This is a genomic window from Nonomuraea sp. NPDC050536 (assembly GCF_044457685.1).
Taxonomy (GTDB): Bacteria; Actinomycetota; Actinomycetes; order Streptosporangiales; family Streptosporangiaceae; genus Nonomuraea.
Genome location: NZ_JBITHD010000013.1, coordinates 1 through 222,261, shown reverse-complemented (window position 1 = coordinate 222,261; position 222,261 = coordinate 1). Strand labels below are relative to the sequence as shown.

At 70.3% G+C, this 222,261-nt stretch carries 222 protein-coding genes and 6 pseudogenes (1 of these 228 only partly in view); 128 read left to right on the top strand and 100 right to left on the bottom strand.

All coding sequences use genetic code 11. The features are described from left to right. The 3 genes from ACIBHX_RS32750 to ACIBHX_RS32740 all read left to right on the top strand — a co-directional run. Positions 1 to 730 carry the 3' portion of an FKBP-type peptidyl-prolyl cis-trans isomerase gene (locus ACIBHX_RS32750; RefSeq protein ID WP_397071226.1) on the top strand. 161 nt of this gene lie to the left of the window's left edge, so 730 of the gene's 891 nt are visible here — the last part of the coding sequence; its start codon lies off the left edge, out of view; it ends in the stop codon at positions 728 to 730. Between the two features lie 288 nt (positions 731 to 1,018). Further along, positions 1,019 to 1,663, top strand: a complete 645-nt coding sequence (locus tag ACIBHX_RS32745; protein ID WP_397071225.1) for a helix-turn-helix transcriptional regulator — start codon at positions 1,019 to 1,021, stop codon at positions 1,661 to 1,663. 12 nt (positions 1,664 to 1,675) lie between these two features. After that, on the top strand, positions 1,676 to 2,176 hold the full coding sequence (locus ACIBHX_RS32740) for a DUF3291 domain-containing protein (protein WP_397071224.1): 501 nt from the start codon (positions 1,676 to 1,678) through the stop codon (positions 2,174 to 2,176). On the opposite strand, the gene ACIBHX_RS32735 is transcribed toward ACIBHX_RS32740, so the two are convergent. Beyond that, positions 2,122 to 3,189 carry a DUF3866 family protein gene (locus ACIBHX_RS32735; protein WP_397071223.1) on the bottom strand — a complete coding sequence of 356 codons (1,068 nt, stop codon included), beginning with the start codon at positions 3,187 to 3,189 and terminating at the stop codon, positions 2,122 to 2,124. The genes ACIBHX_RS32740 and ACIBHX_RS32735 overlap by 55 nt on opposite strands. Positions 3,190 to 3,228: 39 nt before the next feature. Here ACIBHX_RS32735 and ACIBHX_RS32730 point away from each other — a divergent pair, with 39 nt between their 5' ends. The 7 genes from ACIBHX_RS32730 to ACIBHX_RS32700 all read left to right on the top strand — a co-directional run bounded on the left by ACIBHX_RS32730 (position 3,229) and on the right by ACIBHX_RS32700 (position 10,718). After that, a complete protein-coding gene (locus ACIBHX_RS32730; protein ID WP_397071222.1) occupies positions 3,229 to 4,173 on the top strand; it encodes a helix-turn-helix transcriptional regulator in 945 nt (314 codons plus the stop codon). Next, positions 4,170 to 5,135 (top strand): helix-turn-helix transcriptional regulator, encoded by a 966-nt coding sequence (locus tag ACIBHX_RS32725; protein WP_397071221.1) that lies wholly within the window; start codon positions 4,170 to 4,172, stop codon positions 5,133 to 5,135. The genes ACIBHX_RS32730 and ACIBHX_RS32725 overlap by 4 nt, the downstream gene beginning before the upstream one ends. 228 nt (positions 5,136 to 5,363) lie before the next feature. After that, complete coding sequence (tatA, locus tag ACIBHX_RS32720; RefSeq protein WP_397071220.1) at positions 5,364 to 5,681, top strand: Sec-independent protein translocase subunit TatA; 318 nt, start codon at positions 5,364 to 5,366, stop codon at positions 5,679 to 5,681. 10 nt (positions 5,682 to 5,691) lie between these two features. Continuing rightward, a complete protein-coding gene (gene tatC, locus ACIBHX_RS32715) occupies positions 5,692 to 6,585 on the top strand; it encodes a twin-arginine translocase subunit TatC (protein WP_397071219.1) in 894 nt (297 codons plus the stop codon). 16 nt (positions 6,586 to 6,601) lie between these two features. Continuing rightward, positions 6,602 to 7,489 carry a diacylglycerol/lipid kinase family protein gene (locus ACIBHX_RS32710; RefSeq protein WP_397071218.1) on the top strand — a complete coding sequence of 296 codons (888 nt, stop codon included), beginning with the start codon at positions 6,602 to 6,604 and terminating at the stop codon, positions 7,487 to 7,489. Between the two features lie 68 nt (positions 7,490 to 7,557). After that, positions 7,558 to 10,281 (top strand): DEAD/DEAH box helicase, encoded by a 2,724-nt coding sequence (locus ACIBHX_RS32705; RefSeq protein WP_397071217.1) that lies wholly within the window; start codon positions 7,558 to 7,560, stop codon positions 10,279 to 10,281. 263 nt (positions 10,282 to 10,544) lie between these two features. After that, positions 10,545 to 10,718 carry a hypothetical protein gene (locus ACIBHX_RS32700; protein WP_397071216.1) on the top strand — a complete coding sequence of 58 codons (174 nt, stop codon included), beginning with the start codon at positions 10,545 to 10,547 and terminating at the stop codon, positions 10,716 to 10,718. 48 nt (positions 10,719 to 10,766) lie between these two features. Here the strand turns inward: ACIBHX_RS32700 and ACIBHX_RS32695 are convergent, their stop codons facing one another. From ACIBHX_RS32695 to ACIBHX_RS32685, 3 genes are all read right to left on the bottom strand, one after another. Beyond that, positions 10,767 to 12,191, bottom strand: a complete 1,425-nt coding sequence (locus ACIBHX_RS32695) for an RNB domain-containing ribonuclease (protein ID WP_397071215.1) — start codon at positions 12,189 to 12,191, stop codon at positions 10,767 to 10,769. A gap of 405 nt (positions 12,192 to 12,596) precedes the next feature. After that, positions 12,597 to 13,490 (bottom strand): 5'-3' exonuclease H3TH domain-containing protein, encoded by an 894-nt coding sequence (locus ACIBHX_RS32690; protein WP_397071314.1) that lies wholly within the window; start codon positions 13,488 to 13,490, stop codon positions 12,597 to 12,599. Between the two features lie 410 nt (positions 13,491 to 13,900). Continuing rightward, positions 13,901 to 15,148 (bottom strand): PP2C family protein-serine/threonine phosphatase, encoded by a 1,248-nt coding sequence (locus ACIBHX_RS32685; RefSeq protein ID WP_397071214.1) that lies wholly within the window; start codon positions 15,146 to 15,148, stop codon positions 13,901 to 13,903. A gap of 135 nt (positions 15,149 to 15,283) precedes the next feature. Here ACIBHX_RS32685 and ACIBHX_RS32680 point away from each other — a divergent pair, with 135 nt between their 5' ends. The 5 genes from ACIBHX_RS32680 (at position 15,284) to ACIBHX_RS32660 (ending at position 19,940) form a co-directional block, all read left to right on the top strand. Beyond that, the gene (locus ACIBHX_RS32680) at positions 15,284 to 16,390 is read left to right on the top strand and encodes a M24 family metallopeptidase (RefSeq protein WP_397071213.1); all 1,107 of its coding nucleotides are present in this window, start codon (positions 15,284 to 15,286) and stop codon (positions 16,388 to 16,390) included. A 43-nt stretch (positions 16,391 to 16,433) separates the two neighbouring features. Next, complete coding sequence (locus ACIBHX_RS32675; RefSeq protein ID WP_397071212.1) at positions 16,434 to 17,579, top strand: acyl-CoA dehydrogenase family protein; 1,146 nt, start codon at positions 16,434 to 16,436, stop codon at positions 17,577 to 17,579. A 126-nt stretch (positions 17,580 to 17,705) separates the two neighbouring features. After that, the gene (locus ACIBHX_RS32670; protein WP_397071211.1) at positions 17,706 to 18,572 is read left to right on the top strand and encodes a terpene synthase family protein; all 867 of its coding nucleotides are present in this window, start codon (positions 17,706 to 17,708) and stop codon (positions 18,570 to 18,572) included. Between the two features lie 277 nt (positions 18,573 to 18,849). Beyond that, positions 18,850 to 19,443 carry a GTP-binding protein gene (locus ACIBHX_RS32665; protein ID WP_397071210.1) on the top strand — a complete coding sequence of 198 codons (594 nt, stop codon included), beginning with the start codon at positions 18,850 to 18,852 and terminating at the stop codon, positions 19,441 to 19,443. Between the two features lie 23 nt (positions 19,444 to 19,466). Next, entirely contained in the window at positions 19,467 to 19,940 is a 474-nt protein-coding gene (locus ACIBHX_RS32660) for an Lrp/AsnC family transcriptional regulator (protein ID WP_397071209.1), read from the top strand. Here the strand turns inward: ACIBHX_RS32660 and ACIBHX_RS32655 are convergent. Continuing rightward, positions 19,903 to 21,489 (bottom strand): SMI1/KNR4 family protein, encoded by a 1,587-nt coding sequence (locus ACIBHX_RS32655; protein WP_397071207.1) that lies wholly within the window; start codon positions 21,487 to 21,489, stop codon positions 19,903 to 19,905. The genes ACIBHX_RS32660 and ACIBHX_RS32655 overlap by 38 nt on opposite strands. Before the next feature lie 64 nt (positions 21,490 to 21,553). Between ACIBHX_RS32655 and ACIBHX_RS32650 the strand changes: the two genes are divergently transcribed. The 3 genes from ACIBHX_RS32650 to ACIBHX_RS32640 are packed head-to-tail and all read left to right on the top strand — an operon-like array spanning position 21,554 to position 25,360. Beyond that, on the top strand, positions 21,554 to 22,306 hold the full coding sequence (locus ACIBHX_RS32650) for an IclR family transcriptional regulator (RefSeq protein WP_397071206.1): 753 nt from the start codon (positions 21,554 to 21,556) through the stop codon (positions 22,304 to 22,306). A 52-nt stretch (positions 22,307 to 22,358) separates the two neighbouring features. Then, positions 22,359 to 23,813 carry a glycerol kinase GlpK gene (glpK, locus tag ACIBHX_RS32645; protein WP_397071205.1) on the top strand — a complete coding sequence of 485 codons (1,455 nt, stop codon included), beginning with the start codon at positions 22,359 to 22,361 and terminating at the stop codon, positions 23,811 to 23,813. Then, the gene (locus tag ACIBHX_RS32640; RefSeq protein WP_397071204.1) at positions 23,810 to 25,360 is read left to right on the top strand and encodes an FAD-dependent oxidoreductase; all 1,551 of its coding nucleotides are present in this window, start codon (positions 23,810 to 23,812) and stop codon (positions 25,358 to 25,360) included. The genes glpK and ACIBHX_RS32640 overlap by 4 nt, the downstream gene beginning before the upstream one ends. Positions 25,361 to 25,431: 71 nt before the next feature. On the opposite strand, the gene ACIBHX_RS32635 is transcribed toward ACIBHX_RS32640, so the two are convergent. Genes ACIBHX_RS32635 through ACIBHX_RS32610 form a run of 6 tightly spaced genes read right to left on the bottom strand, consistent with a single transcriptional unit; the run spans position 25,432 to position 32,066 of the window. After that, positions 25,432 to 26,472 (bottom strand): N-acetylglucosamine kinase, encoded by a 1,041-nt coding sequence (locus ACIBHX_RS32635; RefSeq protein ID WP_397071202.1) that lies wholly within the window; start codon positions 26,470 to 26,472, stop codon positions 25,432 to 25,434. Next, complete coding sequence (locus tag ACIBHX_RS32630) at positions 26,457 to 27,719, bottom strand: 6-phospho-beta-glucosidase (protein ID WP_397071201.1); 1,263 nt, start codon at positions 27,717 to 27,719, stop codon at positions 26,457 to 26,459. Before ACIBHX_RS32630 ends, ACIBHX_RS32635 begins: the two co-directional genes overlap by 16 nt. Next, on the bottom strand, positions 27,716 to 28,606 hold the full coding sequence (locus ACIBHX_RS32625) for a carbohydrate ABC transporter permease (RefSeq protein ID WP_397071200.1): 891 nt from the start codon (positions 28,604 to 28,606) through the stop codon (positions 27,716 to 27,718). Before ACIBHX_RS32625 ends, ACIBHX_RS32630 begins: the two co-directional genes overlap by 4 nt. Continuing rightward, complete coding sequence (locus ACIBHX_RS32620; protein WP_397071199.1) at positions 28,603 to 29,508, bottom strand: carbohydrate ABC transporter permease; 906 nt, start codon at positions 29,506 to 29,508, stop codon at positions 28,603 to 28,605. The genes ACIBHX_RS32625 and ACIBHX_RS32620 overlap by 4 nt, the downstream gene beginning before the upstream one ends. Positions 29,509 to 29,512: 4 nt before the next feature. Then, a complete protein-coding gene (locus ACIBHX_RS32615) occupies positions 29,513 to 30,850 on the bottom strand; it encodes an ABC transporter substrate-binding protein (RefSeq protein WP_397071198.1) in 1,338 nt (445 codons plus the stop codon). A 16-nt stretch (positions 30,851 to 30,866) separates the two neighbouring features. Beyond that, positions 30,867 to 32,066 carry an ROK family protein gene (locus ACIBHX_RS32610; protein WP_397071197.1) on the bottom strand — a complete coding sequence of 400 codons (1,200 nt, stop codon included), beginning with the start codon at positions 32,064 to 32,066 and terminating at the stop codon, positions 30,867 to 30,869. Positions 32,067 to 32,409: 343 nt separating this feature from the next. Between ACIBHX_RS32610 and ACIBHX_RS32605 the strand changes: the two genes are divergently transcribed. From ACIBHX_RS32605 to ACIBHX_RS32590, 4 genes are all read left to right on the top strand, one after another. Further along, positions 32,410 to 34,572, top strand: a complete 2,163-nt coding sequence (locus ACIBHX_RS32605; RefSeq protein WP_397071196.1) for a HelD family protein — start codon at positions 32,410 to 32,412, stop codon at positions 34,570 to 34,572. A gap of 511 nt (positions 34,573 to 35,083) precedes the next feature. Then, positions 35,084 to 36,757, top strand: a complete 1,674-nt coding sequence (gene lnt / locus ACIBHX_RS32600) for an apolipoprotein N-acyltransferase (RefSeq protein WP_397071195.1) — start codon at positions 35,084 to 35,086, stop codon at positions 36,755 to 36,757. 2 nt (positions 36,758 to 36,759) lie between these two features. After that, the gene (locus ACIBHX_RS32595; RefSeq protein WP_397071194.1) at positions 36,760 to 37,497 is read left to right on the top strand and encodes a polyprenol monophosphomannose synthase; all 738 of its coding nucleotides are present in this window, start codon (positions 36,760 to 36,762) and stop codon (positions 37,495 to 37,497) included. 63 nt (positions 37,498 to 37,560) lie between these two features. Then, positions 37,561 to 38,073, top strand: a complete 513-nt coding sequence (locus tag ACIBHX_RS32590) for an FxsA family protein (RefSeq protein ID WP_397071192.1) — start codon at positions 37,561 to 37,563, stop codon at positions 38,071 to 38,073. A gap of 458 nt (positions 38,074 to 38,531) precedes the next feature. Here the strand turns inward: ACIBHX_RS32590 and ACIBHX_RS32585 are convergent, their stop codons facing one another. Next, entirely contained in the window at positions 38,532 to 41,051 is a 2,520-nt protein-coding gene (locus tag ACIBHX_RS32585) for a family 20 glycosylhydrolase (protein ID WP_397071191.1), read from the bottom strand. 15 nt (positions 41,052 to 41,066) lie between these two features. Next, on the bottom strand, positions 41,067 to 42,932 hold the full coding sequence (locus ACIBHX_RS32580; protein WP_397071190.1) for a DUF5107 domain-containing protein: 1,866 nt from the start codon (positions 42,930 to 42,932) through the stop codon (positions 41,067 to 41,069). Positions 42,933 to 43,011: 79 nt separating this feature from the next. Here ACIBHX_RS32580 and ACIBHX_RS32575 point away from each other — a divergent pair, with 79 nt between their 5' ends. After that, positions 43,012 to 44,190 (top strand): ROK family protein, encoded by a 1,179-nt coding sequence (locus tag ACIBHX_RS32575; protein WP_397071189.1) that lies wholly within the window; start codon positions 43,012 to 43,014, stop codon positions 44,188 to 44,190. 75 nt (positions 44,191 to 44,265) lie between these two features. Then, positions 44,266 to 44,553, top strand: a complete 288-nt coding sequence (locus ACIBHX_RS32570) for a hypothetical protein (RefSeq protein ID WP_397071188.1) — start codon at positions 44,266 to 44,268, stop codon at positions 44,551 to 44,553. A 72-nt stretch (positions 44,554 to 44,625) separates the two neighbouring features. Here the strand turns inward: ACIBHX_RS32570 and ACIBHX_RS32565 are convergent, their stop codons facing one another. The 3 genes from ACIBHX_RS32565 to ACIBHX_RS32555 form a co-directional block, all read right to left on the bottom strand. Beyond that, entirely contained in the window at positions 44,626 to 44,970 is a 345-nt protein-coding gene (locus ACIBHX_RS32565) for an RNA polymerase-binding protein RbpA (protein WP_397071187.1), read from the bottom strand. Between the two features lie 121 nt (positions 44,971 to 45,091). Continuing rightward, a complete protein-coding gene (locus tag ACIBHX_RS32560; RefSeq protein ID WP_397071186.1) occupies positions 45,092 to 45,682 on the bottom strand; it encodes a hypothetical protein in 591 nt (196 codons plus the stop codon). Between the two features lie 200 nt (positions 45,683 to 45,882). After that, the gene (locus ACIBHX_RS32555; RefSeq protein WP_397071185.1) at positions 45,883 to 46,389 is read right to left on the bottom strand and encodes a nuclear transport factor 2 family protein; all 507 of its coding nucleotides are present in this window, start codon (positions 46,387 to 46,389) and stop codon (positions 45,883 to 45,885) included. Between the two features lie 33 nt (positions 46,390 to 46,422). Here ACIBHX_RS32555 and ACIBHX_RS32550 point away from each other — a divergent pair, with 33 nt between their 5' ends. After that, positions 46,423 to 46,920, top strand: a complete 498-nt coding sequence (locus ACIBHX_RS32550) for a winged helix-turn-helix transcriptional regulator (protein ID WP_397071184.1) — start codon at positions 46,423 to 46,425, stop codon at positions 46,918 to 46,920. Positions 46,921 to 47,032: 112 nt separating this feature from the next. Here ACIBHX_RS32550 and ACIBHX_RS32545 read toward each other — a convergent pair whose 3' ends face one another. The 7 genes from ACIBHX_RS32545 to ACIBHX_RS32515 form a co-directional block, all read right to left on the bottom strand. Then, positions 47,033 to 48,445 carry an MFS transporter gene (locus ACIBHX_RS32545; RefSeq protein WP_397071183.1) on the bottom strand — a complete coding sequence of 471 codons (1,413 nt, stop codon included), beginning with the start codon at positions 48,443 to 48,445 and terminating at the stop codon, positions 47,033 to 47,035. 9 nt (positions 48,446 to 48,454) lie between these two features. Next, entirely contained in the window at positions 48,455 to 49,240 is a 786-nt protein-coding gene (locus ACIBHX_RS32540) for a glycerophosphodiester phosphodiesterase (protein ID WP_397071182.1), read from the bottom strand. A 21-nt stretch (positions 49,241 to 49,261) separates the two neighbouring features. Next, entirely contained in the window at positions 49,262 to 49,807 is a 546-nt protein-coding gene (locus tag ACIBHX_RS32535) for a TrmH family RNA methyltransferase (protein ID WP_397071181.1), read from the bottom strand. Then, complete coding sequence (locus ACIBHX_RS32530) at positions 49,804 to 50,394, bottom strand: class I SAM-dependent methyltransferase (protein ID WP_397071180.1); 591 nt, start codon at positions 50,392 to 50,394, stop codon at positions 49,804 to 49,806. Before ACIBHX_RS32530 ends, ACIBHX_RS32535 begins: the two co-directional genes overlap by 4 nt. An 11-nt stretch (positions 50,395 to 50,405) precedes the next feature. Then, a complete protein-coding gene (locus ACIBHX_RS32525; protein ID WP_397071179.1) occupies positions 50,406 to 51,353 on the bottom strand; it encodes a VWA domain-containing protein in 948 nt (315 codons plus the stop codon). A gap of 64 nt (positions 51,354 to 51,417) precedes the next feature. After that, positions 51,418 to 52,353, bottom strand: a complete 936-nt coding sequence (locus tag ACIBHX_RS32520) for a DUF58 domain-containing protein (protein ID WP_397071178.1) — start codon at positions 52,351 to 52,353, stop codon at positions 51,418 to 51,420. A 46-nt stretch (positions 52,354 to 52,399) separates the two neighbouring features. Next, positions 52,400 to 53,398 carry an AAA family ATPase gene (locus ACIBHX_RS32515; protein WP_397071177.1) on the bottom strand — a complete coding sequence of 333 codons (999 nt, stop codon included), beginning with the start codon at positions 53,396 to 53,398 and terminating at the stop codon, positions 52,400 to 52,402. 68 nt (positions 53,399 to 53,466) lie between these two features. Here ACIBHX_RS32515 and ACIBHX_RS32510 point away from each other — a divergent pair, with 68 nt between their 5' ends. The 3 genes from ACIBHX_RS32510 to ACIBHX_RS32500 all read left to right on the top strand — a co-directional run bounded on the left by ACIBHX_RS32510 (position 53,467) and on the right by ACIBHX_RS32500 (position 56,031). Continuing rightward, a complete protein-coding gene (locus tag ACIBHX_RS32510) occupies positions 53,467 to 54,234 on the top strand; it encodes a hypothetical protein (RefSeq protein ID WP_397071176.1) in 768 nt (255 codons plus the stop codon). 40 nt (positions 54,235 to 54,274) lie between these two features. Then, a complete protein-coding gene (locus ACIBHX_RS32505) occupies positions 54,275 to 55,132 on the top strand; it encodes a DUF2268 domain-containing protein (protein WP_397071174.1) in 858 nt (285 codons plus the stop codon). A gap of 152 nt (positions 55,133 to 55,284) precedes the next feature. Then, positions 55,285 to 56,031: a phosphotransferase family protein gene (locus ACIBHX_RS32500; protein ID WP_397071173.1), complete on the top strand. Its 747-nt coding sequence runs from the start codon at positions 55,285 to 55,287 to the stop codon at positions 56,029 to 56,031. A 70-nt stretch (positions 56,032 to 56,101) separates the two neighbouring features. On the opposite strand, the pseudogene ACIBHX_RS32495 reads toward ACIBHX_RS32500, so the two are convergent. The 3 genes and pseudogenes from ACIBHX_RS32495 to ACIBHX_RS32485 all read right to left on the bottom strand — a co-directional run. Next, a pseudogene (locus ACIBHX_RS32495) lies at positions 56,102 to 56,229 on the bottom strand (IS5/IS1182 family transposase); the annotation flags it as partial. A 1,143-nt stretch (positions 56,230 to 57,372) separates the two neighbouring features. Next, a complete protein-coding gene (locus ACIBHX_RS32490) occupies positions 57,373 to 58,011 on the bottom strand; it encodes a response regulator (RefSeq protein WP_397071172.1) in 639 nt (212 codons plus the stop codon). After that, on the bottom strand, positions 58,008 to 59,198 hold the full coding sequence (locus tag ACIBHX_RS32485; RefSeq protein ID WP_397071171.1) for a sensor histidine kinase: 1,191 nt from the start codon (positions 59,196 to 59,198) through the stop codon (positions 58,008 to 58,010). Before ACIBHX_RS32485 ends, ACIBHX_RS32490 begins: the two co-directional genes overlap by 4 nt. 145 nt (positions 59,199 to 59,343) lie before the next feature. Between ACIBHX_RS32485 and ACIBHX_RS32480 the strand changes: the two genes are divergently transcribed. Next, a complete protein-coding gene (locus ACIBHX_RS32480) occupies positions 59,344 to 59,907 on the top strand; it encodes a ClpP family protease (protein WP_397071170.1) in 564 nt (187 codons plus the stop codon). Between the two features lies 1 nt (position 59,908). Then, positions 59,909 to 60,526 carry an ATP-dependent Clp protease proteolytic subunit gene (locus ACIBHX_RS32475; protein WP_397071169.1) on the top strand — a complete coding sequence of 206 codons (618 nt, stop codon included), beginning with the start codon at positions 59,909 to 59,911 and terminating at the stop codon, positions 60,524 to 60,526. A gap of 692 nt (positions 60,527 to 61,218) precedes the next feature. On the opposite strand, the gene ACIBHX_RS32470 is transcribed toward ACIBHX_RS32475, so the two are convergent. Together ACIBHX_RS32470 and ACIBHX_RS32465 are read right to left on the bottom strand one after the other, a co-directional pair. Continuing rightward, positions 61,219 to 62,367 carry an MFS transporter gene (locus tag ACIBHX_RS32470; RefSeq protein WP_397071168.1) on the bottom strand — a complete coding sequence of 383 codons (1,149 nt, stop codon included), beginning with the start codon at positions 62,365 to 62,367 and terminating at the stop codon, positions 61,219 to 61,221. Then, positions 62,364 to 63,113, bottom strand: a complete 750-nt coding sequence (locus ACIBHX_RS32465; RefSeq protein WP_397071167.1) for a DeoR/GlpR family DNA-binding transcription regulator — start codon at positions 63,111 to 63,113, stop codon at positions 62,364 to 62,366. Before ACIBHX_RS32465 ends, ACIBHX_RS32470 begins: the two co-directional genes overlap by 4 nt. A 44-nt stretch (positions 63,114 to 63,157) precedes the next feature. Here ACIBHX_RS32465 and ACIBHX_RS32460 point away from each other — a divergent pair, with 44 nt between their 5' ends. The 4 genes from ACIBHX_RS32460 to ACIBHX_RS32445 are packed head-to-tail and all read left to right on the top strand — an operon-like array spanning position 63,158 to position 65,724. Continuing rightward, on the top strand, positions 63,158 to 64,126 hold the full coding sequence (locus ACIBHX_RS32460) for a helix-turn-helix transcriptional regulator (RefSeq protein WP_397071166.1): 969 nt from the start codon (positions 63,158 to 63,160) through the stop codon (positions 64,124 to 64,126). Between the two features lie 30 nt (positions 64,127 to 64,156). Then, positions 64,157 to 64,771, top strand: coding sequence for a LysE family translocator (locus tag ACIBHX_RS32455; protein WP_397071165.1), 615 nt, complete (start codon positions 64,157 to 64,159; stop codon positions 64,769 to 64,771). Next, positions 64,768 to 65,508 (top strand): alpha/beta fold hydrolase, encoded by a 741-nt coding sequence (locus ACIBHX_RS32450; protein ID WP_397071164.1) that lies wholly within the window; start codon positions 64,768 to 64,770, stop codon positions 65,506 to 65,508. The genes ACIBHX_RS32455 and ACIBHX_RS32450 overlap by 4 nt, the downstream gene beginning before the upstream one ends. A gap of 3 nt (positions 65,509 to 65,511) precedes the next feature. Continuing rightward, positions 65,512 to 65,724 carry a hypothetical protein gene (locus ACIBHX_RS32445; RefSeq protein ID WP_214323932.1) on the top strand — a complete coding sequence of 71 codons (213 nt, stop codon included), beginning with the start codon at positions 65,512 to 65,514 and terminating at the stop codon, positions 65,722 to 65,724. Here the strand turns inward: ACIBHX_RS32445 and ACIBHX_RS32440 are convergent. After that, a complete protein-coding gene (locus ACIBHX_RS32440; protein WP_397071163.1) occupies positions 65,721 to 66,587 on the bottom strand; it encodes a hypothetical protein in 867 nt (288 codons plus the stop codon). The genes ACIBHX_RS32445 and ACIBHX_RS32440 overlap by 4 nt on opposite strands. 84 nt (positions 66,588 to 66,671) lie before the next feature. Here ACIBHX_RS32440 and ACIBHX_RS32435 point away from each other — a divergent pair, with 84 nt between their 5' ends. The 3 genes from ACIBHX_RS32435 to ACIBHX_RS32425 all read left to right on the top strand — a co-directional run bounded on the left by ACIBHX_RS32435 (position 66,672) and on the right by ACIBHX_RS32425 (position 68,840). Next, positions 66,672 to 67,142 (top strand): pyridoxamine 5'-phosphate oxidase family protein, encoded by a 471-nt coding sequence (locus ACIBHX_RS32435; RefSeq protein ID WP_397071162.1) that lies wholly within the window; start codon positions 66,672 to 66,674, stop codon positions 67,140 to 67,142. A 475-nt stretch (positions 67,143 to 67,617) separates the two neighbouring features. After that, entirely contained in the window at positions 67,618 to 67,824 is a 207-nt protein-coding gene (locus tag ACIBHX_RS32430) for a hypothetical protein (protein ID WP_397071161.1), read from the top strand. 110 nt (positions 67,825 to 67,934) lie between these two features. Continuing rightward, positions 67,935 to 68,840: a hypothetical protein gene (locus ACIBHX_RS32425; RefSeq protein ID WP_397071160.1), complete on the top strand. Its 906-nt coding sequence runs from the start codon at positions 67,935 to 67,937 to the stop codon at positions 68,838 to 68,840. A 324-nt stretch (positions 68,841 to 69,164) separates the two neighbouring features. Here the strand turns inward: ACIBHX_RS32425 and ACIBHX_RS32420 are convergent, their stop codons facing one another. Beyond that, entirely contained in the window at positions 69,165 to 69,773 is a 609-nt protein-coding gene (locus tag ACIBHX_RS32420; RefSeq protein WP_397071159.1) for a helix-turn-helix domain-containing protein, read from the bottom strand. 85 nt (positions 69,774 to 69,858) lie between these two features. Between ACIBHX_RS32420 and ACIBHX_RS32415 the strand changes: the two genes are divergently transcribed. Next, positions 69,859 to 70,704: an MBL fold metallo-hydrolase gene (locus ACIBHX_RS32415; RefSeq protein ID WP_397071158.1), complete on the top strand. Its 846-nt coding sequence runs from the start codon at positions 69,859 to 69,861 to the stop codon at positions 70,702 to 70,704. A 164-nt stretch (positions 70,705 to 70,868) separates the two neighbouring features. After that, positions 70,869 to 71,465 (top strand): alpha/beta hydrolase, encoded by a 597-nt coding sequence (locus ACIBHX_RS32410; RefSeq protein ID WP_397071157.1) that lies wholly within the window; start codon positions 70,869 to 70,871, stop codon positions 71,463 to 71,465. On the opposite strand, the gene ACIBHX_RS32405 is transcribed toward ACIBHX_RS32410, so the two are convergent. Beyond that, positions 71,419 to 72,174, bottom strand: coding sequence for an SDR family NAD(P)-dependent oxidoreductase (locus ACIBHX_RS32405; RefSeq protein ID WP_397071156.1), 756 nt, complete (start codon positions 72,172 to 72,174; stop codon positions 71,419 to 71,421). The two genes, ACIBHX_RS32410 and ACIBHX_RS32405, sit on opposite strands and share 47 nt — an antisense overlap. Positions 72,175 to 72,192: 18 nt before the next feature. Further along, the gene (locus ACIBHX_RS32400; RefSeq protein WP_397071155.1) at positions 72,193 to 72,594 is read right to left on the bottom strand and encodes a hypothetical protein; all 402 of its coding nucleotides are present in this window, start codon (positions 72,592 to 72,594) and stop codon (positions 72,193 to 72,195) included. Between the two features lie 90 nt (positions 72,595 to 72,684). On the opposite strand from ACIBHX_RS32400, the gene ACIBHX_RS32395 reads away from it, so the two are divergent. Then, a complete protein-coding gene (locus ACIBHX_RS32395; RefSeq protein ID WP_397071154.1) occupies positions 72,685 to 73,296 on the top strand; it encodes an IMPACT family protein in 612 nt (203 codons plus the stop codon). A 205-nt stretch (positions 73,297 to 73,501) separates the two neighbouring features. On the opposite strand, the gene ACIBHX_RS32390 is transcribed toward ACIBHX_RS32395, so the two are convergent. Beyond that, positions 73,502 to 74,731 carry an isochorismate synthase MenF gene (locus ACIBHX_RS32390; RefSeq protein WP_397071153.1) on the bottom strand — a complete coding sequence of 410 codons (1,230 nt, stop codon included), beginning with the start codon at positions 74,729 to 74,731 and terminating at the stop codon, positions 73,502 to 73,504. A 157-nt stretch (positions 74,732 to 74,888) separates the two neighbouring features. Here ACIBHX_RS32390 and ACIBHX_RS32385 point away from each other — a divergent pair, with 157 nt between their 5' ends. Beyond that, positions 74,889 to 75,728 carry a GDSL-type esterase/lipase family protein gene (locus ACIBHX_RS32385; protein ID WP_397071152.1) on the top strand — a complete coding sequence of 280 codons (840 nt, stop codon included), beginning with the start codon at positions 74,889 to 74,891 and terminating at the stop codon, positions 75,726 to 75,728. On the opposite strand, the gene ACIBHX_RS32380 is transcribed toward ACIBHX_RS32385, so the two are convergent. Continuing rightward, positions 75,725 to 76,438, bottom strand: coding sequence for an HNH endonuclease family protein (locus tag ACIBHX_RS32380; protein WP_397071151.1), 714 nt, complete (start codon positions 76,436 to 76,438; stop codon positions 75,725 to 75,727). The two genes, ACIBHX_RS32385 and ACIBHX_RS32380, sit on opposite strands and share 4 nt — an antisense overlap. A gap of 232 nt (positions 76,439 to 76,670) precedes the next feature. On the opposite strand from ACIBHX_RS32380, the gene ACIBHX_RS32375 reads away from it, so the two are divergent. The 3 genes from ACIBHX_RS32375 (at position 76,671) to ACIBHX_RS32365 (ending at position 78,525) form a co-directional block, all read left to right on the top strand. Further along, positions 76,671 to 77,108: a fluoride efflux transporter FluC gene (locus tag ACIBHX_RS32375; RefSeq protein WP_397071150.1), complete on the top strand. Its 438-nt coding sequence runs from the start codon at positions 76,671 to 76,673 to the stop codon at positions 77,106 to 77,108. After that, positions 77,105 to 77,461 carry a fluoride efflux transporter CrcB gene (gene crcB, locus ACIBHX_RS32370; RefSeq protein WP_397071149.1) on the top strand — a complete coding sequence of 119 codons (357 nt, stop codon included), beginning with the start codon at positions 77,105 to 77,107 and terminating at the stop codon, positions 77,459 to 77,461. The genes ACIBHX_RS32375 and crcB overlap by 4 nt, the downstream gene beginning before the upstream one ends. A 143-nt stretch (positions 77,462 to 77,604) precedes the next feature. After that, positions 77,605 to 78,525, top strand: coding sequence for a S1C family serine protease (locus ACIBHX_RS32365; protein WP_397071148.1), 921 nt, complete (start codon positions 77,605 to 77,607; stop codon positions 78,523 to 78,525). 38 nt (positions 78,526 to 78,563) lie between these two features. On the opposite strand, the gene ACIBHX_RS32360 is transcribed toward ACIBHX_RS32365, so the two are convergent. From ACIBHX_RS32360 to ACIBHX_RS32350, 3 genes are all read right to left on the bottom strand, one after another. Further along, the gene (locus ACIBHX_RS32360) at positions 78,564 to 79,880 is read right to left on the bottom strand and encodes a glycosyltransferase family 4 protein (protein ID WP_397071147.1); all 1,317 of its coding nucleotides are present in this window, start codon (positions 79,878 to 79,880) and stop codon (positions 78,564 to 78,566) included. A gap of 171 nt (positions 79,881 to 80,051) precedes the next feature. Further along, positions 80,052 to 83,156, bottom strand: a complete 3,105-nt coding sequence (locus ACIBHX_RS32355; protein ID WP_397071146.1) for a PDZ domain-containing protein — start codon at positions 83,154 to 83,156, stop codon at positions 80,052 to 80,054. A gap of 95 nt (positions 83,157 to 83,251) precedes the next feature. After that, positions 83,252 to 83,407 carry a hypothetical protein gene (locus tag ACIBHX_RS32350; protein ID WP_397071145.1) on the bottom strand — a complete coding sequence of 52 codons (156 nt, stop codon included), beginning with the start codon at positions 83,405 to 83,407 and terminating at the stop codon, positions 83,252 to 83,254. Between the two features lie 130 nt (positions 83,408 to 83,537). Here ACIBHX_RS32350 and ACIBHX_RS32345 point away from each other — a divergent pair, with 130 nt between their 5' ends. Then, positions 83,538 to 83,975 carry a nuclear transport factor 2 family protein gene (locus ACIBHX_RS32345; protein ID WP_397071144.1) on the top strand — a complete coding sequence of 146 codons (438 nt, stop codon included), beginning with the start codon at positions 83,538 to 83,540 and terminating at the stop codon, positions 83,973 to 83,975. On the opposite strand, the gene ACIBHX_RS32340 is transcribed toward ACIBHX_RS32345, so the two are convergent. The 3 genes from ACIBHX_RS32340 to ACIBHX_RS32330 form a co-directional block, all read right to left on the bottom strand. Further along, the gene (locus ACIBHX_RS32340; RefSeq protein ID WP_397071143.1) at positions 83,972 to 85,777 is read right to left on the bottom strand and encodes a GTP-binding protein; all 1,806 of its coding nucleotides are present in this window, start codon (positions 85,775 to 85,777) and stop codon (positions 83,972 to 83,974) included. The genes ACIBHX_RS32345 and ACIBHX_RS32340 overlap by 4 nt on opposite strands. Before the next feature lie 167 nt (positions 85,778 to 85,944). After that, entirely contained in the window at positions 85,945 to 86,760 is an 816-nt protein-coding gene (locus ACIBHX_RS32335) for a patatin-like phospholipase family protein (protein WP_397071142.1), read from the bottom strand. 68 nt (positions 86,761 to 86,828) lie between these two features. After that, positions 86,829 to 87,875: an Rv2578c family radical SAM protein gene (locus tag ACIBHX_RS32330; RefSeq protein WP_397071141.1), complete on the bottom strand. Its 1,047-nt coding sequence runs from the start codon at positions 87,873 to 87,875 to the stop codon at positions 86,829 to 86,831. Between the two features lie 133 nt (positions 87,876 to 88,008). Here ACIBHX_RS32330 and ACIBHX_RS32325 point away from each other — a divergent pair, with 133 nt between their 5' ends. Beyond that, positions 88,009 to 88,287 (top strand): DUF3040 domain-containing protein, encoded by a 279-nt coding sequence (locus ACIBHX_RS32325; protein WP_397071140.1) that lies wholly within the window; start codon positions 88,009 to 88,011, stop codon positions 88,285 to 88,287. Between the two features lie 81 nt (positions 88,288 to 88,368). On the opposite strand, the gene ACIBHX_RS32320 is transcribed toward ACIBHX_RS32325, so the two are convergent. The 3 genes from ACIBHX_RS32320 to ACIBHX_RS32310 form a co-directional block, all read right to left on the bottom strand. Then, on the bottom strand, positions 88,369 to 89,943 hold the full coding sequence (locus ACIBHX_RS32320) for a penicillin-binding transpeptidase domain-containing protein (RefSeq protein ID WP_397071139.1): 1,575 nt from the start codon (positions 89,941 to 89,943) through the stop codon (positions 88,369 to 88,371). A gap of 73 nt (positions 89,944 to 90,016) precedes the next feature. Then, positions 90,017 to 90,676 carry a lysophospholipid acyltransferase family protein gene (locus ACIBHX_RS32315; RefSeq protein WP_397071138.1) on the bottom strand — a complete coding sequence of 220 codons (660 nt, stop codon included), beginning with the start codon at positions 90,674 to 90,676 and terminating at the stop codon, positions 90,017 to 90,019. A 252-nt stretch (positions 90,677 to 90,928) separates the two neighbouring features. Continuing rightward, positions 90,929 to 91,525 carry an NUDIX hydrolase gene (locus tag ACIBHX_RS32310; protein WP_397071137.1) on the bottom strand — a complete coding sequence of 199 codons (597 nt, stop codon included), beginning with the start codon at positions 91,523 to 91,525 and terminating at the stop codon, positions 90,929 to 90,931. A 269-nt stretch (positions 91,526 to 91,794) separates the two neighbouring features. Here ACIBHX_RS32310 and ACIBHX_RS32305 point away from each other — a divergent pair, with 269 nt between their 5' ends. From ACIBHX_RS32305 to ACIBHX_RS32295, 3 genes are read left to right on the top strand one after another with little or no spacing between them, the layout of a single operon-like run. Further along, positions 91,795 to 93,093, top strand: coding sequence for an ABC transporter substrate-binding protein (locus ACIBHX_RS32305; RefSeq protein ID WP_397071136.1), 1,299 nt, complete (start codon positions 91,795 to 91,797; stop codon positions 93,091 to 93,093). Continuing rightward, positions 93,093 to 93,968, top strand: a complete 876-nt coding sequence (locus ACIBHX_RS32300; protein WP_397071135.1) for a carbohydrate ABC transporter permease — start codon at positions 93,093 to 93,095, stop codon at positions 93,966 to 93,968. The genes ACIBHX_RS32305 and ACIBHX_RS32300 overlap by 1 nt, the downstream gene beginning before the upstream one ends. Further along, on the top strand, positions 93,958 to 94,770 hold the full coding sequence (locus ACIBHX_RS32295; RefSeq protein WP_397071134.1) for a carbohydrate ABC transporter permease: 813 nt from the start codon (positions 93,958 to 93,960) through the stop codon (positions 94,768 to 94,770). The genes ACIBHX_RS32300 and ACIBHX_RS32295 overlap by 11 nt, the downstream gene beginning before the upstream one ends. Positions 94,771 to 94,991: 221 nt before the next feature. On the opposite strand, the gene ACIBHX_RS32290 is transcribed toward ACIBHX_RS32295, so the two are convergent. The 6 genes from ACIBHX_RS32290 to ACIBHX_RS32265 form a co-directional block, all read right to left on the bottom strand. Further along, entirely contained in the window at positions 94,992 to 95,945 is a 954-nt protein-coding gene (locus ACIBHX_RS32290) for a tyrosine-type recombinase/integrase (RefSeq protein ID WP_397071133.1), read from the bottom strand. Between the two features lie 48 nt (positions 95,946 to 95,993). After that, on the bottom strand, positions 95,994 to 96,392 hold the full coding sequence (locus ACIBHX_RS32285) for a RidA family protein (protein ID WP_397071132.1): 399 nt from the start codon (positions 96,390 to 96,392) through the stop codon (positions 95,994 to 95,996). A 225-nt stretch (positions 96,393 to 96,617) separates the two neighbouring features. Further along, entirely contained in the window at positions 96,618 to 98,228 is a 1,611-nt protein-coding gene (locus ACIBHX_RS32280; RefSeq protein WP_397071131.1) for a Coagulation factor 5/8 type domain-containing protein, read from the bottom strand. Positions 98,229 to 98,493: 265 nt separating this feature from the next. After that, complete coding sequence (locus ACIBHX_RS32275; RefSeq protein WP_397071130.1) at positions 98,494 to 99,624, bottom strand: hypothetical protein; 1,131 nt, start codon at positions 99,622 to 99,624, stop codon at positions 98,494 to 98,496. Further along, positions 99,621 to 100,115, bottom strand: coding sequence for a SigE family RNA polymerase sigma factor (locus ACIBHX_RS32270; RefSeq protein ID WP_397071129.1), 495 nt, complete (start codon positions 100,113 to 100,115; stop codon positions 99,621 to 99,623). The genes ACIBHX_RS32275 and ACIBHX_RS32270 overlap by 4 nt, the downstream gene beginning before the upstream one ends. Before the next feature lie 189 nt (positions 100,116 to 100,304). Further along, entirely contained in the window at positions 100,305 to 100,994 is a 690-nt protein-coding gene (locus ACIBHX_RS32265) for an FAD-dependent monooxygenase (RefSeq protein WP_397071128.1), read from the bottom strand. Positions 100,995 to 101,052: 58 nt separating this feature from the next. On the opposite strand from ACIBHX_RS32265, the gene ACIBHX_RS32260 reads away from it, so the two are divergent. After that, on the top strand, positions 101,053 to 101,631 hold the full coding sequence (locus ACIBHX_RS32260; RefSeq protein ID WP_397071127.1) for a TetR/AcrR family transcriptional regulator: 579 nt from the start codon (positions 101,053 to 101,055) through the stop codon (positions 101,629 to 101,631). Between the two features lie 104 nt (positions 101,632 to 101,735). Here the strand turns inward: ACIBHX_RS32260 and ACIBHX_RS32255 are convergent, their stop codons facing one another. Beyond that, positions 101,736 to 102,443, bottom strand: a complete 708-nt coding sequence (locus ACIBHX_RS32255) for an alpha/beta fold hydrolase (protein ID WP_397071126.1) — start codon at positions 102,441 to 102,443, stop codon at positions 101,736 to 101,738. A gap of 81 nt (positions 102,444 to 102,524) precedes the next feature. Between ACIBHX_RS32255 and ACIBHX_RS32250 the strand changes: the two genes are divergently transcribed. From ACIBHX_RS32250 to ACIBHX_RS32190, 13 genes are all read left to right on the top strand, one after another. Beyond that, positions 102,525 to 103,472, top strand: coding sequence for a helix-turn-helix transcriptional regulator (locus ACIBHX_RS32250; RefSeq protein WP_397071125.1), 948 nt, complete (start codon positions 102,525 to 102,527; stop codon positions 103,470 to 103,472). Between the two features lie 228 nt (positions 103,473 to 103,700). After that, a complete protein-coding gene (locus ACIBHX_RS32245; RefSeq protein WP_397071124.1) occupies positions 103,701 to 104,063 on the top strand; it encodes a gamma-glutamylcyclotransferase family protein in 363 nt (120 codons plus the stop codon). Positions 104,064 to 104,151: 88 nt separating this feature from the next. After that, on the top strand, positions 104,152 to 104,859 hold the full coding sequence (locus ACIBHX_RS32240; RefSeq protein WP_397071122.1) for a M24 family metallopeptidase: 708 nt from the start codon (positions 104,152 to 104,154) through the stop codon (positions 104,857 to 104,859). Positions 104,860 to 104,975: 116 nt separating this feature from the next. After that, positions 104,976 to 105,884 carry a MerR family transcriptional regulator gene (locus ACIBHX_RS32235; protein ID WP_397071121.1) on the top strand — a complete coding sequence of 303 codons (909 nt, stop codon included), beginning with the start codon at positions 104,976 to 104,978 and terminating at the stop codon, positions 105,882 to 105,884. Between the two features lie 19 nt (positions 105,885 to 105,903). Continuing rightward, entirely contained in the window at positions 105,904 to 106,206 is a 303-nt protein-coding gene (locus ACIBHX_RS32230) for a LysE family transporter (protein ID WP_397071120.1), read from the top strand. Further along, entirely contained in the window at positions 106,203 to 106,988 is a 786-nt protein-coding gene (locus ACIBHX_RS32225) for an MOSC domain-containing protein (protein ID WP_397071119.1), read from the top strand. Before ACIBHX_RS32230 ends, ACIBHX_RS32225 begins: the two co-directional genes overlap by 4 nt. 203 nt (positions 106,989 to 107,191) lie before the next feature. Then, the gene (locus ACIBHX_RS32220; protein ID WP_397071118.1) at positions 107,192 to 107,584 is read left to right on the top strand and encodes a VOC family protein; all 393 of its coding nucleotides are present in this window, start codon (positions 107,192 to 107,194) and stop codon (positions 107,582 to 107,584) included. After that, the gene (locus ACIBHX_RS32215) at positions 107,581 to 108,456 is read left to right on the top strand and encodes a sigma-70 family RNA polymerase sigma factor (protein WP_397071117.1); all 876 of its coding nucleotides are present in this window, start codon (positions 107,581 to 107,583) and stop codon (positions 108,454 to 108,456) included. The genes ACIBHX_RS32220 and ACIBHX_RS32215 overlap by 4 nt, the downstream gene beginning before the upstream one ends. A gap of 123 nt (positions 108,457 to 108,579) precedes the next feature. Then, positions 108,580 to 108,972: a GntR family transcriptional regulator gene (locus tag ACIBHX_RS32210; RefSeq protein WP_397071116.1), complete on the top strand. Its 393-nt coding sequence runs from the start codon at positions 108,580 to 108,582 to the stop codon at positions 108,970 to 108,972. A 64-nt stretch (positions 108,973 to 109,036) separates the two neighbouring features. After that, positions 109,037 to 109,927 carry an ABC transporter ATP-binding protein gene (locus ACIBHX_RS32205; protein ID WP_397071115.1) on the top strand — a complete coding sequence of 297 codons (891 nt, stop codon included), beginning with the start codon at positions 109,037 to 109,039 and terminating at the stop codon, positions 109,925 to 109,927. Then, entirely contained in the window at positions 109,924 to 110,967 is a 1,044-nt protein-coding gene (locus ACIBHX_RS32200) for an ABC transporter permease (protein WP_397071114.1), read from the top strand. Before ACIBHX_RS32205 ends, ACIBHX_RS32200 begins: the two co-directional genes overlap by 4 nt. After that, complete coding sequence (locus tag ACIBHX_RS32195) at positions 110,964 to 112,382, top strand: S41 family peptidase (RefSeq protein WP_397071113.1); 1,419 nt, start codon at positions 110,964 to 110,966, stop codon at positions 112,380 to 112,382. Before ACIBHX_RS32200 ends, ACIBHX_RS32195 begins: the two co-directional genes overlap by 4 nt. A gap of 13 nt (positions 112,383 to 112,395) precedes the next feature. Beyond that, positions 112,396 to 113,550 carry an alpha/beta hydrolase family protein gene (locus ACIBHX_RS32190; protein ID WP_397071112.1) on the top strand — a complete coding sequence of 385 codons (1,155 nt, stop codon included), beginning with the start codon at positions 112,396 to 112,398 and terminating at the stop codon, positions 113,548 to 113,550. Positions 113,551 to 113,583: 33 nt separating this feature from the next. Here the strand turns inward: ACIBHX_RS32190 and ACIBHX_RS32185 are convergent, their stop codons facing one another. After that, the gene (locus tag ACIBHX_RS32185) at positions 113,584 to 115,239 is read right to left on the bottom strand and encodes an acetolactate synthase large subunit (RefSeq protein ID WP_397071111.1); all 1,656 of its coding nucleotides are present in this window, start codon (positions 115,237 to 115,239) and stop codon (positions 113,584 to 113,586) included. A gap of 119 nt (positions 115,240 to 115,358) precedes the next feature. On the opposite strand from ACIBHX_RS32185, the gene ACIBHX_RS32180 reads away from it, so the two are divergent. Continuing rightward, positions 115,359 to 116,051: an alpha/beta fold hydrolase gene (locus tag ACIBHX_RS32180; protein ID WP_397071110.1), complete on the top strand. Its 693-nt coding sequence runs from the start codon at positions 115,359 to 115,361 to the stop codon at positions 116,049 to 116,051. On the opposite strand, the gene ACIBHX_RS32175 is transcribed toward ACIBHX_RS32180, so the two are convergent. Further along, a complete protein-coding gene (locus tag ACIBHX_RS32175) occupies positions 116,023 to 117,213 on the bottom strand; it encodes a cysteine desulfurase-like protein (protein ID WP_397071109.1) in 1,191 nt (396 codons plus the stop codon). The genes ACIBHX_RS32180 and ACIBHX_RS32175 overlap by 29 nt on opposite strands. Before the next feature lie 32 nt (positions 117,214 to 117,245). Between ACIBHX_RS32175 and ACIBHX_RS32170 the strand changes: the two genes are divergently transcribed. Genes ACIBHX_RS32170 through ACIBHX_RS32155 form a run of 4 tightly spaced genes read left to right on the top strand, consistent with a single transcriptional unit; the run spans position 117,246 to position 121,138 of the window. Continuing rightward, the gene (locus ACIBHX_RS32170) at positions 117,246 to 118,295 is read left to right on the top strand and encodes a winged helix DNA-binding domain-containing protein (RefSeq protein WP_397071108.1); all 1,050 of its coding nucleotides are present in this window, start codon (positions 117,246 to 117,248) and stop codon (positions 118,293 to 118,295) included. A gap of 13 nt (positions 118,296 to 118,308) precedes the next feature. Further along, positions 118,309 to 119,736 (top strand): wax ester/triacylglycerol synthase family O-acyltransferase, encoded by a 1,428-nt coding sequence (locus ACIBHX_RS32165; protein WP_397071107.1) that lies wholly within the window; start codon positions 118,309 to 118,311, stop codon positions 119,734 to 119,736. 32 nt (positions 119,737 to 119,768) lie between these two features. Beyond that, positions 119,769 to 120,854, top strand: coding sequence for a winged helix DNA-binding domain-containing protein (locus ACIBHX_RS32160; protein WP_397071106.1), 1,086 nt, complete (start codon positions 119,769 to 119,771; stop codon positions 120,852 to 120,854). Then, on the top strand, positions 120,821 to 121,138 hold the full coding sequence (locus tag ACIBHX_RS32155; protein ID WP_397071105.1) for an MmcQ/YjbR family DNA-binding protein: 318 nt from the start codon (positions 120,821 to 120,823) through the stop codon (positions 121,136 to 121,138). The genes ACIBHX_RS32160 and ACIBHX_RS32155 overlap by 34 nt, the downstream gene beginning before the upstream one ends. Before the next feature lie 304 nt (positions 121,139 to 121,442). Here the strand turns inward: ACIBHX_RS32155 and ACIBHX_RS32150 are convergent, their stop codons facing one another. Continuing rightward, positions 121,443 to 122,327: an aldo/keto reductase gene (locus ACIBHX_RS32150; protein ID WP_397071104.1), complete on the bottom strand. Its 885-nt coding sequence runs from the start codon at positions 122,325 to 122,327 to the stop codon at positions 121,443 to 121,445. Positions 122,328 to 122,341: 14 nt separating this feature from the next. After that, positions 122,342 to 123,283 (bottom strand): NAD-dependent epimerase/dehydratase family protein, encoded by a 942-nt coding sequence (locus tag ACIBHX_RS32145; protein ID WP_397071103.1) that lies wholly within the window; start codon positions 123,281 to 123,283, stop codon positions 122,342 to 122,344. Between the two features lie 70 nt (positions 123,284 to 123,353). Between ACIBHX_RS32145 and ACIBHX_RS32140 the strand changes: the two genes are divergently transcribed. Beyond that, positions 123,354 to 124,253: a LysR family transcriptional regulator gene (locus ACIBHX_RS32140; RefSeq protein ID WP_397071102.1), complete on the top strand. Its 900-nt coding sequence runs from the start codon at positions 123,354 to 123,356 to the stop codon at positions 124,251 to 124,253. Positions 124,254 to 124,262: 9 nt separating this feature from the next. On the opposite strand, the gene ACIBHX_RS32135 is transcribed toward ACIBHX_RS32140, so the two are convergent. Further along, on the bottom strand, positions 124,263 to 125,012 hold the full coding sequence (locus ACIBHX_RS32135; protein ID WP_397071101.1) for a TetR/AcrR family transcriptional regulator: 750 nt from the start codon (positions 125,010 to 125,012) through the stop codon (positions 124,263 to 124,265). A gap of 149 nt (positions 125,013 to 125,161) precedes the next feature. On the opposite strand from ACIBHX_RS32135, the pseudogene ACIBHX_RS32130 reads away from it, so the two are divergent. The 5 genes and pseudogenes from ACIBHX_RS32130 to ACIBHX_RS32110 form a co-directional block, all read left to right on the top strand. Further along, positions 125,162 to 126,088: pseudogene (locus ACIBHX_RS32130) on the top strand (RNA polymerase sigma factor); the annotation flags it as partial. 173 nt (positions 126,089 to 126,261) lie between these two features. Next, the gene (locus tag ACIBHX_RS32125; RefSeq protein WP_397071100.1) at positions 126,262 to 126,633 is read left to right on the top strand and encodes an SAM-dependent methyltransferase; all 372 of its coding nucleotides are present in this window, start codon (positions 126,262 to 126,264) and stop codon (positions 126,631 to 126,633) included. 45 nt (positions 126,634 to 126,678) lie between these two features. Then, positions 126,679 to 127,818 (top strand): winged helix DNA-binding domain-containing protein, encoded by a 1,140-nt coding sequence (locus tag ACIBHX_RS32120; RefSeq protein ID WP_397071099.1) that lies wholly within the window; start codon positions 126,679 to 126,681, stop codon positions 127,816 to 127,818. A gap of 21 nt (positions 127,819 to 127,839) precedes the next feature. Beyond that, the gene (locus ACIBHX_RS32115; protein WP_397071098.1) at positions 127,840 to 129,777 is read left to right on the top strand and encodes a heparinase II/III family protein; all 1,938 of its coding nucleotides are present in this window, start codon (positions 127,840 to 127,842) and stop codon (positions 129,775 to 129,777) included. A gap of 60 nt (positions 129,778 to 129,837) precedes the next feature. Then, positions 129,838 to 130,062, top strand: coding sequence for a hypothetical protein (locus ACIBHX_RS32110; RefSeq protein WP_397071097.1), 225 nt, complete (start codon positions 129,838 to 129,840; stop codon positions 130,060 to 130,062). Positions 130,063 to 130,459: 397 nt separating this feature from the next. Here the strand turns inward: ACIBHX_RS32110 and ACIBHX_RS32105 are convergent, their stop codons facing one another. Beyond that, positions 130,460 to 130,939, bottom strand: a complete 480-nt coding sequence (locus ACIBHX_RS32105) for a MarR family winged helix-turn-helix transcriptional regulator (RefSeq protein WP_397071096.1) — start codon at positions 130,937 to 130,939, stop codon at positions 130,460 to 130,462. A 4-nt stretch (positions 130,940 to 130,943) separates the two neighbouring features. Then, on the bottom strand, positions 130,944 to 131,690 hold the full coding sequence (locus ACIBHX_RS32100) for an NAD(P)/FAD-dependent oxidoreductase (RefSeq protein ID WP_397071095.1): 747 nt from the start codon (positions 131,688 to 131,690) through the stop codon (positions 130,944 to 130,946). A 67-nt stretch (positions 131,691 to 131,757) separates the two neighbouring features. Between ACIBHX_RS32100 and ACIBHX_RS32095 the strand changes: the two genes are divergently transcribed. Both ACIBHX_RS32095 and ACIBHX_RS32090 read left to right on the top strand, forming a co-directional pair. Further along, positions 131,758 to 132,333 carry a helix-turn-helix domain-containing protein gene (locus ACIBHX_RS32095; RefSeq protein WP_397071094.1) on the top strand — a complete coding sequence of 192 codons (576 nt, stop codon included), beginning with the start codon at positions 131,758 to 131,760 and terminating at the stop codon, positions 132,331 to 132,333. Next, positions 132,314 to 133,273, top strand: coding sequence for an adenosine deaminase (locus ACIBHX_RS32090; protein WP_397071093.1), 960 nt, complete (start codon positions 132,314 to 132,316; stop codon positions 133,271 to 133,273). The genes ACIBHX_RS32095 and ACIBHX_RS32090 overlap by 20 nt, the downstream gene beginning before the upstream one ends. Positions 133,274 to 133,664: 391 nt before the next feature. Here ACIBHX_RS32090 and ACIBHX_RS32085 read toward each other — a convergent pair whose 3' ends face one another. Continuing rightward, the gene (locus ACIBHX_RS32085) at positions 133,665 to 134,642 is read right to left on the bottom strand and encodes a LacI family DNA-binding transcriptional regulator (protein ID WP_397071092.1); all 978 of its coding nucleotides are present in this window, start codon (positions 134,640 to 134,642) and stop codon (positions 133,665 to 133,667) included. A gap of 321 nt (positions 134,643 to 134,963) precedes the next feature. On the opposite strand from ACIBHX_RS32085, the gene ACIBHX_RS32080 reads away from it, so the two are divergent. Next, positions 134,964 to 135,701, top strand: coding sequence for a sugar phosphate isomerase/epimerase family protein (locus ACIBHX_RS32080; protein ID WP_397071091.1), 738 nt, complete (start codon positions 134,964 to 134,966; stop codon positions 135,699 to 135,701). After that, positions 135,698 to 136,795 (top strand): Gfo/Idh/MocA family protein, encoded by a 1,098-nt coding sequence (locus tag ACIBHX_RS32075; protein WP_397071090.1) that lies wholly within the window; start codon positions 135,698 to 135,700, stop codon positions 136,793 to 136,795. The genes ACIBHX_RS32080 and ACIBHX_RS32075 overlap by 4 nt, the downstream gene beginning before the upstream one ends. Before the next feature lie 231 nt (positions 136,796 to 137,026). On the opposite strand, the gene ACIBHX_RS32070 is transcribed toward ACIBHX_RS32075, so the two are convergent. Further along, entirely contained in the window at positions 137,027 to 137,617 is a 591-nt protein-coding gene (locus ACIBHX_RS32070; RefSeq protein ID WP_397071089.1) for a TetR/AcrR family transcriptional regulator, read from the bottom strand. A gap of 46 nt (positions 137,618 to 137,663) precedes the next feature. Here ACIBHX_RS32070 and ACIBHX_RS32065 point away from each other — a divergent pair, with 46 nt between their 5' ends. Continuing rightward, complete coding sequence (locus ACIBHX_RS32065; protein WP_397071088.1) at positions 137,664 to 138,437, top strand: alpha/beta hydrolase family protein; 774 nt, start codon at positions 137,664 to 137,666, stop codon at positions 138,435 to 138,437. A gap of 4 nt (positions 138,438 to 138,441) precedes the next feature. On the opposite strand, the gene ACIBHX_RS32060 is transcribed toward ACIBHX_RS32065, so the two are convergent. Next, complete coding sequence (locus ACIBHX_RS32060) at positions 138,442 to 139,620, bottom strand: amidohydrolase family protein (RefSeq protein ID WP_397071087.1); 1,179 nt, start codon at positions 139,618 to 139,620, stop codon at positions 138,442 to 138,444. 273 nt (positions 139,621 to 139,893) lie between these two features. Here ACIBHX_RS32060 and ACIBHX_RS32055 point away from each other — a divergent pair, with 273 nt between their 5' ends. The 5 genes from ACIBHX_RS32055 to ACIBHX_RS32035 all read left to right on the top strand — a co-directional run bounded on the left by ACIBHX_RS32055 (position 139,894) and on the right by ACIBHX_RS32035 (position 144,571). Beyond that, positions 139,894 to 141,144: an MFS transporter gene (locus tag ACIBHX_RS32055; RefSeq protein ID WP_397071086.1), complete on the top strand. Its 1,251-nt coding sequence runs from the start codon at positions 139,894 to 139,896 to the stop codon at positions 141,142 to 141,144. A gap of 234 nt (positions 141,145 to 141,378) precedes the next feature. Further along, entirely contained in the window at positions 141,379 to 141,732 is a 354-nt protein-coding gene (locus ACIBHX_RS32050; RefSeq protein WP_397071085.1) for a YciI family protein, read from the top strand. Continuing rightward, positions 141,729 to 142,952 (top strand): RNA polymerase sigma factor, encoded by a 1,224-nt coding sequence (locus ACIBHX_RS32045; protein ID WP_397071084.1) that lies wholly within the window; start codon positions 141,729 to 141,731, stop codon positions 142,950 to 142,952. The genes ACIBHX_RS32050 and ACIBHX_RS32045 overlap by 4 nt, the downstream gene beginning before the upstream one ends. 326 nt (positions 142,953 to 143,278) lie before the next feature. Further along, the gene (locus ACIBHX_RS32040) at positions 143,279 to 143,866 is read left to right on the top strand and encodes an ArsR/SmtB family transcription factor (protein ID WP_397071083.1); all 588 of its coding nucleotides are present in this window, start codon (positions 143,279 to 143,281) and stop codon (positions 143,864 to 143,866) included. Then, complete coding sequence (locus ACIBHX_RS32035) at positions 143,867 to 144,571, top strand: SRPBCC domain-containing protein (RefSeq protein ID WP_397071082.1); 705 nt, start codon at positions 143,867 to 143,869, stop codon at positions 144,569 to 144,571. A 17-nt stretch (positions 144,572 to 144,588) separates the two neighbouring features. Here ACIBHX_RS32035 and ACIBHX_RS32030 read toward each other — a convergent pair whose 3' ends face one another. After that, positions 144,589 to 145,296: a class I SAM-dependent methyltransferase gene (locus ACIBHX_RS32030; protein WP_397071081.1), complete on the bottom strand. Its 708-nt coding sequence runs from the start codon at positions 145,294 to 145,296 to the stop codon at positions 144,589 to 144,591. Continuing rightward, positions 145,293 to 145,991, bottom strand: a complete 699-nt coding sequence (locus ACIBHX_RS32025; protein WP_397071080.1) for an MBL fold metallo-hydrolase — start codon at positions 145,989 to 145,991, stop codon at positions 145,293 to 145,295. Before ACIBHX_RS32025 ends, ACIBHX_RS32030 begins: the two co-directional genes overlap by 4 nt. Positions 145,992 to 146,099: 108 nt before the next feature. On the opposite strand from ACIBHX_RS32025, the gene ACIBHX_RS32020 reads away from it, so the two are divergent. Beyond that, the gene (locus ACIBHX_RS32020; RefSeq protein WP_397071079.1) at positions 146,100 to 146,495 is read left to right on the top strand and encodes a helix-turn-helix domain-containing protein; all 396 of its coding nucleotides are present in this window, start codon (positions 146,100 to 146,102) and stop codon (positions 146,493 to 146,495) included. A gap of 66 nt (positions 146,496 to 146,561) precedes the next feature. Here the strand turns inward: ACIBHX_RS32020 and ACIBHX_RS32015 are convergent, their stop codons facing one another. Then, complete coding sequence (locus ACIBHX_RS32015) at positions 146,562 to 147,515, bottom strand: sigma-70 family RNA polymerase sigma factor (protein ID WP_397071078.1); 954 nt, start codon at positions 147,513 to 147,515, stop codon at positions 146,562 to 146,564. Positions 147,516 to 147,613: 98 nt separating this feature from the next. On the opposite strand from ACIBHX_RS32015, the gene ACIBHX_RS32010 reads away from it, so the two are divergent. From ACIBHX_RS32010 to ACIBHX_RS32000, 3 genes are read left to right on the top strand one after another with little or no spacing between them, the layout of a single operon-like run. After that, positions 147,614 to 148,378 carry a TetR/AcrR family transcriptional regulator C-terminal domain-containing protein gene (locus ACIBHX_RS32010; protein WP_397071077.1) on the top strand — a complete coding sequence of 255 codons (765 nt, stop codon included), beginning with the start codon at positions 147,614 to 147,616 and terminating at the stop codon, positions 148,376 to 148,378. A 27-nt stretch (positions 148,379 to 148,405) separates the two neighbouring features. Continuing rightward, the gene (locus tag ACIBHX_RS32005) at positions 148,406 to 148,975 is read left to right on the top strand and encodes a TetR/AcrR family transcriptional regulator (RefSeq protein WP_397071075.1); all 570 of its coding nucleotides are present in this window, start codon (positions 148,406 to 148,408) and stop codon (positions 148,973 to 148,975) included. Then, positions 148,968 to 149,372, top strand: coding sequence for a thioesterase family protein (locus ACIBHX_RS32000; RefSeq protein ID WP_397071074.1), 405 nt, complete (start codon positions 148,968 to 148,970; stop codon positions 149,370 to 149,372). The genes ACIBHX_RS32005 and ACIBHX_RS32000 overlap by 8 nt, the downstream gene beginning before the upstream one ends. A 12-nt stretch (positions 149,373 to 149,384) precedes the next feature. On the opposite strand, the gene ACIBHX_RS31995 is transcribed toward ACIBHX_RS32000, so the two are convergent. Then, positions 149,385 to 150,179 (bottom strand): pentapeptide repeat-containing protein, encoded by a 795-nt coding sequence (locus ACIBHX_RS31995; RefSeq protein WP_397071073.1) that lies wholly within the window; start codon positions 150,177 to 150,179, stop codon positions 149,385 to 149,387. Further along, positions 150,167 to 151,021: a TetR/AcrR family transcriptional regulator gene (locus ACIBHX_RS31990; RefSeq protein ID WP_397071072.1), complete on the bottom strand. Its 855-nt coding sequence runs from the start codon at positions 151,019 to 151,021 to the stop codon at positions 150,167 to 150,169. Before ACIBHX_RS31990 ends, ACIBHX_RS31995 begins: the two co-directional genes overlap by 13 nt. 205 nt (positions 151,022 to 151,226) lie before the next feature. Here ACIBHX_RS31990 and ACIBHX_RS31985 point away from each other — a divergent pair, with 205 nt between their 5' ends. The 3 genes from ACIBHX_RS31985 to ACIBHX_RS31975 all read left to right on the top strand — a co-directional run bounded on the left by ACIBHX_RS31985 (position 151,227) and on the right by ACIBHX_RS31975 (position 154,424). Then, entirely contained in the window at positions 151,227 to 151,646 is a 420-nt protein-coding gene (locus ACIBHX_RS31985; RefSeq protein WP_397071071.1) for a YciI family protein, read from the top strand. A 5-nt stretch (positions 151,647 to 151,651) separates the two neighbouring features. After that, positions 151,652 to 152,890, top strand: coding sequence for an RNA polymerase sigma factor (locus tag ACIBHX_RS31980; protein WP_397071070.1), 1,239 nt, complete (start codon positions 151,652 to 151,654; stop codon positions 152,888 to 152,890). 70 nt (positions 152,891 to 152,960) lie between these two features. Continuing rightward, complete coding sequence (locus ACIBHX_RS31975; protein WP_397071069.1) at positions 152,961 to 154,424, top strand: serine hydrolase domain-containing protein; 1,464 nt, start codon at positions 152,961 to 152,963, stop codon at positions 154,422 to 154,424. A 21-nt stretch (positions 154,425 to 154,445) separates the two neighbouring features. Here the strand turns inward: ACIBHX_RS31975 and ACIBHX_RS31970 are convergent, their stop codons facing one another. Together ACIBHX_RS31970 and ACIBHX_RS31965 are read right to left on the bottom strand one after the other, a co-directional pair. Next, a complete protein-coding gene (locus ACIBHX_RS31970) occupies positions 154,446 to 155,069 on the bottom strand; it encodes a TetR/AcrR family transcriptional regulator (protein ID WP_397071068.1) in 624 nt (207 codons plus the stop codon). After that, positions 155,066 to 155,950: an alpha/beta fold hydrolase gene (locus tag ACIBHX_RS31965; RefSeq protein WP_397071067.1), complete on the bottom strand. Its 885-nt coding sequence runs from the start codon at positions 155,948 to 155,950 to the stop codon at positions 155,066 to 155,068. Before ACIBHX_RS31965 ends, ACIBHX_RS31970 begins: the two co-directional genes overlap by 4 nt. A gap of 59 nt (positions 155,951 to 156,009) precedes the next feature. On the opposite strand from ACIBHX_RS31965, the gene ACIBHX_RS31960 reads away from it, so the two are divergent. Beyond that, the gene (locus ACIBHX_RS31960) at positions 156,010 to 157,668 is read left to right on the top strand and encodes an FAD-binding dehydrogenase (RefSeq protein WP_397071066.1); all 1,659 of its coding nucleotides are present in this window, start codon (positions 156,010 to 156,012) and stop codon (positions 157,666 to 157,668) included. 76 nt (positions 157,669 to 157,744) lie between these two features. Continuing rightward, positions 157,745 to 158,710 (top strand): NAD(P)/FAD-dependent oxidoreductase, encoded by a 966-nt coding sequence (locus ACIBHX_RS31955; RefSeq protein ID WP_397071065.1) that lies wholly within the window; start codon positions 157,745 to 157,747, stop codon positions 158,708 to 158,710. Between the two features lie 17 nt (positions 158,711 to 158,727). Here ACIBHX_RS31955 and ACIBHX_RS31950 read toward each other — a convergent pair whose 3' ends face one another. Genes ACIBHX_RS31950 through ACIBHX_RS31940 form a run of 3 tightly spaced genes read right to left on the bottom strand, consistent with a single transcriptional unit; the run spans position 158,728 to position 161,966 of the window. After that, positions 158,728 to 160,800, bottom strand: coding sequence for an alpha/beta hydrolase family protein (locus ACIBHX_RS31950; RefSeq protein WP_397071064.1), 2,073 nt, complete (start codon positions 160,798 to 160,800; stop codon positions 158,728 to 158,730). A 42-nt stretch (positions 160,801 to 160,842) separates the two neighbouring features. Further along, complete coding sequence (locus ACIBHX_RS31945) at positions 160,843 to 161,646, bottom strand: hypothetical protein (protein WP_397071063.1); 804 nt, start codon at positions 161,644 to 161,646, stop codon at positions 160,843 to 160,845. Continuing rightward, positions 161,643 to 161,966, bottom strand: coding sequence for a PadR family transcriptional regulator (locus ACIBHX_RS31940; protein WP_397071062.1), 324 nt, complete (start codon positions 161,964 to 161,966; stop codon positions 161,643 to 161,645). Before ACIBHX_RS31940 ends, ACIBHX_RS31945 begins: the two co-directional genes overlap by 4 nt. 114 nt (positions 161,967 to 162,080) lie before the next feature. Here ACIBHX_RS31940 and ACIBHX_RS31935 point away from each other — a divergent pair, with 114 nt between their 5' ends. After that, entirely contained in the window at positions 162,081 to 162,647 is a 567-nt protein-coding gene (locus ACIBHX_RS31935) for a DUF664 domain-containing protein (protein WP_397071061.1), read from the top strand. Positions 162,648 to 162,710: 63 nt separating this feature from the next. Here the strand turns inward: ACIBHX_RS31935 and ACIBHX_RS31930 are convergent, their stop codons facing one another. Then, positions 162,711 to 163,457 carry an NADPH-dependent F420 reductase gene (locus ACIBHX_RS31930; RefSeq protein ID WP_397071060.1) on the bottom strand — a complete coding sequence of 249 codons (747 nt, stop codon included), beginning with the start codon at positions 163,455 to 163,457 and terminating at the stop codon, positions 162,711 to 162,713. Positions 163,458 to 163,583: 126 nt separating this feature from the next. On the opposite strand from ACIBHX_RS31930, the gene ACIBHX_RS31925 reads away from it, so the two are divergent. Further along, a complete protein-coding gene (locus ACIBHX_RS31925) occupies positions 163,584 to 164,447 on the top strand; it encodes a helix-turn-helix domain-containing protein (protein WP_397071059.1) in 864 nt (287 codons plus the stop codon). Here the strand turns inward: ACIBHX_RS31925 and ACIBHX_RS31920 are convergent. Further along, on the bottom strand, positions 164,415 to 165,641 hold the full coding sequence (locus ACIBHX_RS31920) for an alpha/beta hydrolase family protein (protein WP_397071058.1): 1,227 nt from the start codon (positions 165,639 to 165,641) through the stop codon (positions 164,415 to 164,417). The two genes, ACIBHX_RS31925 and ACIBHX_RS31920, sit on opposite strands and share 33 nt — an antisense overlap. A gap of 165 nt (positions 165,642 to 165,806) precedes the next feature. Here ACIBHX_RS31920 and ACIBHX_RS31915 point away from each other — a divergent pair, with 165 nt between their 5' ends. From ACIBHX_RS31915 to ACIBHX_RS31905, 3 genes are read left to right on the top strand one after another with little or no spacing between them, the layout of a single operon-like run. Continuing rightward, positions 165,807 to 166,946: a sensor histidine kinase gene (locus tag ACIBHX_RS31915; protein ID WP_397071056.1), complete on the top strand. Its 1,140-nt coding sequence runs from the start codon at positions 165,807 to 165,809 to the stop codon at positions 166,944 to 166,946. Beyond that, positions 166,946 to 167,605 carry a response regulator gene (locus ACIBHX_RS31910; protein WP_397071055.1) on the top strand — a complete coding sequence of 220 codons (660 nt, stop codon included), beginning with the start codon at positions 166,946 to 166,948 and terminating at the stop codon, positions 167,603 to 167,605. Before ACIBHX_RS31915 ends, ACIBHX_RS31910 begins: the two co-directional genes overlap by 1 nt. Positions 167,606 to 167,644: 39 nt before the next feature. Further along, complete coding sequence (locus ACIBHX_RS31905; protein ID WP_397071054.1) at positions 167,645 to 168,655, top strand: helix-turn-helix transcriptional regulator; 1,011 nt, start codon at positions 167,645 to 167,647, stop codon at positions 168,653 to 168,655. On the opposite strand, the gene ACIBHX_RS31900 is transcribed toward ACIBHX_RS31905, so the two are convergent. From ACIBHX_RS31900 to ACIBHX_RS31890, 3 genes are all read right to left on the bottom strand, one after another. Continuing rightward, positions 168,636 to 169,736 carry a winged helix DNA-binding domain-containing protein gene (locus ACIBHX_RS31900; RefSeq protein ID WP_397071052.1) on the bottom strand — a complete coding sequence of 367 codons (1,101 nt, stop codon included), beginning with the start codon at positions 169,734 to 169,736 and terminating at the stop codon, positions 168,636 to 168,638. The two genes, ACIBHX_RS31905 and ACIBHX_RS31900, sit on opposite strands and share 20 nt — an antisense overlap. A gap of 4 nt (positions 169,737 to 169,740) precedes the next feature. After that, complete coding sequence (locus ACIBHX_RS31895) at positions 169,741 to 170,154, bottom strand: VOC family protein (protein ID WP_397071051.1); 414 nt, start codon at positions 170,152 to 170,154, stop codon at positions 169,741 to 169,743. A gap of 180 nt (positions 170,155 to 170,334) precedes the next feature. Beyond that, a complete protein-coding gene (locus tag ACIBHX_RS31890; protein ID WP_397071050.1) occupies positions 170,335 to 170,964 on the bottom strand; it encodes a TetR/AcrR family transcriptional regulator in 630 nt (209 codons plus the stop codon). Positions 170,965 to 171,073: 109 nt separating this feature from the next. Here ACIBHX_RS31890 and ACIBHX_RS31885 point away from each other — a divergent pair, with 109 nt between their 5' ends. The 3 genes from ACIBHX_RS31885 to ACIBHX_RS31875 all read left to right on the top strand — a co-directional run bounded on the left by ACIBHX_RS31885 (position 171,074) and on the right by ACIBHX_RS31875 (position 172,614). Beyond that, positions 171,074 to 171,619, top strand: coding sequence for a YceI family protein (locus ACIBHX_RS31885; RefSeq protein WP_397071048.1), 546 nt, complete (start codon positions 171,074 to 171,076; stop codon positions 171,617 to 171,619). A gap of 148 nt (positions 171,620 to 171,767) precedes the next feature. Then, positions 171,768 to 172,193, top strand: coding sequence for a helix-turn-helix transcriptional regulator (locus tag ACIBHX_RS31880; RefSeq protein ID WP_397071047.1), 426 nt, complete (start codon positions 171,768 to 171,770; stop codon positions 172,191 to 172,193). A gap of 10 nt (positions 172,194 to 172,203) precedes the next feature. Beyond that, entirely contained in the window at positions 172,204 to 172,614 is a 411-nt protein-coding gene (locus tag ACIBHX_RS31875) for a VOC family protein (protein WP_397071046.1), read from the top strand. An 88-nt stretch (positions 172,615 to 172,702) separates the two neighbouring features. Here the strand turns inward: ACIBHX_RS31875 and ACIBHX_RS31870 are convergent, their stop codons facing one another. The 6 genes and pseudogenes from ACIBHX_RS31870 to ACIBHX_RS31845 all read right to left on the bottom strand — a co-directional run bounded on the left by ACIBHX_RS31870 (position 172,703) and on the right by ACIBHX_RS31845 (position 176,634). Continuing rightward, a complete protein-coding gene (locus ACIBHX_RS31870) occupies positions 172,703 to 172,924 on the bottom strand; it encodes a hypothetical protein (RefSeq protein ID WP_397071045.1) in 222 nt (73 codons plus the stop codon). A gap of 420 nt (positions 172,925 to 173,344) precedes the next feature. Continuing rightward, positions 173,345 to 174,145 carry a hypothetical protein gene (locus ACIBHX_RS31865; RefSeq protein ID WP_397071044.1) on the bottom strand — a complete coding sequence of 267 codons (801 nt, stop codon included), beginning with the start codon at positions 174,143 to 174,145 and terminating at the stop codon, positions 173,345 to 173,347. A gap of 89 nt (positions 174,146 to 174,234) precedes the next feature. Beyond that, a complete protein-coding gene (locus ACIBHX_RS31860) occupies positions 174,235 to 174,837 on the bottom strand; it encodes a TetR/AcrR family transcriptional regulator (RefSeq protein WP_397071043.1) in 603 nt (200 codons plus the stop codon). A 301-nt stretch (positions 174,838 to 175,138) separates the two neighbouring features. Next, positions 175,139 to 175,327: pseudogene (locus tag ACIBHX_RS31855) on the bottom strand (SDR family oxidoreductase); the annotation flags it as partial. A gap of 19 nt (positions 175,328 to 175,346) precedes the next feature. Further along, positions 175,347 to 175,868 (bottom strand): annotated as a pseudogene (locus tag ACIBHX_RS31850) (SDR family NAD(P)-dependent oxidoreductase); the annotation flags it as partial. Between the two features lie 46 nt (positions 175,869 to 175,914). After that, the gene (locus ACIBHX_RS31845) at positions 175,915 to 176,634 is read right to left on the bottom strand and encodes an SDR family NAD(P)-dependent oxidoreductase (protein WP_397071042.1); all 720 of its coding nucleotides are present in this window, start codon (positions 176,632 to 176,634) and stop codon (positions 175,915 to 175,917) included. A gap of 199 nt (positions 176,635 to 176,833) precedes the next feature. Between ACIBHX_RS31845 and ACIBHX_RS31840 the strand changes: the two genes are divergently transcribed. From ACIBHX_RS31840 to ACIBHX_RS31830, 3 genes and pseudogenes are all read left to right on the top strand, one after another. Continuing rightward, a complete protein-coding gene (locus ACIBHX_RS31840) occupies positions 176,834 to 177,001 on the top strand; it encodes a VOC family protein (RefSeq protein WP_397071041.1) in 168 nt (55 codons plus the stop codon). Between the two features lie 110 nt (positions 177,002 to 177,111). Then, positions 177,112 to 177,258 (top strand): annotated as a pseudogene (locus ACIBHX_RS31835) (sigma factor); the annotation flags it as partial. Between the two features lie 263 nt (positions 177,259 to 177,521). After that, positions 177,522 to 178,052: a hypothetical protein gene (locus ACIBHX_RS31830; RefSeq protein ID WP_397071317.1), complete on the top strand. Its 531-nt coding sequence runs from the start codon at positions 177,522 to 177,524 to the stop codon at positions 178,050 to 178,052. Here ACIBHX_RS31830 and ACIBHX_RS31825 read toward each other — a convergent pair. Both ACIBHX_RS31825 and ACIBHX_RS31820 read right to left on the bottom strand, forming a co-directional pair. Next, positions 178,049 to 178,438 (bottom strand): cupin, encoded by a 390-nt coding sequence (locus tag ACIBHX_RS31825; protein WP_397071040.1) that lies wholly within the window; start codon positions 178,436 to 178,438, stop codon positions 178,049 to 178,051. The genes ACIBHX_RS31830 and ACIBHX_RS31825 overlap by 4 nt on opposite strands. A gap of 161 nt (positions 178,439 to 178,599) precedes the next feature. Then, positions 178,600 to 179,790, bottom strand: a complete 1,191-nt coding sequence (locus ACIBHX_RS31820; protein WP_397071039.1) for a serine hydrolase domain-containing protein — start codon at positions 179,788 to 179,790, stop codon at positions 178,600 to 178,602. Between the two features lie 383 nt (positions 179,791 to 180,173). Here ACIBHX_RS31820 and ACIBHX_RS31815 point away from each other — a divergent pair, with 383 nt between their 5' ends. After that, positions 180,174 to 180,560 (top strand): hypothetical protein, encoded by a 387-nt coding sequence (locus ACIBHX_RS31815; protein WP_397071038.1) that lies wholly within the window; start codon positions 180,174 to 180,176, stop codon positions 180,558 to 180,560. A 137-nt stretch (positions 180,561 to 180,697) separates the two neighbouring features. On the opposite strand, the gene ACIBHX_RS31810 is transcribed toward ACIBHX_RS31815, so the two are convergent. Further along, the gene (locus ACIBHX_RS31810) at positions 180,698 to 181,396 is read right to left on the bottom strand and encodes an alpha/beta fold hydrolase (protein ID WP_397071037.1); all 699 of its coding nucleotides are present in this window, start codon (positions 181,394 to 181,396) and stop codon (positions 180,698 to 180,700) included. Between the two features lie 168 nt (positions 181,397 to 181,564). On the opposite strand from ACIBHX_RS31810, the gene ACIBHX_RS31805 reads away from it, so the two are divergent. Then, entirely contained in the window at positions 181,565 to 182,182 is a 618-nt protein-coding gene (locus ACIBHX_RS31805) for a TetR family transcriptional regulator (protein WP_397071036.1), read from the top strand. A gap of 19 nt (positions 182,183 to 182,201) precedes the next feature. On the opposite strand, the gene ACIBHX_RS31800 is transcribed toward ACIBHX_RS31805, so the two are convergent. Next, positions 182,202 to 183,107: a LysR family transcriptional regulator gene (locus ACIBHX_RS31800; protein ID WP_397071035.1), complete on the bottom strand. Its 906-nt coding sequence runs from the start codon at positions 183,105 to 183,107 to the stop codon at positions 182,202 to 182,204. A 95-nt stretch (positions 183,108 to 183,202) separates the two neighbouring features. On the opposite strand from ACIBHX_RS31800, the gene ACIBHX_RS31795 reads away from it, so the two are divergent. Together ACIBHX_RS31795 and ACIBHX_RS31790 are read left to right on the top strand one after the other, a co-directional pair. After that, positions 183,203 to 184,057, top strand: a complete 855-nt coding sequence (locus tag ACIBHX_RS31795; protein WP_397071034.1) for an alpha/beta fold hydrolase — start codon at positions 183,203 to 183,205, stop codon at positions 184,055 to 184,057. After that, positions 184,054 to 184,866, top strand: a complete 813-nt coding sequence (locus ACIBHX_RS31790; RefSeq protein WP_397071033.1) for an LLM class flavin-dependent oxidoreductase — start codon at positions 184,054 to 184,056, stop codon at positions 184,864 to 184,866. Before ACIBHX_RS31795 ends, ACIBHX_RS31790 begins: the two co-directional genes overlap by 4 nt. Positions 184,867 to 185,058: 192 nt before the next feature. On the opposite strand, the gene ACIBHX_RS31785 is transcribed toward ACIBHX_RS31790, so the two are convergent. Then, positions 185,059 to 185,703, bottom strand: a complete 645-nt coding sequence (locus tag ACIBHX_RS31785) for a hypothetical protein (protein WP_397071032.1) — start codon at positions 185,701 to 185,703, stop codon at positions 185,059 to 185,061. Positions 185,704 to 186,152: 449 nt separating this feature from the next. On the opposite strand from ACIBHX_RS31785, the gene ACIBHX_RS31780 reads away from it, so the two are divergent. Continuing rightward, on the top strand, positions 186,153 to 186,794 hold the full coding sequence (locus ACIBHX_RS31780) for a histidine phosphatase family protein (RefSeq protein WP_397071031.1): 642 nt from the start codon (positions 186,153 to 186,155) through the stop codon (positions 186,792 to 186,794). A gap of 304 nt (positions 186,795 to 187,098) precedes the next feature. On the opposite strand, the gene ACIBHX_RS31775 is transcribed toward ACIBHX_RS31780, so the two are convergent. The 8 genes from ACIBHX_RS31775 to ACIBHX_RS31740 form a co-directional block, all read right to left on the bottom strand. Continuing rightward, the gene (locus ACIBHX_RS31775; protein WP_397071030.1) at positions 187,099 to 188,889 is read right to left on the bottom strand and encodes an FtsX-like permease family protein; all 1,791 of its coding nucleotides are present in this window, start codon (positions 188,887 to 188,889) and stop codon (positions 187,099 to 187,101) included. A gap of 5 nt (positions 188,890 to 188,894) precedes the next feature. After that, the gene (locus ACIBHX_RS31770; RefSeq protein ID WP_397071029.1) at positions 188,895 to 189,635 is read right to left on the bottom strand and encodes an ABC transporter ATP-binding protein; all 741 of its coding nucleotides are present in this window, start codon (positions 189,633 to 189,635) and stop codon (positions 188,895 to 188,897) included. Further along, a complete protein-coding gene (locus ACIBHX_RS31765; RefSeq protein ID WP_397071028.1) occupies positions 189,632 to 190,165 on the bottom strand; it encodes a PadR family transcriptional regulator in 534 nt (177 codons plus the stop codon). Before ACIBHX_RS31765 ends, ACIBHX_RS31770 begins: the two co-directional genes overlap by 4 nt. A gap of 438 nt (positions 190,166 to 190,603) precedes the next feature. Beyond that, the gene (locus tag ACIBHX_RS31760) at positions 190,604 to 191,596 is read right to left on the bottom strand and encodes a sigma-70 family RNA polymerase sigma factor (RefSeq protein WP_397071027.1); all 993 of its coding nucleotides are present in this window, start codon (positions 191,594 to 191,596) and stop codon (positions 190,604 to 190,606) included. 205 nt (positions 191,597 to 191,801) lie between these two features. After that, positions 191,802 to 192,209, bottom strand: a complete 408-nt coding sequence (locus tag ACIBHX_RS31755; protein ID WP_397071026.1) for an SgcJ/EcaC family oxidoreductase — start codon at positions 192,207 to 192,209, stop codon at positions 191,802 to 191,804. Between the two features lie 356 nt (positions 192,210 to 192,565). Next, positions 192,566 to 193,081 carry an SMI1/KNR4 family protein gene (locus tag ACIBHX_RS31750; protein WP_397071025.1) on the bottom strand — a complete coding sequence of 172 codons (516 nt, stop codon included), beginning with the start codon at positions 193,079 to 193,081 and terminating at the stop codon, positions 192,566 to 192,568. Positions 193,082 to 193,257: 176 nt separating this feature from the next. Further along, positions 193,258 to 193,506, bottom strand: coding sequence for a hypothetical protein (locus ACIBHX_RS31745; RefSeq protein ID WP_397071024.1), 249 nt, complete (start codon positions 193,504 to 193,506; stop codon positions 193,258 to 193,260). A 543-nt stretch (positions 193,507 to 194,049) separates the two neighbouring features. After that, positions 194,050 to 194,925, bottom strand: coding sequence for a winged helix-turn-helix transcriptional regulator (locus tag ACIBHX_RS31740; RefSeq protein ID WP_397071023.1), 876 nt, complete (start codon positions 194,923 to 194,925; stop codon positions 194,050 to 194,052). Positions 194,926 to 194,978: 53 nt separating this feature from the next. Here ACIBHX_RS31740 and ACIBHX_RS31735 point away from each other — a divergent pair, with 53 nt between their 5' ends. From ACIBHX_RS31735 to ACIBHX_RS31715, 5 genes and pseudogenes are all read left to right on the top strand, one after another. Beyond that, entirely contained in the window at positions 194,979 to 196,286 is a 1,308-nt protein-coding gene (locus tag ACIBHX_RS31735) for an MFS transporter (RefSeq protein ID WP_397071022.1), read from the top strand. Positions 196,287 to 196,610: 324 nt separating this feature from the next. Further along, the gene (locus tag ACIBHX_RS31730) at positions 196,611 to 197,564 is read left to right on the top strand and encodes a GlxA family transcriptional regulator (RefSeq protein WP_397071021.1); all 954 of its coding nucleotides are present in this window, start codon (positions 196,611 to 196,613) and stop codon (positions 197,562 to 197,564) included. A gap of 508 nt (positions 197,565 to 198,072) precedes the next feature. Then, positions 198,073 to 198,753 (top strand): DJ-1/PfpI family protein, encoded by a 681-nt coding sequence (locus ACIBHX_RS31725; protein ID WP_397071020.1) that lies wholly within the window; start codon positions 198,073 to 198,075, stop codon positions 198,751 to 198,753. A 47-nt stretch (positions 198,754 to 198,800) separates the two neighbouring features. Beyond that, the gene (locus tag ACIBHX_RS31720; protein ID WP_397071019.1) at positions 198,801 to 199,139 is read left to right on the top strand and encodes a hypothetical protein; all 339 of its coding nucleotides are present in this window, start codon (positions 198,801 to 198,803) and stop codon (positions 199,137 to 199,139) included. Between the two features lie 665 nt (positions 199,140 to 199,804). After that, a pseudogene (locus ACIBHX_RS31715) lies at positions 199,805 to 200,026 on the top strand (response regulator transcription factor); the annotation flags it as partial. Between the two features lie 7 nt (positions 200,027 to 200,033). Here the strand turns inward: ACIBHX_RS31715 and ACIBHX_RS31710 are convergent. The 3 genes from ACIBHX_RS31710 to ACIBHX_RS31700 form a co-directional block, all read right to left on the bottom strand. After that, a complete protein-coding gene (locus ACIBHX_RS31710) occupies positions 200,034 to 201,305 on the bottom strand; it encodes an alpha/beta hydrolase (RefSeq protein WP_397071018.1) in 1,272 nt (423 codons plus the stop codon). A gap of 33 nt (positions 201,306 to 201,338) precedes the next feature. Next, positions 201,339 to 201,617: a DUF4158 domain-containing protein gene (locus ACIBHX_RS31705; RefSeq protein WP_397071017.1), complete on the bottom strand. Its 279-nt coding sequence runs from the start codon at positions 201,615 to 201,617 to the stop codon at positions 201,339 to 201,341. Positions 201,618 to 201,747: 130 nt separating this feature from the next. Next, complete coding sequence (locus ACIBHX_RS31700) at positions 201,748 to 202,695, bottom strand: NAD(P)-dependent alcohol dehydrogenase (RefSeq protein ID WP_397071016.1); 948 nt, start codon at positions 202,693 to 202,695, stop codon at positions 201,748 to 201,750. Between the two features lie 190 nt (positions 202,696 to 202,885). On the opposite strand from ACIBHX_RS31700, the gene ACIBHX_RS31695 reads away from it, so the two are divergent. Beyond that, a complete protein-coding gene (locus ACIBHX_RS31695; RefSeq protein WP_397071015.1) occupies positions 202,886 to 203,509 on the top strand; it encodes a TetR/AcrR family transcriptional regulator in 624 nt (207 codons plus the stop codon). 249 nt (positions 203,510 to 203,758) lie between these two features. On the opposite strand, the gene ACIBHX_RS31690 is transcribed toward ACIBHX_RS31695, so the two are convergent. Further along, positions 203,759 to 204,934, bottom strand: a complete 1,176-nt coding sequence (locus ACIBHX_RS31690; protein WP_397071014.1) for an ROK family protein — start codon at positions 204,932 to 204,934, stop codon at positions 203,759 to 203,761. 117 nt (positions 204,935 to 205,051) lie between these two features. On the opposite strand from ACIBHX_RS31690, the gene ACIBHX_RS31685 reads away from it, so the two are divergent. The 6 genes from ACIBHX_RS31685 to ACIBHX_RS31660 are packed head-to-tail and all read left to right on the top strand — an operon-like array spanning position 205,052 to position 213,883. Then, positions 205,052 to 206,692 (top strand): beta-N-acetylhexosaminidase, encoded by a 1,641-nt coding sequence (locus tag ACIBHX_RS31685; RefSeq protein WP_397071013.1) that lies wholly within the window; start codon positions 205,052 to 205,054, stop codon positions 206,690 to 206,692. Continuing rightward, a complete protein-coding gene (locus tag ACIBHX_RS31680; RefSeq protein ID WP_397071012.1) occupies positions 206,689 to 209,061 on the top strand; it encodes a phosphatidylserine/phosphatidylglycerophosphate/cardiolipin synthase family protein in 2,373 nt (790 codons plus the stop codon). Before ACIBHX_RS31685 ends, ACIBHX_RS31680 begins: the two co-directional genes overlap by 4 nt. Positions 209,062 to 209,109: 48 nt before the next feature. After that, the gene (locus ACIBHX_RS31675; protein WP_397071011.1) at positions 209,110 to 210,354 is read left to right on the top strand and encodes an ABC transporter substrate-binding protein; all 1,245 of its coding nucleotides are present in this window, start codon (positions 209,110 to 209,112) and stop codon (positions 210,352 to 210,354) included. A 3-nt stretch (positions 210,355 to 210,357) separates the two neighbouring features. After that, on the top strand, positions 210,358 to 211,287 hold the full coding sequence (locus ACIBHX_RS31670) for a carbohydrate ABC transporter permease (RefSeq protein WP_397071010.1): 930 nt from the start codon (positions 210,358 to 210,360) through the stop codon (positions 211,285 to 211,287). Further along, positions 211,280 to 212,089, top strand: a complete 810-nt coding sequence (locus ACIBHX_RS31665) for a carbohydrate ABC transporter permease (protein WP_397071009.1) — start codon at positions 211,280 to 211,282, stop codon at positions 212,087 to 212,089. Before ACIBHX_RS31670 ends, ACIBHX_RS31665 begins: the two co-directional genes overlap by 8 nt. A gap of 45 nt (positions 212,090 to 212,134) precedes the next feature. Next, entirely contained in the window at positions 212,135 to 213,883 is a 1,749-nt protein-coding gene (locus ACIBHX_RS31660; protein WP_397071008.1) for a bifunctional metallophosphatase/5'-nucleotidase, read from the top strand. Between the two features lie 56 nt (positions 213,884 to 213,939). On the opposite strand, the gene ACIBHX_RS31655 is transcribed toward ACIBHX_RS31660, so the two are convergent. Then, positions 213,940 to 214,395, bottom strand: coding sequence for a hypothetical protein (locus ACIBHX_RS31655; RefSeq protein ID WP_397071007.1), 456 nt, complete (start codon positions 214,393 to 214,395; stop codon positions 213,940 to 213,942). Positions 214,396 to 214,542: 147 nt separating this feature from the next. On the opposite strand from ACIBHX_RS31655, the gene ACIBHX_RS31650 reads away from it, so the two are divergent. The 6 genes from ACIBHX_RS31650 (at position 214,543) to ACIBHX_RS31625 (ending at position 220,305) form a co-directional block, all read left to right on the top strand. Beyond that, positions 214,543 to 215,409, top strand: a complete 867-nt coding sequence (locus ACIBHX_RS31650) for a hypothetical protein (RefSeq protein WP_397071006.1) — start codon at positions 214,543 to 214,545, stop codon at positions 215,407 to 215,409. 1 nt (position 215,410) lies between these two features. Beyond that, the gene (locus ACIBHX_RS31645; protein ID WP_397071005.1) at positions 215,411 to 217,168 is read left to right on the top strand and encodes a peptidoglycan-binding protein; all 1,758 of its coding nucleotides are present in this window, start codon (positions 215,411 to 215,413) and stop codon (positions 217,166 to 217,168) included. Beyond that, a complete protein-coding gene (locus ACIBHX_RS31640; protein WP_397071004.1) occupies positions 217,161 to 217,838 on the top strand; it encodes an ABC transporter ATP-binding protein in 678 nt (225 codons plus the stop codon). The genes ACIBHX_RS31645 and ACIBHX_RS31640 overlap by 8 nt, the downstream gene beginning before the upstream one ends. Next, positions 217,825 to 219,003 (top strand): ABC transporter permease, encoded by a 1,179-nt coding sequence (locus ACIBHX_RS31635; protein ID WP_397071003.1) that lies wholly within the window; start codon positions 217,825 to 217,827, stop codon positions 219,001 to 219,003. The genes ACIBHX_RS31640 and ACIBHX_RS31635 overlap by 14 nt, the downstream gene beginning before the upstream one ends. A gap of 516 nt (positions 219,004 to 219,519) precedes the next feature. Beyond that, complete coding sequence (locus tag ACIBHX_RS31630; protein WP_397071002.1) at positions 219,520 to 219,717, top strand: DUF1684 domain-containing protein; 198 nt, start codon at positions 219,520 to 219,522, stop codon at positions 219,715 to 219,717. A gap of 84 nt (positions 219,718 to 219,801) precedes the next feature. Further along, on the top strand, positions 219,802 to 220,305 hold the full coding sequence (locus ACIBHX_RS31625) for a hypothetical protein (protein ID WP_397071001.1): 504 nt from the start codon (positions 219,802 to 219,804) through the stop codon (positions 220,303 to 220,305). Positions 220,306 to 220,917: 612 nt separating this feature from the next. On the opposite strand, the gene ACIBHX_RS31620 is transcribed toward ACIBHX_RS31625, so the two are convergent. After that, a complete protein-coding gene (locus ACIBHX_RS31620) occupies positions 220,918 to 221,700 on the bottom strand; it encodes a hypothetical protein (RefSeq protein WP_397071000.1) in 783 nt (260 codons plus the stop codon). A gap of 4 nt (positions 221,701 to 221,704) precedes the next feature. Between ACIBHX_RS31620 and ACIBHX_RS31615 the strand changes: the two genes are divergently transcribed. Beyond that, entirely contained in the window at positions 221,705 to 221,935 is a 231-nt protein-coding gene (locus tag ACIBHX_RS31615; protein ID WP_397070999.1) for a hypothetical protein, read from the top strand. The last annotated feature ends 326 nt before the right edge of the window (positions 221,936 to 222,261 follow it).

The following is a 222,261-nucleotide window of genomic DNA, read 5'->3' as shown; positions in this document are numbered from 1 at the left end:
GGCCGCGGGCAAGGGCGCGCAGCTCGGCAAGGACGACGTGGCCATCGTCCAGTACACCGCGCACGTCTGGGACGGCAAGGAGAACCGCCTGGTCGACTCCAGCTTCAACCGCGGCACGCCCGCCGCGTTCCCCGTCGGGCAGCTGCTGCCGGGGCTGGACAGGGCGCTGCAGGGGCGCCGGGTCGGCAGCCGGGTCATCGCCTCGATCCCGCCCGCGGAGGGCTTCGGCGCCAACCCGCCGCAGGGCATCGGCCCCGACGACGACCTGTTCTACGTGATCGACATCCTCGGCGCCTACCCCAAGGGCGTCTCGGCCGGCAGGCGCGGCGGCACGCTCGGCGGCATCCGGGTCAGCGGAGGCAAGCGTCCCCGCCTGGCGCTGCCCGCCGGGCCCGCCCCCGTCGCCTTCCACGCCAAGGTCATCGCCAGGGGCTCCGGGCCGCGCACCCACGTCGGGCAGCTGCTGGTCGTGCAGTACCAGGGCGCCACCTGGGCCAGCCGCCGCGTCTTCGACTCCACCTGGTCGACGGGCCAGCCCAAGGCCTTCAAGATCGGCGACGGCAGCGTCATCAAGGCCTGGGACCGCGCCCTCACCGGCGTCCCCGTCGGCAGCCGCGTCCTCATCACCGCGCCGCCCGCCTACGCCTACGGCCCCACCGGCGCCCCCACCTACGGCATCCGCCCCTCCGACACGCTGGTCTTCATCGTCGACATCATCGCCGCGTACTAGCGCCTCCTCTCCGTGCCTGCCACGGCAGCCTTCCCTTTGTGCCTGTACGGCACTTGCTCCTCATGCCTGTACGGCGCTTACTTCTTGTGCCTACGGCACTTGCTTCTTGTGCCTGTACGGCGCTTACTTCTTGTGCCTACGGCACTTGCTTCTTGTGCCTGTACGGCGGGTGGCCGGTGGCGGCGGCCCGCCGTACAAGGCACAAGGAGCAAGCGCCGTACAGGCACAAGAAGCGAGCGCCGTACAGGCAGAAGCGAGCGCCGTAACGAGAGGAAATAGACTCCCCCCGTGGACGACCTCGAGAGAGTGGGGCAGCTGCAGGATCCTGTGCGGCGGCGGCTGTATGAGTTCGTGGCGGCGCAGCGGGGCGAGGTCGGCAGGGGAGAGGCGGCCGAGGCGGCGGGCGTGTCCAGGACGCTGGCGGCGCACCACCTCGACAGGCTGGTCGAGGCGGGGCTGCTGGAGAGCGCGTTCCGCCTGCCGGACAAGAAGGGGCCGGGCAGCGGCCGGCCGGCGAAGGTGTACAGGAGGGCGGCGCAGGAGCGGTCCGTGAGCCTGCCGCCGCGCGACTACGCGACGCTGGCCGGGGTCCTGGCCGAGACCGTGGATCTGCTGGGCGGCGAGGAGCAGGCCGAGAAGGCCGCCAGGGCGGTGGGCGCGCGCATCGGACGAAGAGGCGGCGGTCCGCTGGAGCAGGTGCTGCTCGAGCGCGGCTACCAGCCCTACCAGGAGGGCGGCCGGCTGCGCATGCGCAACTGCCCCTTCCACGTGCTGGCCGAGGACCAGCCGTTGCTGGTGTGCGGCGTCAACCTGGCGCTGTGCCAGGGCCTGCTCGAGGGCATCGGCGACGACCCCGGCAGGGCCGCGCTGGACCCGAGACCGGGAGAGTGCTGCGTCTCGTTCACCCAGGACTCTAAAACAAATGAGGATTGACATAGAAGCGGGGTGGATGGTTCGCTGAGCGTCATGCATCTGGCCCAGCTCAACATCGCGCATCTGCGCGCCCCCATCGACGGTCCTGAGCTCGCCGAGTTCGTCGCCCTGCTCGAGCCCATCAACACCATCGCCGACGAGGCGCCCGGCTTCGTCTGGCGGCTGAAGGAGAGCCAGCAGGACCCGACGGCGACCGTCATCCACGACTACGGCGATCACCTGCTGGTCAACTTCTCGGTGTGGGAGTCGCTTGAGACGCTGTGGAACTACGCCTACCGCAGCGCCCACCTGGGCGTGCTGCGCCGCCGCAGGGAGTGGTTCCTGCGCATGGCCGAGCCGTACATGGTGATGTGGTGGGTCCCCGAGGGTCACATCCCGACCCTCGCGCAGGGCATGGAGCGGCTGGAACGCCTCAAGGCCCACGGGCCGAGCCCGGAGGCGTTCACGTTCAAGGACTCCTACGACAGCAGCGAGGCCGCGAACCTGCCCGCCGCCGCCGAGGCCAGGAAGTAGGCCAGGTCCTCCTCCAGCCCCCGCCCCATCGTCGACAGCCGCACCGGCGCGGCGCGCAGCGCCTCGTGCAGCCCGTCGACCGGCACCGACACCAGCTCGTGCCGTACGGCGAGCGGCCCGGCCTGGTCGCGGACCCGCTCGCCGAACTCGCCCGGCAGCTCGGGCATCACCACCTGGGCGCGTGAGAGCGCCACCCTGCCGTAGGCGGTCAGCGAATGGTGTGAGACGCCGACGTGCCGCTCCCGCTTGTCGCCCTCGCTGATCCGCAGCGCCGCCACCGGCCTGCCCAGCAGCACCGCGGCGGCGTTGACCGCCTCGCCGGCCGACACCCCGGAAAAGCCCCACCGGGTGCCCGTGCCCAGATTGCCGGGACCCTGCGTGACGACGGCCAGATCGGCCTGGAGCACGTGCCGGGCCGCCAGCAGCCCCGTGTGGGTGGTGACCGCCTCGACGTCGCCGCCGAACGCCTGGCCCACCGTGACGACACCGGCCAGCCAGCCGATCTCGCGCAGCTGCGCGCACGCCATGGAGAACCACGCGGGCAGCGCCCCGCCGTCCAGCATCACGTAGGCGACCCTGGTCTGCGGCCTGGCCTCGTACAGCCCGCACAGGATCGGCGGCAGCGCCGAGTGCAGGTCGGCCACGACCACCGGCATCCCGTCGACCGAGTCGGCCTCGCGCAGCAGCTCGTGGTACGGCGAGCCCTGCTCGTCCGCGCCGAGCACCGTCGCCTGCAGCGGCGTGTACCTCGCCTTGACCAGGTGGCCGGGACCGGTGGGATCTTCCGGCAAACGGTTCGGCACGGCCACCACCATGGCGTAACCTCCCGTACCGAGACCCATCGCGAGTGCCGTCGTGTTGAGCAGCACCTCGTCGCCGGGCTGCGGGTGGCCGACCAGGGGAGGGTAGGCCAGCGCCCTGCACTGCCCCTCGGGGACGGCGACGTCCAGCTCCACCGCCCCCGGCCACTCGCGGCGGATCTTCAGCACCTCGCCCTTGCGCCATCTGATCACCTGGGCAGGGTAGCGTCGAATTCGGAGGAGGAGAGGCAGATGTCGCGCCGTAAGACGGAACGGTTGCTGAATCTCGTGATCTGCCTGCTTGCGACGCGCCGCCCGCTGTCGGCCGAGCAGATCAGGCAGGCCGTGCCCGGCTACGACCGCGACGGCGACGAGGCCTTCCAGCGGATGTTCGAGCGCGACAAGAACGAGCTGCGCGAGATCGGCATCCCCATCGACGTGGTGCGCGACCCGTGGGAGGACGAGCCCGGCTACCGCATCGAGCGCCAGTCCTACGAGCTGCCCGAGATCACCCTGGAGGCCGACGAGGCGGCCGTGCTGGGGCTGGCGGCGCAGGTGTGGCAGCGGGCCAGCCTGGCCGAGGCGGCCTCGGGCGCGCTGCTGAAGCTGCGCGCCGGCGGCATCGAGACCCACCAGGACGTGGGCGCGCTCGAGCTGCGCGTCGACACCCGCGACCCCGCCTTCCCTTCGCTGTGGGAGGCGGTGCGCGACCGGCGGGTGGTGCGCTTCGACTACCGCAGCGCCGGCAGCGAGAACGTGCGCACCCGCACCGTCGAGCCGTGGGGCGTGGTGAGCCGCCGCGGCAGGTGGTACCTGGCCGGGTTCGATCGCGACAGGCAGGCGCCGCGCGCCTTCCGGGTCAGCCGCATCACCGGGGAGGTGGCCACGCTCGGCAGGCCGGGCCTGGTCGAGGTGCCCGCGGGGGTGGACCTGCGCGGCATGACCGCCTTCCCTGACGAGCCGATGGAGGAGCGGGCGGCCACCATCCGCGTGCGGCAGGGCACGTGCGAGGGGCTGCGGCAGCTGGCCCGCTCGGTGACACAGGGACAGGACGGCTGGGACGAGGCGGAGCTGGTCTTCTCCGACCCCGAACGGCTCGCGGGCTGGATGGCGAGCCTGGGGGCCGACGTCCAGGTGGTGAGCCCGCCGGACGCCCGCGAGGCGGTCATCCGGCGACTGAAGGGGGCTTTGACGTGAGCGGGTCCGCTGATCGGTTGCCGCGGTTGCTGGCGCTCGTGCCGTACCTGATGTCCCACCCCGGGGCGCAGGTCGGCGAGGTGGCCGAGGTGTTCGGGCTGAGCGAGAAGCAGCTCATCGACGACCTGCAGCTGGTGTGGATGTGCGGGCTGCCGGGCCACACGCCGGGCGACCTGATCGACGTGTCCTGGGACGGCGGCGAGATCATCATCGACAACGCCGACACCATCGCCAGGCCGCTGCGCCTGGGCATCGACGAGGCCAGCGCCCTGCTGGTGGCGCTGCGCATGCTGGCCGCCATGCCCGAGCTGGCCGAGGCCCAGGGCGACGCGCTGCCCCGGGTGGTGGCCAAACTGGAGCGCGCCGCGGGGGAGGGCGCCGCCGCGGTCAGCAGCCAGGTCGCCGTCGACGTGGACGCCTCGCCCGACGCGCTGCCGCGGGTGCGGCAGGCGCTGACCGCCAAGCGGCGCCTGTCGATGCGCTACTACGTGCCCGGCCGCGACGAGGTGACGCCGCGCGAGGTCGACCCGATGCGGCTGGTCATGGTCGACGGGCGCACCTACCTGGAGGGCTGGTGCTACCGGGCCGAGGCCATGCGGCTGTTCCGGCTGGACAGGATGCTCGGCGTCGAGGTGCTCGACGTGGCCGCCGACCCGCCCGCCGAGGCCGAGCCGATGGACCTCACCCAGGGCGTCTTCCGCCCCTCGCCCACCGACGAGCTGGTCGAGCTGGAGGTCACCGCGGCTGGGCGCTGGGTGGCGGAGTACTACCCGTGCGAGGAGGTCACCGAGCTGGGGGAGGGGAGGCTGCGGGTCACTCTGCGCGCCCGCGACGAGGACTTCGTGCTCAAGCTGGCGTTGCGGCTCGGCGACACCGGCCGGGTCATCTCGCCGCCGGCCCTGGCCGGGCACGTGCGCGAGGAGGCCGGACGCGCCCTGGCCCTGTACTCTCGGCAGACATGACGTGGATCCTCGTGTCGGCCGGCCTGGGCATCGCCGGAGTGGCCGCGCTCGTGGTCGCGGGCTTTCGGGTCATCGCCGCTGCGCGTACCCTGAACAGGGAAATCACTGAAGCTCGGGCGCAGATCGAACCCCGCGGAGCAAGATTGCGCGGCGGGGGTGGTGAGAGCACACCCCCGGCAGCGTACGATCGGGCTTGAGATAGCACCTCGCTCTGTCTAAGGAAGCCTCATGAACCTGCAAGCTCCGGAGATCATCCTGATCCTGGTCGTGCTCGTATTGCTGTTCGGCGCGAAAAAGCTTCCGGACCTTGCCCGGGGTGTCGGCCGGTCCATGCGAGTGTTCAAGGCGGAGACTTCGAAGCTGCGCGACGAAGACGAGGACGAGCCGGTCGTGACGCAGCAGCCGACGACCGCTCAGGCGGCGCCGGTGCAGCCCGCGCAGCTGCCGCCGACCGCTCCCGCCTTGAGCGCGGAGGAGCAGGCCAGGCAGCTGGAGGAGCAGGCCGCCAAGCTGCGCGCCCAGGCCGCCGCCGAGAAGAAGTCCTGACCGCGGAACGATGGCGCTGCTGAAGCGGCCGGGCAAGAAGGGCCAGTCCCCGGTCGACGACGAGGGCCGCATGCCGCTCATGGAGCACCTCCGTGAGCTGCGTAAGCGTGTTGTCATCTCAATACTCGCCCTGGTCGTCGGGACCGTGGTCGGCTGGCTGGTGTTCGACTGGGTGTGGGCGGCGCTCAAGGCGCCCTACTGTGCCCTCCCCCAATCGCACCAGCTCAACGGCAAGTGCGCCCTCACCTACGGCGGCATCTTCCAGTCCTTCTTCATCACGCTGAAGGTCTCGTTCATGGTCGGCCTGGTGGTCGCCTCGCCGGTCTGGCTCTACCAGATCTGGGCGTTCGTGGCCCCCGCCCTCTACCGCAGCGAGCGTCGCTACACCTTCGGCTTCCTCGGCCTGGCGATCCCGCTGTTCGCCTGCGGTGCCGTGCTGGCCTACCTGTTCATGGGCACCAGCCTGGCGGTGCTGCTCGGCTTCGCGCCCGCCGACGCGGTGGCGACCATCCAGATCGACGACTACCTCGACTACGTCATGGTCATGTTGTTGATCTTCGGGGTGTCGTTCGAGCTGCCGCTGCTGATGGTCTTCCTCAACCTGATCGGCGTCCTGCCGCGCTCGCTGGTGGCCAAGCACCGCCGGATGGCGATCTTCCTGATGTTCGTCTTCGCGGCCGTCATCACGCCCAGCGGCGACCCGTTCACCATGTCCGCGCTGGCCGTGCCCATGGTGGTGCTGTTCCTGGCCGCCGAGCTGTTCATGTACCTGCGGGAGAAGCGGCAGCCCGAGAGCGAGTTCGCCGGCCTGTCCGACGACGAGGCCTCCCCGCTGAACTTCGACGAGGATCCTGACGACAACCAGGCCTCCTCGCTGCCGGAGGATACCGAGCGCGACCGTTAGGCGATACATTCCGGGCGTGGCCCCCCAAATCGCACTGCTGGTCAACCCCGCCGCCCGCGGCGGCCGGTCGCTGCGCCTGCTCGAGCCCGTCGTGCGCCGCCTGCGCACGGGCGGCGCCGAGGTGAGCGTGCTCGCCGGCCTGTCCGCCGCCGACGCCCTCGAGCAGGCCTGTACGGCTGTCGCCGAACGCCCCGACGCGCTGGTCGCCTTCGGCGGCGACGGCCTGGTCCACCTGGCCGTCCAGGCGGTGGCCGGCACCGACGTGCCGCTCGGCGTGATCCCGGCAGGCACCGGCAACGACATCGCCGCCGCGCTCGGCATCCCGCACAAGGATCCGATGGCCGCCGCCAGGACCGTGCTGCGGATGAAGAGCCGGGTCATCGACGTCGCCCGTATCCGCGCTGGAGAGGCCGACGAGCTGTTCGCCGGCGTGGTGTGCTGCGGGTTCGACTCCCGGGTCAACGAGCGGGCCAACCGGCTCACTTGGCCGCCCGGCATGGGCAAGTACCTGGTGGCCACGGTGCAGGAGCTGACCTCGTTCCGGCCGATCCCCTTCCGCATCACCCTCGACGACGACGAGGTGATCGAGAAGGAGGCCATGCTGGTGGCCGTCGGCAACACCCGCTCCTACGGCGCCGGCATGCGCGTGTGCCCCGACGCCCGGCCCGACGACGGGCTGCTCGACGTGATGATCCTGTCGGCGGTCGGCAAGGGGGAGTTCCTGCGCGTGTTCCCGAGCGTCTACCGCGGCGCCCACGTCGTGCACCCGGCGGTGTCGCAGCGCAGGGTGCGCAGCGTCCGCCTGGAGGCGCCCGACGTGGTCGTCTACGCCGACGGCGAGCGCATCGGGCCCGTCCCCGTCACCTGTGAGGTGCGTCCTGGCGCGCTGCGGGTCCTCGCCTGAGATCTACTTTGTAAAGGCGTCCGCCCTCCTGGACGGACCGGAATGGCGATTTCGGTAGGCTGACGACTATGACAACGCCAGCGGAACGCTACGCGGCCTTCCGTGAGAAGTACGCGGACGACGGGGCTGCCTTCAGATCGTTCCGGGGGCTGTACGACTTCGCGCTCGACGACTTCCAGATCGACGCCTGCAGGGCGCTGGAGGCGGGAGACGGGGTCCTGGTGGCCGCCCCCACCGGCTCGGGCAAGACGGTCGTCGGCGAGTTCGCCGTGCACCTCGCCCTCGAGCAGGGCATGAAGTGCTTCTACACCACCCCGATCAAGGCGCTGTCCAACCAGAAGTACAACGACCTGGTCAAACGGTACGGCACGGCCAAGGTGGGCCTGCTGACCGGCGACAACAGCGTCAACGGCGAGGCCCCGATCGTGGTCATGACCACCGAGGTGCTGCGCAACATGCTCTACGCCGGGTCGGGCACCCTGGCCGGGCTCGGGTTCGTGGTCATGGACGAGGTCCACTACCTGGCCGACCGCTTCCGCGGCGCGGTCTGGGAAGAGGTCATCATCCACCTGCCCGAGTCGGTCCGCCTGGCCGCGCTGTCGGCCACGGTCAGCAACGCCGAGGAGTTCGGCGAGTGGCTGGGCGAGGTCCGCGGCGACACCACGGTCATCGTCGACGAGCACCGCCCGGTGCCGCTGTGGCAGCACATGCTGATCGGCAACCGCATCTACGACCTGTTCGTCAACGACGACCTCACCCCGCGCATCAACCCCACCCTGATGCGCGTCACCCGCGACGCCGAACGCCTGACCGCGGGCAAGGGCAGGAGAGGGTACGGCAGGCCGTCGCGCTCCCGCCCGCCCGACCGCGCCGCCGTGATCGAGAAGCTGGACGGCGAGGGGCTGCTGCCGGCCATCACGTTCATCTTCTCCAGGGCCGGCTGCGACGCGGCCGTCATGGCGTGCCTGTACGCCGGGATCCGGCTGACCACCGAGCGGGAACAGCACGAGATCCGCCAGATCGTCGACGAGCGCACCGCCCACCTGCCGGACGAGGACCTGGCCGTGCTGGGCTACCTGGAGTGGCGCGACTGCCTGGAGCGCGGCCTGGCCGCCCACCACGCGGGGATGCTGCCCGCCTTCAAGGAGGTCGTGGAGGAGCTGTTCACCCTCGGCCTGGTCAAGGCCGTGTTCGCCACCGAGACCCTGGCCCTGGGCATCAACATGCCCGCCCGCAGCGTGGTGATCGAGAAGCTGGACAAGTGGAACGGCGAGATGCACGCCGACCTGACGCCGGGGGAGTACACCCAGCTCACCGGCCGGGCCGGGCGGCGCGGCATCGACGTGGAAGGCCACGCGGTCGTCCTGTGGCAGCCCGGCATGGACCCGCTGTCGGTCGCCGGCCTGGCAGGCACCCGCACCTACCCGCTGCGCTCGTCCTTCCAGCCCTCCTACAACATGGCCGTCAACCTGGTCGGCCAGTTCGGCAGGGAGCGCGCCAAGACGCTGCTCGAGGCCTCCTTCGCCCAGTTCCAGGCCGACCGGGCCGTGGTCGGGCTGGCCAAGCAGCTGCGCAAGCAGGAGGAGGCGCTGGCCGGCTACCAGGAGTCGATGACCTGCCACCTGGGCGACTTCCCCGAGTACGCCGCGCTGCGCCGCCGCCTGTCCGACAGGGAGGCCGAGCTGTCCAGGCAGCGCGGCGCCGCCCGCCGCGCGGCAGCCGTACGCTCACTGGAGGAGCTGAAGCCCGGCGACGTGATCCGCGTGCCGGGAGGCAGGCGCGCCGGTCTGGCCATCGTGCTGGATCCCGGGCGCAACCCGCGCGGCCAGGGGCCCAGCCCGCTGGTGCTGACGATCGGCAAGCAGGTCAAGAAGCTGGACCCGGCCGACTTCCCCGTGCCGGTCGAGCCGATCGAGACCGTGCGCATCCCGAAGAACTTCAACGGCCGCTCGCCCAAGGAGCGCGCCAACCTCGTCTCCACGCTGCTGGCCAAGATCGGCGACCGTGACCTGGGCAAGCCCGCCAGGGCCCGCGACCACACGGTCGAGGACGAGGAGATCAACGAGCTGCGCAGGCAGATCCGCCAGCACCCCTGCCACGGCTGCGACGAGCGCGAGGACCATGCCCGCTGGGCCGAGCGCTATTACAAGCTGCTGCGCGAGACCGAGGGGCTGCGCCGCCGCGTCGAGGGCCGCTCGCACGTCATCTCGCGCACCTTCGACCGGATCTGCTCGGTGCTCGAGCAGCTGGCCTACCTGCACGACGAGACCGTCACCGACGAGGGCCGCCGCCTGGGCCGCCTGTACACCGAGCTGGACCTGCTGACCGCCGAGTGCCTGCGCAGCGGCATGTGGGAGGAGCTCGACCCGGGCGAGCTGGCCGCGTGCGTGTCGGCGCTGGTCTTCGAGTCCCGCGCGGCCGACGACGCCCGCAGGCCGAAGATCCCGGCCGGGCGGGCGCAGGACGCGCTCACGCGGATGGTGCGGCTGTGGGGCGAGCTGGAGGCCATCGAGTCCGACCACGGGCTGTCCACGATCCGCGAGATCGACCTGGGCTTCGCCTGGGCCGCCTACCGCTGGACCAAGGGCCACAACCTGGACGCGGTCCTGATGGACGGCATCAACGGCAACGAGCTGGCGGCGGGCGACTTCGTGCGCTGGATCAAGCAGCTGATGGACCTGCTCGGGCAGCTGGCCATCGCCGCGCCCAAGGGCAGCAAGGTCAGGCAGAACGCCATCAAGGCCATCGACGGCATGCGCCGGGGCGTTGTGGCATATTCATCCCTTTCCTGATCCTGCTGTACGGCAGGCTGCCGCAGCCGCCGACCGCCGCTCTTCGGCTGATGGCCTGAGAGCGGCGCCGGCGGCGAGTCGGTGACTGCTGCTCGCCGTCACGGCGCTTCGGAAAGCGGGCACCGCGGTCCGCGCGCCGCGCAAACTGACCGACCGGTCAAGGTCGTGTCGTCACGGGTTCACGCAACGTAACCTCCGGGCCAGTTTTCCGAGGTGGGGCAGCGGAAATCCCCATGGCGGAAGCCCCACCCGCGGAGGTTGAGATGTTCGCCCTGCTAGCCGCCCTGCTGTTCGTCCTCGCGCTCATCTTCGAGATCGCCGGCCTCGCCGTCGGCGGCGTGGTCACGGTCGCCACCCTCGGCACCGCGGGCCTGCTCTGCCTCGCCCTGCACCTGATGGGCGTGGGCACCGGCTGGAGCCCGCTCAAGAAGTCCTGACACCCCACCCCCCCAGGAGCCGCGCCCGATGCGCGGCTCCGCCGTTTTTCACGCCAGGCTGAAGCGGACTTCGCGGGTGGCGGGGTCGGCCTGGGTCAGGCGGACCGTGATGCGTTCGCCGAGCGGGAGACGGCCGTCGCACCGGGCGATCACGGCGGGATCGGTGACCTGAACCTGGCCGCCGTCGCCCTTCTGGTCGGCGTCGATGACCATCGCGTCGAAGGCCTGCCCGATCCGCTCGCGCAGCAGGAACGCCTCCACCAGGTCCACGCAGGCACGCTCGACCGCCCCGGCGCGCCGGCCCGAGGACGACATGATGTCCGGCAGCCCCGGCAGCGTCGCCTCCACGGCCTCGGGCACCGGCTCGCCGTCCGCGATCGCCAGGCACACCTCCGTGGCGTACCGGTCCACCAGCCGCCGCAGCGGCGCCGTCACGTGCGCGTACGGCGCGGCCACCGCGGCGTGGTCGGCCAGCGGCGGAGGCGCGCCGTTGAAGGCCACGTAGCCGGCGCCCCGCAGCAGCACCTTCGACTCGTGCAGGAACGCCGCGTGCCGGGGATTCTTCGGATCCAGGTCGTGCACCACCGTGCCGTAGGAGGCGCCGTCGGGCCAGGGCACCTCGAGCGCGGCCGCCACCCGGCGCACCTTGGCCAGCTCGCCCGGCTGCGGCGGCGGCAGCACCCGCAGCACCCCGATCTCGGCGTCCAGCATCATCGACGCGGCCGCCATCCCGGTCAGCAGCGAGATCTGCGCGTTCCACGCCTCGGCCGGCACCGGCACCCGGTACTCCAGCCGGTAGCTGCTCATGCCCGAGTCCGGCACGATCTCCTGCTCCGGCGTGGGCAGCGTGACGCCGCCGCGGGCGCGCTCCAGCTCCAGCCGTAGCCGCCCGATCTCGGCCAGCAGTCCCAGCGTGCCGTCGGCGGTGCCGGTGTCGACGGCCGCCTGCACGTAGTCGTAGTCGAGCCGCTCCCGGCTGCGCACCAGCGCCCGGTGCACGTCGGCGCCCACGGTGCGGCCTTCGGCGTCCAGGTCGATCCGCCACACCGCGGCCGGGCGCACGGCGCCGGGCAGCAGGCTGGCCGCGCCCTCCGACAGCACCTTGGGGTGCAGCGGCACCCTGCCGTCGGGCATGTAGACGGTCTCGCCCCGGTGCAGCGCCTCGGCGTCTATCGCGCCGCCCGGCCGTACGAAGGCCGCGACGTCGGCGATGGCATACCAGACGCGGTAACCGCCGCGCAGGCGCTCCAGGTGGACGGCCTGGTCGAGGTCCATCGAGCCGGGCGGGTCGATGGTGACGAACGGCAGGTCGGACAGGTCTCTGGGCTCCCGCGGGGCCTCGGCGACCTTCGCCGCCTCCTCCAGCACGGCCGGCGGGAACTCCTCCGGCAGCCTCTGCTCGCGCCTGATCCGCTCGAACCCGTCGTCCAGCCGCGCAGGGACGCCGCCGGGCACTCGAATCTTGGTCGTCACCCGATCAAACCTATCGCCACCCCGCCCCGCCCCCTCCTCGACGCCACGAAAGCAACCCCGCCGCACCCCCCCAAAGCCCACCCCGCTCGCCAGAAACACGACCCCACAAACACGACCGCCGCCCAGGCCGCGATCCGCCGCAGACCGCAGCCAAACGCACCACCAGGTCCAGCACCACCACAGCGCCCGGCCCCGCCCGCGATCCGACCCGCACCGATTCCGAAGGCCCCACGCCCAGCATCGCGATACCCAGCCCTGACCGCGGCCTGCCCCGCGTTGGTCCGAAGGCCTACACATCCACCGCCACGGCGCCCGGCACCTACCGCGATCGCTCCTACGCCGGATCCGAAGGTGCCCACGGCTCAGCATCGCGACGCCTGGCCCCGGTGGGGGCTGGTTCGGGGGTTACTTGGGGAGGGTGTCGAGGAGGCGGTTGAGGGGGCTGTCCAGGTCGTAGTGGTCGGCCAGCCGTACCAGGGCCTCGGGGTCGCGAGGCTTGGCGGGCAGCGCGAGGTCGGCGGCCGGCAGCGGCGCGTCAGGGGCGACCTCCACCACCTTCGGCGCGACGCGCAGGTAGTCGCGGGCGGCGGCCAGCTTGGTGCGGGCACCGGCGGGGAAGCCGTCGGTGACGCCCGCGTCCAGCGCGGCCAGCAGGGCCTCCAGCGACCCGAACCGGGTGATCAGCGACGCGGCCGTCTTCTCGCCCACTCCGGACACGCCGGGCAAACCATCGCTCGGGTCGCCGCGCAGCGTCGCGAAGTCGGCGTAGGCACGGCCCGGAATGCCGTACTTGGTGGTCACGAACGCCTCGTCCACCACCTGCAGGTTGCGGATGCCGCGCGCCGTGTAGAGCACGCGGACCGGCCGGGAGTCGTCCACCAGCTGGAACAGGTCGCGGTCGCCGGTCACGATGTCCACCGCGCCACCGGCTTGGTGGGTGAGCGTGCCGATCACGTCGTCGGCCTCGTAGCCCGCCGACTCCATCCTGGCGATGCCCACGGCGTCGAGCATCTGCTCGATCACCGGGAGCTGCGGCACCAGCGCCTCGGGCACGACCTCGGTGTTGCCGTAGGCGACCCGGTGCGCCTTGTAGGTCGGGATCGCCTCGACCCGGAACTTCGGCCGCCAGTCAGCGTCCATCGTCGCGACCAGCTCGTCGGGCCGGTACTTACGGACGAGCGTGGCGATCATGTCGATGAGCCCGCGCACCGCGTTGATCGGCATCCCATCGGGCGCGGTCATCGACTCCGGCACACCATAGAACGCCCTGAAGTACAGCGACGGCGTATCGAGAATCATCAACACCCGGCCATACTCCCACGTCCCCCCGACATCTTCCCTTCTCCCGCAACGCCACTGCCCTCCGGTTTCTGGGGCCGTGGTGCCGGTATCACGGAGCGGTGTAGCGGCGGGACGCGTCAACGCCGAGGCGGTGGGATGGTGCGGGGGAAGTGGCGTGGATGGCGGGGACTGGGGGCGTGTCGGTACGGCGGGCTGCGGGGCCGTGGTGGCGGGGTTACGGGAGTGCGTAGCGGTGGGACGTGTCATCGCCGGAGGAGCGTCTCCCTGGACGGGGCCCGGCCGGAGTGCGGCGGGTGGCGGTGGCGGCGGCTTGCCGTACGAGGGAAGGCGCTGGCAAAAGAGGAAGGCTCCGGCAAAGAGGGGGCGGCGGACAGCCGTTCAAGGGAAATCGGAAGGGAAAGAGTCGGCTAGGGGCGGACGGCGATGGCGAGGAGGCAGGCGTCGTCTTCGGGGTTGGGGCCGCCGATGTCGGTGAGGAGGCGGTCGAGGCCGGCGTCCAGGTCGCGGCCCGTCAGCTCGCGGGCGGCGGCGAGCGCCAGGTCGAGGCCCTCGTCGATGTCGCGGGTGCGGCGTTCCACCAGCCCGTCGGTGAACAGCAGCAGCAGGTCGCCCTCCCGCAGCTCGATGCTGGCCAGGTGGTAGGGCTGTTCGCAGGTGGCGCCGAGGATGACGCCGCGCGGCTGCGTCAGCTGGCTGGACTTGCCGTCGCGGACCAGGATGGGCCCGAGGTTGCCCGCCTGCCCCCAGGTGAACACGAGCGTGGCAGGGTCGAGGTAGCCGACCACGCAGGTGGCGGTGGTCTCGTGCAGCCGGTGCAGGACCAGCTCGTTGAGCCACACCAGCAGCCGGTTGGCCGGCTCGCCGGTCATGGTGAGCCCGACGAGGGCGTGCCGCAGCTGGGCCATGTGGGCGATGGCGGCCAGGCCGTGGCCGGAGACGTCGCCGATGGCCAGCAGCACGTTGCCGTGGGGCAGCGCGGCCGCCTCGAACCAGTCGCCGCCCAGGTTGGCGGTCTTCTCGGCGGGCACGTAGCGCACGGCGATGCGGGTCTGGTACAGGTCGAGGTAGCCGTCGGGCGCGGGCAGGATGGCCTCGCGCAGGGCCAGCATGACGGTGCGCTCCTCGGCGGCCTTCTCGCGGGCCTCCAGGAGCTGGCGGCGCGACTCGGACATGATGCGCTCGGCGCGGCGGCGGCCGGTGATGTCCTGGATGACGCCGTGCACGCCGGTGGGGCCGCCGGGCGCCATCAGCGGCTCGAGCACGATGCGCAGGTTGCGGGCCTCGCCGCCGCGGCGGATGCGGAACTCGGCCTGCACCGGTTCGACGCCCTGCACGACGGTCCACAGCAGCTGGTCGAGGGCGCCGATGTCGGCGGGCTCGACGTAGGCGGCCAGGTCGGGCAGGCTGATGGGCCCGTCGGCGCGGGCACGGCCGAAGATGACGTAGACGTGGTCGGACCAGACGGCCTCGCCGGTGTGCAGGTTCCACTCGGCCCAGCCCATGTTGCCCAGGCGCTCGGCGTGGGCGAGGCGCACCGCCAGCATCTCGCCGTCGCGTTCGGCGGTCTGCTGCTCCGCCAGATGCTGGACGAGCTCGGCGGCGCTCATCGGCGGTGTTGGGAGGGGAGGCTGATGGCCGCCCGCGACGTCGACCATATTCACTCCTGCAGATGGATCGGGATAATCACCAAACACTAAGTGATCGGCCTTGAGCGGAGTGTAGCGATATCTTGGGTGTTGGGAGTCCTTTTCGCGGATTTTAGGTAACCGGCTAAGAGTAGATTTGTGCCCGTGACGTCCTCTGACCTTTACCCCGTGTCCCGGCTGGCCGCCGCGCAGGAGGCCACCGCCAAGGCGGGGCTCGACGCGCTGCTGCTGACGCCCGGGCCCGATCTTCGTTATGTGAGCGGCTACGAGGCCCTGCCGCTCGAAAGACTGACGTGCCTGGTGGTGCCCGCCTCCGGTGAGGCCTACATGATGGTGCCCAGGCTGGAGCTGCCGGCCGCGCAGGCCTCGCCCGCCTCGCGCCTGGGGCTGGAGTTCGTGGCCTGGGACGAGACTGACGACCCCTACATGATCGTGGCCAAGCGGCTTGGCCAGGTGGGCAAGGTGGGGCTGGCCGACCGGATGTGGGCGATGGCCTCGCTGCGCTTCCGCGACGCGATGCCGGGCGCCGAGCAGGTGCTGGCCGGCACTGTGCTGCGCGAGCTGCGCATGCGCAAGTCGCCGGCCGAGGTGGCGGCGCTGCGGGAGGCCGGGGAGGCGATCGACGCGGTGCACCGGCTGGTGCCGGAGTTCCTGCGTCCCGGCCGCACGGAGCGCGAGGTCGGCCGTGACATCCACGACGCGATCCTGCAGGCCGGGCACGCCACGGTCGACTTCGTCATCGTGGCCTCCGGCCCGAACGGGGCCAGCCCGCACGCCGAGGTCTCCGACCGGGTGATCCAGGCGGGCGAGCCTGTCGTGGTGGACATCGGCGGCCAGATGCACAGCGGCTACTGCTCCGACTCCACCCGCAACTACTGCGTCGGCGAGCCTCCCGCCGACTACGCGGCCTACTTCGAGGTGCTGCGGCGCGCCCAGGAGGCGGCGTGCGATGCGGTGCGGCCCGGCGTGACGTGCGAGTCGATCGACGCGGTGGCGCGTGACGTCATCACCGAGGCCGGCTACGGCGAGTACTTCATCCACCGCACCGGACACGGCATCGGCATCGAGACGCACGAGGAGCCCTACATCGTCAAGGGCAACTCCGAGCTGATGGAGGCGGGCTTCGCCTTCTCTGTGGAGCCGGGCATCTATCCTGGACAGCACGGCGCCCGGATCGAGGACATCGTCGTGTGCACCGAAAACGGTGGCGAGCGCCTGAACAACACCCCTCGAACATTGGTGATCGTTTAGGCAGAATCGGGGGCACGTACACTCTCATGAGGAGTTTGTCTCGATGACTGTTGAGCGTGCCCTGCCTACCCCAGAGGCGCACGACCTGATCGACCTGACCCGCGAGCTGGTCGCCAAGGAGGTCGCGCCCCGGGCCGCGGCCGACGAGGCGGCCGGGCGGTTCCCGCGCGAGATCTTCACGACGCTGGGTGCCGCCGGGCTGCTCGGCCTGCCGTACGCCGAGGAGTACGGCGGGGCGGCCCAGCCGCAGGAGGTCTACCTGCAGGTGGTGGAGGAGCTGGCGGCCGGGTGGCTGGCCGTCGGCCTCGGGGTGTCGGTGCACACGCTGTCGTGCTTTCCCGTGGCCGGCTTCGGCTCGCCGGAGCAGCGCGAGGAGCTGCTGCCCGGCATGCTGGCCGGTGACCTGCTCGGCGCCTACTGCCTGTCGGAGCCGCAGTCCGGCTCGGACGCGGCCGCGCTGACCACCAAGGCCGTGGCGGGCCCCGACGGGTACGCCGTCGACGGCGTCAAGGCGTGGATCACCCACGGCGGCGTGGCCGACTACTACATGCTGATGGCCCGCACCGGCGAGGCCGGCGCGCGCGGCATCTCCTGCTTCCACGTGCCCGCGGGCATGGAGGGGCTGTCGTTCGGCCCGCCCGAGCACAAGATGGGCATGCGCTCCTCGCCGACGGCACAGGTCCGCTTCGACGGCGTACGGCTGGCGCCGCAGGCGCTCGTCGGGTCCGAGGGGGAGGGCTTCAGGATCGCCATGGCCGCGCTGGACGGCGGGCGGCTCGGCATCGCCGCGTGCGCGGTCGGCGTGGCGCAGGCGGCCCTCGACGCGGCCGGCGCCTACGCCCGCGAGCGGCGCCAGTTCGGCAGCCGGATCGTCGACTTCCAGGGCATCGGGTTCATGCTGGCCGACATGGCCACCCAGATCGCCGCCGCCCGGGCGCTCTACCTGGACGCGGCGCGGCTGCGGGACGCAGGCAGGCCGTACAGCACGCGGGCGGCGATGGCCAAGCTGTTCGCCACCGACGTGTGCATGAAGGTGACCACCGACGCGGTGCAGGTGCTGGGCGGCTACGGCTACGTCGAGGACTTCCCCGTGGAGCGGTACATGCGCGAGGCCAAGGTGCTGCAGATCGTGGAGGGCACCAACCAGATCCAGCGCTTGGTGATCAGCCGGGCGCTGGCCAAGGAGTGACGGTCTCCGGGCTGACTGGGATCTTGATCGGACCCACGTGATCATGTGAGAATTCGGCAATAGCTGGATATTCGGGTTACTTGGGGGCGTCGCCCATGGTCCGCGAGCCGATCGAGCGGCCCTAGGATGCCGGACGACGAGCTGACCGAGGCGTTCGCACTCGGCAGCACGTGCGCGCTGGCGGCCGAGTGCGGCAGGGATCTGCGGCAATGTGCCCAGATGTACGGCGAGCTGTTCCCCCCGGGCGCCTTCGACACCGAGCTCTACACCACGCTGTCGCTCACGGGCGCCTTCAGTGCCCCGTGGGCGACGGCCCAGCGGCTGCGGGTGGCCAACCGGGCGGCGCTGTGGGTGCTGGCCGTCGGGCGGCTGGTCGATCGCACCGCCACCGGGCGGCGCACCGTGGCGGCGCTGGCGGAGGAGTGCCTGGCCGTGGCCGACGGGGCCACCCCGCACGCGGCCGTGACCCGTTTCCTGGCCGACCTGCGCGACGAGCTGGCCACGGTCAGGGAGTTCGAGGCGCTGCGCCCGCTGTGGCGCGACCAGCTGGCCCGGATGCTGGAGGCCATGACGCGCGCCTGGTCCTGGCGCGACACCCGGGCGGTGCCGTCGTTCACCCGTTACCTGGACAACGCCGACAGCCGCGGGACGTGCTTCGTGGACCTGTCGCACTGGATCTACGCCGGCGACTCCTGGGCCCGGCGGCACCTGACCGAGCTGCGGGAGGTCAGCGCGCACGTGCAGCGCTACCTGCACCTGCTGGCCGACCTCGCCACCTACCGGCGGGCGGTGAGCTGGGGCGACCTCAACGTGCTCATGCTGGGCGTCAGCCGGGCCGAGGTGGGCCAGACGATGGCCCGCCTGTCGCGCGAGGCGGGCGAGCTGCTCGCGCCGGTGGGGGAAGGCAGCCCGCGGACGGCCGCCTACCTGCGCCGTCAGATCGGCTTCAACGCCGGCTATCACGAGATTTCGGGCTACTGGCAGGACATGTAACGGACAGTGCCGGAAGGTTGACAGCAGGCTTGACAATCCGGTGGGAGCTGCGCGAACAAGGGTGCTCGGGATGACAAACTATGACATATTGCTTCCTGGGATGAATTGCGGCTTGAGTGGAATTTGTGGCGTTGCTAGGGTGTCTCGTTGCCAGGTAGGTGGATTGACCTTTTCTCTGCGCCTTGACATGTTCCACTGACCGTGGCTACTCAAGGCGGAATGCGCACGCGCGGCACGGCTTACGGGCACGACCGCGAAGGGAACAGGGCGGTGCTCGATGGACTTCGGTCGCTCTGATCGCTGGCGGTTGCCGACCGCGATCAAGATTCTGGTCGCTGGGGGGTTCGGCGCGGGCAAGACCACCATGGTGGGAGCCGTGTCGGAGACTCGCCCCCTGCGCACCGAGGAGGCGCTCACGCATGCGGGCGTCCACGTCGACGACCTGTACGGCGTCGAGGGCAAGCCGACCACCACGGTGGTCATGGACTTCGGCCGCATCACGATCCGCGACGACTACATGCTGTATCTGTTCGGCACGCCCGGCCAGGAACGCTTCTGGTTCGTCTGGGACGAGCTGGCCATGGGCGCGCTGGGCGCCATCGTGCTGGCCGACACCCGTCGCCTGGCCGACTGCTTCCCCGCCATCGACTACTTCGAACGCCGCGAGACGCCGTTCGTGGTCGCGCTCAACTGCTTCGACGGCGCCCGCCCGTTCACCGTCGGTGAGGTGCGCAAGGCGCTGGAGCTGGACCCCGAGATCCCGATCGTGCTCTGCGACGCCCGCAGGCGAGATTCGGGCCGGGAGGTCCTGATCACGCTCGTGGAGCATGCCATGCGGACAGGCGCCCAACCCGTCGGGACCATGTCGTGACCACGACCGGTTACCTTTGACCGATGGAGGAGATCGACCGCCGGATCGTCACGCTGCTGGCCAGGGACGGCCGGATGAGCTTCACCGATCTGGCCAAGGAGACAGGCCTGTCGGTCTCGGCCGTGCACCAGCGGGTGCGCCGCCTGGAGAAGCGCGGCGTGCTGCGCGGCTACGCCGCCATCATCGACCACGACGCGGTCGGGCTGCCGATGACCGCGTTCGTGTCGATCAAGCCGATCGACCCCGCCGCGCCCGACGACGCCCCCGACCGGCTGGCGCACCTGCACTCCATCGAGGCCTGCCACAGCGTGGCCGGTGACGAGAGCTACATCCTCAAGGTGCGGGTCGGCTCGCCGGCCGCGCTGGAGGAGCTGCTGCAGCAGATCCGGGAGTCGGCCAACGTCTCCACCCGCACCACGGTCGTGCTGAGCACGCCGTACGAGCATCGTCCGCCCGAGCTCAGCGAGGAGCCTCTTCCCACTCCAGGCGACCTGTAGAAACCGTGGCGCGCCAGCCGCGCAGCGGCTTGCCGCTCTCCAACGCGGCGGCCGTGTCGCGCAGCAGCGCCAGGTAGGACGGCCAGACCACGTCGCCGCTGGTCGTGAGCCCTTCCTCGTTGTAGTACTCGCCGGTCCTGCCTGTGCGCGGGTCGAGGAACAGGTTGCCGCCGTCGCCCGAGTCGGCGAACGGGACCAGGTGCCCGTCCCACCAGCTCCCGCTGTCGTCGCCGCCGTCGATGATGATGCCGCAGAGCATCTTCCAGTCGTCGTGGACGGCCTTGGCGGACATGTAGGAGTAGAAGGGCTCGGGGCCGAACCCGCCGCCGCCGTCGTGGCGCAGCAGCGAGGCGCGCAGGTCGTCGGGGAAGCGGGCGCCCATGGCCGCCTCCATCCGGGCGATGTCCATGGCTCGGGCCGGTCCGGGCAGCGACCGGTAGGTCTTGGGCGCCTTGCGCGCCAGCCACCGCTCGATGCGCCGCCACACGGCCGCCACCTGAGAGGTCGCGGTACGGCCCGGCGTCCGCACCACCGGGGCCTGATGGCCGGGACGGCAGCCGAGGGCGCGAGCCTGCCTGGCGGTCAGCTTCGTCTCGGTCGGCGTGGGCGTCGGGGTCGGCGTGGGAGTCGGGCGCGGCCCTCCGGCGCAGCCGCCCGGCAGGGCGGCGGGCGCCTTGGCCCAGCGCAGCTCGCATCCCTGCACGACCGGATACCACTCGCGCAGCTTCGCGCCGCGCTCCAGCGAGCCGGCCACGGCCTCCAGCATGTCCGCGTACGAGGGCCAGCCCATCGGGCCGTCGAAGCTGAGCGCCTTGCCGTAGCTTTGCTCGCCCACCTGGCCGGTGCGCTGGTCGATGAACAGGTCCGCGCCGTTGCCGGTGGAGCCGACGGGGATCAGGCTGCCGTGGTCGGGATCGGCCGCCTCCGTCCAGCCTAGGACGAGGCTCATGCACCGGGACTCGGTCAACGACCAGATGTCCTGCGCGCCGGCCAGGCCTACGCCGGACGGCAGCTGGAACGCGGCGCCGAAGTTGCCGTCCGCGCCGTCGTGGCGCAGCAGCGAGGCATACAGGTCGTCGGGCAGCCTGGCGCTTCGATACTTCTCCAGCCCGTCCAGGTCCGTGCCGGCGGCGGGGAAGCGCAGTTTGCGCAGGGTGGCCGAGGCGTGGGCGCCCAGCCAGCGGTCGATCCGGTCCCAGGCGGCGTTCACCCGCCCGGCCACCGCCGTGTCCAGGGCGCGCGGGGAGACCGAGGGGGTCGGGGTCGGGTCGAACGAGGGCTGGAGGTCGGGCGTCTGCGGGCCGTTCTCGGGCTCGACCGTCAGGGGTCTGCATCCGGCCGCCCTGGCCTGGTCGGGAGTGAGCATCCTGGCCTGCATCGCGGCATCGACCTTCGGGTCCCCGCAGTCGATCGAGATCGTGTCGCCGCCTCCGCCGAAGCTGCACATGACCACCTTGCTGCCCCCCGCGTGCCCCGCCGCGCTCGCCGTGGCCGCTCCGGCCAGCAGGATCAGGGGCAGCGCGAGCCGTACCAGCCGTAAGCCGATCATTCCCGGCACATTACCGGCGAGCCAAGGGTGTTCGGGATTGTCGAACACCGCTAAGGTTGGTGGCGTGGGAGAGACGATCCAGTCGGTGGAGCGGGCGGCGGGCATCCTGCGCCTGCTCGCCTCGGGGCCGCGCGAGCTGGGGGTGGCCGAGCTGGCCAGGGCCATGGGACTGCCCAAGGGCACCCTGCACGGCATCCTGCGCACGCTGGTCCACGTCGGCTTCGTCGAGCAGGACGAGATCACCGGCAAGTACCGGCTCGGCGGCACGCTGCTGCACCTGGGCAGCAGCTACCTCGACGTCAACGAGCTGCGCACCCGCTCGCTCAACTGGGCCGACGCGCTGGCCGGCCGCAGCAGGGAGAGCGTGTGGATCGGCACCCTGCACGAGGGTGAGGTGCTGGTCGTCCACCACGTCTTCCGCCCCGACGACAGCATGCAGGTCCTGCAGGTCGGCACGCTGCAGCCGGTCCACGCCAGCGCCCTGGGCAAGGTGCTGCTGGCCTACGACCCGTACGGCGAGGCCGAGCCCCGCCCGCTGGCCGCCCACACCCCCCGCACCCTGGTCACCGCCGACGACCTGGCCAAGGAGCTGGAGCTGGTGCGCGGCCGGGGATGGGCCGCCGACGTGGAGGAACTGGTTGAGGGAGAGGTCTCCATCGCCGCCCCGATCCGCGACCGCCGAGCCGTCACCGTGGGCGCCATCGGGGTGCGCGGCGCCGTCGAACGCCTGACCACGGCAGGGGAGCCGCGCATGGACGTGGTCTCCTTCGTCCGCGACGCGGCCAGGGCCATCACCCGCGACCTATCCCGCTCTTGACAGACCAGCTAGGTTCGGTAATCCCGAACCGCGTGAAGTGAGGACACCTCCCGTGCCGCAGTACGTCGCCGCCATCGACCAGGGCACCACGTCCAGCCGGTGCATGGTCTTCGATCAGGCAGGCCGTATCGTCTCCGTCGCGCAGCGCGAGCACCGGCAGATCTTCCCCCGTCCCGGCTGGGTCGAGCACGACGCCGCCGAGATCTGGCAGGCCGTCCAGGACGTCATGCGGCGGGCCGTGGACGACTTCGGGCAGATCGCCGCGCTGGGCATCACCAACCAGCGCGAGACCACCGTGCTGTGGGACCGGCACACCGGCGAGCCGGTGGCCAACGCGATCGTGTGGCAGGACACCCGCACCGACGCCCTCGTGCGCGGCCTGGCAGGACACGAGCAGCTGTTCCGGCAGAAGGCCGGGCTGCCGCTGGCCACCTACTTCTCCGGGCCGAAGATCCGCTGGCTGCTGGAGGAGACGCCGGGGCTGCGCGAGCGGGCCGAACGGGGCGAGGTGCTGTTCGGCACCATGGACAGCTGGCTGATCTGGAAGCTGACCGGGCGGCACGTCACCGACGTCACCAACGCCAGCCGCACGCTGCTGATGAACATCCACACCCTGGCCTGGGACGACGACCTGCTCGACGTGCTGGGCGTGCCGCGCGCGATGCTTCCCGAGATCCGGCCTTCGGCTGAAATCTATGGACATTTCGCGAAAGTGCCGGTGGCGGCGGCGCTAGGCGACCAGCAGGCGGCGCTGTTCGGCCAGACCTGCTTCGCGCCCGGCGAAACCAAGAGCACCTACGGTTCGGGCAGTTTCCTGCTGATGAACACCGGCGCGGAGCCGGTCACGTCCAAGCACGGCCTGCTGACCACGGTCGGCTACCAGATCGGTGACGCCCCGGCCACCTACGCGCTGGAGGGCGCGATCGCGGTGACCGGCTCGCTGGTGCAGTGGCTGCGCGACAACCTGGGCCTGATCTCCAGTGCGGCCGAGATCGAGACGCTGGCCAGGACCGTGGAGGACAACGGCGGCTGCTACTTCGTGCCGGCCTTCTCCGGTCTGTTCGCGCCGCACTGGCGCAGCGACGCCCGAGGGGTGATCGCCGGGCTGACCGGGTTCGTCACCAAGGGGCACATCGCGCGGGCCGTGCTGGAGGCCACCGCCTGGCAGACCCGGGAGGTCGTCGACGCGATGAACGCCGACGCCGGCATCGCGCTGACCTCGCTGCGCGCCGACGGCGGCATGACCGCCAACAACCTGCTCATGCAGACGCTGGCCGACGTGCTCGACGTCCCCGTGGTGCGGCCGATGGTGGCCGAGACCACCTGCCTGGGCGCCGCCTACGCCGCGGGCCTGGCCACCGGGTACTGGCCCGACACCGGGGCGCTGCGGGCCAACTGGCACAAGGCCGCGGAATGGCGTCCGCAGATCACCGCGGAAGCCAGGGACAGGGAGTACGCCAACTGGCGCAAGGCCGTCGAACGCACCCTCGACTGGAGCACCACATGACGATCGCCACCCTCGACAACCGGGCCGCCACCCGCCAGGAACTGACGCGGACCACCTACGATCTGCTCGTCATCGGCGGCGGCATCCTCGGCACGTCGGTCGCCTGGATGGCGGCCCAGGCGGGGCTGCGCGTGGCCATGGTGGAGGCCGGCGACTTCGCCGGCGCCACCTCGAGCGCCTCCTCCAAGCTCGTCCACGGCGGCCTGCGCTACCTGCAGACCGGCAACGTCAAACTGGTCGCCGAGAACCACCGCGAGCGCCGCGCCCTGGCCGCCGACATCGCCCCGCACCTGGTCAAGCCGCTCAGTTTCGTCGTGCCGATCTACCGCGGCGGCCCGCACGGCGCCGCCAAGCTGGGCGCGGGAGTGTTCCTGTACTCGGCGCTGTCGGTGTTCGGCGACGGCGTGGGCCGCGTCATCACCCCGCACCAGGCGCTGGCCAAGGTGCCCGCGCTGCGCGCCGAGGGCCTGCGCGCGGCCGCCGTCTACGGCGACCACCAGATGAACGACAGCCGGGTGGCCGTCATGACCGTGCGCGCCGCCGTCGACGCGGGAGCGGTCGTGCTCAACCACGCCGAGGTGGTCGGCCTGCGCCTGACCTCCGGTACGGTGACCGGCGCCGACCTGCGTGACCGCTGCGACGGCACGGAGTTCGGGATCGACGCGCGCCTCGTGCTCAACGCCACCGGCCCGTGGCTGGACCACCTGCGCCGGATGGAGGACCCGGACGCCGCGCCCAGCATCCGCCTGTCCAAGGGCGCCCACCTGGTGATGCGCCGCGGCGAGCCGTGGAAGGCGGCCCTGACGATTCCCATCGACAAGTACCGGGTGTCGTTCGCCATCCCGTGGGAGGACCACCTGCTGCTCGGCACCACCGACGAGGCCTACGAGGGCGATCCCGCCCAGGTACGCGCCACGGACGCCGACATCGCCCAGATCCTGGACGAGGCAGGGCACGCCGTACAGGGGCTGAACAAGGACGACCTCACCTACGCCTTCGCCGGGCTGCGGGTGCTACCGGGCGGGCCGAGGTCGGTCGCGGCGGCCAAGCGCGAGACGCTGCTGAGCCGCGGCAAGGGCGGCATGCTGTCGGTCGCCGGCGGCAAGTGGACCACCTACCGGCACATCGGCAAGCTCGTCCTGGACACCCTCGCCCACCTGCCGGGACGCCCGCTGGGCGACGACCTGGCCGCGATACTGCCCGCGATGCCGCTGCCCGGCCTGGCCAGCCCCGACGCGGTGGCGCTGCGGCTGTGGAGCGACCGCGAGCCGGGCCACCGCATGGACCCGCTGGTCGCGCGCCACCTGGCCGCCCACTACGGCTCGATCGCGCTCGACCTGGCCCGCCTCATCCGCGACGACCCCGCGCTGGGCGAGCGCATCCACCCCGACGGTCCCGACATCTGGGCCCAGGTCGTCTACGCGCGCGACCACGAATGGGCCGTCACGGTCGACGACGTGGCACGACGGCGCACCACGCTCACCGTGCGCGGCCTGGACACCCCCGACGTCCGCGACCGCGTCACCGGGATCCTCGGCGCGTCCTGACCCCGCCGCGTGCCCGGCCGCCGAGCCGGAGGCCGGGCGACGGGGATCACGCGACCGCGGCCACCGCGTCGTCAGGGTTGATGTGGCTGATGTTCATAGTGGGAGCGTAGGCGGGCTTTGGCCTCCTCGGACGCGCCCAGATGCTCCAGGCCGTTGAGCGCGGCACCCACCACCGGGGGCAGGTCCGCGACCACCAGCTTGGCGCGCGGGGCCCGCAGCGCGAACGAGGTGTCCAGCAGCGAGGTCAGCAGCGGATCCCTGGCCGCCAGGATGCCGCCGCCCAGGATCACCTCCGTGGGGGTCTCAAGCAGGTCCAGACGGCGCAGGCACACCTCGGCCATCACGGTGATCTCCTCGGCCTGCCGTTCGACCAGCGAGCGCGCCAGGGCGTCGCCCGCGGCCGCCGTGGCCAGAACGCCGGGGGCCAGGTCCATCAGGTCGGCCTCGGCCAGGTGGCCGAAGTGCAGCCCCAGCACCACGTCCTCGACGGTGGAGGCGCCGAAGTGCGTCGTGATCAGCCCGGCGAGCGCGGTGACCGGGCCGCGGCCGTCCTCGGCGCGCACGGCGTGCCACAGAGCCTCCTCACCCAGGCCCAGGCCGCCGCCCCAGTCGCCGCTGATACGGCCGAGCGCGGGGAAGCGGGCGAGCTGTCCGGTGGGGGAGACGCCGACCGCGTTGATGCCCGCGCCGCAGACCACCGCCACGCCCCACGGGCCGGACGCGCCCGCCCGCAGCAACGCGAAGGTGTCGTTGCGCACCACGATGTCGTCGCCGAAGCCTCGGGCGGTGAACCCCCCGGCCAGTGCCTCCTCCTCCACCGGCAGGTCGGCGCCCGCCAGGTAGGCCGCCACGTGCGCCAAGGCGGGCAGGTCCCCGCCTCCTGCCGGGTTGGCCGCGGCCTGCCGTACGGCTTCGGGCAGGTTCGCCACCGCCTGCCGTACGGCGCGCACCACCACCTCCACCGCGGCGGGGACGCCCTCGCTCTGCGGGGCGAACGGGCCGGAACGGCCCGTCGCGAGGACCTCGCCCCGCGTGGTCACCAGCGCGACGTCGGTCTTGCTGTTGCCGCCGTCGACCGCCAGCAGGATCTGCTCCACTACCTCACCGTCCACGGCAGGTGCGCGCGGTTGGCCTCGAGCAGCAGCCCGGTCAGCTCCTCGGCGATCGCGTCCTGGCCGACGAGCGGATGGGCGAGCAGCGCGTCGCGGACCCTGTCGGCCCCGCCGTGCAGCGCGGCCTCCAGCGCGAGGCTCTCGTAGGCCGACACGTGCGCGATCAGCCCCGAGTACAGCGGCGCCAGCGGCTTCTGAGGCAGCGGTACGGCTCCCGCCGCGCCCACCCGCGCCGGCACCTCGATCACGGCGTCGTCGTCGAGGAAGGGCAGCGTGCCGTTGTTGCGCACGTTGACCACCTGGATGTCGCCCCGGTCGCCGAGCAGCGAGGCGATCAGCGCGACCGCCGCCTCGGAGTAGAAGGCGCCGCCCCGCTCGGACAGCAGCTCCGGCTTGGTGACGACCGCCGGGTCGGCGTACATCTCCAGCAGCCGCGCCTCCATCTCCGCCACCTCGGCCGCCCGTGACGGCTTGGTCCGCTGCTCCTCCACGACCACGTCGTGGGCGTAGAAGTAGCGCAGGTAGTAGGACGGGATGACGCCGAGCCTGCGCAGCAGCTCGACCCGCAGGCCCAGGTTGCCGGCGATCTCCTGGCCCCGGTCGGAGGCCAGCACCTCGGGCAGGATGTCCTGACCGTCCAGGTAGACGGCCCGCTCCCAGGTCAGGTGGTTCAGGCCGACGTGGCCCAGGGAGATGTGCGAGGGGTCGACGCCCAGCGCGGCCGCGAAGTGGCGCTGGAAGCCGATCGCCACGTTGCACAGCCCGATCGCCCGGTGCCCGGCGTCCAGCAGCGCCCGGGTCACGATGCCGACCGGGTTGGTGAAGTCGACGATCCACGCCTGCGGCGCGAGCCGCCGCACCACCTCGGCGATCTCCAGCACGACGGGCACGGTCCGCAGGGCCTTGGCCAGCCCGCCGGCGCCCGTCGTCTCCTGGCCCACGCAGCCGCACCGCAGCGGCAGCGTCTCGTCCACGTTGCGGGCGGCCTGCCCGCCCACGCGCAGCTGGAACAGCACGGCGGTGGCGCCGGCCACCCCCTCCTCGACAGAGGACGTGGCCAGCACCGACGCCGGATGCCCGGCGTGGGCCAGCATCCGCCGCGCCATTCCGGCCACCAGCTCAAGACGCGAAATATCCGGATCTATCAGCGCGATCTCGGAGACCGGCAGCTCATCTCGCAGCCGCGCGAACCCGTCGATCAGCTCCGGCGTATACGTCGAGCCGCCCCCGACCACGGCCAGTTTCAACCCTTCACTCCCGTCAGCGTGACGCCCTCGATGAAGATCTTCTGGGCGAAGAAGAACACGATGATCACCGGCGCCATGACGAGCAGCGTGGCCGCCATGGTCAGGTTCCACTGCACGTGGTGCAGCGCCTTGAACGAGGCCAGCCCCACCGACAGCGTCCAGTTGTCCAGATTGGTGGAGGCGTACAACAGTGGCCCGTAGTAGTCGTTCCAGCAGTAGAAGAACTGGAACAGCGCGATCGCGGCGATGCCCGGCTTGGCCATCGGCAGGATCACCCGGATGAGCGTCTTGAAGTCCGTGCAGCCGTCGACGCGGGCGGCGTCGGTGTAGTCGCGCGGAATCGTGACCAGGAACTGCCGGAGCAGGAAGATGGAGAACGCGTCCCCGGTCAGCATCGGCAGGATCAGCGGCCACAGCGTCCCGGTCAGGTCGAAGCGCGCCCAGATCAGGTAGACGGGCACGGCGATGACCTGTGGCGGCAGCATCATCATCGTGATGACCAGCAGGAACGCCAGCTTGCGCCCGCGGAAGCGGAATCGGGCCATCGCGTAGGCCACCGGGATCGACGACACCACCGTGAACAGGGTGCCGAGCCCGGCGTACACCAGCGTGTTGCGCAGCCACAGCAGGATCGGCGACTTGGCGAACACCTCGGCGAAGTTGCCCCAGTTCCACGTGTGCGGGAGCAGCTCGTCGGTCAGCGTCTGGTTGTCGCTCATCACCGCGGTGAACAGCACGAACACCACGGGCCCGACGAAGGCGATCGCCAGCGCCACGGCCAGCGCGTGCGTGGCGATCCAGTACAGCACCTTCCTGGCACGGCTCCGCCGTACCTGCGCGGAATGGAGCGCGGCCCGCTTGGGCGCGGCCACCAGAGTCGCGCTCATCCGGACACCTCCTCGAAGCCGCGGAACTGCCGCAGCAGGATCAGCGTGAACACCATCGACACGGCGAACAGCACGAGCGCCAGCACGCACGCATACCCCATCGCATAGTCGCGGAAGCCCGCCTGGAACAGCCACTGCGGCAGCGTCAGCGTGGACATCTCCGGATACCCGGGGACGAACGTGCTGCCGGGAGCGTCGGTGACGCCCGAGGCCACCCGCGCCGCGATCATCGCCTGGGTGAAGTACTGCAGGGTGTAGATCACCCCGGTCACCGCGGTGAACATCAGCACCGGCCGGATCGTGGGCAGCGTGATGCTGCGGAACTGCCGCCACGCCCCGGCCCCGTCGATGGCGGCCGCCTCGTACAGGTGCTTGGGCACGTCCAGCAGCGCGGCCAGGAAGATCACCATCAGGTTGGTGCAGCTCCACATGGCCAGCAGCGTCAGGCCGGGCTTGGACCAGTCCTTGTCGCCGAACCAGTCGGGCCCGCTGATGCCGATCTTGGCCAGCAGGTTGTTGACCGGCCCTGTCGCCGGGTTGAGCAGGTAGACGAAGGCCACCGTGCCGGCCGTGACCGGCACCAGTGACGGCAGGTAGAACAGCGTCCTGAAGAACCCGACGCCGGCCTTCAGCTTGGTCAGCAGCTGGGCGATGCCGAGCGCGAACAGCACGGTCGCCGGCACCATGACCACCACCAGCCAGGCGGTGTTCTTCATGGCGATCCAGGCCCGTTCGTCCTGGAAGAAGTACCGCCAGTTGTCCAGGCCGTTGAACTTCAGCGTGAACAGGTCGTAGTTGAAGAAGGAGAAGTAGACGGTGGCCACCAGCGGGTAGGCGAAGAACACCATGAAACCCACCAGCCAGGGAGCCATCCACAGCAGCGGCCGCAGGCGCGCGAGCATGGGATCAGCCGCCCGACAGCTTGAGCTTGTCGTTGATCAGCTTGTCCACGCCCTTGAGCCCGGAGTCCAGGTCCTTGACCGAGCCCTTCTCCCACGAGGTGATGAAGCCCTGCAGCGCCTCCTGGTTGAAGGGGCTGTTGACGTGGGCGGGGATCGTCGAGGTCTGCGGGTTGGCGAAGACGTCGAGGAAGGTCTGGAAGTGCTCGTCCTTCTTCAGGTCCGGCGACTGCAGCGAGCCCGTCGTGGTCGGAACGTTCCTGATGGCGTTGGACAGCGTGACGAGCGCCTTGGTGTCGGTGGTGAGGTACTTCACCAGCGCCCAGGCGGCCTCCGGGTTCTTGGCGCCCTTCGGCACGCCGATCACGGTCCCGGCGGTGAAGCCGCTGCCGTACAGGTCGGGCTTGTCGTCGGCGACGGGCATCGGCGCGGTGCCGTAGTCGATCTTCGGCGCCTCGTTGGCCAGCATCGCCACGCGCCACTCGCCGTCGATGGCCATGGCGACCTTGTTCTCGTAGAACGGGTTCTTGGCCGAGAACTCCTCACCCAGCGACTTGCGGAACTTCTCCAGGTTGGCGTAGCCGTACCAGTCGATGAGGTCCTTCTGCCAGGTCAGCAGCGTCTTCCAGGCGGGGTCGGACCCGATGGCGGAGGTGCCGTCGGAGTTGGTCCACTTGGCGCCGACCATGGCGCTCCAGTGTCCCGCGGTGTTCTCGTAGTACTGGCCGCTGGGGATGAAGCCGGCCACCTTGATCGTGCCGTCGGGGTTCCTGACCGTCAGCTCCTTGGCCAGTTTGGTCAGCTCCGACAGCGTCTTGGGCGGCTGGTTGCCCTTCATCAGGGCCTTGTTGTAGTAGAGGCCGTAGGCGTCGGTCAGCAGCGGCATCACGCACCGCTTGCCCTCGAACTGGGTGTAGTCGGTGACGACCTTGGGGAAGATCGACAGGTCGATCCCGTCCTGCTTGATCACCGGGGTGAGGTCCTGGAACACGCCGGACTTGCACCATGTCGCGACCGAGTCGGTGGTGAAGGAGGAGGCCACGTCCGGCGGGTGCCCGCCGCGCACCGCCTGGGTGATCTGCTCGTCCTGCACGCCCTTGACCAGCTTGACCTTGATCTGCGGGTACTTCTGGTTGAAGCCCGCGATGGCGTCGGTGAACGCCTTGACCTCCGAGTCGGCGGAGAAGCCGTGCCACAGCTCGATCGTGGCTGCGGGCAGCGCCGCAGGCGCCGTGTTGGAGGCCTTGGGCTGGGAACCGAGGGAGGGACCAGCCTCCTTGCCCGCGGTACAGGCGGCCAGTGCCAGGACAGCTAACCCAGCGGCTGCCAATGGAACGAAACGCACGGGGGGTGCCTCCTCTTTAAGGCGTGGGGACCGTGGAGCTGAAGACCTCGTCACGGACGGTGTCCAGGGCGAGGTCGAGCGCGCCCGCGAGAACGGGGTTGCCTTCGACAGTGGAAAGACGCAGCTGTGGCCGCGGGATGGTCAGCGCGTGCAGCTCGTGTTCGATCAGCTCGCGCAGGGTCTCACCGCCGGACAGCACCACGCCGCCGGTCAGCACGATCAGGCCCGGGTCGATGACCGAGGTCATGGCGGCCAGGCCGACCGCCACCCTGGCCGCGATGTCGCGCAGTCCCGCGCGCGCGTCCTCGGCCTTGTGACCCGTGCCCTCCGCCGCGTGCACCGCGTTCGCGATCGCCTGGCGGAAGTCCTGGCCGCGCACCCCGTAGGAGCGCAGCAGCTTGAGTACGGCGGGGCCGCCGGTGAGGGCCTGGTAGCCGTGGTTGGCGTACCGGCCCGCCTCCCTGGCGGTCGGGGCGCCAGGCGTGGGCATGTAACCCACCTCGCCCGCGCCGCCGGTCGCGCCCCTGTGCATGCGCCCGCCGAGCACGATGGCCGAGCCGATGCCCTCGTCGGCCCACAGCAGCACGAAGTCGGTGTGCCCCTTGGCGGCGCCGTGTGCCTGCTCGGCCAGCGCCACCAGGTTGACGTTGTTCTCCACGTCCACCGGCACGTCCAGCCCGCCGCTCAGCGTCGGCACCACGTCGGCGACGTGCCAGCCGGGCATGTCCTTGGCCGTGGCGTAGCCGAGCCGGCCCGTGGACGGGTCGATGGCGGCCTGAACGCCGATGACGACGCGGCGCAGCTTGTCCGGCGGCTCGGCGCCCTCGATGGCGGCCCGCAGCCGCTCGACCAGTTCGCCGCCCGGCCTGCGCGAGGTGGGCAGCGTGTACTCACCGACGATCGCGCCGGTGATGTCGGCGATGCGGGCCTCGATCCGGTCGGGCGTCACGTCCAGCGCGGCCACGTAGGCAGCGGCCGGGTTGATCCGGTACACCTCGGCGGTGCGGCCGGGCAGCCCCTCGCGGATGCCGTCGAGCACCACGAGGCCGGCCTCTTGCAACCGCGACAGCAACTGGGATGCTGTGGGCTTGGACAGACCTGTCAGCGTCCCGATCTCGGGCCGGGTGAGCGGGCCGCGATCCAGGAGTGCCTGCAGTGCCGCGCGATCGTTGATCGCACGTAGCAGACTGGGGGTTCCCGGGACCGGACTGCTCACTGCGACTCCTTCGACCGAAGTTAGGAAAGTTTCCTAACTTGATGCGAACGTACGGAGTAGGGCAGTGCCCGGTCAAGAGGTGAAACCAAGCCGTGACCGTAGCCAGGGAAAGGAATGATGGGAGTGCCTCAACAGGCGTGCTAACGTCGTCGTTTGTCGTAACAAGAGACAGAATGGCCCGGAGTGTCCCATTAATCACAGTAGTGGTCCGACAGCAACTCGTCAAACGGAGCTCACCAAAGAGCAGGACTACGTCACGCGCCTCTACGACAGGCTCGACGTCCTGCGTGAGCGCACACAGCGCCAGCTGAAGGAGGTCCTGGCCACCGGAGCGATCGGCACCATGCAGAACAGGTCCGAGCGCGACACCTTCGCCGAGATGTACGCCACCCGCCTGGCCCGCCTGTGGGCGGTCGAGCGCGGCCTGGTCTTCGGCAGGCTCGACCACGTCGACGAGGGCCGCCTCTATATAGGCAAGCTCGGGCTCACCGACGACGAGCAGGAGCGCCTGCTGATCGACTGGCGCGCGCCCGTCGCCCAGCCCTTCTACCGGGCCACCCCGGCCGCGCCGATGGGCGTCACCCGGCGCCGGCATCTGCAGACCAAGGGCAGGACCGTGGTCGGCGTCGACGACGACCTGCTCGACCTGGACTCCCTCAGCGACGACGACCGCGCCACCCTCAACGGCGAGGCCGCGCTGCTGGCCGCGCTGGACGAGCGGCGCACCGGCCGCATGCGCGACATCGTCGCCACCATCCAGGCGGAACAGGACAAGGTCATCCGGGCCGACCTCAACGGCGTGCTGGTCGTGCAGGGTGGTCCAGGCACCGGCAAGACCGTCGTCGCCCTGCACCGGGCGGCCTACCTGCTCTACACCCACCGCGAGCGGCTCGAGCGCCGTGGCGTGCTCATCCTTGGCCCGAACCTGACCTTCCTGCGCTACATCGAGCAGGTCCTGCCCTCCCTCGGTGAGACCGACGTGCTGCTGTCCACCGTGGGCGAGCTGTTCCCCGGCGTGACGGCCACCGCCCGCGAGCGGGCCGAGGTGGCCGCGCTCAAGGGCGACCTGCGCATGGCCGAGGTGCTGGCGCGAGCCGTACGCGAAAGGCAGCGCGTGCCGCGCAAGCCGATCGAGCTCAGGCTCGGCCGCTACGCGCTCACCATCGATCGCGGCATGCTGGAGTCGGCCAGGAACAAGGCCGTGCGCTCGCGCCGCCCGCACAACCAGGCGCGCACCGTCTTCGTCCGGTCCCTTCTCAACGCGCTGGCCAGGCAGGCCGCCAAGAAGCTGGGCCGGGGCCTCATCGACGACGACGAGCTGGCCGACCTGCGCGAGGATCTGCGCACCGAGCCCGTCGTCAAGAGCGCGCTCAACCGGCTGTGGCCCTACCTCACCCCGCAGGGCCTGCTGCTGGGCCTGTACGGCTCCGCCGAGCGCCTGGGCGCGGCCGCGGGGGACCTGCTGTCGGCCGGTGAGCGCGCGCTGCTGCTGCGGGAGCGGGGCGAGTGGACCGAATCGGACGTGCCGCTGCTGGACGAGGCGGCCGAGCTGCTCGGCGAGATTGACGAGCACGTGCTGCGGGCCACCGCCGCGCAGGCGGAGGAGGAACTGGCCGCCTCCAGGCAGTCGGAGGAGCTCCAGCGCGAGGCCGAGCTGGCCTACGCCCGCGAGGTGCTCGAGCTGACCGGCCTGTCGGACGTCATGGAGGCGGAACGGCTCGCCGAGCGGCAGCGCGGCGACGGGCCCTACCTGACCACGGCCGAGCGGGCCGCGGCCGACCGCAGCTGGGCCTACGGGCACGTGATCGTGGACGAGGCGCAGGAGCTGTCGGCGATGGCCTGGCGGGTCGTGATGCGGCGCGTCCCGAACCGGTCGATGACGATCGTGGGCGACATCGCGCAGACCGGCTCGGCGGCCGGAGCGCGCTCCTGGCGCGCCGTCATGGATCCCTACGTCGCCGGCCGGTGGCGTGAGGCGTCGCTGACCGTCAACTATCGCACGCCGGTCGAGCTGATGGCCGTGGCGGCCCGTGTGCTGGCCTCCATCGATCCCGGGCTGGAGGCGCCCACCTCGGTGCGCGAGACCGGGTTCGAGCCGTGGGAGGCGCCGCTGGAGGCGCTGCCCGAGCTGGTCAAGGCCGAGGTGGGCGAGGGCGGCAAGGTGGCCGTCGTGGTCCCGGACGCGCTGCTCACCGACCTCGGCGCCCGGGTCACCGCGGTCGTGGACGGCACTGTGGTGGTCGGCGCCGCCGGGGGAGACCGCGGCGTGTCGTCCGCCGCGCTGGACGCGCCGGTCGCGGTGATGGGCGTGAGTGACGCCAAGGGGCTGGAATTCGACTCGGTGATCGTGGCCGAGCCGGACCTCATCGCCGGGCAGTCGCCGCGCGGGCTGAGCGACCTGTACGTGGCGCTGACCCGCGCCACGCAGCGGCTCGGCGTGGTCCACTCCCGGCCGCTGGCACCGGCGCTGCAGGGGTTGCGCCGCGTGCCCCTCAATGGCGACTAATGGGCATTGATCCAGTAGGTCGTGCATGTCCTACCTGCGGAAACTTGATGTTTCCGCTGATCGGGACACGGTTGACATCTGAGTTGGAGTCGGTAGTTTGCTGCGCAGTCCAGCACGGGACTTGGCCGGTTGGCCGTCTCTGACATCGACGGATCCTGCGTCCGTGACAGCGCCCGGTTTCTTGTTCCGGGTTCTGTCCACACAGCCAGGTGCAGGGCCGTCGGTCCGTCGAGTCGGGGCACCCCAACCGGGCGGGGGGTTGGACCCGGGACGGGCCCGGTAGCCCAGTAGACAACGGAATTCCGCGCTCGCCGCCGACGAGACGGGTCCGGTCCGAAGGGTTTCCGGGCCCTCTTCCCGCTCCCGTGCTCAAGGACCACCATCAAGCGCCGGGTGGTCGCGCGGCTACCGTCAGCCGCGGGGCCACCCTGCCGGTGTAGCGATCTTTGCCTGCGGCCGGTCATCGCCTGTCCGGACTGGGGCCGCGGGGCGGTAGCGTTGCCGTGAGACGGTGCGCGACTCGCGAGGAGAACCCGGCGTGGTGCAGGACAAGACGGGCCTACCGCCCACCCCCGACTCGCCGCTGCCCGACGCCCCCGTGCCGCCGTCCGCCTCCGCGGATGCCACGCCGAGCGCCGAGGGCGCGCCGGTGCGGGAATCGCGCCTGGTGCTGGCTGCCCGGGTGCTCGCGGCCGCCGTCGGCGGGGTGGTGCTGTATCTGGCGTTCCCGCCGCTCGGGTGGTGGGTGTGCGCGCCGCTGGGGATCGCGCTGATCGCGGGCTCGCTGTACGGCACGCGCCCGCGCCGGGCCGCCTGGCTGGGATACCTGGCCGCCGCGGTGTTCCTGACGCCGACGCTGGCCTGGGTGCGGTCCATCGGCGACGACGTGTGGGTCATGCTGGTCGGCGTCGAGAGCCTGTTCTACGCCGTGATGGCGGCACTGGCGGCGCTGGTGTTCCGGCTGCGGTGGTGGCCGCTGTGGTTCGCCTGCCTGTGGGTGGCCATGGAGTGGGCGCGCAGCCTGGTCCCCATCGGCGGCTTCCCGTGGGCCCGGCTGGCCTTCAGCCAGGGCGAGTCGCTGTTCACCGAGTACGCCGCGCTGGGCGGGGCGCCGCTGGTCTCCTTCGCGGTCGTCGTTTCCGGCGCCCTCCTGGCCTGCGCGGTGCTCCGGCGCGAGGCGGGGCTCGGGCGGAAGGCGGTGCCGGTCGCCGTGGCGCTGGCCGTGCCGCTCATCACCGTGGCCATCCCGAGGCCCGGCGGTGAGAGCAGGACCGTCAACGTGGGCATCGTCCAGGGAAACGTGCCGGGCAAGGGCATGTACGCCTTCGGCGACGAACCCGCCGTCGTGCTGAAGAATCACGCCACCGAGACCGAACGGCTGGCGCGAGCCGTACAGGATGGCAAGTTCATCAAGCCCGACCTGGTCGTGCTCCCGGAGAACTCCACCGACATCGACCCCTACCGGGACGAGTTCGCGCGCGCCACGATCGACCAGTCGGTCAAGAGCGTCGGCGTGCCCACGCTGGTCGGCGCCGTGGTCGCCATCGGCGACGCCAACCGCGCCACCCGCAGCCTGGTGTGGGACCCGAAGACGGGGCCCGGCGCCTACTACGACAAACAGAACCTGGTGCCCTTCGGGGAGTACACCCCGTTCAAGGACCTCGTGCTCAAGTTCTGGGAGCGGGCCAACCTGGTCGGCCGGCAGTCGGTGCCGGGCGGCAAACCGGGCGACCTGCGCCTGGGGCCGGTCACGATCGGCGCGGTGAACTGCTACGAGGTGGCCTACGACCCCACCGTGCGCGAGACGGTCAAGGCCGGAGGCACGCCGCTGGTCGTGCAGACCAACAACGCCAGCTACGCGCTGTCCAACCTGCCGCCGCAGCAGCTGGCCATGTCGCAGCTGCGCGCCGTCGAGCACAACCGGGCGGTGGTGACCGCCGCCACCACCGGTATCTCGGCGTACGTGACGCCGGAGGGCAAGGTCGCCTGGCAGACACGCGAGCGGGTCGCCGACATGAACGTGGTGAAGGTGCCCGTGCGCACGCAGACCACGATCGCCACCAGGCTGGGGCCGTGGCCCGAGTGGGCGCTGGCGCTGCTGGGCGCGGCCGCCGCGGGTTACGCCTGGTGGCGTGGCCGGCGCCGGGCCGACGGGGCGGGGGACGAGCGGATGGAGACTGACTGAGCATGGAAGCGATCGGCCGGGTACTCGTGGTGGTCCCGACCTACAACGAGCGCGACAATCTGCCGATGATCGCCGAGCGGATCCGCGCCGCCGTACCCGAGGCGCACCTGCTGGTCGCCGACGACAACAGCCCCGACGGCACCGGGGCGGTCGCGGACGGGCTGGCCGCCGCCGACGACCACATCCACGTGCTGCACCGGCCCGGCAAGCAGGGGCTGGGCGCCGCCTACATCGCGGGGTTCCGGTGGGGGCTGGCCGAGGGCTACGAGGTGCTCGTCGAGATGGACGCCGACGGCTCCCACCAGCCGGAGGAGCTGCCCAAACTGCTCGAGGCCGTCGCCGACGGCGCCGACCTGGCCATCGGCTCGCGCTGGGTGCCGGGCGGCAAGGTGGTCGACTGGCCGGCCAGGCGCGAGTTCCTGTCCCGCGGGGCCAACGTCTACGTGCGGCTCATGCTCGGGCTGCCCGTCCGCGACGCCACGGCCGGCTTCCGCGCCTACCGGGCCGCCACGCTGGAGAAGATCGGGCTGTCGGACGTGGAGTCGCAGGGCTACTGCTTCCAGGTCGACCTCACCCTGCGTACGGCGCGCGACGGGCTGCGCGTGGCCGAGGTGCCGATCACCTTCGTCGAGCGGACCATCGGCACCAGCAAGATGAGCGGGCGGGTGGTCGCCGAGGCGCTGTGGCGGGTCACCCTGTGGGGACTCACAGGTTTGCCGCGGCGACTACGGCGTAGGTAGGAACGTCTCGGGCGCCGCGGGCGTTGACTCTTTCGTAGGCGTGCTTGTGGGAGATGAGAAACGATGCGGCTGCTGCTTTTCCTGGCCTTCCTCGTGGTGCCCGTGCTCGAGATCTGGGTGCTGATCCAGGTCGGCTCGGTCATCGGCGGCTGGACCACGGTGGCGTTGCTGATCGCCGACAGCCTGCTCGGGGCGTGGCTGGTGCGGCGTGAGGGCCGCCGGGCGTGGCGGGCTCTGCAGGAGGCGCTGCAGTCCGGGCGGATGCCCGACAGGGAACTGGCCGACGGCGGCCTGATCCTGGTCGGCGGCGCTCTGCTGCTGACTCCCGGCTTCATCACCGACATCTTCGGCTTCGCCTGCGTCCTGCCCTTCACCCGGCCCCTCATGCGCCGCCTGGGCGCCTGGTTCTTCGACCGCCGCGTCAAGCGCCTGGCCGCGTCGTCGCCGTACGCCGGGCTCTTCGCCGACCCCTTCCAGGGCCGCGCGGAGCCGGACGGCCAGGTCGTCCACGGCGAAGTCATCCACGACGACGCGCCTGTCACCGGCCAGGTCATCCCCCGCAACCCCGATCGCTGATTCCCGCTCCTGCTTGCCCACGGCACTGTTAGACGACCATCGCAGTGTTTTAGATGGGCTCCTATCGAAATCTGCATGATGTACGGCAGGGCCGCCGCCACCGGCCGCCCGCCATACTTCGGCTGAGGGCCCGTGACCGGCGCTTCCGGCGAGTCGGAGCCGCTTGCCCACCGCCACGGCGCTGCGTGACCCGGGACCTACGGTCTCGGGTCGCCCGCCGTACTGGTGAGGACTTCACAAACCTGCAGGGGCCGATTATCGTCAGAATCCAGCGATAACCTCGTAAGGGAGTGGCGATGGCCGAGGATGTCGGCTGCTGATGGTGAATTCCTGGGGCGTGCCGTCCTTGGCCGCCCGGCCGCCATCGGAACCGCAGGCGGCCAGGCTCACGCAGAGGGCGAGGACACCGGCGACCGACGTGATTGATCGTTTCATCTTCTGTCCCGTGAGTGGTGTCGTCAGCAGTCGAGCTCGAGGTGGCACGTGCCCCATGGGCCGTTGCCCGGCCGGGTCTGGTAGCCGTGCCGGACACGGCCCGTGGAGTCCGCGGCGAAGTAGGCGAGCCTGCCGGAGACGTCGTTGCTCGTGGAGATCTCCCCGGTGATGCCGGAGCCGAGATCCTCGATGGTGAAGACGGTCCTGCTGCCGGGCGTGGACTCCCAGCCGTGCTGCAGGTGCCCGCTCGCGGTGCGGGCGAAGTAGACGAGCCTGCCGTTGACGTCGACCTCGGCCGCGGGGTCGCCCGCGAGGCCGCCAGGGCCCACGTTCTGGTACTGCCACTGGCCGGGGGCCGACTCCCTGCCGTACTGCACCTGGCCGCCGCCGGTCCTGGCGAAGTAGACCAGCTCGCCGTGCGTGTTGACCGCCACCGCGGGGGTGCCGGCGACGCCCGGCTGCCCGATGGTGGTGGAGTCGAATCCGAGGTCGGGACGCTCGCGGAGCAGGACGAGCAGCCCGGAGGTGCTCCTGGCCGCGATGGCGATCTTCCCGGCGCGGTCCAGCGCCATGCTCGGATCACCCGCGATGCCCGCCCCGGCGCTGCTGAACGTCCACGTGCCGCGCTCGGCGCTCTCCCGGCCCACCAGCAGGCTCCCGTCGGCCTGCCGGGCGGCGAGCGCGAGCCGCCCGTCGGCGCCCACCAGGATCGCGGGCCTGCCGGTCGCCGAGACGCCCAGCTCGCGGTAGAGCCACGGTCCGGCGTCGCCGACGTACTGCGTCGCCTGCAGGAGCATGCCGTCGGAGCGCCGGGTCACCAGGGTCTTGACGCCACCGGGGTAGCGCGCGAGTACCGGGTCGGTGGCGACGTTGTGCAGCACCCCGGTCGGGAAGGTCTCGAACTGCCAGGGGCCGCCGCCGGGCACCTTCTGCCAGCCGTGCCTGACGGTGCCGTCGGGCATCCGCTGGACGACGCTCAGCTCGCCGTTCATCTCGAAGCCCGCGCCGATGCCGGGCCCGGAGCCGTGGGTGGCCGGGGTGACCAGGTATCCGGGCGCCCGGCCGAGGCGGTGGACCAGGGCGTTGAAGTCGGCGAAGGCCGGGTAGAGCTTGGGCGTGCCCCAGTCGATCTGGGCCAGCGACCGCATCGGCTCGTACAGCCGCCCGATGATCTCCTGGTTGCTCTCCGCGGGTGCGTTGGGGGGAGTCCAGGTCCACACCGCGATCATGGCGCCCAGGACGGACGAGACGGCCGAGCCGGTGACCGCGCCGCCGTTGAACGCGGTGACGTCGAAGTTCTCGTAGATCCCGCGGGGGTCGGGATGGTTCTGGCCGACGTCGTAGTAGAGGCCTTGCGCGTTCATGTTGGAGACCTTGTTCCCCGCGTCGGCGAGCTGCTGCGCGGTGAAGCCGGTGTGCCCCGTCGGGTGGGCCCAGTAGTCGATCATGATGTCGCGGTCGATCCGGAGTACGCCGTCCGGCTGGAGGAAGTCGTTCCACATGGCGAGCGTCTTGCCGTGGGACTTGACGATGCCGTTGATCCAGTTGAAGTACCAGTCGAAGGCGTCACCGCCGGTCGCCGCGGGATTGCCGGTCTTGGCCCTGGCGAACGCGGCGAACTGCGGGTAGTCGTCCCAGGTGATCCCCGTCCCGGGATAGGCGAGGACCTCGTCGCCACCGGCGTGGAAGTACTTTCCAGGGAACCTGGCGATGGTCTCCTCGATGGCCTGCTGCGCGATGGCCAGCGCCCCCGGCTTGGTGAAGTCGAAGGCGCCCGCGGCCAGGCCGCTCGTGCCGACGGCGTACTCCGGGTGGCCCTTCAGGATGTCGAGGTCGGCGTGGCCGGCCACCTGACGCTGCGGGGTGACGTTGATGTGGTAGCGGTCGGCGATGGCCACCAGGTCGGACAGGTCTGCCTCGGTGGGCTGGCCGTCGCCGTACATCTGGATGCCCAGCTCGTTCAGCTTGAGGTAGGACATGTCCCTGATCAGGTTGTGCCACCAGAGCGGGTCGAAGTGGCGGGCAGTGGTGTCCAACCAGATGCCCCGCTGGGGCGAGGTCGGCCAGTCGCGGGCCACGCCGGCCGCGATCGTCCGCGACTGCCGCAGGAGTTGCAGGACCGACCGGGTGCCGTTGAAGGCTCCCGCGATCGTCCGTGCGCTGATGGACAGCACGGGCCCCGATTCGAGGCGATAGCCCTCCTCGCCCAGCGCGGTGTCGGTCGCGCCCAGCGCCAGGTGGATGTCGCCGGGCTGGGCGGCCGGCCTGGTGCCGCTGACGACGGCCGGCCGGGTTCCGGTGAGCGCCGCCAGGTCGTCGGCGACGGTCTGGCCCGTGGTGCCCCACGCCGTGGCGGGATCGAGCACGATCCGGCTCGCGGAGCCGTACCCGAACGAGCCGGCGGCGGCGGTCCACTCCCGCAGCGCGGGGACGGTCAGGGGACGAGCATCCGCCTGGGCCGGCCCGGCCGGCAGGACGATCGGGGATGCCAGGGATAACAGCACGGTGAGGAACGCGGCGATGAGTCTGAGGGGTGGTCTCACGGTCCCAAGTCCTCTCTAGGGGTGCATGCGAAAGTCGTAGCGTTCGGGCAGCGGCTCGGTGGTGTCAGCTGCGTGCTGGTAGGCGAACCACAGCGCGTCCAGGCTGTCCTCGCCTTCCCGCAGGTCGTCGATCTCGATTCCCTCGGCGAGCAGGCGTGCCGCCCGCGCGATCTCACCGGCCTCCACGGCGGCGCGGCATTCGTAGTACCTGATGCGGCCGTTGGCCCGCTGGGCCGGGTCCAGCTCGTCGACCAGGTGGAGCGCCTCGGCGGCGCGCCCCGCGCCGATCAGGGCCGCCAGGGTCTCGGCGGTCAGCTGCCGGTATCCCGGCAGCAGGCGGTGCGCGCATGCCAGGAGGCCGGGCGCGCGGTCACGATCCAGGTGGGCCAGGTTGCGCAGGCTCCACGGCGTCTCCCGCAGGTCCGCGGACTCCTGCCACGCCTGCCGCGCGCCTTCCTCGTCGCCGTCCGCGAGGCGCGCCAGGCCGAGCTGCAACAGGGCGTGCCAGTCCGCTTCCTGGCCCTCCAGCAGCTTGCGCCAGATCGGCCCGGTGACGGTGGCGGCCGGCGGGTCGCTGACGGGCAGCCTGCCCGTTCGCACCAGCCGCGACCACGGCTCCTGCTCGAGACCGAGCGTCTCGCGCGGGAACGGCGTGGCCGCGTCGTACGGCAGAGCGCCCACGAGAACCTCGAGGGCTCCCCAGCCGGAACCGGTGGTGAGCAGTTCGGCCGGTTCCCTCGCGGACCAGCCGCCGGCCTCGGAGTCGGCGCGGCCGAGACGCGCCTCGTCCACCCGGGCGGCGACGGCCTCCACCGCCCGCGGCCACGCGCCGTGCGCCACGGCCGGGTCCACTTCGACGGGGCCGTAGCTCTCCGTCCACGCCCAGGTGTGCCCGGGCGCCAGCGGGAGATGCTCCAGCTGGGTCCTGGCCAGGCCTGCCTGGATCTCCAGGTAGGCGCCCGCGCCACCGAGCCACTGCTGCCAGCGGCGCCCGCCGGGACCCGTGCCCCACTGGAACAGCTTGCGCCCGCGCAGCCGGGCGGTAGAGGAGTGCAGCAGGCCGGTGCCGTGCTCGCCGATGGCGGCGATCCACGGATGCCGTCCCCGGCCGATGTCGAAGAAGGTGTCGGTCGGCTGGGTGGACCTGGCCGGATACCCGTCGTCCCGGCGGGGGACGGCGCTTGTGCGCACCTGCCCGGTGTGGTCGATCATGTAGGCGGACTCGCCCGGAGCGAGCACCCGGACCCCGTCGGATTCCGGGACCGCGATGTTCGACCACCAGTAGACGGGAACCGGCTCGTCGTGCGGGTTGTGCAGCAGCGGCCTGACGAACAGCCTCCTCTCGCCGGGCGGCAGCCAGGCGTCGACGCGGAAGACCAGGCGGCGCATGCGCTCGAACTCCCACATTCGCAACACCGGCATGCCGTCCGGGCCCTCCACCCGCCCGGCGAACAGCGGCGCGCAGGTCAGCGGCCAGTGCCCGGTCGCCCCGAGATTCCACTCGACGCCACCGGGGAACCAGGCGTTGCGCAGGGCCAGGTTGCCCGGCTGGAGCACGTCCGGCCGGTACAGCAGGTCCTCGCCGGTGACCCTGTCCACCAGGGACCACAGCCGGCCGCCGAGGCAGGGCAGGAAGGTCGCGACCAGCCACTCGTTGCTCAGGATCGCGGCCGTGCAGTCCACCTCCCGCGGAGCCCGGGCGTAGCCGTCCTGCGCGTGGTAGGGCAGCAACGTGTACGGCCGGCCGTACGAGGTGTCGAGATCGGTGCCCTCCGCGGACGCGAGCGGGCCCGTGCCGTGCAGGATCGGCAGTCTGCTCGCGGTGCCAGGATCGCTCATCCGGATCCGGACGAGCGACGCCTCTAGAGTCGATCCCGTCACTGTTCCTCCGTCCTTGTGAGGTAATATTGATGGAGACTGAAGATAATCCTTCGAGGCCCCCTTCAGGAAGAGGCGATAGGTGATTGAGGCCAGAACGCTGTTCCCCGCGGGCGATCTCAACCGGCTGCGGCAGATCAACGAGCAGGCCGTGCTCGAGATCATCAGGAGCGCGGGAGAGCTGCGGCTGGCGGAGATCGCCGAGCGTGCGGGCCTGGCGAGGGCCTCGGCCGGCGAGGTGGTCCGCGGGCTGCAGGCCAAGGGCTGGGTCGCCGAGGAGGAGCCGGTGGCGACCGGCAGGGGGCGTCCCGCGCACCGGTACCGCTTCCGCGCCGAGGCGGGCAACGTGGTGGGGCTGGACATCGGCGCCTACACCATCAGGGCGGCGGTCGCCGACCTGCGCGGAGACCTGCGCGGCGAAGCGGTGCGGCTGCCGGCCCCCGCCACGCCCGCCGGGGAACGGCTCGCGATGGCCAGGGAGGCGGTCCTGGAGTGCCTGGCCACGGCCGGGATCGCCGAGGACGACGTGTGGGTGACGGCCGTCGCCAGCACCGGCACGCTCGACCTGGACGGCGCCGTGCTGGCCTGCGCCGCGATTCCCGACTGGCGCGGCGTCAACCTCGTCGAACGGCTGACCGGCCGGGTGCCGGGCGTCGTCATGGCGGAGAACGACGTACGGCTGGCGACGCTCGCGGAGCAGCGGCTGGGGGCGGCGCGCGGCGTGCGTGACGTCATCGTGGTCCAGGCGGGACGCAGGGTCGGGCTCGGTATCGTCATCGACGGCCAGCTGCGGCGCGGGCACGGCGGAGTCGCCGGCGACCTGTCCCGGTTCAGCGCTCTGAGCTGCGAGCACGCCATCGGCCACCTCGACGAGTGCGTGGCCGTCCCGCGCGGCGGCGCGACTGGCGACCAAACCAGGGACGTGCTGGCCGCCGCGGGGGAGGGGCGGCCGGAGGCGGTCGCCGCCTTCACCCGGTACTCCCGCGTGGTGGCGGAGGCGGTGGCCAGCACGGTCTCCATCGTCGACCCGGAGATGGTGGTGCTCACCGGCACGATGGCCGCGCGGGCGGACCTCATGCTTCCCGTGCTCGAGGCGGAGATGGACCTGCGCTGCATGCGCACGCCGCGGGTCGTGGCCTCGTCCTTCGGCTCGGACGCGGTCACTCTCGGAGCGGTCTGGCACGCCCTCGGCTACCTCGCCGACCGGCTGCTCGGCTCGGAGGACACCCCGGTCCAGCCCTTGCGCTCACCCGCTGTTTAGGTCAGTCTCCATCTTAATAAACACGAACGAGCGAAGCGCCTGACCACTGTGTGTAGCAGTCGTTAGCGTCGGGTGATGGTCCCTGCACCTCAATCCCAGCCCGACGCACCGCCGACGCCCGCCGCTCGGGCGGGATGCGCCTGTCTCTCGATGGTGGCCATCGGCGCCGCGGTGTTCTTCGGCGTCATCGCGGCGGCCGCGGACCCGGCGATGGCCGGCGGGACCTTCCTCGCGATCGGGACGGGATGTGGCCTGCTCGCCGGCCTCGCTGCCGGGGCCGGTCACAGGCAGACGGCCTGGCTGAACGGCTTGGCGGCGCTCGCTTTCCTCGGCGTCGGCGCGGCTGCCGCGTTCGGCGCCTGAATCGGCGGCTCGCCGTACGGGCGTGAAAAGACCCCGGGCACGGGTGCCCGGGGTCTTCACCGTGAGAAATCGTCAGGCGCTCTTGCGACGCTGGGCCCTCAGGACCGCCAGCCTCTCGTTGAGCACCTCTTCCAGGTCTTCGATCGACCTGCGCTCCAGGAGCATGTCCCAGTGGGTCCGCGGGGGCTTGGTCTTCTTGGACTCCGGCTGCTCGCCGTCCAGCCGGACCGCTGTCGCGCCGCACATCCGGCACTCCCAGGTCGCGGGAATCTCGGCCTCGGCGGCAAGCGGGACCTCGAAGATGTGGCCCTTGGGACAGGTGTAGGACACCTCCTGGCGTGGGGCCAGGTCCGTGTTACGGTCGTTCTCGTAGCTGGTTGCCCCGAGCCGGGTGCCACGAAGCGCGCGCTCGCCCATGTCTAAATGCCTCCTACAGGGCCCCCGAAGATGGGGGGTCTGTCTCCCACGGTGTTTAACGCTTGGTACCGTGATGGGATTCCCACCTGCGAGGTGATCCAATCGCGCTCTTCGGCAGGAGTTAGGCTTCGCGCGAGCGCCACATCTCGAACGCCAGCCACAATCCGCCCACCGCGATGAGAACTCCGTGGGCGATCCGCAGCGAGTACGGGCCGAAGAACTGCGGGATGAACAGGGCAAATCCCGCGGCCAGTGGCACGGCGCTCCACTTGGTCAGCACCCCGGTGCGCCAGACCGCCACCGCCGCCATGATCGCGCCGACCCCGAGCATCGCCAGGCCGCCGGCGAACATGGTGACAGGAATGGTCCCGAAACGGAACTCCTGCGCCAGGGCGGCGGTCGTCGCGGGGTAGTGGCGGGCGATGACGTGCAGCCCGAAGTCCTCGGCGCCGTAGTACGGCAGCGTGAGCCCCGCGCCGATCCAGGTGACCACGGCCGCCCGCAGTGACAGCCGGTCGCCCAGCCGCTGGTGCAACCCCAGCACGGCGAGCCCGAGCAGCACGAATCCCAGCATGGCCGACAGGTGCCCGCTGACCCAGTTGTCCGAGGCCATCGCCACGGCGTCGTCACCTGATGGGCGGATGGCCGGGTAGATGAAGAACGCGATGCCCGCAAGGCCGAATGCCAGCGCGGTGAGGGGGGAGCGCTTCACAGGTGTCTCCTGAGGGATCGTTGCTCTGTTGTGAGAGCAATGCTCTCGCAACAGAGCGGCACGCGTCAAGAGCACCGCTCTCCTTTCTGTGCGGCGCTTCAGGTGTGGCCCGCGCGGGCGCTTCATGTACGGCCCGCGCGGGCGGGTGGCGCTGGTGTACGGCCCGCGCCGTCGTGGCGTGGGTCAGGTGTGACCGATCGTCAGGGACGTGGGCGGGTGAGGAGCGGTACCAGGGTCCGGTCGCCGACACGGGTGAGGGTGGCCAGGGGCTTCACGGCGGCGGCGACGAGGAGCGGGAGGCCGGGCTTGCCGATGGAGCGGGCCATGATCGGGCCGAGTGCGGCCATCAGGGCGGTCAGGGCCGGCAGCGGCCGGAACCACATGGTGATCTCGGCGATGAGACCGTCGTCGTCGAAGTGGAGCAGCGCCGCCTCCTCCAGGGGCTGGCGGCCGAGCCGGGCCGTGGCGCCCAGCATGCGGGTCGTCTCGTCGCCCAGGTCGGTGTGGTAGCGGATGTCCGACAGCACGGAGAAGACCGCGGTGTACAGCTCGCCCACCTGGTCGTGGCCCGCGAAGCGGGCCCGGTCGCTGAGCGGCGAGTGGAACACCACGTCGGGGGAGAGGGTGGCCAGGAGGGCGTCGAGGTCGTGTGCCTCGCCCGCTTCGCGGTAGGCGCGGGCCAGTGAGTCCTGAATGTGAACTGACATGGGTTCACTTTATCAACCCACTATCCTGGGTCCATGAACAGGTTCGGAGAGATGCACTGCTCGATCGCCCAGACCATGGGCGTGATCGGAGAGCCGTGGACGCCGCTGATCCTGCGCGATGTGTTCCTCGGCCTGCGCAGGTTCGACGATCTGGCCGAGGACCTGGGCATCTCACGCAACCTGCTGACGCGGCGGCTCGATCACCTGGTGGCCACGGGCGTGCTGGAGCGCCGGCCGTACCAGGAACGGCCCGTGCGCCACGAGTACGTGCTGACCGAGGCGGGCAGGGACATCGTGCCCGCGTTGATGACGCTGATGGCGTGGGGCGACCGCTGGTCCACCCCGCCCGGCGGGCCGCCCGCGCTGCTGGTCCACTCCTGCGGCGAGCGCTTCACTCCCGTCGTCGACTGCCCGCACTGCGGCGGCGAGGTGACGGCCGACACGGTCAGGGTGATCGGCGGCCCCGGCGCGGCGCCGGGGCCGGGGACGATGCTCCTCGCCTCCCCAGGGCCGGCGTCGCTGGGGTCCTGAGCGCCGTGACGGCGGGGCACCGTCATCGACTCGCCGCAAGCGCCGGTCGCGGGCCCGCGACCGGAGTACGGCGGGCGGCCGGTGGCCGCGGCCTGCCGTACCGGAAAGCAGGCTAGATGCGGTCGGGGACTTCGTTGCCCGCGGCGCGGATGGCCTTGGGGAAGTTGACGGCCGCCAGCAGGAAGAAGCCGACGATGAAGAAGACGACCATCGAGATGATGGCGATGCGGTAGCTGTTGGTCAGCTGCAGGGCCGAGAAGACCGTCAGCGAGCCGATGAAGGCCGACCCCTTGTCGCTGATCTGCTGGAGGCTGAAGTATTCGGCCTCCTTGCCGCGCGGGATCACCTGAGAGTACAGCGACCGCGACAGGGCCTGCGTGCCGCCGAGCACCACCGCGATGGCGAAGGCCAGCAGGTAGAACTGCACCGCCGCCCCCTCGCGCAGGAAGTAGGCGACGGCCACGATGGCCGTCCAGACGACCAGGCTGCCCAGCACGGTGCGCTTGCCGCCGAAGCGGTGCGCCAGCCAGCCCATCAGCAGTGCGCCGAAGAACGCCACGAACTGCACCATGAGGATGGCGCTGATCTGCACGGTCTTGCTCAGCTTGAGCGCCTCGGAGGCGAAGGCGGCGCTGTTGCCGATGACGGTCTGCACGCCGTCGTTGTAGATCAGGTAGGCCACCAGGAACAGCAGCGTCAACGGGTAGCGGCGCAGGTCCCTCAGCGTGCCCCACAGCTGCCTGAAGCTGCCGCCGACCGAGCGCATCGCGGTGGTCTCGTGCGCGGCCACGGGCCGGTTGCGCAGCGCCAGCAGCGGGATGATCGTGAAGATCGCCCACCAGAGCCCGGCCGACATCATGCTGATGCGCACCGACATGCCCTCGGTCAGGCCGAGCCCTTCGTGGTTGAGGTACAGCACCAGGTTCAGCGCGAGCAGCAGCCCGCCGCCCAGGTAGCCGATCGCCCAGCCGCGCGAGGAGACGCCGTTGCGCTCCTCGGGGGTGGAGATCTGCGGAAGGAAGGAGTCGTAGACGACCACCGACGAGCCGTAGGCGAGGTTGGCCACGATGAACAGCACGCCGCCGAGCAGGTAGCGGTCGCCGGCCACGAAGTACAGGCCCATGGTGGCCAGGGCGCCGAGGTAGGCGAAGCCGCCGAGCAGTTCCTTCTTGCGCCCGGTGTGGTCGGCCAGCGCCCCCACCACCGGCAGGAAGACGATCTGCAGCAGCACCGCCACGGTCGTGATGAGCCCGAAGTAGGCGGCCGGCCGGATGTCGGCGCCCAGCACGTCGACGTATCCCAGCCCGGGGTGGGTCTCGACCAGCTTGTCGAAGCCGGACACGCACTGGTCGGACGGGATCGTGGGGAAGTCCTTGGCGCAGGCGGCGGTCTTGGCCACCGGGATCAGGTACGGCCCCAGGAACACCGAGATGATCGTGGTGTAGAAGACCGAGTTGGCCCAGTCGTAGAAGTACCAGCCGCGCTGCTCACGGCGACGGGCCGCGGGGGGTGCGGTGAGGGTCAAGGAGGGCTCCTAGGGATGCCACTGCCCGCGGCGCTCCAGCACGTCGCGCAGGCCGCTGATGTTGTCGGTCATGATGCCGTCGACGCCCAGGTCGAGCAGGCGCTCCATGCGGGCCTGGTCGTTGATGGTCCACACGTGCACCTGCATCCCTACCGCGTGAGCCGTACGGATGAAGGAACGGGTGGTGACGGGCAGCCCACGCAGGCCCGTCGGGACCTGCGCGCACGGCACGCCCGAGCGGGCCAGACCGGTCAGCAGCCGGCCGTAGCCCGAGGTGGTGGCGGCCGCGCGCAGCGCCGCCACGCCGCGCGGCCCCAGCGCCGAGCACACCTCGCGGCCCATCGCCGTCCTGGCCATGAGCAGGCGCTGGTCGGAGAAGGAGGTCAGGCAGATCCGGTCGTAGGCGTTGGTGTGCTTGACCGCCTCGGCCAGCGGCTCGATCGCGGCCGTCTCCTTGACGTCGATGTTGAAGCGCACGCGCGGCCAGCTGCCCAGCAGGTCGGCCAGCAGCGGGATCTCGTGCACGCCGCCGATGCGGGCCCGCCGTACCTCGCTGTAGGGCAGCTCGGAGATGCGGCCCGTGCGGTCGGTGACCCGGTCGAGGGTGTGGTCGTGGAAGGCGAGCAGCACGCCGTCGGCCGTGGCGTGCGCGTCGGTCTCGAGGTAGGCGTAGCCGAGCTCCACCGCGCGCTCGAAGGCGGCGGTGGTGTTCTCCGCACCTTCCAGGGCGCCGCCGCGATGGGCGAAGGCCAGCGGCCCCGGATGGTCGAGGAAAGTGAAGCGTCGGCTGAGCACGACCCGAGTATGCCCTCTTTTTCAGTCGGATGGATCACCCAGAGACTGCCATTCCTGGCGTCGCGCCTCGGCCAGCGCGATCGCCGCCGCCACGGCCACGTTGAACGATCCGACCCTGCCCACCTGCGGGATGTAGCAGACGCCGTCCACGGCCTCGAGCAACGCGGGGGAGCAGCCGTGGTCCTCGCTGCCCACCACCAGGCACACGTCCCTGCCGAGGTCGGCCAGATGCAGAGGTACGGCTTCCGCCGTCAGCTCGATGGCCAGCACCGTGTAGCCGTCCTGCTTGGCCGCCTTGACCGCGTCGGCGGCAGGGATCGGCTCGTGCCAGGTGACCAGGCGCTCGGTGCCGAGCGCGGTCTTGCCCGCCTTGGGGTTGGTGGGCGGGGTGGCGTTGCCCGCCAGCCAGATCTGGTCGACGCCGAACGCGGCGGCGCTGCGGAAGATCGAGCCCACGTTGAACGGGCCGGTCACCGACTCCAGGATCAGCCCGAGCCGGTTTTCCGTGTTGCGGCGCCAGGTGCGGTTGAGCCGCTTGACGTCGGTGGGGCGCAGCTGCTTTCTCATCGTTCCACTTTCAGGATGCGGTAGGCGGCCCTGGAGGCGAAGCGCGAAGCCTGCCAGCCCTGCTCGCCCAGCCAGCGCTGCAGGGAGTCGGAGCCGAGGTGTTTCTGGACGACCAGGTAGGCGACGCCGTCGGGGGTCAGGCGGGTCAGCCAGCGGGTGAGCATCTCGTGCAGCGCCGCCTTGCCGATCCTGATCGCCGGATTCGACCAGATGGCTCGAAATTTCACGTCATCTGGGACGTCGTCTACATAAATCGGTTTTACTTTGTAAAGGCGGGCGGCCGCCGCGTTGCGCTCGGTGAGCTCCAGGCTCCGCCGGTTCACGTCGACGGCCCACACCGTCGCCGAGGGGGCCCGGGAAGCCATGGTCAGCGCGATCGGCCCATAGCCGCAGCCCAGGTCGAGCAGGTCGCCCTCCTGGGGCGGCGGCGGCACGGTCTCGAGCAGGATCCTGGTGCCCAGGTCGATCCGGTCGGGGGAGAACACGCCCCGGTCGGTCTCCAGCTTCAGGTGCAGGTCGGGCAGCACCAGCTGGACGGCACCCGGCTTGCTGGAAGCCTGCGGCTGCTCGGAGAAATAGTGGGCCACGTGGGAAAACGTTACGGGATGCGGGAACCGAACAGGACCGCAGCACCGGCCACCAGCAGCCCGACCGCGATCGCCGCCACGATGAACAGCTGGGTGATCTCCTGGTTGACCAGCTTGAAACCGAGCGAGGTGCCGATCTGGTCGTAGACGTCGCGCAGCTCGGTGCCCGACTCGGCGGTGTAGGCGCGGCCCGAGGTGCCCTCCGACAGCGACTGCAGGGTCTGCTTGTTGACCGGTACGTTGACCGGGCGGCCGTCGATCGACACGGTCCCCTCCTGCGTGCCGTACGCGATCGTCGAGACCGGGACGCGTGCCTGCTGCGCGGCGTCGATGGCCTCGTTGACGGAGCGTCCGGAGGTGTTGTCACCGTCCGACAGCAGCACGATCGCCGCCGGCGGCGGGTCGGTGGCGGCCTGCTGGTCGAAGGAGCGGACCGAGTCCAGCGAGTTGAAGACCGCCTCGCCGATGGCGGTGCCCGGCCGGGTCGACAGGTTGCCGAGAGCGGTGATGACGGCCTGGTGGTCGGTGGTGGGGGAGATGACCACGTTCGCGGAGCGGGCGAAGGAGACCACGCCCACGTTGAAGCGGTCGGGCAGCTCCCGCACGAACGTCTGGGCGGCGCTGCGGGCGGCGCTGATGCGGCTGGGGGCGACGTCGTCGGCGTCCATCGACAGCGACACGTCCAGCGCGATCATGATGGTGGCCCGGTCGCGCGGCACCCTGACCTGGTCGGCGGGCTTGGCGGCGCCGAGGATCAGCAGCGCCATCATGGCCAGGAACAGCACGGGCGGCACATGCCGCCGCCAGCCCGGGCCCGCGGGCGCGACCAGGTTCAGCAGCGCCAGGTTGGTGAAGCGGACCGTGTAGCGGCGCCGGGCGAACTGGGCCGCCACGTACCCGGCGAGCAGCAGCGCCAGCAGCGCGAACAGCCACAACCACCCGGGTGCAAGAAAGGTCACAAGGCCTCCTTCGTCGGCCTTGTGACCAAGGTGCTGTGTCTGATCGTTCCCTCGCTACGCTCGCTCACGGTGTCACCACCCGGTGCGGGACGTGGGCCATGCGGCGCTGGCGCAGGACGAACTGCGCGATGTCGAACACCCAGTCGCGGTCGGTGCGCAGCACCAGGTGTGCCACGCCGGCGCGGCGCAGCGCCAGCCGGGTTCCCTCACGCTGGAGGGCCGCCGCCTCCGCGTAGGCCTCGCGAATTTTGGGTGAAAGGTGCACTTCGCGTACATTCCCGCTCTCGGGGTCGGCGAACGCGACGCGGCCCACGTCGGGTAGCTCCAGCTCGCGCGGGTCGATGACCTCGACGGCCAGCACCTGGTGGCGGGCCGCCAGGCGGCGCATCGGCCGCTCCCACGGGCGTTCGGCGTCGGGGTCCAGGTCCGGCTGGGCGTCGAGGAAGTCGGAGACGACCAGCCGCATGCCCCGCTTGCGCCGGGTCGCCGCCAGCACGTCGATGCCCTCGGCCAGATCGGGCGCGTCGTCGACGGGCCGCCCTCGCGGGGCGTCCATCAGCGAGTGCAGCAGCCCGTAGAGCGCGGGTCGTCCGGTCCGTGCGGGCATGCGGTGAATGTACTCGTCATGCAGTACGAGCGCGCCGAACCGGTCGCCCATCCGGCTCGACAGGAACCCGATCGCGCCGACCGCGGCCACCACCAGGTCGCGCTTGTCGGTTTCGGCGGTGCCGAAGTCCATGCTGGCCGACAGGTCCGCCAGCGCCCAGGTCTCCAGCTCGCGGTCGGCGATCAGGTCGCGCACGTGCGGCACGGTCGTGCGCGCGGTCACCGCCCAGTCCATGCGCCGAACGTCGTCCTCGCCCGGCACGTACAGGCGGCTGTCGCCGGACTCGCTGCCGTGCCCGGGCAGCAGCCCCTGGTGCGCGCCGTGCAGCAGCCCGTCCAGGCGCCTGATGATCGTCAGCTCCAGCCGCCGCAGTGCCTGCTCCGCCGTGCTCACCCGGCTTCACCTGCCTCGTGGGGTGGCGTCGTGGCGCGGGTGTGGTTCATCGGGCCTGGTTCCAGACCACCAGGGGCGGCGGGACCGCGTGCAGGATCTGCTTGACCACCTGTTCGGGGTCCACGCCGTCGGCCAGGGCGTCGAAGGTGAGCATGAGCCGGTGCGACATGACGTCCACGGCGACGTCGCGCACGTCGTCGGGCAGCAGGTAGTCCCGCCCGCGCAACAGGGCCAGGGCGCGCCCGGCCGACACCAGGCCGAGCGTGGCACGCGGGCTGACGCCGATCTCGATGGTCTCGGCCAGGTCGGGCAGGCCGTACTCGGCGGGGGAGCGGGTGGCCATGACCAGGCGCACCACGTAGTCGGCGACCAGTTGGTGCACCGACACCTGCTCGGCGGCCTGCTGCAGCTCGAGCAGGCGGACCGGCTCCAGCACCCGCTCGGGCGTGGGCGGGGTGACCGACATCCGGTGCAGGATCTCCAGCTCCTCGTGGGCGCTGGGATGCGGGACCCGCACGCGGAACAGGAACCGGTCCCGCTGCACCTCGGGCAGCGGGTAGACGCCTTCGGACTCGATCGGGTTCTGGGTGGCCAGCACGATGAACGGCCTGGGCAGCGGGTGGGTGACGCCCGCGAGCGTGACCTGTCGTTCCGCCATGACCTCCAGCAGGGCGGACTGCACCTTGGCGGGCGCGCGGTTGATCTCGTCGGCGAGCAGGAAGTTGACGAAGACGGGGCCGAGTTCGACGTCGAATTTCTCGTTGGAGGGGTGGAAGACGCGGGTGCCGACGATGTCGCTGGGGACCAGGTCGGGGGTGAACTGGATGCGGGCGAACGTGCCGCCCACCACGGTGGCCAAGGTGGAGGCGGCGAGCGTCTTGGCCACGCCGGGCACGCCTTCCAGCAGGCAGTGGCCGCGCGCGAGCAACGCCACGATCAATCGCTCGACCATGTGCTCCTGTCCGACGATGACACGCCGGACCTCGTCGAGACTCTGACGCAGCAGTGCCGCGTCGGTTCCTGGCAGCTCTTCGGCGACGCTCATGTCTGCCATTCCACCAAACGTCCCGCCAACGTGCACGTAGCGGTGCGTTCGGCCGCGTCTGTGCTTTCATGGCAAGCGTGGCAAGTCCGCTTCAGTACGGCGATCCGCCCCGGTTGGGGCCCTTCGTGGTGCAGGCGCGCCTGCAGTCGGCTCCGGCCGGCTTCGTGTACCTGGCGCAGGCGGACGACGGGCGGGTCGTGTCGCTGGCCGTACTGACGCGGGGCGCGGCGCTGGACGGGGCCGCGCGTGACAGGTTCGTCACGGCGATCAAGGACGCGGCGCCGGAGCGGTCGGGGGTGCGCGGCTGGTTCGCGCGCGGGTCGCGGCAGAAGACGGCCGTGCTGGACGACGCGCCCGCCGTGCTGGCCGCCGACACCGGGCCCGCGCCCTGGGTGGCCGTGCCGTACGCGCCGGGGCGGACGGGGGCCGAGTGGTTCCTCGAGCCCGTCATGGTGGGCGGAACGCTGATCGGGCAGGCGCACGGGCCGGACTTCGTGCCGTACTGGCTGACCGACGGGGCGCCCGCGCTGCCCGCGCCGCCGAAGACTCGGCGGCCGCTGACCGAGACGCGGCGCCGGGTGCTCATGGCGGCGGCAGTGCTCGCCGTACTGCTGCTGGTCGGGACCGTGATCGCGGTGCTGTTGCTGCGCGGCAGGCAGGACACCGACCCGCTGCCGCAGCCGTTGCCGCCGACGGTGTTCGAGCCGACGCCGCCGCCCACGCCGGTCACCCCCGAGCCGCGCAAGCCCACCCCGAAGCCGTCGCCGAGCAGGAGCGGCAAGCCCACGCCCGGGCCGACGTCCGGCGACGACTCCGGCGAGGGTTCGCCTATTTAGCTTGAGCCTCACGTGACGTGAGGTTCTAGCGTCGGCGGACATGGAGTTCATCGTTCACGACACGCTGTCCGCGATGGCGGACCTGCTGCGGCTGCCGCAGGAACGGCGGCCGGAGGCGCTGAGGGAGATGCTGGAGCCGATGCGCGCGGCCCTCCCGATGCCCGGCGACCTCGTCGACATGCACCAACAGGGCGCCGGGTTCCGGCTCGACGCCGACGATCCGCGCTACCTGCCTGCCCTGGCGCGCCTGGCCGAGGCCGACCTGTTCGGGCAGGTGAACAGGGAGCTGGAAAGGGCGAGCCGGGCGTTGTCCGCGCTGAAGCAGGTGGACACGCTGCAGGTGATGTTCGTGCTGGGCAACCCTGACGACGACTACCTGATGCGGGTGGCGGGCGGCTATTACGGCATGGGCGGCGTGCCGGGGTGGCTGTACCTGATGGCCTGGCCGACCGAGGAGAACCTCGGGCGGATCGCGCAGTGCGCGGTGCACGAGTTCCACCACAACGTGCGCTACACCAACGTCGAGTGGAACCCGGTGACGGTCACGGTCGGCGAGCACGTGGTGGCCGAGGGACTGGCGGAGGCGTTCGTGCGGGAGCTGTCGGGGGTCGCGGCGATGGGGCCGTGGTCGTCGATGGTCGCCGGCGAGGCGTTCGACCTGGCCTACGAGCGCATCGTGCGGGACATCGACCTGGCCGGGATGCAGCACACCCCGGCCTATGTGCTCGGCGACACCGCCACGAGCCGGTTCGGCCAGGAGCCCCGCGGCATCCCAGACATGGCCGGATATGCCGTGGGATTGCACCTGGTCGACCGATTTTTCGAGAAATCTGGGCTTACGGCGGTGGAGGCTTCCGGGCTCCCCGCCTCGGAGATCCTCAGCCACGTGCTGGAGTAGGCCTTAGGGCTCCTAACAAAAGTGGTGGACTTGACCTGGTCAGCGGTCGGTGTCGCGCACGAGGCCGCTTGGTAGCGGGACGCGGTCAGCCGCGCAATCGCACGCGATAAACCCGATGCCGTCGACGATCATCCCCGGGATACTGATCGCCCATGGATGAGGTCAAAATGGTCGTCGCCCATTCCGAGCGCGCGACCCTGCGCGTCGGCGACGTGTTCCTGAAGGTGGACGCCGATCAGGCGCGCATCGACGTCGAGGTCGAGGCGATGGCCCTGGCGCCGGTCCCGACCCCGAAGGTCCTGTGGCACAAGCCGCCGGTGCTCGCGATCGCCGCAGTCCCGGGGACGGCGCTCGGCCGCCTCGGCGAGCCGTCGACCGCGTCCCCGGCGGCGTGGGCCGCGGCGGGCGCCGCCATCCGGAGGTTGCACGACGCGCCGTTGCCTCCCTGGCCAGGCCAGGCCGGCCGGGGCCTCGACGAGTTGGCGGCGGATCTCGACGGCGAGTGCGAGTGGCTCGTGACGAACGGCGTCCTGCCCGCCGACCTGGTCACCCGCAACCGCCAGGTCGCCGAGGCCGCGCTCCGGCCGTGGACACCGGTCTTCACGCACGGCGACCTGCAGATCGATCACGTGTTCGTCGACGGCGACGGGATCACGGGCATCATCGACTGGTCCGAGGCGGGCCAAGGTGATGCCCTGTACGACCTCGCCACCTTGACGCTCGGACACGAGGAGCACCTCGGCGACGTCGTCGCCGGCTACGGCACCGACGTCGACCTCGACGTGATCCGCGCGTGGTGGTCGTTGCGAAGCCTGCTGAATGTTCGCTGGCTGGTCGAGCACGGCTTCGACCCGTTCGCGCCGGGCTGTGAGATCGACGTGCTGAGATCCCGGCTGTGAGGCTGTGCGGGCCCGACTGCTAGGAGAAGTCCTATCGGAACGATCAGTGGATGAGGCGTCGCCAGCAGATGATGGCGGGGCGAGGGCCTGCGGCCCAGACCATCCGGCGGTACTTGTCATGGTCATAGCCCCGATCGGCGTACAACGCCTTCGCTCGACGGCGGGCCGACCCCGCTGGCCACGCACCGGCGGGATTGCCGCAGCGGCGAGCGAGTACCAGCTCTGTGCCCGATCCACCGTCAATTGACAACGGCAGCCGCGCGGCACTGGATGAGCTGGAGCTTCGGGGTGCTTGGGGCATGGTGGCGAACCTGGTCGCCCTTGCGCCGGTGGTCAGCTGACGGTCTTCCAGATGGCGGGTGGGTCCGAAGACGTAGCCAAAGCCGCGCGACACCACAAACCTGATCCGAGCGATCCCGCCGCTACCCAGACAGACCCGGATCACGATGACGACTCCCCGGTTCGAAGATCGTAGTTGATCCTGATCGAATCACTCGCCATGCCCCCCGCGCCAGACCCACGATGGGCCTACCGACCTCCTTCACCGCCATCGTGAGCATCATCGAAGGGACCAATCCATGGGAATCACGAGAATGGTCAAGAGGGTCACGGTCAAGGCCGCTGGGACAGCCGCACAGTTCAGAACCCCGCCATAGTGACGAGCCTGACGGAGCGCACCCCGGTAACGCAAGGCCCGCCCATTCGACGCACCCACCACCTCACGGGGCCCGCCAATTTCGCCTACCAGGTCGATATTTGCGTCGAATTCGTCGACGGCTGGTTTATGACACATCAACCTCAACCTGTTGGTCGATGGAGATTGTCCGTTCCACTGGCACCTTCCTCAAGGAAAAGGAGTAGCAAGTGAGGCAACCGTTCTCCGGCCGCCGCTTCAGCGCTGCCACTGCACTGGCTGCGGTCACCCTCGTCGGTGGAGGTTTGGCGATGGCGCCGGCCGCGTCCGCCAGCACGGCCGCCGCGGCCCCTGCGGGCGCACGAGGGTCGCAGGTGACACCCGACGCCAGCGGGCCAGGCTGCATAAGCGCGCTCCTGCAGTTTGGCTACGATGCCACCCGTACGCGGACCGCGATCTGTAACGCGACGGCTGTTTATGCCTTCGTAAACAAAGATAAGGCCCTCGCCTGGTGCCTGGCCGCAATGGCGGCCACTGGTGTAGGCGTTCAGGTCACGGGTCTCGCGTGCGTTAATGCGGCGTACGGCTAGGCCCGGATCCGGTCAAGATAATTCCCTCATTCGGAATCAGTCGACCAACTACCGGAGACCTCCTCGTCTATCGATCACCGCCACGCGTGAACCTTCAAACCCCTTTTGAAACGCGGCCTAGTGCGGTGAGACGAAGCCCGATTCGTAGGCTGCGATGACGGCCTGGGTGCGGTCGCGGACGGCGAGCTTGGTCAGCACGTTGCCGACGTGCGTCTTGACGGTCTCCTGGCTGACCACCAGCTCGCCGGCGATCTCGCCGTTGGACAGGCCCCTGGCCATCAGCCGCAGCACGTCGCCCTCGCGCTCGGTCAGGCGGTCGATGCCGGGCACGGGCGTGCGCGGCCTGCCGCCGGCCAGGGCCCTGATCGCCGCGGGGAACAGCAGGGTCTCTCCGGCGGCGACCAGCTTGACCGCGCGTACCAGTTCGTCCGGCTTGGTGCGCTTGAGCAGGAAGCCGGTGGCGCCGGCGCGCAGCGCGTCGTAGACGTAGTCGTCGTTCTCGAACGTGGTGACCACCAGCACCTTCGGCGGGCGGTCCAGCTCGAGGACGCGGCGGGTGGCCTGGATGCCGTCCACGTCCGGCATCCGCACGTCCATCAGCACCACGTCGGGCCGCTCGCGCCGCACCACGGGCAGCACCTCGGCGCCGTCTCCCGCCTCGCCCACCACGCTCAGGCCCGGCTCGGTATCGATGATGATCCGCAGGCCCGCCCGGATGAGATCCTCGTCGTCGGCGATCACGACCCTGACTGTCATGCCCCTGACCGTAGCGGCAACCGCACCGCTACCCGCCACCCGCCCTCCACCGGGCCGGCCTCCAGCTCGCCGCGCAGCAGCCTGACGCGCTCGCGCATGCCCGCCACGCCGCGTCCCCCGGAGTGCCCCTGTGTGGCGGCCGTCCGGTTGGTGACCTCCAGGGCCAGATGGTCGTCGTGTACGGCTGCCGCCAGCCGTACCGTGCCCTGGCCGTGCTTGATGGCGTTGGTGAGCGCCTCCTGGACGATGCGGTAGCCCTCCCTGGACACGGCGGCGGGGACCCCGGACAGGTCGCCCACCTCCTGCACCACCTCGGCCCCCGAACCGTGCACCAGGTCGCGCAGGTCGGCCAGCGTGGCCGCCGGCTTCCTGCTGCTGGGAGCCGCCTCGCGCAGGACTCCCAGCACGTGGTCGAGGTCCTCGAGCGCGGTGCGGGCGGCCTGCTCGATCGCCGCCAGCGCGGTCTTGGCCGTGCCCGGGTCGCGGTCGATGACGCGGCCCGCCGCGGCCGCCTGGAGGGTGACCACGCTGAGCGCGTGTCCCACCGAGTCGTGCAGGTCGCGGGCCAGGCGGTTGCGTTCGGCCAGCACGCGTGCCTGCTCTTCCGCCGCGGCCAGCCGTTCGGAGGGGGTGGGACCGAGCAGCACCGGAGCCAGCCGCGCCAGCAGCGCGCCCGCGGCGGCCACCGCGGCGACCAGGGCGGCCAGCGTGGCGAGGCCGGCCAGCGCCCACAGCACCGCCTGCCAGCCCGGCTGCACGTGGAAGCCGATCATCTGGCGGCTGGCCGCCGAGAACGGCAGTGCCTGCGTGAACAGCGTGAACGGCACGATCGCCAGCGTCGCGCCGCTCAGCAGCCCGCCTACGGCCAGGTGCACGGTGAACCAGGCCGCCGTGCGCCGCCGCTCCTGCCACGAGCGGCGCGCCTGCCGCGGCGGGCTCTCCACGGTCGCGCCGAGCAGGCCCTGCGCGGCGTTGACCTCCAGCGCGCGCACCGGCAGGAACAGCCCCGTCACCGCCACCACCGGCAGCACCGCGACGAAGACGCCCAGCTGGATGGGCATCATCACGTCGTTGACGTTGCGGCCGCTCATCGTGCCCGACAGCAGGACGCCGGCCATCATGTACGGCATCAGGAGCGCACCGCCCAGGATCAGGCAGGCCCAGCGCCGGAACAGGTCCCTTCTCACATCCGCGATTATATGTCGACGAAAATTCGCTCTCGGTGGAATGCGCCTTTGGTGAAATCGGCCTCAAGCGAAATGGCACACCGTTCTGCTTTCGCGGGTCTAACGTCGGGAAATAAGTTCGACAGATCCGAAAGAAAGGCTGCCCATGACCGAGACAGCGCGCACCCAATGGCCTGAGCAGCTCGGACAGCGCCTGCTGAAGGAGCGCATCCTCGTTCTCGGCCAGGAGGTCGACGACGAAATATGCAACCGGCTGTGCGGCGAGATGCTTTTGCTGGCAGCCGAAGACCCCAAGCGCGATATAACGCTTTACATCAATTCGCCGGGCGGTTCCGTGTCGGCCGGTATGGCGCTCTACGACATGATGCAGTTCATCCCGTGCGACGTGGCGACGGTCGCGATGGGCTTCGCCGCCTCGATGGGGCAGCTGCTGCTGTGCGCGGGCGCGCCCGGCAAGCGGTACGCGCTGCCGAACGCGCGTGTCGTCATGCACCAGCCGCTTGGCGGCATCGGCGGCACGGCCAGCGACATCCAGATCCAGGCCGAGAACATGATCCACACCAAGCGCCGGATGGCCGAGCTCATCGCCCACCACACGGGCCAGCCGCTTGAGCGCATCAGGGAGGACTCCGACCGCGACCGCTGGTTCACCGCGCAGGAGGCGCTGGAGTACGGATTCGTGGACCACATCGCGAACGGGCAGGTCTGACATGGCCGGTCGTTACGTGCTGCCGTCCTTCACCGAGCGGACGTCATACGGGATCAAGGAGCTCAACCCGTACAACAAGCTCTTCGAGGACCGGATCATCTTCCTCGGCACGCCGATCGACGACGCCTGCGCCAACGACATCATGGCGCAGCTGCTCACGCTGGAGTCGATCGACCCGGACGCCGACATCAACCTGTACATCAACTCGCCGGGCGGGGAGTTCACCGCCATGACGGCCATCTACGACACGATGCAGTACGTCAGGCCGCAGGTCCAGACGGTCTGCATCGGCGAGGCCGCCTCGGCCGCCGCCGTCCTGCTGGCGGCCGGCTCGCCCGGCAAGCGCGCGGCCCTGCCGCACTCGCGCGTCCTGCTCCACCAGCCGGCCACCGAGGGCGGCCGCGGGCAGTCCAGCGACCTGGAGATCCACGCCAGGGAGATCCTCCGGATGCGCGACCAGCAGGAGGAGATCCTCTCCCGGCACACGGGCCGCGGCGTCCTGGACATCCGCCACGACATCGAACGCGACCGCATCTTCACCGCCGAACAGGCCCGCACATACAACCTGATCGACGACATCTACGCAACCCGCAAACGCACCCTCACCCCCACCCCCTAACCCCACCTCACAGTCCCCGCCTCCACCGGCCGGACCTGCGAGGCCACCCTGTACGGCAAGCAGCACCCCCGCCGCGTCGTCGCACCCAGGCGCCGGGTCGGCGAGGCGGTGTACGGCGAAGGTCGGCGCCCTGTACGGCGAGCAGCAATCCCGCCGGGGTGCCCGCGCTTGTCGTGTCGCTGGGGGCGCCCGCCTCCCAGGCGCCGGGTCGGCGAGAGGGCGTACGGCGGAGGTCGGCGCCCTGTTCGGCGAGCAGCAGTCCCGCCGAGGTGCCCGCGTTCGCCGTGTCGCCGGGGACCCCCCCTTCCAGGCGCCGGGTCGGCGAGGCGGTATACGGCGAAGGTCGGCGCCCTCTACGGCGGGGGAAGGGGCCGCCAGGGTGCGCGTTCGTCGTGTCGCTGGGGGCGCCCGCCTTCCAGGCGCCGGGTCGGCGAGAGGGTGTGCGGCGGAGGTCGGCGCCCTGTACGGCGGGGGAGAGGGGCCGGGGGAGTGGGGTTACCTAGCGCCGTGGCGGCGGGTAACCGTCACCGACTCGCCGCGAGCGCCGGTCGCGGGTCCTCGGACGAAGTACGGCGGGCGGCCGGTGGCGGCGGCCTGCCGTACAGCCAGAAAGCCGATAGCACGACAGAAAGCCGGAAGCACGATAGAAGGCAGCGATGGTGGGCCGCCTGGCGTGGCAGGAGTTCGGGGGATCAGGGAGTCGGGGCGGGGGAGCGCGCGGGGCGGAGGGCGGGGGCGGCCAGGGCCACGAAGGTGGCCAGGAGAACGGGGATGGCCAGGGCGCGGGGCAGGCCGGTGAGCTCGGCGGCGGCGCCGATGAGGACGGGGCCCGACAGGAAGCCGAGATACCCGATCCCCGCGACGCGGGCCAGCGCGCGCCCCGCGTAGGCGGGGTCCCGGTGGCCCGCGGCGGAGAAGATCTGCGGGATGATGCACGACAGGCCCGCCCCGAAACAGCCGAAGCCGACCACGCCCGCCCAGGGCTGCCCGACGAGGAGCCCCAGGCCCAGCCCGGCGGCCGCAAGCAGCCCGCATCCGCGTACCAGGAGCACCGGTCCGAAGCGGGCCGCGAGACGGTCGCCCGCCAGCCGCCCCGCCGTCATCATGATCGAGAAGGCCGCGTAGGCCACGGCGGCGAACCCAGGTGAGGCCCCGAGCGAGTCGCGCACGTAGACGGAGCTCCAGTCGGCCGCCGCCCCCTCGCCCACCAGGCTGCAGAACGCCAGCACCCCCAGGAAGAGCACCCCGAGCCGCAGCCGGGACCCGCCGTCGGCGGGGGCGGAGGCGGAGCCGCCGGAGGATCGGTACGCCCACCGCCCGGCCCACGCGGCCAGCGCCACGATCACCCCTCCGACCGACAAGAAGGTGATAAATGGTGAAAAATCGGCGCTGGCGAAGACCCCGCCCAGCCCCGCCCCGGCAAAGCCCCCGAGGCTGAAGACCGCGTGGAACGACGACATGATCGGCCGCCCCGAGGCGATCTCCACCTCCACGGCGTTGGCGTTCATGGACACGTCAAGCACCCCGTGCACCAGCCCGAAGCAGAACAGCGCGACCGCCAGCGTGCCCAGGTTCACCGCGCAGGCGGGCGCGACGAGCACCACCCCCTGCAGCAGGGCCGCGGGCAGCATCACCCGGTGACTGCCGTACCGGTCCACCAGCCGCCCCACCACCTGCATCCCGGCGATCGCGCCCAGGGCGATGGCCAGCAGTGCCAGACTCAGCCCGCCGTCGCTCAGCCCCAGGCTGTGCTTGATCGCGGGGATGCGCGCCGTCCACGTCCCGATCGCCATCCCGGCCAGCAGGAACAGCAGGTAGACGGCGACGCGGGCCCGCCTCACGCGAGCCTGACCATCACGCCGGCCGCGGTGAGGGCGTCGTGCTGCTCCCGCGGGATCCCGTCGTCGGTGACGACCACGTCGATCCGGTCGATCGGGCACACGGAGCCAAAGGCGGTCCGCCCGAACTTCCCCGAATCGCACGCCACGACCGACCGTCGCGCGGCCGCCATGGCCGCCCGTTTGACCGCCACGTCGAGCAGGTCGTGCGCGGTCATCCCGTGCTCGGACGACAGTCCGCAGCACCCGATCACGGCCGTGTCGAAGCGCAGGGACGCGATCGACGCCTCGGTGAGCGGCCCGGTGAAGTTCAGCTCGCCCTGCCGTACCTCCCCGCCGGGAAGCACCAGCCGCACGCGCGGCCCGCTCGCCAGCAGCGTCGCGGCCTGCAGTGAAAGGGGCAGTACGGTGACCCGCCGCGAGACCAGCGCGCGGGCCACCTCCAGAGCCGTGGTGCCGCCGTCGAGGAGAACCGCCTCCCCGTCGGCGATGAGGTCGGCCACGTCGGCGCCGATGCGGTGCTTGGCCTCGGCCGCCTCCCGCTCACGCACGCCGAACGGTGGCTCCTCGCCGCGCAGCAGCAGCGACAGCGCGCCGCCCCGCACCCGGCGCACCACGCCCTGCTGGGCCAGTTCGTCCAGGTCACGGCGGATCGTCATCTCCGACACGCCGTGCCGCTGCGCCAGGTCGGACACCGAGACGCTGTCGCGCGTCCTGAGGGATTCCATGATGTCCCGCAAACGCTCCATGTGTTCATACAAACATGTCCTATGTGCGCAATACAATGGCGGGCATGCGCGCCAGCCGCCTGCTCTCCCTGCTGCTCCTGCTCCAGACGCGGGGCCGGATGACGGCGCCCGAGCTGGCCGCGGAGCTCGAAGTGTCGGTCAGGACCGTCTACCGCGACGTCGAGGCGCTGTCGGCGGCCGGCGTGCCGGTCTACGCCGACCGTGGGCCCGCCGGGGGATACCAGCTGCTCGACGGCTTCCGCACCCGGCTCAACGGCTTGACCGCGGAGGAGGCGTCCTCGCTGTTCCTGGCCGGGCTGCCCGGGCCCGCCGCCGAGCTCGGGCTGAGCGAGGTGGTGGCCAACGCCGAGCTCAAGCTGCTGTCGGCGCTGCCGCCCGAGCCGCGCTCGCACGCCTCCCGGATGCGCGATCGTTTCCTGCTGGACGTGCCGAGCTGGTACCGCAGCAGCGACGACGTGCCGTTCCTGAGCACGGTGGCCGACGCGGTGTGGGAGCAGCGGCCGCTGCGGATGACCTACCGGCGCTGGGGTCAGCAGGAGGTCGAGCGCGACATCCACCCCTTCGGACTGGTGCTCAAGGGCGGGTCCTGGTACCTGGTGGCCGCGCCGCCCGGCGGCAGCACACGCACCTACCGGGTGGCGCGCATCCTGACCCTGGAGACGCTGCCGGGCACGTTCGAGCGGCCGCCGAGCTTCGACCTGACGGGTTTCTGGCACCAGTACGCCAAGGAGTTCAGGGAGAAGATGTACACCGGCGAGGCGGTGATCAAGGTGGCGCCCGGGGTGGAGAACCTGCTGGCCTACACCCTCGGCCAGGACGTGGTGACCGCCGCGCTCGCCCAGGCCGAGGACGACGCGGAGGGCTGGCGCACGCTGACCGTGCCGATCGAGTCGATCACGCATGCCCGCTGGCTGTTGCTGCGCATGGGGCCGTCGGTGGAGGTGCTCGGGCCGCCGGAGCTGCGGGGACTCATGGTTGAGGCCGTCACCGAGCTCGGAAAAATGTACGGCTAAATCGGAACTATTCCTGACAAGATGGCCGCCATGTATCTCATAGCTTTCGTGGGGGCGTGCATCCTGGTGGCCATGGCCCCGGGTGTCAGCACCGCGGTCATCCTCCGCCAGACCCTGCGAGCCGGCCGCGGCTCGGGCCTGGCCACCACGCTCGGCAACGAGACGGGGATCCTGCTGTGGGCGCTGGCGGCCACCTTCGGGCTGTCGGCGCTGGTGCTGGCCTCGCAGCTGGCCTACGACGCGATGCGCGTGGTGGGCGCGGTCGTGCTGGTGGTGATGGGCATCCAGTCGCTGCGGCAGGCCCGCCGTACCAAGGCTGAGACCGGCGAGCCCGAGGCGGTCGACGGCTGGCGCAAGGCCTACCTGACCGGGCTGGGCACGTGCATGGCCAACCCGAAGGCCGCGGTGTTCGCGATGTCGTTCCTGCCGCAGTTCGTGCCGCAGGGGCAGAACGTGCCGATGACGCTGGTACTGCTCGCGGTCATCTGGGTGGCCGTGGACACCGTCTGGTTCTCGCTGGTCATCTGGATGGTGGCGCGGGCCAAGGCGTTCCTCGGCCGTCCGGCCGTCAAGCGGCGTCTTGAGCAGATCTCCGGCGTGGTGCTGATCGGGCTGGGCGTGCGGCTGATGGCGGAGACCCGATGACGATCTGGCACGACGAGCACGGCTCCGGCGAGGCGGTCGTCCTGCTGCACTCCAGCGCCGCCGACTCCGAGATGTGGGACCCGCAGGTCGAGGCGCTTTCCGACCGCTTCCGGGTGATCCGCGCCGACTACCGCGGCTATGGCCGCTCGCGCCTGCAGCCGGGCGTGCACTACAGCGACGCCGAGGACATCGAGGCCGTGCTGGCCCGCCTCGGCGTCCGGCGCGCGGCGCTGGTGGGCTCCTCCTACGGCTGCCGCGTCGCGCTTGAGCTGGCTTCCGGTGACGCGGTCGAGGCGACCCGGCTGGTGCTGCTGAACCCGGCCACCGAGGCCCCGCTCACGCCCGACGTCAAGAAGCTGTTCCTCGATGAGGAGGAGCTCGTCACGCTCGGCGACCTGGACGGCGCGACCGAACTGGTGGCGCGCGCCCTGCTCGGCCCCAGCGCCGACCACACCGCCCGCTCCCACCTCATCGAGATGCAGCGCAACGCCTACGAGCTGCAGCTGGCGGCCGTCCCCGAGCCGACCCAGGTCGAGCGAGAGGTACGGCTGGCCGAGCTCGACATCCCGGCGCTGGTGGTCTTCGGCGGGCAGGAGCTGGACTACTTCCGGCACAGCGCCGCGCACGTGGCCGCCGAGCTGCCCCAGGCCGAGCTGCTGGAGCTGGAGTGGGCCGGGCACCTGCCCAGCCTGGAGCGGCCGGAGGAGATCACGGCGCTGCTCCTGGACTACCTTTAGGGGATGACGAACGACCTGGCGACGCTGATGCGGCAGGCGCAGGACGAGGACCCGCTCCAGGCACTGCGCGCCACCACCGCCCTGCGCCATGAGCTCGAACGCATGGAGGCCGTGCAGGTGCGCCGCGCCCGGGTCGCGGGCCTGGCCTGGGCCCAGATCGCCAACGCGATCGGGGTCAGCAAGCAGGCCGTGCACAAGAAGTACGGCAGGGGCTAGTCGGGGGCCTTGACCGTGGCGATGCCGAGCGTGCTGGTCATCGGCAGCATGCCCGACTTGAACGCGGCGCCGAGCAACGGCCCGATCAGCTGTGACAGGCGCTGCGCCCGCTCCTCGCCGAGCGCCTGCCACGGCGGCGCGGCCAGCCGGTCGGTCGTCCGTTCCACCTCGTCGCGCAGCTCACGCCCCCGCTCGGTCGCCTGCCCGTCCCCGTCGACGAGTCCCCGTACGGCGAGCCGTTCCTGAGCCTCTTCCCACTCGGTCTCGGACCAGCCGCGCCCCGCGAACGTCGGCGCCGGGGCGGCGCCGATCGCGGCGAAGGACACCAGCGCCTCGCACCCGTCAAGCCCGGCGGCCAGCAGCGCCGCCAGATGCCCGTCGCCGCGGTGCTCGCGCAGGATCGTGGTCGCGTGCCACAGGGCGAGCAGCGGCTCGTCGGGCCAGGGCAGGTCCAGGTTGGCGGCGGTGAACAGCCGGTCGGGCACGCTCACGCTCTCGGCCGCCCGCCTGGCCAGCTCGGCGGCCTCGGCCATCTCGGGCCCGTCCACCCGGTCGCCGAGCAGGGCCCGGTAGGTGCGGTCGACGGCGCGCAGCCGTACCTGCAGCACCTGCTCGGGGGAGGCGACCTGCCAGACGGCGGGCACGTGCTCACCGATGGCGCGCGGGCTGAAGCTGCAGTAGGCGGCCACGGCCACATTGGCGCCCACGGGACCCAGCGGGGCGGTGCGGTAGGCGAAATAGCTGGGCCAGCGGGATTCGATGTCGTACCCGAGCGCGGCGGCCTCCTCGAAGGCCTGCGGGGAGAAGTACAGGACGGAGTGCACAGGCTCCAACTGGTGCCACATGCTGCGCGCGAAATTCACCCGTCGGACCTTACAGAAGTGTCGGAGCCGGTTGCTAGCGTCAAATTGGTACCGTGGAGATCTACTTTGTAAAGGACGTGGGTCGTGGCAACCTGGCAAGAATTCGAAACACAAGCACCCGAACTCGCCAAGGTCGCGCGGATCCTCATGGAGCGGCACAAGCACAAGGTGCTCGCGACGCTGCGCAAGGACGGCTCGCCCCGGGTCAGCGGGACGGAGTCGCAGTTCCGCGACGGCGAGCTCTGGATGGGCTCGATGCCCAACGCCCGTAAGGCCCACGACCTGCGCCGGGACCCGCGCATGGCGATCCACACCACCTCCCCCTACACGGACGCGTCCGACCCGTCCGCCTGGGAGGGCGACGTCAAGCTCTCGGGCCGCGCCGTCGAGATCCTCGACCAGCAGACGCGCGAGTCCTTCGACATGCCCTCACCCGACTCCCACCTGTTCCGCATCGACCTCACGGAGGTCACCTGGACCCGCGTCGAGGCCGACGAACTCGTCATCGACACCTGGCACGCCGGCCACCCCCCACGCCAACTCCGCCGCAAGTAGGTCTGCCAGGCCAGATCCGCGGCGGTGTCCAGGGCCGGGCGGGAGAAGTCCAGGCCGGTCACGCGTGCGCCGCGCCGGGCCCAGGAGAGTGTGCCCAGGCCGATGTGGCACATCAGGTGCAGCAGGCTCTTGCCGCGCACATCGCCGACCTGGTCGCCTTCGGCTCGACGCGGGCGTCGACCCCGAGTTGTTCCTGCAGGATGTGGGGCGGTGCTCCCCCGTAGCAGCAAGCAACCCTATGAGCGCTTTCTGGCGGCATGCGTCAAGGACGGCTGCGAGCTGGGCCGGGACGTCGCGACCGCCGACCGGAACATCAGGCAGTGGGTACAGCGGCTCACCCGGCGACCGCTCAAGGTGGGCGAGGGCACGCTCACGGCCGCGCGGGCGACGAACGCTCTCACTCTCGTGGCCGTGCCCGCCCTGTGGGGAACTGGAGTCCGCGCTCGTCCAAGCCACCCGCGGCAAGGGCGCCCCCTTGCTGGAGGTCGCGGACGCCATCATCGGACGGGCCGCCGACGGAAGCTACCCCGAGGGCAGCCTGTTCAGGGCCGCTCTGGCGGACTACGCGACGCAGTGCATCGACCTGCCAGGCCGATCGACGCCCAGGGAACTGGCGCGGCAGGAGGCGAAACTCACCCGCCAATCGCCGTTGTTCGGGCCTATGCGCTCACCGCGCCCGTGATCAAGAAGGTCCGTAGGAAGGATTGTCGCGTGTCGTGATCAAGTGCATGCTATGTGCTGGCGGTCCGCACCCCGCCGTTGTCCCGTACGTCCTGTACGAGGGGAGAGCGGTTGTTCCGGCACGCGGCATCCGTAGCCGCCACCTGCGCTGTGATCACCGGCCTGGTCTCGGGCTGCGACCAGGCCGGTTGCACCCCGAATCCGATCGTCAACGCCTATCAGGCCTATTCGCCCATCGTCTTCGCCGTCCTGCCCGAGGTCATCCCGAAGTCGATCCCGGGCCTCGCGGTCAGTCTCGGCCTGTTCGCGGCGGACGCTCTGGCCAAGTACCTCATCGACCACACAGTGCCGCAGAAGAAGACCTGGCTGCTGATCGAGCAGACGCTCCACGGGCAGCGGAAGACGAGCGTGTTCGAGCTCAACACCGATCACGAGCTCAAGGTCAGCGTGAACAGCATGCAGCTCAAGCACGTGGACCTCTACATCAAAGAGCGGGAGATCAAGGTCGTCATCCCGCCGGGCACCACGGCGAACGTCGCCGTCACCGATGCCCAGGGCGGCGACGGCGTCGCGGTACGCGGCACTGTCCCCGGCAATCTGGACGGTTCGCAGGACCTGGACACCGGCAGGGTCTTCCAGGACGACCAGCCCGGGGCCCGCACCGCAGACATCTGGATCAAGACTCTGGGCTTCGACCTGGGCCCGAAGCTGATCAACGGAGCGACGGCCGCGGAGTTCACCGGTACCGGCCGGCCGACGCTAAGCGCGTGCATGTCCACTCCCCCCACGGCCTGGACGGACAAGCTCCCGTTCTGGGCGGAGGACAAGGACCGCTCCTGGTGCATCAAGACCAACGCCGGGCACTACGGCCTCGCCGTCCCCAAAGTGGCCGACACCTTCTGGATCGGCCCCACCGAAGACGTGGGCGCCGTCTCCTACCTGCTCTGGGCACAGCCCGGCCTCGCCGCGGCCGCTGCCACTCCAGTTCCCGAGGCGGAGAACAGGGGGTGCCGTTAAGCAACGTGACGCCTGCCGCCAAATAGACCTTGAGCTGGAGTTTTCTGCTCCTCTGCCACGGCTCAGCCGGGTTCCGATGGGGTCTACTCAGGACACCGATCGCGTGTCACGCATACGGCCGCCCCGTGAGCCGCCAGCGGTGCGGGCAGCCAGTTGGCGAGCAGCGCCGGGTCAGTCGGTGCCTGGCCGCCGACGGTCAGCCGCATGGGTGGAGGAATCGGACCGACACGCCGCGGAACTGCTCGCAAGTCGGCTTTCCCGAAGAATGCCGTGAGTGCGGCGATTCTCTAGCCGGCTTTGTCCAGGCCCGCAAGCTGCGGACGATCAGGTTCTGCGCGAGATGACCATGATGTATTCGCAGGGAGCGTTCGTTCGGTTGGCGAAGCCGTGGTCCGCGTCGGCTTGGAAGAACAGGGAGTCGCCTGTGTTCAGGGTCTCGCTGATCCCGCCGATCGCGACGGTGAGGGTGCCTTCGAGCACCACGAGTTGTTTCTCCGTACCCGGCGGATACGCGGGCAGCAGCCCGGTAGAGACCTGCGCGGGGAGGTAGTGGACGACCATCTCGGCTCCTCCCGCGCCCGGGGCCGCTGACACCATGTGCCGCTCGAAGCCGGTTTCCGGGTCACGGAAAACGGGGCGACCGTTCTTACGCATGACAATGGCCACACCAGACGCGGCAGCAGCCGGCGCACCGATCAGGTCCGAGAGCGACGCGTCGAGCGCGTGGGCGATCCTAGACGCGACGCCGATCGTCGGGCTCTTCTCGCCGCGTTCGACCTTGGACAGCATCGCCCGGCTGACCGACGACTGCATGGACAGCTGCTCCAGCGTCAGGCCCGCCTCCTCGCGACGTCGCCGCACATTACCGCCGAACGCGCCGGCCAGGTCGTCACCGTGCTGTGGTTCGGCCGCGTTTCCGTCTTGCTCGACCACCGTGCTCCTTGATCGTTGGGTACCTCGCTGCCCACAGTGTAGGGTTTCTCCTAAAGAAGATTGAGTCTTCTATTGGAGACGTGCGATGTGCGCCCAACACGATGGAGGTTCCATGCGTTTGATCTCGAGTGGCCAGCACCATGCCACGTTCGAATTCGGCGATCTGCAGGTGATCTCGTTGCGAGACGGGTACATCGACATGCCGCCGACACGGCTCCGCGACGAGGATGGGCGCACGCTCGATGAGCTGCCAGCCGCCGTCCCGCTGGCGGGCGACAACTTGCGGCTGTCGGTCAACGCCTTCTTCGTCACCGACGGCACGCGGTCGGTTCTCATCGACACCGGCGCGTCCAACAACTGGCACGACCCCACCATGGGATTGATCTACGACGCGCTCGACGAAGCGGGAATCGACCGCGCGCATGTCACCGATGTGGCCATCACCCACAATCACGAAGACCACGTGAGCGGCCTGATCGCGCCGGACGGTTCAGAGGCGTTCACCAAACTCGAGCGCGTGTGGATCGGCGCGGGCGACACCTCGGTGTTCACGGGGCGGCTCGAGCCGATCCGCGACCGGGTCGTACCCGTGTCGGAGAAGGCCGCGATCAACGACTGGATCACCGCGATCCCGACACCGGGCCACACACCCGGTCACACCGTCTACGACGTCAGGAGCGGCACCGGCCACCTTCTCGTCTGGGGCGACACCGTTCACGTTCCCACGCTCCAATTCGATCAGCCCAACGTGTCCTGGGAGTTCGACGGCAACCAGTCCCAGGCCCGCGCCGCGCGAGCGGCCCTCCTCGAACAACTGACCCAACCACACCACTTCGTAGCCGGCGCCCACCTCGACTCACCCGGCATCGCCCGCGTAACCCCCTCCGGCGACGGTTATGCGCTGGAATACCTCGCACCACCGATCGGCTGATCGAGCCTGTCGGCTCCGGGCCGCGCCGGCCTCCTCGGAGGCCGGTCGACCGGATGCCGCCTGGCAAGGCGTTCGGGCTCGGCACGCTGCTATCCCGGGGTTTGAGGAACCTGCGGACAGCCGTTGGCGGTACCAGTGGGTAACTTTTGGTGCGGACCCTCTTGATGGGCGTCCTGCTGCCGAACGTGACCCGGACCCAAAGGGGCTCCCGGTTGTCCTGTCGAAGGAATCGCCGGATATGCCGCGTGTACCGGATGACGTGCCCGAGTCGCGGGCCTGTCTATCCGAAAGCTACCCGTCGGTTACTTTGCCCCCTAGAGGCAGAGCTGGGAGTCCGGGGCCGAGCCGCGCGGCTCGCCCGCAAGCTCAAGAACGCCGTCGTGCTCACCTACGGGGGTGACAGGCATGGCTCCTACCCCGTCGGCGGACCTTGCGTGACCTACCAGGTCGAGGACTACCTGCCCCCGGCATCAGCTGCCCGAAGGTCACCTGGGCAACCTCGAGGAGAGGGTCGACATAGTCGGTGGCGCCGAGCGACGCGCGCCTCCGGATACGCACCGGGGGCACGCCTTGAGGGTGCCGGGTCTGCGAGGCGGTTGTCGGCGCCCTGTACGGCGGGCGGCCCGGAATCCTGGACGGCGAGAGGTCGCGCCGGGGGATGGGAGGTTCGGTGGCGATGGGGGAGTGGGGGAGTGGGGGTGGGGAAGCCGGAGGCTAGTGGACGGAGAAGCCGCCGTCCACGTAGAGGATCTGGCCAGTGACGAAGGCGCTGGCGTTGGAGGCGAGGAAGACCGCCGTGCCGGCGAAGTCTTCGGGCACGCCGTTGCGGCCGACCATGTGGCGGGCAGCGAGTTCCTCGACGCGGCCGGGGATCGCCTGGGCGGGTTCCGTGAGGGGCGTGAGGACGAAGCCGGGGATGATCGTGTTGACGCACACGCCGCGCTTCGACCACGCCTCCGCCTGGGAGCGGGTGAGCCCGGCGATGGCCGCCTTGGCCGCGCCGTACACGCCGCTGTTGCCGAAGGCGCTGATGGTCTGCTGTGAGCCGAGGTTGATGATGCGGCCCCAGCCGCGGGCGGCCATGCGCGGCCCGTGGTGCTGCCCGAGCAGGTAGGGCGCCGTGAGGTTGACCGCGATCGTCTCGTCGTAGTCGTCGAGGTCGAGGTCGGCCATGGGCTTGCGGATGTTGTTGGCCGCGTCGTTGACGAGGATGTCGATCTCGCCGGCGGTGGCGCAGACGCGTGCGACGTCGTCGCGGGAGCCCATGTCGGCGCTGATCCAGGAGGCCTTGACGCCGTGCTCGGCGAGCCGCCGCGTGGCGGTCTCGAGCTCGGGTTCGCGGCGGGCGACCAGCACGACCTCGGCGCCGGCACGGCCGATGGCCTCGGCCATGACGTAGCCGATGCCGGAGCTGCCGCCGGTCACGAGCGCGCGCCGGCCATCCAGGGAGAACAGGTCACGGAGGTACACGAGTGGCCAAACTACCACTCAGCGCGGGTACTCCACTCTGGCGCTGTCGCCGGTGATGATCAGGCCGCTGTTGTCGCCGCCGACGGCCACCGAGCGCTCGCCGGAGGCGACGGTCTTGCGGCCGGGCAGCATCTGGGCGATCTCGTCGGCGAGGGTAGGGTCGTCCTCGAGGGCCTCGCGGATGGCCAGTTGCAGCGCCGAGCGGTTGAGGTCGTCGTCGGGCGCCTTGGCGACGCGCTCGATCGCCTTGGTGCTGCCGGCGTCGCCGCGGCCGAAGATCCGCTGCAGGATGCGGGTGCCGCGCCCGACGGTGGTGTCCGCGGCCAGTTCGGTGGTCTTGGTCAGTACGGCGGCGCCGTACGCGCTGATGGCCGAGGTGGCGTACGGCATGACGTCGCTCGCGATGGTCGCGATGTCCACGGGCACCTCCTGAGGTCCTGCATGGATTGACGCGGCTGAGCCCACGAAAGTTCCGGTTGATCTACATTGTAAAGGCGCTAGCTTGGAGATGTGCCCTCCTACCTCACTCTGAAAACCGTCGTCGAGCACGAGAGCGAGGTCCGGCGGTCGAGGTTCGTCTGCGCGATCGCGCCCGCGTCGAGCGTGGAGGCGGCGGCGGAGTTCATCGCCGAGCGCCGCCGCCTGCACGCCGGGGCGACGCACAACTGCACCGCGTACGTGATCGGCGAGCGCCTGCAGAAGGGCGACGACGACGGCGAGCCGGGTGGCACGGCGGGCACGCCGATGGTGCAGGCCCTGGTGGGCCGGGGTTACAGCGATGTCGTCGCGGTGGTGACGCGCTATTTCGGCGGCATCCTGCTCGGGGCGGGCGGTCTTGTCCGGGCGTACGGCTCGGCCGTGACGGAGACGCTCGACCGCGCGGATCCGGTCAGGATGGTGCCCGCCAGGCTTGTCCACGTCTCGGTGTCCCACGATCAGGCGGGCCGGTTGGAGAATGATCTGCGGGCTTCGTCCTACCCGGTGCAGGACGTGGTGTATGCGCAGCAGGTCCGCTTTTCGGTCGCGGTCGAGGACGTGCCACGTTTTACCGACTGGGTCGCGACCTTGACGGCGGGCAGGGCCCGCGTCGAGGTGGGCGCCGACATCCACGTGCCCGCCTGACGGGGCGTTCAACGCCTCGTGCACAGGGCATGCGGGCACCCTGTACGGCGGGAAGCCGGAAACCGTGGTGCCCGGCTACCGAATCGCCGTGGCGGCGGGCAAGTGGCCCCGACTCGCCGGAAGCGCCGGTCGCGGGCCCTCAGCCGAAGTGCGGTGGGCGGCGGTGAGCGGCGGCCCGCCGTACAAGATCACCCGAAGTGCAGGATCATCCTTCGAGTGCGTACTGCATGACGCGGAATTTGGCTTGGGCTTCGGCGAGCTCCATGGCGGGGTTGGAGTTGGCCATGATGCCGCCGCCGGCGAACAGGCGGGCGCGGCGGCCCTGGACGATGCCGCTGCGGAGGGCGATGCCCCATTCGCCGTCGCCGTGGGCGTCGATCCAGCCGACGGGGCCTGCGTAGCCGGCGCGGTTCATGCCTTCGAGTTCGCGGATGACCTTGATGGCGGTGTCGGTGGGGGTGCCGCCGACGGCGGCGGTGGGGTGCATGGCGGCGACGACGTCGAGGACGGAGGCTCCGTCGGCCAGGCGGCCGGTGACGTGGCTGGCCAGGTGCTGGACGTTGGGCAGGACGAGGAGTTCAGGTTCGTCGGGGGTGGTGAGGGAGGAGCAGAGGGGCGCCAGGGTTTGGCGGACGGAGGCGATGGCGCATTCGTGTTCGTAGCGGTCTTTTTCTGAGGCGAAGAGGGCGGCGCCGCGGGCGAGGTCGTCGGCGGGGCCGGTGCCGCGTGGGGTGGTGCCGGCCAGGACGAGGGATTCGATTTCTTGTCCTGTGCGGCGGATGAGGAGTTCTGGGGTGGCGCCGACCAGGCCTGCTACGGAGAAGGTGTAGCAGTCGGGGTAGCGGTGGGCCAGGCGGGTGAGCAGGAGGCGGATGTCGATGGGGTGTTCGGCGGTGGCCAGGAGGTCGCGGGCGAGGACGACTTTTTCGAGTTCGCCGTCGCGGATGCGGAGGGTGGCGCGGGCGACGAGGTGTTCCCATTCGGGTGCGGTGAGGTTGCCGTCGCCGTAGCTGATGCGTCCGGGGTTTTGCAGGGGGGTGGTGGGTTGGAATGGGGCGTCGCCGATGGTGGTGATCCAGGCTTGGCCGTTGCGGCGGGCGAGGATGGTTTGGGGGACGACGAGGACGGAGCCGGTGGCGTCTTCGTCGAAGGTGAAGGTGCCGAAGGCGACGGGTCCGCTGCCGGGGGTGCGGACGTGGTCGTTGACGTGGGCGTCGCCGAATACGGTGGTGAGCCAGGTGCGGGCCCAGGTGAAGCGGTCGGGGCCCGGGGGTACGGCGACGCGGGCGGCCTCTCCCCAGCCGACGAGGCCTTCGCCGTGCTTGACCCAGGCGAAGGGCGCGGTCTTGGGTAGGGCTGCCAGCAGGTCACCGGGGTCGCCGATAGGGGTGCTGCGAACCGGTAGTGGGCGGGTGGTCCCGAGCGCGACACTCACCCAAGACATGCTATGCGGCAACTGAACACGTTCGACTCGGACCCCGCCGAATAGGGGCATCCTGGCGGTGGGTGGTCTGTCAAGCGGTGATATTAAGTGGGTTGTGTGTCGGCCAATGTGACGGCCGGGGGGCGGTCGGGTCCTTACCGTGTGGACCATGATCGGTCGCCGTCTTGTGCCTGTTCTGGCCGCTGTCGTGTTGGTGTTCGTTCCCGGTACGGCGCGAGCCGCTTCGGTGGAGCCGGTGCCGGGGGTGATGGCGGCGCTGGGGGACTCGATTTCGGCGGGTTTCAATGCGTGTGGTTGGTATGTCTCGTGTACCTCGCGGTCGTGGTCGGCGGGGGACAATGCGCAGGTGGACAGCCACTATGCGCGGTTGCTGCAGGTGAGTTCGGCGATCAAGGGGCACAACCGGAATTTCGCGGTGCCGGGAGCGACGAGTGCGGATCTGATGGGTCAGGTGCGTCAGGCGATCGCGGCGAAGGCCGGGTATGTGACGATTCTCATAGGTGCGACGGATGTGTGTACGCCGTCGGAGCGGGAGATGACGCCGGTGTCGGTGTATCGGCAGCGGTTGGATGCGGCGCTTGCGGCGTTGCGTGGGGGGTTGCCGGGGGTGCGGGTGTTCGTGGCGAGCATTCCCGATCTGCGGCGGTTGTGGCAGGTGGGTAAGGGCAACGCGATCGCGCGGATGTTCTGGGCGGTGGGGCGGATCTGCCCGACGATGCTGGCGAATCCGATGTCGACGAAGCGACGGGATGTGGAGCGGCGGGCGCGGGTGCGGGCGCGGCTGGTGGCGTTCAACCGGGAGTCGGCGCGGGCGTGTGCGGCGTTCGGTCCTGAGTGCCGTACGGATGAGGGGGCGGTGTTCTCCTATCCGTACACGATTGATCACATCAGCCGGTGGGATTTCTTCCATCCGAACGCCGAGGGTCAGCGGTTGCTGGCGGAGCAGACGTTCAAGCACGGTTTCGACTGGGTGGGTGTGCTGAGTTAGCGGCACTGGGCGAGCATGCTGGCCTTGTCGGCTTTGGTGACGGGCAGGTCGTATTTGACGGCGACCTGGGCGAATCGGGTGACGTAGGCGCAGCGGATGGTGTGTTGCGGGGGTAGCCAGGAGGCGGGTCCTGAGGCGTCCTTCTGTTCGTTGGCGGCGCCGTCGACGGGCAGGAGTTCGAGGGGGTCGTTGGCGAAGTCGACGCGTTTGGTCATGGGCCAGTGGTTGGCGCCCATGTGCCAGGCGTAGGCGAGGGGGACGATGTGGTCGACCTGGATTTCGTCGGCTTTGTTCTTGTGCCAGTTGATGGTGCGGCCGGTGTAGGGGTCGGTGAGGCGCAGGGCGATGATCTCGCAGTGGGAGCCGGGCCGGTAGGTGATGTCGGTGCCGTCGCGGGCGAGCAGGTCGTCGCGGGTGCGGCAGCCGTTGTGGGCGTAGGGGACGCTGTCGGCGGTGTCGGCCCAGTTGGTGCCGTATTTGGTGCGTTCGTAGCCGGTGCCTGGGCCGCGGCCTTTGGTGGTGAGTCTGCTGATGAGGGCGCGGGCGTCGGCCTTGTCGGCGGCGCTGGTGATGGGGGCCAGGCCGGGGCGGGTTCCCGCGGTGTTGCCGAGGGGGCTGGCGGCGGTGGCCTGGGGTGTTTTGGTGTTGCCGAGTAAGGAGACGACGAGTACGGCTCCCGCCAGGATGGCGACCGCGTCCTTGGTGCTCAAGCGCGCCTCCGAAACCATCGCCGTGCTACCGGCGCCCCGCATGGTCGTCGTTGGGTTGGATTCCCCCTGTGGGGTGGTTTGACACGGGTGGGTACGCTAAGGGATCTGCGGTGGTGGGGCCCGCCGCCCTTGCCGGTTTCCGGTGGGGATAATCGCGCCTGGTCGCCAACGGTCCCTGTCCGCTCTTATGTGTGATAGGGGTTTTGTGGAGGACCGTCTGATAGATCCTGATGTGGATCTTCATGTTGCTTCGCAGCGTACTGAGCTGCACTGGCCGGTGCTGGCGGCCATCTCGGCGGGGGGCGTGCTGGGGGCGCTGGCCCGGTTCGGGTTGCAGGCCGCCTTCCCCGTGTCCTTCGGCGGGTTTCCGTGGGCGACGTTCTGGATCAACGTGGTGGGTTGCCTGTTGATCGGCGTGCTCATGGTGCTGATCACCGAGGTGGTCTCGGCGCATCGGCTGGTGCGGCCGTTCCTGGGGGTCGGGGTGCTGGGCGGGTTCACCACGTTCTCGGCCTATGTGGTCGACGTGCAGCGGGCGGTGGCTCAGGGGGCGCCGCTGGTGGGGCTCGCGTATCTGGCCGTGACGCTGGTGGGGGCGCTCGTCGCGGTGGTGCTGGGGGTGCGGGTGACGCGGTCGCTGGCCCGGGTCCTGGTTCGGGTGGCCTCGTGACGGTGTTGCTCGTCATGCTGGGCGCGGCGGTGGGGGCACCGTTGCGCTATCTGGCGGATCGGGCGGTGCAGGCCCGGCACTCGACGATCTTTCCGTGGGGGACCTTGACGGTCAACGTAGTGGGGTCGGCCTTGCTGGGCTTCCTCGCCGCGTTGCCCGCTTCTGATGGGGCGCTGGCGTTGCTGGGCACGGGGTTGTGCGGGGCGCTGACGACGTATTCCACGTTCGGGTACGAAACGGTGCGCCTGCTGGAGGAAGGTGCCCGCTTCCACGCTGTCGCGAACGCGGTCGCCAGCATCGTCGCCGGCCTGGGCGCCGCCTATCTCGGGGCCGCCCTCGCCCAAGCCCTCTGACGCTTCCCGGTCTCTTGCCGCGTCGCGGGTCCTCGAACTCCCGCGTGGCCTTTGCCCGCCGTAGGAGGGGACGCTCGTGTTCAGGGGTGCCGTTGGCGGGGTGGGGGAGTTACCGTGTAATCCTGTAAGCAAAGGAGTGCGCGATGGCCGATCCCCTCGACGTCTACTCTCAGGTGGTCTCGTCCGTGGCGGCGGAGCTGCTGCCGAAGGTGGCCAGCGTGCGGGCGGGGCGGGGCAGCGGGTCTGCGGTGGTGTTCACCGCTGACGGGTTTCTGTTGACGAACGCCCATGTGGTGGGTTCGTCCAGGTCGGGCGCGGTCAGCTTCGCCGACGGGTCGTCGGGCGACTTCCTGGTGGTGGGGCGCGACCCGCTGTCGGATCTGGCGGTGATCAGGTCGCAGGTGGCCACGCCGCCGCCGGCCGTCCTGGGCGACAGTGACGAGCTGGTGGTGGGGCAGCTGGTGGTGGCGGTGGGCAACCCGCTGGGGCTGACCGGGTCGGTGACGGCGGGGGTGGTCTCGGGGCTGGGCCGGTCGTTGCCAGCTCGCAGTGGCGCCGCCGTACGGCTGATCGAGGACGTGATCCAGACGGATGCGGCGCTGAACCCCGGTAATTCGGGTGGGGCGCTGGCGGACTCGCACTCGCGGGTGGTCGGGATCAACACGGCCGTGGCGGGGATCGGGGTGGGGCTGGCGGTGCCGATGAACGCCACGACGCGCTCGATCATCGCCGCTCTGATCCGCGATGGGCGGGTACGGCGGGCCTATCTGGGCCTGGTGACGTCGCCTGCGCCGCTGCCGGAGGCGTTGCGCGAGCGTACCGGGCAGGAGAGCGCGCTGCGGGTGGTCGAGGTGGTGCCGGGCTCGCCCGCGGACCGGGCGGGTCTGCGGGCGGGGGACCTGGTGCTGAGTGCGGGGCGGGCGCCGGTGGGGGATGCGCAGAGCCTGCAGCGCCTGATGTTCGCCGAGGCGATCGGCAGGCCGCTGCCCATCACGGTCTTCCGCAACGGCGCCCTGGTGGACGTCATCGCCGAACCCGTCGAACTCACCGGCGCCCAGGCCTAACCCCCTGAGCGCCTGGCACGCCTGCCCGGGGAGCGGGGTCAGCCGGCGGGGGTTTGCCGTGGTTCCGGATCGGTGGTGCCGGGAGCCGTGGAGGTGTCGGGTGGGGTGGGTTTGACGTAGGTGCCGTTGCGGCGGGCGACGAGTTCGTCCATGAGGGCTTCCCACTGGTCGCCGATGACGTCTACGTGGTAGGTGCGGGCCGTTTCCAGGGCGTTGGCCGCCAGGTGGCGGCGCAGTTGCTCGTCTTCGATGACGCGGATGATGGCGGCGGCGAGGTTGTCGTTGGTGCGGGGCTTGACCAGCAGCCCGTCGACCTCGTCGCTGATCATTTCCTTGGGGCCGTGGGGGCTGTTGAAGCTGACGATGGCCAGTCCCTTGCCCATGGCTTCCAGGATGGTCATGGGGAAGCCTTCGTGGCGGGAGCTGAGCACGAAGATGGAGGCCTGCTCGAGGGCGGCGCCGACGTCGTTGGTGGCGCCGGGCAGTTCGACCTTGCCCTGCAGTCCGGCTTCGATGACCTGGTTGGCGAGGTTCTCCTCCTGGGGGCCGGCGCCGTAGATGCGCAGGGTCCAGTCGGGGTGGGCCTTGGCGACCTGTTCCCAGGCGGTGATGAGGCGGTGGAAGCCCTTGATGCGGGTCATGCGGCCGACGGCGACGACGACCTTGGACTCGAGTTTGGCCTGGCCGCCGGTCATGGGTGGCACGGCGTTGGGGATGCGGGCCAGGCGTTTGGGCTTGCGGGTCAGGGCGTTGCGGTAGTCGCGCAGGTCGGCCTTGGTGAGGGTGACCAGGGCGTCGAAGCGGCGGTAGCGCCAGCTGATGAGCTTCTGGACGGATTCCGGCTGGGTGCGCAGGGCGACGTGTTCCTGGCCGATGGTGATGACGCCGGGCGGGGCGAGCTGGGCCATGGCCAGGTTGAGGCCGGGGCGGGTGGACATGAGCACGCCGCCGTCCAGGGAGCGGATGTAGCGGGCGAGCTTGATGTCGGTCCAGACGTTGAAGCGATGGTAGGCGGTCTCTTCCTCGGGGATGAGGCGGCTGTGCATCTTCGACAGCCAGGCGGGGACGCCGTAGTGGGGCTTGAGCCGGTTGTCGAGGAAGCGGACCTTGACGCGCGGGTCGAGGGCGAAGAAGGGTTCGTCGGCCTCTTTGAGGATGGACACGATCTCGACGTCGTGCTTCTCGCACAGGTAGTTGGCGAGGTTGAAGACGGTCCTGATGGTGCCGCCCATGCCGTTGGCGTGCAGGAGGAGGATCCGGATCTTGTCGGTGGAGGGAGGCGGCGCGTTGCGGAGTTTGCGCCGGTTGTAGCCCCGGTACAGCCGGCCTGCCATCGCCTTCGCCTTGCGTGCCACTGCGCGCACCTGGTGGATCCCCCTTTGTAGCGGAAAGACAGTGTCTATAACACACGTGGCCGGTGGTGGGAGTGCTCCCGCCACCGGCTTATTGTCTCGCTTCGGTGGAGTGCACCGGTCAGTCCCCGCGGTGCTATCCCCATCTATCAGTTTTAGACGTCACAAGTCGTCTCAAGGTTGCATGCGTGGTCGCCGGTTTGGGTCGGGGGTGTGCGGGGGGTGTTGTTTCAGCAGGTCGAGGGCGACATTGAGGGCGGTTTCCAGTTGGCGGTCGATGCCGGCGGCCCAGTCTTGGGGGGTGATGTCGACCTCGATGTCCGGATCGGTGCCGTAGTTCTCCACCTGCCAGCCGACGTCGTCGAAGGCGAAGGAGAATTCCGGCTGGGTGGTGAGGGTGCCGTCGGCCAGGCGGTGGCGGGGCCAGATGCCGATGACGCCGCCCCAGGTGCGTTTGCCGACCAGGGGTCCCAGGCGCAGCAGTTTGAAGGTGTGGCTGAAGATGTCGCCGTCGGATCCGGCGTATTCGTTGGCGATGGCGACCAGTGGCCCGCGGGGTGATTGGGGTGGGTAGGGCTGGGGTTGTCCCCAGCGGGGGTAGTCGTAGCCGAGGCGGTGGCGGGCGAGTTTTTCCAGCAGGAGGGAGGAGACGTGGCCGCCGCGGTTGTAGCGGACGTCGACGATGAGGGCGGGGTGGTCGTATTCGGCCAGGAAGCCGCGGTGGAATTCCCCGAAACCCTCCGGCCCCATATCCGGTATATGCAGATATCCGACCTTATTTCCGGTTTTGCGGTGGCAGTGGTGGCGGTTGCGGTTGACCCAGTCGCGGTAGCGGGCGGGCTGCTCGTCGGCCAGCGCCTTGACGGTGACGGTGAACTCGCGCCCGTCGCGGCGCAGCGTCAGCTCGACCTCCTGGCCCGCCTGGTTGACCAGGCGCTCGTTGGGGGTGCCGGCCGCGCCGATGGGCGTGCCGTTGATCGCCAGTACGGCGTCGCCCCGCCGCACGTCCACACCCAGACGGTTCAGCGGTGAGGTGGCGGCCGGATCCCAGGGGTCGCCGGTGACGATGGCGCCGATGTGGTAGACGCCGTCGCGGTAGTCCCAGTCGACGCCGAGCTTGCCCTGCCGGTAGTCGGGTCCGGGCCGGTATTCGCCGCCGGATTCGTAGGCGTGGCTGGTGCCCAGCTCGCCGTGCAGCTCCCACAGCAGGTCGGAGAACTCCCCGCGGGTGGACACGCGCTCGACCAGCGGCAGGTAGCGGTGGTAGACGGCCTGCCAGTCGACGCCGGCCATGTCCTGGCTCCAGAAGTGCTCGCGCTGCAGCCGCCAGGCCTCGCGGAACATCTGCCGCCATTCGGCCTCGGGGCGGACCGACACCTTGACGCGTGACAGGTCGATCCAGCCGCTGTCGCGGCCCGGCTCGTCGTCATCGTCGGGGATCTCGCCGGCCTTGACCACGCGCAGCCGGTCGCCGCTGCGGTAGAGCAGGCTCTTGTGGTCGCGGCCGAGCTGGAAGTCGTCGACGTCCTCGGCGAAGGTGTCCTGCTTGTCCCTGGCGAAGTCGTACAGGTGCAGGGTGCCCTCGCCGTCCAGGGCGGTCGTCAGCAGCAGCGCCTTGCCCTTCAGCCCGGCCACCCGCTCGTAGCGGCCCTCGGGCAGGGAGAAGGCGGTGACGCGGCGGGCCAGCCCGTCGAGGTCGACGCGCATCGGCGGCGGCTCGTCGTCGTCTTCGGAGGCATCCTTGACCTCCAGCGGCCGCGGCCGCGGCACGAACGGGTCGGCGGCGTCGGCGCGCAGGGCGACCGCGTACGGGCGGGTGCCCAGGGGGAATCCGAGGTCGAACTGGAGCTGGTCGTAGACGGGGGAGAAGACGCGCTGGCCGATGAAGTACAGGTAGTCGCCGCGCGGGTCGAAGGCGGGCCGGTGGTCCTTGAGCACCGGTTCGCTGGCCTGGGCGGTCCGGCCGGATTCGGGGTGGTAGAGGTTGATCGCGGTGGTCTGCGGGGTCAGCGGGCTCGCCCAGGCCAGCCACTGCCCGTCGGGTGACCAGGCCAGGTCCTCCGGCGCGCCGTGCGGGTTGGCCTCCACCAGGACGGCGGGCCCGCCTGCCAGGTCGAGCAGGTGCAACTCGTGGCGGTGGTTGGTGACCGCGACGCGGTCATGGGCCGGGTCGCAGGCCAGCTCGATGATCCTGCCCAGTCGCGCCAGGGCGGGGCCGCCGAGTACGAGCAGGGATTCCTCGTCGCCGTCGTCGCTGGCCGCGGCGATCAGCCGGCGGCCGTCGTTGAGCCAGGTCACCAGCCGGTAGCGGACGCCGTCGGCCTCGCCGTGCTGGCGGACGGGTCCTTCCCAGCAGGCCATGGTGTAGGCCTTGCCGCGGGCGGCGACGGCCAGGGCGCTGCCGTCGGGGCTGAGGGTGGCGCCGTCGAGGTAGTCGGCGGCCTCGACGAAGCGGCGGTTGCGCTGGGTGCGGGAGGAGGCCAGCCGTACCTCCAGCCTGCGCGGTTCCTGGACGGGGTCGAGCAGCGGGTCGAGCAGGTACAGGTCGGCGCCGGCGTGGTAGACCAGGCGGCGGCCGTCGCCGGTCAGGTTGCGGGCGTAGTAGTCGCGGTGGTGGGTGTGCTTGCGCAGGTCGCCGCCGTCGGGGGTGCAGGAGTAGACGTTGCCGACGCCTTCGTGGTCGGACAGGAAGCACACCCGTTCGCCGCTCCAGCATGGCGAGGCCAGGTTGCCGGGCAGGCGGATCAGTCTGCGGAACTCGCCGTCGCCGTCGGGGTCGATCCACAGGTCGCCGGTGGTGCCGCCGCGGTAGCGCTTCCAGCGGGCGGGGTCGGCGGTGTTGCGGCCCAGCACGATCATGCCGCCCGGGCCGTGCGCGATGGAGGTCGCGGGCCCGTACGGCAGGCGTTCCGGCACCCCGCCGGGCGCGAGGCGGTGCAGCCAGGCGCGGCCGTCGAAGGGCTGGGTCTCGTCGCTGGCGTACAGGATGCGCTCTTCGGGGTCCCAGCCGGTGACGGTGCAGCGGGCGCCGTGGAAGGTCACCCGGCGGGCGGCGCCGCCCTCGGCCGGCATCACGTACACCTCTTCCGGGCCTTCTTCGCGGCCGACGAAGGCGAGCTGGTCGCCGCGCGGGGAGATGCGCGGGTAGCGGGCCTCGGCCTGGCCGGCGGTCAGGCGGAAGGCGCGGCCTCCGGTGGCGGCCACCATCCACAGGTCGTCTTCGGCCGCGAACACCACCACGTCCTGGAAGATCGCGGGGAAGCGCAGGTAGGCGGACATGCGTCCTCCGTGAGGAGACAACCGGGGGCCGGTGCCCCCGGTTGTCGGATCAATGTCCAGGACGGCCGGGACTCACACCCGCGCCGTCCGGCGGCTCACTCCTCCGGCGGCATCATGGGCCGGGTGGAGGGCTGAGCGGAGGCCTGGGTGGAGGCCATGCGCTTTGCGGCTTTGGCCTGCCGGGTCGTCTTGATGGCGGCCTTCTTGGCCTTGCCGGACTTGGCGACTGGTTTCTTGTTCGTCTCAGCCATCGTTGTTTCCCCCCGAATGAGATGAGATGCGCTGTTTGGCGCACCAAAGCGCTTAATACCCACTTGCCTCGCAAACCTGACACGTCGATGGTGGTCGGGACGCCCGCCGTACCCCCTGGAGCGTGACCGCATGGATCTGGCCGAGCTCACCGACCGCGCCGCGATCATGGACGTCGTCGTCGCCTACGCCACCGCGCTCGACACCCGCGACTGGAAACTGCTGGCCGAGCAGTTCACCCCGGACGCCACCTGGGCCTACCCGGGGATGATCGAGCAGGTGCGCGGCCCCGAGCAGATCGCCGCCGCCCTCGGCGCCGGGCTGCGCGGGCTGGAGGCCACCCAGCACCTGCTCGGCAACCACCACATCCGCCTGGACGGCGACCAGGCCGAGCACACCTGCTACTTCCAGGCCCAGCACGTACGGCGCGGCGCTCCCGGCGGCGACACCTACCTGGCCGCCGGCCGCTACAGCGACGTGCTGCGCCGCACGCCCGGCGGCTGGAAGATCGCCGCCAGGCGGCTGAGCGGCATGTGGAGCCAGGGCAGCCTCGGCGTGTTCAGCCGCTAGAGCGGTCGATCCCCTGACGGCGCCGACAGCCACACCCCTTCGCCGTGCGACAGGCCGGGCAGTTGCCGCTCGAAGTCGTGCACCCGCCGGGCCGGCAGCTCACCCCTGATCAGCCACGTGTCGCCGTGCTGCAGGGTGTCCGACAGTTCGGCGCCCAGCCCGGCCAGCCGCGCGGTCACCGGGCTGAAGGCCTGCGCCGGGATCTCCAGCTCGAAACGGTGGCACGGCTCGTACACCCGGGTGCCCGCCCGTTGCAGCGCGTCCATGAGCACCTCGGCCGTGCGGCCGCGGAAGTCGCTCGCGGTCGAGATCGGCGAGGCGTAGCCGGAGCGGGTCAGCGTCACGATCACGTCGGTCACCGGCCAGCCCTGCGGGCCGCGCCGCAGCGTCACCGCCACCGTGTCCTCGATCGCCCGCTGGAAGGCCGCCGGCAGCGAGCCCAGCTCCACCCCCAGCCGGTAGGTCAGGCCCGACCCGCGCGGACCCGGTTCCACGCGCAGCCCCACCGTGGCCCAGAAGTCGTTGCGGCCGTGCCGGGTGATCTCCTCGGCCGTCTCCCCGACCCCGGCCGGGCGCTCCAGGTAGACGGGGCTGCTGGGCTCGAACTCGGCCTCGACGCCGAAGTCGCGGGCCAGCGTCTCGGCGATGACCTCCTTCTGCACCTCCCCGTACAGCAGCACCGACGTCTGGCCGCCGGCCAGCGTCCTGATGCTGATCAGCGGGTCCTGCTCGGCCAGCGCCGCCAGCGCCGCGTGCACCTGCCCCCGCTGTCCGGTACGGCGCGGCCGTACGACCGTCTCCAGGCTGGGCGGCGCGAAGTGGTGGACGTGCTCGCCCGGCTCGGGCGGGCTGCCGACCCGGTCGCCCACCCGCACCTGCGGCACGCCCCACACCTTGGCGATGTCGCCCGCGCACGGCTCGTCGCGCCCTCCGATGACGCGCAGCGCGGTGGGCCTGGCCTCGTACTGCTCCACGCCGCCGCCGGGGCGCCTGCGGTACCAGGTGGTGCGGCGGCGGACGTGCAGCGTGCCCGCGCGCAGGCGCACGTAGGCCACCTTCTCGCCGGTGGGGCCGCGCTCGATGGCGAACACCGTGCCGCTGGTGCCCGTGCCTGTGCCCGTGCCTGCCGTGGTTGTGGTCGGCAGCAGGCGCAGCCCGTCCAGGAGTTCGGTGACGCCCTGACCGGTCATCGCCGAGCCGAGGAACACCGGGTGCAGCACGCCCTCGGCGCACTGCCGGGCGATCGCCTCCTCGATCTCCTCCGGGGTCGGGGTATCGCCTTCGACCAGGCGTTTGAGGATGGCGTCGTCGTGCTCGGCCAGGATCTCCGGCGCGTCCGGATCGTCGATCGTGACGGCGGCCGGCGACAGGTGCCGCCGGATCTGCCCGAGCACCTGCAGCGGCCGGGCGCCTGCCCGGTCCAGCTTGTTGACGAAGATCAACGTGGGCAGGGCCAGGCGGCGCAGCGTCTTCATCAGCACCCGCGTCTGCGGCTGGACGCCCTCCACGGCCGACACGACCAGGATCGCGCCGTCCAGCACGCCCAGCGCCCGCTCCACCTCGGCGATGAAGTCGGAGTGCCCGGGCGTGTCGATCAGGTTGACGTGCAGGTCGCCGACCGTGAACGCCGCCACGGCCGTACGGATGGTGATGCCGCGCCGCCGCTCGATGTCGCCGGTGTCGGTCTGGGTGTCGCCGCCGTCGACGCTGCCCAGCCGGTCGATCGCGCCGGTCTGGAACAGCAGCCGCTCGGTCAGGCTGGTCTTACCCGCGTCTACGTGCGCGAGGATGCCAATGTTCAAACAAGCTTGCATGCGTGGTCGGGCCTTCGGGAACTCGCGTGCCAATGGGGCGCTGGGAGACGTCGAGGCCCCGCCGCATCGCGAGCTCCTTCACAAGATCGACCACATGAACCCGCTCATCCTGTCATCCCGCCCTGGCACCGGTCGACCGAATTTCCGTCTTCCGCTTACCGGGGCCAGGCGGCGGCGATGACGGTCGCGGCCGGCGCGGCCTGGCGCAGGCCTGCCTGGTAGGACGGTTGCCAGGCGGCGCGGTCGTGCAGATCGGCGCCGAAGACGGCGATCGTCTGCTCGTCGGGTGCCACGGTGATGGCGCCCGCGGGCGGCTCCTGGCGGAACAGGTGGGCCAGCGGTTCGATGAGCAGCAGTGGGTCGGCGCCGGTGGCCAGGTGGGCGTTGCTGCCGCCGCCCAGGGCGCCGTCCATGTAGCGGCGACCGGCGATGGTGATGGGTGGGAAGGCGGCGGGCATGGCGGTGCTGGCCGCGACGGCCGCCTGCAGGGGGATGCCGCTGGTGGAGTCCCAGGCCTGCGGCTGGCCGGAGTCGATGTCCACGGCGCTGATGACCAGGTGGGCCGGCCAGTCGGCGGCGGGTACCAGGGCGGACATCGTGGCCAGATGGATCTCCTCGGGCGCGGGAGCGGCCTCGACCGCCAGCCGCCCCACCCGCCGCAGCCGTTCGGCGGGCTCCACCCCCTCCTCGCCGAGCAGCGCGAACACCCGCCCCATGGCCGCCGGGTCAGCGGCCCCCGCGCCGACCCGCCCGCTGCCGGGGTCGGCCGCAGCGTCCGGGCGACGGGAGAGAGCCAGGCGGTCGAGATCGCCCCCGGTGGCCAGTAGCGCGCCCACGATGGCGCCCGCGGAGGTGCCGACGATCAGATCGGCGGCGGCCAGATCGACCCCATGCCGGCGCAGCCCAACCGCGAGACCCGCCAGCCAAGCCGTCCCGACGACACCACCAGGCCCAAGAACCAGTGCATTCATGAAACGCAAGTCTGCTACCTCAACCACGGTTGAGCTCAAGTCGGCATCCCGCTTCACGCACTTGCGGCTCAATCGAGGCCGAGGTCGAGGGGGAGTTGCTCGGGTTCGGCGGGGGTGGGAGGGGTGGGGCGTGGGGGTAGGCGGCGGGTGCGGGAGGGGGTGGGGCGGCCGATGCCGTGGCGGGTGGCCAGTTCCTTGATCTGGGCGGTGATGCGCTGCTGGTAGGCCTGGGGTGCGTAGGCGCCCCTGCCGTACAGCTCGAGATAGCGCGGCACCAGACGCGGGTGCTCGCGAGACAGCCAGCCCAGATACCACTCGCGCGCGCCGGGCCGCAGGTGCAGCACGATGGGCGCGAGGTGGGTGGCGCCGGCCGCGGCGATCTCCTTGACGGTGCGCTCCAACTGGTCGGGTGAGTCGGTCAGGTACGGCAGGATCGGCGCCATCAGCACGCCGCAGCCGATCCCGTGGTCGTTGAGCGTCGCGCACGCCTCCAGCCGCCGCAGCGGGTGCGGTGTGCCGGGCTCGACCGAGCGCCACACGTCGGCGTCCACGAACCCCACGGAGAAGTTCGCCCCCACCTCGGTGACCTGCGCGGCCTCGGTCAGCAGATCCAGATCCCGCAGGACCAGCGTCCCCTTCGTCAGGATCGAAAAGGGATTGGCCGCATCCCGCAACGCCTCGAGGATCCCGCGCATCAACCGGTAACGCCCCTCGGCCCGCTGATAGCAGTCGACGTTGGTCCCCATCGCGATGTGCTGTCCCCGCCAGCGAGGCGAAGCCAGCTCCCGCCGCGCCAGCTCGGCCGCGTTCACCTTCACCACGATCTTCGAGTCGAAGTCCGCCCCGGCATTCAAATCCAGATATTCGTGCGTTTTCCGGGCAAAACAGTAAGTGCAGCGGTGCCCGCAGCCTCGGTAGGGGTTGATGGTGTGGGTGAAGGAGACTCGGCTGGCGGCCGGGACGCGGTTGATGATGGAGCGGGCCTGGATCTCGTAGAAGGTCGTGCCGCGGAACTCCGGCGTGTCGAAGGTGCGGGTGACGGCGCCGCGGGCGAACAGCGGCGCGAGGGGTTCGGCCTCGTCCGCATCGGTCAGCCGCAGGTTGTCCCAGCGCATGCCTTGATTAGAACAAGTTTTCGAGGATGATCGCAACAGGAAAGAGCTTGCAATTACCTGCCCAGCTGGGGGCTAATGATCTTCAGGGTTGGGCAGAAAGTCCGCACAGAGCTTGCGTTCCGGAGGTGCACTTATGGCCTGGTCGCAGGACGAGGAGCGGATGCTCGCGCAAATCGAGCAGCACCTCGTCGATGAAGACCCTCGCCTGGTCGCGCGGCTCGAGTCGTTCAACGACCGTGCCCGTCGCAGCGAGGCGAAGGCCCAGGGCGAGCCAAGCATGCGGCGCCGGCCGCGCCGTTCGACGGTCATCATCCTGATCAGCTGGCTGTTGATCGCCACGCTGGTCGCCACGCTCCTGATCATGGTGTTGCGCCACGAGGCCGCGGCCCTGGCCCTGGCAGCTTCCCTGTAAAGCCCGCCGTACCCAAACTGTCCGAAATAAAGGGTCAAGTACGGCATGTGCGGCGTGTCGCGGCAACGGTGGCGAACCCTCCTACAACCCCCGAAGGAACGCGGCTGCCACCGGAGCCGCCACCTTACCCCCGGTACCTCCGGCCTCGACCACCACCGCGAAGGCCACGTCCCCCTTGAACCCCATGAACCACGCGTGCGTGTCGAGCTTGTCGCCGGTGCCGAACTCGGCGGTGCCCGTCTTGCCGCGCGTGCCGGCCGGCAGCCCGGCCGACTTGGCGGTGCCCTTGGTGACCACCGCCGACATCATCGCGTGCAGCTTGCCGACGGCGTCGGCGGACAGCTCGCGCGGCTGGGCCTTCTGCTTCAGTTCGGGCACCAGCGTGGGCGGGCGCCAGGTGCCGGAGGCGATCGCGCCCGCCACCGAGGCCATGGTCAGCGGGCTGGCGGTGATGCGGCCCTGCCCGAAGGCCTCGGCGGCCAGTTCGGAGTCGGAGGTGGCCTTGGGGCAGCTGGGCTTGGCGGCCGGCACGCCGATGTTGAGCGGCTGGTTGAAGCCCACCTGCTCGGCGGCGGCCAGCAGCTTGGCCGCGCCCAGCTTCTGCTCGGCCAGCGGGGCGAAGGTGGTGTTGCAGGAGTAGGCGTAGGCGTCCAGGAAGGTCAGCGACCCGAACTCTTCCTTTTCGGAGTTGCGGACTTTCAGCCCGCCGACGGTGGCGTACTTGGGGCAGGTGACCTTGTCGGTGGGGGACAGGCCGGCGTTGAGCAGGCCGAGCGCGGTGACGGTCTTGAAGGTGGAGCCGGGCGGGTAGCGGCCGTCCAGGGCGCGGTTGAAGCCGCCCTGGTTGTTGACCACGGCCAGGATCTCGCCGGTGCCGGGTTTGATGGCCACCATCGAGGTGGGCTTCTTCATGTCCTTGACCGCGGCCACGGCGGCGGCCTGGGCGCGCGGGTCGAGGCTGGTGCGCACGTCCTGGCCGTCGTGGCCCTCGATGGTGTGCAGCGTCTTTCCGGCCAGCTGGATGTCGGTGGTGGGGGTGCCGGCCAGGCGCTGCTGGAAGGTCTCCTGCAGCCCGCCGCGGCCGACGGCCTGGCCCACCTGGTAGGAGGGGCCGAGCTTGGTCACGTCCTTCTTGGTGGCCTTGTCCAGGAAGCCGACCAGCTGCTGCACCGAGCCGCCCGCGGTGCCGTCGTCGATGCGGGCGCCGCCGGCGTCGGTGATGGTGGCGCGCGAGGGCCAGCGGGTCTTCAGCGTGAAGCTCTGGCCTGCGGCCATGCCGGGATACAGCGTTTTCGGGCTCCAGTCGACCTTCCAGGCGCGGTCGGCCACCTTCAGGTCGATGCTGCCCTGGTAGCTCCACTGGCCGAGGTTCTTCAGCGTGAGCGTGGCGGTGTAGGGGACGCTGGCCGTACCGTCGCCCTGGGCCGGCTTGCCGAGGTTCACCTTCACCGACTGCACGGCCAGCGCGGTGCGCATCTGGCCGTAGGCGGCAAGCGGCTGGGGGCGGGTCAGCTCTGCGGTCATGGCGGCGTCGTTGCCGGACTGCCAGGCTGCGGCGAAGCGGGCGGCGGTCTCGGCGGGCGTGCCGCGGGTGTGCAGCACGTAGTAGGCGCCGCCGGCGGCGGCCCCCACCACCAGCACGGCGGCGCCGGACACGATCGCGATGGTACGGCCACGCGCCACTGGTCAGCCCCCTGAACGTCGACGGATCCCCGAGCTTAGCGACAGATCAGGGCATACCGCCCGACGCTTTGACGCTCGCGGCGTAGGCGGACACGTACTCCTGACCGGACAGCTCCTGGATGGCGGCCATGATCTCGTCGGTGACGCGGCGCCGGTCACGGGCGCTGGTGTGGTCGCCGTCGAAGGTCATCGGCTTGCCGATGGTGATGCCCACCCGGGCGGGCCGCGGAACCTTCGCCCCCAACGGCAGGACCTTCTCGGTGCCGCTGAGCGCGATCGGCAGCACCGGGGCGCCGGTCTTGAGCGCCAGCCAGGCCACGCCGATCTTGCCGCGGTACAGGCGGCCGTCGGGCGAGCGGGTGCCCTCGGGGTGGATGCCGAACAGCTCGCCGCGCTCCAGCAGGTCGGCGGCGGCCTCCAGCATGGCCTGGGCGGCGTGGGCGCTGTCGCGGTCGATGGGCAGGCTGCCACCCAGGCGCATGAAGAACTGGGAGATCGGGTTGCCGGAGAAGTACTCGTTCTTGGCGGTGAAGGTGACGTGGCGCGGCAGCAGTGCCGGAAGCAGGAAGGAGTCGATCACCGACAGGTGGTTGGCCGCCAGGATCGCCCCGCCCCGCCTGGGGACGTGCGCCGCGCCTGAGATGTGCGGGCGGCACATCGCGTGGGCCAGCGGCGTGGCGACGGACTTGACCACTTGGTATAGCAACAGGCTCTCCTGGACGTTCCTCGGACGGGCGCACCCCACCATAGAGCAGGCGCCCCGCCGTCTGGCGGGGCGCCTGAGAAGCCTTTAAGGCCGATGTGGCGGTCGCCTCCTCGGCGAGAGGCACAACACGGCTCCAGCCGAACGGTATTCCGTGAAGGCGGTAATTTGCGGCCCGGGGGACACAAACCACATCGGCCACTCGACTCTAACGGACATCCACCGGCACGTATTCCATCCCGGCCCAAGATTGCGTCACGTTCTGGTCCACCGGGGCTGCGCGACATCGAAAACGCGCAGGTCACGGCCTCGCAGGGCCACTTCGGCGAACTGCCACAAAATCGCGCCCGTCGGCGCGTGCACCACGATGCCGGGGCCCAGCGGCATCTGCAGCAGCCCGCCGCGCCAGCGCGGTACGCCCGGCGCCAGGAAGCTGTCCAGCGCGACCGCGTGCACCGAGGCCACCTCGCGGGGGTCGGCCACCGGCTGCTGCGTCCCGCCGAAGGCCACCACGGGGGTGATGACGAACCCGGAGTCGGTCACGAAGTCGTCCAGCAGCCCCGCCACCCGCACGCCGCGCACCGCGGTCTCCTCGGCCAGCTCCCGCAGCGCCGCCTGCACCGGCTCCTCGCCGTCGTCCAGCCGCCCGCCCGGCAGCGCCCACTGGCCCGCGTTGCGGCCGCGCGGGGCGCGCTTGATGAGGATCGTGTACGGCAGGCCGTCCGGATCCTCCAGCACGCACACGGTGACCGCGGCCCGGCGCAGCCCGTCGCCGTCCGGCGCCCGCCGCACGGCGAAGGCGGCCAGGTTGGCGGTGATGAGCTCGTGCAGGCGGGGGATCGGGGGAAGCACCCGGCCAGGATCTCATGAGGGGAAGGCGGACCCCGGCCGGGCAGCCTCGGCCACGGTATCAACGATCAAGGACCTGGGACCCGGATCGCGTTCAGCTTTTCACGCCCCCAGTCGGCAGGCGACGGCCTCTTGTCAGCGGTTGACTGATCGGGAAAGATCACTTACCTGGTGTACGGCAGGCCTCCCACCAATCCCCGTATTACCTACTGATTGACTCGGTTATCATGGCTCGCACCCGAGCCCGCTTCGCCGCGAGGAGACAAGACCGGATGATGATCAGGAACAGGGTCGCAGGAGGCGCCGCCGCGCTCGGCCTCCTCCTGGCGGCCGCCGCGTGCGGCGGATCGAGCGGCTCCAACGGCTCGAACGGCTCCCCGAGCGCCGCCGGCGGCACGTTCACCTACTGGACCAGCGGCTGGCAGCCCGACCAGATCGCCGAGATCGACGCCGCCTTCGACAAGGCCCACCCCGGCATGCACGCCAAGGGCCAGTACATCGCCAGCTCCGACCAGTACCTGCCCAAGGTCATCGCCGCCGTGAAGAACGGCACCCAGCCCACCGTCCTGCTCACCCAGAACCCCTCCGACCTGCCCGTGATCGCGCAGAGCGGCAAGCTCATCCCGCTGGACGGCAAGCTCACCGCCGAGACCGACGCCCTGTACCCGGGCATCAAGGACTCCCTGTTCTACAAGGGCCACCAGCTGGGCATCGCCCTGGCCGGCGTCGGCGACATCGTGCTGTTCTACAACAAGAAGGCCTTCGCCGACGCGGGCCTGCAGAACCCGCCCAAGACCTGGACCGAGCTGGCCGAGGACGCCAAGAAGCTGTCGGACCCGGCCAAGAACAAGTACGGCTTCTACGTCCCGCTCGGCGAATCCGAGTGGATCTCCTTCGCCTGGGCCCCCATGCTCTACGCCGAGGGCGGCTCGTTCCTGACCGCCGACGGCAGCGCCACCGCCTTCAACAGCCCCGCCGGCGTCAAGGCGCTCACCACCTGGGCCGACCTGATCAAGAACAAGTACGCCCCCAGCACCAGCTACGCCCAGGCCGGCAGCTTCGACGGCGCGCCCGCCTTCGCCAGCGGCGCCGTCGCCATGATCGTCAACGGGCAGTGGGCGGTGCCCACGTTCGAAAAGGCCGGCATCGACTTCGGCGTCGCCCCCATGCCCGCCGGTGCCGCCGGCACCTCCACCAGCATGGGCATCGGCGTGGCCGCGCTGCTCAAGACCGACGAGCAGGCAGAGAAGGCGGGCCTGGAGTTCCTGAAGTTCCTCTCCACCCCCGCCCAGGGCGCCGCCCTGGCTGCCAAGAACGGCGGCCTGCCCTCCGACCCCGCCCAGCTCGACCAGCAGGTGCTCAAGGACCACATCGCCAAGAACCCCACCTACCCGGTGTTCGCCGAGGCCGAGAAGACCGGCAAGGTACGCCCCATCACCCCCGCCTACGACGCGATCTCCCAGGGCCTGTGGACCCAGATCAACGCCGCGCTCAAGGGGCAGAAGACCCCCGCCGACGCACTGGCCAAGGCAGCGCAGGACGGCGATGCGGCGCTGAAGAAGCTGGGCTGATGCGCAGGCGCTACCGCACCTGGGCGCTGGCCTACGCCTTCGTCGCGCCCACCGTGCTGCTCACGGTGGCCTTCTCCCTGATCCCGCTGGCCATGCTCATCTGGCGCAGCCTGTACGGCGGCGGGGTGTTCGACACCTCGCCGCAGTACGTCGGCCTGGACAACTACCGCCAGATGCTCGCCGAGGACGGCGGCCACGCCCTCGGCATCACCGGCGTCTACACCACCGGGTTCGTCGTGCTCACCATGGGCGCGGGACTCGTGCTCGCGCTCCTGCTCAACTCCAGGGCGCCCGGCGTGGCCCGGCTGCGGGCCCCGTTCGTCATCCCGCTCGTGGTGCCCGTGGTGGCCACCGCGCTCATCTGGGGCAACATGTTCGCGCCCCAGTTCGGGCTGATCAACCGGCTGCTGAACCTGGCCCACCTGCCGCAGGCCGACTTCCTGTCCTCGCCCGGCCTTGCGCTGCTGGCCGTGCTCACGTTCGGCTCGTGGCAGTTCTTCGGGCAGAACGTCATCCTCTACCTGGCCGCCCTCAAATCGCTGCCCGGCGACGTGATCGACGCCGCCAGCGTCGACGGCGCCGGCGCCTGGCGCCGCTTCACCAGCATCCAGTGGCCCATGATGCGCCGCCAGACGCTGCTGATCTGGGTCGTCACCACCCTCACCGGGCTGCAGACCTTCACCCAGATCTACGTCCTGACCCAGGGCGGGCCCGACGGCGCCACCCAGACCGCCCTGTACTACGTCTACAACGAGGGATTCGTCCAGTTCGACACCGGACGCGCCAACGCCATGGGCGTGGTGCTGTTCCTGCTGTCGCTGCTGATCACCCTCGGCCAGATCTGGCTCATCGGGCGGGTGGACCGTGCGCGCTAGCCGTCTGCTCGTCTACGTCCTGCTCGCGCTGGCCGTCCTCATCGTCGCCTTCCCGCTGGTGTGGATGCTGCTCAGCGCATTGAAGACCGACGCCGAGATCATCAACCCGGCCGCGCCGCTGTGGCCCGAGCACCCCGACTGGTCCAACATCGGCCGCGCCCTGTCGCAGGCCCCCTTCGGCCGCTGGTTCCTCAACACCGCGATCTTCGGCGTGGCCGCCACCGCCGGGCAGCTCGCCAGCGGGCTGCTGGCCGGCTACGCCTTCGCCCTGCTGGAATTCCCCGCCAAACGGGTGCTGTTCCTGGTGGCGCTCAGCGGGCTCATGGTGCCCTTCAGCGCCATCATCGTGCCCATGTCGCAGCTGCTCGGCGACCTCGGCTGGCTCAACACCTACCAGGGGCTCATCGTGCCCAACATCGCCTCGGCGCTCGGCGCGTTCCTGTTCCGCCAGTTCTTCCTCGGCACGCCGCGCGAGCTGGGGGAGGCGGCCCGCATGGACGGCGCCTCCGAGGCGCGCGTCTTCTTCCGCGTCTACGCCCCGCTGGCCCGCCCGGTCGTCGCCGCCCTGGCCATCATCCTGTTCCTGCAGAACTGGAACAACTTCCTGTTCCCGCTCATCGTCGTCAACACCACCGACATGTCGGTCCTGTCCCAGGGCCTGTCGGTCTTCCAGAGCCAGTTCACCACCCAGTACAACCTGATCATGGCCGCCTCCCTCATCACCATCGTGCCCGTCCTGCTGGTGGCCCTGGCGGCCCAACGCCACGTCATCGAGGGCATCACCCTCGGCTCCCTCGACTGACCCACCCTGTACGGCGAGCAACCCAGGCGCCGGGTCGGCGGGAAGGCGTGCGGCGAAGCCCGGCACCCTGTACGGCGGGCCAGGCGGGACCGTGGTGCCCGGGTGACGCATCGCCGTGGCGGCGGGCAAGTGTCACCGACTCGCCGGAAGCGCCGGTAGCGGGCCATCAGCCGGAGTGCGGCGGGCGGCCGGTGGCGGCGGCCCGCCGTACAGGAAGAAGATCAGGCCAGGGGACGAGCGGCAGGCAGGGTGAGGCGGTCGACGGCCTCGCGGCGGGTGCGCTCGGGGCGGCGGTCGTAGCGGGCCGTGGTGGCGGGCGAGGAGTGGCCGACCAGCGCCTGCGCCGTCGCCAGGTCGACCCCCGCGTCCAGCAGCTCACCGATGAAGGTGCGGCGGAAGTCGTGCGCCGTGCGCCGGCTGGCGCCCGCCTCGCCGAAGCGGCGCGACAGGATGTCGGCGATGCCCTGCCCGCTGAGCGGCCGCGGACGGATCCTGCCCGCCTTGCTGATCGGGCTGAACAGCGGGCCCACCTCGCCGCCGCGCACCGCCAGCCAGCGCTCGAGCAGCCCGATCGCGTCGGTGGTGAGGTAGACCAGGCGTTCCTTGTCGCGCTTGCCGCGCACCCGCAGCGAACGGGCGCCCGGGTCGTAGTCGGCCAGCGTCAGCCCCGCCAGCTCGGCACGGCGGCACCCGGTGGAGTACAGCGTGGCGATCAGCGCCGCGTCACGGATCCCCGCGACAGAGTCGTCGCAGGTGGACAGGGCGGCACCGACCACCTCCCTGGCCACGTGGTGGCCGGTCGGCAGCCGCGTCTGGCGCACCGGGGCCAGGTCGGAGGCGCGCGCGTAGTCCTCGGTGCTGGTCTGACCCAGCCGCCAGGCCTCCTTCAGCACCCGCCGCAGCGCCACCAGGTGCTTGTTGACGTAGGCGGGCGACCAGCCCTGGCCGGTCAGCAAGGTGCGGATACGGACGGTGTGCTCGTAGCGCAGCAGATGCCACGGCTGTCCCGCGCCCGTCGCGTCCTGGTCGCCGGTCAGGAGCTTGGCCAGCCGGTCCAGGCAGCCCCGCATCGTGCGGCGCGACTCCGGGCTGGTCAGGGAGTCCAGGTAGACGTGATAAGGATCACGCGCCGGCTCCACCGCGGGCGCGGGTGTTTGCACGGCGGGCAGGCTCACGGAACGATCTTATTCGTCTCGGCTCTCCTGGTCTCCTACGGCGACAGTTCAGGACGCATCGAGGGCCGCGGTCAGGTCGAGCTCGACGAGTTGGCCGGTGAAGCCGAGCCTGGCCACGCCCAGCAGCGTGCTGGCGGAGGTGAAGGCGGGCGCGAGCGGGGAGTCGAGCAGCCGCCGCCACACGGCGCCCAGGTCGTCGCCGACCACGTAGATGACCGAGCGCACCACGTGCTCGGGTCCCGCGCCCGCGGCAGCCAGCGCGGTCTGCGCGTTGGCGATGACCTGGTCCACCTGGGCCGGCAGATCTCCCGGGCCGACCAGCTCGCCGTCGGCATCCAGCGGGCACTGCCCCGCCAGGAACGCCAGCCGCCCGGCCTCCACCACCGTCACATGGCTGTAGCCCGGGGTGGGATGGAGCCCGTCCGGGTTGATCTTGGTAATGCTCATGCCGAGAGTGTGTCCGATACGGGCCTTGCTCGGCATTCGATTTTCAGCATGTGGTCCAGGCCCGTTCGCGGAATGGCCGTCGCCGTCCGAGCTGGGCGACGGGGTCCGGTGGCAATTTCCAACGGATATAGCGCTGACCTGCACGGAGCGGTTCGCGGGCCTGGTAGGTGTAGGCGTGCCCCCGGCAGGCGCACGATAGGAGTGGCCTGCCAGGGGCTCAGGGCGTCAGGTCTGCCTGCGGTCCTCGGCTCCTCCCCACGTCTTCAGATACGCCTCGGCTCCGGCCAGCATGTCCTGGGCGAACTCGTCACCGGCGTACTTGCGCATGTCCTCGATCCAGTCGGGGACCAGGCCGTAGTGGGCCACGCCGTCGGTGTTGACGTCCCAGACCCGGTCACCGGTGCGCAGACGGTCGAGCGTGACCGCGCCGTCGAGCGAGGTGAACGGATAGGTGACCGCGCTGCCCTGGCGGGGCCCCGGGAGCGGGCCCATGCCGTTGGTGTCGAGGCCGTAGCCGTAGCCGGGGTGACCGAACTCGTCACGCAGCGGCTTCGTCGCGCGCCAGCCGGCGGTGAAGGAGTCGGCGGGCGAGCCGTACGCGGTCACCATGCCGCCGAGCCGGTAGATGCGGCGGAAGTAGCTGGGGTCCGCCCAGCTGTGTGAGGAGATGACGCCCGGATACTTGGCGCTCTCCAGCAGGTCGAGCGTCTGGGCGGCGGCCTTGACGCTCATGTGGTCGAGCTCGACGATCATGCCGCGTTTCATCAGCCCCTGGACCATGTAGGCGCCCAGCGAGGTCAGGCCTCTGGTGTTGCAGTGCGGCGCCGGGGGATAGACCGGCAGGCCGACGCCGAACGGCAGCCACTTGGCCACCTCGGGCGGCAGCACTCCGGCCGGGTCGATCGTGTTGTCGTGCTCGGGTCCCGTGCACGTCTTGGCGTTCCAGAAGGAGCCGCTCGCCAGGAAGTTGCCGATGTTGACGATCGCGCCGGTGGTCCCTGAGTCGAACCTGACGCCGCACAGGGCGTTGTCGTACTTGTGGCAGACGAACATGCTGCGGACGCCGATCTGGTACATCTCGTCCAGGCCGCGGTCGATCTGCGCCTTGGTGCAGTGCGGGATGCCCCAGGTCTGGCGGCAGCCGAACGGCTCGGAGGTCTCTATGCCCAGAACCACGGCCAGCTTGCCGGTCGCGATCACCTGCCTGGCCTCGGCGGTCGACTTCACCACCCGGAACCAGCCCTGGCCCGGACCGCCGCTCTGGGCGTCGATGTAGTCCTGCAGCTCGAAGGTGCGCTGCGCCTCCAGCTTGAGCGTGGCCATCTCGTCGCAGGTGTTGTGCTTGAGCGGGTAGATCTCGCAGAGCTGCCGGTTGGCGACCAGGTCGTTGACGAAGATCCGGAGCCCGCCGCGCCAGGCCCGTTCGAGCCACTTGTAGTAGCCCTGCTGGTGCGTGAGGGAGTCGTGGGCCGGCCAGTCCTTGAACGTCGGCCAGCCGACCGGGTCGTGCTTGCCCACAGGGGTGCCGTGGCGGGTGAAGTTCTCGAACCAGGCGAGCGATCCGTCGGGCTGGTGGTCGGGGCAGTCGACCAGGGCATGCTCGATGCCGTCGGGGTCGAACGGCTTGCCGCAGATCAGGCTGCCGCCGAATGCCTCGTTTGCCATGAGATGGCTGTGGGCGTCGACGAAGCCGCGGACCGGGTTCGCGGATCCCGGTGGCTGCCCGACTGCCCCGACCTCGGATTCTGGGGCGGTCTGGGCGGTGGCGGTGGTCCCCGCCAGAGGCAGGGTGGCCAGTAAGGCCACCCCGATGATCCTGGTGACGTTGCGTAACATGAGCGCACCTCACGAATCGGCTGATTCATGTTCCGCCTTTGTTACTCGCCGGTCAAGATGTGAATCTGACCCGAATTCAGTGCGATCGGGCACCACCTTTTCGAGCCCGTTGCTGGACGGCTTCGTCGATTGCGACGACGGTCGGCATGACGACCCCGCCCAAGCGCATCCGAACGAAAAGTCACGGGCAGGGCGCGGTTCGAGCCTCACTAGCCGGACTTCTCGCTCGAATGCTCGTCATGCCCCGTCTCCGACACCCCGACGGCTACGGGATCTTCGACAGGTCAATGACGTAGGCCTGGCCCTTCCAGGCGGAGGTCATGAGCCGTGCGCGGTGCGGCGGAGCGTCGGTGATGCGGAACGTGATCTCGCCCATCCTGCCCGACGCGAGATCCATGAGCGCGGCGCGGTTGTGTGAGCCCGGGACCTCGGCCACCGCGAAGCGCCCCCACATGATCGTTGAGTCCCACGCGGGATGGGGCCGCTGCTGGGAGCCGTCGCGTTTGCGGTAGAAACTGTTGCCGCGAGAGTCCTTGCCGGTGCAGAGCGTCAGGCCGCAGTCGAGATCCTTCTCGCCCTGGCGGACCAGTGCGTTGTCCGTGTCGCCCGTCTCCACGTTGCGGATGCGGGTGAAGTACTCGAAGGGCTTGCCCTTGGTGTTGGTCCGCGTCCCCACCCAGGGCCACGACAGCAGGTGCATGCCCGTGGCGATCAGGGTGGGATCTCCGCCGGAGAGCGGGACCGAGTACACGCCCCCCTTCCACCGTGACAGCACGATCCGCTCGCCCACGATGGCCAGATCGTCCAGCTCCCCGAGCTTCGCCGTGGTGACGGCCGCGGCCGTGCCGCCCGACAGCGGGGCGGCCCAGACGGTGATCGTGTCGCGGCCCGACATGGTGATCCAGGCCACGTGCCCGTCGCCGACCGCCACGCGCTGGCCGACCTCGCGTCCCGGGACGCGGCTGATCAGGCGCGTGGTCGAGCCGTCGTAGGCGTAGATCGCGTCGGCGCCGCCGATATAGCCGCCCGCCTTCCCGGCCTCGCGCAGCGTGGTGAGGATCAGGTCCTCGCCGTCGGTGCCGACCGTCTGGAAGACCTGCTTGCCATCCGGCGTGGTCTGCGGAATCCGGCGGATCGCCTGGGGCCATACCTTGCCGGCGGGCTGGATGCCGGCCGGCGTGGCGGGCCGTACGGTCAGAGGGCGGGCGTCGCGGGCCGCGTATGTCACCCCGGCCGCAAGAACCACCACGGCGGCCGCCGCCGCCAAGGCGTGGCGGCGGTGGCGGCGCCTGCGGAAGCGGGTCTCGACCTCGGCGCCAAGGCTGCTCTCCGGCCGCGGCGCCAGCTCCGCGGCATGGCCCAGGGCGGCGCGCAGCGTCTCTTCCAGCTCGTTCACAGAACCCTCCCTAGGGCGCTCTCGGGGATCGTGGCGCGCAGCTTGGCCAGCGCGCGCGAGGCCTGGCTGCGCACGGTGCCGGTGGAGACGCCGAACAGCTTGGCGATCTCCGCGTCGGTCAGCTGCTCGTAGTAGCGCAGCACGAGCACGGCCCGCTGCTTGCGCGGCAGCCCGGCCAGCGCCTGCCACACCGCCTGCTCGTGACCGTCGGGCAGCAGGTCGTGGTGCTCGCGCTCCGGCAGGTCGGCCGACAGGTGCTCGCGCCGCAGCCGCCGCCACGCGTTCATGTGCAGCCGGGCCATCGTGGTGCGCACGTAGCCCTCCGGGTTGTCCTTGCGCCTGACCTTGGTCCACGAGCCGCGCAACCTGACCAGCGCCTCCTGCGCCAGGTCGGCGGCGTCGTGCGGGTTGCCCGCCAGCACGTAGCCGTAGCGGAGCAACGCGTCGCCGCGTTCCGCCACGAACTCCGCGAACTGCGGATCTGCCTCCACCGCGCCTCCTTCGTTCACCTCCTTGAACCCGAACCACCCAGAACTGTTGCATCGGGCGTCGGTAACGGAGCTGTCATGAAGGACACGCGACGGCGTTCGGCCAGGTCAGCGGCTCGCACTTATCGGACAGAGCAGTGGTTGTCTGGGGGGTCTGGAGGGTCTCACCGGTCGCGTCCTTCGCGAACACCCTCAGACGTGCCAGAGGGTGGCCATCTGCCGAGTGGCAAGCCGGGACGGCACGGCGCGCAGCGACAGGTCGCGCAGCCACGCGGAGATCCCGGTCCGGGACGTCAGCCGCGACTGCCTGGCCGCCCCCAGCATCATGCGGTTGGCGCGGGGCCTGCGCTCGGCGTCGTAGCGCAGGAGCCGCTCGACGGCGTCCGCCGGCTCGGCGCCGCTCAGGTGGCGGGTCAGTACGGCAGCGTCCTCGAAGGCCTGGCTGGAGCCCTGGCCGAGGTCGGGTGACATGGCGTGCGCGGCGTCGCCGAGCAGCGCGATCCTGTCGACCGCGAACGAGGGCAGGGGCTCGGCCAGGCGGGCGATCGGGTCGACGTAGATGTCCTCGGGCGGCGTGGCCCCGATCAGTGCCGTGACGAGGGGATGCCAGTCGGCCATCAGGGACGGCATCTCCCGGCGCGCCTCCTCCGCGCCGGACGGCGGGCCGTGCAGGAGGGAGTCGGTGAACCAGTACAACTGGTCCTCGCCGAGGGGGAACAGTTCGTCCAGCGCCCGAAGCCCGTTGGGCATGACCACGATCCCCGTGCCCTTCTCCCGGAGCTCGGCGCCCCGTTCGAAGAGCGTCACCTCGTGGCCCTGGCGGTGCAACCCCACCGCGGCCGCCACCCCTCCGAGCCCGGCTCCGACCACCGCGATCCTCATGAGGCCTCCCGCTCATTCACTACGATCGTACTAGTACGGATATTGGTAGCATGGTCGCATGCCGCCCACGAATCCGGCCCGCCGCCAAGCCCTCGCCGACGCCGCCATCGACCTGCTGGCGTCGTCAGGCGCGCACGGGCTGACCCACCGCGCGGTGGAGAAGGCGGCGGACCTGCCGCCGGGTACGGCCTCCAACTACTTCCGCAGCCGCGAAGCGCTCCTGGTGGCCGCCGCCGAGCGCATCCTCGAGCTGCACCACGCCGACACCGACCGGGCCGTCGAGCGGCCCGCGACGCTGGCCGACATGCTGACGGAATCGCTGCTCACCGCGGCGACCACCCTGCGCCGCCGCTATCTGGCGATCTTCGAACTGCAACTGGAGGGCGCCCGCCGACCGGCGCTCGCAGCCGCGCTGGCGGGCCTGCAGGACACGTCGATAAAGGTCACGGCCGGCCACCACGACCAGCTCGGTCTGACCATCCCGCGCGAGCGGATCCCCGCCATGATCACGCTCTACGGGGGCGCGCTGTTCACCCTGGTCAGCGCGCCGCCGGGGAGCGTCACCAGGGACGTCGTACGGGACGTGGTTCAGGTCATCGTGCACGGCTGCACGGGACACGCCGAGCAGCGGCCGTGACCCTCCGGCCCCGTCGCGCCGAGGCGGGAGAGCTCCAGCAGATCAGCCAGAAAGCACCCCAGGTAGCGAACAGTCACGAGCTGGAGCCTGATCATGAGCATGAATCAGAGCAACGCGGCGAGATCCGCCGGTCGCGAGAACATCGGCCAGTGGCCGGTCGGCAGCTCGACAAAGGTCCATTCGGGTGTGCCGAGCGGGGCGAACGCCGGGTTCCCCGAAGCGATCAGCTCGCGGATCACCGCCACCGGCATCGTCGAGGCGACCATGGTCTTCGGCGTCGCCGGGATCTGCTGCGGCCGCTGAACCGACTGGGTGACCGCGCCCCACGGCTGCGGCGTCGCCTTCGCGCGGATCTGCGCCCAATGCTCCTCGGTCAGTCCTGCGAACTGCCCCTCCCCCTGCTCGAAGGAGGGCACGTCGAGCGCATAACCGTCCCCGACCTGAGCGCGCCAGGCCTTCTGAGTGTCCCCGTCATTGAAGTCGATCACCGCCACACCGGACGGCAGCGGCGCGGTGTCGACGTAGACGACCCGGCTGAGCCGCTCGGGATGCCGGTCGGCGACCGCGGTCACCGGGACACTCGCCCCGCTGTGCCCGACCAGGACAACCTCCTCCAATCCGTCCATCGCCGCGAGGATGTCGACGACATGGGTCTCCACGCCGACCTCCGGCGACAGCTCCCCAGCCCTCTCCGCCAGCCCCGTCAGGGTGACCGCCCGCACCTGGTGCCCGGCGGCGCGCAGCTGCTGCGCCACCTGGTCCCAAGCCCAGGCGCCGAGCCAGAAGCCGGGTACCAGCACGTAGTTCGCCATCTCATCGTCCTTCCAGTGAGCCGATGTCGCTACGCTAAAGCCGATAGCGGACAGAATCCGCCCGGATAAAGTGGGTGACCTATGTCATATCCGGCGACCCGAATGCTGGCGATGCTCGAACTGCTCCAGGCGCACCACGGGCTGGGCGGCCGCGACCTGGCGCAGCGGCTCGGTGTGGACGAGCGGACCGTCCGGCGCTACGCCGCCCGACTCGCCGAACTGGGCATCCCGGTCGCCGCCGAGCGCGGCCGCTACGGCGGCTACCAGCTGATGCCCGGCTACAAGCTGCCACCGCTGATGCTCACCGACGACGAGGCCACCGCCGTGGTTCTCGGCCTGCTCGCCGGACGCCGCCTGGGCCTTGCCGCCGAGGCCACCGAAGCCGCCCTGGCCAAGATCCGGCGGGTGCTGCCAACCACGCTGCGAGAACAGGTCGGCGCACTGGAGGAGACCTTGGACTTCACCCTCGCCGAACGTGCGGCGCCAACGCCCGCAAGCCGGGCCGTGCTGACCCTGGCCGCCGCGATCCGCGACCGCCGCCGGGTCTTACTGCGCTACAGCTCCTGGAAAGGCGCCCAGACCGAACGCGAACTGGACGGCCACGGCCTGGTCTTCCACTCCGGCCGCTGGTACGTGACCGGCCACGACCACCGGTCCGGCGAGATCCGCACCTTCCGCGTCGACCGGATCTCCTCCGTCGTCCCAGGGACGGCTTCCTATGAGATCCCCGAGGAGTCCGACCCGGTGCGGCAGGTCACCGCGTCGCTGGCCCAGGTACCGTATGCGCACGTTGTCGAGGTCATTCTGCACGTTCCCCTCGCCGAGGCGTCCCGCCGCATCCCGCCGTCGGTGGCCACGCTCACCGAAACACCGGACGGAGTCCTCCTGCGGACGCGTGCCGAGTCCCTGGACGGCATGGCCGCCATGCTCGCCGGGCTCGGCTTCCGGTTCACGATCTCGTCGCCGCAGGAACTGCGCACAGCCGTCCGGCGCCTGGCCGAGTGCCTGCTGGAACAGACGTCGGAATGAACACTCCCCGCGACCGGCCGCCGGGAGCCCACCGCGCAGATGATGGTGATGATCCGCCTGAATCCGGGGATTTTGGCCAGCTCGCTATGTCTTCAACGAGCGCCGCGGTGGCGGCTACTAGGGCCGAGTTCGGATCAGATCGGTTGGGTTGATCCCGCCGTGGTGAGCGGTTCGACGGTGTGATGTGGGTTGACCTGTACCTCAGGGCGCGGGTTTAGGGTTTCCGCCATGTTTGATCACTCTGTCGTTCTGTTCTCCTACGGCACGCTGCGCCAGCGCGAGGTGCAGCTGTCGGTGTTCGGCCGCGAGGTGAGCGGCACTCCGGACCGGTTGCCCGGCTACCGGCTGTCCACGGTGGAGATCACCGATCCGCAGGTCATCGCGATCAGCGGTGCCACGCATCATCCGATCTTGCAGGCCACGGGAAACGCCGCCGATGTCGTGGAGGGCACTGCGCTCCGCCTGAGTGAGGACGAACTCGCCGCAGCCGACGACTACGAGGTCGACGACTACCAGCGTGCTCTCGTACCGCTGGCGTCGGGTCTGCACGGCTGGGTGTACGCGGCTGATCACGATGGGTTGACAACATGACCCGGTACATCAGCACCATGGACGCGCCCGGTGGGTCACCTGGCGTCGGTAGGGGGCACCACGATTCGAAGAACGCAGGGGACACGAAATGACGTCTGATCATTCAGGACCGGAGGAGGCTCGGCGGGTCGCGGGCCTGGTGGCGGCGCAGGAAAAGGCCATCGCCTTGTTCGGCGAGGTGGAGGCACGCGGACTGGTCGCACCTGGAGTCGGGGAGCGGGAGGCGAGCGATCGCATCCGAGACCTGGCCAACGACATGTTCGGCACGACCAAGCACTGGCACAAGCGGATCATCCGCTCCGGGCCCAACACTCTGCGCCCGTACCGGGACAACCCACCCGACCGCATCATCGGCGAGGACGACGTCGCCTTTGCCGACTTCGGCCCGATCTTCGAGGAGTACGAAGCCGACTTCGGCCGCACGTACGTCTTCGGCGACGACCCGGACAAGCACCGGCTGCTGCACGACCTGCCGCGCGTCTTCGACGCCGGACGTGCGGCGTTCGCGGCCGATCCGGATATCACCGGCCGGCAACTGTACGCCGAGGTGGCACGGCTGGGGCGCGAAGCCGGCTGGGAGATCGGCATCTGGCACACCGGGCATCTCGTGGGGGAGTTTCCGCACGAGGTGAACGACGGCGCGAAGGCGGAGTCCTACATCACTTTGGAGAACGACACCCCGCTGCGGCGCACCGACCGTGCGGGGAGGACCTGTCACTGGATTCTGGAGCTGCACTTCGTGGACCGGGCTCGCGGCTTCGGCGGCTTCTACGAGCAACTGCTCGATCTGGCGTGACCACTGCCCGGCGTTCTTCGCGCCAGTGGCCCGTTTCGGAACGCTGACCCGTGTGACCTATGGGGCCGACTGGTGTGTTGACCTGCACCTCAGAGCGCGGGTTTAGGGTTTCGGTCATGCGAGTGGGGGAGTTGGCGCGGCGTACCGGTGTCACGGTGCGGGCGTTGCGCTACTACGAGGCGGCCGGCCTGGTCGTCCCGCGCCGCTGCGCCAACGGCTACCGCGACTACGACCCGATCGCGGTGCGGCTGGTGGAGCAGATCCGGTCGCTGATGGCGTTGGGCCTTTCGGTGGAGGAGACGCGGCCGTTCGTCGAGTGCCTGATCAGCGGCGCCAGCTCCGGTGATCTGTGTCCGGCGTCGCTGGCCACGTACCAGCGGGCCATCGACCAGTTGGAGCAGCGCATCACGCAGCTTGCCGAACAACGTGACACGCTACGCGCCCAGCTCGACGCGGCCGCACAGCTCAAGATGCAGCCGCAGTCCGGCCGGCGGCGGGCCATCGCAGCCGTAGACCCGGTCAGGCTACTCGGAGCTGAGCTGCCGGATCTGGAGCTTGTGGCCACCGATGGAAGCAGGGTCCACGTCCAGGCGCTCGGCCAGGGGCGCAGCGTGCTGTTCGGGTATCCGCTGACCGGGCGGCCTGGCGTGGACCTGCCGCAGGGATGGGAGACGATACCGGGCGCGCGGGGCTGCACCGACCAGGCGTGCGGGTTCCGTGACCATCTCGCCGACCTGCTGAAGGCCGGTGCTGCGCGGATCTACGGGCTGTCGGCGCAGTCGAGCGGGTATCAGCGGGAGGTGGTGCACCGGCTCCGGTTGCCGTACCCGCTGCTGGCCGACCCGCGCCTGACCCTGGCCGCCGCTCTGGGCCTGCCCACGTTCGATGCCGGCGGGATGACGCTGTACCGCCGGCTGACCCTCATCGTGGTCGATGGCCGGGTCGAGCATGTGTTCTTTCCCGTCGAGGAGCCGGCCGGCCACGCCGAACAGGTCATGCGGTGGCTGGCGGAGCATCAGGTCTGAAGAGCGGAAGGCGGTCCCGGTGGTGCAATCTCTCCTGGCGGCGGTGGCGGTCCTCGCCCTGCTGACCGTGGTCCCAGGGCCGGATATGGCGGTGGTGAGCAGCAGCGCGCTGAGCGGCGGTCGCCGGGCGGCGACCCGGACAGCGGCCGGGGTGATGACGGGATTGCTGGTCTGGGGAATGCTCGCGGTCGTCGGCCTGGCCGCGGTGCTGGACCGCTTCCGGCCGGTGCTGAACCGGCCCCGGATCCGGCGGTTGCTGGAGCGGGTGACCGGCACCGTACTGATCGGCTTCGGGCTGCGGCTGGCGACGGAGGGCAGGTGAGCACGATCCGGCGCCTGTACTCCTGCCTCTGCGAGGACATCCCGGGCCGAGCGGCACCGCCGCCCCTGCCGGTGGGCCAGGTCGTCGAGCTGGCGCGGTACCCGGTGAAGTCCATGGGCGGTGAGCGGCTCACCCGTGCACGTTTCACCGCCGATGGCGTTGCCGGGGACCGAGGCTGGGCCGTCTACACCGCCGACGGCGGGATCGGCAGCGGCAAGACCACCCGCCGTTTCCGCCGCATCGACGGTCTGCTCACCCTGCGCGCCCGCCTGGAGACTCCAGAAGACGGTGAAGTGCCGCTGGTGGTCCTCCCGGATGGGCGGGAACATCGTGCTGATGACCCGGCAGCCGGTCAGGTGCTCAGCACGCTTCTGGACCGGTCACTGCACCTGCGCCGGCAGTCCTCCGTACCGCACCACGACGAGGCCCCCGTTCATCTCGTCACCACCGCCGCGGTACGCAAGCTGGAGCAGTTGCTCGGCGAAGGCGTCGATGTCGCCCGCTTCCGCGCGAACATCGTGCTGGAGACGGAAGGCGCCGACTTCATCGAGGACGACTGGCACGGCCGCCATCTCACCATCGGCGACCAGGTAGAACTGTGTCTCGGGCCGGGAATGCCCCGCTGCGTCATGGTCGGCATGCCTCAGCCCCGCGACGGGCTGGGAGCCGATGCACAGCTCCTCAAGCTGCTCGGACACGCCCACCAGGTACGGTTCGGCCTGCAAGCCGGCGTCGTGCGCGGCGGCACCGTCCAGCGGGGAGACCTCGCCGTTCTCTTCTAGGAATCATTACAGCGATCTCATCAACAACCTATCGTCGCAGGTCAGGGACTACAGGGACTAGTCCGCGTTGTCCGTTACCGCCGCAGCCGCAGGACACGGGGGCGCTGCGGGCCGGTCCTGTTACCTTCTCTCGTCGGCGCTCGTCATAGGGGCGACGACCGAATACGAACGGTCGTCGCCCCAACGAGTGAATTGAGAACAGGATGCTGACCAACATCATGTACGTGACGATCTACGTCACCGATCTGGACCGCGCGCTGGAGTTCTACACCGAGGGACTCGGCCTGGAAAAGCGGATCGACTTCTCGGGGCGCGACGGACGGTTCCTCACCGTCGGCGTTCCCGACAGCCCGGTGCAGATCCTCCTGTGGTCGCTTGCGGCGGCCGCGGGACAGCCGGGCAACGTGGGCCAGCAGGCCGCGCCCGGTCCGCTGATCCTCGAATCCGATGATTTGCGAAAGGATTTCGAGATCCTGCGCCAGCGCGGCGTCACCTTCGAAGAGTCCGAACCCGTGGACTATCCGTTCGGGGTCCGCATCGAGGCGGTGGACCCGGACGGCAACCGGGTCTCGCTCCGTCAGCAGCGAAAGCCGTGACCACCCACCCGTCCGGCCTCGTGACCGAGGCGTTCGAAGCCCAGCGCGATCGGCTGCGCGCCCTCGCGTACCGCGTGCTGGGCTCGCACGCCGACGCCGAGGACGTGGTCCAGGAAGCCTGGATGCGCCTCGTCCGCCAGGACGAGGCGACCATCGGCAACCTGGCGGGTTGGCTGACCACCGTGGTCGGCCGAATCAGCCTGGACCTCCTGAGATCACGTCAAGCCCGCCCCGAGACCGCCTACGGGCACGAGTTCGCGGACCTCCTGGTGACGCCCGCCGACGACCCCGCCCCGGACGAGCAGGTGGCGCTGGCCGATTCGGTCGGTCTCGCCCTGCTCGTCGTGCTCGACTCGCTCAGCCCGAGCGAGCGCCTGGCGTTCGTCCTGCACGACATGTTCGCGGTCCCGTTCCACGAAATCGGCCAGATCCTGGGCAAATCCGCCGACGCTACCAAGATGATCGCCAGCCGCGCCCGCCGTAAGGTCCAAGCCACGGACCGGCCGGCGGGCCCCGGCCGCGAGCACCAACAGGTCGTCCAGGCATTCCGCGCCGCCGCGCTCGGCGGCGACTTCGAAGCGCTCCTGCGTGTCCTCGACCCGAACGTGAAGCTGACCGTCGACACTCCCGACGGCATGGTCGTCACCCTCGGCGCCACCGAGGTCGCCGCCGGCGCCCGCATGTTCTCCGGCGAGGTCGCCCGCCAACGACCCGTGCTGGTCAACGGCATCCCCGGCCACATGTCCTGGCGCCCCGACGGAAGCCCTCTCTCCGTCATCGCCTTCACAGTCACCGAAGGCCGGATCACCGGCATCCACATCGTCGTCGACCCGGCCAAACTCGCCTCGATCCAGCTGCCCGCCCCGGCCTGAGCCGGGGTCGTCAGGGTCGGCCCGTGCATGTGCAAGTCATCCCGGGCCGACCGACCGTTTCTTAACCGGCGCCATATATGCAAATATCTAAAGTGCTATGACACTAGATATATGGAGTAACCGGTGATCGAGTTCCATCTGGATGCGAAGTCAGGCGTCTCGCCGTACCTGCAGCTCGTCCAGCAGGTACGGCACGCGCTACGGCTCGGCCTGCTGCGCGAGGGCGACCAGTTGCCGACCGTCAAGGAGGTCGTGGGCCAGTTGGCGATCAACGCCAACACCGTCCTCAAGGCCTACCGGGAACTCGAGCACGAGGGCCTGGTCGCCGCCCGGCCAGGGGTGGGGACGTTCGTCACGGCGACGCTCACCGACACCTCCCTGGCAGCGCACGGCCCGCTGCGGCTGGAACTGCAGCGCTGGCTGGCCAAGGCCCGCCGGGCCGGCCTCGACGAGGAGAGCATCGAGGCCCTCTTCATGACCACCTTTCGGACCACCTCTCAGGAGGACATTGCATGACCGAGCGAAGCGAGGGCATCGATGAGCACAGCACTTCACTCATGAGAGCTCTGAAGGAGTTCTCATGACTTCTGTCCTAGAGGCCCACAACTTGGGCAAGAGGTACGGCAAGCGCTGGGCGCTGCGCGACTTCACCATCGACATCCCGGCGGGCCACGTCGTCGGGCTGGTGGGCCCCAACGGAGCGGGCAAGACCACGCTGCTGAAACTGGCCAGCGGCCAGCTCCAACCGACGGCGGGCGGCATCACCGTGCTCGGCGGCAGGCCCGCGGGCACGCCCGGGCAACTGGCCAGGGTCGGGTTCGTCGCCCAGGACACCCCCGTCTACGCGGGACTGAGCGTCGCCGATCACCTGCGGCTGGGAGCCCGGCTCAACCCCCGCTGGGACGCCACCATCGCGCGGGACCGTATCGCGCGGCTCGGTCTCGTCCCCACCCACCGGGCGGGCAAGCTTTCGGGCGGCCAGCGCGCCCAGCTCGCCCTCACGCTGGGCCTGGCCAAGCGGCCCGAGCTGCTGATCCTGGACGAGCCGGTGGCCTCGCTCGACCCGCTCGCCCGCCGCGAGTTCCTGCAGGGACTGATGGAGGCCACGGTCGAGCACGAGCTCAGCGTGGTGCTCTCCTCCCACCTGGTCTCCGATCTGGAACGGGTCTGCGACTTCCTGATCGTGCTCGTCGACTCCCGCGTCCAGGTGGCCGGGGAGACCGACAAGCTGCTGTCCACCCACTTCCGGCTCACGGGGCCGCGCCGCGATCCCGACCGGCTCCCCGCCGACCAGCACGTGATCTCCGCGCGCCACACCGACAGGCAGAGCACGTTCGTGATCCGCACCGACGCCCCGATCCACGACCCCGCCTGGACGGTCACCCAGCTCGGCCTGGAGGACCTCGTCCTGGCCTACATGGACAAGCGCACCGCCGAGAACCGGCAAGTCGCCCTGGAGGTGCGGCGATGATCTGGCTGACCTGGCGCCAGCTGCGCGGCTCGGCGGTGATGACGGCCGCCCTGCTCGTCGTGCTCGCCATCGCCCTGGCCGTGACCGGCCCCGGCCTGGCATCCCGCTACTCCGCCGGGATCGCCGACTGCACCCAGAACGACACCTGCAACCGCTTCTTCGATCGGTTCTTCGGCCAGTACGAGATCCCCTTCATGGCCGTCAGCCTCGTCGTGCTGCTCCTGCCCGCTCTCGTCGGGCTCTTCTGGGGAGCACCGCTGATCACCCGCGAGCTGGAGACCGGCACACACCTGCTGGTGTGGAACCAGAGCGTCACCCGCGGCCGCTGGCTGGCGGTAAAGCTCGGGCTCACCGGCCTGGTGGCCGTGGTCGCCGCCGGATTGTGCGGCCTCGCGGTGACCTGGTGGTCCGACCCCCTGGACAAGTCGGCCAGTCCAGGCTTGGCCCTGATGGCCCCCCTGGTGTTCGGCGCGCGCGGCATCGCTCCGATGGGGTATGCGGCCTTCGCCTTCGTCCTGGGCGTGACCCTGGGCATGCTCGTGCGCCGCACCCTGCCCGCCATGGCCCTCGCCCTGGCCGTCTTCGCCGCGATCCAGCTCGCCATGCCGCAGCTGGTCCGTCCCCACCTGATGCCCCCGGTCACCTCGACCTTCGAGCTGAGCATGACGAATGTGGAGAACATCGGAATACCACCCAACGGGGGCGGACCTGTGCAGATTGTCCTGAGGTCGGCTGTTCCCGGCAACGCGGGCGCCTGGGTCCTGTCCAGCGACCTGATCGACGCGTCCGGACGTACGATCACCAGCCAGAACGGCGAACCCGTCGCCATCCAGGTCTCCACGACGTCGGGACCCTGCTCACCGCAGGGAGGGACAAGGTGCATGGCCGAGCTCAACCGCCTCGGCTACCGGCAGAAGGCGACCTACCAGCCCCTCGAACGCTTCTGGCCCTTCCAGTGGATCGAGACCGGGATCTACGCCCTGCTCACTCTCGGCCTGACCTGGCTGTCCTTCTGGTGGATCCGGAGGCGTCTGTCATGACCGTCATCAGGGCGGCGACAGCTGGGCTCGCCCTCCTGCTGATGGCGGCCTGCACGGCGCCGACGCCGCCGCGCAGCCAGGCGAGCGAGGCGGCCGGCACCGTCTGCACGCAGCCCCAGGGCCGCCTCGGGGCGGAGACGGCCACCACGATCGACGTCATCAAGCAGGCGTACTTCTGTATCCTCGGCAACTACTACAGCGGCGCCACGCTGGACGCCCGTTCGCTGCTGATCGGCGGGTTCATCGCCCTGACGCAGGAGCTCAACCGCAACGGGCGCGACGTACCCGAGGCCACCATGCCCGCGCTGACCGGCGACAGGAAAGCCGACTGGACCGCCTTCGAGGCCGTCTACCGCAAGATCACCGATCAGGTGCCGGATCTGCGCGACAAGCTGGCCGTCGTCACCCTTGAGGCCATGGTGGCCGCCCTCGGCGACAACCACGCCTCCTGGCCGCACGATGCCAAGCGGCCACCCGACATGTACGACGGTGACGGCTACGGCCTCGGTCTCGAGGCGAACGTCACCCGTTCCCAGACGACCGCAAGCCCCGGTGTCGCCCTCGCCCCGCTGTTCGTCACCACCGTGCAGGGCGGCGCGGCGCAGGCCGCCGGACTACGCCCGGGCGACATCATCGAATCGATCAATGGATCGGCGCCCTTCATCGACGGGAAGGCCACCCCCGCGATCGCCGCCCTCTACCTGCAATACCCGCAAGCGCGCCCGGTCCGGCTGCGGCTCCTGCGGCAGACCACCGGCCGCCGCTGGAGCGTGACGCTCAAGCCCGGCCTCTACCAGCGGGATCTGGCAACCCTGCAAGTGGTGACCTCGAAACTGCTGGACGACAGCATCGCCTATGTACGGCTGAGTGGGTTCGCTCCCGACGCCGCCGACAGGGCTCTCAAAGCGATCTCCAGGCTGCGCTCCGGCCGTACCCTGACCGGCGTCGTGCTGGACCTGCGCGGCAACGGCGGCGGCCGCACCGAGGAGTCAGGCCGGCTGCTGAGCGCGTTCGTCCACGGCAAGGTCACCCACTACCTGTGCACCGTGGACGACAAGTGCGAAGGCCTGCGGACCGACGACACCGTCGAACTGCTCAACCTGCCGCTGATCGTGCTCACCGACCGCGGGTGCGCCTCGGCGTGCGAGCACTTCAGCTCCGCGGTCAAGGACCTGCGCATCGGCCAGCTGGTCGGCACCAGGACCGCCGGCATCATGTCCGGCCCGGCGCAGGGCTACCTGCTCAGCAACAACACCATGCTGGGCTTCCCGACGAGGCACGGCCTGGGGCCCAACCGCGAGGAGATCAATCGGATCGGGGTATCGCCCGACCACTACGCGCCCCTGACCCCGAAGGACGCGGCCGCCGGGCACGATCCCGCGCTGGCCAAGGCCCTGACTCTGCTGCACAAGTGAATGGACCTCTCCCATGAGACACCTCCTGGCAGTTGCCGCGGGACTGGTCGTCCTGGCCGCGTCCGCCTGCTCGGCACCCACGCCGCCCCGGTCCGCCGCCCCGTCGGCCACCCCGACAGGCCCCGCAACCCTGCCCGCCCCCACCGGCGCCCATCCGGTCGGCACCACCGCCCTGTACCTGAAAGACACCTCCCGCCCCGATCCCTGGAACCTCGACGTCAAGGCCAGGGAGCTCAAGGTCACCCTGTGGTATCCGACCAAGCAGCGGGGCGGGCGGCGCGCGCCGTACATGACGCCGAAGGAATCGGAGATCGCCATGAGGCGCTACGGGGTCACGGGCCTGCCGTACGACACGCTGAGCAAGACGCGGACGAACGCCATCAAAGACGCCGAACCCGCGGGACGGAAGCTTCCGCTGGTGGTGCTCTCCCCCGGCTTCACCAAGCCGATGAGCACGCTCACATCCCTGGCCGAGGACCTGGCCAGCCGAGGGTACGTCGTGGCAGGGATCGACCACACCTACGAGAACTACGCCACGACCTTCCCCGACGGGCGAGTCGCGGAGTGTTTGGCGTGCGACAGCGACACCGACCCAGGCTTCGGCACGGGGGTGGTCCAGGGCCGGGCGGCCGACGTCTCCTTCGTGCTCGACCAGCTGACCTCGACGTGGGACCGTTCCGGCCTGATCGACCGCTCCAGGATCGCGATGGTGGGCCAGTCGATCGGCGGGGCCGGCGCCGTGGCGGCCATGGTGAAGGACTCCCGGGTGCGCGCCGGAATCGACATGGACGGCACCACCTACGCCCGGATCCCCAAGCGCGGGTTCTCCCGGCCGTTCATGTTCATCGGAACGCCGGATCACGCCCCCGGTGCCCGCGACATCTCATGGGATCGCGACTGGAAGCTGCTCACCGGCTGGAAGCGCTGGCTCGTACTGTCGGGCGCGGAACACGAGTCCTTCACCGACAGCCCGCTGCTCTCGGACGCCCTCGGCATCAAGCCCCCCTCCGGCGTCCTGTCCGCGGCGCGCTCCACCGAGCTCACCCGCACGTACGTGGCGGCCTTCCTCGACCAGCACCTGAAGTCGCAACGACAGCCCCTCCTGGACAAGCCGTCGTCGCGCTACCCCGAGGTCAAGTTCTGCGCCGCGACCTGCGGCCAATCCTGAGAACCGTGGCCCGCCGTACAGCTCCCGACGGGTTCAGAAGGGGCCGGTGAGGTCGCCGAGCTTGGTGGTGAGAGCGAGGTTGTCGCTGTAGTCGACGGGGACGGCGATGACCGACACCGTGTCGTCGGCCAGGGCCTTGCGGAGGGTGGGCAGCAGGTCGCCGGCCTCGGTGATGCGGTAGCCCTTGGCGCCGAAGCTCTCGGCGTACTTGACGAAGTCCGGGTTGCCGAAGGCGATGTTGGAGTTGCGGCCCAGCTCGAGATCCATCTTCCACTCGATCAGGCCATAGGCGTCGTCCACCCAGACCAGGATCACGAACGGCACGCGCTCGCGCACCGCCGTCTCGATCTCCTGGGAGTTCATCAGGAACGCGCCGTCGCCGGTGGCCGCCAGCACGCGGCGGTCGGGGAAGGCCAGCTTGGCCGCCAGCGCCCCCGGCACCGAGAAGCCCATCGACGACAGGCCGTTGGACACCAGCATTGTGTTCGGGGCGTAGGTCGGATACATGCGTGCCATCCACATCTTCACCGCGCCCGTGTCGGCCAGCACGATGTCCTCGCGCCGCATCGCCGCGCGGATGTCGGACACCACGCGCCGCGGCGACATCGGGAACCGGTCGTCGACCGCGCCCGATGACAGCTCGCCGGCGATCATCCGGCGGATCTTCTCGCCCGTGCCGTTGACCTCGAAACGCCGGTGCACGGCCTCGCCCAGCGCGTGCAGCGAGCGGGAGATGTCGCCCTGGATGCCGACCGACACCGGGTAGTGGTCGTCGACCTCGGCCGGGAACTGGTGAATATGGATGATCTTCTTGTCCCGGTGCGGGTTGATCTTGACGGGGTCGAACTCCTGCAGCTCGTAGCCGACGCTGATCAGCACGTCGGCCTCGTCGAAGCCGAAGTTGACGTAGTCGTGGCGCATGAAGCCGACCGCGCCCAGCGCGTTGCGGTGGTCGTCGGGGAAGACGCCCTTGCCGTTGAACGTGGTGGCCACCGGCAGTCCGAGCTGCTCGGAGAAGCGCACCAGCGCCTGCGAGGCGCCGGCGCGGGTGGCGCCGTGCCCGGCCAGGATGATCGGCCGGCGCGCCGTGGCCAGCACGTCGGCCGCGCGGGCGATCTGGGACGGCGAGGGATCCTGCGGGCGCACCACGTTCACCGGCAGCGGGCGCAGGTCCTCGGGCACGGAGGCGGACTCGACGTCTTCGGGGATGGCCAGGTAGACCGCGCCGGGCCGCTCGGTCTGGGCGGTCTTGAACGCCTTGCGGATCATCTCCGGCAGCGCCTGGGCCGTGGGCACCAGCTCGGCCCACTTGGTGATCGGGCGGAACAGCGACACCAGGTCCACCACCTGGTGCGACTCCTTGTAGATGCGGTCCAGGCCGACCTGGGCGGTGATGGCGACCACGGGGGTGGAGTTGGTCGTGGCGTCGGCCACGCCCAGCTGCAGGTTGATCGCGCCGGGCCCGAGGGTGGCCGAGGCGACGCCCGCCTTCCCGGTCAGCCTGCCGTACATCTCGGCCATGAACGCGGCGCCCTGCTCGTGGCGCACCAGGATGTAGCGGATGGAGGAGTCGTTGAGCGCGTCGACGAAGTGGATGTTCTCCTCGCCGGGGATGCCGAAGACGTACTCGACGCCCTCCGCCTCCAGGGCCTGGACCATCAGACGGGCCGCGTCGGCCTGCGTGGACATCGCGAAAAGCCTTTCATCGGAAAAACGTTGCGCTCCTGCACAGCACGCGCGGGGCGCGGTTCATTCCACGACAGAGTAAGGTTCGGTTATACGTATAAACCCTCGAGGAGGTAACCCCCGTGAAGCTGAACGTGCACGAGCGCGGCGACGGGCCGAAGACGGCGCTGCTCATCCACGGCGGCATGTCCGACCACCGCACCTGGCACGCCGTCGAGGACGCGCTGATCGAGCGCGGCTACCGGGTCGTCGCGCCCGACCTGCGCGGACACGGCCTCAGCCCGCGCGGCGAGTACCGGGCCGAGCTGCTCGGCGACGACCTGGCCGAGAACCTGCCGGAAGGCGCCGACCTCGCGATCGGCCACTCGCTGGGCGGCCTGTCGCTGTCGCTGGCCGTCGAGCGGCTGCGCCCAGGGAAGGCCGTCTACTCCGACCCCGGCTTCACCCTCGACGCCGTCCCGGCCGAGGCGATGGCCTTCATGAAGCGGATGGTCACCACCTCCACCGAGGACAGCGTCAAGACGATGAACCCGCGCTGGTCACAGGCCGACGTGGAGGCCGAGCTGGCCGGGTTCGCCCTGTTCGACCCCACGTTCCTGGACGGCGTGAGCGGCTTCGACGGCGACTACCTGCCCCGCGGCGCGGTCGTGCCGTCGATGGTGCAGCTGGCCGACCCGAGCCTCACCATCAAACCCGACACCGCCGACGAGCTGGCCAGGCGCGGCTTCGAGATCCGCACCGTCAAGGGCGCCGGCCACTGCGTGCACCGCGACGACTTCGCAGGCTTCATGGCCTCCCTCGAGGGATGGATCTGACGCCCTCCAGCAGCCGCTGCACGTCCGAGGCGTCGTTGTAGTGGACCAGCCCGGCGCGCACGGCCGAACCCGCCTCGCGGATGCCCAGCGCGCCGGTCAGCTCCCAGGCGTAGTTGTGGCCGTTCCACACGTTCACCCCGAGCCCGGCCAGGTGCTCGGCGACCTCGCGGGGTGTACGGCCGGCCACGGTGAAGTAGGCGGTGGCCGTGCGCCGCGCCGGCTTGCCGTACAGCGTGACGTCCGGCATGGTCTGCAGGCCCTCGATCAGCACGTCGAACAGGGCCAGTTCGTGGGCCTCCGCGGCGGCCATCGAGGCCAGCAGCCGCTCACGCCGCGTCCCGTTGCCTTCGGCCAGGCCCGCGAGGTGGTCGACGGCGGCGGTCACCCCGGCCAGGTCGGCGATGGCGGCGGTGCCGGTTTCGAAGCGTTCGGGAATGTCATCGGGGGAGGAGGCCAGCTTGTCCGGGCGGACGGTCTCCAGCAGTTCCGGGTCGGCGACCACGGCGCCGATGTGCGGGCCCGACCACTTGTAGGCGCTGGTGGCGTAGAAGTCGGCGCCCAGCTCGCGCACGTCGACCGGGCCGTGCGCGGTGGCGTGCACGCCGTCGACGTAGGTCAGCGCGCCGGCCCGGTGGGCGAGGTCGGTGATGGCGGCCACGTCGGGGCGGGTGCCCAGGACGTTGCTGGCCGCGGTCACCGCTACCAGCTTGGTGCGCGGGCCGATCAGCTCGCCATACTGCTCCACCGGCAGCTCGCCGGTGACGGTGTCCACCTCCGCCCAGCGGATCGTGGCGCCGGTCTGCACCCAGGGGCGCACGTTGGCGTCGTGGTCCAGCCGTGACAGCACCACCTCGTCGCCCGGTCCGACCAGGGCGCGTGAGAGGCGGTAGGTGAGGGTGGTCATGTTCGGCCCGAAGATCACGCCGCGCGGGTCGCCGCCGACCAGGTCGGCCACAGCCCGGCGGGCCCCGGCCACGATCGCGTCAGAGCGGCGGCTGGCGGGGAAGGCGCCGCCGACGTTGCCGATGCCCTCGCGGTAGGCGCGGGCGATGGCCTCGATCACCGGAGCCGGGGTCTGGGTTCCGGCCGCGCCGTCGAGGTAGGCGTAGCCGTCGGACAGAGCTGGATAAGCGGCGCGAACCTCTTCAATGGGGAAACGCATACTTGTCAGCCTCCCCTGGTTGGATGGGCCTCATGCTCACGCTCAGGGACCTCAACCGCGCCACCCTCGCCCGCCAGTTGCTGCTTGAGCGGCACGAGCTGGACGTGCTGGCGGCGGTGCGGCGGCTGGTCGCGCTGCAGGCGCAGGAGCCGCGCCCGCCCTACCTCGCGCTGGCCGCCCGCCTGGCCTCCTTCGACCGGGAGGATCTGCACGGCGCGCTGCACTCGGGGCAGGTGGTGCGCGGCACGCTGTTCCGCGGCACCCTGCACATCACGCTTGCGGAGAATTTCGCGGCGTTCCGGCCCCTCGTCCAGCAGTCGCTCGCGGCCGCCATGCGCCGCTTCGACGAGCTCGACGGCGACGCCGTGGTGGAGGCCGCCGTGCGCTTGCTGGCCGAGCGTCCGCACACCTTCAACGAGTTGCGGGCCCGGCTGCAGCAGGAGTTCCCCGACGCCTACGACCGCGCGCTCGGCTACGCGGTGCGCATGCTGACGCCGCTGGTGATGATGCCCACCGACGACCGGTGGGGCTTCCCGCGCGAGTCGGCCTTCGGCCTGCCCGGCGTGCCGATGGCCGCGCCCGACCTGGAGGCCTTCGTCGAGCGGTACCTGGCCGCCTTCGGCCCGGCCACCGTTGCCGACGTGCAGGCCTTCTCGGGCATCGGCGCCTTGAAGAAGGTCGTGTACGGCATGCGCGACCGGCTCGTGGCCCTTGAGGACTCATCGGGACGGGAGCTGTTCGACCTGCCTGACGCGCCGCGCCCCGGTGGTGAGGCGCCCGCGCCGGTGCGCTTCCTGCCCGACTTCGACAACCTGGTGCTCGGCCACGCCGACCGCACCCGGGTGCTCGACGACGCCTTCAAGGGCGAGGTCACCACCAAGAACCTGCGGGTCCGCGCGGTGTTCCTGGTCGACGGGTTCGTGGCGGGCACCTGGCAGATCAAACGCTCCGGCAAGAAGGCCAAGCTGCTGCTGACGCCGTTCGTGCCGGTCAAGGTCGCCGAGCTGGAGGAGGAGGGGCTGCGCACGCTGCGCTTCGCCGAGCCCGACGCCGCCGACTTCGCCCTTGAAGTGGTGGCCTGAGTCTGATTTGTTCGTGGCGGAGGTGCCCATGCCGCAGCTGACTCCCCTGGACGCCCAGTTCCTGCACTTCGAGACCACCACCAACGTGGCCAACATCGCCGGTCTGGCCATCCTGGAGGGCGATCTCAACCGCAGTGACCTGCAGGCCCTGCTCGAACAGCGCCTGCCCCACGTGCCCGCGATGCGGCGGAAGCTGGCGCCCGTCCCCTTCGGGCTCGACCACCCCTACTGGGTGCAGGAGGACGATCTCGACCTCGACTACCACGTACGCGAGATCGGGCTGCCGCCGCCCGGCGACGACAGGCAGCTGGCCGAGCAGATCTCCCGCCTGCACGCCCGGCGGCTCGACCGCAACCGGCCGCTGTGGGAGATCGACCTGATCCACGGCCTGTCCGGCGGCCGCATGGGCCTCTACACCAAGATCCACCACGCGGCCGTCGATGGCGTCGGCGGGGCCGACGTGCTGGCCGCGCTGCTGGACCTCGCCCCCGTGCCCGCGCCCCGCGAAGGCGCGCCGGAACGCGACGAGCCGCCGCCCGACCAGCTGGAGATGCTCGGACGGGCCCTCATCCGGCTGGGTTCCAACCCCGCCCAGGCCGTCCGCTTCGCCGCCCGGGCACTGCCGCACCTGGACGAGATCCCGGTGGTGTCCTGGGTGCCCGGCACGCGCCTGGTGTCAGGGCTGGCCAGGCGCCTGGCCGGATCGGGCCAGGCGCCGGAGCTGCCGTCGCTGCCCGCGCCGCGCACCCCCTTCAGCGGCCCCGTCTCGGCGCACCGGCGTTTCGCGTTCGTGTCGCTGCCGCTGGATGAGATCAAACGGGTGCGCAAGGCGTTCGAGGTGACGGTCAACGACGTGGTGATGGCCGTCTGCGCGGGGGCGCTGCGGCGCTGGCTGGCCGCTCACGGCGGCGTGCCCGGGCAGCCGCTGGTGGCGGGCATCCCGTTCTCGCTGCGGGAGGCGGGCTCCGGCGGCGGCAACCAGGTCACGTTCATGACCGCGCCGCTGGCCGTACAGGTCGCCGATCCTGTCGAGCGGCTGCAGCAGGTACGGCAGGCCATGCAGCGGATCAAGGAGCGGTTCTCGCTGGCGCCGGCCCGATGGCTGCGCGAGTTCAGCGAGTCGATGCCCGCCGCGCTCATGGGGCTGGCCTCGCGCTCGGCCTTCGGGCTCGTCGGGCAGACGGCGCCGCCGATCAACGTGGCCATCTCCAACGTGCCCGGACCCCAGTTCCCGCTGTACGTGTGCGGGGCGCGGCTGCTGACCCACTACCCGGTCTCGGTGATCACCGACGTGAGCGGTGGGGTGAACATCACCGCGTTCTCCTACGACGGGTCGCTGGACATCGGGGTCATCACGGACCGGGAGATGGTGCCCGACGCCTGGGAGCTGACCGGATACCTGCGTTCGTCGCTCGACGAACTGCTGCTCATCGCGGAATGATCCTTGCCGCGACAGGCCGTAGCGTTCGCGGCATGGAGCTGAGCACCCGCATCCTCAACCGGACCACGCTGGAACGGCAGCTGCTGCTGCGCCGCGCGGAGCTGTCGCCGCTGGCGGCCATCGAGCGCCTCGTCGCGCTGCAGGCCCAGGAGACCAACGCCCCCTATGTCGGGCTGTGGACGCGGCTGTCGTCCTTCACCCAGGACGAGCTGATCAGTCTCCTGTACGGCAAGCAGGTCGTGCGGGGCGGGCTCCTGCGCGGCACCCAGCATCTGGTGGGCGCCGAGGACTACCTGTGGGTGCGGCCGCTGATGCAGGAACGCCTCGGCAAGGGGCGCCAGGCGGCCTTCGGCAAGGCGACCGGCTCGGTCGACCTGTCCGAACTGGCGCGGGTGGCGCGGGAACACCTGCGGGGGCGGACGCTGACCCGCACCCAGCTGCGCGACCTGCTGGCGCCGCGGTGGCCCTCGGTGGATCCTGCGGCGCTCGGGTGGTCGGTGCAGGCGCTGGTGGCCGTGATCCACACGCCTCCGTCCGGGGTCTGGAACCGGGGTGGCGGGACGCCGTTCACGCTGGCCGAGGAGTGGCTCGGGCGGCCGCTGTCGTCCTGCCCGTCCGTCGAGCAGCTCGTCGTGCGGTACCTGGCCGCCTTCGGGCCGGCCAGCGTCATGGACATTCAGGCGTGGTCGGGGCTGACGCGGCTGCGGCCCGTCGTGGACGGGATGGGGCTCCGGCATTACCGCGATATTTCAGGACGTGTCCTGTATGACCTGCCCGACGCGCCGCTGGCCGCCGGCGACGTCCCGGCGCCGGTGCGGTTCCTGCCCTACTTCGACAACCTCATCGTGGCCTTCCACGACCGTTCCCGGCTGATGACTTCGGATCAGCGCAAGGAGATCTGCGTCGGCTCGATGGTGTACCCCACGTTCCTGGTCGACGGAATTGTCGGTGGCATGTGGGACCTTAAGGACGCCACGCTGACCGTGCGGCCGTTCCACCCCTTGCCACCTGCGGCGATGGACGAGCTGGCCGCGGAGGGGGAGCGGTTGCTGGCGTTCGCGGGCGTGTCCGGAGGGAGCATCGCATGGCAACCACACAGCAGCTCTTCGACGACCTGAGCCAGGAATACCTCATCCGGCCCACGGTGAGCACCGGGCGCATGCTGCACGCCGAGGGCCTCAAGGTCAACGGCAAGGTCTTCGCCTTCCTCTCGAACGACCGGCTCATCCTCAAACTCCCGGCGGAACGCGTCATCGCCCTGGTCGCCAACGGCGAAGCCCACATCTTCACCTCCGGCAACCGCAAGATGCGCGAATGGGTAGCCATCACCACCCAAGAAACCTGGGAACCCCTCCTGGCCGAGTCCTACACCTTCGTAACCTCCCAAACCCGCGCCCCCTAACAGTGATGCGCAGAGACGAGGCGGCCGGACTGGAAGAGTGGGCGATCACGGTGCGCAGGAACGGCGGCGGAAGCGAGCGCGCCATGACCGGCGCGTGGTATGGGGCACCCCGGCGTGGGGTTTCCCGCGCCGGGGCGGCGAGACGTGGCACGGGAGTCGTCGGCGCGTTCGTACGGTGGGCCACCGGTGGTTGCGGGGATCAGGGGGTGGCCTCAGATGCCGGTCGGTCCCGGGGGCGGTCGACCGGCGTCCGGGGGTGGGCTTAGGTCTCTGGCGGTCCCGGGGGCGGTCGATCGGCGGTGGTTCAGGTTGGCAGTGGGGCCTCGAGCTGGGTTAGTTCGGCGTCGCTCAGCTTGAGCTCTGTGGACTGGGCAGAGTCCTGGATGGAGGCCGGACGGCTGGCTCCCGGGAGCGGGATTACCGCCGGGGAGCGGGTCAGCAGCCAGGCCAGGGCGATCTGCTGCGGGCTGACGCCGTGCTCGGCCGCGATTCGGTGGAAAGCGGTGCCCGCTGAGGTCGAGCCCGAGGGTCCGTCGAGGGAGCTGCGCGAGATGCCGCCCAGCGGGCTCCAGGGCAGGAAGGCCAGACCCAGCTGTGTGCTCAGCTGTAGTTCCGGCTCGCTGGTGCGCACGGCGGGCGAGTACTGGTTCTGTACGGATACGAGTCCGTCGCCGAGGATCGCGTGCGCCTCGCGGATCTGGTCGGTGGTCACGTTGGAGATCCCGGCGGCGCGGATCGTGCCGGCGTCGAGCAGCTCGCGCAGCGCGCCGACGGAGTCGGCCCAGGGCACGGTCGGATCCGGCTTGTGCAGCTGATACAGGCCGATGGCCTCGACGCCCAGTCGGTTCCGGGAGGCCTCGGCGGCGCGCTTGAGGTGGGCGGGCGTGCCGGTGACGGTCCAGCTGCCGTCGCCGGGGCGGCCGCGGCCGCCCTTGGTGGCGACCAGGACGTCGGAGGTGTCGCCGCCGTAGCGGGCCAGGGCGCGGGCGATGAGGAGCTCGTTGTGGCCGGCCTCACCGGCGTGCCAGTGGTAGCTGTCGGCGGTGTCGATGAACGTGATCCCGGCGTCGAGGGCGGCGTGGACGGTGGCGATGGCCCGCTCCTCGTCGGGGCGGTGCTCGATGGACAGTGGCATCCCGCCCAGGCCGACGGCGCTGACGGTGGTGTCTCCGATGGTGCGGTACTGCATGGTGGATCTGTTCCTCAAACGGTGGGAGTGGCGGATGCGTCGATGGCTTCGGCGACGGCGCCGGGCAGCCAGTCGGCGGTGCGGGAGAAGAAGAAGCCCAGGTCCTTCGCGCGGGCGTTGCTCATGGCGTAGTGGCGGTCGAAGGAGAACGGCGAGGCCGGCTCGCCCGAGCCGACGGTCCGGTACACGGGCTCACGCCCGGTCTTCGAGGCGATGGTCGAGGCCAGATCGCGTACGTCGAGCAGGCCGTCGGAGCAGGCGTTGATCGGACCGGTGAAGTCGGTGGCCGTGGCCGCCCACAGCAGCAGGTCCGCCAGCTCCTCGTAGTGGATGAAGACCGTGGGCAGCGCCTCGGCGTGCACGGCGATCTCCTTGCCCAGGGCGATGTGCTCGATGTAGTGCGCCAGCCGGCCGGTGAACTCCTGCGCGCCGCCGCCGAGCACGTGGGCGCTGCGCACGGAGGCGAACTCGAACCCGCCGTCCCGGGCGAAAACGGCCTCCGCTTGGCGCTTGCCCTCGGCGTAGTGGGCCTCCAGGTAGGCATCGTCGCGCCAGGGCAGGTCCATCCGCACCAGCCAGGCCGCCGGGTCCACGATCCCTTCCGGCACCGCGGTGCCATGCGGGACAGACGAAAGCGCGGCGGTCGCCGGGTCGTACACCTCGATCGTTGATGTCATGACGAATCGCCGGGTACGACCGCGAAAAGCGCGGGCGGCGATCGCGGCCTGCACCGGGGTATAGCAGACCTGGTCAACGACCACGTCGAAGGTGCGGGAACCGATGGCGGCAGTGAGGGCGCTCTCGCGGTTGCGGTCGGCGACGAGGTGCACGACACCCTGGGGCGGCGGGGTGGAGCCGCGGTTGATCACAGTCACCGTGTGTCCCGCGGCCTGCAGCCGCTCGACCAGGAGCTTGCCGAAGTACCGGCTACCGCCGACAACGCAGATCTCTTGCATGCCCCCATCCTGGCGGCCTACCGTCACCAGCAGAATTACCGACTTACTGGATGCGTATTAAGGAATACTGTTGATCGACGTACAGCGGCTGCGCGTCCTGCGGGCCGTCGCGGAGCACGGCAGCTTCAACCAGGCGGCGACGGCCCTCCGTCTCACCCCCTCGGCCGTCTCCCAGCACGTGGCCGCCCTGGAGCGCAGCCTGGGCGCCCAGGTCGTGGCGCGCAGCACCCGCGGGGTCACCCTGACCCAGGCCGGCCGGATCATGGTCGGCGCCGCCGAGTCGGTCGTAGCGGAGCTCGAACACGCGAAGCAGCAGGTCGACCGGCTCGGCACGGGCCGCACCCAGCTCACCGTCGCCACGTTCACCAGCGGCGGAAGGCTTCTGCTGCCCGGCGCTCTCGCCCGGCTGATGACGGCCCATCCCGACACCGTGGTTCACGTCAGGGAGGACGAGCCCGAAGACAGCCTGTCCCTGGTCCGCCAGGGTGCCGTGGACCTCGCCCTCGCCTACCACTTCGACGGCCCACTGCCCGGTCAGAGCTCCAGCGTGCAGTGGACTGCGCTCATGGAAGACCCCCTGCACGTCGTCCTGCCAGAGGGGCATCGACTGGCCGGCCGCGATGCGCTCGAAATCGCCGATCTGGCGGCCGAGGCCTGGGTGCTCGGCTGCCTCAAAACCGAGGCCTATCTGCGCCGCTACGCCGAGCGCGCAGGCTTCGACCCGGAGGTGCGCGGCACGACGACCGACTACTTCTTCGCCCGCTCGCTGGTCGCCGCAGGCATGGGGATCTCACTGATCCCCTCCATCGCGCTGACCCCAGAACTGCCAGGTCTGCGCACCGTCCGGATCGAGCCGCCGGCTCCCATCCGGCACATCGGTGTCGCCAGGATCGGCCGCCGCGAACACCCCCAGGTCACGATGCTGATCCAGGCTCTCCAGGAGCAGGCGGCGGCCGCAGAAGAAGCGTGACCGCGGGGATCAGCGGGTGGCGTAGGTGCCGACGGAGGGTTCGAGGAGGGTGAAGATCTGGGTGGCCATGGGGCGTAGGGCTGCGGCGATGGTGTCGGGGGATTCGCCCGCGAGTGTGCGGGTCTGAAGTTCGCGGAACAGGAGGCGGTGGGCGGCGGCGAGTTGGGCGGCCACGGCGCGGGCGGTAACGGTTTCCGTCTCGGAAGCGTTAGAAGGGGACCCGGGTTCGGGAGCGGCCGGGGATGGGGATACGGGTTTCCGGGGGCTCGCCGTACCCGGAACGCCGGAAGCACCCGGAGTGTCGGACGTGCTCGAGGAGGTGAGCTCGTGGAGGAGGACCGCGGCGAGGGCGGCTTCGCGCTGCTCGTGGAGGTCTCGCAGGCGGGCCACCAGCGTGGGGCTGTCAGCGATCATGCGGGCGAACTCGCGCCCGGTGAAGCCGATCACCGGATCCCGCCGGTCGAGCGCCTCCATGAAGGCCCGCCGTACCGCTGCCAGGGCCGATTCGCCGGGGGCGCGGTCGCTGACCGCGTCGGCCAGGCTCGCCACGAACGCCTCGTGGTGGTCGAGCGCCAGGTCCTCCTTGCGCGGGAAGTAGTTCGTGACGGTCATCTTGGCCACGCGCGCCGCGTTGGCGATGTCGGCGATGGTGGTCTTGTCGAAGCCGCGCTGCAGGAAGAGTTGGGTAGCGTGGTCAGAGATGGCCTGCCTGGTCTCCCGCTTCTTCTGTTCCCGCAATCCCAAGGTGTCGGTGCCCATAGCCCCTAGTGTGCCACGAATTTTTAGGTTCGACCTTATTTTAGGTTGACGACTCGGCTGGAGCGACCTAAAGTTGTGTCCAGCCTAAGTTTGGACGTAGCCCGAGCGAGGAGAAGATCTTGTCCCAAGCCGCAGAGGAAATCGTCCTGGACGACAACGCCCCAGTCCCCGGCGCCGACTCGGTCAAGGCGTATCTGAAGGAGATCGGCCGGGTGCCGCTGCTCACCGCCGAGCAGGAGATCGAGCTGGCCAAGCGCATCGAGGCGGGCCTGTTCGCGCGCGAGCGGCTCGACACCGAGCCGGGCCTGTCCGCGGACCTCCGCGCCGACCTGGCGTGGATCGCCGAGGACGGCATACGCGCCAAGGAACGGATGCTGGAGGCCAACCTGCGCCTGGTCGTGTCGATCGCCAAGCGCTACACCGGGCGCGGCATGCTCTTCCTCGACCTGATCCAGGAGGGCAACCTCGGCCTGATCCGGACCATCGAGAAGTTCGACTACCGGCTCGGGTTCAAGTTCTCGACCTACGCCACCTGGTGGATCAAGCAGGCGATCACCCGCGCCATGGCCGACCAGGCCCGCACCATCCGCATTCCCGTGCACATGGTCGAGCTGATCAACAAGGTGGCCCGGGCGCAGCGCCGCCTGCAGACGGAGCTCGGCCGCGAGGCCACGCCCGAGGAACTCGCCACCGAGACGGAGCTGACGGCCGATCGCGTCATCGAGATCCAGAGCTACGGCCGCGAGCCCATCTCCCTCGAGACGCCGCTCGGGGAGGAGGGCGACAGCCAGTTCGGCGACCTCATCGAGGACACCGAGGCCATCTCGCCCGCGGACGCGGTGTCGTTCACGCTGCTGCAGCAGCAACTGCGGCACCTGCTGGACGACCTCACCGAGCGCGAGGCGGGCGTCATCTCCATGCGGTACGGCCTGGCCGACGGCAAACCCATGACCCTGGACGAGATCGGCCGCGTCTACGGCGTCACACGGGAACGCATCAGGCAGATCGAAGCCAAGACCATGTCCAAACTCCGCCACCCCTCCCGCTCCCTCGCCCTCCGCGACTACCTCAGCTAGCCCTCGCCCCCGTCGGAGGGGCAGGAGGCTGGATCCACCCGTTTTCGGGACACTCCCACCACCTGCGCTGAGGCAGGAGGCGGTATATAGGGGTTATGGATGTTGAAGCGGTTGGGTTTGTCCGGGGTGGGCGGGACGCGGCGGTCGACGATCACTGGGGGGCGGAGACCGCGGTGATCCGGGTCGAAGGGTTCCCGGAGGAGGCGTTGTACGGGCTCGACGAGTTCTCGCACCTCGAGGTGGTCTATCGCTTCCATCTGGTGAGCGAGGAGAAGATCGAGACGGGAGCACGGCATCCGCGCAACAACCCGGAGTGGCCGCTGGTCGGGATCTTCGCGCAGCGGGGCAAGAACCGGCCGAACCGGATCGGCGTCTCCCGGTGCGAGCTGGTCAAGGTCGACGGGCTGGACATCCACGTCAAGGGGCTCGACGCGATCGAGGGCACGCCGGTGCTGGACATCAAGCCGTACATGCGGGAGTTCGGGCCGCGGGGCGAGGTGCGGCAGCCCGCGTGGGCGGTGGAGCTGATGCGCGAGTACTACTGACATCGCGGAAGCAACCTTTCCGCATTGGCCTCTAGTGTGACGGTCATGAAGAACATGACGTGGGCAGAGGTCAGCGCGAGGCGGCTCGAGCGGCAGGGGCTCGGCACGCCGTACAAGGGCATCGACGACAACCGGGGCGGCGCGGCAGCCGGGGTCGTCGGGGCGATGTGCGGGGCGCACGCGCAGGTGATGTCCGCGGCCGAGGTGTCGGTCGGGATGCGGCTGGAGGGCGCCACCCGGGCGGACGTGCGTGAGGCGCTGTGGAGCGATCGGAGCCTGGTGAAGACGCATGGGCCGCGGGGGACCGTGCACCTGCTGCCCGCGGCGGATCTGCCGATGTGGGTGGGGACGCTGTCGTCCATCCCGGCCGGGAGCTCGTTTGCCGGCCGCGTGCGGATGACGGGCGAGCAGACCGACGCGGTGGTGGCCGCGATCGCGCAGGTCGTCGACGGTGTGGAGTTGACGATCGACGAGCTGAGCGACGCGGTGATAGCGGCGACGGGGCCGTGGGCGGGGGATCTGGTGATGCCCGGGTTCCAGACCATGTGGCCGCGGTGGCGGCAGGCGATGGCGCTGGCGGCGCACAGGGGCGCGTTCGTGTTCGGGCACAATCGCGGGCGCAAGGTCACCTACACCAGCCCGCCGCCCGGGCTACCGGTGGTCGACGGGCGGGCCGAGCTGGTCAGGCGCTATCTGCAGGCGTACGGCCCGGCCACGCCGGAATGGTTCGCCCAGTGGATCGGGGCGTCCAAGACGTGGGCCGTGGCGGCCTTCGGCCTGGTCGACCTCGAGGAGGTGGCCGTCGAAGGGATACCCGCCTGGGTCCTGGCTGGCGACACCGGGGACGGCGAGGCCAGGGGCGTGGTGCGGCTGTTGCCGTACTTCGACGCCTACCTGGTGGCGGGGCGGCCGCGGGAACTGCTGTATCCGGGGCGGGCCGCCGAGCGGGCGCTGGCCGGTGGACAGGCGGGCAACTACCCGGTGCTGCTGGTCGACGGGCAGGTGGCGGGGGTGTGGCATCAGCGGCGCTCGGGCAGGAGGATCGACATCACGGTGGAGCCACTGCGGGCGCTCACGCGGCGCGAACTCGAGGAGCTCGATGAGCAGGCCAGGCGGCTGGGGGAGATCCTGGAGGGGACGCCCCGGCTCACGATCGGCACGGTGACCGTGGGGGCGCACGCGTGACGATGGGAAGGTGATGGGCCGGTGGAGGTCGACTGGCAGGCCGTACGGCGCAAGGTGCACACGCGCGGCTGGGCGCGGGACGTCGTGGCGCAGGTGCGGGCCCAGTACGAGCGGTGGCGCCTGGACCTGCGGATCCCGGGGCCCGACAAACCGTCGGCGTGGACCCACCACTACTTCTGCGACAGCGACGGGGCGCCGCTGCGCTTCGACGCGACCTCCCCGGAACGGCACGCGTGCACCAAGTGTGGCCGTGTCTACACCGGTGAACCGTGGGACGGCGCCTGGCGGACCCGCATGCACAACCAGGCGGCCGCCCAGGCCCAGCGTGCCGCCCTGCTGATCCGGCTGGCGGAAACCGCCGCCCCGACCGCCAGGCGGAACCCAGCCGGCAAGCAGGCGAAGGCCCCGCACATCCCGGCACCCCGGCCGATACCGCCGGTTCCCGCGGAAGACGCCTGGCTCATGACGGCCCCGCCGGTCGGCGCCCAGGAAAGGGTGGTGGCCGTGTCCTCGCCGGTCGCCGAGCTGGAACGGATCTTCACCGCCTACGACTACCAGGCCTACGAGCCCCACGGTGCCCACGCCGGCATCGGACGCGTCCACCCCCAGTCCCTGGACGAGGCCGTCTGGACCGTCGGCATGCTGCGCGCCCTCAGATGGGCGGGCGACGCGGCGACCGGGGAAACCGCGCAAGCCGCGGCCGCGATGGCGGAAGGCCTCGTCGACCTGCTCAAACCCCAGGTGGGCGCGATACACAACATCCACTGCTGGCTGCTGGCCGCCCTGGCCGAATGCGCCGCCCTGCTCGACGACCAGCCGCTGCTGGCCTGGTGCCGCGACAGCGAATACGGCGTCGAGGCCCAGATCCGCCAGGGCTTCCACCCGGAAGGCCTCTGGTACGAGATCAACCCGCACTACCACTACTACACCGTGGCCGCCCTGCTGTCCTATGCCGAGGTGGCCGGGCTGAGCGACGAGGCCCGCACCCGCCTGGCCCGCGCGATCGACGCCCCGCCCGCCCTGGCCTACTCCGACGGCCGCCTGCCCGCCTACGGCGACGGGTGGGCCAAGTGCTTCCTGGGCGACTTCGCGCCACAGGCCGAGGCCGCCTGGGGCCGGCTCGGCCCGGTGGACCTGGGCGCCTACTACGCGACCCGCCAGCCGAACCCGGCCCGCCTGTGGTTCGGCAACCCCGACCACGCCGACAAGGACGTCGTGCTGCCCGGCCGCTCGTCGGTGGCGGCGCTGGTCTTCGGCCCCGACGACCTGCCGGCCGCCCAGCAGCCTCGCCGAAGCTTCGTCTGGACCCACGCGGGCATCGGCGTGCTGCGGTCACCGCACGTGCGGCTGGCGATGCGGTTCGGCCCCGACGCCGGCGGCCACGACCACCGCGACAAGCTGGCCGTGGACGTGGAGACCGCCGCCGGCTGGACCAGCCTGGACCTGGGCACCAGCGGCTACGGCTCCGACTTCACCACCTGGCTGCGCTCGCCGCACGCCCACAACCTGATCGTCGTCGACGGCGCCCACCAGCCCCCGCACACCGGCCGCCTCCTCGACCACTCGCCGCGCCACCTGTCCGCCGAGTCCGCCTGGGGCGGCCACACCTTCCGCCGTACGGTCACCATCACCGACACCGGCTGGACCGACACCTACGAAGCCCACCTCGACGGCGAGCACGACCTCGAGTGGATCTTCCACGGCGACGGCCCCTTCCAGGCGGCCGAGACCGAACCCGCCGAGCTCGACAACCCCTGGCTCCGCGACGTCAGACGCATCACCGGCGACCGCGTCGACGGGCACTGGCCCGGCTCGCCCCGCCTCACGATGCCGATCCCCGACGGCTTCCACGCCTACACCGCCACCGCCGACGGCAACCCCACCGGCCGCCCGCTCGGCCTCATCCTGCTGCGGGGACGCGCCCGCCAGGCCGCCTTCGAGGCCGCGTTCGAGCGATAGCATGTAGCAGGCGTGTGCAGTAATTGCGCACGCCTGCCATGTTCGGAAGGGGCGTGAGCCGTGGCACTCACCGAGGCCCGCGCGCAGGGCTGGCGCACGCTGGCCGCACTGCAGAGCCGCATCGAGGTCAAGATCGAGCGCGCGCTGCAGGACGAGCACGGCCTCAGCGTCAACGAGTTCTGCGGCCTCCATCAAGGCCTGACGTCTTCCGAGCCCTCCTGTTCGGCAGTCTTTCCAGCGGCGCCGACCTCTGCTTCGTGGTCGCCGAGCCGCTCGGGGACGTGATCGCCTATATCTCCCGTACTGGCGTCCCGCTTGAAGAGAGACCCGTGTCCCGGGATCCGCCGAGGGTTTCGTCTCGGTACCAGCCGAGGGTTTCGTAGTGTCCGCGAGGTCGCCTACCAGGCGCCGGGTCGGCGAGAAGGTGTGCGGCGGAGGGCGGCGCCCTGTACGGCGCTAAGCCACGGCCGGGGTGCCACGATCACGATTCGGCGTTGCGGCGAGGTAGCGGCACCGACTCGCCAGAAGCGCCGGTCAGAGGTCCTTAGCCGAAGTGCGGGGGGCGGCCGGTGGCGGTGGCTTGCCGTACAGGAACTTGCCTGAACCGGCCGCAACAGACCCTGCAGTACACGAACCTGCCTTAACAGAGCCTGGTCTACACCCACCCGCCACAGAGAGGTGGTCAGGGAGAGAGGAAGTTGCGGAGGAGGGCGTCGAGGGTGGTGGTGTCGGTGGGGGAGAGGCGGGAGGCCAGGCGGGCGAGGTTGGTGGCGTGGTCGGCGAGGGCGGCGTCGATGACGCGCAGGCCATCCTCCGTCAGCGTGACGCGGAAGCTGCGGCGGTCGGCGGGGTCGAGGGCGCGCGAGACCAGGCCGGCCGCCTCCAGGCGGTCGAGGCGGTTGGTCATCCCGGCCCGCGACATCATCAGCACCTCCGACAGCTCCGACGGGATCAGCGTGTACGGCGGGCCGGAGCGGCGCAGCGCCGCGAGCACGTCGAACTCGCCCTGCCGCAGGCCGTGCCGGGTGAACACCTCGTCCACCGCGTCCTCGACCAGCCGGGCCGCCCTGGCCAGGCGGGCGAAGACGCCCATGGCCTCCAGGTCGAGGTCGGGCCGTTCGCGCCGCCACTGCGCGAGTATCACGTCGATCGCGTCCTCCATTCGGTCAGCTTATTCGAGACCGGATAGTCAGAGCCTGAACCACCTCCTCCTCGACCAGGTCGTGGTTGAGTATGAAGGCCGCCGCGGCGCCCATCCCGGCCGCCGTGATGACCTGGGCCCGTGGATCCACGACGTTCCCCACCGCCCAGACCCCGTCCACGTTGGTACGGCCGGAGGGGTCGGTGACCACCCAGCCGTTGGCCTGCTCGCAGCCCAGCTCGGTGAGCACGGCGTCGTTGGGCACCATCCGCGGCATGACGAACACTGCCGTGCGCGGCACCACCCGGCCGCCGGCGAGTTCGACCCCGCGCAGCCGGCCACCGTCGACCACCATCCGGGTGATCTTCCCTGCCACCACGGGCACGCCGCGCGCCTCGAGCCGCTCGAGCTCGTCAGCCGTCGGCTCGACCTCGCCGGGGAAGAAGACGACGTCGTCCGACCACTGGCGCAGCAGCAGCGCGTGCGGCACGTTGCCCAGCACGCCGAGCGGCTCGTCGCGCACCTCGTAGCCGTGGCAGTAGGGGCACTGCAGTACGTCGACGCCCCACCGCTCGCGCAGGCCCAACTCCAGCAGCGCGGACGGCGGCATGCCGTCGCGTGACAGGAAGCTGTGCATGTGCTCGGCGGGCGCGTTGCGCGGCTCGCCGGAATCGATCACCGCCACCCGACGGCGGGCCCGCCCGAGCACGAGTGCGGTGCTCAGCCCGGCCGCGCCACCACCTATGATCACCACGTCGTATGTGTCGTTCATGCGGCCAAGACTGCGCAGCGGGCACCCCGGCGACAACATTTGTTGCCGTTTCTGGGAAGCTGTCCGGGTGGAAGACCGGATCGCCGTGGCGCTTGCCGAGGTGGGACCGCGGCTCAAGCGCCTGCGCACCGCGCGGGGCGTGACGCTGGCCGCGCTGTCGGAGTCCACCGGCATCTCCAAGAGCACACTGTCGCGCCTGGAGTCGGGCCAGCGGCGCCCCAGCCTGGAGCTGCTGCTGCCGATCGCGCAGGCCCACCAGGTGCCGCTCGACGAGCTGGTCGGCGCGCCCGAGGTCGGCGACCCGCGCGTGCGGCTGACGCCCCGCCGCGTCAACGACCAGGTGGTCCTGCCGCTGACCCGCCATCCTGGACCGCTGCAGGCGTTCAAGTCGATCATCCCGGCCTCCCGCAGCAAGCCCGACCCGTGCACGCACGAGGGCTTCGAATGGCTCTACGTGCTGGCCGGGCGGCTCCGGCTGGTGCTGGCCGACCACGATCTGGTGCTCGGGCCCGGCGAGGCGGCCGAATTCGACACCCGGCTGCCGCACTGGTTCGGCAGCACGGGAGAGGGGCCCGTTGAGGTGCTCAGCCTCTTCGGCCGCCAGGGAGAAAGGATCCACGTCCGTGCCAAGCCCAAGGCCTAGCCTGCTGCCCAAGGCGCACCTGCACGTGCACCTGGAGAGCACCATCAGGCCCTCGACCGTGCTGGAGCTGGGCGGGCCGCCCGAGCCGGACAGGCCGTTCGCGAGCTTCGCGGAGTTCGCCGACCACCGGGCTCGCGTCCGCGAACGTGTCCGGACTTATGACGACTTCCGGAGGATCGCGGTCGAGTTCTGCGAGGACGAGGCCGCCCAGGGCACCCGCTACGCCGAGCTCACCTTCACCGCCGCCGCCCACGGCGAACGCGTCGGCGACCTCGGCATGCCACTGGCCGCCGTGATCGACGGCCTCGCCGAAGGTCGCGCCCACGGGATCGAGTGCCGGCTGCTGCTCGACCACTCCCGCCGCCGGCCCGTGGAACGCCTCTGGCAGACCCTGGAGCTGGCCGCCGGGCACGAGGAGGTCGTCGGGATCGGCCTGGCGGGCGACGAGGCGTTTTCGTTGGCGCCCTTCGCGCCCGTCCTCGACGCGGCCAGGGACGCCGGGCTCCACCTGGTCCACCACGCCGGTGAGACCGCCGGGCCCGCCAGCATCCGCGAGGCTCTCGACCTCGGGCACGCTGAGCGGATCGGCCACGGCATCCGCGCCCTCGAGGACCCGGCGCTCGTCGCCGAGCTGCGCGAGCGCGCCGTGCCGCTGGAGGTTTGCCCGAGCTCGAACGTCCTGCTGGGAATCGTCCCGTCGCTCGCCGACCACCCGCTGCCGCTGCTGAGCGAGGCGGGCCTGCGTGTCACGCTCAACACCGACGGGGAGACGGCGCTCGCCGACGAGTACGCGCGCGTCCACGACCTCTTCGGCTACGACCTGGCCGCCCTGGCCACCGCGGCAGTCGACGCGTCGTTCGCCCCCGAGGCCCTGAAGGCGAAGCTCCGCGCAGAGATCACCGCCTGGGACACCTCCCAACGTGATTCCGCAAGGGCTTGAGTTTCCTGTACGGCGGCCGCCGCTACCGGCCGCCCGCCGTACTTCCGCAGGGGCTTGAGCTTCTTGTACGGCGAGCTGCCGCTACCGGCCGCCCGCCGTACTGCGGCTGAGGGCCCCTGACCGGCGCTTCTGGCGAGTCGGTGCCGCTTGCTCGCCGCCACGGCACTTCGTGATCGTGGCACCGCGGTCGTGGTCACGCGCCGTACAGGGCGCCGACCTTCGCCGCACCACTCCTCGCCGACCCGGCGCCTGGTAGGCGAGGCTCGTGGCTGCCGGCGGAACCCGGCGGTCAGGCAGCCGTGCGACAGCGCCCCTCACGACAGCGCCCTTTGCGACAGCGGCCCTTGCGACAGCGTCCACCACGTCAGCGTTCACCACGTGGGCGGATGGGTTAGGCGGATTGGCGTTGGATGAGGCGGATGCTGGCGGGGGGAGTGGGGGATGGGGTTTCGCCGGAGATGAGGGCTAGGAGGCGGGTGACGACGCGGTCGGCGGTGGTGTCGTGGTCGGTGCGGATCGTGGTGAGCGGTGGGGCGCTGAGCGGGGCGGTGGGGATGTCGTCCACGCCGATCACGGCCAGGTCCGCGGGCGCCGACAGGCCGCGTTCGCGCATGCCCGCCAGCACCGCGAAGGCCGTCTCGTCGTTGTAGCAGCAGACCGCCGTGACGTCGCCCTTCCAGCGATCCACCGCGCGGGCCGCCGCCGCGGGGTTGAGAGGCACGTCCACGACCAGCGGCTCGGGCATGCCCAGCGAGGCGCACGCCTGCTGGACCCCTTCCAGGCGCGGCCGGCACAGGTCGGTCAGCCGCTCGTCGGGGTAGAAGGCGAAGCCGAGGCGGCGGTGGCCGTGTCCGTGCAGGTACTCGGCCTGCATCCGGCCGATGCGTACCTGGTCGACGGCCTTGGCCCTGGCTTTGGCGGTGCCCGGGATCACATGGGTGGCCAGCACCCCGGCCGCCCGCATCGCGGCGAGCTCGGCCTCGTCGAAGTCCTCGTAGGCGATCACCGCGCACGGTGTGATCGCCTTCCACACCTCGGTGATGGGCCGCGCGTGCCGCCCTCGCGGGTGCACCATGAACGTCAGTCCGTGGTCGGCCAGCGCCGTCGACATGTGGTCCAGGAACTCGCCCGCCGTGGGCCCGATCGGCCAGTCGGGAAGCAGGCACAGCACCACGTCGCTGCGCCCGGCCCGCAGCGTCCGCGCCGCGGCGGAGGGCGCGTAGCCCAGGCGGGCGGCGGCGGCCAGGACCCGTTCCCGGGTGCTCTCGGGGATCTTCTGGGTGGACACGTCGTTGAGCACGTAGCTGACCGTCGCCCGCGACACCCCTGCCTCGCGCGCCACGTCCACGCTCGTCACCCGACGCCCCACTACACCTCCTCCCACCACGCACCGCGACCCGACCCACCACACCACATGCCGCAAAGCCCACATGCCGCGTGGTACGGCAAGCCCGCACCACCGCCTGCACGCCGCACGGCAAACCCGCACCGCATGCCGCGTGGAACGGCGAGCCCGCACCACACGTCGCGTAGTACGGCGAGTGCCGAATGACGCACAACATAGCGCGGGTGCGACAGGCCCGTGCCTTGCGTCGGATCGTCGGATTCGTGGGCGCGGTTTCCCTCTTGTCAGGATTCCACGCTGAGCATAACTTACTCGTGTCAGTAGCGCCGTAGATCGGGGAGCTCCATGAGCACGCAACTGTCCGTCCAGCTCTACTCCGTCAGGCAGGACTTCGCCGCCGACCCGGGCGGCACGCTCGCGCGGCTGGCGGGAATCGGGTTCCGCCAGGCCGAGCCGTACGGGATCGTCGACAACCTGCAGGCACTGCGCGAGGGCCTGCTCGCGGCGGGACTGACGGCGCCCACGGCGCACCAGCAGCTCATCGGGCGCGACCAGGAGGAGGTGTTCGAGGCCGCCAAGGTGCTGGGCGTGACGACCGTGATCGACCCGTTCACCCAGCCGGAGCGCTGGAGCGACCCGGTCGAGGTGGCCGACATCGCCGCGGCGATCAACGCCGCCGCCAAGGCCGCGGCCCCGCACGGGATCACGGTCGGCTACCACAACCACTGGTGGGAGCTGAAGTCGCAGCTGGGTGGGCGCAGCGCGCTGGAGGCCTTCGCCGAGCAACTGGACCCGGACGTCGTGCTGGAGGTCGACACCTACTGGTCGACCGTCGGCGGCGCCGACACGCCTGAGCTGCTGCGCCGCCTGGGCGAGCGGGTGCGCGCCATCCACGTCAAGGACGGCGGCCTGGCCCAGGACGCCACCGGCCAGGTCCCGGCAGGCCAGGGACGGGTGCCGATGCGCGAGGTGCTCGCGGCGGCGCCGGCGGCGCTGCGGGTGGTGGAGTTCGACAACTACGACGGCGACATCTTCGACGGCCTGTCCGCCAGCTACGCCTACCTCACTGGGGAAGGCGCGTGAGCGCGGTCGGGGTCGGCGTCATCGGCGCCGGGGTCATCAGCGACACCTACCTGAAGAACCTGATGAGCTTCCCCGACCTGAACGTGCGCTTCGTGGCCGACCTCGACCTCGAGCGCGCCAAGGTCCAGGCCGGCAAGTACGGCGTGGCCGGTGCGGGAAGCGTGGATCAGCTGCTCGCCGACGACGACGTCGAGATCGTCGTCAACCTGACCATCCCGGCGGCGCACGTCGAGGTGGGCCTGGCGGCGCTCGCCTCCGGCAAGCACGTCTGGACCGAGAAGCCGCTGGCCCTGGACCGGGCCGGCGGGCGTGCGCTGCTGGACCGGGCGGCCGCCGCCGGGCTGCGGGTGGCCTGCGCGCCGGACACGGTGCTCGGCGCCGGGTTCCAGACGACCAGGCGGGCCGTGGCCGAGGGACGGATCGGGACGCCGCTCACGGCGTTGACGCTCTTCCAGACGCCCGGGCCCGAGGTGTGGCATCCGAGCCCCGAGTTCCTGTTCCAGGCCGGCGGCGGGCCGCTGATGGACATGGGTCCCTACTACCTGACCGGGCTGGTGCAGCTGCTCGGGCCGGTGCGCCGGGTCTTCGCGGCGGGCGGGCGGGCCCGTGACAGGCGGGAGATCGGGTCGGGACCGCGGGCCGGGACCACGTTCGAGGTGAGCGTGCCCACGACGGTCACCGCTCTGGTGACCTTCGAGTCCGGGGCCTCGGCGCAGGTGCTGCTCACCTTCGACTCCGGGCTGGCCCGCACCGGCTTCTTCGAGGTCACCGGGAGCCTGGGCACCGCGGTCGTGCCCGACCCGAACCGCTTCGACGGCCAGACCGCCCTGCACCTGCTCGGCGCCGGGGACCCCGTCGCCCTCACGCCCCACGGCCACACCGCCCAGCGCGGCACCGGCGCCCTCGAACTCGCCCGCGCGATCCGCGCCGGGGTGCCGGAGCGGGCCTCGGGGGAGTTGGCATTCCACGTCCTGGACACGATGCTCTCCATCGACGAGTCCCTCACGCACGGTGAGCCCGTCGAGGTGGCAAGCACGGTCGACATCCCACCCCCACTCCCCGCCGACTGGAACCCCCACGACCGAACCCTCTGACCCTCTGCAGTGGAGGGCGGCGCCCTGTGCGGCGGGAAGCGGGGCCGGGGGCGTGGATCCTGGACGCCGTGACGGCGAGCAAGCGGCACCGACTCGCCGGAAGCGCCGGACGCGGGTCCAGTAGACGCGACGGCGGGCGGCCGGTTGCGGTGGCCCGCCGTACAAGAGCAAGCCCGCCGTACAAGAGTAAGGAGGTATAGGGGCAGGCGGCCGTACAAGATCGTGAAGGAGTTATCGGGAGCAGGACGCGTCGAGGAGGGAGAGGGCGGCAAGGCGCGCGTGGGCGGCGGCGTCCGGGGTGGTGGGGTGGTGGTCGGCGACGATCGTGGCGCCGGTGATGAGGATCAGCAGCTGGCGGCCCAGCGACGCGGGCTCGGCCGCACCCGCGCGGCGGGCGATGTCCGTGAGCAGGGAAAGGCGGCGCTCCAGGTGGCGGGCGGCCAGGCCGCGCTCGGGGTCGGTGTGGTGCTGGGTGGCGGCGTTGAGCATGGCGCAGCCGCGGAACCCGGGCTCGGCGTGCCAGCCCGCCAGCGCGTCGAACACCGCCGCCAGCATCGCCCGGGGATCAGGACCCGCCTGCTCGGCAGCCTCGCTCAGCCACCGCGTCACCCGCTCGCTGCGCTGCTCGAGCACCGCCTCGATCAGGCCCTCCTTGGAGCCGAAGTGCCGGTAGAGCGTCTCCTTGGACACGCCGAACTCCCGGCACAGCTCCGCCACGCCCACCCCGTCGAGCCCGCGCTCGTAGAGCACGGTCGTGGCGTTGGTGAGGATCGCGGCGCGCGTCCTGCCGGGGTCGAGCGTGGTTCCCTTGGGCACTGGCATGAGTAGATGGTACCGATCGGTTCGATGGACTGCTACCGTCATGGCCGTGAACCGAGCTTCCACTCCCGCCGTGACGTTCGACAGCCAGGGCGTCACGCTGGCCGGGCTGCTGCACCTGCCCGCAGGCCCAGGGCCGCATCCCGTCGTGGTGTTCCTGCAGGGCTTCCCCGGCAACGAACGCAGCCTCGACCTGGCCCAGGCCCTGCGCGCCGCCGGCTACGCCACGCTGGTCTTCCACTACCGGGGCTCGTGGGGGATGGGCGGCACCTGGTCGTGGTCGCACGCCCTCGCCGACGCGGCCGCGGTGACGCGCGCCGTGCGACAGGAACCGTTCGCCACTGGGCATCGGCTCGATCCCGGGCGGGTGGCGCTGTTCGGGCACAGCTTCGGGGGGTTCGCGGCCCTGATGACGGCCGCCGCGCTGCCTGAGGTCCGTGCGGTGGTGTCGGTTTCGGCCTTCGACTTCGGTACGGTGGCCCGCTCGCTGACCCCCGGCGGGAGGGACGGCCTGGTCGAGGCGTTCGACGGGGAACTGCTGCCGTTGCGCGGCACCAGCGGGGAGGCCCTGGTGGCGGAGATGGAGGCGGCGGGCGAGCGGTGGAGCCTGGCCGGGCTCGGCGACCGGCTCGCGGACCGGCCGGTGATGCTGATCGGCACCTCCCTGGATGACGTCACGCCCGCCGAGGTCCACCATCGGCCGCTGGCGGAGTCCTGGTCGGGGTGGGTGGAGCAGCACGAGTGGGCCACGGACCACGCCCTATCGGACCACCGCGCGTTGCTGATCGACACGGTGCACGATTTCGTGGATCGACACCTTTGAGAAATCAGGCGCGGGTGCCGTTGCGCCAGATTTCTGCGATGTCGCGGGTGGCGGTGATGTCCCGGGTGGGGTCGCCCGTGACGAGGAGGAGGTCGGCGCGCAGCCCGGGCGCGACGCGGCCGCGGTCGGTGAGGGCGAAGTGGCGGGCGGGCACGCTGGTCGCCGCCGCGAGGGCCTGCGCGGGCGTCAGGCCCGACTGGACGAGCAGGACGAGCTCGCGGTGCAGGCTGGCGCCGTGCAGCGGTGACCAGGGGTTGGCGTCCGTGCCCGCCAGCAGCGGCACGCCCGCCCGGTGCAGCGCGGCGGCGGCGTGCACCGCGTTGGGCACGCCCTCCGGGTGGACCGGGATGGCACTCGTGTCGCGGTCGGTGACCCTGTCGCCGAGCAGGGACGCGATGCGGGGGTCGCGCAGGAGTTCCGCGCCGCGCGGGTCGCCCGTGGCGGCCTCGAAGTAGCTGAGTGTGCTGACCACGAACGTCCCCGCCGCCGCGATCCTGGCCGCCAGGTCCTCGGCCTGCTCGGGGCCCGCGTCGCAGACCACGTGGGCCAGGCCGTCGACGCCCGCGTCCAGGCAGACGAGCGCGTCCCTGACCGTGACGGCGTGCGCGATCGCCCGGAGTCCGGCGTCGTGGGCGGCGGTGACCAGCGCGGCCACGGTTTCCGGGGCGAGCGTCGGCAGGTCCAGGCCCGACACGCTGCCATCGTCGACCACGATCTTCAGGTAGTCGGCGCCCTCGGCCAGCCGGGCCTTCACGAACTCCTCCGGGGACGCGCCCACGGTCTCGAACGCGCCTACCGCGTCGCCGAAATCGCCGTCCACCGACTGCATGATCTGGCTCGGGTGCCCGCCGGGCGCCGTGGCCAGCACTCCCGAGCTCCTCAGGTCGGCCACGTCGTCACGCTCGGCGGCCAGCCTGCGCTGGCGGGCCAGGTTGCCCGGCAGGCAGAACATGTCCAGCTCGGTGGTCACGCCGAAACGCAGCGCCTGGGCGAGATCGCCGTCGAAGGTGTGGGTGTGGGCGTCGATCAGGCCAGGAAGCAGGGTCTTGCCGCGTCCGTCGATCTCCACGTCCGCGGGGCGGTCGTCGGTTTCGGCGATGCGGGTGCCGTCGATCAGCACGTTCGTGGACTCGGTGACGGTCTCGCCGTCGAACAGACGGACGTCCTTGATCAAAGTGCGCATGCTTGGCTCTCCTTTGGTTCGATGAGCGATAGTACGACTGCTAACTATCTTGGGTCAAACTTGTGTGCGCCAATTGCGTTGCCGCGCCACGGGGCCGGTGGCTAGAGTCCGGGCAGCGGATGATCCTTTGAGGAGCTGAGATGCCCGGCCAACCGAGCACGCGCTGACACCTGGGCCACCTAAGGCCTGTCACCGCGTGCTGCACCCGAACTGCGGCACAGCGAATCCCCCTGCCCGGCGACTCAAGGAACCCCTGTGCCGTATCACCCTGCGATGAAGACGATGTGGCGGGACGGTGACTTCCGCAGGCTCTGGATCGGCCAGACCGCCTCCCAGCTGGGGGCGCAGGCCGGCCAGGTCATCCTGCCACTCATCACCGTGATCGCGCTCAACGCCGACGCCCAGCAGCTCGGCGTCCTGCGCTCCGTCCAGCAGGCGCCGATCCTGCTGCTCTCACTGTTCGTCGGCGCCTGGGTGGACCGTCGGCGCACCCGTAACGTGATGGTGCTGGCCGACGTCGGCCGCGCCGCGACGCTGGCCGTGATCCCCGCCGCCTACCTCCTCGGCCTGCTCGGGATGCCGTTGCTCGTCCTGGTCGCCTTCCTCATCGGCGCCCTCTCGGTGTATTTCGACGTGGCCTACCAGGCATTCCTCGTCCGGCTGGTGGAACGCGACCGGCTCGCCCAGGGCAACAGCGCGCTCGAAGGCAGCAGGTCCGCCGCGCAGATCGCCGGTCCCGCGCTCGGCGGAGCGATGGCCTCGCTGCTCAGCGCGCCGATCGCCATCATGGCGAGCGCGTTGTTCTTCGCCCTGTCCTTCCTGTCGATCCGGCGGATCCGGCGACCGGAGCCGATGCCCGAGCCCGCCGTAAAGCAGGCTCGCCTGTGGCGGCAGATCCAGGAGGGCCTGCGCCTGGTCATCGGCGATCCGGCGTTGCGGGCCGTGGGGATCGCCTCTGCCCTCTTCCAGTTCTCCTTCGCCGCCCTGATGACCGTCTACCTGCTGTTCCTGCCCCGGACGCTGCACCTGCCGGGCGCTGCTGTCGGCCTGGTGCTGGCGGCGATGGGCCCGGGCGCGCTGGTGGGTTCCCTGCTGTCGGCCCTGCTGCCGAGACGGTACGGCTACGGCGTCGTCCTGGTGTCCGCCGCGGTGCTCGCCGACGGCGTGATGCTGTGCGTCCCCGCGCTGCACGGATCCTCCGCCGCCACCGTCGCCGCGCTCATGGCGGTCAACTTCCTGTTCGGAGTCTTCAGCCAGCTGGTCGACGTCACCGTCGTCACGGTGCGCCAGGCCATCACCCCCATCCCGATCCAGGGCCGCGTCGTCGCGACGATCAACTTCGTCGGCATGGGCCTGGCCCCGCTCGGCTCCCTCCTGGGCGGCTACCTGGCCGCCTCGCTGGGGTTGCGCACGAGTCTCCTGCTGACCGCCGTCACCTTGGCCCTGTCCCCGCTCTTCATGGCCCTGTCCCCACTCGCCCGCCTGGGAAAAGACCTCCCTGGTACGGCAGGCCACCAGCCCTAGGCCCCACTGATACGGGGCTGTGGACCGTCGCGGGATATGCGAGGTGGGTGGCCAAGGGCGGAGTCGTTGCGGCGGGCGGGCCGTGAGCCATCCCGGCCGGCGCTCGACAGGCGGTCACCGGCGACGGCGAGTCCGCGGCTCCCACGGCGCCAGCCGTACCAAAAGATCTTGCAGTGAGCATGTAGAGGACGTGCGAGCTGCTACGACTAGGAGGCGGAAGAGAGGAGTCGTCGCATGAAGTACATGCTGATGATCTATAGCAACCCGGCGTCCCAGCAGTACATCGCCGAGCACATGGACGAGATCATGGGCGAGGTCGACGCGCTGATGAAGGAGCTGACCGAGTCCGGCGAGGTGGTCGGCGGGCAGGCGCTGGCCGAGGTGACGAGCTCCAGGACCGTGCGGGTGCGCGACGGCGTGCCCGCGATCACCGACGGGCCGTTCCTGGAGGCCAAGGAGCACCTGGCCGGCTACCTGATCGTGGAGTGCGACAGCCTGGAGCGGGCGACCGAGATCGCCGTGCGGTGGCCCGACGCGCGGTTGTGCGCGATGGAGGTCAGGCCGATCCTCGACGAGGTCGAGGGGTGACAGAGGTCGAACGGCTGCTGCGTGAGCTGGCGCCGCAGGTGCTCGGCGTGCTCGTGCGGCGCTACGAACAGTTCGACACGTGCGAGGACGCGGTGCAGGAGGCCCTGCTCGACGCCGCGGTGCAGTGGCCCGAGCAGGGCGTTCCCGACAGCCCGCGCGCCTGGCTGATCACGGTGGCCTCGCGGCGCCTGGCCGACCAGGTACGCAGCGAGAGCGCGCGCCGCCGCAGGGAGGAGACCGTCGCGGCGCGCGAGGACTGGGTGCTCCCCGAGCCGGGCGAGGAGCGTCACGCCGATCGCGACGACACGCTGAGGCTGCTGTTCCTGTGCTGCCATCCGTCGCTGTCGCAGGCCTCGCAGCTGGCGTTGACGCTGCGCGCGGTGGGCGGTCTCACCACGGCGCAGATCGCCGGCGCCTTCCTGGTGCCCGAGGCCACGATGGCGCAGCGGATCAGCCGGGCCAAGCAGCGCATCAGGTCCGCCGGGGCCGGCTTCGCGATGCCGCCTGACTCCGAGCGGCCCCAGCGGCTCCGCGTCGTCCTGCACGTGCTCTACCTGATCTTCAACGAGGGTTACACCGCCACCTCGGGCCCCGACCTGCACCGCCCCGAGCTGACCACGGAGGCCATCCGCCTGGCCCGGATGGTGCACCGGATGCTGCCCGCCGACGGGGAGGTCGCCGGGCTGCTCGCGCTCATGCTCCTCACCGAGGCGCGCCGTCCCGCCCGCACCGACCTCGCCGGCCGCCTCGTCCCGCTCGCCGAGCAGGACCGCACCCTGTGGGATCGCGAAGCCATCGCGGCAGGCGTCGCGCTGGTCAGCCAGGCCCTGCGCACCACGGACCTGGGCCCCTACCAGCTCCAGGCGGCCATCGCCGCAGTCCACGACGAGGCGCCGCGCGCGCAGGGCACCGACTGGCCGCAGATCCTGGCGCTGTATGGCGTGCTGCTCCGCATGGAGGACAACCCGGTCATCCGCCTCAACCACGCCATCGCCCTCGCCATGGTCAACGGCCCGCAGGCCGGCCTCGCCGTCCTCGACGACCTGGCTTCGGACGACCGCCTGGCCGGCCACCACCGCCTCGCCGCCGTCCGCGCCCACCTGCTGGAGATGGCCGGCGACCGGGCCGCAGCCGCAGCCGCCTACCGCGACGCGGCCCGCCGCACCACCAGCCTCCCGGAACAGCGCTACCTGGACTCCCGCGCCTCCCGCCTCGCCTAGCCCTCCGGCCTCGTGCCTTTTCTTCTTGTACGGCGAGCCCCCGCTACCGGCCGCCCGCCGTACTTCGGCTGAGGACCCGCGCCCGGCGCTTCCGGCGAGTCGAGGCCCCTCACCCGCCGCCACGGCGTTTCGTACTCGTGGCACCCCGGCCGCGGGCTCGCCGCCGCACCCCGTCCCACCGGCTCGGCGTGGGCCTGCGGTCGTGCCCTGGGGGAATTGCGGGTGGCTGGCTTGCCGTATCCGGACGAGTGGCGTGTGGGACGATCGGAGGGCGAGGCGATCTAGGCAGTGTTGACAATGAAAATTGTCGGTGAGATCGTGGGGACATGGAAGAAGTGACGGTGATCGAGGATCCGGCGGCCGCCGAGGTGTCGCTGGACCCGATGCGGTCCAGGCTGCTGGCCGAGCTGGTCGAGCCGGGCTCGGCCACGTCGCTGGCCGCGAAGGTGGGTCTGGCCAGGCAGAAGGTCAACTACCACCTGCGCACCCTGGAGAAGCACGGCCTGGTCGAGCTCGTCGAGGAGCGCAAGAAGGGCAACGTCACCGAGCGCGTGATGCGGGCCACCGGCGCCTCGTACGTGATCTCCCCGGTCGCCCTCGCCGCCGTCCAGCCCGACCCCGCCCGCTCGCCCGACCGGCTGTCGGCCAGGTGGCTGCTGGCGCTGTCCGCCCAGCTCGTCCGGGACGTGGGCATGCTGATCACCGGCGCCGCCAAGGCCCGCAAGCGGTTGGCCACGTTCGCGATCGACGGCGAGGTGCGCTTCGCCACCGCCGCCGACCGGGCGGCCTTCGCCGAGGAGCTCACGGTGGCCGTGACCTCGCTGGTGAGCAAGTACCACGACGAGACCGCCGAGGGCGGCCGCGCGCACCGGGTGGTCGTGGCCGTGCACCCCTCGGTGAAAGAGGAGTCCTGAGTGGGTCACGCCTACGAGCTACCGCAGGAGGCCCTGCTCGACGTCACACCCGAGCAGGCGTGGCAGGCCATCGCCACCGGCCCCGGCATCGACTCCTGGTTCATGGGCCGCACCGACATCGACGGTGAGGTGGTCCGCACGGTCTTCGGCGGCATGGAGCTGACCTCGACGGTCACCGCCGCCGAGCCGCTCAAGCGCTTCGCCCACGCCGAGCCCACCGGCCAGGACGGCCGCATGCTGGCCTACGAGTTCCTCGTCGAGGCCCGTGGCCAGGGCAGCACGCTCGTCCGCATGGTCACCAGCGGGTTCCTGCCCGGCGACGACTGGGAGGACGAGTTCGAGGCCATGACCAACGGGCTCGGGCTGTTCTTCGCCACCCTGGTGGAGTACCTCACGCATTTCGCCGGCCGTACCGCCCTGCCTGTCACGGAGTTCGGCCCGCAGGTCAGCGACTGGGGGCGTGCCTGGCAGGTGCTGCGCTCGGAGGTCGGCGACGGCCGCTTCACCGTCGAAGGGATCGGTCCGATCGACGGCGAGGTCTTCTTCGTCAACGCCCAGACGCTCGGCATCCGCACCCCGGACGCGCTCTATCGCTTCATCCAGGGGCTCGGCGGGATGATGATCGTCTCCCACCACCTCTTCTCGCCCACCCCCGAACAGGGGACGGCCTGGCGCACCTGGCTATCCCGCACCCTCCAGCCCTGACCTTCCACGGGGTACGGTCAGCACCCGCATTCCTGCGTGGTGGGGTGTTGTGAGGCGGGTGGGTCGGCGAATGGACCGGATGTTCGTGTCCTGAAGCCCAGCACGGTCGGGGTGGGCGTGCCCCCTTCGGTGAAGTGCTCGAGCCGCAGCCCCGCCGCCAGGAAGGCGTTGAGCAGCGAGGGCAGCGGCCAGTGGCTCGCCCCCACCTTGTCGCGCACGCCGTGCGTGGTGAACGACTCCTTGGTCCAGTAGCTCCGCAGGTAGCCGGGTTTGATCACGATCGCCGCCGGGTCGCTGCGATCGGCGAACCCGCCGCAGAAGCAAGGATGCACCCCCACGTGCACGAACACCCCGCCGGGCCGCAGCACCCTGACCACTTCACGCAGCACGCGCGGATAGTCGGGCATGTCGGTGTGGACCATCATCGCGATCACCGCGGGGACCGAGGAGTCGCGCAACGGCAGCCGCCCTGCGTCGGCCCGCATGACCGGCAGCCGCTCGCGCGCATACCGCAGCATCCCACCCGACAGGTCCACCCCGATCGGGGTCCAGCCCAGCTCACGGACGGTCGCGGCATGCACCCCGGTGCCGCAGCCGATCTCCAGGCACGTGCCCCGCCCCTCGCCGAGCAGCTCGCGCAGCGACCGGGTCACGCCGATGCCGTCGCCGGGACCGAGGAACTCGTGCTCGTACCACTCGGCGATCTCGTCGTAGGCGGCCCTCACAGCGCGCTCGCCACCTGGCGCAGCCGGGCGGAGGCCTTGCCGCCCAGCGGGTCGCCGTGGCCCACCAGCACCAGGCTGAGATCGAGCTCGGCCAGCTTCCTGAAGGAGTCGGCGGCCCCGGCGGGATCGCTGTTGAACACGCCCAGGATCGTGTTGCCCTCGACGTTGGCGATCGTGTCGCCGGAGAACAGCAGCCGGTGCCGCGGCAGGTGGATCGCCACGCTCCCGGCGGTGTGCCCCGGGATGGCGATCACCTCGGCGCCGCCGCCGAAGTCAAGCTCGTCACCGTCGTCCAGCTCGCGGTCCACCCGGGCGGGCGCGCACACCGGCATCGGGGGCAGGTTGTCGTAGAGGGCCAGCTCCCAGTCGGGCATGTCCTCGCGCACCGGCCGCGGCGCGGACTCGTGGCCGCGGATCACGGCGGCGTCGGCCCGCCCCACCATGATCGTGGCCTCGCCCCAGGACGCGATCTCGGCGACCGAGCCGTAATGGTCCTCGTGAGCGTGGGTGACCACCACGTTGCGCACGTCGGACGGCGAGAACCCGAGCGACGCGATCGCGCCCGCCACGTCGGCGGCCGCACCGGGCATGCCGGTGTCGATCAGCGTCAGGCAGTCGCGCTCGTGCCACAGGTAGGCCTGGCCGAGGCCGAAATGGAGCAGGTGCAGCCCTGGCATCACCTCTACGAGATCCATAACCCGGAACCTACGCGGCCACGGCCAGATGGGGAGCCCTCTTTCGCTCCCGGCAGATGGACTCCCCATCGCTCCCTACCAATGGGCCAATAGGGTAGTTTGAGGAGCATGTACTCCGTGGACCAGGTGGCCAAGCTGCTCGGCCTGCACGTCAAGACCGTGCGCGCCTACGTGCGCGACGGCCGGCTCAACGCCGTCCGCATCGGCAAGCAGTACCGGATCTCCCCGGAGGACCTGGCCGCCTTCACCGGCACCCCCAGGCCCGCCCGCCACCTGGAGGCCTCCACGATCGTCCAGCTCGACGGCACCGACCGCGCCGAGGTCGACCGCCTCAGCACGCTGCTCATCAGCGCCGCCGAGGGTGCGCGCGTCGAGATCGTCCACGACGAGTCCCGCGCCACCCTCAAGATCATCATCCTCGGCGGCGTGGCCCAGACCGCCGGCCTGCTCGCCCTCGTCGAGGCCATCACCGGCGAGCACGCTGATCAAGGACTTCCACGATGACGGAAACCTTCCACCTCGACCCGTACGGCGAGCCGCTGCGGACCGAGCAGGACGCCACCGACTGCGTCATGACAGTTGAGGAGCCAGACCGAAAAGAGTGAAGACCTCGGCGTCCATGAACACCACGTTCCTGCTGATCCGCGAGCCCTCCACGGCGAAGACCTGCAGTGTGTGCAGGCGGTAGACGCCGTCGTCGGCCCGCGCGTAGGCGGCCACGGCCGGCTGGCCGTTGGCCGCCGCGGGCAGCAGCTTCCAGTCGGTGCCGCGCATCTCGAAGACGCGGGCGATGAAGCGCGTGTAGGCGTCGGCCCCGACGTACCAGTTGAGGAACGGGGGCATCTCCAGGATCGCCTCGTCGGCGAGCAGCCGCTTCAACGCCTCCAGGTCGGCGCCCTCGAAGGCCGCCACGTACCGGTCGAGCACCTCGCGGTCGCGGGCCGAGGACGGCTCGCCCAGCGAGTCCTCCGCCAGGGTGACGTCGCCGAGCCGCGCCCTGGCCCGCTGCAGCCCGCTGTTGACCGCGGCCGTCGAGGTCTCCAGCATCTCGGCCACCTCGGCGGCAGGCAGCCCGAGTACCTCGCGCAGGATGAGGATCGCCCGCTGGCGGGCCGGCAGCAGCTGCATCGCCGCGATCAGCGCCAGCCGCAGGCTGCCCCGCGAAGCGAGCACGGTGGCCGGGTCGAGCATCTCGTCGGGGATCGGCTGCAGCCAGCTGACCTCGTGCCCCGGCTTGAGCGGCAGCGTCGGATCCTCGCCGGGCGCCACCATCCCGGACGGCAGCGGCCTGCGGCTGTCCTTCTTCAGCGCGCTCAGGCAGGCGTTGGTGGCGATCCGGTACAGCCAGGTCCGCAGCGAGGCGCGCTTCTCGTCGTACTGGTCGAAGGCCCGCCAGGCGCGCAGCATGGTCTCCTGGACCAGGTCTTCCGCGTCGTGTACCGAGCCCAGCATCCGGTAGCAGTGCACGAGCAGTTCGCGCCGGAAGGGATCGGTCCGTCGGGAGAAGTCCTCGCTTGTCATCATGGGGCGAGCCGCTCCTCGGGCCAAGGTGGGCGTCACACCCTACCGGAAGGCTCCATGATAGGTTGAGCCCAATAATTTACGCCGTAAGGAGTTGCCGGATGACGGTCTTCGCCGGGCAGGGCGACGCCCGCAGGTCCATGTCCCTGCTGTGGCGCACGCCCCAGGACGAGGAGCCGCGTCCCGGCCCGAAGCCGGGGCTGAGCGTGGAGGCCATCGTCGAGGCGGCCGTCGCGGTGGCCGACGAGCAGGGCATGGCCGCCGTCTCGATGCGCGCGGTCGGCGAGCGGCTCGGCCGTACCGGCATGGCGCTGTACACCTACGTGCCCAGCAAGAACGAGCTGGTCGACCTCATGTACGACCACGTGCTGGCCGAGCTGCCCAGCGAGTACCCGCCGGGCGGCGGCTGGCGGGCGGCCCTGACATCGTGGGCGCACGACATGCGCGCCTTCTACCTGCGCCACCCCTGGGTGCTGCAGGTCTCGCAGGCCCGCCCGGTGCTCGGGCCCAACGAGTTCCAGTCGCTGGAGACGCTGGCCGGGGTCCTTTCCCGGACCGGCCTGCGGGCCCGGGTGCTGCGCGGCGCGGTCGCGGCCCTGCTCGACCTGGTCCGCGGCGCCGCCCGGGTCATCGCCGAGGCCGAGCAGGCGCCGACGGCCACCGGAACGTCCGACGACGAGTGGTGGACGTCCCGCGCCGCCGTGCTGGAGGAGGTCGCCCCCGGCTTCGCCGATCGCTACCCGCTGGTGATCTGGCTGCAGACCGAGGACGCCGCCAAGTGGGAGGAACGCGCCGAGGAGGCCTTCGGCACCGAGCTTGACCTCATCATGGACGGCATCGAGACGGCCGTCGCCCGGTTGCCCTGACTTTACTGACCTGTCAGTATCAGAGCTGTGCATCGCTACAGCCCGGGCGGGCAGCGGCTGCTGGAGGTCGCCAGCGAGGTCTTCTACACCGAGGGCATCCGCGCCACCGGCGTGGACACGCTGGTCGAGCGGGCAGGGGTGTCCAAACCGACCCTCTACGCCCAGTTCGGCTCCAAGGAGAACCTGGTGGCCGCCGTCCTGGAATGGCGCCGCGCCGTACGGCAGGCCGCGCTGACCGAGTTCCTCGTCCAGACCGGCGGATCGGCGGCCGAGCGGCTGCTGGCGGTCTTCGACTGGCTGGCCCGCGGCCACGGCAAGGAGGGCTTCCGCGGCTGCCCGTTCACCAACGCCGCCGTGGAGCTGCCCGACCCCGCTCACCCGGCGCGCGAGGTGATCTCCGCCTACAAGGGCTGGCTGCGCGAGCGCCTGGGCGAACTGGCCGCGCAGGCGGGCCTGGACGACCCGGACGAGATCGGATACGCGCTGCTCCTGCTGATCGACGGGGCCAACGCCCGGGTGGTGGTCGACGGCGACCGCGGCGCGATGCTCAAGGCCAAGGCGGCCGCCGCACGGATGATCGGAGCCAAGGATGCGTGAAGGGCTGGAGCACGAGTTCGCCTTCCAGGTGCCGGAGAGCAAGGTCGTGGCGGCGCTGTATCCGGAGGCGCCGGAGTTCCAGCAGATGCCGCGGGTGTTCGCCACCGGGTTCCTGGTCGGGCTGCTGGAATGGACGTGCGTGCGGGCCGTCATGCCGTACCTGGACTGGCCGCGCGAGCAGACCGTCGGCACGCACATCGACGTCAGCCACCGGGCCGCCACCCCGCCGGGGCTGACGGTCACCTGCCGCGCGCGGCTGGTCGAGGTGGACGGGCGGCGGCTGCGCTTCGAGGTGTCCGCGCACGACGGCGTGGACGTCATCAGCGAGGGCACCCACGAGCGGGCGGTCATCGACGCAGCCCGCTTCGGCACCCGGGTGGCGGCCAAGAGCTCCTAGAGCCTCGACGAATCAGGACCAGTGCGCGGGCCGGATAAGCGACGGCGGCAGCTTGGTTGCCCCGTCGCCCCTGGCCGCGTTGACCTGCGCCTGGGTGAGGAACAGCGACCCGGTGAGGTCGGCGCCGCGCAGGTCCGTGTCACGCAGGTCCGCCCCGATGAGGTCGGCCAGCCGCAGATCCGCACCGCGCAGGTCGGCGCCGATCAGGTAGGCGCCGCGCAGGTTCGCCCCGCGCAGGTCGGCGTCGCGGAGCCGGGCGCCCATCAGGTCGGCCCCGCGCCGCTCCTTCTTCTTGGGCGTCCTGCCGCGCACCAGCTCGCTGGCCCGCAGCAGCAGCCCGTTGACCGTGCCACGGTGCGCCGCCACGTCGAGCTTCTCGATCTCGCCGGCGTCCAGAAGCGTGAGGCGCTCGATCTCGTCACGAGCCCGGCCCAGGTCGGCGTGGATCTCGCGGGTCTCGGGCTGCTGGAGCGCCTCGGTCAGGTACCACAGCAGCTCGTGCAGCTGCCGCATGATCGGCAGCAGCGCGAACATCTGCCCGGCCGTCTCCGGCGCCTGCCGCCAGTCACGCCCGCCGAAGGTGACCTGCGAGATCTTCTGCCCCGCGCCGAAACAGTCGTAGACCGTGCAGCCGGGGAACCCGCTCTGCCGCAGCTTGGCGTGGATGCCGCAGCGGAACTCCTGCGTCAGGTTGGGGCACGGGTCACCGGCGGGCTTGTCGATCGCGAAGTCGGCCGATTTGGACAGCGTCAGCGCCACGCAGCACAGCCCGAAGCAGCTCGAGCAGTCCGCCGTCAGTTCGCCCATGAGCCGCTCTCGAGTGCCTGCGTCAGCTCGGCCAGCCGTTCGCCGGTCCACTCCACCTCCGGGTCGGGTTCGAGAAACGTCAGCGCGAGAGCGGCCATGCCGAGCGCCGGCTCCGACCACTCCGCGGCCTCCGGCGCGCCGAACGGGTTGCCCGTGACGCGCCTCGTCGCGATCTCCGGCGTCGCCGGAGCCATGATCACCATGCCCCGGATCGTGGCGCTGACCAGCCCGGCCAGCGTCTCGAACGTGGCGTTGGCCTCAGGTCGCAGCCGCAGCCCGACCAGCCTGGTGACCCGCTCGTAGGCCGTGGCGATCCGCGACAGCAGGTGCCGCTCCGAGCCCGCCAGCGCCGTCTGCACCTCGTCGCGCAGCTCGCCGTCGGGCAGGCTGAGGAACGTGGCGTGCAGCGCGAAGTACGTCCGCCACTCCACCGACCGGTGGAACAGCTCGAACTCGTTCAGCGCCCCCTGCCGCAGCACCTCCGCCGCCAGCGCGCGCCGCAGCTCAGGCGTCTTCAGCCAGTCGACTCGCTCCAGGATGGTCTGACCGACCGCCTCGACGGCCGCCGGGTTGCCGCCGCCGATCGCCGGGCTCGTGCCCCTGGCCAGCTCCCTGAGCAGGTCGCTGAAGAACAGGTCCTTGTACGGCCAGCGCCGGTAGACCGCGCTACGGGCCACCCCGGCGTCGCGGATGACGTCCTCGAAGCTGATGTGCTCCAGGCTCACGGTCAGGCCCGCCTCGTTGACCATGGCCAGCGCGGCATCCAGCATCCGCCGCTCGGTCTCCTCGTCCGACAGCCTGCGCCGCCGCCGGCCCAGCCCGGTCGGCGCGGTCTCGGTCACCCGGGGGCCTCCTTGTGCGGATCTGATGTCTTTGAGATGCGATGTCCCAAGTTTCGAACCTCAGGTTAGCGCACCTCAGGACGGGGCTTGTCCCGCACGTCTCCGCGTCGGCGGCAGGCGTACCTGTGATGCGCGTCACAACGCGGGAGCCGGTGGCAAGATGGGGCGCGCGGCTCCGACGTCTCGGGGGAGAAGGAGGTTGGGCATGAAATACATGATCTTGCTCTACGCGTCGCAACAGGACTACGACTCCATGACCGGCAAGGGCAGCCCGGAGAGCCCGGCGTGGACCGCCGCGGACTTCGAGGCCATGGGCGCCTACATGGAGGCGTGGAACAAGGAGATCGCCGACTCCGGCGAGTTCGTCGACGCCCGCGGCCTGGCCGCGCCCGTGCACACGCGCCGGGTCCAGCTGGAGAACGGCGTGCCCGTCGTGACCGACGGACCCTACCCCGAGACCGCCGAGGTGCTGGCGGGCTACACGATCGTCGAGTGCGACAGCTTCGACCGCGCCACCGAGATCGCCGCCCGCCTGGCCGCCTGCCCCGCCCCTGAGCACGCCCGGGGCAGGGCCAAGGCCGACGTCCGTCCCATCGTCGACAGCCGCACCGACCTCGAGGTCTAGCCGCTGTGCTCGACAACGCCGTCGAGGGTCTGCTGCGCGAGCTGGCGCCGCAGGTCCTCGGCGCGCTCGTGCGCCGCTACGGGCACTTCGACCTCGCCGAGGACGCCGTCCAGGAGGCCCTGATCGCGGCCGCCACCCAGTGGCCGGGCGACGGGCTGCCGGACAACCCGCGCGCCTGGCTGATCACGGTGGCCTCGCGGCGGCTGACCGACCTGCTGCGCAGCGAGCAGTCCCGCCAGCGGCGCGAGGACCAGGTGGCCACGTGGACGCTGCCCGGGGACTGGCTGGCCCCGGCCGCCGACCGGGCGCCGCGCGAGTCCGACGACACGCTGGTCCTGCTGTTCATGTGCTGCCACCCGGCGCTGTCACCGGCGCACCAGATCGCGCTGACCCTGCGCACGGTCGGCGGACTGACCACCGCTGAGATCGCCCGCGCGTTCATGGTGCCCGAGACGACGATGGGCCAGCGCATCAGCCGCGCCAAGCAGCGCATCAAGGCCAGCGGCGTCCCGTTCCGCCTGCCCGCCGAGCCCGAGCGCGCCGAACGCCTGGCCGCCGTGCTCCACGTGCTCTACCTGATCTTCACCGAGGGCTACGCCAGCACCTCCGGCAGCCACCTCATCCGGGTGGAGCTGTCGGCCGAGGCGATCCGGCTGGCCCGCATGCTGCACCGGCTGCTGCCCCACGACGGCGAGGTGACCGGACTGCTGGCGCTCATGCTGCTCACCGACGCCCGCGCGCCCGCCAGGGTCGGGCCCGACGGCGCGCTGATCCCGCTGGCCGAGCAGGATCGCGGCCTGTGGAAGCGCGACTACGTCACCGAGGGCGTGGCCCTGATCACCGAGGCTCTCCCGCGCGGCGCCACGGGTCCCTACCAGCTGCAGGCGGCCGTCGCCGCGGTCCACGACGAGGCCGGGCGCGCCTCGGACACTGACTGGCCGCAGATCGCCGCCCTCTACGAGGTCCTCGTGCGGGTGTCCGACAACCCGATGGCCGCGCTCAACCACGCGGTCGCCGTGGCCATGGCCCAGGGGGCTCCCGCCGGGCTCGAACTGCTGGCCGCGCTCGAATCCGACGCCCGCATCGCCGGGCACCACCGGCTGCTCGCCGTCCGCGCCCACCTGCTGGAGATGGCCGGAGACACCTCATCCGCCCAGGCCGCCTACCGGGCCGCGGCCCAGCGCACCAGCAGCCTGCCCGAGCAGCGCTACCTCAACGGGCGGGCCGCGCGGGTCGAGACCTGACTTTCGTCAGGGGTGCCCGCCGACGATCGGCAGTACTGGCGGCATGTGCCCGGTTTCTACGGTTCCTGTCATGAAATACATGCTCATCGGGCTGGCACTGGCTTCCGCCCTTTCACTCACCGCGCCCTCCGCGGTTTCTGCGGCGCCAGCCGTACCGTCTTCTGATGCTATTGATGGATATGTACGGCGGGCCATGGACGCGACCGGGTTGCCGGGGTTGGCGGTCGTGGTGACGCATCAGGGGAAGGTCGTGCACGCCGGTGGCTACGGGCGTGACGGCGATGGGCGGGCCGTGACGGCGGACACGCCGATGCGGGTGGCGTCGGTCAGCAAGTCGTTCACCGCGATGGCCGTGATGACGCTGGTCGACGAGGGGAAGGTGACGCTGGACGAGGCGGTGGCGCGGCAACTGCCGGAGTTCCGCCTGGCGGACCCACGGGCGGCCACCGTCACGGTGCGGCAGTTGCTGAACCAGACCTCCGGCCTGTCGGACCGCACCGTCGACATCGGCGCGACCGAGGACGCCGGGTCGCTGCGGGACTACGTGGCCACGCTCAGGACCGGCCGGCTGCGGTCCGATCCCGGGACGCGGTGGGAGTACTGCAACGCCAACTACAACGTGGCCGCGCGCCTGGTCGAGGTCGCCTCCGGGCAACCCTTCGGCCAGTACATGCAGCAGCGTGTCTTCGGCCCGCTCGGCATGACCCGCAGCGCCGTGAGCGACCGCGACGTCCACCCGGCCAACGGCTTCAACTCGATCTTCGGCCTGTGGGTCCCGCGGCCTGAGCTCCCCGCCTTCCTCGACGGCAGCGGCAGCGGCGGCGTCATCACCACCGCCAGGGACATGGGCGACTGGCTGACCACCCAGACCGGGTACGGCAAGCGCTTGGTCACCCCGCGCAGCCTGGAGACCATGCACGCGCCGTCGCGGGTGCGCGACTACGGCATGGGCTGGGGCGCGCAGGACGGGCTGCTCGTGCACGCGGGCAACCTCTTCACCTACAACGCGGCCGAGGCGATCGACCCGGCCACCGGGTACGGCTTCGCCGTCATGACCAACGGCGCCGCCCTCTACGACCCCACCTACGAGATCCTCACCGGCCTGGTAGCCCTCACCCGCGCGCAAACCCCCGCCACCCCCGGCTCCGACCGCCTCCTCTACGACCTCATCCTCGCGGCGATCTCCCTCACCTCGATCGCCCTCGGCACCCTGGGCACTCTCCGCGCCCGCCGCTGGGCCACCCGCCGCACGACCCGCCCGGCCGCCCCCGGTCGCTCTCACCTGTACTGGCGCGCCGCCCTCCGCCTGATACCCGTCCTGCTCCCAGCGTTGATCCTGGCGCTCTACCCGACGTGGGTGTCGATCCTCACCAACGGCCGCACGATCACCTGGGCCCAGCTCACCTACTTCGCCGCCCCGCTGACGATCACCCTCACCCTCGCCGCCGCAGCCGGTCTCGCCACCGCCACCACCCGCCTCATCCACCTACGCCAAGCCACCCCAACCCCCACCCCTGAGCACGCCACGACATGACCCCACGGCCAGCGCGGCGCACTATGACGTGACTATGGCGTCGAACCCGTCCAGCATGGCGCGGAGGCCCAGGTCGAAGTGCTCTTCGATGCCCGCGGCGTCGGCGCTCTCGGCCAGCAGGTTGTAGTCCGGCGCGCCCGCCGCGGGCTTCTTGCTGCGCCGCTGCGCGCCCAGCCGGACCGCCGCGATCGCCATCGCGTGCCCGACGGTGAAGTCGCGCAGCGCCCGCGTCACCTGCAGCGCCAGCCCGGGCGAGAACCCCGCGTCCCGCAAGATCGTGATCGTACGGTCGCCCACGGCGATGGCAGGCGCCGACCGCACCGGCCGCGAGGCGAAGATCGGCACGGCGTGCGGATGGGCGAGCAGCGTGTCGCGCAGCCTCCGGTAGGTGGCCTCGAGCAGCTCGCGCCATGGCCCGTCCCAGGGCAGCGAGCCGGTGTCGGTCTCGTCGAACAGCAGCTCGGCCACCGCGTCGAACAGCGCCTCCTGATCGTCGAAGTAGTGGTAGACGGCCATCGGGTCGGCGCCCAGTTCGGCGCCGAGCTTGCGCATCGAGAACCTGGCCGGCCCGAGCGTGTCGATCAGCGACAGCGCGACGCCGGCGATGTAGGCGCGCGACAGGGCGGGCCTGGTGGGCCGCTTCATGCGGCCATCCAGTCGAGGATCTCCGCCAGCCGACCGGCGAACTCCTCGGGATGGGACTGGTAGGAGACGTGCCCGCCGGGAAAGTCCTCGCACGGCACGCCCAGCCGCTCCGCCAGATACCGGCCGGGCCGGTAGTACGGCCTGCCGACGCTGTCCACCCCGGTCGCGAAGCGGTAGCGGACCCGGGCATGCTCCAGCGCCGCCAGATCCGGCACATATTCCAGGAATTCGGGCAGCTCCCGGCGCATCAGCAGCGCCGTGTTGCCCGTCATCCGCACCATCGACCCTGGCGGGCGGCCACTCACCCGCGACACGGCCACGCCGAGCGCCCGCAGTCCGCCGAAGGCCGCGGCCGCCACCGCCCGCCCACCGGACGAGGCGAGCAGCCTGGGTGGGTCGGGCATCGTCAGGAAGGCGAACGCCGCGAACCCGCGCAGCGGCCCCTCGAGCCGCGCGATGTCGCTCAGCTCCGCCAACGCCCTGGCCTCCGGGCTGTCAGCGCCTTCTGGCAGGACGGTGACCATTGGTGGCTCGTGGACCACCGCGCCGAGCAGCCGCGTGGCGTGCCGGGCGATGACCTCGACCGCGATGAGCGCGCCCGCGCTCGAGCCGAAGATGAAACTCCGGTCGATCCCGAAGTGGTCGAGGATCGCCACGACGTCGTCGGCCTGGCGCGGGATGCCGATGGCGGCCTCGGGGGAGTCCAGCGGGCTGCGCGAGTTGCCCCGCCGGTCGAAGGTGATCACCGTGTACCGCTTCGCCAGCAGCGGCACCACCGCGTCGTACATCGCGGCGTCACCGCCCCCGCCGGGGACCAGGACCAGGGCGGGGCCCGATCCGGTCTTCTCCGCGTACAGCCGCGCTCCGGGAACCTCGATCACGACTCCTCGTTTCTACGCTGTAGAGCTCCTCTACGACGTAGAAATGGTACACCTGGTACGTGATCGAACAAGCGGATGTGATCGTGGTCGGTGCCGGCTTGGCCGGGCTCGTGGCCACGTACGAGCTGGTCAAGGCCGGGCGGAAGGTCCTGATCGTCGAGCAGGAGAACCGGAACAACCTGGGCGGTCAGGCGTTCTGGTCGCTCGGCGGGCTGTTCATGGTCGACACCCCGGAGCAGCGCCGCCTCGGCATCAAGGACTCCTTCGCGCTGGCCCTGCAGGACTGGATGGGCTCTGCCGGGTTCGACAGAGAAGAGGACCACTGGGCACGGCAGTGGGCGCGCGCCTACGTGGAGTTCGCCGCCACCAGGAAGCGCTCCTACCTGCACGAACTGGGACTGCGGCTGACGCCCGTAGTCGGCTGGGCCGAGCGCGGCGGCGGCATGGCCGACGCCCACGGCAACTCCGTGCCACGCTTCCACCTGACCTGGGGGACCGGGCCTGAGGTGGTCCGCGTCTTCGCCGAGCCGGTGCTGGCGGGCGAGCGCCGCGGGCTGGTCACCTTCCGCTTCCGTCACCAGGTCGACGAGCTGATCGTGGAGGACGGCGCCGTGGTCGGCGTGCGGGGGACCGTACTGGAGCCGACCGACCTGGAGCGGGGCAAGGCGTCGCCGCGCGGCCAGGCAGGCGAGTTCGAGCTGCGCGCGGGAGCGGTGATCGTGACGTCGGGCGGCGTCGGGCACAACCACGAGCTCATCCGCCGCAACTGGCCGGTCGAGCGGCTCGGCCCCTGCCCGGAGACGATGATCTCCGGCGTGCCCGCGTACGTCGACGGGCGCATGCTGGAGATCACCGAGCTGGCGGGCGGCAACGTGGTCAACCGTGACCGCATGTGGCACTACACCGAGGGCATCCACAACTGGGATCCCATCTGGCCCGATCACGCCATCCGGATCATCCCGGGCCCGTCGTCGCTGTGGTTCGACGCGACCGGGCGGCGGCTGCCTGCGCCCAACTTCCCGGGGTTCGACACCACCGCCACGATGAAGGCGATCCTGAGCACCGGCTACGACTACTCCTGGTTCGTGCTCACCCAGACGATCATCGAGAAGGAGTTCGCGCTGTCGGGCTCCGAGCAGAACCCGGACATCACCGGCAAGGACCTCAAGCTCGCCCTGGCCAGCCGCCGCGCCAAGGGCGCGCCGGGGCCCGTCGAGGCGTTCAAGCGACACGGCGTCGACTTCGTCGTCGCCGACGACCTGCGGAGCCTGGTGGCGGGGATGAACAAGATCTCGCGTGGCCCGCAGCTGGACCCCGCCGTACTGGAGCGCCAGATCCTCGCCCGCGACGGGGAGGTCATCAACGGCTATTCCAAGGACCTGCAGCTCATGGCGGTCCACAACGCCCGCCGATATCTAGGGGACCGGCTGGTGCGCGTCGCCCGGCCGCACCGGATCCTCGATCCGGCGCACGGACCGCTGATCGCCGTGCGCCTCAACATCCTGACGCGCAAGACGCTGGGAGGCCTGCAGACCGACCTCGACTCCCAGGTCCTGTGCTCCGACGGCACCCCGATGCCCGGCCTGTACGCGGCGGGCGAGGTCGCGGGCTTCGGCGGCGGAGGCGTCCACGGCTACAACGCCCTCGAGGGGACCTTCCTGGGCGGCTGCATCTTCTCCGGCCGCGCCGCCGGCCTGGCCCTCGCCGCCAACAGGTAGGACGGCTTGCCGTATCGGCAACGAGGTTTGCCTCTTCGGCCGCCCACCTTGCATGGTTGTCGCGGAGGTGGTCAACATGACCGATCAGCTGAATGACAGCTATGACGTGGTGGTCGTCGGCGGTGGCGCCGCGGGGTTGAGCGGGGCGCTGACCCTGGCCAGGTCGCGCAGGTCTGTGGTGGTGATCGACGCGGGTGCCCCGCGCAACGCCCCCGCTTCCGGCGTGCACGGGTTGCTGGGCCACGACGGGATCCGTCCGGGTGAGCTGCTTGAGCGCGGCCGCGCCGAGGTCCGCGGCTACGGCGGCCACGTGGTGTCCGGCGAGGTCACCGACGCGGCACGCGACGGCGACGGGTTCCAGATCGCGCTGGCCGACGGCCGGACGGTCCGCGCGCGCCGCCTGCTGGTGGCCGCCGGGCTGGTCGACGAGCTGCCGGACATCCCGGGACTGCGCGCCCGGTGGGGCAGGGACGTGGTCCACTGCCCGTACTGCCACGGCTGGGAGGTGCGCGACCAGGCCATCGGCGTGCTGGCCAACGGCCCGCTGTCGGTGCATCAGGCGTTGCTGTTCCGGCAGCTGAGCGACGACGTCACGTTCTTCACCCACACCACGCCGCCGCCGTCCGGCGAACAGGCCGAGCAGCTCGCGGCGCGCGGCATCCGCGTGGTGCCGGGCGAGGTCGCTGCCCTGGAGATCGTCGATGACCACATCACCGGAGTACGGCTGAGCGACGGCACCGTGGTCGCCCGCGAGGCCGTGGCGGTCTCGACCTGGATGGCGGCCCGCACCGGGTTCCTGGCCTCGCTCGGGCTGCGCCCCGCCGCGCATCCCGCGGGGGTGGGGGAGCACCTCGCCGCCGATGCGGCCGGCCGTACGGAAGTCCCCGGGGTGTGGGTCGCGGGCAACGTGGCAGACCTGGCCGCGCAGGTCGGCAGCAGCGCAGCGGCGGGCGTCATGGCGGCGGCGCAGATCAACGCCGACCTGATCGCCGAGGACACCCGCCGCGCGATCGAAGCCCGCGGCCACTCGTCGGCGGCCTAACGCGCGGCGCCCCTTCGTCAGCGGAGCGCGCGCACCTCGGGGTAGGGGTGGTCGCCGGACAGGAGGGGGGAGGGGTGGTGGCGGACCGCCTGGTCGGCGAACTGGGTGACGTAGGCGTCCTGGATGCGCAGGCCGCGGGCTCCGTCGATGGACTCCAGCGGGAACAGGGCGCGGATCGGCGCCGCCAGGTAGATGACGGCGTAGTCGGTGAAGTTGAAATGGCCGGTGCCGGCGATCTCGTAGCGCCAGACAGGACCTGCCGCGGCGGCGAGCAACCGCCGGGTCTGGTCGCGAATGCCCTGGGACTCCGCGTCGCCGGCCTGGCAGGTACCGGTGACGCACGAGTTGTCGCCGCCGAGGATCAGGGCAGGAGCCCGCAGCCCGGTGCGGACGACGTCGCCGTACAGGGTTCCGTCCAGGTCGACCGCCCCCGCGCAGGACGGGTCGTCGTGACAGGCCTGGAAGGCGGTGGCACCGCCGAAGGAATGCCCGACGTAGAGGGGATGGCCGGTGTCGACGTGCCCGGCCAGGCGGGTGTCCCGGTCGAGGTCGGCCGCGCGGGTGGCGACGAATCGGGCATCGGCCGTCCAAACGCCGATCAGCCGCTCAGCGTTCCTCTCATCGAAATCGTCGGGTTTGCCTGATGGCGTGCTGGTCACGGGCCGGCCGTGCAGGACGGTGACGTTGGCGCTGTAGGTCGGGGTCAGGCTCGCCACCAGATAGCCGTGGCTGGCCAGGTCCTGGGCCAGGGTGCTGAACACCGGCGCGTCGAGTCCCATGCCGGGCATCAGGACGACCAGCGGGAAGCGGCCCGGTGCCACGTTCGCCTCGTCGACCGCCCGGGTGCGCACCGCCGCGAAGCTGCCCTCGCCGAGCCCGGGCAGCGGAGTCGGGATGTGCTGCTTTCCCCACTGGCCCGGGGCGTAGGGAGCGCGCGGGCCGCTGGTGCCCTGCTGCGTCGGATACCAGATCCACACCGACAGCTCGCGCGGCAGACCGGGGTGCGGCGCGAGCGGGTCGGTGCGGCTGGTGTCGGTCCATTCCCGGAACGTCCGCCCGACTCCGTATGCGCCGGTCGGCGCGGGCAGGTCCTGCGGCAGCACCCGCTGTACGGTGACCACGCCGAGGTATCCGACGACCAGGACGACGAGCACCAGTGGCAGCCCGACCAAGATCCGGGACACCCTGCGCCCGCGGGTCCTGAAGGCCTGCACCAGCAGGGTGACCAGGGCGACGACGGCCGCCAGCCACGCCACGAGCCTGCTGATGTCGCCCAGGGTGTCGAGCGGGTAGTCGAGCAGGTGGCCGATCCCCTCGCGGAAGGCGACGGTGACGGGAACGCTCACGGCCGCGCCGTACAGGGCCGCCATGAGGACCGGCGTGCGGCGGCTCGGCCGGGACGAGTGCAGCAGCCCGAGATAGGCGTTGACCGGGACGAGCAGGGCGACCAGCAGGGTCGCGCCGACGACGACGCGGAAGGCGGCGGCCTGCAGGGGCCGCGGGCCCAGGCCGTCGCCGATCGCCTCGGCCAGCGCCAGCCAGCCGGATACGGCGGTCGCGAGCAGCACGGCCGCCAGGATCCGGTGCGCGCGCAGGACCTGGGCGAGCCGGCGCGCCCAGCCGACGGGGATCCGCAGGCGTGCCACGGCGGTCAGGAAGTCTTCCACCCAGTCGGTGTCGTCCCTGGTGGCGGGACCGGCCCGGCGCAGGGCCACGGCCAGGGGCACGGCCGACAGGGTGACGACGGCCAGCCCGGCGATCAGCAGCTGCTGCTGCCAGCCTCGCACGTCGGCGTGCGCGCCCGCGGCGACCGACGCCCAGCACGTCACCGCCGTCGCCACCACGGCCACCAGCACCACCCGGGCGCCGCGCAGCAGGTCGCCTGACGCGGGCCGTACCCGGGCACGGATGGCGATCGCCAGCGCCAGGGCTGGAACGAGTAGTTCGGTGGCGGAGATCACGACGTCGTAGGGATCGTCCTGCCACGGGCTGAAGACGCGTACGGCGCGGGACTGGGTGGTCAGCAGGATCAGCGTGGTGAAGGCCCCCGCGGATGCCATGCACCACCGCAGGGCTCTGGTCAAGGTCACGCGCCGCACGCTAGTACGTGAAACGATGTAACGTCAAACGTACTAGTGGCGGAGCGCCCGCGTGACGCTGATCGACGAGCACAGTGCCGCCACCGCGCCGACCGCCACGCCTGCCAGCGTCAGCGGGGTGCGGACGGTCAGCGCCGCGGCGACGCCGTCGACCACCGCGACCGCGCCGAGCAGGACCGCCACGGCCGCGGCCAGCAGCACCGGCCGCCGCATCACCGCGGCGGACGGCCGGGCCCGCCGCAGCGTGACGACCGGTCCTGCGGCGATCGCGAGCACCGTCACGCCCAGCCCGAGCACCCACACCAGCACGCCGGCCAGGAAGCCCGCCGACAGTTCGTGCGGCTGCGCGAGCAGCAGGGCGCCCGCGACCTCGACGCCGACCATGAGGCCCCCGGGCAGCAGCGGCACGACCAGGCGGCGATCGCGCGCCGGCACCAGCACCCTCAGCGTCAGCAGCAGCGCCGCCGCGGTGGCCACGGCGCATCCCGCCACCACCAGCCACCACGCCGCCGAGACCAGGGTGCGTACCGCGTGCGAGGTCCCCGGCGACGGCGGATCCAGCAGCAGCCGATCCATCACCGGCACCGACGAGACCCCCGCACACCAGGCCACCCACGTCGTGGCCAGCGTCGCCTGCAGACGGCGCCTGACCCGGGCGTCCGGATCGCCCGCCAGCGCGGGCCGCAACCAGGCCCGCGTGGCGCCAAGCGCGAGGTCCACCACGACTCCCGGGCCGCCGCCCGTGTCCTCGACCAGCGCCGCGAGTTCCTGCCCGTAGCGCTCGCGGAACCACGGCGGATAGCAGGCCAGCGCGATGCGCGCGGCCGGCCCGCTCATCGCGGCACGCTCGCCGACAGCCGGCTCAGGCCGGTGGTGGCGAAGCGCGACATCTCGGCCAGCCGCTCGGCCAGCGCCGACGCCCCCGCCGCGGTGATCTGGTACGGCCTGCGGCGCTCCTCCCCGGGCAACGCCTCGACCATTCCCTGCTCCTCCAGCCTGGACAGCGCGGCGTACAGCGTCCCCGGGCCGAGCGTGATGCCCGCCTGCTCCTGGACGTCCTTGACGATCGCGTAGCCGTGCTTGGGGCCCTCCGCGAGGCTCCCCAGAATCAGCAGCGGGGGATTGCCCCAGCCCAGCGGATCCGTACGTCGCGCCATCACGGCCCCCTCTAATACGCCAAACGATAGGTCGTCAAACGATACTAACGACCCCGCTGTCCCTCGATCCACTTCCGGAAGCAGAACGTCCGGAATGGGCTCTACGGTGGCGACATGACCAATAGCGACTACTGGTGGGAACCGCCTGCTGCCGGTACCGAGGCCGAGCACCTCGTCGGTGCGCTCGACCGCCTGCGCGCGACCTTCCGCTGGAAGACCGACGACCTCGACGCGGCCGGGCTGGGGACCCGCATCGGCGCCGCCTCGCTGACGCTGGGCGGCCTGCTCAAACACCTCGCGCGCGCCGAAGAGCAGATGTTCAGCACCAAACTCAGCGGCGCGCCGATGTGCGCGCCGTGGGACACCGTGGACTGGGGCGCCGACCCCGACTGGGACTTCAACTCGGCCGCCGGCGACACCCCAGAAGACCTCTACGCGCTCTGGGACGCCACCGTCGAACGGTCCAGGGCGAGGCTCGACGCGGCCCTGGCCGCCGGCGGACTCGACCAGCTCGTCCACCTCGCCTTCCCTGACGGGCGCCACGTCAGCCTGCGCCGGCTGGTCTGCGACATGATCGAGGAGTACGGGCGGCACACGGGGCATGCCGATCTGCTCCGCGAGGCGGTGGACGGGCGGGTCGGCGAGGACCCACCGGCCGGCTGGCACGCGAAGTCCAGCTGACCGAGCGGGGCCGCACCATGTCCGCGGCGCTCGAGGGCACGGTCGACGACTTCATCGATGGAGTCAGGCGTCGCTTGGGAGTCTGGCCTCGCCGGCAGGCCGGCGAACCGCGGTCTCGATGAGCTTGCCGACCTGCGCTGCGGGAACGACGATGCCGGGAGTCTGGAGAGTCCAGCGGAGGAAGGCCTCGACGCTCATGGCGGGCGTTTCGCCGAGATAGGGCTGGATGTAGACCGGTGTGTTCGGTTCGCTGCGCCAGCTGGTGGCGAGCGTGCCGGTGTCCACCGCGTCGTACCCGAGGACATCCAACAGCCGGGTGGCCTCCGCCTTGGCCTCCGCGTCGTCGCCGGCGATGGGCAGCGCGCTGCGGTCCGGCGCGCCCGTGGGCCGGGCGAGGGTGAACAGCTGGTGCGGGGTGATGTTGTTGAACGCCTTCACCACCTGGGAGCCCGCCAGATGGCGCTGCATCAGGGCACTGGAGGTCAGCTCGCCCGCATCCAGTTCGGCCAGGTGGCCGTCGCGCTCGGGGTAGTAGTTCGCCGTGTCCAACACGGTCTTGCCGGCCAGCGCTTCGGCGGGCAGCTGTTCGTAGGCGTTCAGCGGGATGGCCGCCACCACCAGGTCGGCGGCGCGTGCCGCTGCCGCCGGGGTGGCCGCCCGGGCTCGCTCGCCCAGCTCGGCGACAAGGTCGGCGAGTGTCTCAGGCCCTCGCGAATTGCTGAGGACAACCTCGAGTCCGGCCGCGACGGCCAGGCGGGCAACGGAAGAACCGATCATTCCGCTGCCGATGAGTCCGAGCGTTTGGGGCACGGCATATCTCCGTTCGTTCGGGTGGATGTCTGACAGCGTGGAACGGCCGCGACCGCCCGACCAGGTCCGTGTCCTGCGTACTCACGGCGTGATCACCCGCCGCACGCTCGGACGTAGGGTGGTCGCGTGGACGACCGGGCCGAGCTGAGCGAGTTCCTGAAATCACGCCGTGCGCGTCTGCGCCCGCAGGACGTCGGGCTCCGCGACTACGGCGGAGTGCGCCGGGTCGCGGGCCTGAGGCGTGAGGAGCTGGCCCGGCTCGCGGGTGTGAGCATCGCCCACTACACGCGACTGGAACAGGGCAAGGGCGACAGCGTCTCGGACGAGATCTTGGACGCCGTCGGCTCGGCGCTGCGCCTGGACACCGACGAACTGACTTACCTGCGCCGGATCGCACGGCACCCCCTGCCGTGCGCGGGGGCCGAAACCTCGCCGGAGGTGCCTGCGAGCTTGCGCTACCTGCTGGAGTCCTTCGTGATGACGCCGGCGCTGGTGGTCGGCCGGCACACCCAGATCATCGGCTGGAACCAGCTCGCCGTGGCGGTGTTCGGCGACCTCCCCGCGCTGCCGGAGGACCGCCGCACGCTCTCGCACCTGCTGTTCACCGAGCCCTACCTGCGCGAGCTGCTCCGCACCGGCTGGGAGCGGGCGGCCCGCGAGCAGGTGGCGCATCTGCGCGTGCTGCTCGGGCGGTATCGCGGGGACTCCGGACTCGCCGCGCACGTCGACGGCCTGCGGGAGCTGAGCGCGGACTTCGCGCGGATGTGGGCGGAGCACCCGGTCGCGCAGGTCCGGTCCCGAGCGTACGTGCTGCACCACCCCGTCGTGGGCGAACTGACCCTGCACGGCGAGCTCGTCACGCTGCCCGATGAGCCGTCGTGCTGCGGGCTGGACCTGTTCGCCGCCGAGCCGGGCTCGGCATCTGAGCAGGCACTGCGGAAACTCGGGAGCCTGGGCTCAGGGTATGAGGGAGACCTCGGGGAAACGTGAGTCAGGCGCCTCGAACAGGCGGGTGTGCTTCTTGCTCAGGTGCAGGTCGAAGAAGGCCGCGAGGTACGCGCGCTGAGCCGACACGGACCGTCCGGGGTCGATCGTGCCGACGAAGTCGGCGACCGGCACCTTCGGCGAGGTCACCGCGATCTGCGGCAGCAGCGCCTGCAAGTCGGTGAACGAGCCATGAGCCGCGCCCTTGAAACGCAGCTCCCGCTTCCAGCCGGTCGAGGCCTCCCAGAAGGACTTCCAGCTGGGCTCGCTCGCCCGGGTGTGTGTTTCGGCTGCCAGCTGCAGGAACGGCTTGGCCACGCCGGTCTTGGCGACCGGGCCGACGTAGCCGCCGTCGAGGTTGACGCCCGCGTCCACGCGCCGGTCGTCGTGGACGAGCTGCGCCGCCACCGACCCGCCCAGGGACTGGCCGAGCGCTCCCACCCGGGACAGGTCGGGGGCGCCGCGCAGCCCGGCGGGCAGCTGTGTGTCCTTCTCGCCGAGACCGCGGCCGCGCCCCAGGGCGGTGATCTGGTCCAGGACGAACCGCATGTCCGCCAGTCGCGCCTGAGAATGCCGGGCGAGCAGCCTGGCGATGACGGGCGGGGTCAGCTTCGTCGGCAGGGGCAGAGCGCGGACGAGCCGCCCGCCGGGGAACTCCACCTGGTCGGCCTCGTAAGTGTGGTCCACGGTGACGACCAGGTAGCCGCGCGCGGCCAGGTCCTGTACCAGGGCCGTGCCGAGGGTGCGCGGCCCGCCGTCCCCCGAGCCGAAGAGCACGACCGGCAGCTTGCCCGCGCGGCGGTCGACCGGCGCGCCGACGCGGGCGTGGGTCGGGGTGGCGGCCCAGTCCACCGTGCCCTTCGCGATGCCCATGGGCGGCGCGGAGTGACGATCCCAGTCGGCCGCGGCCAGCGGCGCCATGTGCGGGGCGACGGGCAGCGACTGGCCGGGCTGCTTGGCCGGGTACCACAGGCTGACCATCAGCTCCCGGTAGGGCTTCGACTTCACCAGCGGGTCGGGGCGCGTACGGTCCACCAGGCGCACGGCGAAAGTGCCGACGGCGTACGGCCCGCCCGGCGCGGGCAGGCTCACCGTGACACGACGCCCGCCGGCTTCCTGATGAGCCACGGCGGCGCTGGGCATCAGGGACGCTGCCAGCGCCACCGCGGCCAGGCCGGTGACGTTCGTGATGAAGGACATGCAAAACCTCCTCAGGCTGGATACGTGACGAGGCTGACAGCGGCCCACGAACCCGGGCTAGCGGCATACGACTGATCCGCGTGTGCGACTTCTGGATGATGTGCCCGGATGTTCATCCTCGAGGAGGATGGGGCGCGAACCCGCAGGACAACTAGGGTGAGCGCCGTGAAGCGAGCCGACCGTCCGGTGGCCTGCCTCGCAGCGCTGACCCGGCGGTCGCTCCTGCCCGCCGACGCGCTGCTCGCGGCCGCGATCTTCCTGGCCACGCTCGGACCGGGCCAGGTCCTGGCACTCGGCGAGCCACGGATCTGGCTGCTCCAGACGGCTCTGGTGGCGCCCGTGGCGTGGCGGCGGCGTGCCCCGCTGACGGTCTTCTGCGCGATCGCCGCCGCGGCCGCGGTCCAGTGGGCCGCCGACGTGCAGCTTCCCGCTGACGCCACCCTGTTGGTCGCCCTCTACACCGTGGCTGCGCACTCCCCGTGGCGGCGGACGCTGGTGGCCGCACTCTCGCTGGAAGCCGGGGTACTGCTGGCCGCGGCGCGGTGGGCGCCGCCGGGTCAGTTCCCGTTCACGGCGGCGGCGCTGACCGCGATGTCCGCCGCCGCCCTCACCATGGGCCTGTGGATGCGGGTACGGCGGGCGTACATCACCTCCCTGGAACGCGACCGCGAGCAGCAGGCACGCCTTGCGGTCGCGGAGGAACGCGCCCGGATGACCCGCGACATGCACGACATCGTCACCCACAACCTGTCGGTCATGGTGGCCCTGGCCGACAGCGCCGCCTACGTGCGGCACCACGCCCCGGAACAGGCGGCCGCCGCCATGGAGCAGATCGCCGACACCGGGCGGCAGGCCCTGGAGGACATGCGCCGCTCACTCAGCGCGGGCGACCCCAGCCAACCGGGCGAGCAGGCGGGGGCGCCGCTCCACCCGGCGCCCGGGATCGCCCAGCTCGGCCCGCTCGCCGACCGGATGCGCGCGGCCGGGCTGCCGATCCGCCTGCAGGTGGCCGGTGACCCCGAGGCGATCCCCGCTGCCGCCCAGCTCACCATCTACCGGCTGGCCCAGGAGGCACTGACGAACACGCTCAGGCACGCGCCCGGCGCGACGGCCGAGGTCCGGGTCCGCCTGACGCCGCAGCGCGCCGACGTGGAGGTCACCGACGACGGCCACCCAGGACGGGGTCTGGCGGGGATGCGCGAGCGCGTCGCCGCCTACGACGGAACCCTGCACGCCGGTCCGGTGAGCGGCGGCGGCTGGCGGGTGGCGGCGAGCCTGGACCTGGCGGCCAAGGGCGCGGTGTGATGATCCGGCTGCTGGTCGCCGACGACGAGTCGTTGCTGCGCATGGCCTTTCGCATGGTGTTCGAGGCCGAGCCGGACATGGAGGTGACCGGTGAGGCGGGCGACGGCGAACAGGCCGCCCGGATGGCCCGGCAACTGCGCCCCGACGTGGTGCTGATGGACGTGCGCATGCCCGGCCTCGACGGGATCGAGGCCACCCGCCGGATCGTCAGGGACTGCCCGCGCTCACGCGTGCTCATCCTGACCACCTTCGACCTGGACGAGTACGCCTTCGCCGGGCTGAAGGCCGGAGCCGCGGGCTTCCTGCCGAAGAACACCCGGCCAGCAGAGTTGCTGAACGCGATCCGCAACGTGGCGGCCGGCGAGGCCGCGCTGTCCCCGCGGGTCACCCGGCGCCTGCTGGAGAAGTTCGCCCCCCAGCTCACGCCCGGCGCGCCCGAGGCCGCCGAACGGCTGGCACAGTTGAGCTCCCGCGAGCACGAGGTGCTGATGCAGGTGGCGCGCGGCCTGTCCAACGCCGAGGTCGCCACGGCGCTGCACCTGGCAGAAGCCACCGTGAAGACGCACCTCAGCCGCGTCCTGCTGAAGCTCGGGCTGCGGGACCGCGCACAGGTCGTGGTCTTCGCCTACGAGAGCGGCCTCATCCCCCCGTCGGCTTGAGGACAGGATGTGTCCGCTTCTTCGGCTACATTGCGTGTCATGCCGAAGACGTCCGCGCGACTGCTGGCACTGCTCTCCCTGCTCCAGACGCGCCGGGACTGGCCGGGGCAGGTGCTGGCCGAACGGTTGGAAGTCAGCCCGCGCACCGTGCGCCGCGATGTCGACCGCCTGCGAGAGCTCGGCTACCCGATCATGACCACGAAAGGCCCGGACGGGGGCTACCGGCTCGGTGCCGGCGCGGAACTGCCGCCGCTGCTGTTCGACGACGACCAGGCCGTCGCCCTCGCCGTCGCGCTCCAGACCGCCGCCGCCACCGGCGCGGGCATCGAGGAAGCCGCGGCACGCGCGCTGAGCACCGTTCGGCAGGTCATGCCGGTACGGCTGCGCCACCGCGTCGACGCCCTCCAGGTCACCGCCGTCGAACGCCCGGGGACCCGCCCGAACCCGCAGGCCGACCCGCAGGTTCTCGTGGCCATCAGCACGGCCGTCCGCGCCCGCGAGGTACTGCGCTTCGACTACACCCCCGCATCCCCACAGGGAGCCGACCCCGCCGGGCCCCCGCCGCGCCGGGTGCAGCCACACCACCTCATCACCTGGGGCGGGCGCTGGTACCTCGTCGCCTGGGACCTCGACCGCGACGACTGGCGCACCTTCCGCGTCGACCGGATGACCCCCCGCACTCCCACGGGACCCCGCTTCACCCCGCGCGAACTGCCCGGGGGAGACGTGGCCGGCTTCGTCGCCGACAGGTTCCAAGGCTCCGACGGCCCCAGGGACTGGCCCTGCCGTGGCGAGGTGGTCCTCGACCTCCCCGCCCACGTCGTGTCCGCCTACACCCGCGACGGAGTCGTCGAAGAACTCGGCCCGGACCGCTGCCGTCTCGTCCTGGGCGCGTGGTCGTGGCCCGCGCTGGCCGCCACCATCGGCAGATTCGACGCCGACATCCAGGTCATCGGGCCGGCCGAACTCAAAGCCGCCTTTGCCTACCTGGCCCGCCGCTACGCCGACGCCGCGACCGACGTCGTGGCGCTCAGCGGGGAGCCGCGGTGATCTGTATGCGGTGGTTGTCATGGTCGCACAGGAACGCCGCCAGTGCCCGGCCCTGATCGGCCACGGCCGTGCGGTCGGCGCGGGAGAAGCGGCGCAGCGGGGTGATGACCACGGTGTCCGCCTGGAAGGTCCAGGTCGCGGCGACCCGGCCGTCGAGGAGGACGACGCGTTCGCCGGCGACCGACAGGCCGCGGTGGGCGTCATCGATGATGCGGGTGCGGTCGTGGTAGCCGAGGATCGCGTTGTCGAAGGCCGGCAGGAAGCGGACCGGGGCGGGGATATCGGGGTCGGGGCGGGGAGCGTCGGGGAGGTCGAGGAGTTCGCGGCCGCGTTCGTCCGCGAAGGTGATCAGCTCGTCGCGGATCGCGGCGACCGCGGCTGGGAGCCCGGCGAGGCCTGACCAGGCGCGTAGGTCGGCTGTGGCCGCGGGGCCGTAGGCGGCCAGGTAGCGGCGTACCAGCTCCTGACCGACCGGGTCGGAGCCGTCCAGGGCGGGCGGGTGGATCTCGCGGCCCAGCCAGGAGGAGAGCGGGACGTTGCGCACGCCCGCCCTGGTGCGCCACAGCCCGCGGGGCGGCAGCTGCACCATCGGGATGAGGGCGGCGACCAGCATCTCGCCCAGCGCCCGTGGGCCCGGCGCCGGCCAGCGGCCGGCGAGCGCCCGCGCGAGTTCGCCCATCGAGCGAGGCTCGCCGTCGGACATCACCGCCAGGCCCGCCGCCGCGAGCTCGTCGAGGTCGACCCCGTCGAGCTCGCGGCGGTATGTGCCGAGGACCCGCTGGCGCAGCATGGCGTCGTGGCGGGCGCGCCAGGCCAGGACGTCGTCGGCGGTCAGCAGGTGGACGGTGCGGCGCATGAGGTGGGTCCGCACGACGCTTCGGCCGGTCAGCAACTTCGACAGGTCCGTCGGGTCGAAGGCGCGCAGGCGCGACCAGAGCCCGACGAACGGCTCCTGCGGCTCCTGGGCCTGCATACCGCACAGGTGCCCGACGGCGTCAAGGACCGGCATGTCGGCGTGGTCGAGCAGCAGCTGGCGGGCGAGCGTCGCGCGGTTGAGCGCCCGGGCGTCCAGGACGGTCATCAGATCACGCCGCGATGACGTCCATGACCCAGGTGACGCCGAAGCGGTCCCGCAGCATGCCGTACAAGGGCGCCCACTGCGCAGGTCCCAGCGGCTGCAGGACGGTCGCGCCGTCGGAGAGCTTCTCCCAGTACGCGGTGACCTCCTCGGCCGCCTCACCGCGGACCGAAACGAAGAACGCGTTCTCTCCCTCGTTGTACGGCATGCGCGACGGCACGTCGTAGGCCATCACGCGGAAACCGCCGGTAGCGGCCACCTGGCCCCACATCACCTGGTCGGCCTCGGACCGATCCTGGACGTTTCCGGCGTCCTTGTAGGTGACCATGACCACGTCCCCGCCGAACACGGACTGGTAGAACGTGAGTGCCGCACGGGCCTCACCTCGGAAGTTCAGGTGGGTCACGGCGTTGACGGACATAACTGCTCCTAGTTACTCGGTTCACCTGGTCTGGGCGGCCTTGCGGCGCTTGGTCACGCCACCGATGACGATCACGAGGAGCGCCCGGCCCTGCCCGGTGAACACAGTCGCAGCAGAAGCGGCCAGGTAGTGGCCGCTTCTCCGGGCAATACCTTGGCTGGCCCGGAACAGCCGGATTCCTCAACCGTGGCCGGGCGCGGTTTCGGCGACGAATGTGGTCCGCATGAGTGTGGCCAGGTGGTCCGCGTATCTGTCGATGGACCAGCCGCAGTCGATCGTCAGGTTGTCCATGAGGTCGTTGGACATCAGCGCCCAGAGCATGTCGGTGGCGCCGGCGACGGTCCATGAGTCCGCCAGCGAACCCTCGCGGTGGAGCGCCTCGATGAGCCGGTGGCAGAGCCGGCGTTGGTCGCGGGCGACCACGTCCCAGTGCGCGGCGAGGTCGGGATCGCTACGCCGTTGCTGTTGGATCGCTGTCGCGACCGCGCGCACCCGGGGACGGATCCGGCCGAGGTGGGCCGCGAACTCCTGCAGCGCGGTGACGGGGTCCGGCGCGTCCAGCACCGGGCGAAGGGAATCGGTCAGCCCCTCGGCCTCGTACACGTGGTCATAGAGAGCCACCAGGAGGTCGGCCCTGGTCGCGAAGTGGAGGTAAACCGAACGCCTCGAGACCCCGGCCAGCTCGGCCGCGGCGCCCATCGTCATGGCCGCCGGACCGTGCTCCTCCAGCAGCGTCCGGGCCGCGGAGAGCAGGGCGGCGCGGGTGCGCCGGCTGCGTGCGTTGGTCGGGACAGCGATCGGCCCTGTCACTGGTGCCCTCCGTCGTTGTGTCACCCCGGTTCAAGAAGAAACTACACGGCATGTATAGTTCAGCCAAAAGTACACACCCCGTGTAGTTGACTCCTTGGAGCGAGCAGGCATGACGACCACCACCACACTCAGGGAGCTGACCGGCGACTACGTCCTCGACACCGCCCGCACGAGGATCGGCTTCGTCGCCCGGCACGCGATGGCCACCAGGGTGCGCGGGCAGTTCGACGCGTTCCAGGGCAGCGCGTATCTGGACGGCCAGGCTCCGTCGAGGTCCAGCGTCGAGCTCACGATCCAGGCCGACAGCATCCAGACCCGCAACCAGCAGCGCGACGGTCAGCTGCGCGACAAGTTCCTGGACGTCGACAACCACCCGGCCATCACGTTCACCTCCACCAAGGTGGAGCAGGTCGACAGGACCACCTTCAAGGTCACCGGTGAGCTGACCATCCGCGGCGTGACCAGGCCGGTCACCGTGGACCTCGCGCTGACCGCCGTCGACGACGATTCGCGGGGCGGATTCCGGGTCGGCTTCAAGAGCAGCCTCACGATCAGCCGCAAGGACTGGGGCGTGAACTGGAACGCCGCGACCGGCGTCATGGTCAGCGACAAGGTGGTGCTGGAGTTCGACCTCGCCGCGATCCGGCGGCCCTGACCGACCGACGGCGACCGTCCCGGATATGCACCATCGGGCTCATCCGGGACGGTCTACGGCACCTCCCGATCGCGATTCCTGAGGAGCATGCCGTACCTATTCGTGCAGCTCAGCGGGACTCTTGATAGAACGGTTATACTTTTGCCCCATGACCCCGCAAGACCTCGCCAACCTCGCGCACCTGCGGCGAGCGCGGGATTTGATGGACCGGGAGTACGCGCGTCCGCTCGACGTGCCGACGATGGCCATGCACGCGCTCATGTCGCCGGCGCACTTCTCGAGGCAGTTCCGGGCGGCCTACGGCGAGACGCCGTACAGCTATCTCATGACCCGCCGCATCGAGCGGGCGATGGCGCTGCTGCGTGCGGGAATGAGCGTGACTGACGCGTGCATGACGGTCGGCTGTACCTCGCTCGGCTCGTTCAGCTCGCGATTCACCGAGCTCATGGGGGAGACGCCGAGCGCCTACCGCGCCCGGGAGCACGACGCCGTGACGGCGATGCCCCCGTGCGTGGCGAAGGTGCGGACGCGGCCGACCAGGACCCGGGAAGCGTCACCTGAGCCCGCTGCCTAACATTGGCCGTATGACCATCGCACTGCAGTACGTGCACGTCACCGTCAACGACGTGGACGAGGCGCTCACCTTCTACCGCGACGGGCTCGGCCTCGAGGTGCGCAACGACGTCGGGTCCGGAGGTTTCCGCTGGATCACCCTCGGCAGCCAGAGCCAGGCGGGCCTCGACATCGTGCTCTCCGAACCGCACGCCGGCCGATCCAAGGCCGATGGCGACGCCCTCCAGGAACTGCTCACCAAGGGCGTCCTGCCGATGATCGTCTTCCGCACCGACGATCTCGACGAGACCTTCGAAAGGGTGCGGGTATCCGGCGCCGAGGTGCTGCAGGAGCCCCTCGACCAGCCCTGGGGTCCGCGCGACTGCGCGTTCCGCGACCCCTCGGGCAACATGGTGCGGATCTCGCAGGAGCCGAAGGCCTAGCAACAAGCGAACGTACGGCCGTACGCGCTGCGACAACCACCGGCTTCGATGTGACACCTCGGGACCTTGCCGGGGCGTCGACCGCAGGTCACCAGGCAACGGGGCCTAGACGATCGATGAAGGTTCCGGTCGGCCCGTCGGCGTCGAGCATCGCGAGTTCGACGATCGAGTCGGTGCCCTCGGTGACGGTCAGCTGACCGGTGTGATTGTTCATGTCGGTGGCGGCGAATGTGCGGTTGGCGACTTCTCCGGGAGTGGCGATGTTGAATTTGATGTTCGGGAGCGCCTGGGCGTACCGGACGGTGATCATGTTCAGCGCCGCTTGACACGCACGACATCGAAATCGACCTGAAGGACGAATTCGATCTGGCCGTCGCCTCACCTACAGACCCCCACACCATGAGGCCGTACAGGATTCGGGTGGACATCAGGCAAGACGACGGAGAAACAGCCCCCGACTGGACTTCCATCACAGTCTGGGGTCGCCGCGTACGCAAGGACAACACCTTAGGTCGCGACGAGCACCTCACCACCTACCGTCACGACGGTCGGACGCTCCCTGATTTGCTGCGCGGATTCGCCAAGGACTGCCGCGAGATGGCTCGCGCGCCGACTAACTTTAAGGTTTGTTTCCTATATCGCCGGGGTGTCGATGACGGTCATAGCCATCGCATGCACGGGAGTACCCGACGACCGCATGGCCGGAAAACAGATCGTCGCCCTCTGGGAGTCAAACGCCGGTCTCGTGCCAGGCGGCTACAGAAGCTTCGAGCCGCCCGAGCTCATCGTGTACGGCGACGGCCGCGCGATCTATTGAAATCTCTGGTACAGCAGCCGCCATTCGTTGGCTGAGCTGGGTATATGCGGTGGCCAGGCGAGCACGGCGGTGGAACCAGCGGGCGCGTGCTTGGTGGCGGCGGCGCCAGGCCGACCAGTGGGCGACGTGCTCTAACGACAGTGTGTTGGTGGCGGTGGTATTGAACAGGCGCTTGATCTCGGCGATTGCTTGTCGCGCAGATGGCCAGGGCGGCCATGACGAGTACGGTGTGGCGCAGGAGCGCTCATAGAGGCGGACCTGGGCTTGGTCTAGGCCGAACAGGTCCTTGCTGAACTCGGAGCTCTCCTCGACCGGCCAGCGCAGCCCGGCGGCGGCGATCAGGCGCGGCAGGGTGACGGGCTGGCCGGTGGGGACGTAGCAGTAGTGGAAGGCCAGCTCACCGGTCGTGCGGCGCTTGCGGACGAGCAGGTAGTGGGTGGGGCTGGCGGTGGCGATCCAGGCCCAGGCGTAGGTGCGTTCGCCCTTGGAGCCGTCGCCGGCTGAGCGGATGGTCCACTTGCTTTTCTGCTGCAGGTGCTTGGCCACCGCTTGCTCGCAGGTCAGGCAGGTGCCGTCGCAGAAGGCATCACGCAGCAGGTCGACGGCCAGTTCGCCTTTGGTGGCGAAGGTCGGCTCCAGCGGCAGGCCGGTGGTGATCGTCTTGATCGGGTCGCTGATCTGCTCGGCGGGGATCCACTGCCGCGCACCGACCACTCGACATCATCCGCACCACAAAGGGGAGCTCCCGCCGACTCGCCACGTCCGTTGCAGCAGGTCGGGGGCCTTCGGGTCTAGCCGGATTACTACCGGGAGCCAACCGCATCCTCATTCTTGACCGCCGCATCGAACAGTGCGGCGGCCGCCGCGCGGGCGGTCGTCGCGGCGGAGGGGTCGCGGTCCATGCGTGCCGAGACTCCTGCGCCGTCGTACAGCAGGTGGAGCTGCCTCGCGAGGCCTTCGCTGTCGGCGACGCCGGCTTCTCGTGCCAGATCCGTGAACAGCGTTCTCACCCACAGCCGGTATCGGTCCGCGGCGCCCTCGACGGAGCTGCCGTGTGCTGCCTCCGCGCTGGCCGTCATGTGGGCGCAGCCGTTGAAGTCGGGTTCGGTGAACAGCTGGCCTTGCGCGTCGAAAACCCCCAGCAGACGCTCGCGTGGCGTCCGGAACCGGGTCAGGGCGCGCTCAACCAGCTCACGGGTGTCGGCGTGGCGGGCGTCCAGGTAGGCCTGCACCAGCTCGTCTTTGCTGCCGAACACGTTGTAGAGGGACGCCTTGGCGACGCCGGCCTTCTTCACGATGCGGTCGATGCCGACGGTCTGCACGCCTTCGCGGTAGAACAGGTCATCGGCGGCGGCCAGCAGACGTTCGCGCACCGATGGATTCGAGGCGTTGACCTTGCGGCGCATGGGGGTTTCCTTCTTTCAGACTGGTGGTACAGCCTACTGCTCCATTCGGGGGCCTATACGACTCCTACCGGGTACAACAACACTAGACAGACCGGTCTTCTAGGTCAACGCGTTGAGGCGGTCGCCGCGTTCCGGTGACCGCCTCCGCTGTGCGGGCCTGGCATGTCTGGTCGTGGTGCTCCTGGCTCTCGAGGAACAGTTTCGTGTGGGCCACGAACCGCTCCGGGTACTGGAAGTGGGCCCCGTGGTTGGCGTCCGGGTAGATGATCAGCGTCCTCGGCTGGGATCGCGGGGTCGTGGTCTAGTTGGTCGTCATGCCGCCGTCGACGTTGAGGATGTGGCCCGTGATGAACGAGGCCTCATCCGATGCGATGAACATGATCGCGTCGGCCAGCTCCTCTGACAGGCCGAGGCGGCCCAGCGGGACCTGCGTCACCAGGGCCGCCTTGTTCTCCGGCGTGCCGGTGAAACGAGTCAGCATGCCGGTATCCGTGGGGCCGGGGAGCTACACCGTTCACGCGCATTCCCGACTTGGCGACCTCCAGCGCCACCGACTTGGTGATGCCTTCGACGTCGTGCTTGCTGCCGACGTAGATGGAGGCGCCGGCCACGCCCTCGTGCCCGTAGGTGGAGGAGATGTTGATGATGCTGCCGCTGCCCTGTTACCGCATGACGCGCACTTGGTGCTTCATACTGAGGACGACGCCGAGGACATTCGTTTCGAACGTCACGGCGTAGGCCAGCGCGGTCTGGTCGGTGATCAGGCTGGGCCGACCTTCGGTGTCGGCGTTGTTCACCGCGACATCGAGACGGCCGAACCGTGTGACAGTCCCGTCGACCATGGCGCGAACGTCGCCCTCCTTGCGGACGTCCGCGTTGATGAACTCTGCCTCTGAGCCGAAGGTGCGCAGTTCCTTGACCAGTGCGTTGCCGGCCTCATCGCGCCGTTCGGCGACGACCACGTTCGCGCCCTTCTTGGCGAAGGCGACTGCGGCGGCACGGCCGATGCCGGTGAGTGCTCCGGTGATCAAACTACGGGCTTGTCCATCTCTCGGCTCCTCATAGATGCGGTGCGGGTCAGACGGCGGTGCGTCCGCCGTCGACCGGGATGACGGCGCCGGTGATGTAGCCGGCGGCCGGCGAGGCCAGGAATGCGATGACGTCCCCGATTTCTTCTGCCTCCGCTGCGCGGGACAGGAGCGTGGTCTTTCCCAGGGCCGTGAGACTTTCCCTCGACGAGCCGCCGGTGTAGACCGGTCCGGGGGCGATGGTGTTGACCCGAACGCCTCGCGGGCTGTACTCGGCGGCCCAGGAGCGGGTCAGCGAGGTGAGCGCGGCCTTGGTGGCGCTGTAGGCAGCGCCACCCGCCAGACCGATCTGCCCGGCCATGCTGCCCAGGTTGATGACGACGCCCCTACCCCGCTCGGCCATCTGCGGCGCGATGGCGGCCGTGAGGTAGTACGCCGAGCGGACATTGGCGTCGAACAGCTTGTCGTAGATGTCGGGGCCAAGATCGGCGGTGGGCCCGAACCAGGAGAACCCGGCGTTGTTGACCAGGACGTCAACGTCCCCGGCCGCGGCCGCCAGCTGCTCGATGGCTCGGACGTCGGTGAGGTCGGCGGCAAGGAACTCGGCACTGCCACCGGCGCTCTCGATCTCCTTGACCACCAGGGCTCCGCGCTCGGCGTCACGGCCGTGCACCAGGACCTTGTATCCGTCCCGGGCGAGCTTCAGCGCCGCGGCCCTGCCGATACCGGACGTCGCGCCTGTCACCAGGGCGGTGCGGATCTCGGTCATGATCATTTCCTTTCGAATGATTAGACCGGTCTGTCTTGTTTCACCTTCAGGCAACCAGGCCGGACCGGTCTCGTCAAACCATGACTTAGCAAAGGGTGACATTTGAGCTGCTATTTGACACACAGGGAAGGCGGCGTCTATGGTCCCGAAATAATTAGACAGACTGGTCTGCTCAATGGGTCGCGATAAGGGAACGCACATGAGCAGCACCTTCTTCGGTGCCTCGTTTGACGCCACCGACGCTGCACGCACAGCACGGTTCTGGGCTGCGGTCCTGGACCGCGAGGTCGCCGAAGGGGCTGATGAGCACGATGCCGTCGTGAAGGCCGGCGATCCGAGCGGCGGGCCACGGTTGGCCTTCCACTAAGACGAGATACCCCGCTCGGCTGTGACACCGTGTGCGCGGCCTTGCCAAGCACGGACTCGGCGGGGAGCTGCGCTAGCCTTCGGGCGCCAGGGTTTCAAGGACGGGCTGGGATGACGCGAGAAAAGGAATTCGAGGAACTGCGACCGCTGTTGTTCTCGATCTCCTACCGGATCTTGGGCAGCGTGACCGAGGCCGAGGACGCCGTCCAGGAGACCTGGCTGCGCTACGCGACGACCTCGACGCAACCGCGATCCACCAGGACCTTCCTCTCGACGACGATCACCAGGATCTCGATCGACGTGCTGCGCTCTGCCCGGGTTCGCCGGGAGGAGTACGTCGGACCGTGGTTCCCCGAACCGCTGCTCACCGACCCCTACCAGGATCCGGAACGCTCCGCGGAACTGGCCGACTCGATGTCGATGGCGGCACTCCTGCTGCTGGAGCGACTCAGCCCGCTCGAACGCGCCGTCTTCGTGCTCCGGGAGGTGTTCGGTTCGCGTTCGAGGAGGTCGCCTCGGCAGTGGGCCGCACGGAGGCGGCCTGCCGCCAGCTCGCCTCGCGGGCACGCCGCCACATGCAGGATGGTCAGCCCCGGTTCGAGACCGACCGAAGCAAGCGCGAGGAACTCGCCGGGCGATTCTTCGACGCGTTCAGGAAAGGTGACGTCGACGGGCTGCGCGAGCTCCTCGCCGCCGACGCTCAGCTGGTCAATGACGGCGGCGGCAAGGTCGGGGGGAGACACCCCGTCTACGGTGTCCAGAAGGTCGCCCGGGTGCTGGCCGCCGCCGTGCCACCGTTCACCCGGATCGGCGCCGTGTTGAAGGCACAAGAGGTGAACGGCCAGCCGGGCGCCATCCTCCGCGACCGCGATGGCAGGATCATCAACACCTGGACGCTCGACATCCTCGACGGACGCATCCAGACCATCCGCTCGGTGATCAACCCCGACAAGCTCGGGCACCTGGGCCCCGTCGCGGATGTCCGCGCGGTCATCCGCGAAAAGAACCAGGCTCGCCGCCAGCCGCCAGCCCCGCTGTCAGATGCCCACTAGGCTTCGGCCCGCTTCTCCAGCAGGCTGCCACGCGGCAGGGTGATGGCCATGATGTTGCTGGGGATGTCCAGCTCGATGCGGTGCCATCGCCCGCGCGGGACGATGGCGGCGGTGCCGGCCACCAGCCTGATCTCTTCCTCCTCATGTCCCGGCAGCTCCGGACGGAGGTAGAGGCGGATCTTCCCGATGAGGCAGGACACGACCTCCTCGGCCTCGGGGTGGACTTCCCAGTGGCCGGCGTGGACATCGGCGTCGGTCTTCGCATGGAAGGCCCTCAGCCGCCAGCCGTCCTGGTCGGAGTCCGTTGTCTCTTTCTCGACGTGAATCTTGCCGCCCCGGTGAAGGTGGACAGAGGAGGCGAAGAGATCGATCGGGGTAACAGTCATGCCGAGACATCCTTCCTGCAGTGATCTTTCACCTGGCGGGTTGCGGCATGGGGGTGAAGTCCGACGTTCACCACCGACAGATCCAACGACACCAGGAACTGCACGACGGCCACCGCGGCGAGGGTGAGCCCCGGCCGAGCTTGTCGCCTTGTCAACGCAACTCAGTCCTGTGAGCCGGCGTTGTCGCACAGCGCTCGCTGCTTGAAGGTCGACAGCGCGTCGTCGATGGGGTGGGGCTGCGGCTTACCCGAAGAGTCCGGCTTGTTCCATCGCACGAGGTTCATCGCGACGGACATCTGCCGCTTGCCGTCGGCGCGGGTCAGAGACATCGTCGCGGCGCCCCAGACCGTGCCGTCGTGGCCCCAGAAGGTGCCGCAACCGGGGATCTTGACCTCGAGCAGACCGAGGCCATAGTCGATCTTCTCCCCGGATTGGGCGTAGACCGGGACCGTACGCTGCATCTGGGTCAGCGATGACCGCTTGACGATCTTGCCGGCCAGGAGCCTGCCGTAGAAGCGGTTGAGATCCTCCATGGTCGACACCAGAGCGGCTCCTGTCCTCACCCAGGACATGTCGTAGACGCTGTAGTCGCGCGGCGGGTCGATCAAGCCGTAGAACGCCTCGTACATCCGTGGGTGCGGCCCCTTGATACGCGGGCCGGTCGGAAACTCGGTGTGCTTGAGCCCGGCGCGCTTGATGACATTCCGGGTGATGTACTCCTCGGCCGTGTTCCCGGTCACCCGCTCCAGGAGCTCGCCGAGGATCAAGTAATTGGTGTTGGAGTACACCCCCGGCGAGCCTCCGGGCTTGCCGACGGCGGGCGCCGTGAGTCCCATCTTGATCAGCTCAGATCGGCCGAAATGCCTGAACCGGTTGTCGTCCAGGCTCTTGGGCGACATATCCGGCAGAGAAGGGTACTTCTCGAGGGAGGGGAACGCGGTGAAGAGGTATTCGGCGATGCCGCTGGTGTGGTTGAGCAGCATCCGCACCGTGATCTCCTTGCCGCGTTCGCCCGGCACCAGTCGCGGCAGATAGCGGCCAATCGGCGCGTCTAGCTGGATCCGTCCCTTCTCGACCTGCTGCAAGATCGCGGCGGCGGTGAAGGTCTTGGTGATGCTCCCGACGCGCTGCCGCATGTCGGGCCGGATGAGCCGGCCAGTCTTGACATCGGCGACCCCGGAAGCGCCGCGCCACACCTGGCCGGCATCGCGCACCTCGGCGAATACACCCGGCATCCCCGCCTGGTGGACACCGTCCAGGGCGGACTTCAGCTCCGCAGGATCGGTCAACGAGCTCGTACGGCCGGCCAGCACGATCCCTGTCGTCTTGGGCGCGGGAACCGCCGTCACCATGCCCGCACCGACACCCAACACGGCCGCGCTTGCACATGTCACCAGTCGGACCTTCAAGACATCCGTCCTCTCATGATCAATGACACCAATGGGGACTCTCCCCGTGCTCCGCTTGCCCTCGTCGCGTGAGCGGCTCGAACCCGCCCGAATGCGCCCCCGTGGATGCACTGACTGGGTTCTCCTGACCGGCAATTGTTGTCAGGCGACCGTTCAGGGGCGTCGTACAGGCGGAGTCATCTGCCGGGAGCATCGACCGATCGGAATACGACGCCGGGAGTAGTCTCGCGGCGTCACCGCGGACCCCATCGGGTGCGCGAGTACATGGACACCGCCAGGCGACATCGTCAATTACTCGTCAATCGGCGATCACTATGATCGCGCGCATGAAGATTCGTCACCCCCTGATCGCCGGCGCGCTCGTCGCGGTCGCCGTCTCCGGCACCTGCCTCACGGCCAGCGCCACCACCACGGCCGCCGACGCCAACAGCCGCTACGTCTGCCAGGCCTACGTCAGCATGGCCAAGGCGCAGAAGACCTACCGCGGCACGGAGGGCGACATCGCCACCCCGTACTACCGCCGCCGTGCGCAGTTCGAGGCGCTGCAGACGGTCGCCTCCGAGAACTCGGCGATGGCCAAGCTCCTGAACGAGGCCTACCAGGTGACCGCCAAGGGCCTCAAGGCAGCAGAGAAGGGCGATTACAGCAAGCTCAAGCCCTACGAGACGAATCTGGCCACCATCGACAAGAAGATCAGGTCCTACTGCGCCTGATCCCAGGAATCCTCCTGTGGCATTTCCACAACACAGGCAGCTTTCCTGGGCGGGTCCGAGCGCGATCTTGGCGTACACCTGCAGCGAGGTACGGCTGGCGCGGCCGGAACAGGGCTGGATGATCAGCTCGTCTTCATTCAGGGTGCGGTCGTGTCGGTTGCGAGCCACGTCGACGCGTGGTCCGCGACGATGCGGGCGAGCTCGTCGGGAGCATCACGAGCTACCAGGTGACCCGCGGCAGGCACCCGGGAGACCGTGACCGCGGGGTTGGCTGCGCGCAAGCGCTCCGCCTCGGAGTCGGTGAGCGGTGACCTCGGCCCGCCGCGAACGAGCAGGATCGGCAGCTCGATCTTCGTGGCTGTCTCCAGAAGCTCGGGACCGCGTTCGAGGATGTCCTCGACGAGCTCGGCCTGGTTGTGGAGGAGGCCGCGGTCATCGAGCCAGGCGCGAACCCGATCGGGATCGGGGTCGGGTACGACGTCGACGAGGACCAGTCCGGCAACATGTCGTGCCGCGCGCGGGTCGGCGAGGGACGCGATGGCGGCCAGTCCGCCGAGAGAAGCGCCGACCACGACGACCGGTGCCGGCTCACGGCAGATCATCGCGGTCACGTCCTCCGCGATCGCCCGCAGTGTCGTTGCCCGTCCCGAGCTGTCGCCGTGACCGCGCAGGTCGAAGGCCACGGTCCGGAATCCGCGCGGAGTGAGCGCCGCGGCGACCGGCGTCCACACGCCGCGTCGTTCGCCGCCGGCGTGGAGCAGGAGGACGGTCGGACCGGTGCCGCTGGCCGTACCTCGCAGCGTTGTGCCTGTTCGGGCGAGGGTGACGTCGGTCATCGCCGGTCGAAGCCCAGCTCGTGCCGAGGTCCACCGCCAGGGACGGCACCGAATCGTCCCGCAACCTCGTTCAGGTCAACCATGGGTACCTCCATGCTCCCTCTACCTTGAGCTGTCAAGGTAAGATACGACCCACTGCCTTGGCCGGTCAAGGTAAGCTCGAAGGTCATGACGACACGTCGAACACGAAGGCCGCCCGAGGAGGCTCGCCGCCTGATCCTCGACGCCGCAGCGGCGCTGCTCGCCGACGGAGGCGTTGCAGCGGTCCAGGTCCGTGCCGTCGCCACCCGGGTCGGCATGACCGACGCCGGCGTGACGCACCACTTCCAGAGCCGCGACAACCTGCTGCGCGAACTGCTTCGACACGGTGGACGCCAACTGAGAGCGGCCGTGCAGGACGTTCTCTCGTCGTGGCTCGAGCAGGGCGCCGACCTTCTGGAGCTCGTCGAGTCACTCGCAGGTCTGTACCGGCAGGGGTACGGCGAGCTGGCGATCGCGCTGCATGCCGCGGGCTGGCGAGAGCATGGCAGCGGGATGCTGAACCCGGTCGTCGACGCCCTCCACAAGCTCCGGCCACCCGGGGCTTCGATCGAGGACACCCAGCTCGCGGTCGCGGCCCTCCACCAAGCGATGGCGACAGAGCCTCTCTACGGCAGTGCCTTCCGCCGCAGCGCCGGCCTCACCGGCGTCGCAGCAAGCGACCCGACCGCTCAACTGCGCTGGTGGACCCGCCAACTCCAACTCGCACTCGACCTCGAACCGTCCCCACTGCGGCACGACCGATGACTGCCCTTAGCCCCATGCGTCAAGTGCCAGCTGGTGGCGGCGCGACCTCGGACGCCACCTCTACGGCGAGCTCGATGGCTCTGGCGGCAAGCGGTGAGTGGGTACGGCCGGCCCGCCAGTGCAGGTAGATCTCCCGAGGCGGCAGAGACGGCCGTAGCTCATGGACGCGGAGCCTGCCGTCGGAGGGGACGTCGGCACCTCGGATGGCGAGCCAAGGCAGCACCGCGGAGCCCAGGCCGGCCCGCACCATCGACAACAGCGTGTCGTTGACCGCGGTGCGGAACACGAACTGCGGACGGGCGCCGCTGCGGGCGAGGGCCTGCTCCATCCGCGGCTGGTCGCAGGTCAGCGGCCAGGCCACCATCGGTGCGCCGTCGAGCCGCTCCAGCGGGACCGGTCCGGCGGGGAAGGCGCCCGCTCCGGCCACCAGCAGGTACGGATCGTCGAGCAGCTTGAGATACTCAACATCGCCGTCGACGCGGCCGTCGTAGAACAGCAGGTCAAGGTCACCGATCCGCGGCTGGTCCGGCTCCTCCTCGGACAGCCTGATGTCGCAGCCAGGGTGCTCATCCCGCAACCGCCGTACGACCGACGGCAGGATCACGTTGGACACGCTCTGAAACGTGCCGATGTCGATCCGGCCGTCTCCCGCCTTGAACCTGTCCACGGCGTCGGCCAGCGCCTCCGCCTTCGCCAGCAGTCCGCGACCGTGGTCGAGGACCACGGAGCCGAGTGGCGTGAGCCGTACGCGCTTGGGACCGCCCGGCCGGTCGAACACCAGCCCGCCGACAGCCCGCTCCAACGCCGCGACCTGCTGGCTCACCGTCGACTGGGTGTATCCGAGCCGGGCGGCCGCCCCGCCGAACGAGCCCTCCTCGACGATGGCGGCCATCGCCGCCAGGTGGCGCAGCTCGATGTCGGTCACGAGCGCCAGCCTAGCCATGTCCATCGCCACCAGCGATCGTATTGATCTGAAATCATCGCTTTTCACAATGGAGTCGCGAGCCTAGATTCCCAGACATGAACGCTCATCACTCCCACGGCGAGCAACTCCTGTCGATCAACGGCGCCGAGCTGTGTGTCGAGACCTTCGGAGACCCCACGACCCCGGCGATCATGCTGGTGGCCGGTGCGGCCGCTTCGATGCTGTGGTGGGACGCCGACCTGGTCGAACGGATCGCCACCCGTGGCCGGTTCGTGGTCCGCTACGACCATCGCGACACCGGTCGGTCAACCTGCTACCCGCCGGGACAGCCGGGGTACTCCTTCACCGACCTGGCCCTGGACGTACTCGGCATCCAGGACGCCTTGGGCATCGAGCGCGCGCACGTGGTCAGCCAGTCGATGTTCGGCGGGATCGGACTCCTCCTCGGCGTGGACCATCCCCACCGGGTCGCATCGCTGACATTCGTGTCGAGCTCGACAGGCGCCGACACCCTGCCGCCGCCGTCGAGCGACCTGGCCATACCGGCAGAGCCGGACCTTTCCGACGCGACCGCGGTCGTCGCATACGTCGTCGCCGGCGCGAGGGCCTACGCCGGAGGGTCGCCGTACTTCGACGAGGCCGCGAGCCGGGCGTTGATCGAACATGACGTGGCGCGCGCCAGGAACTACGCATCGACGCTGGCCAACCACTACGCCATCGCGCCCGATCGGCCGGCCCGCGGCGGCTACGGCGACATCACGGCGCCGACGCTCGTCGTCCACGGCGACCACGACCCGGTCCTGCCACTGCCGCACGGCAAGGCGCTGCGCGACGCCATCCCCGGTGCGGAACTGCTGGTCCTGCAAGGGGCAGGACACGACCTGCCGGAGCCGACGTGGGATGACCTCGTGCCGGCCCTGGTCCGGCATACCGAAGAAGGCCGCTCATGAACCGGCTACGGTCGGCGCTCTGGCTGCCGCTCTTCGACGACCTCGCCGACCCGCGGGTGATCGCGCGCCTGGCCGCCGACGCGGAGGAAGCCGGATGGGACGGCTGCTTCGTGTGGGATCAGCTGGACTGGCGGGCGCCGGTCCAACAGGTCGCCGACCCGTGGATCGCGCTGGCGGCGATCGCGACCACGACCGAGCGGCTGCGACTCGGCCCGATGGTGTCGCCGCTCCCTCGTCGACGGCCGGCCAAGGTCGCGCGGGAGACCGCGACGCTGGATCGGCTCAGCGACGGCCGCCTCACCCTCGGCGTCGGCATCGGAAGCGACGCGTTCGGTGGCGAGCTGTCCAAGACCGGCGAGCAGCTCGACGACCGGCGGCGCGGGCGGATGCTCGACGAGTCCTTGGCGATCCTGAACGCCGCCTGGTCCGGCGAGCCGGTGCGCCATCGCGGCGAGCACTACACCGTCGACGGCATCGCGTTCCTGCCGCGGCCGGTTCAGCGGCCCGGCGTGCCGGTGTGGGCCGCCGGATTCCCGGGCAACCGCAAGCCGCTACGCCGGGCCGCCCGGCTCGATGGCTTCTTCCCGGCCAACCTCGAGCACCCGGACCAGCTCGCCGAGGTCGTCGCCACCCTCACCGAACTGCGCCATGGCGAGATGGCCTCCTACGACATCGCCGTCGGTCTGCCGCTCGGCGTCGATCCCGAGCCGTACGCGGAGGCGGGCGCGACGTGGTGGCTGCCGGAATTCGAACCGGGCGTGCGGCTCGACGTCGTGCGTGCCGTACTCCGCGACGGTCCGGCGGCGTGAGGAGGCGGGCGCCAACGTCGTCCTCTCTAAGACGGGGTGTCGGCAACGGAAGTTATGTGGGGTTGTCAAGCGAACTCGCTGGTCAGCCGCTTGAGGGCCGTAAGCCACGTTAGGCAAGTGTGCGCGCCTCGGCTGATGCAGCTGGTATTCGAAGAGCTAGTTGATCTTTCTCCGCGAGGAGTAGCAGCGGAGTCATTTGTCTTCGGGATCTGGTGGTTCCGTGGCCGGTGCGATCTCGAGCGGTGTGGCGACCCCGCCGACGAGCTGGTGTCCATGAGTGAGCGTGTAGTCAAGCTGTCTGGCCAGGTGAGGGACGGTCGACGGGGGCAGATATGCATCAGCGCCGGCATTGAGCAGGCGTCGGACCGGGCCCTGGTAGTTGACTCCGAGCTCGTTGTCCTCGATTTCGGTGACGATGACACGAGCCTTCGGGAACATCGATCGGAGCGTTGCGATCAACTGCGGGCTGACCGGTGGCACCAGCAGCACGTCGGCCGTTGCGGGAGCCGCGTTCATGTCGAGCACGATGTAGTCCGCACCGAGTTGGGTGGACAGCGACACCCTGGCCTCTGCCGACAGCTCCATCGCGGTGGCGACGACTGTCACGTTGTCGTAGTCGATCGGCGGTTGGTCGTTGGTCCCGTCGGGCGTGTCGCGATCGACGATGGTGCCCTGGATGACGTCGATGGTGCTGGAGATTGTCGCGATCGCCTTGTCGTCCCGCGTGACGACAAGGGTCTCACCGGGTTCGAGGGTGTCGATGAGTGCCGCGATGTCCTCGGGAAGGCGAGTCACGTCGAGTCGCTGCGTGGCTCGCGTGGCGCGCTTGCGGATCACCAGGCCTGGACCGAGTTCTGGGTCGCGGATAGAGGTGGCAGCGTCGTCACAGCGTTCAATCCTTCACAAATCGGACCGGCAGTCAGTGGCGAGCCTATGTCGATATGGATCACTTCGGAGGGCTGGCTCGGCGAGGTCGAAGGACTCCGGGTCAGCCTGGCCGGCACCGAGGACGAACTCGCGCACATCGACCAGCGAGTCCCGCAGATGGTCTATCTGGACACGCCGGGTCGCGTCACCGGCTCGGCACACCCCGTCACGGCCCATGGGAGAGCGGGCCGAGATCCGCAACAACCTGATCGCCCGCATCGCCGAAGCCGAGAGAAAGCTGGCTCGGCGAGGTCGAGGGACCACGGTCGGGGGCAGAGCCGTGATCATCAAAATTCAGAGAACTCGTTGAACCACTCTTAAGATCACTAAAGAACAGCCCCTACAGGATGAGCTCACTCATGCGCACTATTTACGCCGTCACCCATCCGGAGGCGACGCACCATGTCGAGCGGGTCGTCGGCGGCTGGCATGATTCGCAGCTGACACCAGCCGGCCTCAGCGTGGCAGCCTCCATTGCCCAGGCGCTGCGGGCCCAGATCCCGAACGGCGTCGATGTGGAGCTGTTCTCCTCGGATCTGCAGCGCACCCGGCAAACGGCCGAGAAGGTCGCCGAGCTGTTCGGCGTGAAGCCAATCCTGGACCGCAGACTGCGGGAGAAATCCTACGGAGAAGCGGGGGGAAGGCCGCAGGAATGGCTGGACCAACGATTCGTCCCGCCACCGGCTGCCGGGGAGCGGTTGGAACACGACGAGGGCGTGGAGGGTGCCGAGACCAAGGCGGCGTTGGCGCAGCGCATCTACGCGGCCATGGACGAGATCTTGCAGCGCCCCTGCGAACACCAGATCATCGTGACGCATGGTGGCTCCCTGACATTCGTCGTGACATCCTGGATCAAGATGCCGATCAAGGCGGTCGGCCATGCCAGTTTCCGAGCGCCATCAGGCAGCATCACCACGCTGCACGAAGACGATTTCTTCCACAACCGCACGGTCGTCAACCTCGGCGACACCCGCCATCTCGACTCCGCCAAAGTCGGCTGACCTCCTTGCCCGTGGGCACGCCGGCCAGCCGGGGCGGCAGCGGCTTGCGCGGCTTGGGCTAGACCGAGGCCAGCGCCTTCTCCACGGTACGGAAGCCCACGTTGTGCTTGTCTGGAGGGCTCGGATGGACAGCCCCGCTCGAGAATCGCGGCGGATCGCTGTCACCGACAAAACCAACACCCCGACGCTGGTGGGCCGGGCGCCCGTCGGCGAACGCTGGTGAGGTGGATGGGGTCTCTGCGGGGTTGTGCGAGCCTCGGTCCGCTGAGTGCCGCTGCTGACGGCGCCTGCTGAGCGGGGCCGGTCACGCTGTTTCGGCGCTGAGGGCCTGCGCCACGGGTCGGCGGGCTGCCAGGCGCGCGGGCAGGGCGGTGAGTGCCGCCGTCGCCAGGAGAGTCCCGAGTGCGGCGCCGAGCAGCCAGGAGGAGGGGGGTTCCGCCGAATTCCTGGCGGCGAAGAGCGAGAGCAGGCCGATGCCCAGAGGGACCCCGATGATGGCGCCGGGCAGGCTGGGCAGGAGCTGGGCGGTGGACAGTCCCGCGGTGATCTGTCCGGGGGTGGCGCCGAGCGTACGTGCGACGGCCATGTTCGCCCGGGCCTCCATGGCAGTGGTCCAGGTGAACGTGATGGTGTTCACGACGGCGAGTGCGATCAGCAGGATGGTGACGGCGAGCATCAGCCGGCGGTCGTGCACGCCGCGCAGGTTTGGCAGGGCGGAGGAGCCATCCAGGCCGTAGCCCCTCTCCGGCTGGGCGTAGAGGGTCAGCAGGGCGACGATCGCGATCACCGTGGTGGCGGTGGAGCACGCCTGCAGCACGGCGCGGCCCGGCCGGCGGGCGGTCAGCCGCAGCCCGAGCAGGAGCGGCGTGGGCAGCAGCGCGGACAGCGTGGTAAGCCAGGGGCGGTGACGGGGCTGGTACGCGGTGGCGGACAGCGCCGTGACGGTCGCCGTACGCATGGCCCGCAGCGTGGGACGCAGCGTGGACAGCACCGCCACCCCCACGGCCAGGGCGGTCGCGGTAGCAACGGTGGCGCCGTCGGGCCCGACCGCGTCTCCGATCCGGCTGGCGGTGGGACTGGCGATGGCGGGCACGGTCAGGCGGGCGAGCGCCAGCCCCAGCGCGTCGCCGACGAGCGCCAGAGCCAGGTACTCGGTGAACAGCACGGCGGCGATCAGACCCGGGGTGGCGCCGACGGCCTTGAGCAGCCCGGCCCGGTGTGTCTGCTCGACGGCGCGTCCCGCGGCCAGCGCCGCCACTCCGGTGACGGCCAGGAAGCTGAGCAGCCAGCTGCCGACGACCAGGATCGGCTGGCTGTCCCTGAGGATGACCAGGTCCTGTTTGGCTTCGAACTGCCAGGATTGGAAGGTGATCCTGATGGTGGGGTCGCTGTGGGCGCCGAGAAAGGCCTCGGTCGCGGCGGGGTCGCGCAGCTTGAGGTCCAGGGCCAAGGTCACCGGGCGATCTTGGGACGAGGCCAGGGCCCGGGCATCTGATCGGGTCATCCAGGCCAGGCCGCTGTAGTCGCTGGGGCCGCCGCCCGGGCCGATCTGCGCCGCCCAGGGGTAGATGGAGGTGGCCGCGGTGACGGCGATCCCGACGACGGGGTACGGCCGGCCGGCGATGGTGACGTGGTCGCCGACGCCGACGCCCAGCGCGGTGGCGAAGCCGCGTTCGAGGACCGTGCCGCCGGAGCGTACCCAATGACCCGAGGTCACCAGCGGCCGGTTGACCGTGCCGGGCGTCTCGGCGAAGCCGTGCACCACCACTGGGGACGACGTGGAACCGCGCGCGGTGAGGTTGGCGTAGACGATGCGGTAGGGGCCATGGTGGGCGACTACTTCGGGAGCGTCCGCCAGCGAGGCCAGGGCCGAGGTCACGGCCGGGCCCGTGTCGCCGGAGAGTGCCACCACGTCCGGCCCGGCGGTGGCCGCGCGGGTCTGCTCGTACAGCGCGTCGCTCACGCCACTCAGGGACAGACCCAGGGCCATCGTGGCGGTGGCCACGGTCACCGCGAGCAGCAGCATCGCGGCCTGGACCTTGTGCCGGCGCACGTCAGCCAGCACCAGGCGCACGACGAGCACGATGGAGCCCATGCCGTTCAGCCCTCCAGCCCGATCAGCCCGCCGAGCCCGCGCGTGTGGGAGCCGGCCAGCCGGGTGTCGTCGACGAACATCCCGTCGCGCATCGAGACCAGCCGGTCCGCCGTGGCCGCCACCCGCTCGTCATGCGTGACGATCACGAAGGTCTGCCCCGCGGAACGCAGCTCGTCGAAGATCCTCAGCACATCGAGGGTCGCTGCGGTGTCGAGGTTGCCGGTCGGCTCGTCGGCCAGGACGACCAGCGGGTCGTTGGCCAGCGCGCGGGCGACGGCGACCCGCTGGCGCTGCCCGCCCGACAGTTGCGAGGGCAGGTGCCGGGCGCGGTCGGCGAGCCCGACTCGTTCCAGCAGCAGGCTCGCGCGCCGCCTGGCCTGGCGGCGCGAGCGTCCGGCCAGCAGCGCGGGCAGCTCCACGTTCTCGGCCGCCGACAACTCCTCCACCAGATGGAAGGCCTGGAAGATGAACCCCACCGACCGGCGCCGCATGCGCGCCAGAGCTCGCTCGCTCAGCGTGTCGATGCGCCGCCCGGCCACCCACACCTCTCCATCGGTAGGCCGCTCCAGGCCACCCAGCAGGTGCAGCAGAGTGGATTTCCCGCAGCCGCTGGGCCCCATCACCGCCAGCATCTGCCCCTGAGGCACCTCCAGGTCGACCTCGTCAACCGCGCGGACCCGGCTCTGCCCCTGACCATGCGTCTTCACCAGGCCGCAGGCCCGGACCGCGGCACTTGACACGTTCATCCGCCCTCGACTTCGTCATCGACCTTGGACCAGGCCCGTTCACAGGCATCCAGCCAGCGCAGGTCCGCCTGCAACCGCAGCACGACCCCTTCCAGCAGCAGGCCGGCGCCCGACCCCGCCGGCTCGGCCAGCGCCGCCTGCTGCGCCTCACGCAAGCGGCGCAGCAACTCACGGCGCTGCGCCGCCACCAGCTCCACCGGGTCGGCCAGCCGGGCCGCGGCAGCCGCGGCGAGCTTGAGATGAAACTCCGCCAGGTCCGGTTTCGGCCAGCCCACCTCGGCGAGCCACGCGGCCACCCGTTGCTGCCCGGCCGGCGTCAGCGCATAGACCTTGCGCTCCGGCCGCTCGGGCAGGCCGTCCGCCCGCTCACAGACCACGAGTCCCGCTCGCTCCAACCGGGCCAACGTCACATAGATCTGACCACGGTTCATCGATTCGCCCAGAGGGCCGAGACTGCGCGACAGCCGAGCGTGCAAGTGGTACCCGTGCGAAGGCTCCTTGGCGAGCATCGCCAGCACTGCGTCCTGCACTCCACCCCCCTAACGGTTGGCCAATAGATAGCGGTTACCCATGGGAGGTGTCAAAACGCCACATCTGGCGATCTCCTGGACTGGCCCGCCGCCAACTGAGGGATGGAGGGGAGCGCCGCCCTGTGACGGCCCGCCGCCCCGCGGCCGCCGACATCTGCCCGCACACCGGCCGCGCCCGCCTCGGCTACGACCGTGCGCGCGTCCTGCTCGACAAGTACGCCGGCCTCGATCTGCACCAGTTGCGCCACCTATCGTGGGCAAGACCCCCGCACCGCCATGCGCTACGTCAACATCGCCGCCGTCACCTAGGTTCCGGCACCGCCGTACCCACTAATCAGCCGAGTGGCGCCTCGCCGCGGCTATCGAAGTTCCGGGCCGTGATGCCAGGGATCTCCGCCGTGCCCTGCTGCTACTCGAACTGTCATCACCCTCGTCTGGCTAAACACAACCCTCGACGTTGACAAGTCCCTGGGCGTCGAGTCCGGCCGCCAGACCGAAAGGCGCGAAGACCTCGGAACCCTGGAACACCGAATTCCGGCTGATGCCCTCGGCGGTGACGGTGAAGATCTGGAGCGTGTGGGGCTCGTATCTGCCACCGACGCGCTGAAAGGCGGCGAATCCGGGCTGGCCGTTGGCCGTGACCGTCTTCAGACGCCAGTCCGTTCCGGCCTCCTCGAAGACCCATTCCATGAACAGGCCGTAGTTGCTGCGGCCGGCGAACCAGTTGAGCATCGGCGGCATCTCCATGATGACGTCCTCGGTGAGCAGCCGTTTGAGACTCTCGACGTCGGCGTGCTCGAAGGCCCTCATGTAGCGATCGACCCAGGCGCGCTGTTCGGCTGCGGACGGCTCGTTGAGAGGTTCCTGCCGGACGCCGACTTCCTTCACCCGGGTACGCGCCCGCTGCAGGGAACTGTTCACCGATACGGCGGTAGTGCCGAGGATTTCCGCCGCCTCGGACGCGGAGAAGCTGAGCACGTCACGCAGGATCAGCGCACCGCGCTGACGCGCCGACAGGTGCTGCAGGGCGGCGGCGAACGCCAAGCGCAGGCTGCTGCGGTCGATCACGGCTCTGGCCGGATCGCCCGCGTCCAGCAACGAGTCCGGCAAGGGCTGGAGCCAGGCGAGGTTCTCTGCCTGGACGAGCGGCCCGAGCGGGTCCGACGCGGCCACCAGCCCCGACGGCAGCGGTCGGCGGCCGCGAACCTCCAAGGCGGTCAGGCAGGCGTTCGTCGCGATCCGGTAGAGCCAGGTGCGCAGGGAGCTGCGAGTTTCATCGTATTGCTCCCGCGTCCGCCACGCCCTCAGGTATGTGTCCTGGACCAAGTCCTCGGCGTCGTGAGCCGAGCCGAGCATCCGATAGCAGTACGCCAGCAGCTCCGTTCGGAACGGTTCGACCAGGCGATCGAAGCCTTCTTCTCCTGCCGTCACGCGCCCACACCTTTCTCTGCTCCTACCAAGATCACCGAGCTCTGTGAAGCGCCTGACCTGCATATCCGTTGGCTCTCGACGCAGCTGCCACACCCACCACGCTCACGACGCACCGACTCCCACACGACGCTGAGCAAACCGCGCCCCGTCCTGGCAGCCAGGACGGGGCTCAGTCTGCTCAGCGCGAACCTGCGGGGGCCGGGCGTCAGCTCGGCAGGACAGCAGGACTGTTGTGGTACGCCGCGAGCAGCCAGGCGCCGTCACGCTTCTCCAGCACCCAGGTCGCGTACACCATGCGCTCGGCAGGGACCTCGGTCTCGCCAGGGAACCTGACGCCGGTCTCGCTAACCGCGACCGCGGCGTTCTCGCCCAGGAAACGGATGCTCTCCAGCTTGTCGATGGTCGTGCTGCCCTTGAGGAAGGACGCGAAGCCGTCAGCCATGTTCTGGCGGACCTCCTCCTTGGACTTGCGGTAGGTGCCGGGCATGATCGCAGTGGCGTCCTCCGTGTAATCCGTGACGAAGGCGTCGGCGTCGCCAGCGCCCCAGGCCTTGTAGAGGTTTTCCAGAACACCCTTAATGGCGGCCACATCGTGCGATCGGGTCTGGGTCATAGCTCTCTCCTCATCGCTTGCAATCCCACGGCCTGTGACAGGCCCACCGATACATACCGGCGAGGGCCCCGGAACTCATCGCGCCGGGCTGAAGAACTTTTCCGGCCCGCCCCTGCCGTTCATTACCGCGGTCATGGCGCGGTCCGGCGGCCCTGGCCGGGTCCCGGGGGCTCGCAGCCGCCACCGGAGTGCCGGCCCGCACCATCACCCGCATCCTGAGGCTCGATCAAGGACCATTCCTCATCGGTGAGGTCGCCACGCGCCATAGCGAAGGCACTGCCAGGATCGCAGGCCAGAGCGCAGGCAATCCCTATGATCTCAACTCCATACAGGCCCTAAGGCCAAGTGAGTCTCTCTCAGCGGCACATCGCGTCGATGAGATCCGAGAAATGCGGGAACTCTGCTCGTGCGGCAGTCACGATCTGGGCGGGGGAACGGTGGCGGCCGGGTGCGTGTCGCTCGGCGATCGTATGGAAGGCCTTGTTCGGCTGCGCAGAGGAGTCGGGGTCCGTGAAGGCCTCGGCGGGGCCCAGGCCGGCGGCGAACAGCCAGAGGAGGTCGCCGAGATCCCGGGCGATCACACCGCGCTCGCCCTCGGAACCGATGTAGACAACGGGCTGGTCGATGATCGCCGCCTCGGGCCGTACCAGCCAGAAGCCGGTGTAGTCACCCGCCCCGGTCGTGCCGAAGAAGCGGAACTCGCTGCCGTCGACCTCTTGATTGCCGGTCCACAGGCGGAACCACCACGCCGTCCGGGCGGACTCCTCGAACTGATCGTATGGCTCGAAGTCACAGCCTCGGGCCTCGTCGGTCTCCTCGTCCCACTCCCACTCGAAGCCGACCTGGGCCACCTCGGCCAGGGCAGTGGGCAATGCGCGATCTTCAGGTATGTCCGCCACCCCGAAAGATTAAACGATCACTGAATGGTGCTGCTGGAGGGTCTCAAGCTACCTGGCGCGTGATCATGGAATGCTGGGTTGGCCGCGGTACCCGACTCGGCTGTGGCGGACTCCTCGTCTGAGGCTGCGGACGCGGGCTCAGCCGCAGGTCAGCGCCTTGCCTGCCAGGAGTAGAAGGCGCCGTGCAGGTGCTCGAAATAGTGATCGACGTCATCCTCTGACCACTCCACGTCCTCGAGGGCTCGGGCCGGATCGCCCTGTGGGCTCCAGGCGTAGCCGTAGGGGCTGTGCATGGTCTCGCCCTGCCGGAAAACGACCACCCCGCGTTCGCGGCGGACCTCCTCGAACTCCATCCCGCCGACGCCGGCGAGGGTGAGGACGCCGAAGAACGCCAACACTCTCGAACGTAAACCACTGACTGGCGCCGCGGCCTCCAGCCAATCGTCGTGGACAAGGTTTCGATGATCGTAAACGGACTGGCTGGGGCGGAAGCCACCGGCGCCGCGCGGCCGGAGGCCGGTGAGACATTCGCTGGCCGTACGCCAACTCTCTGAGCCACACGCCAGGCCTCGTGAGACAGGACAGCAGGTCGGAAAGACTGTCCTGGCTCATTCGAAGTGATGCATGGGCATGCCGATGACCTGCTGTGCAGCATTTCTACCGAGTCGGACGGACAGCGGGGGAATCAGTGAATCTGATGCGCCCAGGCGAGTCTGCGGCACGGAAGGTCGAGCAGGGCAAGGTCGTCGAACCCAGATTCTTCCTCGTGATGGCCCTACTCAAGGCGCTTGGCGCCGCGCCCGCAGCCTTGGATTGACACTCGGTGGGCACCCAAGGGCGACCGCAGGAACGTGCGTCATGCCGTCAGGAACTGGATCGCTTGCATCGACCACATCCTCGCATCACATTCGCGTCATAGAGCCCCCGACTTGCCGTCGTTGTCACTGACTGCGGACGAGGGCGAGCATCTCATCCACTGAACCGGCCGGATCGCTGATCGGAAACTGCACCGCCCGGATGATCGCGTCGGGGTCGACCAACAGGGTGAGGCGCTTGAAGCGGTCGACGCCGGCCGCCCGGAAGGTCGGCAGCAGCAGCCCAGCGGCGAGTCTGCTGTCCTGGTCGGACAGGAGGGGATAGGACAACTTCGCGTGCGTGACGAAGGCGGCCAACTGGTCGGGTCGCTGGGTGCTCACGCCTTGGATCGTGGCACCTGCTGCCTCGAAGTCGGCATGCCGTGACGCGTAGGTGAGAGCTTCCAAAGTGCAGCCGTGCGTCCCCGGGATGTCGGGCCAACCGGGCGGGTAGCCCTGGGCGCCCGGGGCGAAGGCGCCGGGGAAGAAGTAGAGCACAGTCCAGATGCCGCCCGGTGCGTTGGGCGCGACCGGCTCGCCGTCATGTCGTTCCAGCACGACATCCGGCATCTTCCGGTTGACCAGCTCGTGCACGCGACGGCTCTCGGCGGACCCGTCCTCGCTGGTCGCGGTCAGCGCCCCATCGCCCATCACATGTCTGGCGCCCCAATCCTGCAGGGCGATGAGCGTCGGCAGCAGGCCTTCACCCTTCGTGGTCAGCACGTAGTCGTAGCGCGGCGGGCGATCGGAATAGGGCCGCCTCTCGAGCACCCCGTGTTCGACGAGCTTGGCCAGGCGTTCGGCCAGAGCTCGACGGCTGACGCCGAGCTCACGCTGAAGGCTGTCGAAGCGGGTGGTGCCGCCCGCGATGTCGCGCACTACCAGGAACGTCCACCAGTCGCCAAGCACGCCGAGCGCTTGCGCGATACCGCAGTCGGAGTCGGGCAGATCGGCGCGCTTCACATACTCCAGTATAGTGCGTTCCATTCTGGAACTTACTCCCGAGAGGCGCTGGGATGGGAATTGGCAGTGGAGGCGGGGTGGGCGTCTTCTGGCGGTGGTGGACGGCTGGCACGACCAGCGCGGTCGGCTCGGCGGTAGGCGCGGTGGCGCTGCCGCTGACGGCCTTGACGGTGCTCGACGCCTCCGCGTTCGAGATGGGCGTGATCGCCGCCGCCGGTTACGTCGCATGGATCGTGATAGGCCTGCCCGCCGGGGTGGTGGTGCAGCGACTCCCCATGCGAAGTGTTCAGGTCGCCGCCGACCTGGCCCGCGCGGCGGCGGTCATCTCCATACCGCTGGCCTGGTGGCTGGACCGGCTGACGGTCGCCCAGCTGGTGATCGTGGCCCTCGTGATGAGCTTCGCGGACGTCATCTTCGACGTCGCCAACTTGGCCTTCCTGCCGTCGATCGTGAGCAAGGAGCAGCTGCAGTCCCGTAACAGCCTGACGTCCGGCACCCATGCCGCTACTCAGCTCGGTGGGCCGTCGGTCGGCGGTCTCGTCGTTCAGGTGCTCGGGGCGGTGCCCACCCTTCTCGTCGACGCGGCCAGCTACCTTGTCTCAGCCCTGCTGCTGCGGACCCTGCCCGAACGCCGCTCAGAGGCCCCCGACCGCTGGCCACCGGTGCGCGCGATGATCCGCGAAGGCTGGCGTTTCGTCGTGCACCACCCTGTCATGGGTCCGTGCATGTGGGCCGCCACCGCGGCGAACACGGTCTGCGGGGCACAGCACGCGCTCTATGCGCTGTACCTCGTACGCGAGCTGCATGCCGAGCCCGGCCTCGTGGGCCTGCTGCTGGCGGCGGACGGCGCCGGCGCGCTGATCGGCGCGGCTGTGACGAACCAGGTCACGGCCAGGCTCGGCACCGCCCGCGCTCTGATCGTCGCCGGCTTCGTCTCGGCCGCCGGGGTGCTCGTCGTCCCTCTCGGTACCGGTTGGCAGGGCTTCGCCGCCTTCGCCGCCGGCAACGTGGTGTTCGCCGCCGGTGTCGTGGTGCTCAGCGTGGTGACCCGCACGTACCGGCAGATCGCCAGCCCGCCCGACCTGCTGCCTCGGGTGATGGCCACGGTCCGCTTCGTCTCTTGGGGCGCGATCCCGATCGGCGGGTTGATCGCCGGAGTGATCGCCGGGGTGCTCAGCGGCCGGGTCACCCTGATGATCTTTGTCGTCGCAGCCATCTGCATACCGTTGGTCCTGTTGGCCTCACCGATCCGGCGCCTGCGCGACCTCACCGACTATCAGCAGAGCGACGAATCCATCGGCCCGCCACCGCATCGTCGGCGGCTCGCCCCTGAAGCCCAAGCGAACACGTCCAACCCATGAAGCCCAGGTACGCGAACTCCCGCCTGTCAACGGGAGCCAGCCACAGGAGCGAGCGGACGGTCAGATCACCTGTACCGGCTGATCACATCACGGGAGCTCTATGGCGGGAAGAGGCCTGTCCGCGGACGACCTCGCGTGGATGCTGCAGTCCGCCTACACAAGAGGAACCGCCGACGTCGGAGCCTAGGAACTGAGGACCACCGGCTCCCAGCGGCTGGAATGACAGAATTCACCGGATTCTCGCCAACCCTTTGACCTGCGCCATCGTGAACCGTAGGACAGAGAGGCCGAGCGTGGTTCCGTCCGGAAGTTGAGGAGTCGAAGGTGCACACCGTCGCGGTTCTGGCACTCGACCAGGTCATCCCGTTCGACCTCTCTACGCCCTTGGAGGTGTTCGGCCGGGTCCGGTTGCCGGATGGGCGCCGCCCCTACCAGGTGCGTGTGTGCGGAGCCAGCGCGCAGATAGCGGCGGCCGGATTCGTTATCACCGCCCCATGGGGCCTGGAGGGGCTTGCCAACGCCGACACCGTGATCGTTCCCGGTCGTGCGGAAGGCGCTTCCCCGCCGGGCGAGGAGGTACTGGAGGCGTTGCGCGGGGCGGCGGCCCGGGGCACCCGGATCGCCTCGATCTGCGTCGGCGCCTTCGACCTCGCCTTGACCGGACTGCTCGACGGACTGGCGGCTACCACGCACTGGGTTGCCGCCTCCGATCTCGCCCGATGCTTCCCCGCGGTCGAGGTGCGCCCCGACGTCCTCTACGTCGACAACGGGCAGCTGCTCACCTCCGCGGGGGCCTCGGCGGGGCTCGACCTGTGCCTGCACATGATCCGCCGCGACTTCGGCTCCGCGGTGGCCGCCGATGCGGCCCGACTGGCGGTCACCCCGTTGGAACGCGAAGGGGGCCAGGCCCAGTTCATCGTCCATCCCCAGCCGCCGATCCCGCAGGGCTCCACGCTCGAACCGGTCCTCGCCTGGATGGAGGAGCGCCTCGGTGAGGAGTTGACGCTCGACCTCATGGCCCAGCGCAGCGGCATGAGCGGGCGCACGTTCAGCCGGCGGTTCCGTGAGCAGACCGGTACCACACCGCTGCAGTGGCTGCTGCGGGCCCGGGTCCGGCGGGCGCAGTTCCTCCTGGAGAACACCGACCACACGATCGACCGCATCGCCGACCAGGCCGGATTCGGTTCCCCGACCGCCTTCCGTGAGCGCTTCAAAAAGGTCGCCGGCACCACGCCGCAGAGCTACCGCGCCACCTTCCGCAGCAGCGAGCACGCCTGATCAGCTCCGCCTCGAACGGCCTTGGATCGCTGCGGACGCCCCCACCCGACGCTTCCCGGAGATCGAGCGGCGCGCCCCGGGCAACTGCTCGCTTCCGTCACCTGACACGAATGATCACCGTTGAGAAGACCTCGGTGCGGGATCGCTTTGGGGGTGCCGATCCGCCGTCGGTGACCGGCTAGGCGGCGGGCGCGGAACTCAACAACGCGTGTCAACGGCCTTGATGTTCTCCCCGTAGTGTCAAACGCGGCGCGGGACGTCGAGCGTGGGCAACATAGGTGACCAACGTGAAGCCTCTGGTAGCAACGGACCTTGTGGTGAGAGCTGTCCTACCAGGGGCTTCACGTACTTCGTGAAGATCATTTCGTTGAGAAAGCCTCAGCACGCGAGTCGTGGCGAGATCTCGTTGGAATGTGTCATTCAAGCCCATCTTCGCTGTGCGCATCGGTTTCTAGCATTGAGGCGAAGCCGGTGACCATCGGCTCCTGCTCTAGCGAAAGACACTCATATGCACGTCCAGATCGTGTTGTTCGACGGGTTCGACCCGCTTGACGCCATCGCACCGTTCGAGGTCCTCCACGCTGGCGGCACTGCCTCCAAGGGCGCTGTCAGCGTAGAGCTGGTCAGCGCCGAGGGCCCGCGGGAGGTCGTCAGAGGCACCGGCGGCCTGTCGCTGCGCACGACCGGCACCCTCGACCCAGATCGTCCCGGCGTCGTCCTCGTCCCGGGCGCCTCCGGGCGCGTCGGTGACCCCGGCGACAGCGCGGACCTTGAAGACGACAGCAGGCAGGAGGACGCCATCCCGGTCCGGCTGACCAGCGCGCTCAACACCGAGCTGCCGGTGCTGCTCAAGGCCGCCATGGAGGACGCGCGGATCACCGTGGCGACGGTCTGCGGCGGCTCGCTCGTCCTGGCCATGGCGGGCCTCCTCCATGGTCGCCATGCCACCACCCACCACCTGGGCCTGGACTTGCTCGACGCGACCGGCGTCCACGCTGTCCGCGCACGCGTCGTCGACGACGGCGACTTGGTCACCGCCGCCGGAGTCACCTCCGGACTCGACCTCGGCCTGTACCTGCTGGAGCGCGAAGTGGGTCCGCAGATCGCTCACGCCGTGGAGGAATTGTTCGCGCACGAGCGCCGTGGTACCACCTGGCGCCCCGGCGGGCTCGAGCCCGCCGCCTTCTGAGCGCCCCCGTCCCGCCCCGCACGTCACGAACAAGGAAGCGCTGTTTCATGTCCACTGAAATCGAAGGTGTTTGGGACCTGACCATAGTCACGCCCATCGGGCGGGTGCGACCCGTCGTCGAACTGCGCACGGAGAACGGGCTGCTGGTCGGCACCGCCCACGGCACGGGCGAAGACCTGCCGCTGAAGGACATCGCCCTCGACGGTGACCAGCTGACCTGGAAGCAGTCCATCACCCGCCCCATGCGCCTCGACCTGACCTTCGCCGTCACCGTCGACGGCGAAACGCTCACCGGTACCTCCAAGGCCGGTCGCCTTCCGTCCTCAAAAGTCACTGGCCGGCGCCGTTCCGACGATGTCGCGGACGCCGCTGAGCCGGCGCGATGACGACACCACGCGTCGCGTCTGCGGCCAGTGCTGCGGCTGCGACGGGGGCACCCACACTGGTGTTCCTGGCCGCAAACGGGATCGGCAGTCTAGGGCCCGCGTGCGTCGCCGCAACGGTGACCGCCGTGCTCGTCCTCGCCTGGCGGCTGCGCGCCCGGCGGCAGATTCGGCATGCGGTCGTCGGAGCCCTGCTGGCGACAGCGTGCGCGGCCGTAATACATCTCCTCGTTGCCCGGATCGGCTTCTCGTGCTGGTACCGGCGGTTGCCCCACCTAGGCCCTGGACCACCGCGCCGTCGAACGGCTCCAGCCTCATTAGGTCGGTTGACACCTGCGGATTCGGGTGCGTCGTGAGCGGCCAGCCCCCGACCTCTCGTCAAACACCCCGGGGGCCATGGGGGCCGCGTAGATCGGCCAGGGGGCCGTGGTCGCGGTGGCGGCGGGTCAAGTAGTCGGCAACGTTGGCGGCGCGTTCGCCGAGCTGCCAATGGGTGGGGTTCTGGCATGAGGCTTCGTCGCAGGTGTGCCGGACGGCCAGTTCCTGGTCGGGACGGGTCACGTGGGGGCCACCGTGGGCGAGTTGGTAGCCGAAGACGTGCGCGGTGATCACGCGGGAGGTGCCCGGGTCTTGCTGCCGGCGCGGAACTTGCCCGTGCCCGGTGGAGGAGATTGCCGCGCGCCACCCCGCGCGAGACGCAGGTCCTGCGGCTCATCGCCGAGGGCTTGTCCAATCCGGAGATCGCCGGCCGGTTGACGGTCACGGAGGAGACGGTGAAGACCCACGTGAGCCGCGTGCTGAACAAGCTCGGGCTGCGCGACAGGACCCAGGCGGTCGTCGCCGCGTACGAGACGGGGCTGGTCGTGCCGGGCTCACGCGGGCTTCGGTGATCTCCGGTCAGACGCCGGGGCAGCGGGCCGGGGCCGTGCCGTAGGCGTACTGGAGGAAGTCGGTCAGATAGGCGGGCCAGGACTTCCAGTCGTGGCCGCCGGTGCTGTAGCAGTATCGGTGGCCGACGCCCAGGCTCGTCAGCGTGGCGTCGAAGACGCTGGCGTAGGAGCCGAGGATGGGCTCGTTGACGGAGGTGGCGTCGGTGTTGGCGGGAGAGGTCGTGCTGTAGCCGCACTCGGGCGGCGCCGGGTGGTTACCGTCGCCCGGCTGTGCCAGCGTGGCGCAGCCTCCGGCGTACAGACCGAGCCTGCCGCTGTATGGGGCGTACTTCCCCTGCGTCACGAGGGTGGCCGGATTGGCGGACGGCCAGTCGTAGACGGTGCGGCCGTCGACGACGCCGGTGGTGTGCGGCCCGAACAGCGTGTCCAGCCGGTAGAGCCGCTGCTGGTCCTGGTCGATCACCAGCACGCCGTTGGCGTCGTACTTGTTGACCCGGAACTTGCCGTTGAGCAGGTCGAGAGGCGCGATCGAGGCGCCGGCCTGCCACATCGAGTCGGACACCGTGCCCTGCGCGGGCTTGGCCCGCACGTCGATGCCTGGTGAGAAGGCGCCGATGACGGAGAACACGTCCGGGTGCGCCGCGGCGTACCTGAGCGTGCCGTAGCCGCCCATCGAGATGCCGGCGAGCCCGCGCCCGGACCGGTCGGCGATCGTGTGGAAGTTGGCGTCGATCCACGGGATGAGCTGGGAGATGTGGTACGTCTCCCACCTGGGCGCGAAGAACCCGTCGGTGTGTCCCGCCCAGTCGGCGTACCAGCCGCTCATCCCGCCGGTCGGCATGACGACGATGCCGTCGTACGGGTGGCCGGGCACCTTCGCGATCAGGGACACGAGGTCCGCCTTCGTCGTCCACTCGTCGTAGTCGTCTCCGCCGCCGTTGATCAGGTAGAGCGAGCGGTAGCGGGCGCTCCTGGCGGGGTCGTAGCCGCTGGGCAGGTAGACCCGAACGGTGATCGTCCTGGTGAGCGGGTTGATCACCGGGGTGCCGCCGGACGCCTGGAAGATCGCCGTGGACGTCATGGTGATGTCCCGCAGCTCGGAACCGTCAGCCTGCGGGTGCCGGTCGACCCGTAAGCAGGTGATCCCGAAGTCGGTGGGATCGGACAGCGTCGTGGAACACGTCTCGGCCTGCGCCGCGGGTGCCGGAACCAGGACAGTCCCGGCGACCAGCAGCGCTCCGGCCACCGCGCACGCGAACCAGTGTTGGAGAACTCGCATCACACCCCCCGATGTGCACAAGTGATTGCTTGGTTATGCCCCGTTCTGATCATGGCACCAGCAATGCGACCTCACGTCAACAGGGACCTCCAGCTGGATCGCCCAGTCGATCCGGTTGCGAGCGCCGCGGGCGGTCATCGCCCGGCACTGGGCGGCCTGGTCCAGCAAGAAGGACCCGGCGAGCTGTCCCTCGTCCGGGTCCTCGGTGAACCGGCCGAAGCGCCGGCGTTGTTCGTCGCTGAGAAAGTTGGTGGGCACCGCCCGCTCCTTGGCTGTGTCGGCGTGATGTTCGCGCGCGACGGTGCCGGGCATCCTGACGGAGCGTGAGATGATCGGTGATCTCAGCCCCGAGCCTCACTCCATGTGATGTGTGGGCGGGGTCCGGCCGGCCCCGGCCCGCCGACGACGTAGGGGAGTTGGGGCCGTGGCGGTGTTCGCCCCCTCACCTGATCTGGATGATGTGCTTGCCGCGGACGCCACTGGCTTCCAGGGCCCGGTGGACATCGGCGAGCCGGTCGAGTGGGTGGACGGTGTCCACGACGGGGACGATGTCGCCGTGCTCCGCGTAACGGGTGATCTCGGTCAGCAGCTCGGTGTCGGGGTTGCCGCTGAAGACGCGTATGCGTCTGCTCCCGTGGACGGTCGAGGCGAGGATGGTGGCGAGGCTGGGGAGAAGCCTGTTGAAGTCGAGGGTGACGGCGACCATGCGCCCGCCGGGTGCCAGCAGGCGGCGGAAGCGGGGCTGCTGCGTGCCGGCGGTGTCGACGATGACGTCGAAACGGCCCAGCTCAGAGAGGCGAGTCGTGCGGTAGTCGAGTGCTTCGTCGGCGCCCAGGCCGCGGACGAAGTCGAGGTTCTTCGCGCCCGCCAGAGCGACGACGTGGGCACCGAAGAGCTTGCCGACCTGCACCACGACGCTGCCCACGCCTCCGCTGCCCCCGCGCACCAGGAGTCGCTCACCGGGTTTGATGACGGCCTTCTCGCGCAGGGCGGTCACCGCCGTGGCCCCGCCGGCGAGCAGTGAGATGGCCTGCACCGGGGTGAGGTTCTCCGGAGCGGGGGCGATCTGGCGGGGGCGTACGGCGACGTACTCGGCCATGCTGCCCGTCTTGCGCCCCAGCAGCCCCCACACCCGGTCCCCTTCACGTACTCCGGTAACCGAAGAACCGACTTCGGCGACCTCCCCAGCGAAGTCGATTCCGCTCGTCTTGGGGAAAGTGCGGCCGGTTACCAGGCGCACTTTCCCGGACCGATCGAGCAGATCGCCACCGTTGACGCTGGCGACGTGCACCCGCACCAGCACCTCCTCGGGTGCGGGGGTCGGCGTCGGCCGCTTGCCCACGTAGAGAACCTCCGGCGGGCCGTATCGGTCGAAGAGGGCTGCGCGCATGTCGCTCATCATCTCGTCCTGTGTCGCGTTTCGGAGCTGCGAAGGCGCTGTGTGCGCCCGCTGGTACGCTCACGCTAAACCGGTAAGTGGACGACATCGTCCGTTTAGCTTGAAGTGAGAGACATTGCCTGCTCAGCCATCTCACAAGCCGTCCGGGCACGTCGGCGATGTGCCCGGCGATGCAGAGCCTGTGGGCTTGCGCGCCGATGCCCGGCGTAACCGGGAACGCATCCTTGAAGCTGCGCGCGAGGTGTTCGCGGCCCAGGGCATTGACGCCCCCATAAGCGCCGTCGCCCGCCGCGCCGGCGTCGGCGTGGCCACCCTCTACCGCCGCTTCCCCACCCGCACTGCGCTTGCCGCCGCTGCCTTCACCGAGCAACTCGCCCTCTGCGCGGCAGCCTTCGACGAGGCCCTAGCCGACCCTGATCCTGGGCACGGCCTGTACGCACTCCTGGAGAAGGTGTGCACCACACAGGTGACCGACCGCGGCTTCGCCTCCGTATTCCTGGATCAGTTCCCCGACGCCCTTGATCACGATCACGAACGAGACTGCGCCGAAGAGGGTCTGGCGCGGCTGGTCCAGCGTGCCCGCGAGACCGGACAGCTGCGCGACGACTTCGACCCCGCCGACATCACCCTCCTACTCCTGGCCAACAGCGGCCTCGCCGGACAACCGAGAGAAACCGCCCTCGCGGCCTCCCGGCGCCTGCTCGCCTATCTCTTCCAGGCTTTCCAGGCACAGCGCCCTGACTCTCTCCCACCTCCCGCAGCGATGAAACTGCGCGAAATCCGCCAGCCACCGGGCCACCCGTGAGACCGCACGGAAGCCTCTCACAAATGACCATCTGTGCGAGTTCTGCGAGAGCCCCGGACCGCGATCCGGTTCCGCAGGTCGCCGTTCGCAGAAGTCCTCTCAAACCAAGGCGTTCTGCGAGGCACTTCTGACACCCAGCAGCTGCTCGGACTCGTCAGCTGTCCCGCGTCCTTCAGCGCCTGCAGCCGGGCCGCAAGGGCTGGCCTGGACGGCCAGCCGTCCTCACGCACGCTCCCGATATTTGGTGGACTAAACCATTAATGATGGATGGGTATCCGCGGGCAACGGGCCAGTCTCGGGGTTGAAGAGCGTCTTGGACAGGCGCTCGACGCCGTAACAGACGGCGCCGACCGCCACGCACTCGTCGCCGAGCACCGAGGCCCGCAGCTCCGGAGTGCGCAGGCACATCGTCTCCAGTTCGTCCCTCAGCGGCTCCAGGAGCACGTCGGCCGACCGGGAGAAGCCCCCGCCGAGCACCACCAGGTCGGGATCGACGGTGAGGGCCATCGCGGAGGTGGCCAGCGCGAGCACCTTGACGTACCGCAGGACGGCGCCGCGCGCGCCGGCGTCGCCGCGCCTGGCGGCCTCGAACACCGCCCCCGCGACCTCGTCGGGCGGCGTGCCGGGTTCCACGGCGGGGACGGCCTGCAGGAGCTCGCCCACGTGACCGAGGTTGAACAGCGGGTGCACGCCGATCTCGCCCGCCGCGCCCCCGCCGCCGCGCAGGGGGACCCCGTCGAGCACGACGGCGGCCCCGGCCCGCCTGCCGACGTGCAGGAAGATCAGATTCCGGGTGTCGCGGGCGATGCCCCTGCGGCATTCGGCGAGTGCGGCGAGCCGGCTGTCGTTCTCCACGAGGACCGCGCAGCGCAGCCGCGCGCCGAGGTGATCGGCCAGCGGCACGCTCGACCAGTCCTGGATGGCCCGTGACAGGACGACGCGTCCTTGCAGGTCGACGTAGCCCGTGCTGCCCGCGACCGCGATCCAGACGTCGGAGGCGGAGGTGCCCGAGCCGGTCAGGCAGGCGTCGACGGCCCTGTCGACGGCGGCCAGCCGCTCGGCACGCGGCTGCTCGGGGGTGACCGGCTCGCGCGTGGTGTGCAGGACGTTGCCGTCGAGGTCGGCCACGACCGCGAGCACCTTGTGCGCTCCTATGTCGAGCCCCAGCACTCGGCCCGCTTCCCCGCGGAACCGGTAGCGGCGCGCGGGCCTGCCCTTCTCTCCGCCGCTCGGATCCATCTGGGCCACCCAGCCCAGCTCCATCAGGTCGCTGACCACCACCTTGATGGTGGCTCTGGCCAGGTCGGCCCGCTCGGCGAGCTTGGTCAGCGTCATCGGGCCGCCGGCGCGCAGGACGGAGAGCGCGGAGAGCGCGTTGAGACGCCGGAGCCGCTGAAGGTCGCCGCCAGTCACGGAGTGCGTCACGGATAACCCTTCTTGACGAATCTTAATGGTGGACTTCATCATAAACCGCAACGCAAGCCCGCCCGGCCGGGCGACACGATCGCCGAATCTCGACCTCCGACCCCTCAGGGACCTGACTTGCTGCTGCCACGACCCGTTCACCTCACCCGAGACGGCACGGAGCCCTTCACCCTCACCACGGCCACAGTGATCGCCGCACCCCCCGACCTCGCGCGGGTGGAAGGCTGGCTGCGTGGCGTGCTGTTCCCCGTGACCGGCCTGCCGCTGCCGCCCGGAGAGGCTCGGCCCGGCGCGATCGAGTTCACCCTGGCGGCCGGGCTCGGCCATGAAGCGTACCGCCTGACCGTGCGCCCCGGCGGGGTGCGCATCGAAGCGGGGGACGCGGCGGGAGCGTTCTACGGCGCGCAGACCCTGCGCCAGCTGCTGCCGCCCGCGGCCTTCCGCAGCGGCGCGGTCGGCGAGCGGGACTGGCTCGTCGCCCCGGTCACCGTCGAGGACCGGCCGAGATTCCGGTGGCGCGGCTGCCTCATCGACGTGGCCAGGCACTTCCTGCCCAAGCCCGACCTGCTGCGGTACATCGACCTGCTGGCCGCGCACAAGCTCAACGTGCTGCACCTGCACCTGACCGACGATCAGGGCTGGCGGTTCGAGGTGAAGGGGCATCCGAAGCTGACCGAGGTCGGCGCCTGGCGGAGGGAGAGCCCGCTGGGGTCCCGCCGGCACGGCCTGTTCGACGGCCGCCCGCACGGCGGCTTCTACACCCAGGACGACCTGCGCGAGATCGTGTCGTACGCGGCGGACCGGTTCGTCACCGTGGTGCCCGAGATCGAGCTGCCCGGGCACTCCCAGGCCGCCATCGCCGCCTATCCGGAGCTGGGCAACCTCGACGACCCGCCGGAGGTCGCCACCCAGTGGGGCGTCTCCCCGAACGTGCTCAACGTCGAGGACGCCACGCTCGCCTTCTACCGGGATGTGCTCGACCAGGTCATGGAGGTCTTCCCCGGCGAGTACGTCTGCGTGGGCGGCGACGAGTGCCCCAAGACGCAGTGGCGGGAGAGCCCGTCGGCCCAGCGGCGCATCCGCGAGCTCGGCCTGCGCGACGAGGACGAGCTGCAGAGCTGGTTCATCCGCCAGTTCTCCGACCATCTGACCGCGCGCGGGCGATGCCTGCTGGGCTGGGACGAGATCATCGAGGGCGGCCTGCCGCCGGGTGCGACCGTGGCGTCCTGGCGCGGCACGTACGGCGCGGTCGTGGCGGCCAGGGCCGGACACGACGTGATCACGTGCCCGTTCACGCAGCTCTACCTCGACTTCCGGCAGTCGGACCGGCCCGACGAGCCGGTCCCGATCGGCAGCGTGATCTCGCTGCGCGACGTCCACGCCTTCGAACCGGTGCCGCCGGAGCTCACGGAGGCCGAGGCCGTCCGCGTGCTCGGCGCACAGGCGAACCTCTGGACCGAGCACATCGACTCGCCTCGCGCGCTCGACTACATGGCCTTCCCCCGCCTGTCGGCCTTCGCCGAGGTCGTGTGGAGCCCCGCGGGCGGCGACTTCGACGACTTCCGGGCGCGGCTGCACCACCACGAGCGCCGGCTCGCCGCGCTGGGCGTGGAGTACCGCAAGGAGACCGGCCCCGAGCCGTGGCAGACGCGGCCGGACGTCAAGGGCTGGCCGCGCGAGCGGGCGGAGACCGAGGCCGAGGTGGCGGCCTGGACCCGCGGCATCCGACGAAACCTCAGTGGAGAGAGGCACGCATGACCAGACGCTTATCCGTCATCCTCATCGGATTGTCCTGCCTGCTCGGCGTGATCACCCCGGCCCGTGCAGAGACTCCCGAGCTGTCGGCGTACTTCAGCAGGCCGAGCGTCGACGGCACGCTCGACGGCTCCCTGCTGACGCGGTTGCTGGGCCTGATCGACCTGGCCGCGCCGGGTTCCACCCTGCGCGTGGCGACGTACGTGCTGGAGATCAGGACCGTCAAGGACGAGCTCGTGGCGGCGCACGATCGCGGCGTCGACGTACAGGTGGTGTCCGAGGGGTCCGGTCACGACCCGCTGCTCGACGAGCTGGCCGCCGCCGGCGTGCCGGTCACGCTCTGCACCATGGGCTGCAACGGCCCGGACACCGACATCAACCACCACAAGTTCTTCGTGTTCAGCCGCCTCACGGACGGCAGGACCGACGTGGTCGCGCAGAGCTCGCAGAACCTCAGCGCCGACAACGGCCTCCACCAGAACATGCTGATCAGCTCGGGCGACGCCGGCCTGGCTGAGGGCTACCGGCACGTGTTCGACACGCTGGTCTCCCAGGTGCGGACGACGTGGCAGGCGCCCTTCACCTCCGCCAGTGGCAAGGTCACGGTCTGGATGGAGCCCCGCGACACCGCCTACGACCAGACCACCTACGACAGCACCGACCTGGTCGCGGCCATGATCAAGGACGTGGGCTGCCCCGGCACGATCCGCGTGGCCCAGGCGCAGTTCGCCACGGACAGGCCGCTCGTCATCGACGCGCTCAAGGCGAAGAAGCAGCAGGGGTGCGGTGTCCAGGTGCTCGTCGCCGAGGGCAACCAGACGGTCTCGACCGCCCAGGAGCTCGCCAAGGGCGGCATCGTGGTGCACACCTTCAGGCCCGGCGGCTGCCACTACCCGGCCGGGGACACCTGCGCGCCCGACAACCTCCACTCAAAGATCATCCTGGTGGACGGGCCGTCGGCGGCGGCGGGCGGCGCGACGCGGCGCTACGTCTACACCGGCTCCCACAACCTCAACGCTGGCTCCCTGACCGCCTCGGACGACTCCTTCGTCCGAATCGACGACGCGGGGATCTACGCGGCGTACGACGCGGACTTCGCCGCGATGCTGGACGAGATGATCAAGTTCGTCCCCTCCGCCTATCCGGACGCCGCGCTCCAGATGGCCGCCAATGGCCCCGACGACCAGCGGGCGCCGAGGGCGGCCGCCATGCGCGCCGGCTACACGGCCGTGGCCTGGGAGGACGACCGTGATCGTGCCTCGGTGGACGGCACCGAGGTCTACGCGCGCATCTACCACGACGGGCAGCCGGTGACCGGCCCCGTGAAGGTCTCGATGGGCGGGGCCGGGTGCGCGACCGGCTGGAACCACGTGCAGCCGTCGGCCGGCGTCGACGACACGGGCAACGCCTACGTCGCCTGGGCCGAGGACGGCGACTGCCGGGGCGAGCACAACATCGCGGTGCGCAGGCTCTCGCCGTCGGGCACGCTGAGCTCGACGATCTGGGCGAACGACCCGCAGTGGAGCGGCGACCAGACCCGGCCGAGGATCGCGGTCCGGGGCGACGGCGGGTTCACGGTGGTCTGGGAGGACGCGCCGACCAAGACCGTCCGCGTGGCCGGCTACGCCTCGCTGATCTCGCGTGCCTTCGCGCCGGTCCAGGTGGGCGCGGGGGACCGGCCGGACGCGGCCGTCGACGGCGCCGGCACCGCGACCGTGGTCTGGCAGCAGGCGCCCGACGTGTACGGCAAGCGCGTCTCGGCGACCGGGGCGACCGTCGCCGCCGCCACGAAGATCAACACCAACGCGGCCACCGAGCACCTGGCCCCCGCGGTGGCGACGACGGCGGGCGGCGACAGCGTCGTCGCCTGGAGCGACAACGTGGCGGTCACCGGAGGCGACGTGAAGACCGTCTGGCGGGTGCGGACGCGGGGTCTGACGCCCTCCCTGGGATCGAGGTTCGCGGAGAACCCCGTCGCGTTCGGGAAGTACGCACCGAACACGGTCTCCGACGGCGGCAAGGAGTACCCGCCGCTCTGCGGGAGGGTGTCGTCGGTGGACAGGTGCGCGGTCCAGGGATCGCCGTCCGTCGCCGTCGACGACAGCGGACGGTTCGTCGTCGGCTGGACCGAGTCCGACATCTGGAACGCCGGTCGTTCCTTCGAGGTGTACGCCCGCGGCTTCAACGCCGACGGGACGACGGCCGGCCGGTTCCCCTGCGAGCGCATGAACCCGAACACGGTAGGCAGCCAGTCGGCCACCGCCGTCGCCGCCGACGACACCGGCTTCCACCTCTTCTACGCCGAGGACTTCGACGTCAACGGATACAGCGACGTCGTGGCACGGACCGGCTTCACCAACACCGGCTTCTGAACCGGGTGCGCCCCCGCCCCCCACGCTTCTAGAGAGAAGGAACCCCTCGTGCGTCTGCGTATGGCATTGGTCGCCGCCCTGGCAGTGACTCTGGCCGGTTGTGGCTCCGGCACCGATACCACCACCAAGTCCGGAAAAATCACGATCAGCTACGCGATTTGGGAGAAGAACGACCAGCCCAGCACCCAGAAGATCATCGAAGCGTTCCAGAAGAAGCACCCCGACGTCACGGTCAAGCTCGAGATCACGCCCTGGGACCAGTACTGGACCAAGCTCCAGACCGCCGCCACCGGCGGCGCGGCCCCCGACGTCTTCTGGATGAACAGCCTCAACGTCCGCCTGTACGCCAAGGGCGGCGTGCTCGCCCCCATCGAGAACGCCGACGTCAGCGCCTTCCCGCAGGCGATCGTGGACGGCTACCGCTACGACGGCAAGCTGTACGGCATGCCGCGCGACGTCGGCCTCCCCGTGCTCTGGTACGACAAGGAGCTCTTCGACAAGGCCGGCGTCAAGTATCCGACCGCCGACTGGACCTGGGACGACCTCAGGGCCGCCGCCAAGAAGCTCACCGACCCTGCCAAGAAGCAGTTCGGCCTCCTGGCCCCCATGTGGGACCAGGGCGGCTTCTACCCCACGATGATCCAGGCCGGCGGCCACGTCATCTCCGCCGACGGCAAGAAGTCGGGCTTCGACGAGCCCGGCTCCATCCAGGGCCTGGAGTTCTGGACCGACATGATCAACAAGGACAAGGTCGCCCCGCCCGCCCAGGCGACCACCGACACCGACCCCATCCAGCTGTTCATGACCGGCAAGTACGGCATGTACTACGGCGGCTCCTGGCTGGCCACCGCGTTCAAGGCCAACACCGAGCGCGGCGACAAGGTCGACGTGGCGCCCCTGCCCAAGGGGCCGGCGCAGGAGGCCGTCATCCTGCTCGGCCTGGCCAATGCCGTCTCGGCCAAGAGCGAGCACCCGGCCGAGAGCGCGCAGTTCGCCACGTTCCTCTCCTCCGAGGAGGCCGAGAAGATCCTCAGCGACACCGGCGGCGCCTCGGTCTCCTCGCGGGCGGGCACCCAGGACGGCTGGTTCAACGCCTTCCCGAACTACCACCTGAAGGAGGCGTTCGACGCCTCGATCCCGCACGGCGTGCCGTACCCCGTCTCCCTGAACACCGCCAAGTGGCAGGACGTGCAGAACAAGCTCCTCGCCGAGGCGTGGGCAGGCAAGCGGCCGACCGCGGACGCGGCCAGGGAGATCGCCGCGCAGATGAACGAGATCCTGGCCAAGGAGTAGCGGATGCTGCTGACCGAGGAACGGGCCGCCGTCAAGGCGGCGGCCCGGCCGGGCTGGCGGCCGCGCCGCGACTGGCTCTGGGGTTACGGGCTGATCGCGCCCATGGCCCTCGGGCTGGCCGTGTTCTACCTGTGGCCGATCGTCCAGACGCTCTACCTGAGCTTCACCGAGTCCGGCGTGTTCGGCGGGCAGACGTGGGTGGGGCTCGACAACTTCGCCGCCCTCTTCGGCGACGAGGAGATGCTCGGCGCGCTGCGCAACACGCTGCTCTACTCCGTGCTCGTGCTCATCGGAGTGCCGCTGTCGATCGTGATCGCGGCGCTGCTCAACGTGCCGGGGCTGCGCGGGCTCGGCTTCTACCGCACGCTGTACTTCCTGCCGGTGGTCACCATGCCCGCGGCCGTAGGCCTGACCTGGCGCTACCTGTACAACGGCGACTTCGGCCTGATCAACTACCTGCTCGGCGAGCTCGGGATCCGCGGGCCTTACTGGGTCTCCGACCCCGAGTTCGCGATCTACGCCATCGCGGTGGTTGGGATCTGGAGCTCGCTCGGGTACAACGCCGTGCTGTTCCTGGCCGGGCTGCAGGGGATCCCGAAGCATTATTACGAGGCCGCCGCGATCGACGGCGCGGGCAGGATGCGGCAATTCTTCCGCATCACGCTGCCGCTGCTCACGCCCACCACGTTCTTCGTCATGGTGATCACACTGATCAACGCTCTGCAGGTGTTCGACCTGGTCTACCTCATGATCGACACCAAGAGCCCGGCGATGGCGGGGAGCCGTACGATCGTCTACCTCTTCTACGAGCAGGGCTTCGTGCAGAACAGCCGCGGCTACGCAGCCGCGATCGCGGTCGTGCTGCTGGCCCTGATCCTCGCACTGACCGCCCTCCAGTTCAGGCTGCAGAGGCGGTGGGTCCACTATGAGTAGGCGCTGGTTCGTGCACGCGGTCCTGCTCGCCGGTGGGCTGATCATGATCACGCCGTTCGTCTGGCAGCTCGTGGTCTCGCTGCAGACGGTCACCGAGTCGATGCGGGTGCCGCCCGCGCCGGTCCCCTCCTGGCAGTGGCACAACTTCGCCGACGTGTTCAGGACCGTGCCGCTCGGGCGGCAGTTCCTCAACACCGTGATCGTCACGGCGGCGGTGACGGCCGGGCAGCTGCTGCTCTGCTCGCTCGCGGCCTTCGCCTTCGCGCGGCTGGAGTTCCCCGGGCGCGGGCCGATCTTCATGCTGTTTCTGGCCGTGCTGATGGTGCCGGGGGAGCTGTTCCTGCTGCCCCGGTACGAGATCATGCAGGGGCTCGGCTGGCTCAACACCCTCCAGGCGCTCATCGCCCCCGGGGTCTTCGGGGCCTTCGGCACGTTCCTGCTGCGGCAGTTCTTCAAGACGCTGCCCAGGGAACTGGACGAGGCGGCGCGCCTGGACGGCGCCAACCCACTGCAGATCTACTGGTGGATCATGCTGCCGCTGGTGCGGCCCGGGCTGCTGGCGCTCGGGCTGCTGACCGTCATGTGGTCCTGGAGCAGCCTGCTCTGGCCGCTGGTGGTCAACACCGACCCGGAGATGATGACGCTCTCCGCCGGGCTGGCCTCGCTGCGTGGCCAGTACCTGACCAATTACCCGATCCTCTTCGCCGGGTCCGTCGTCGCCTCGCTGCCCGTGATCGTGCTTTTCGTGGTCATGCAGCGGCAGCTGATCGCCGGGATCGCCTTCACCGGCTCGAAGGGCTGATCTACCGGCCTTTTCTCCCGTTATATCCCCCATCGAGGAGTATGTGTGCATTCCCGACACAAGTGGATCATCGTCGCCTTAGGCGTCACTCTGGCCTCCTCCGCCTCACCGGCACTGGCCGACCCGAAGCCTGTGGACGTGCAACTGCTGTCCCTCACCGACTTCCACGGCTACATCACCCCGCAGAACAACGCCACCGACGGGACGATCAAGGATCCCCAGGGCAACACCCTGGTGGTGGGCGGCGCGCCGTACGTGGCGACGCATCTGGACAAGCTCCGGCAAGGCCATGAGAACACGGTCACGTTCTCGGCCGGCGACAACTTCAGCGGCTGGCCCACCGAGGTGTCCTACCACGCCGACGAGCCCACGATCGAGTTCCTCAACAAGATCAAGCTCGACTTCACCACGGTCGGGAACCACGAGCTGGACCGGTCCCTGGAGTTCCTGCGCGACCACATGGGCGAGGGCGAGTGCTTCGGCGAGATCGGGGTCGACAGCTGCTTCACCGACTCCGACGGGCGGCAGTTCCACGGAGCCGACTTCGCCATCTCGACGGCCAACATCACGCGGAAGGGCGACACCCGTCCGGTGCTCCCGCCGTACGTGATCAAGCGCTTCCAGGGCATCCCCGTCGGGTTCATCAACCTGACCACGCCCACCACGGTGGACGGCTCCACCTCCTTCCAGCCGTCACTGGACAACCTGCCGCTGGTGGAGACGGCCAACAAGTACGCCGCCATCCTCAAGCGGCGCGGCGTCAAGGCCATCGTCGCCAACGTGCACGAGGGCGGCAAGGCCGGAGACGACTACAACGGCTGCGCCGACCAGAAGAGCGGGCCGATCTGGGACTTCGCCGCCAACGCCTCGCCCGACATCGACGTCATCGTCACGGGCCACTGGCACTGGTACTTCACCTGCTCGCTACCCGACCCGGCGGGTAACCCCCGCCCGGTCGTCGAGGCCGCCAACCACGGCCGCCTCATCAACGAGATCAACCTGAAGCTCGACCACCGTACCCGCGACGTCATCAGGTCCGAGACCACCGCGGTCAACCACCCCGTGACCCGCGACGTCACCCCCGACCCCGCCATGGTGAAGCTGGTCGACCACTGGAACGCCAAGCAGAAGGAGACCTACGCCAAGCCGTACGGGACCATCACCGGCGACCTCACCAGGACCCGCGACGCGACAGGGCAGAGCACGCTCGGCAACACCGTGGCCGACGTGGCCTACTTCGACTCGCAGCGGACCGAGGGAGGCAAGGCCGACCTGGCCATGGTGGCCGTCGCCCCGACCAAGGGCTCCAACTCCCTGCGCGGCGACCTGCTGTTCGCCAAGGGCACGAACCCCGCCGACAGCGACGGTCAGGTGCTCATGGGCGAGTCGTGGGCGGCGTGGGGTTACGCCAACCCGGTGCTCACGGTCTCGGTCAAGGGCTCGCAGCTCGAGCAGGCCCTGGAGCAGCAGTGGCAGACGCAGGCCAACGGCACCGTGAAGTTCGCGCCGCTGGCCGTGTCCAAGAACGTCCGCTTCTCCTACTCCGCGAACCGGCCCGTCGGGGACCGGGTCAACCCCGCCGACGTGATCATCAACGGGCAGCCGCTCGACACCGGTAAGACCTACCGGCTCGCCGCGCTGGCCTACACGCTGCTCGGCGCCGACGGCTACACCGCCTTCGCCGGGTACACCGACGCCGTGCGCGGCGACCGCGACTACGAGGCCATGCGGGCCTACCTGCGGCAGGGGCCGGTGGCCCCGCCCGCCCTGGACCGGGCGGTGCCGCTGATGTAGGACTCCGGGTGCGGGGGACCCGCGTCCCCCGCACCCGCGCGGGCCCGCCCGGACGGTCAGCGGAAACGCGCCTGGAAGCCGCTGCGCCGCCCTACCGTCGGCCACCACCGCTGCGAGTGCCTCGCGCGAGCAACTCTTCGGCGCCGATATCCCGGTAACGGCCGACCAGTTCGCTCAGCAGCCGCGTCCGGTGTGTACACCCACAGCTTGGTGTCAGGAGCGGACGCCGCCGCGAAGCCGCTGGCGATCAGGCTGAGCCGTTCGCCGTCGACGGTCCAGAAGGACTTGCGCCGGGTCTCCGACGAGGCGACCTCATGCCTGGCCCACATCTCGGCGAAGCGCGGACCCGCCGCGCAGAGCTGTTCGATGAACCTCGTCCAGCACGGGTCACCCAGGCGATGGCCGAACTCGGCCCGCATCTGGAAGCAGGCGACGAAAACACCCCAACCTGGCGAGACGCGTAACCGGCAATCAATCATGAACATCGCTTTCAGACGCTCTCTGGGATCCACCGCCCCTCCGAGATTCCGGCACCCTGAGGATCTGTCCAGCGTCGTGATCGACTCACACCACTGAAGCGCACGTTGCGGGATCGAGGCCCACCTTGGTTCAGCCGCGTTCAGGTTGGCTTCAGCATGCACTCGTGACGGTGGACACCCATGACCTACTCCCGAGCCCGGCTCACGATCGTTGCGGCCCTGCTGGCGGGCGTCGCCGGATGCTCCTCGTCCGGCGGAACCGTGGCATCCGCATCACCCTCCGCCGATTCCGTCAACAAGCAGCGTAAGAGCCAGGCCCAGCTCGCCACCTGCATGAAGGGCAAAGGCTTCACCTATCACCCGGTCGTGTCCATGCCGGAGCCGCCGGACGCCATCAAGCAGGAGATGTCCGGCAACTACCAAGGAATGCGGAAATATCGGGAGAAGTACGGCTTCGGGCTGGCCGCCTCCTTCGTCTACCCCAACGACGGAGTGGGCCGGATTGCGCGCTCCATGGGTGAGGGCGCCACAGGGGACGACCCCAACGGGAAGGTCATCGCAGGGCTGTCGAAGCCGCAGCAGGAGGCGTACTTCAACGCGATGAGCGCCTGCACGCTGGAGATGATCAACAAGGCCACCGGCAAGCGCATGAAGTCGATGGAGGAGGCGGCCAAGGCCCAGAGCGAGATGGTGAAGCAGATCATCAGCCGCGAGATCGACGGCGACCCCAAGCTGGTTGAGATGGCGAGTACGTTCGCCGACTGCCTGAAGGGCAAGGGCTACCGGGTGGCCTCACAGCGACCCTCGGAGATCGTGAGCAGCACCGAGGAGCCGTTCATGAAGGAGTTCGGCAAGCTCGCCCAGGACAAGAACACCACAGCGGACCAGGCGCGACCCCTACTGCAGCGCGAGATCAAGGCCGCCCTGGACGACCTGGAGTGCGGCAAGGAGTTCTACGCCACCTACCGGCCCAAGGTGAACGCGGTCTACGAGCGTGCCCAGCTCCTGCCCGGCGTGGGCATGATGACCGCCACGGTTGCGAAGTAGCGTGCGCAGATCCAGAGTGCTCGCCTTGGTCGTGGTGGGGGTGCTGGTGATCGCCGGGGTGGGCTGGGCCGTCGGTTCCCGGCTGCGCTCTCCGGCCGATGAGGCCGCCGCGCGCCGCCCGCCCAAGCCCTCCCTGGTCACCGCGCTGGTCGAGCGACGCAAGCTCACCAGTACCGTGACGGTCAGCGGCACGCTGATGTACGGCTCGCCGCTGTCGGTCACGCTGGCCGGGATGGTCGGCGGGAACAACGAGAGCGGCGGGAGCGGCGGAATCGGCGGGGCGAACGGCGCCGCGCAGCGCGTCACCACGGCGCCCAAGCCCGGCCCGATCCGCCCGGGCCAGACACTGATGCAGGTCAACGGGCGGCCGGTCTTCGTCATGCAGGGAAAGAGGCCGATGTACCGACCGCTCGTGCCGGGCATCGAGGGCGAGGACGTCAAGCAGCTCCAGCGCGCGTTGCGGGTGCGGGTGACCGGCGTCTTCGACGCGGCCACGGTGGCGGCGGTGAAGCGCTGGTACGCCAAACGCGGCTACAAGGCGCAGGAACCCGACCTGGAAGCGCGCAAGACCCTGCAGCAACTGCGCCAGGCCGTACAGACCGCGCAGGAGACCCTGGCCACCGACCGCAAGGCGCTGGACGAGGGCCTCGACGTGCGGCCGCTGCGGATCCGCCACGACAACGCCCGCCGGGACCTCAAGGTCGCGGAGAAGGCGCTGGACGAGGCGCCCGGGATCACACCCGAACAGGAGACCCAGCTTGCCACGCTGCGCCGTGCCGTACGGACCGCTGAGGAGCAGGTGCTCGCGGCCAAGCAAGCCCTGGACGAGGCGAGGAAGCCGGCTCCCACCCCGACCGCGACCCCGGCGCCCACGACCGGCGCGGTCGACACGAGCCTGCTGGAGATGAAGCTGGCCAACGCCCAGCAGGACCTCCACGAGGCACAGGAGGCGGTGGGCGCCTACGAGGAGCAGATCCGCGTCGACCGGGACAAACGGCTGGAGGAGCTGCGCAAGGCGGTGCGCACCGCGAAGGAGGCCGATGCCACTGCCGCCCAGGCGCTGAACCGGGCCAGGAAGGTCTCGCAGCTGCGGACGAAGGTCACCCACAGCATCACCAACCTGGCCGATGCCCGGACCATGCTGGCCGACTTCCTTAGGACGTACGGGGTCAGCGTCCCGGCCGGTGAGATCGTCTTCCTGCCGAAGCTGCCCGCCCGCATCGACAAGGTGGCGGTCAAACCGGGCGACACCATCGAAGGCAAGGTTGCCACCGTGACCAGCGCCGCCTTCGCGGTCACCGGATCGGTCGACGCCAAGGAGGCCAAGCTGCTGCGCGTTGGCCAGGAGGCGTCGATGGAGACCTTGGACGGCACCCAGCTGCCCGCCGCGCTGAGCGCGGTGGGTGAAGAGGCCAAGACCGGAGGGGAGAAGCCGAAGGGCGAGGAGGAGTCCGACACCGGTGCGGTGCCTGTCCTGCTCACGCCCGGTTCGTCCAAGGCGCTGAAGTCCCTGGTCGGCTCGGCCATGACCGTGCGGATCTCGGTCGGCTCGACCGAGGGGGAGGTGCTGGCCGTACCGGTGGCCGCCGTGGTCACCTCCACCGACGGCCGGCCGCGGCTCCGGGTGGCGCTGGACGGTGACCGTACTCGTGAGGTCGAGGTGCGCACAGGACTGACCGCCGACGGCGACGTGGAGGTCACACCGCTGCGCGCAGGCGAGCTCAAGGATGGCGACCGGGTCGTGGTGAACGATGCCTGAGCCCGTCATCTCGTTGAGTGGGGTCTGCCGCGACTTCCCCACCGATCCGCCGGTGCGCGCGCTGGCCGAGGTGAACCTGCGCGTCGACCCGGGCGACTACGTCGCCATCGTCGGACCGTCAGGCTCCGGCAAGTCCACCCTGCTCAACATTCTGGGACTGCTCGACCGGCCGACCTCCGGCTCCTACCGCCTCGACGGCGTCGAAACCACTACGCTGCGCGACGGCGGGCGGACCCGGCTGCGCGGCACCCGCATTGGCTTCGTCTTCCAATCCTTCCACCTGCTGTCCCACCGGACGGTTGTGGAGAACGTGATGCTGGCCGAGGTGTACGGCCCGCACCCGCGAAGCGGGCGGCGGGCGAGGGCCGAGCAGGCGCTGGAGTATGTGGGCCTGGGGCACCGTGTCGGCTTCCTCCCCGACCGGCTGTCGGGCGGCGAGCGCCAGCGCGTGGCCATCGCCCGCGCGCTGATGGCCAGGCCTGCCCTGCTGCTGTGCGACGAGCCGACCGGCAACCTCGACAGCAGCAACACCCAGGCCATCCTCGACCTGTTCGACGGCCTGCGCGTCGATGGCCTGACCATCCTGGTGATCACGCACGAGGACGAGGTGAGCGCCCGGGCCAAACGCCGGGTCCGGATCACGGATGGGGTGCTCAGTGAAGCTCCGTGACCTGTGGGCCGAGTCCCTGGCAGGGATGCTGGCCCGCCCGGTGCGCTCGGCACTGACTACCCTCGGCACCGTCCTGGGCATCGCCACGCTGGTGGTCACCCTGGGCATCGCGGCGACCGCCGGCAACCAGATCGTCGGACGCTTCGACGAGCTCCTGGCCACCAGCATCACCGTCGAGGTGCCGCGCGGGGGCCACCACCCCCTGGTGTCCTGGGACGCCGTCAAGGAACTGCGCCGCCTGCGCGGCGTGACGTCGGCGACGGCGCTGGCGCAGACCGACGGGAGCTCCAACGTCGTCGTGACCGCCAACAACCTGCTCGACCCGACCCGGGTGTCCGGGCAGACCCTCGCGGTCGTCGCGGCCTCCCCTGACCTGCTGGAGACCACCCGCGGCCGGATGCTGGCCGGGCGCTTTTACGACAGCGGCCACGTCGCCCGCCGCGACGGCGTGGTCGTGCTGGGTGAGCAGGCCGCCGCCATGCTCGGCATCTCCAGCCTGGAGCACGCGCCCGCCGTGTTCATCAAGGACCGCGCCTACACCGTCATCGGCATCATCGGCGGACTGCGGCGCGAGCAGATCCTGGCCAGCGCGGTCCTCGTCCCGCCCTCGCTGGGCTCCGACTTCGGGCTGAAGGATGTCACCCGCGTCCTGGTCGCCACCCAGCTGGGCGCCGCCGAGCTGATCGCCCGCCAGGCGCCGCTCGCGCTCAGCCCCAACCGCAGTGGTGAGCTGCAGGTGATCGCCCCGCCCAGTCCCAAGCGGGCGCGCGACGGCGCGCAGGACGATGTCAACGGCCTCTTCCTCGTCCTCGGCCTGGTCTCCCTGGTCGTCGGCGCGGTGGGCATCGCCAACGTTACCCTGGTCACCGTCATGGAGCGGGTCGCCGAGATCGGCCTGCGCCGCTCCCTGGGCGCGGCTCGCCGCCACATCGCCGCCCAGTTCCTGCTGGAGTCCAGCCTCATCGGGCTGACCGGCGGGGTGATCGGAGCCAGCCTGGGCATGGTGGCCGTCGTCGCGGTGGCGGTCGTGCGTCTGTGGACCCCGGTCCTGGATGTACGGCTGGCGCTGGCCGCACCCGTGGCGGGTGCGCTGGTGGGGCTACTGGCCGGTTTGTATCCGGCGCTGCGCGCGGCCCGCATGGAACCGGTCGACGCGCTGCGCTGAGCTTGGTGGCGTACGGCGCGGCCCAGAAGGAGAGGCCGCCCGCCAGGCCGCCGTGGTGATGCGCCTGCGCCGGCAGGGCCAGACGTGGGAGGCCATCGGTTAGCAGCTCGGTGTCCGGCAGCGGGCTCACCAGGTCTACTGGAAGGCGCTGAAGGAGATCCCTGGGCAGGAGGTCGGCCTCTATCGTGCAGAGCGAGCCGAGCGGCAGGACGAGGTGCTGCGCCGCGCGTACACGATGCTGGAGCGCGAGCACGTCGCGGTCTCCGGCGGGACTCGTCATCGACCAGACCACAGGCGAGCGGCTCCTCGACGACCGGGGCAAGGAGAGGAGCCAATTGGTGCACCCAACTGTGCAATCAGTCCTTGAGTCCGGACCATGGAGAGAGAGTGATGGCCTTCGATTGCCGGCTTTCGCCAGGCTGACTACGCGCACGATTCTAGTGAGTTCGAGGTGGGCGATCAGCAGCCCTCGGCCGTCAGCTCATCGGCATCCCGCTGACGCGGTCAGTCGCGCCGGTGTCGCGGCAACGTTCCTGCGCCCTGCCGTACCCTGGGTCAGGAGGGGGTGCGACGGTCGACTGTCACCGCGCTTTCGTCCTGCCGCGCGGCTTCTCCGGCTTCTACAGCTGTGCGATCCCGCCCGCCCAGAACAGGTTCGCCCCGCCGATCCGTGTCGGCGAGGAACGCGTCCTGTGGAAGAAGCCACGGTACTGACCCCGTCAGCGGGGATCGCCAAATCTGTACATCCGCCCGCATGCCGACCCGGGTGGTCTGGTGGGCGCGAAGCACACTGCTGGCATGAACGAGCATGATGCGGATGGGCTCCCGGAACGGGTTGATTACGCGGGCGCGGTTTACGGCTCGCTGCTGGCGGCTTCCGTGATCGTCGGCTCCGCGGCGGAAGGCGAACCGCCGGCCGCGGGCGAGCTCATCGTCCTGCTTGTCTGCACGGGAGTGGTGTTCTGGCTCGCGCACACCTACGTCAAGATCATCAGCGTCGGATATCCGGCCAGGCCCCTCACCTGGGGGAATCTGCTTGCGATCGCTAAGAACGAGTGGCCGCTTGCGCAGGCGTCGTTCCCGCCGGCCATCGCCGCGGCCTTCGCATCCTCGCTGGGCGGGTCCAACGTGGTCGTGGCCTGGGCGGCGGTGTCTGTCGCGGTGCTGAGCCAGGTCATCTGGGGCATCGCCGCGGCGGTCAGGACCCGCTCCTCCCGCACTGTAGTGATCGTCTCTGGCGTCGCCAACCTCGTCCTCGGCCTAGCCATCGTCGTCCTCAAGGTCGCGGTCACCGGCCACTGATCGCCGCAGGGCGTGCGGGACCAGATGGTGATGAAGGCGGTGGCAAGGCCGGCGATGCCGAGCACGGCTCTGGCGGCAACCACCACGAACAGGGCGAGCTTGTTTCTCTGGAGGTAGTTCCAGAGCCCTGGGTGATCTCTGGAGTTGTGATTTCGGAAGTCGCCCCGGAGTTTGCTTCCGGAATTACACCGTTCGGAAATCTATGGGACAGCAGAGCTGCTCGGCCTCAGCGATCACGCGGATGGGACGCGATCCCGGGCGCTGGTGGGCAGGCGGCTGTGTGACTCGGCCACCGGTGGATGGACGCTAGACCGGCTAGCCGAGCGTGCTGATCTGGTCGCAGTGGACCGTCCGTGTCGTCTCGAAGATTAGAAAGAGCAGACCACTGCCTGTCCGTCGTGGAACGTTCACGGGATCTTGGCGAACCAGTAGTTAGCGTCCCCGGGCTCGCGGCGAGCGCCGGCGTATGGGTCACTGAACCGGCTCATGACCCACTCCAGTACGGCCGGTCGGCGCTGCGAGGAAACAGCGGAGACGGGGTTCGTTCTTTTCCCAAATCTCCATCCACTCGAAAGCCCTCAAGCTTGTATGGCGACATCCAAGGCAAAGATGTCAGCCAACTTCCTGCCCGGGAAGTTCTCCGGCTGAGTCTGGCGCCATCATCTGGTCCGGAGATGACAACAGCAGCAGAGGGTCCGCCACTAGACCCGGATTACGGGCAAGGTGAGCGATCTCCCGCATGGTGAGCTCGGGTACGGCCAGGACGTCGCCGACCTTGACCACCAGGATCGACCCGATCATGACGACGGCCTTCGCCTGGCCCTCCAGGGCTTTGATCAGGTCGCAGACCGCGGCGCTCTTCTTCTGGTCAATCTCAGCCATCGGCTGGTGAAGCAGCCTCAGATGCGCGGCCAACTCCAGGTCCTGGGGCAGTTCACGCGCCTGCTCTGACCCGGCCCACGCTTTGACGGTCAGCTTCAGTCGCCTCAGCCACGACCCGCGGACCGCAGGCGACGACAGGGCGTCAACCCCGTAAGCGTGGAGAACACCGCGGACGGCCGCCTCAACCTGGTCGCTGCCGGACTCGTCGTCGAGGTAGATGAATCCAGCGGAAGCTCTGTGGGTCGCCAGCCAACTCTGTCCCTGCCGATAATGCCATCCATGCAGGTCATCCTGCTTGTCTGGCTGATCTCTTCGTGCGCCGGCTCTGCTCTCGGAAGGGACAGAGCCGCGGCAAGATGATCGCTTGTGATTCTCCGCCTGGCTTATCTGGCCGTCACGAACGCCTTCGCTGTGCTGCGGTTGTTGCCGCTGGGGGATCGAGACAAGGACGTCGAGGTTCTTGCCTTGGGTCACCAGATCACCGTTCTTGAACGGCAGCTCGGCTGCGGACACCAGGGTGAGGTTCGCTCCCGAGGATCGCGCCTTCCTGGCCGCGCTACTGGCGTCGCTGCCTCGCGAGGTCCTGCGCCGGCTGCGGGTCCTCGTGCATCCGGACACCGTCCTAGGCTGGCACCGCGCTCTGCTGAAGCAGCGTCATGCCCGCGCCTGTCGGCCCAAGCGGCCGGAGGTCGAGCACCCGGTCGAGTCCCTCAAGGGGCTGGCCATGGAGATAAGGGCCTGGCGGTGAAGGCGAGCATTCCACCCAGACGATCATCGTCGATAGATCGCTTGGGCTGCCAGTTAACCCCGATGGGTCGTTTCGGCCAGCCGAACCTTGCTGGGTCATGAAAGGGGTCACGAGATGACCACAACGCCGCTCATCGAGAGTGTCTGGGTCTTTCACCGAACGGGTCAGTGGTGCCCTGGCCGCCGGATCGGAGAGGTTGTCGCCTACGACGCGCAGCTCTTGTGGAGTTGGCCCAAGGCCAGGTAGTTAAGGTTTCTGGGCTGCTGGCAAGAGCGATGCGGAGATTGACTCGGCGGTGTAGATGCCTGGCCCGATCTTGCGGATGA

Coding starts and splice junctions, on each gene's coding strand:
- ACIBHX_RS32730 (WP_397071222.1), top strand. CDS start 3,229: ATGTCGCGCCGTAAGACGGAACGGTTGCTGAATCTCGTGATCTGCCTG.
- tatA (WP_397071220.1), top strand. CDS start 5,364: ATGAACCTGCAAGCTCCGGAGATCATCCTGATCCTGGTCGTGCTCGTA.
- tatC (WP_397071219.1), top strand. CDS start 5,692: ATGGCGCTGCTGAAGCGGCCGGGCAAGAAGGGCCAGTCCCCGGTCGAC.
- ACIBHX_RS32705 (WP_397071217.1), top strand. CDS start 7,558: ATGACAACGCCAGCGGAACGCTACGCGGCCTTCCGTGAGAAGTACGCG.
- ACIBHX_RS32700 (WP_397071216.1), top strand. CDS start 10,545: ATGTTCGCCCTGCTAGCCGCCCTGCTGTTCGTCCTCGCGCTCATCTTC.
- ACIBHX_RS32690 (WP_397071314.1), bottom strand. CDS start 13,490: ATGATTCTCGATACGCCGTCGCTGTACTTCAGGGCGTTCTATGGTGTG.
- ACIBHX_RS32685 (WP_397071214.1), bottom strand. CDS start 15,148: ATGGTCGACGTCGCGGGCGGCCATCAGCCTCCCCTCCCAACACCGCCG.
- ACIBHX_RS32675 (WP_397071212.1), top strand. CDS start 16,434: ATGACTGTTGAGCGTGCCCTGCCTACCCCAGAGGCGCACGACCTGATC.
- ACIBHX_RS32670 (WP_397071211.1), top strand. CDS start 17,706: ATGCCGGACGACGAGCTGACCGAGGCGTTCGCACTCGGCAGCACGTGC.
- ACIBHX_RS32665 (WP_397071210.1), top strand. CDS start 18,850: ATGGACTTCGGTCGCTCTGATCGCTGGCGGTTGCCGACCGCGATCAAG.
- ACIBHX_RS32660 (WP_397071209.1), top strand. CDS start 19,467: ATGGAGGAGATCGACCGCCGGATCGTCACGCTGCTGGCCAGGGACGGC.
- ACIBHX_RS32655 (WP_397071207.1), bottom strand. CDS start 21,489: ATGATCGGCTTACGGCTGGTACGGCTCGCGCTGCCCCTGATCCTGCTG.
- ACIBHX_RS32640 (WP_397071204.1), top strand. CDS start 23,810: ATGACGATCGCCACCCTCGACAACCGGGCCGCCACCCGCCAGGAACTG.
- ACIBHX_RS32625 (WP_397071200.1), bottom strand. CDS start 28,606: ATGAGCGCGACTCTGGTGGCCGCGCCCAAGCGGGCCGCGCTCCATTCC.
- ACIBHX_RS32620 (WP_397071199.1), bottom strand. CDS start 29,508: ATGCTCGCGCGCCTGCGGCCGCTGCTGTGGATGGCTCCCTGGCTGGTG.
- ACIBHX_RS32605 (WP_397071196.1), top strand. CDS start 32,410: ATGCAGAACAGGTCCGAGCGCGACACCTTCGCCGAGATGTACGCCACC.
- ACIBHX_RS32595 (WP_397071194.1), top strand. CDS start 36,760: ATGGAAGCGATCGGCCGGGTACTCGTGGTGGTCCCGACCTACAACGAG.
- ACIBHX_RS32590 (WP_397071192.1), top strand. CDS start 37,561: ATGCGGCTGCTGCTTTTCCTGGCCTTCCTCGTGGTGCCCGTGCTCGAG.
- ACIBHX_RS32570 (WP_397071188.1), top strand. CDS start 44,266: ATGGTCCCTGCACCTCAATCCCAGCCCGACGCACCGCCGACGCCCGCC.
- ACIBHX_RS32565 (WP_397071187.1), bottom strand. CDS start 44,970: ATGGGCGAGCGCGCGCTTCGTGGCACCCGGCTCGGGGCAACCAGCTAC.
- ACIBHX_RS32555 (WP_397071185.1), bottom strand. CDS start 46,389: ATGTCAGTTCACATTCAGGACTCACTGGCCCGCGCCTACCGCGAAGCG.
- ACIBHX_RS32550 (WP_397071184.1), top strand. CDS start 46,423: ATGAACAGGTTCGGAGAGATGCACTGCTCGATCGCCCAGACCATGGGC.
- ACIBHX_RS32535 (WP_397071181.1), bottom strand. CDS start 49,807: ATGAGAAAGCAGCTGCGCCCCACCGACGTCAAGCGGCTCAACCGCACC.
- ACIBHX_RS32515 (WP_397071177.1), bottom strand. CDS start 53,398: ATGAGCGTCGCCGAAGAGCTGCCAGGAACCGACGCGGCACTGCTGCGT.
- ACIBHX_RS32510 (WP_397071176.1), top strand. CDS start 53,467: ATGGCAAGCGTGGCAAGTCCGCTTCAGTACGGCGATCCGCCCCGGTTG.
- ACIBHX_RS32505 (WP_397071174.1), top strand. CDS start 54,275: ATGGAGTTCATCGTTCACGACACGCTGTCCGCGATGGCGGACCTGCTG.
- ACIBHX_RS32500 (WP_397071173.1), top strand. CDS start 55,285: ATGGATGAGGTCAAAATGGTCGTCGCCCATTCCGAGCGCGCGACCCTG.
- ACIBHX_RS32490 (WP_397071172.1), bottom strand. CDS start 58,011: ATGACAGTCAGGGTCGTGATCGCCGACGACGAGGATCTCATCCGGGCG.
- ACIBHX_RS32480 (WP_397071170.1), top strand. CDS start 59,344: ATGACCGAGACAGCGCGCACCCAATGGCCTGAGCAGCTCGGACAGCGC.
- ACIBHX_RS32475 (WP_397071169.1), top strand. CDS start 59,909: ATGGCCGGTCGTTACGTGCTGCCGTCCTTCACCGAGCGGACGTCATAC.
- ACIBHX_RS32465 (WP_397071167.1), bottom strand. CDS start 63,113: ATGGAGCGTTTGCGGGACATCATGGAATCCCTCAGGACGCGCGACAGC.
- ACIBHX_RS32460 (WP_397071166.1), top strand. CDS start 63,158: ATGCGCGCCAGCCGCCTGCTCTCCCTGCTGCTCCTGCTCCAGACGCGG.
- ACIBHX_RS32455 (WP_397071165.1), top strand. CDS start 64,157: ATGTATCTCATAGCTTTCGTGGGGGCGTGCATCCTGGTGGCCATGGCC.
- ACIBHX_RS32450 (WP_397071164.1), top strand. CDS start 64,768: ATGACGATCTGGCACGACGAGCACGGCTCCGGCGAGGCGGTCGTCCTG.
- ACIBHX_RS32445 (WP_214323932.1), top strand. CDS start 65,512: ATGACGAACGACCTGGCGACGCTGATGCGGCAGGCGCAGGACGAGGAC.
- ACIBHX_RS32415 (WP_397071158.1), top strand. CDS start 69,859: ATGTGCGCCCAACACGATGGAGGTTCCATGCGTTTGATCTCGAGTGGC.
- ACIBHX_RS32410 (WP_397071157.1), top strand. CDS start 70,869: ATGGGCGTCCTGCTGCCGAACGTGACCCGGACCCAAAGGGGCTCCCGG.
- ACIBHX_RS32385 (WP_397071152.1), top strand. CDS start 74,889: ATGATCGGTCGCCGTCTTGTGCCTGTTCTGGCCGCTGTCGTGTTGGTG.
- ACIBHX_RS32365 (WP_397071148.1), top strand. CDS start 77,605: ATGGCCGATCCCCTCGACGTCTACTCTCAGGTGGTCTCGTCCGTGGCG.
- ACIBHX_RS32355 (WP_397071146.1), bottom strand. CDS start 83,156: ATGTCCGCCTACCTGCGCTTCCCCGCGATCTTCCAGGACGTGGTGGTG.
- ACIBHX_RS32350 (WP_397071145.1), bottom strand. CDS start 83,407: ATGGCTGAGACGAACAAGAAACCAGTCGCCAAGTCCGGCAAGGCCAAG.
- ACIBHX_RS32345 (WP_397071144.1), top strand. CDS start 83,538: ATGGATCTGGCCGAGCTCACCGACCGCGCCGCGATCATGGACGTCGTC.
- ACIBHX_RS32335 (WP_397071142.1), bottom strand. CDS start 86,760: ATGAATGCACTGGTTCTTGGGCCTGGTGGTGTCGTCGGGACGGCTTGG.
- ACIBHX_RS32330 (WP_397071141.1), bottom strand. CDS start 87,875: ATGCGCTGGGACAACCTGCGGCTGACCGATGCGGACGAGGCCGAACCC.
- ACIBHX_RS32325 (WP_397071140.1), top strand. CDS start 88,009: ATGGCCTGGTCGCAGGACGAGGAGCGGATGCTCGCGCAAATCGAGCAG.
- ACIBHX_RS32305 (WP_397071136.1), top strand. CDS start 91,795: ATGATGATCAGGAACAGGGTCGCAGGAGGCGCCGCCGCGCTCGGCCTC.
- ACIBHX_RS32300 (WP_397071135.1), top strand. CDS start 93,093: ATGCGCAGGCGCTACCGCACCTGGGCGCTGGCCTACGCCTTCGTCGCG.
- ACIBHX_RS32285 (WP_397071132.1), bottom strand. CDS start 96,392: ATGAGCATTACCAAGATCAACCCGGACGGGCTCCATCCCACCCCGGGC.
- ACIBHX_RS32280 (WP_397071131.1), bottom strand. CDS start 98,228: ATGTTACGCAACGTCACCAGGATCATCGGGGTGGCCTTACTGGCCACC.
- ACIBHX_RS32265 (WP_397071128.1), bottom strand. CDS start 100,994: ATGAGGATCGCGGTGGTCGGAGCCGGGCTCGGAGGGGTGGCGGCCGCG.
- ACIBHX_RS32260 (WP_397071127.1), top strand. CDS start 101,053: ATGCCGCCCACGAATCCGGCCCGCCGCCAAGCCCTCGCCGACGCCGCC.
- ACIBHX_RS32255 (WP_397071126.1), bottom strand. CDS start 102,443: ATGGCGAACTACGTGCTGGTACCCGGCTTCTGGCTCGGCGCCTGGGCT.
- ACIBHX_RS32250 (WP_397071125.1), top strand. CDS start 102,525: ATGTCATATCCGGCGACCCGAATGCTGGCGATGCTCGAACTGCTCCAG.
- ACIBHX_RS32245 (WP_397071124.1), top strand. CDS start 103,701: ATGTTTGATCACTCTGTCGTTCTGTTCTCCTACGGCACGCTGCGCCAG.
- ACIBHX_RS32240 (WP_397071122.1), top strand. CDS start 104,152: ATGACGTCTGATCATTCAGGACCGGAGGAGGCTCGGCGGGTCGCGGGC.
- ACIBHX_RS32235 (WP_397071121.1), top strand. CDS start 104,976: ATGCGAGTGGGGGAGTTGGCGCGGCGTACCGGTGTCACGGTGCGGGCG.
- ACIBHX_RS32220 (WP_397071118.1), top strand. CDS start 107,192: ATGCTGACCAACATCATGTACGTGACGATCTACGTCACCGATCTGGAC.
- ACIBHX_RS32205 (WP_397071115.1), top strand. CDS start 109,037: ATGACTTCTGTCCTAGAGGCCCACAACTTGGGCAAGAGGTACGGCAAG.
- ACIBHX_RS32200 (WP_397071114.1), top strand. CDS start 109,924: ATGATCTGGCTGACCTGGCGCCAGCTGCGCGGCTCGGCGGTGATGACG.
- ACIBHX_RS32195 (WP_397071113.1), top strand. CDS start 110,964: ATGACCGTCATCAGGGCGGCGACAGCTGGGCTCGCCCTCCTGCTGATG.
- ACIBHX_RS32190 (WP_397071112.1), top strand. CDS start 112,396: ATGAGACACCTCCTGGCAGTTGCCGCGGGACTGGTCGTCCTGGCCGCG.
- ACIBHX_RS32185 (WP_397071111.1), bottom strand. CDS start 115,239: ATGTCCACGCAGGCCGACGCGGCCCGTCTGATGGTCCAGGCCCTGGAG.
- ACIBHX_RS32175 (WP_397071109.1), bottom strand. CDS start 117,213: ATGCGTTTCCCCATTGAAGAGGTTCGCGCCGCTTATCCAGCTCTGTCC.
- ACIBHX_RS32170 (WP_397071108.1), top strand. CDS start 117,246: ATGCTCACGCTCAGGGACCTCAACCGCGCCACCCTCGCCCGCCAGTTG.
- ACIBHX_RS32160 (WP_397071106.1), top strand. CDS start 119,769: ATGGAGCTGAGCACCCGCATCCTCAACCGGACCACGCTGGAACGGCAG.
- ACIBHX_RS32155 (WP_397071105.1), top strand. CDS start 120,821: ATGGCAACCACACAGCAGCTCTTCGACGACCTGAGCCAGGAATACCTC.
- ACIBHX_RS32150 (WP_397071104.1), bottom strand. CDS start 122,327: ATGCAGTACCGCACCATCGGAGACACCACCGTCAGCGCCGTCGGCCTG.
- ACIBHX_RS32145 (WP_397071103.1), bottom strand. CDS start 123,283: ATGCAAGAGATCTGCGTTGTCGGCGGTAGCCGGTACTTCGGCAAGCTC.
- ACIBHX_RS32135 (WP_397071101.1), bottom strand. CDS start 125,012: ATGGGCACCGACACCTTGGGATTGCGGGAACAGAAGAAGCGGGAGACC.
- ACIBHX_RS32120 (WP_397071099.1), top strand. CDS start 126,679: ATGAAGAACATGACGTGGGCAGAGGTCAGCGCGAGGCGGCTCGAGCGG.
- ACIBHX_RS32105 (WP_397071096.1), bottom strand. CDS start 130,939: ATGGAGGACGCGATCGACGTGATACTCGCGCAGTGGCGGCGCGAACGG.
- ACIBHX_RS32100 (WP_397071095.1), bottom strand. CDS start 131,690: ATGAACGACACATACGACGTGGTGATCATAGGTGGTGGCGCGGCCGGG.
- ACIBHX_RS32080 (WP_397071091.1), top strand. CDS start 134,964: ATGAGCACGCAACTGTCCGTCCAGCTCTACTCCGTCAGGCAGGACTTC.
- ACIBHX_RS32070 (WP_397071089.1), bottom strand. CDS start 137,617: ATGCCAGTGCCCAAGGGAACCACGCTCGACCCCGGCAGGACGCGCGCC.
- ACIBHX_RS32060 (WP_397071087.1), bottom strand. CDS start 139,620: ATGCGCACTTTGATCAAGGACGTCCGTCTGTTCGACGGCGAGACCGTC.
- ACIBHX_RS32055 (WP_397071086.1), top strand. CDS start 139,894: ATGAAGACGATGTGGCGGGACGGTGACTTCCGCAGGCTCTGGATCGGC.
- ACIBHX_RS32050 (WP_397071085.1), top strand. CDS start 141,379: ATGAAGTACATGCTGATGATCTATAGCAACCCGGCGTCCCAGCAGTAC.
- ACIBHX_RS32040 (WP_397071083.1), top strand. CDS start 143,279: ATGGAAGAAGTGACGGTGATCGAGGATCCGGCGGCCGCCGAGGTGTCG.
- ACIBHX_RS32025 (WP_397071080.1), bottom strand. CDS start 145,991: ATGGATCTCGTAGAGGTGATGCCAGGGCTGCACCTGCTCCATTTCGGC.
- ACIBHX_RS32020 (WP_397071079.1), top strand. CDS start 146,100: ATGTACTCCGTGGACCAGGTGGCCAAGCTGCTCGGCCTGCACGTCAAG.
- ACIBHX_RS32015 (WP_397071078.1), bottom strand. CDS start 147,515: ATGATGACAAGCGAGGACTTCTCCCGACGGACCGATCCCTTCCGGCGC.
- ACIBHX_RS32010 (WP_397071077.1), top strand. CDS start 147,614: ATGACGGTCTTCGCCGGGCAGGGCGACGCCCGCAGGTCCATGTCCCTG.
- ACIBHX_RS32000 (WP_397071074.1), top strand. CDS start 148,968: ATGCGTGAAGGGCTGGAGCACGAGTTCGCCTTCCAGGTGCCGGAGAGC.
- ACIBHX_RS31995 (WP_397071073.1), bottom strand. CDS start 150,179: ATGGGCGAACTGACGGCGGACTGCTCGAGCTGCTTCGGGCTGTGCTGC.
- ACIBHX_RS31985 (WP_397071071.1), top strand. CDS start 151,227: ATGAAATACATGATCTTGCTCTACGCGTCGCAACAGGACTACGACTCC.
- ACIBHX_RS31975 (WP_397071069.1), top strand. CDS start 152,961: ATGAAATACATGCTCATCGGGCTGGCACTGGCTTCCGCCCTTTCACTC.
- ACIBHX_RS31970 (WP_397071068.1), bottom strand. CDS start 155,069: ATGAAGCGGCCCACCAGGCCCGCCCTGTCGCGCGCCTACATCGCCGGC.
- ACIBHX_RS31955 (WP_397071065.1), top strand. CDS start 157,745: ATGACCGATCAGCTGAATGACAGCTATGACGTGGTGGTCGTCGGCGGT.
- ACIBHX_RS31945 (WP_397071063.1), bottom strand. CDS start 161,646: ATGAGCGGGCCGGCCGCGCGCATCGCGCTGGCCTGCTATCCGCCGTGG.
- ACIBHX_RS31940 (WP_397071062.1), bottom strand. CDS start 161,966: ATGGCGCGACGTACGGATCCGCTGGGCTGGGGCAATCCCCCGCTGCTG.
- ACIBHX_RS31935 (WP_397071061.1), top strand. CDS start 162,081: ATGACCAATAGCGACTACTGGTGGGAACCGCCTGCTGCCGGTACCGAG.
- ACIBHX_RS31920 (WP_397071058.1), bottom strand. CDS start 165,641: ATGTCCTTCATCACGAACGTCACCGGCCTGGCCGCGGTGGCGCTGGCA.
- ACIBHX_RS31910 (WP_397071055.1), top strand. CDS start 166,946: ATGATCCGGCTGCTGGTCGCCGACGACGAGTCGTTGCTGCGCATGGCC.
- ACIBHX_RS31905 (WP_397071054.1), top strand. CDS start 167,645: ATGCCGAAGACGTCCGCGCGACTGCTGGCACTGCTCTCCCTGCTCCAG.
- ACIBHX_RS31900 (WP_397071052.1), bottom strand. CDS start 169,736: ATGACCGTCCTGGACGCCCGGGCGCTCAACCGCGCGACGCTCGCCCGC.
- ACIBHX_RS31895 (WP_397071051.1), bottom strand. CDS start 170,154: ATGTCCGTCAACGCCGTGACCCACCTGAACTTCCGAGGTGAGGCCCGT.
- ACIBHX_RS31885 (WP_397071048.1), top strand. CDS start 171,074: ATGACGACCACCACCACACTCAGGGAGCTGACCGGCGACTACGTCCTC.
- ACIBHX_RS31880 (WP_397071047.1), top strand. CDS start 171,768: ATGACCCCGCAAGACCTCGCCAACCTCGCGCACCTGCGGCGAGCGCGG.
- ACIBHX_RS31875 (WP_397071046.1), top strand. CDS start 172,204: ATGACCATCGCACTGCAGTACGTGCACGTCACCGTCAACGACGTGGAC.
- ACIBHX_RS31870 (WP_397071045.1), bottom strand. CDS start 172,924: ATGATCACCGTCCGGTACGCCCAGGCGCTCCCGAACATCAAATTCAAC.
- ACIBHX_RS31860 (WP_397071043.1), bottom strand. CDS start 174,837: ATGCGCCGCAAGGTCAACGCCTCGAATCCATCGGTGCGCGAACGTCTG.
- ACIBHX_RS31845 (WP_397071042.1), bottom strand. CDS start 176,634: ATGACCGAGATCCGCACCGCCCTGGTGACAGGCGCGACGTCCGGTATC.
- ACIBHX_RS31840 (WP_397071041.1), top strand. CDS start 176,834: ATGAGCAGCACCTTCTTCGGTGCCTCGTTTGACGCCACCGACGCTGCA.
- ACIBHX_RS31825 (WP_397071040.1), bottom strand. CDS start 178,438: ATGACTGTTACCCCGATCGATCTCTTCGCCTCCTCTGTCCACCTTCAC.
- ACIBHX_RS31820 (WP_397071039.1), bottom strand. CDS start 179,790: ATGGTGACGGCGGTTCCCGCGCCCAAGACGACAGGGATCGTGCTGGCC.
- ACIBHX_RS31815 (WP_397071038.1), top strand. CDS start 180,174: ATGAAGATTCGTCACCCCCTGATCGCCGGCGCGCTCGTCGCGGTCGCC.
- ACIBHX_RS31810 (WP_397071037.1), bottom strand. CDS start 181,396: ATGACCGACGTCACCCTCGCCCGAACAGGCACAACGCTGCGAGGTACG.
- ACIBHX_RS31805 (WP_397071036.1), top strand. CDS start 181,565: ATGACGACACGTCGAACACGAAGGCCGCCCGAGGAGGCTCGCCGCCTG.
- ACIBHX_RS31795 (WP_397071034.1), top strand. CDS start 183,203: ATGAACGCTCATCACTCCCACGGCGAGCAACTCCTGTCGATCAACGGC.
- ACIBHX_RS31790 (WP_397071033.1), top strand. CDS start 184,054: ATGAACCGGCTACGGTCGGCGCTCTGGCTGCCGCTCTTCGACGACCTC.
- ACIBHX_RS31780 (WP_397071031.1), top strand. CDS start 186,153: ATGCGCACTATTTACGCCGTCACCCATCCGGAGGCGACGCACCATGTC.
- ACIBHX_RS31775 (WP_397071030.1), bottom strand. CDS start 188,889: ATGGGCTCCATCGTGCTCGTCGTGCGCCTGGTGCTGGCTGACGTGCGC.
- ACIBHX_RS31770 (WP_397071029.1), bottom strand. CDS start 189,635: ATGAACGTGTCAAGTGCCGCGGTCCGGGCCTGCGGCCTGGTGAAGACG.
- ACIBHX_RS31755 (WP_397071026.1), bottom strand. CDS start 192,209: ATGACCCAGACCCGATCGCACGATGTGGCCGCCATTAAGGGTGTTCTG.
- ACIBHX_RS31735 (WP_397071022.1), top strand. CDS start 194,979: ATGGGAATTGGCAGTGGAGGCGGGGTGGGCGTCTTCTGGCGGTGGTGG.
- ACIBHX_RS31725 (WP_397071020.1), top strand. CDS start 198,073: ATGCACGTCCAGATCGTGTTGTTCGACGGGTTCGACCCGCTTGACGCC.
- ACIBHX_RS31720 (WP_397071019.1), top strand. CDS start 198,801: ATGTCCACTGAAATCGAAGGTGTTTGGGACCTGACCATAGTCACGCCC.
- ACIBHX_RS31710 (WP_397071018.1), bottom strand. CDS start 201,305: ATGCGAGTTCTCCAACACTGGTTCGCGTGCGCGGTGGCCGGAGCGCTG.
- ACIBHX_RS31705 (WP_397071017.1), bottom strand. CDS start 201,617: ATGCCCGGCACCGTCGCGCGCGAACATCACGCCGACACAGCCAAGGAG.
- ACIBHX_RS31700 (WP_397071016.1), bottom strand. CDS start 202,695: ATGCGCGCAGCCCTCTTCGACCGATACGGCCCGCCGGAGGTTCTCTAC.
- ACIBHX_RS31680 (WP_397071012.1), top strand. CDS start 206,689: ATGACCAGACGCTTATCCGTCATCCTCATCGGATTGTCCTGCCTGCTC.
- ACIBHX_RS31670 (WP_397071010.1), top strand. CDS start 210,358: ATGCTGCTGACCGAGGAACGGGCCGCCGTCAAGGCGGCGGCCCGGCCG.
- ACIBHX_RS31665 (WP_397071009.1), top strand. CDS start 211,280: ATGAGTAGGCGCTGGTTCGTGCACGCGGTCCTGCTCGCCGGTGGGCTG.
- ACIBHX_RS31650 (WP_397071006.1), top strand. CDS start 214,543: ATGACCTACTCCCGAGCCCGGCTCACGATCGTTGCGGCCCTGCTGGCG.
- ACIBHX_RS31640 (WP_397071004.1), top strand. CDS start 217,161: ATGCCTGAGCCCGTCATCTCGTTGAGTGGGGTCTGCCGCGACTTCCCC.
- ACIBHX_RS31625 (WP_397071001.1), top strand. CDS start 219,802: ATGAACGAGCATGATGCGGATGGGCTCCCGGAACGGGTTGATTACGCG.